The organism is Streptomyces sp. NPDC002884 (assembly GCF_040295245.1).
Taxonomy (GTDB): domain Bacteria; phylum Actinomycetota; class Actinomycetes; order Streptomycetales; family Streptomycetaceae; genus Streptomyces.
The window spans coordinates 1-212,189 of record NZ_JBEOVB010000015.1; the positions used below are offsets into that span (position 1 = coordinate 1).

The 212,189-nt window shown below is 71.8% G+C and carries 195 protein-coding genes, 2 pseudogenes and 1 riboswitch; of the genes and pseudogenes, 120 read left to right on the forward strand and 77 right to left on the reverse strand.

Annotated elements, in window-relative coordinates; translation table 11 throughout:
• Both ABT070_RS26890 and ABT070_RS26895 read right to left on the reverse strand, forming a co-directional pair.
• Nucleotides 1-231, reverse strand: a 231-nt coding sequence (locus ABT070_RS26890; protein WP_351764439.1) for a PfkB family carbohydrate kinase, incomplete at its 3' end; no start/stop codon positions are given.
• Between the two features lie 78 nt (nt 232-309).
• Entirely contained in the window at nt 310-1,278 is a 969-nt protein-coding gene (locus ABT070_RS26895; RefSeq protein ID WP_351764440.1) for a hypothetical protein, read from the reverse strand.
• 306 nt (nt 1,279-1,584) lie between these two features.
• Between ABT070_RS26895 and uvrC the strand changes: the two genes are divergently transcribed.
• From uvrC to ABT070_RS26955, 12 genes are all read left to right on the forward strand, one after another.
• Entirely contained in the window at nt 1,585-3,681 is a 2,097-nt protein-coding gene (gene uvrC, locus ABT070_RS26900) for an excinuclease ABC subunit UvrC (RefSeq protein ID WP_351764441.1), read from the forward strand.
• Nucleotides 3,678-4,745 carry an RNase adapter RapZ gene (gene rapZ, locus ABT070_RS26905; RefSeq protein ID WP_351764442.1) on the forward strand — a complete coding sequence of 356 codons (1,068 nt, stop codon included), beginning with the start codon at nt 3,678-3,680 and terminating at the stop codon, nt 4,743-4,745. Before uvrC ends, rapZ begins: the two co-directional genes overlap by 4 nt.
• A complete protein-coding gene (locus tag ABT070_RS26910; protein ID WP_351764443.1) occupies nt 4,742-5,809 on the forward strand; it encodes a gluconeogenesis factor YvcK family protein in 1,068 nt (355 codons plus the stop codon). The genes rapZ and ABT070_RS26910 overlap by 4 nt, the downstream gene beginning before the upstream one ends.
• The gene (gene whiA / locus ABT070_RS26915; RefSeq protein WP_351764444.1) at nt 5,800-6,789 is read left to right on the forward strand and encodes a DNA-binding protein WhiA; all 990 of its coding nucleotides are present in this window, start codon (nt 5,800-5,802) and stop codon (nt 6,787-6,789) included. The genes ABT070_RS26910 and whiA overlap by 10 nt, the downstream gene beginning before the upstream one ends.
• 162 nt (nt 6,790-6,951) lie before the next feature.
• Nucleotides 6,952-9,906, forward strand: coding sequence for a M14 family metallopeptidase (locus ABT070_RS26920; protein WP_351764445.1), 2,955 nt, complete (start codon nt 6,952-6,954; stop codon nt 9,904-9,906).
• Nucleotides 9,907-10,134: 228 nt separating this feature from the next.
• The gene (gene gap, locus ABT070_RS26925) at nt 10,135-11,145 is read left to right on the forward strand and encodes a type I glyceraldehyde-3-phosphate dehydrogenase (protein ID WP_351764446.1); all 1,011 of its coding nucleotides are present in this window, start codon (nt 10,135-10,137) and stop codon (nt 11,143-11,145) included.
• Between the two features lie 155 nt (nt 11,146-11,300).
• The gene (locus tag ABT070_RS26930) at nt 11,301-12,512 is read left to right on the forward strand and encodes a phosphoglycerate kinase (protein WP_351764447.1); all 1,212 of its coding nucleotides are present in this window, start codon (nt 11,301-11,303) and stop codon (nt 12,510-12,512) included.
• Nucleotides 12,513-12,518: 6 nt separating this feature from the next.
• Nucleotides 12,519-13,295: a triose-phosphate isomerase gene (gene tpiA, locus ABT070_RS26935; RefSeq protein WP_351764448.1), complete on the forward strand. Its 777-nt coding sequence runs from the start codon at nt 12,519-12,521 to the stop codon at nt 13,293-13,295.
• Nucleotides 13,296-13,422: 127 nt separating this feature from the next.
• Nucleotides 13,423-13,653, forward strand: a complete 231-nt coding sequence (secG, locus tag ABT070_RS26940) for a preprotein translocase subunit SecG (RefSeq protein WP_020131907.1) — start codon at nt 13,423-13,425, stop codon at nt 13,651-13,653.
• 211 nt (nt 13,654-13,864) lie between these two features.
• Nucleotides 13,865-14,200 (forward strand): RNA polymerase-binding protein RbpA, encoded by a 336-nt coding sequence (locus ABT070_RS26945; protein ID WP_082412914.1) that lies wholly within the window; start codon nt 13,865-13,867, stop codon nt 14,198-14,200.
• Nucleotides 14,201-14,544: 344 nt separating this feature from the next.
• Complete coding sequence (pgi, locus tag ABT070_RS26950) at nt 14,545-16,194, forward strand: glucose-6-phosphate isomerase (RefSeq protein WP_351764449.1); 1,650 nt, start codon at nt 14,545-14,547, stop codon at nt 16,192-16,194.
• A gap of 102 nt (nt 16,195-16,296) precedes the next feature.
• The gene (locus tag ABT070_RS26955; RefSeq protein WP_351764450.1) at nt 16,297-17,208 is read left to right on the forward strand and encodes a hypothetical protein; all 912 of its coding nucleotides are present in this window, start codon (nt 16,297-16,299) and stop codon (nt 17,206-17,208) included.
• Between the two features lie 30 nt (nt 17,209-17,238).
• On the opposite strand, the gene pgl is transcribed toward ABT070_RS26955, so the two are convergent.
• The 5 genes from pgl to tkt are packed head-to-tail and all read right to left on the reverse strand — an operon-like array spanning nt 17,239 to nt 23,914.
• Complete coding sequence (gene pgl / locus ABT070_RS26960) at nt 17,239-18,021, reverse strand: 6-phosphogluconolactonase (RefSeq protein ID WP_351764451.1); 783 nt, start codon at nt 18,019-18,021, stop codon at nt 17,239-17,241.
• Entirely contained in the window at nt 18,018-19,151 is a 1,134-nt protein-coding gene (gene opcA / locus ABT070_RS26965) for a glucose-6-phosphate dehydrogenase assembly protein OpcA (RefSeq protein ID WP_351764452.1), read from the reverse strand. Before opcA ends, pgl begins: the two co-directional genes overlap by 4 nt.
• Nucleotides 19,148-20,671 (reverse strand): glucose-6-phosphate dehydrogenase, encoded by a 1,524-nt coding sequence (zwf, locus tag ABT070_RS26970; protein ID WP_351764615.1) that lies wholly within the window; start codon nt 20,669-20,671, stop codon nt 19,148-19,150. Before zwf ends, opcA begins: the two co-directional genes overlap by 4 nt.
• Before the next feature lie 3 nt (nt 20,672-20,674).
• Complete coding sequence (gene tal, locus ABT070_RS26975) at nt 20,675-21,793, reverse strand: transaldolase (RefSeq protein ID WP_351764453.1); 1,119 nt, start codon at nt 21,791-21,793, stop codon at nt 20,675-20,677.
• Between the two features lie 33 nt (nt 21,794-21,826).
• Nucleotides 21,827-23,914: a transketolase gene (tkt, locus tag ABT070_RS26980; RefSeq protein WP_351764454.1), complete on the reverse strand. Its 2,088-nt coding sequence runs from the start codon at nt 23,912-23,914 to the stop codon at nt 21,827-21,829.
• A 391-nt stretch (nt 23,915-24,305) separates the two neighbouring features.
• On the opposite strand from tkt, the gene ABT070_RS26985 reads away from it, so the two are divergent.
• The 4 genes from ABT070_RS26985 to ABT070_RS27000 all read left to right on the forward strand — a co-directional run bounded on the left by ABT070_RS26985 (nt 24,306) and on the right by ABT070_RS27000 (nt 27,636).
• The gene (locus tag ABT070_RS26985) at nt 24,306-25,223 is read left to right on the forward strand and encodes a heme o synthase (RefSeq protein WP_351764455.1); all 918 of its coding nucleotides are present in this window, start codon (nt 24,306-24,308) and stop codon (nt 25,221-25,223) included.
• Nucleotides 25,224-25,332: 109 nt separating this feature from the next.
• Nucleotides 25,333-25,689: a hypothetical protein gene (locus ABT070_RS26990; protein WP_351764456.1), complete on the forward strand. Its 357-nt coding sequence runs from the start codon at nt 25,333-25,335 to the stop codon at nt 25,687-25,689.
• A gap of 75 nt (nt 25,690-25,764) precedes the next feature.
• Entirely contained in the window at nt 25,765-26,871 is a 1,107-nt protein-coding gene (locus tag ABT070_RS26995; RefSeq protein ID WP_351764457.1) for an amidohydrolase family protein, read from the forward strand.
• Nucleotides 26,872-26,889: 18 nt separating this feature from the next.
• A complete protein-coding gene (locus ABT070_RS27000) occupies nt 26,890-27,636 on the forward strand; it encodes a nucleotidyltransferase domain-containing protein (RefSeq protein WP_351764458.1) in 747 nt (248 codons plus the stop codon).
• 1 nt (nt 27,637) lies between these two features.
• On the opposite strand, the gene ABT070_RS27005 is transcribed toward ABT070_RS27000, so the two are convergent.
• From ABT070_RS27005 to ABT070_RS27020, 4 genes are all read right to left on the reverse strand, one after another.
• Nucleotides 27,638-28,648, reverse strand: a complete 1,011-nt coding sequence (locus tag ABT070_RS27005) for a COX15/CtaA family protein (RefSeq protein ID WP_351764459.1) — start codon at nt 28,646-28,648, stop codon at nt 27,638-27,640.
• A 55-nt stretch (nt 28,649-28,703) separates the two neighbouring features.
• Entirely contained in the window at nt 28,704-29,474 is a 771-nt protein-coding gene (locus ABT070_RS27010) for an ABC transporter permease (protein ID WP_351764460.1), read from the reverse strand.
• A 91-nt stretch (nt 29,475-29,565) separates the two neighbouring features.
• Complete coding sequence (locus ABT070_RS27015) at nt 29,566-30,486, reverse strand: ABC transporter ATP-binding protein (protein WP_351764461.1); 921 nt, start codon at nt 30,484-30,486, stop codon at nt 29,566-29,568.
• Between the two features lie 98 nt (nt 30,487-30,584).
• Entirely contained in the window at nt 30,585-31,385 is an 801-nt protein-coding gene (locus tag ABT070_RS27020; protein WP_351764462.1) for an AAC(3) family N-acetyltransferase, read from the reverse strand.
• 183 nt (nt 31,386-31,568) lie between these two features.
• On the opposite strand from ABT070_RS27020, the gene ABT070_RS27025 reads away from it, so the two are divergent.
• From ABT070_RS27025 to ABT070_RS27060, 8 genes are read left to right on the forward strand one after another with little or no spacing between them, the layout of a single operon-like run.
• The gene (locus ABT070_RS27025; RefSeq protein WP_351764463.1) at nt 31,569-32,312 is read left to right on the forward strand and encodes a helix-turn-helix transcriptional regulator; all 744 of its coding nucleotides are present in this window, start codon (nt 31,569-31,571) and stop codon (nt 32,310-32,312) included.
• Nucleotides 32,309-33,730: a Fe-S cluster assembly protein SufB gene (sufB, locus tag ABT070_RS27030; RefSeq protein ID WP_351764464.1), complete on the forward strand. Its 1,422-nt coding sequence runs from the start codon at nt 32,309-32,311 to the stop codon at nt 33,728-33,730. Before ABT070_RS27025 ends, sufB begins: the two co-directional genes overlap by 4 nt.
• Before the next feature lie 59 nt (nt 33,731-33,789).
• Nucleotides 33,790-35,007: a Fe-S cluster assembly protein SufD gene (sufD, locus tag ABT070_RS27035; protein ID WP_351764465.1), complete on the forward strand. Its 1,218-nt coding sequence runs from the start codon at nt 33,790-33,792 to the stop codon at nt 35,005-35,007.
• Nucleotides 35,007-35,327, forward strand: coding sequence for a non-heme iron oxygenase ferredoxin subunit (locus tag ABT070_RS27040; protein ID WP_351764466.1), 321 nt, complete (start codon nt 35,007-35,009; stop codon nt 35,325-35,327). Before sufD ends, ABT070_RS27040 begins: the two co-directional genes overlap by 1 nt.
• A 7-nt stretch (nt 35,328-35,334) precedes the next feature.
• Nucleotides 35,335-36,099, forward strand: coding sequence for a Fe-S cluster assembly ATPase SufC (sufC, locus tag ABT070_RS27045; protein WP_351764467.1), 765 nt, complete (start codon nt 35,335-35,337; stop codon nt 36,097-36,099).
• A complete protein-coding gene (locus tag ABT070_RS27050; protein ID WP_351764468.1) occupies nt 36,096-37,352 on the forward strand; it encodes a cysteine desulfurase in 1,257 nt (418 codons plus the stop codon). Before sufC ends, ABT070_RS27050 begins: the two co-directional genes overlap by 4 nt.
• 18 nt (nt 37,353-37,370) lie before the next feature.
• Nucleotides 37,371-37,838 carry a Fe-S cluster assembly sulfur transfer protein SufU gene (gene sufU, locus ABT070_RS27055; RefSeq protein ID WP_351764469.1) on the forward strand — a complete coding sequence of 156 codons (468 nt, stop codon included), beginning with the start codon at nt 37,371-37,373 and terminating at the stop codon, nt 37,836-37,838.
• The gene (locus ABT070_RS27060) at nt 37,835-38,167 is read left to right on the forward strand and encodes a metal-sulfur cluster assembly factor (RefSeq protein WP_020130530.1); all 333 of its coding nucleotides are present in this window, start codon (nt 37,835-37,837) and stop codon (nt 38,165-38,167) included. Before sufU ends, ABT070_RS27060 begins: the two co-directional genes overlap by 4 nt.
• A gap of 93 nt (nt 38,168-38,260) precedes the next feature.
• Here the strand turns inward: ABT070_RS27060 and ABT070_RS27065 are convergent, their stop codons facing one another.
• Nucleotides 38,261-39,100: an AbfB domain-containing protein gene (locus ABT070_RS27065; RefSeq protein ID WP_351764470.1), complete on the reverse strand. Its 840-nt coding sequence runs from the start codon at nt 39,098-39,100 to the stop codon at nt 38,261-38,263.
• 246 nt (nt 39,101-39,346) lie between these two features.
• Between ABT070_RS27065 and ABT070_RS27070 the strand changes: the two genes are divergently transcribed.
• From ABT070_RS27070 to dapD, 3 genes are all read left to right on the forward strand, one after another.
• Nucleotides 39,347-39,667 (forward strand): DMT family transporter, encoded by a 321-nt coding sequence (locus ABT070_RS27070; RefSeq protein WP_351764471.1) that lies wholly within the window; start codon nt 39,347-39,349, stop codon nt 39,665-39,667.
• Entirely contained in the window at nt 39,667-40,290 is a 624-nt protein-coding gene (locus ABT070_RS27075; RefSeq protein ID WP_351764472.1) for a TetR/AcrR family transcriptional regulator, read from the forward strand. The genes ABT070_RS27070 and ABT070_RS27075 overlap by 1 nt, the downstream gene beginning before the upstream one ends.
• 429 nt (nt 40,291-40,719) lie before the next feature.
• Nucleotides 40,720-41,709: a 2,3,4,5-tetrahydropyridine-2,6-dicarboxylate N-succinyltransferase gene (gene dapD, locus ABT070_RS27080; protein ID WP_351764473.1), complete on the forward strand. Its 990-nt coding sequence runs from the start codon at nt 40,720-40,722 to the stop codon at nt 41,707-41,709.
• Between the two features lie 171 nt (nt 41,710-41,880).
• Here the strand turns inward: dapD and ABT070_RS27085 are convergent, their stop codons facing one another.
• On the reverse strand, nt 41,881-42,384 hold the full coding sequence (locus tag ABT070_RS27085; RefSeq protein ID WP_351764474.1) for an HAD domain-containing protein: 504 nt from the start codon (nt 42,382-42,384) through the stop codon (nt 41,881-41,883).
• 137 nt (nt 42,385-42,521) lie between these two features.
• Here ABT070_RS27085 and ABT070_RS27090 point away from each other — a divergent pair, with 137 nt between their 5' ends.
• Together ABT070_RS27090 and ABT070_RS27095 are read left to right on the forward strand one after the other, a co-directional pair.
• Nucleotides 42,522-43,079: a SigE family RNA polymerase sigma factor gene (locus ABT070_RS27090; RefSeq protein WP_351764616.1), complete on the forward strand. Its 558-nt coding sequence runs from the start codon at nt 42,522-42,524 to the stop codon at nt 43,077-43,079.
• The gene (locus ABT070_RS27095; protein ID WP_351764475.1) at nt 43,076-44,296 is read left to right on the forward strand and encodes a WD40 repeat domain-containing protein; all 1,221 of its coding nucleotides are present in this window, start codon (nt 43,076-43,078) and stop codon (nt 44,294-44,296) included. The genes ABT070_RS27090 and ABT070_RS27095 overlap by 4 nt, the downstream gene beginning before the upstream one ends.
• Nucleotides 44,297-44,314: 18 nt before the next feature.
• Here the strand turns inward: ABT070_RS27095 and dapA are convergent, their stop codons facing one another.
• Complete coding sequence (gene dapA / locus ABT070_RS27100; protein ID WP_351764476.1) at nt 44,315-45,280, reverse strand: 4-hydroxy-tetrahydrodipicolinate synthase; 966 nt, start codon at nt 45,278-45,280, stop codon at nt 44,315-44,317.
• Nucleotides 45,281-45,433: 153 nt separating this feature from the next.
• Here dapA and ABT070_RS27105 point away from each other — a divergent pair, with 153 nt between their 5' ends.
• From ABT070_RS27105 to ABT070_RS27120, 4 genes are all read left to right on the forward strand, one after another.
• Nucleotides 45,434-45,910, forward strand: coding sequence for a phage holin family protein (locus tag ABT070_RS27105; RefSeq protein WP_451101502.1), 477 nt, complete (start codon nt 45,434-45,436; stop codon nt 45,908-45,910).
• Complete coding sequence (locus ABT070_RS27110) at nt 45,907-46,470, forward strand: DUF3618 domain-containing protein (protein WP_351764477.1); 564 nt, start codon at nt 45,907-45,909, stop codon at nt 46,468-46,470. Before ABT070_RS27105 ends, ABT070_RS27110 begins: the two co-directional genes overlap by 4 nt.
• 244 nt (nt 46,471-46,714) lie before the next feature.
• The gene (locus ABT070_RS27115) at nt 46,715-47,353 is read left to right on the forward strand and encodes an ArsR/SmtB family transcription factor (RefSeq protein WP_351764478.1); all 639 of its coding nucleotides are present in this window, start codon (nt 46,715-46,717) and stop codon (nt 47,351-47,353) included.
• Between the two features lie 13 nt (nt 47,354-47,366).
• Nucleotides 47,367-48,110 (forward strand): SRPBCC family protein, encoded by a 744-nt coding sequence (locus ABT070_RS27120; protein WP_351764479.1) that lies wholly within the window; start codon nt 47,367-47,369, stop codon nt 48,108-48,110.
• Between the two features lie 15 nt (nt 48,111-48,125).
• On the opposite strand, the gene ABT070_RS27125 is transcribed toward ABT070_RS27120, so the two are convergent.
• Complete coding sequence (locus ABT070_RS27125) at nt 48,126-49,952, reverse strand: DUF8508 domain-containing protein (protein WP_351764480.1); 1,827 nt, start codon at nt 49,950-49,952, stop codon at nt 48,126-48,128.
• A 292-nt stretch (nt 49,953-50,244) separates the two neighbouring features.
• Here ABT070_RS27125 and ABT070_RS27130 point away from each other — a divergent pair, with 292 nt between their 5' ends.
• The 3 genes from ABT070_RS27130 (at nt 50,245) to ABT070_RS27140 (ending at nt 55,258) form a co-directional block, all read left to right on the forward strand.
• Nucleotides 50,245-51,672 carry a hypothetical protein gene (locus ABT070_RS27130; protein ID WP_351764481.1) on the forward strand — a complete coding sequence of 476 codons (1,428 nt, stop codon included), beginning with the start codon at nt 50,245-50,247 and terminating at the stop codon, nt 51,670-51,672.
• Between the two features lie 176 nt (nt 51,673-51,848).
• Nucleotides 51,849-53,312, forward strand: coding sequence for an alkaline phosphatase PhoX (locus ABT070_RS27135; RefSeq protein WP_351764482.1), 1,464 nt, complete (start codon nt 51,849-51,851; stop codon nt 53,310-53,312).
• 362 nt (nt 53,313-53,674) lie between these two features.
• Nucleotides 53,675-55,258 (forward strand): TROVE domain-containing protein, encoded by a 1,584-nt coding sequence (locus ABT070_RS27140; RefSeq protein WP_351764483.1) that lies wholly within the window; start codon nt 53,675-53,677, stop codon nt 55,256-55,258.
• Nucleotides 55,259-55,271: 13 nt separating this feature from the next.
• On the opposite strand, the gene ABT070_RS27145 is transcribed toward ABT070_RS27140, so the two are convergent.
• From ABT070_RS27145 to ABT070_RS27155, 3 genes are all read right to left on the reverse strand, one after another.
• A complete protein-coding gene (locus tag ABT070_RS27145) occupies nt 55,272-55,646 on the reverse strand; it encodes a YybH family protein (protein WP_351764484.1) in 375 nt (124 codons plus the stop codon).
• 21 nt (nt 55,647-55,667) lie between these two features.
• Nucleotides 55,668-56,381, reverse strand: a complete 714-nt coding sequence (locus ABT070_RS27150) for an SDR family NAD(P)-dependent oxidoreductase (protein WP_351764485.1) — start codon at nt 56,379-56,381, stop codon at nt 55,668-55,670.
• Nucleotides 56,382-56,569: 188 nt separating this feature from the next.
• Nucleotides 56,570-57,523 (reverse strand): LysR family transcriptional regulator, encoded by a 954-nt coding sequence (locus ABT070_RS27155; RefSeq protein ID WP_351764486.1) that lies wholly within the window; start codon nt 57,521-57,523, stop codon nt 56,570-56,572.
• 158 nt (nt 57,524-57,681) lie between these two features.
• On the opposite strand from ABT070_RS27155, the gene ABT070_RS27160 reads away from it, so the two are divergent.
• A complete protein-coding gene (locus tag ABT070_RS27160) occupies nt 57,682-57,990 on the forward strand; it encodes a muconolactone Delta-isomerase family protein (protein WP_351764487.1) in 309 nt (102 codons plus the stop codon).
• A gap of 226 nt (nt 57,991-58,216) precedes the next feature.
• Here the strand turns inward: ABT070_RS27160 and ABT070_RS27165 are convergent, their stop codons facing one another.
• Nucleotides 58,217-58,837 (reverse strand): TetR/AcrR family transcriptional regulator, encoded by a 621-nt coding sequence (locus tag ABT070_RS27165; protein WP_351764488.1) that lies wholly within the window; start codon nt 58,835-58,837, stop codon nt 58,217-58,219.
• 99 nt (nt 58,838-58,936) lie between these two features.
• Between ABT070_RS27165 and ABT070_RS27170 the strand changes: the two genes are divergently transcribed.
• The 14 genes from ABT070_RS27170 (at nt 58,937) to ABT070_RS27235 (ending at nt 80,754) form a co-directional block, all read left to right on the forward strand.
• Nucleotides 58,937-59,590, forward strand: a complete 654-nt coding sequence (locus tag ABT070_RS27170) for a GntR family transcriptional regulator (protein ID WP_351764489.1) — start codon at nt 58,937-58,939, stop codon at nt 59,588-59,590.
• Nucleotides 59,591-59,707: 117 nt separating this feature from the next.
• Nucleotides 59,708-60,724: a 1-aminocyclopropane-1-carboxylate deaminase gene (locus ABT070_RS27175; RefSeq protein WP_351764490.1), complete on the forward strand. Its 1,017-nt coding sequence runs from the start codon at nt 59,708-59,710 to the stop codon at nt 60,722-60,724.
• Nucleotides 60,725-60,877: 153 nt separating this feature from the next.
• Nucleotides 60,878-61,030, forward strand: a complete 153-nt coding sequence (locus ABT070_RS27180; RefSeq protein ID WP_351764491.1) for a hypothetical protein — start codon at nt 60,878-60,880, stop codon at nt 61,028-61,030.
• A 57-nt stretch (nt 61,031-61,087) separates the two neighbouring features.
• Nucleotides 61,088-61,423, forward strand: a complete 336-nt coding sequence (locus tag ABT070_RS27185) for a hypothetical protein (protein WP_351764492.1) — start codon at nt 61,088-61,090, stop codon at nt 61,421-61,423.
• A 219-nt stretch (nt 61,424-61,642) separates the two neighbouring features.
• Entirely contained in the window at nt 61,643-63,172 is a 1,530-nt protein-coding gene (locus tag ABT070_RS27190; protein WP_351764493.1) for an amino acid adenylation domain-containing protein, read from the forward strand.
• A complete protein-coding gene (locus ABT070_RS27195; RefSeq protein WP_351764494.1) occupies nt 63,169-63,426 on the forward strand; it encodes an acyl carrier protein in 258 nt (85 codons plus the stop codon). Before ABT070_RS27190 ends, ABT070_RS27195 begins: the two co-directional genes overlap by 4 nt.
• 5 nt (nt 63,427-63,431) lie before the next feature.
• Nucleotides 63,432-64,757, forward strand: coding sequence for an MFS transporter (locus ABT070_RS27200; protein WP_351764495.1), 1,326 nt, complete (start codon nt 63,432-63,434; stop codon nt 64,755-64,757).
• Nucleotides 64,758-64,907: 150 nt separating this feature from the next.
• Nucleotides 64,908-71,264, forward strand: coding sequence for a non-ribosomal peptide synthetase (locus tag ABT070_RS27205; RefSeq protein ID WP_351764496.1), 6,357 nt, complete (start codon nt 64,908-64,910; stop codon nt 71,262-71,264).
• A gap of 18 nt (nt 71,265-71,282) precedes the next feature.
• Nucleotides 71,283-75,236, forward strand: coding sequence for a non-ribosomal peptide synthetase (locus tag ABT070_RS27210; RefSeq protein ID WP_351764497.1), 3,954 nt, complete (start codon nt 71,283-71,285; stop codon nt 75,234-75,236).
• A gap of 43 nt (nt 75,237-75,279) precedes the next feature.
• Nucleotides 75,280-75,492, forward strand: coding sequence for an MbtH family protein (locus ABT070_RS27215; RefSeq protein WP_351764498.1), 213 nt, complete (start codon nt 75,280-75,282; stop codon nt 75,490-75,492).
• Nucleotides 75,493-75,495: 3 nt separating this feature from the next.
• Complete coding sequence (locus tag ABT070_RS27220) at nt 75,496-76,497, forward strand: LLM class flavin-dependent oxidoreductase (RefSeq protein ID WP_351764499.1); 1,002 nt, start codon at nt 75,496-75,498, stop codon at nt 76,495-76,497.
• Between the two features lie 46 nt (nt 76,498-76,543).
• Nucleotides 76,544-77,338, forward strand: coding sequence for a thioesterase II family protein (locus ABT070_RS27225; protein WP_351764500.1), 795 nt, complete (start codon nt 76,544-76,546; stop codon nt 77,336-77,338).
• A gap of 124 nt (nt 77,339-77,462) precedes the next feature.
• Nucleotides 77,463-79,484, forward strand: a complete 2,022-nt coding sequence (gene thrS, locus ABT070_RS27230) for a threonine--tRNA ligase (RefSeq protein ID WP_351764501.1) — start codon at nt 77,463-77,465, stop codon at nt 79,482-79,484.
• A gap of 244 nt (nt 79,485-79,728) precedes the next feature.
• Nucleotides 79,729-80,754, forward strand: coding sequence for a helix-turn-helix transcriptional regulator (locus tag ABT070_RS27235; protein ID WP_351764502.1), 1,026 nt, complete (start codon nt 79,729-79,731; stop codon nt 80,752-80,754).
• 191 nt (nt 80,755-80,945) lie between these two features.
• Here the strand turns inward: ABT070_RS27235 and ABT070_RS27240 are convergent, their stop codons facing one another.
• Complete coding sequence (locus tag ABT070_RS27240; protein WP_351764503.1) at nt 80,946-82,445, reverse strand: MFS transporter; 1,500 nt, start codon at nt 82,443-82,445, stop codon at nt 80,946-80,948.
• Nucleotides 82,446-82,611: 166 nt separating this feature from the next.
• Here ABT070_RS27240 and ABT070_RS27245 point away from each other — a divergent pair, with 166 nt between their 5' ends.
• A complete protein-coding gene (locus ABT070_RS27245; protein WP_351764504.1) occupies nt 82,612-83,184 on the forward strand; it encodes a TetR/AcrR family transcriptional regulator in 573 nt (190 codons plus the stop codon).
• Nucleotides 83,185-83,252: 68 nt separating this feature from the next.
• Here the strand turns inward: ABT070_RS27245 and ABT070_RS27250 are convergent, their stop codons facing one another.
• Complete coding sequence (locus ABT070_RS27250; RefSeq protein ID WP_351764618.1) at nt 83,253-84,440, reverse strand: TerD family protein; 1,188 nt, start codon at nt 84,438-84,440, stop codon at nt 83,253-83,255.
• A gap of 200 nt (nt 84,441-84,640) precedes the next feature.
• Here ABT070_RS27250 and ABT070_RS27255 point away from each other — a divergent pair.
• Nucleotides 84,641-84,775 (forward strand): annotated as a pseudogene (locus tag ABT070_RS27255) (carbohydrate ABC transporter permease); the annotation flags it as partial.
• Here ABT070_RS27255 and ABT070_RS27260 read toward each other — a convergent pair.
• From ABT070_RS27260 to ABT070_RS27270, 3 genes and pseudogenes are all read right to left on the reverse strand, one after another.
• Nucleotides 84,770-84,847 (reverse strand): annotated as a pseudogene (locus ABT070_RS27260) (carbohydrate ABC transporter permease); the annotation flags it as partial. The pseudogenes ABT070_RS27255 and ABT070_RS27260 sit on opposite strands and share 6 nt — an antisense overlap.
• Before the next feature lie 171 nt (nt 84,848-85,018).
• Entirely contained in the window at nt 85,019-85,789 is a 771-nt protein-coding gene (locus ABT070_RS27265; protein WP_351764505.1) for a DeoR/GlpR family DNA-binding transcription regulator, read from the reverse strand.
• A 260-nt stretch (nt 85,790-86,049) separates the two neighbouring features.
• Nucleotides 86,050-86,874, reverse strand: coding sequence for an NAD-dependent epimerase/dehydratase family protein (locus tag ABT070_RS27270; protein WP_351764506.1), 825 nt, complete (start codon nt 86,872-86,874; stop codon nt 86,050-86,052).
• 220 nt (nt 86,875-87,094) lie between these two features.
• Here ABT070_RS27270 and ABT070_RS27275 point away from each other — a divergent pair, with 220 nt between their 5' ends.
• Nucleotides 87,095-88,054, forward strand: a complete 960-nt coding sequence (locus ABT070_RS27275; protein ID WP_351764507.1) for a 5-dehydro-4-deoxyglucarate dehydratase — start codon at nt 87,095-87,097, stop codon at nt 88,052-88,054.
• A complete protein-coding gene (locus ABT070_RS27280; RefSeq protein ID WP_351764508.1) occupies nt 88,055-89,230 on the forward strand; it encodes a hypothetical protein in 1,176 nt (391 codons plus the stop codon).
• Here the strand turns inward: ABT070_RS27280 and ABT070_RS27285 are convergent.
• Nucleotides 89,167-90,408: an MFS transporter gene (locus ABT070_RS27285; RefSeq protein WP_351764509.1), complete on the reverse strand. Its 1,242-nt coding sequence runs from the start codon at nt 90,406-90,408 to the stop codon at nt 89,167-89,169. The two genes, ABT070_RS27280 and ABT070_RS27285, sit on opposite strands and share 64 nt — an antisense overlap.
• Nucleotides 90,409-90,633: 225 nt before the next feature.
• Between ABT070_RS27285 and ABT070_RS27290 the strand changes: the two genes are divergently transcribed.
• The 19 genes from ABT070_RS27290 (at nt 90,634) to ABT070_RS27380 (ending at nt 112,196) form a co-directional block, all read left to right on the forward strand.
• Nucleotides 90,634-91,227, forward strand: a complete 594-nt coding sequence (locus ABT070_RS27290; protein ID WP_351764510.1) for a TIGR03086 family metal-binding protein — start codon at nt 90,634-90,636, stop codon at nt 91,225-91,227.
• Nucleotides 91,228-91,312: 85 nt separating this feature from the next.
• The gene (locus tag ABT070_RS27295) at nt 91,313-92,074 is read left to right on the forward strand and encodes an MBL fold metallo-hydrolase (RefSeq protein ID WP_351764511.1); all 762 of its coding nucleotides are present in this window, start codon (nt 91,313-91,315) and stop codon (nt 92,072-92,074) included.
• A gap of 177 nt (nt 92,075-92,251) precedes the next feature.
• Nucleotides 92,252-92,932, forward strand: a complete 681-nt coding sequence (locus ABT070_RS27300) for a GntR family transcriptional regulator (RefSeq protein ID WP_351764512.1) — start codon at nt 92,252-92,254, stop codon at nt 92,930-92,932.
• Nucleotides 92,929-93,840 carry a dihydrodipicolinate synthase family protein gene (locus ABT070_RS27305; RefSeq protein ID WP_351764513.1) on the forward strand — a complete coding sequence of 304 codons (912 nt, stop codon included), beginning with the start codon at nt 92,929-92,931 and terminating at the stop codon, nt 93,838-93,840. Before ABT070_RS27300 ends, ABT070_RS27305 begins: the two co-directional genes overlap by 4 nt.
• A complete protein-coding gene (araD, locus tag ABT070_RS27310; RefSeq protein ID WP_351764514.1) occupies nt 93,837-95,582 on the forward strand; it encodes an L-arabinonate dehydratase in 1,746 nt (581 codons plus the stop codon). Before ABT070_RS27305 ends, araD begins: the two co-directional genes overlap by 4 nt.
• A gap of 236 nt (nt 95,583-95,818) precedes the next feature.
• A complete protein-coding gene (locus tag ABT070_RS27315) occupies nt 95,819-96,754 on the forward strand; it encodes a carbohydrate ABC transporter permease (protein WP_020130492.1) in 936 nt (311 codons plus the stop codon).
• Nucleotides 96,751-97,650 (forward strand): carbohydrate ABC transporter permease, encoded by a 900-nt coding sequence (locus ABT070_RS27320; protein ID WP_451101514.1) that lies wholly within the window; start codon nt 96,751-96,753, stop codon nt 97,648-97,650. Before ABT070_RS27315 ends, ABT070_RS27320 begins: the two co-directional genes overlap by 4 nt.
• A gap of 166 nt (nt 97,651-97,816) precedes the next feature.
• Nucleotides 97,817-98,995: a Gfo/Idh/MocA family protein gene (locus ABT070_RS27325; RefSeq protein ID WP_351764515.1), complete on the forward strand. Its 1,179-nt coding sequence runs from the start codon at nt 97,817-97,819 to the stop codon at nt 98,993-98,995.
• A complete protein-coding gene (locus ABT070_RS27330; protein ID WP_351764516.1) occupies nt 98,995-99,849 on the forward strand; it encodes a DUF6807 domain-containing protein in 855 nt (284 codons plus the stop codon). Before ABT070_RS27325 ends, ABT070_RS27330 begins: the two co-directional genes overlap by 1 nt.
• Nucleotides 99,846-101,366 (forward strand): glycoside hydrolase family 43 protein, encoded by a 1,521-nt coding sequence (locus ABT070_RS27335; protein WP_351764517.1) that lies wholly within the window; start codon nt 99,846-99,848, stop codon nt 101,364-101,366. The genes ABT070_RS27330 and ABT070_RS27335 overlap by 4 nt, the downstream gene beginning before the upstream one ends.
• A gap of 265 nt (nt 101,367-101,631) precedes the next feature.
• A complete protein-coding gene (locus tag ABT070_RS27340; protein WP_351764518.1) occupies nt 101,632-102,969 on the forward strand; it encodes an ABC transporter substrate-binding protein in 1,338 nt (445 codons plus the stop codon).
• 107 nt (nt 102,970-103,076) lie between these two features.
• On the forward strand, nt 103,077-103,892 hold the full coding sequence (locus ABT070_RS27345) for a rhamnogalacturonan acetylesterase (protein ID WP_351764519.1): 816 nt from the start codon (nt 103,077-103,079) through the stop codon (nt 103,890-103,892).
• A gap of 55 nt (nt 103,893-103,947) precedes the next feature.
• A complete protein-coding gene (locus ABT070_RS27350) occupies nt 103,948-105,279 on the forward strand; it encodes a pectate lyase family protein (RefSeq protein ID WP_451101515.1) in 1,332 nt (443 codons plus the stop codon).
• A gap of 83 nt (nt 105,280-105,362) precedes the next feature.
• A complete protein-coding gene (locus ABT070_RS27355; protein ID WP_351764521.1) occupies nt 105,363-106,517 on the forward strand; it encodes a pectinesterase family protein in 1,155 nt (384 codons plus the stop codon).
• Nucleotide 106,518: 1 nt separating this feature from the next.
• The gene (locus tag ABT070_RS27360) at nt 106,519-107,550 is read left to right on the forward strand and encodes a pectinesterase family protein (RefSeq protein WP_351764522.1); all 1,032 of its coding nucleotides are present in this window, start codon (nt 106,519-106,521) and stop codon (nt 107,548-107,550) included.
• Entirely contained in the window at nt 107,537-108,784 is a 1,248-nt protein-coding gene (locus ABT070_RS27365; protein ID WP_351764523.1) for a dienelactone hydrolase family protein, read from the forward strand. Before ABT070_RS27360 ends, ABT070_RS27365 begins: the two co-directional genes overlap by 14 nt.
• Before the next feature lie 49 nt (nt 108,785-108,833).
• On the forward strand, nt 108,834-109,946 hold the full coding sequence (locus ABT070_RS27370; RefSeq protein ID WP_351764524.1) for a right-handed parallel beta-helix repeat-containing protein: 1,113 nt from the start codon (nt 108,834-108,836) through the stop codon (nt 109,944-109,946).
• 164 nt (nt 109,947-110,110) lie between these two features.
• The gene (locus tag ABT070_RS27375; RefSeq protein ID WP_351764525.1) at nt 110,111-110,908 is read left to right on the forward strand and encodes an HAD family acid phosphatase; all 798 of its coding nucleotides are present in this window, start codon (nt 110,111-110,113) and stop codon (nt 110,906-110,908) included.
• Nucleotides 110,909-111,041: 133 nt separating this feature from the next.
• Entirely contained in the window at nt 111,042-112,196 is a 1,155-nt protein-coding gene (locus tag ABT070_RS27380) for a right-handed parallel beta-helix repeat-containing protein (protein ID WP_351764526.1), read from the forward strand.
• A 15-nt stretch (nt 112,197-112,211) separates the two neighbouring features.
• Here the strand turns inward: ABT070_RS27380 and ABT070_RS27385 are convergent, their stop codons facing one another.
• Together ABT070_RS27385 and ABT070_RS27390 are read right to left on the reverse strand one after the other, a co-directional pair.
• Complete coding sequence (locus tag ABT070_RS27385) at nt 112,212-113,090, reverse strand: hypothetical protein (RefSeq protein WP_351764527.1); 879 nt, start codon at nt 113,088-113,090, stop codon at nt 112,212-112,214.
• Nucleotides 113,087-113,656, reverse strand: coding sequence for a SigE family RNA polymerase sigma factor (locus tag ABT070_RS27390; protein WP_351764528.1), 570 nt, complete (start codon nt 113,654-113,656; stop codon nt 113,087-113,089). Before ABT070_RS27390 ends, ABT070_RS27385 begins: the two co-directional genes overlap by 4 nt.
• A 268-nt stretch (nt 113,657-113,924) precedes the next feature.
• Here ABT070_RS27390 and ABT070_RS27395 point away from each other — a divergent pair, with 268 nt between their 5' ends.
• Entirely contained in the window at nt 113,925-115,376 is a 1,452-nt protein-coding gene (locus tag ABT070_RS27395) for an NCS2 family permease (protein WP_351764529.1), read from the forward strand.
• A gap of 72 nt (nt 115,377-115,448) precedes the next feature.
• On the opposite strand, the gene ABT070_RS27400 is transcribed toward ABT070_RS27395, so the two are convergent.
• The 3 genes from ABT070_RS27400 to ABT070_RS27410 form a co-directional block, all read right to left on the reverse strand.
• The gene (locus ABT070_RS27400; RefSeq protein ID WP_351764530.1) at nt 115,449-116,906 is read right to left on the reverse strand and encodes a peptidoglycan D,D-transpeptidase FtsI family protein; all 1,458 of its coding nucleotides are present in this window, start codon (nt 116,904-116,906) and stop codon (nt 115,449-115,451) included.
• A 131-nt stretch (nt 116,907-117,037) separates the two neighbouring features.
• On the reverse strand, nt 117,038-117,508 hold the full coding sequence (locus ABT070_RS27405) for a GNAT family N-acetyltransferase (RefSeq protein ID WP_351764531.1): 471 nt from the start codon (nt 117,506-117,508) through the stop codon (nt 117,038-117,040).
• A 3-nt stretch (nt 117,509-117,511) separates the two neighbouring features.
• Nucleotides 117,512-118,285, reverse strand: a complete 774-nt coding sequence (locus tag ABT070_RS27410) for an IclR family transcriptional regulator (protein WP_314222449.1) — start codon at nt 118,283-118,285, stop codon at nt 117,512-117,514.
• A gap of 139 nt (nt 118,286-118,424) precedes the next feature.
• Here ABT070_RS27410 and ABT070_RS27415 point away from each other — a divergent pair, with 139 nt between their 5' ends.
• The 5 genes from ABT070_RS27415 (at nt 118,425) to ABT070_RS27435 (ending at nt 123,251) form a co-directional block, all read left to right on the forward strand.
• Complete coding sequence (locus ABT070_RS27415; protein WP_351764532.1) at nt 118,425-119,954, forward strand: aldehyde dehydrogenase (NADP(+)); 1,530 nt, start codon at nt 118,425-118,427, stop codon at nt 119,952-119,954.
• Nucleotides 119,955-120,069: 115 nt separating this feature from the next.
• Complete coding sequence (locus tag ABT070_RS27420) at nt 120,070-120,678, forward strand: DUF1349 domain-containing protein (protein WP_351764533.1); 609 nt, start codon at nt 120,070-120,072, stop codon at nt 120,676-120,678.
• Between the two features lie 84 nt (nt 120,679-120,762).
• On the forward strand, nt 120,763-121,266 hold the full coding sequence (locus ABT070_RS27425) for a GNAT family N-acetyltransferase (protein WP_351764534.1): 504 nt from the start codon (nt 120,763-120,765) through the stop codon (nt 121,264-121,266).
• Nucleotides 121,267-121,369: 103 nt separating this feature from the next.
• On the forward strand, nt 121,370-122,086 hold the full coding sequence (locus ABT070_RS27430; protein ID WP_351764535.1) for a DsbA family oxidoreductase: 717 nt from the start codon (nt 121,370-121,372) through the stop codon (nt 122,084-122,086).
• Nucleotides 122,087-122,198: 112 nt separating this feature from the next.
• Nucleotides 122,199-123,251 carry an aminotransferase class V-fold PLP-dependent enzyme gene (locus ABT070_RS27435; protein ID WP_351764536.1) on the forward strand — a complete coding sequence of 351 codons (1,053 nt, stop codon included), beginning with the start codon at nt 122,199-122,201 and terminating at the stop codon, nt 123,249-123,251.
• A 93-nt stretch (nt 123,252-123,344) separates the two neighbouring features.
• Here the strand turns inward: ABT070_RS27435 and thpD are convergent, their stop codons facing one another.
• From thpD to ABT070_RS27465, 6 genes are all read right to left on the reverse strand, one after another.
• On the reverse strand, nt 123,345-124,232 hold the full coding sequence (gene thpD / locus ABT070_RS27440) for an ectoine hydroxylase (RefSeq protein ID WP_351764537.1): 888 nt from the start codon (nt 124,230-124,232) through the stop codon (nt 123,345-123,347).
• Between the two features lie 5 nt (nt 124,233-124,237).
• Nucleotides 124,238-124,642, reverse strand: a complete 405-nt coding sequence (locus ABT070_RS27445; protein WP_057599305.1) for an ectoine synthase — start codon at nt 124,640-124,642, stop codon at nt 124,238-124,240.
• Between the two features lie 45 nt (nt 124,643-124,687).
• Nucleotides 124,688-125,959, reverse strand: a complete 1,272-nt coding sequence (gene ectB, locus ABT070_RS27450; RefSeq protein WP_351764538.1) for a diaminobutyrate--2-oxoglutarate transaminase — start codon at nt 125,957-125,959, stop codon at nt 124,688-124,690.
• Nucleotides 125,960-126,020: 61 nt separating this feature from the next.
• Nucleotides 126,021-126,527 carry a diaminobutyrate acetyltransferase gene (gene ectA, locus ABT070_RS27455; RefSeq protein ID WP_351764539.1) on the reverse strand — a complete coding sequence of 169 codons (507 nt, stop codon included), beginning with the start codon at nt 126,525-126,527 and terminating at the stop codon, nt 126,021-126,023.
• Between the two features lie 282 nt (nt 126,528-126,809).
• Nucleotides 126,810-127,337 carry a DinB family protein gene (locus ABT070_RS27460; protein WP_351764540.1) on the reverse strand — a complete coding sequence of 176 codons (528 nt, stop codon included), beginning with the start codon at nt 127,335-127,337 and terminating at the stop codon, nt 126,810-126,812.
• A gap of 66 nt (nt 127,338-127,403) precedes the next feature.
• Nucleotides 127,404-128,504, reverse strand: a complete 1,101-nt coding sequence (locus tag ABT070_RS27465) for a pyridoxal-phosphate-dependent aminotransferase family protein (RefSeq protein ID WP_351764541.1) — start codon at nt 128,502-128,504, stop codon at nt 127,404-127,406.
• Nucleotides 128,505-128,687: 183 nt separating this feature from the next.
• Between ABT070_RS27465 and ABT070_RS27470 the strand changes: the two genes are divergently transcribed.
• The 5 genes from ABT070_RS27470 (at nt 128,688) to ABT070_RS27490 (ending at nt 133,448) form a co-directional block, all read left to right on the forward strand.
• Nucleotides 128,688-129,551, forward strand: coding sequence for a transporter substrate-binding domain-containing protein (locus ABT070_RS27470; protein WP_351764542.1), 864 nt, complete (start codon nt 128,688-128,690; stop codon nt 129,549-129,551).
• 4 nt (nt 129,552-129,555) lie between these two features.
• Nucleotides 129,556-130,389, forward strand: coding sequence for an amino acid ABC transporter permease (locus ABT070_RS27475; protein ID WP_351764543.1), 834 nt, complete (start codon nt 129,556-129,558; stop codon nt 130,387-130,389).
• Nucleotides 130,386-131,204, forward strand: a complete 819-nt coding sequence (locus tag ABT070_RS27480; protein ID WP_351764544.1) for an amino acid ABC transporter ATP-binding protein — start codon at nt 130,386-130,388, stop codon at nt 131,202-131,204. Before ABT070_RS27475 ends, ABT070_RS27480 begins: the two co-directional genes overlap by 4 nt.
• A 14-nt stretch (nt 131,205-131,218) precedes the next feature.
• The gene (locus ABT070_RS27485) at nt 131,219-132,310 is read left to right on the forward strand and encodes an amidohydrolase family protein (RefSeq protein ID WP_351764545.1); all 1,092 of its coding nucleotides are present in this window, start codon (nt 131,219-131,221) and stop codon (nt 132,308-132,310) included.
• 166 nt (nt 132,311-132,476) lie between these two features.
• A complete protein-coding gene (locus tag ABT070_RS27490; protein ID WP_351764546.1) occupies nt 132,477-133,448 on the forward strand; it encodes an SCO1860 family LAETG-anchored protein in 972 nt (323 codons plus the stop codon).
• Nucleotides 133,449-133,534: 86 nt separating this feature from the next.
• Here the strand turns inward: ABT070_RS27490 and cobC are convergent, their stop codons facing one another.
• Genes cobC through cobM form a run of 6 tightly spaced genes read right to left on the reverse strand, consistent with a single transcriptional unit; the run spans nt 133,535 to nt 139,954 of the window.
• Nucleotides 133,535-134,620 carry an Rv2231c family histidinol phosphate aminotransferase CobC gene (gene cobC / locus ABT070_RS27495; RefSeq protein WP_351764547.1) on the reverse strand — a complete coding sequence of 362 codons (1,086 nt, stop codon included), beginning with the start codon at nt 134,618-134,620 and terminating at the stop codon, nt 133,535-133,537.
• Nucleotides 134,610-135,539 (reverse strand): sirohydrochlorin chelatase, encoded by a 930-nt coding sequence (locus tag ABT070_RS27500; RefSeq protein ID WP_351764548.1) that lies wholly within the window; start codon nt 135,537-135,539, stop codon nt 134,610-134,612. Before ABT070_RS27500 ends, cobC begins: the two co-directional genes overlap by 11 nt.
• Nucleotides 135,536-136,138: a precorrin-8X methylmutase gene (locus tag ABT070_RS27505; protein ID WP_351764549.1), complete on the reverse strand. Its 603-nt coding sequence runs from the start codon at nt 136,136-136,138 to the stop codon at nt 135,536-135,538. Before ABT070_RS27505 ends, ABT070_RS27500 begins: the two co-directional genes overlap by 4 nt.
• Nucleotides 136,135-137,865, reverse strand: a complete 1,731-nt coding sequence (gene cobJ, locus ABT070_RS27510; RefSeq protein ID WP_351764550.1) for a precorrin-3B C(17)-methyltransferase — start codon at nt 137,863-137,865, stop codon at nt 136,135-136,137. The genes ABT070_RS27505 and cobJ overlap by 4 nt, the downstream gene beginning before the upstream one ends.
• Nucleotides 137,862-139,130, reverse strand: a complete 1,269-nt coding sequence (cbiE, locus tag ABT070_RS27515) for a precorrin-6y C5,15-methyltransferase (decarboxylating) subunit CbiE (RefSeq protein ID WP_351764620.1) — start codon at nt 139,128-139,130, stop codon at nt 137,862-137,864. Before cbiE ends, cobJ begins: the two co-directional genes overlap by 4 nt.
• Before the next feature lie 5 nt (nt 139,131-139,135).
• Nucleotides 139,136-139,954, reverse strand: coding sequence for a precorrin-4 C(11)-methyltransferase (gene cobM / locus ABT070_RS27520; protein WP_351764551.1), 819 nt, complete (start codon nt 139,952-139,954; stop codon nt 139,136-139,138).
• A gap of 99 nt (nt 139,955-140,053) precedes the next feature.
• Between cobM and ABT070_RS27525 the strand changes: the two genes are divergently transcribed.
• Nucleotides 140,054-140,782: a ZIP family metal transporter gene (locus ABT070_RS27525; protein ID WP_351764552.1), complete on the forward strand. Its 729-nt coding sequence runs from the start codon at nt 140,054-140,056 to the stop codon at nt 140,780-140,782.
• A 17-nt stretch (nt 140,783-140,799) separates the two neighbouring features.
• On the opposite strand, the gene cobI is transcribed toward ABT070_RS27525, so the two are convergent.
• The 10 genes from cobI to ABT070_RS27575 all read right to left on the reverse strand — a co-directional run bounded on the left by cobI (nt 140,800) and on the right by ABT070_RS27575 (nt 154,757).
• Nucleotides 140,800-141,531: a precorrin-2 C(20)-methyltransferase gene (gene cobI / locus ABT070_RS27530; protein WP_351764553.1), complete on the reverse strand. Its 732-nt coding sequence runs from the start codon at nt 141,529-141,531 to the stop codon at nt 140,800-140,802.
• Nucleotides 141,528-142,946, reverse strand: a complete 1,419-nt coding sequence (locus ABT070_RS27535; RefSeq protein ID WP_351764621.1) for a cobyrinic acid a,c-diamide synthase CobB — start codon at nt 142,944-142,946, stop codon at nt 141,528-141,530. Before ABT070_RS27535 ends, cobI begins: the two co-directional genes overlap by 4 nt.
• A gap of 7 nt (nt 142,947-142,953) precedes the next feature.
• A complete protein-coding gene (cobO, locus tag ABT070_RS27540) occupies nt 142,954-143,553 on the reverse strand; it encodes a cob(I)yrinic acid a,c-diamide adenosyltransferase (protein WP_351764554.1) in 600 nt (199 codons plus the stop codon).
• The gene (locus ABT070_RS27545; protein WP_351764555.1) at nt 143,553-145,616 is read right to left on the reverse strand and encodes a putative cobaltochelatase; all 2,064 of its coding nucleotides are present in this window, start codon (nt 145,614-145,616) and stop codon (nt 143,553-143,555) included. The genes cobO and ABT070_RS27545 overlap by 1 nt, the downstream gene beginning before the upstream one ends.
• A gap of 169 nt (nt 145,617-145,785) precedes the next feature.
• Nucleotides 145,786-149,439 (reverse strand): cobaltochelatase subunit CobN, encoded by a 3,654-nt coding sequence (gene cobN, locus ABT070_RS27550; protein WP_351764556.1) that lies wholly within the window; start codon nt 149,437-149,439, stop codon nt 145,786-145,788.
• Entirely contained in the window at nt 149,436-150,968 is a 1,533-nt protein-coding gene (locus tag ABT070_RS27555; protein WP_351764557.1) for a cobyric acid synthase, read from the reverse strand. The genes cobN and ABT070_RS27555 overlap by 4 nt, the downstream gene beginning before the upstream one ends.
• Nucleotides 150,965-151,954 (reverse strand): cobalamin biosynthesis protein, encoded by a 990-nt coding sequence (locus ABT070_RS27560; protein WP_351764558.1) that lies wholly within the window; start codon nt 151,952-151,954, stop codon nt 150,965-150,967. Before ABT070_RS27560 ends, ABT070_RS27555 begins: the two co-directional genes overlap by 4 nt.
• Nucleotides 151,955-152,052: 98 nt before the next feature.
• Nucleotides 152,053-152,205: riboswitch (cobalamin riboswitch) on the reverse strand.
• A 121-nt stretch (nt 152,206-152,326) separates the two neighbouring features.
• On the reverse strand, nt 152,327-152,548 hold the full coding sequence (locus ABT070_RS27565) for a hypothetical protein (protein WP_351764559.1): 222 nt from the start codon (nt 152,546-152,548) through the stop codon (nt 152,327-152,329).
• A 34-nt stretch (nt 152,549-152,582) separates the two neighbouring features.
• Nucleotides 152,583-153,851, reverse strand: a complete 1,269-nt coding sequence (locus ABT070_RS27570; protein WP_351764560.1) for an inorganic phosphate transporter — start codon at nt 153,849-153,851, stop codon at nt 152,583-152,585.
• A gap of 153 nt (nt 153,852-154,004) precedes the next feature.
• Entirely contained in the window at nt 154,005-154,757 is a 753-nt protein-coding gene (locus ABT070_RS27575) for a lysozyme (protein ID WP_351764561.1), read from the reverse strand.
• A 216-nt stretch (nt 154,758-154,973) separates the two neighbouring features.
• Between ABT070_RS27575 and ABT070_RS27580 the strand changes: the two genes are divergently transcribed.
• The 3 genes from ABT070_RS27580 (at nt 154,974) to ABT070_RS27590 (ending at nt 158,611) form a co-directional block, all read left to right on the forward strand.
• Complete coding sequence (locus ABT070_RS27580) at nt 154,974-155,705, forward strand: class II aldolase/adducin family protein (protein WP_351764562.1); 732 nt, start codon at nt 154,974-154,976, stop codon at nt 155,703-155,705.
• A 63-nt stretch (nt 155,706-155,768) separates the two neighbouring features.
• On the forward strand, nt 155,769-156,905 hold the full coding sequence (locus tag ABT070_RS27585; RefSeq protein WP_351764563.1) for an alpha/beta hydrolase: 1,137 nt from the start codon (nt 155,769-155,771) through the stop codon (nt 156,903-156,905).
• Between the two features lie 266 nt (nt 156,906-157,171).
• Nucleotides 157,172-158,611, forward strand: a complete 1,440-nt coding sequence (locus tag ABT070_RS27590) for a hypothetical protein (protein ID WP_351764564.1) — start codon at nt 157,172-157,174, stop codon at nt 158,609-158,611.
• Between the two features lie 53 nt (nt 158,612-158,664).
• Here the strand turns inward: ABT070_RS27590 and ABT070_RS27595 are convergent, their stop codons facing one another.
• Complete coding sequence (locus tag ABT070_RS27595) at nt 158,665-159,078, reverse strand: VOC family protein (RefSeq protein WP_351764565.1); 414 nt, start codon at nt 159,076-159,078, stop codon at nt 158,665-158,667.
• A gap of 245 nt (nt 159,079-159,323) precedes the next feature.
• Between ABT070_RS27595 and ABT070_RS27600 the strand changes: the two genes are divergently transcribed.
• The 3 genes from ABT070_RS27600 to ABT070_RS27610 all read left to right on the forward strand — a co-directional run bounded on the left by ABT070_RS27600 (nt 159,324) and on the right by ABT070_RS27610 (nt 162,480).
• Nucleotides 159,324-160,922 (forward strand): ABC-F family ATP-binding cassette domain-containing protein, encoded by a 1,599-nt coding sequence (locus tag ABT070_RS27600; RefSeq protein ID WP_351764566.1) that lies wholly within the window; start codon nt 159,324-159,326, stop codon nt 160,920-160,922.
• A 408-nt stretch (nt 160,923-161,330) separates the two neighbouring features.
• On the forward strand, nt 161,331-161,552 hold the full coding sequence (locus ABT070_RS27605; RefSeq protein ID WP_004002281.1) for a helix-turn-helix domain-containing protein: 222 nt from the start codon (nt 161,331-161,333) through the stop codon (nt 161,550-161,552).
• A 124-nt stretch (nt 161,553-161,676) separates the two neighbouring features.
• Complete coding sequence (locus tag ABT070_RS27610; protein WP_351764567.1) at nt 161,677-162,480, forward strand: enoyl-CoA hydratase/isomerase family protein; 804 nt, start codon at nt 161,677-161,679, stop codon at nt 162,478-162,480.
• A 40-nt stretch (nt 162,481-162,520) separates the two neighbouring features.
• On the opposite strand, the gene ABT070_RS27615 is transcribed toward ABT070_RS27610, so the two are convergent.
• Entirely contained in the window at nt 162,521-163,258 is a 738-nt protein-coding gene (locus tag ABT070_RS27615; protein WP_351764568.1) for a nucleopolyhedrovirus P10 family protein, read from the reverse strand.
• A 96-nt stretch (nt 163,259-163,354) separates the two neighbouring features.
• Here ABT070_RS27615 and ABT070_RS27620 point away from each other — a divergent pair, with 96 nt between their 5' ends.
• From ABT070_RS27620 to amaP, 5 genes are read left to right on the forward strand one after another with little or no spacing between them, the layout of a single operon-like run.
• On the forward strand, nt 163,355-163,840 hold the full coding sequence (locus ABT070_RS27620; RefSeq protein WP_351764569.1) for an Asp23/Gls24 family envelope stress response protein: 486 nt from the start codon (nt 163,355-163,357) through the stop codon (nt 163,838-163,840).
• Nucleotides 163,841-163,883: 43 nt separating this feature from the next.
• Nucleotides 163,884-164,069, forward strand: a complete 186-nt coding sequence (locus tag ABT070_RS27625; RefSeq protein WP_351764570.1) for a hypothetical protein — start codon at nt 163,884-163,886, stop codon at nt 164,067-164,069.
• A gap of 5 nt (nt 164,070-164,074) precedes the next feature.
• Nucleotides 164,075-164,455, forward strand: coding sequence for an Asp23/Gls24 family envelope stress response protein (locus ABT070_RS27630; RefSeq protein ID WP_351764571.1), 381 nt, complete (start codon nt 164,075-164,077; stop codon nt 164,453-164,455).
• Nucleotides 164,452-165,081, forward strand: a complete 630-nt coding sequence (locus ABT070_RS27635; RefSeq protein WP_351764572.1) for a DUF6286 domain-containing protein — start codon at nt 164,452-164,454, stop codon at nt 165,079-165,081. Before ABT070_RS27630 ends, ABT070_RS27635 begins: the two co-directional genes overlap by 4 nt.
• Nucleotides 165,082-165,086: 5 nt before the next feature.
• Entirely contained in the window at nt 165,087-165,665 is a 579-nt protein-coding gene (amaP, locus tag ABT070_RS27640) for an alkaline shock response membrane anchor protein AmaP (RefSeq protein ID WP_351764573.1), read from the forward strand.
• A gap of 358 nt (nt 165,666-166,023) precedes the next feature.
• Here the strand turns inward: amaP and ABT070_RS27645 are convergent, their stop codons facing one another.
• From ABT070_RS27645 to ABT070_RS27665, 5 genes are all read right to left on the reverse strand, one after another.
• The gene (locus ABT070_RS27645; RefSeq protein WP_351764574.1) at nt 166,024-166,779 is read right to left on the reverse strand and encodes an SDR family oxidoreductase; all 756 of its coding nucleotides are present in this window, start codon (nt 166,777-166,779) and stop codon (nt 166,024-166,026) included.
• 5 nt (nt 166,780-166,784) lie between these two features.
• On the reverse strand, nt 166,785-168,572 hold the full coding sequence (locus ABT070_RS27650) for a glycoside hydrolase family 15 protein (protein WP_351764575.1): 1,788 nt from the start codon (nt 168,570-168,572) through the stop codon (nt 166,785-166,787).
• A 472-nt stretch (nt 168,573-169,044) separates the two neighbouring features.
• Complete coding sequence (locus ABT070_RS27655; protein WP_351764576.1) at nt 169,045-169,836, reverse strand: SURF1 family cytochrome oxidase biogenesis protein; 792 nt, start codon at nt 169,834-169,836, stop codon at nt 169,045-169,047.
• Between the two features lie 91 nt (nt 169,837-169,927).
• Nucleotides 169,928-170,161 carry a metallothionein gene (locus ABT070_RS27660; protein ID WP_078615750.1) on the reverse strand — a complete coding sequence of 78 codons (234 nt, stop codon included), beginning with the start codon at nt 170,159-170,161 and terminating at the stop codon, nt 169,928-169,930.
• 80 nt (nt 170,162-170,241) lie between these two features.
• Nucleotides 170,242-171,243 carry a DEDDh family exonuclease gene (locus ABT070_RS27665; RefSeq protein ID WP_351764577.1) on the reverse strand — a complete coding sequence of 334 codons (1,002 nt, stop codon included), beginning with the start codon at nt 171,241-171,243 and terminating at the stop codon, nt 170,242-170,244.
• Between the two features lie 322 nt (nt 171,244-171,565).
• Here ABT070_RS27665 and ABT070_RS27670 point away from each other — a divergent pair, with 322 nt between their 5' ends.
• The 3 genes from ABT070_RS27670 to ABT070_RS27680 all read left to right on the forward strand — a co-directional run bounded on the left by ABT070_RS27670 (nt 171,566) and on the right by ABT070_RS27680 (nt 173,972).
• Nucleotides 171,566-172,276, forward strand: a complete 711-nt coding sequence (locus ABT070_RS27670; protein WP_351764578.1) for a VIT1/CCC1 transporter family protein — start codon at nt 171,566-171,568, stop codon at nt 172,274-172,276.
• A gap of 155 nt (nt 172,277-172,431) precedes the next feature.
• Entirely contained in the window at nt 172,432-173,316 is an 885-nt protein-coding gene (locus ABT070_RS27675; RefSeq protein ID WP_351764579.1) for a sterol desaturase family protein, read from the forward strand.
• Nucleotides 173,313-173,972: a lysoplasmalogenase gene (locus tag ABT070_RS27680; RefSeq protein WP_351764580.1), complete on the forward strand. Its 660-nt coding sequence runs from the start codon at nt 173,313-173,315 to the stop codon at nt 173,970-173,972. Before ABT070_RS27675 ends, ABT070_RS27680 begins: the two co-directional genes overlap by 4 nt.
• A gap of 30 nt (nt 173,973-174,002) precedes the next feature.
• Here ABT070_RS27680 and ABT070_RS27685 read toward each other — a convergent pair whose 3' ends face one another.
• The 3 genes from ABT070_RS27685 to ABT070_RS27695 all read right to left on the reverse strand — a co-directional run bounded on the left by ABT070_RS27685 (nt 174,003) and on the right by ABT070_RS27695 (nt 178,232).
• Complete coding sequence (locus ABT070_RS27685; RefSeq protein ID WP_351764581.1) at nt 174,003-174,953, reverse strand: CopD family protein; 951 nt, start codon at nt 174,951-174,953, stop codon at nt 174,003-174,005.
• A gap of 94 nt (nt 174,954-175,047) precedes the next feature.
• Nucleotides 175,048-176,556: a CoA transferase gene (locus ABT070_RS27690; protein ID WP_351764582.1), complete on the reverse strand. Its 1,509-nt coding sequence runs from the start codon at nt 176,554-176,556 to the stop codon at nt 175,048-175,050.
• Nucleotides 176,557-176,702: 146 nt separating this feature from the next.
• Nucleotides 176,703-178,232 carry a S8 family serine peptidase gene (locus ABT070_RS27695; RefSeq protein WP_351764583.1) on the reverse strand — a complete coding sequence of 510 codons (1,530 nt, stop codon included), beginning with the start codon at nt 178,230-178,232 and terminating at the stop codon, nt 176,703-176,705.
• Nucleotides 178,233-178,546: 314 nt separating this feature from the next.
• Between ABT070_RS27695 and ABT070_RS27700 the strand changes: the two genes are divergently transcribed.
• From ABT070_RS27700 to moaA, 3 genes are all read left to right on the forward strand, one after another.
• Complete coding sequence (locus tag ABT070_RS27700; RefSeq protein ID WP_351764584.1) at nt 178,547-178,903, forward strand: DUF485 domain-containing protein; 357 nt, start codon at nt 178,547-178,549, stop codon at nt 178,901-178,903.
• Nucleotides 178,900-180,525, forward strand: a complete 1,626-nt coding sequence (locus tag ABT070_RS27705; protein WP_351764585.1) for a monocarboxylic acid transporter — start codon at nt 178,900-178,902, stop codon at nt 180,523-180,525. The genes ABT070_RS27700 and ABT070_RS27705 overlap by 4 nt, the downstream gene beginning before the upstream one ends.
• Nucleotides 180,526-180,693: 168 nt before the next feature.
• Nucleotides 180,694-181,683 carry a GTP 3',8-cyclase MoaA gene (gene moaA, locus ABT070_RS27710; protein ID WP_351764586.1) on the forward strand — a complete coding sequence of 330 codons (990 nt, stop codon included), beginning with the start codon at nt 180,694-180,696 and terminating at the stop codon, nt 181,681-181,683.
• On the opposite strand, the gene ABT070_RS27715 is transcribed toward moaA, so the two are convergent.
• On the reverse strand, nt 181,680-181,898 hold the full coding sequence (locus ABT070_RS27715) for a hypothetical protein (RefSeq protein ID WP_351764587.1): 219 nt from the start codon (nt 181,896-181,898) through the stop codon (nt 181,680-181,682). The genes moaA and ABT070_RS27715 overlap by 4 nt on opposite strands.
• 197 nt (nt 181,899-182,095) lie before the next feature.
• A complete protein-coding gene (locus ABT070_RS27720) occupies nt 182,096-182,503 on the reverse strand; it encodes a DUF3099 domain-containing protein (protein ID WP_351764622.1) in 408 nt (135 codons plus the stop codon).
• A 246-nt stretch (nt 182,504-182,749) separates the two neighbouring features.
• Here ABT070_RS27720 and ABT070_RS27725 point away from each other — a divergent pair, with 246 nt between their 5' ends.
• Entirely contained in the window at nt 182,750-183,028 is a 279-nt protein-coding gene (locus tag ABT070_RS27725) for a GlsB/YeaQ/YmgE family stress response membrane protein (RefSeq protein ID WP_351764588.1), read from the forward strand.
• Nucleotides 183,029-183,139: 111 nt separating this feature from the next.
• Here the strand turns inward: ABT070_RS27725 and tyrS are convergent, their stop codons facing one another.
• From tyrS to ABT070_RS27740, 3 genes are all read right to left on the reverse strand, one after another.
• Entirely contained in the window at nt 183,140-184,408 is a 1,269-nt protein-coding gene (gene tyrS, locus ABT070_RS27730; protein ID WP_351764589.1) for a tyrosine--tRNA ligase, read from the reverse strand.
• Nucleotides 184,409-184,473: 65 nt separating this feature from the next.
• Nucleotides 184,474-185,874 carry a metallopeptidase TldD-related protein gene (locus tag ABT070_RS27735; RefSeq protein ID WP_351764590.1) on the reverse strand — a complete coding sequence of 467 codons (1,401 nt, stop codon included), beginning with the start codon at nt 185,872-185,874 and terminating at the stop codon, nt 184,474-184,476.
• 82 nt (nt 185,875-185,956) lie between these two features.
• Nucleotides 185,957-187,480, reverse strand: a complete 1,524-nt coding sequence (locus tag ABT070_RS27740; RefSeq protein WP_351764591.1) for a TldD/PmbA family protein — start codon at nt 187,478-187,480, stop codon at nt 185,957-185,959.
• A 243-nt stretch (nt 187,481-187,723) separates the two neighbouring features.
• Between ABT070_RS27740 and fabG the strand changes: the two genes are divergently transcribed.
• The 3 genes from fabG (at nt 187,724) to ABT070_RS27755 (ending at nt 189,718) form a co-directional block, all read left to right on the forward strand.
• Nucleotides 187,724-188,428, forward strand: coding sequence for a 3-oxoacyl-[acyl-carrier-protein] reductase (fabG, locus tag ABT070_RS27745; RefSeq protein ID WP_020130402.1), 705 nt, complete (start codon nt 187,724-187,726; stop codon nt 188,426-188,428).
• A gap of 5 nt (nt 188,429-188,433) precedes the next feature.
• Nucleotides 188,434-189,201, forward strand: a complete 768-nt coding sequence (gene fabI / locus ABT070_RS27750; RefSeq protein WP_020130401.1) for an enoyl-ACP reductase FabI — start codon at nt 188,434-188,436, stop codon at nt 189,199-189,201.
• A 163-nt stretch (nt 189,202-189,364) separates the two neighbouring features.
• Entirely contained in the window at nt 189,365-189,718 is a 354-nt protein-coding gene (locus ABT070_RS27755; protein WP_351764592.1) for a hypothetical protein, read from the forward strand.
• On the opposite strand, the gene ABT070_RS27760 is transcribed toward ABT070_RS27755, so the two are convergent.
• Nucleotides 189,699-190,388 carry a FadR/GntR family transcriptional regulator gene (locus ABT070_RS27760; protein ID WP_351764593.1) on the reverse strand — a complete coding sequence of 230 codons (690 nt, stop codon included), beginning with the start codon at nt 190,386-190,388 and terminating at the stop codon, nt 189,699-189,701. The two genes, ABT070_RS27755 and ABT070_RS27760, sit on opposite strands and share 20 nt — an antisense overlap.
• 70 nt (nt 190,389-190,458) lie before the next feature.
• Here ABT070_RS27760 and ABT070_RS27765 point away from each other — a divergent pair, with 70 nt between their 5' ends.
• The 4 genes from ABT070_RS27765 (at nt 190,459) to ABT070_RS27780 (ending at nt 192,993) form a co-directional block, all read left to right on the forward strand.
• Nucleotides 190,459-191,805, forward strand: a complete 1,347-nt coding sequence (locus tag ABT070_RS27765; RefSeq protein ID WP_351764594.1) for a CynX/NimT family MFS transporter — start codon at nt 190,459-190,461, stop codon at nt 191,803-191,805.
• Nucleotides 191,806-191,849: 44 nt separating this feature from the next.
• Nucleotides 191,850-191,966: an SGM_5486 family transporter-associated protein gene (locus ABT070_RS27770; RefSeq protein ID WP_351764595.1), complete on the forward strand. Its 117-nt coding sequence runs from the start codon at nt 191,850-191,852 to the stop codon at nt 191,964-191,966.
• A 222-nt stretch (nt 191,967-192,188) separates the two neighbouring features.
• Nucleotides 192,189-192,395 (forward strand): hypothetical protein, encoded by a 207-nt coding sequence (locus tag ABT070_RS27775; RefSeq protein ID WP_351764596.1) that lies wholly within the window; start codon nt 192,189-192,191, stop codon nt 192,393-192,395.
• A 79-nt stretch (nt 192,396-192,474) separates the two neighbouring features.
• Nucleotides 192,475-192,993: a SixA phosphatase family protein gene (locus tag ABT070_RS27780; protein ID WP_351764597.1), complete on the forward strand. Its 519-nt coding sequence runs from the start codon at nt 192,475-192,477 to the stop codon at nt 192,991-192,993.
• A 117-nt stretch (nt 192,994-193,110) separates the two neighbouring features.
• Here ABT070_RS27780 and serB read toward each other — a convergent pair whose 3' ends face one another.
• Nucleotides 193,111-194,325 (reverse strand): phosphoserine phosphatase SerB, encoded by a 1,215-nt coding sequence (gene serB / locus ABT070_RS27785; RefSeq protein WP_351764598.1) that lies wholly within the window; start codon nt 194,323-194,325, stop codon nt 193,111-193,113.
• 141 nt (nt 194,326-194,466) lie between these two features.
• Nucleotides 194,467-196,515 carry a streptophobe family protein gene (locus ABT070_RS27790; RefSeq protein WP_351764599.1) on the reverse strand — a complete coding sequence of 683 codons (2,049 nt, stop codon included), beginning with the start codon at nt 196,513-196,515 and terminating at the stop codon, nt 194,467-194,469.
• Nucleotides 196,516-196,761: 246 nt separating this feature from the next.
• On the opposite strand from ABT070_RS27790, the gene ABT070_RS27795 reads away from it, so the two are divergent.
• Nucleotides 196,762-199,284, forward strand: a complete 2,523-nt coding sequence (locus tag ABT070_RS27795) for an ABC transporter ATP-binding protein/permease (protein WP_351764600.1) — start codon at nt 196,762-196,764, stop codon at nt 199,282-199,284.
• 69 nt (nt 199,285-199,353) lie between these two features.
• Here ABT070_RS27795 and ABT070_RS27800 read toward each other — a convergent pair whose 3' ends face one another.
• The 3 genes from ABT070_RS27800 to ABT070_RS27810 form a co-directional block, all read right to left on the reverse strand.
• Complete coding sequence (locus ABT070_RS27800) at nt 199,354-200,091, reverse strand: transglycosylase SLT domain-containing protein (RefSeq protein WP_351764601.1); 738 nt, start codon at nt 200,089-200,091, stop codon at nt 199,354-199,356.
• Nucleotides 200,092-200,393: 302 nt separating this feature from the next.
• Nucleotides 200,394-201,500: an S-adenosylmethionine:tRNA ribosyltransferase-isomerase gene (locus ABT070_RS27805; protein WP_351764602.1), complete on the reverse strand. Its 1,107-nt coding sequence runs from the start codon at nt 201,498-201,500 to the stop codon at nt 200,394-200,396.
• Nucleotides 201,497-202,195 (reverse strand): SDR family NAD(P)-dependent oxidoreductase, encoded by a 699-nt coding sequence (locus ABT070_RS27810; RefSeq protein WP_351764603.1) that lies wholly within the window; start codon nt 202,193-202,195, stop codon nt 201,497-201,499. The genes ABT070_RS27805 and ABT070_RS27810 overlap by 4 nt, the downstream gene beginning before the upstream one ends.
• Before the next feature lie 241 nt (nt 202,196-202,436).
• On the opposite strand from ABT070_RS27810, the gene ABT070_RS27815 reads away from it, so the two are divergent.
• From ABT070_RS27815 to ABT070_RS27830, 4 genes are all read left to right on the forward strand, one after another.
• Nucleotides 202,437-203,582, forward strand: a complete 1,146-nt coding sequence (locus ABT070_RS27815; protein ID WP_351764604.1) for a GAF domain-containing sensor histidine kinase — start codon at nt 202,437-202,439, stop codon at nt 203,580-203,582.
• Entirely contained in the window at nt 203,575-204,216 is a 642-nt protein-coding gene (locus ABT070_RS27820) for a response regulator (RefSeq protein WP_020130387.1), read from the forward strand. The genes ABT070_RS27815 and ABT070_RS27820 overlap by 8 nt, the downstream gene beginning before the upstream one ends.
• A 189-nt stretch (nt 204,217-204,405) precedes the next feature.
• Complete coding sequence (chpE, locus tag ABT070_RS27825; protein WP_351764605.1) at nt 204,406-204,651, forward strand: chaplin ChpE; 246 nt, start codon at nt 204,406-204,408, stop codon at nt 204,649-204,651.
• Nucleotides 204,652-204,843: 192 nt separating this feature from the next.
• Complete coding sequence (locus ABT070_RS27830; protein ID WP_351764606.1) at nt 204,844-205,083, forward strand: chaplin; 240 nt, start codon at nt 204,844-204,846, stop codon at nt 205,081-205,083.
• A gap of 306 nt (nt 205,084-205,389) precedes the next feature.
• Here the strand turns inward: ABT070_RS27830 and ABT070_RS27835 are convergent, their stop codons facing one another.
• Nucleotides 205,390-206,178, reverse strand: coding sequence for an Rv1486c family protein (locus tag ABT070_RS27835; protein ID WP_351764607.1), 789 nt, complete (start codon nt 206,176-206,178; stop codon nt 205,390-205,392).
• 153 nt (nt 206,179-206,331) lie between these two features.
• Here ABT070_RS27835 and ABT070_RS27840 point away from each other — a divergent pair, with 153 nt between their 5' ends.
• The 3 genes from ABT070_RS27840 (at nt 206,332) to ABT070_RS27850 (ending at nt 208,722) form a co-directional block, all read left to right on the forward strand.
• Nucleotides 206,332-207,129, forward strand: a complete 798-nt coding sequence (locus tag ABT070_RS27840) for an ABC transporter ATP-binding protein (RefSeq protein WP_351764608.1) — start codon at nt 206,332-206,334, stop codon at nt 207,127-207,129.
• A 53-nt stretch (nt 207,130-207,182) separates the two neighbouring features.
• Nucleotides 207,183-207,614: an NfeD family protein gene (locus ABT070_RS27845; RefSeq protein ID WP_351764609.1), complete on the forward strand. Its 432-nt coding sequence runs from the start codon at nt 207,183-207,185 to the stop codon at nt 207,612-207,614.
• Between the two features lie 142 nt (nt 207,615-207,756).
• The gene (locus tag ABT070_RS27850) at nt 207,757-208,722 is read left to right on the forward strand and encodes an SPFH domain-containing protein (protein ID WP_351764610.1); all 966 of its coding nucleotides are present in this window, start codon (nt 207,757-207,759) and stop codon (nt 208,720-208,722) included.
• A gap of 107 nt (nt 208,723-208,829) precedes the next feature.
• Here ABT070_RS27850 and ABT070_RS27855 read toward each other — a convergent pair whose 3' ends face one another.
• The 3 genes from ABT070_RS27855 to ABT070_RS27865 form a co-directional block, all read right to left on the reverse strand.
• Complete coding sequence (locus tag ABT070_RS27855; protein WP_351764611.1) at nt 208,830-209,336, reverse strand: HNH endonuclease; 507 nt, start codon at nt 209,334-209,336, stop codon at nt 208,830-208,832.
• A gap of 197 nt (nt 209,337-209,533) precedes the next feature.
• Nucleotides 209,534-210,073 (reverse strand): YbhB/YbcL family Raf kinase inhibitor-like protein, encoded by a 540-nt coding sequence (locus ABT070_RS27860; protein WP_351764612.1) that lies wholly within the window; start codon nt 210,071-210,073, stop codon nt 209,534-209,536.
• A gap of 120 nt (nt 210,074-210,193) precedes the next feature.
• A complete protein-coding gene (locus ABT070_RS27865) occupies nt 210,194-210,976 on the reverse strand; it encodes a sporulation protein (RefSeq protein WP_351764613.1) in 783 nt (260 codons plus the stop codon).
• A 151-nt stretch (nt 210,977-211,127) separates the two neighbouring features.
• On the opposite strand from ABT070_RS27865, the gene ABT070_RS27870 reads away from it, so the two are divergent.
• Nucleotides 211,128-211,769, forward strand: a complete 642-nt coding sequence (locus tag ABT070_RS27870) for a DNA-3-methyladenine glycosylase (protein WP_351764614.1) — start codon at nt 211,128-211,130, stop codon at nt 211,767-211,769.
• The last annotated feature ends 420 nt before the right edge of the window (nt 211,770-212,189 follow it).

Here is a 212,189-nt window from a genome sequence, read left to right on the forward strand (position 1 = left end):
GCCGCGCTGCACCGTGGACACGTCCACGCCGCAGTCCCGCAGTCCGGTGAGCAGTGCCTCGCCGAAGGCGTCGTGCGAGGTGCGGGAACAGAAGGCGGTGGGGGAGCCCAGGCGGCCGAGGGCGACGGCCGTGTTGTAGGGGCCGCCGCCGGGTGCCGGCCGGAGATCCGCGAGGGCGCCCGTGCCCTGCGGCACCAGGTCGATCAGGGCCTCACCGGCGACGACGATCACAGGGCGGTTCCTTTCGCTGGCTGTCCGCGACCCCTCACCGGGCGAGCCGCAGGCCGGGAAGCTACCCCATTTCGCGGTTCACTCCCAGTCCCAGCCGATGCCGACCATGCCCGACCGCACCCGCGGCTCGACGAGGTGCACCGAGCGGTGCCGGCCGCTGAGCGGCAGCTCCTGGCGCCCGCCGCGCGGGGCCGCCGCCGAGTGCTGGGTGAACCGGTGGCAGCGCACGGGCAGGGCGTTCTCGGCGAAGCGGATCTGGAGGGCGTACTGGCCGCCCGCCGCGCCGAAGCCGCGGACGTACTCACGGGACACGTCGGCGGTGCCGTCCTCGACGGCGTAGCGGAAGAGGAAGGTGTCGCCGGCCCTCAGCCGGGTGTCGAAGAGGAGTTCGGCCACCAGCACCCCGGTGTCGTGGTGGCTGCGGACCCGGCCGGCCCGGCAGTTCTCCAGGGCCCGGACCGTCATCCGTTCCGGTGCGCAGCCGGGGTCGCCGTGATGGACGGCCACGAAACGGTCGACGCCGTCACGGTGGGCCCGCACGATGTGCTGGGACTCGCGCCCCAGCAGCTCGCGGCGCGACCCGATACGGACCCGCTCGTGGTGGCCCAGGGTGTGCAGCCCCCCGTCGACCGGGCACTCCAGTTCGCCGAGCAGTTGTTCGAGGATGCCGGAGGCCTCCAGGAGCGAGCGGTAGGAGCGGCCCGCGGACTGTCCGGCCGCCGTGCCGCCGTCCCCGCCGTCGGGCTCCGCGAGCAGCCGGATCAGGGACTCGTCCGGCAGGTGCAGGATCTCCTCCAGCGCACGCACGGCGCGCAGCGACTCGGGGCGCTGCGGCCGCCGGGCGCCCTGCTGCCAGTAGCTCAGACTGGTCACGCCCACCTTCACCCCGTAGCGCGACAGATGGTGCTGGACGCGTTGCAGGGGCAGGCCACGGGCGGCGATCGCGGCACGCAGCGCCACATGGAAAGGACCGCCTCGCAGGGCCGTGTCCAACTCCGCGGAGGTGGCGTCGACGGCGGCGTCCGCGTGCTGTGTGGCGTGCGGCATGCAGGGGCCTCTCTGTGAAAGCTCACGACGGCTGGTCGGACCGTTCGTGTGGGTGGTCGGGGCCTTTCCGGCGTCGCCGGAGCTCCTTCACATCCGTAGGGCGGCCCTCAGGGCCCGAGTTCCCCCGCATTGAAGCGTGTTGACCAAGTCCCGACAACACCTGATGCCCGAGTGGCACGTGCGTGTGGCCGAGTCGACGCCTGCGCGTCCCGCACCCGGTGCCCCGCCCGTCCACAGCCCTCCCGGACACCCGGCCGTCGTCCACAGCCCGCCGGAGTGTCACCCCGCGCCAGTAGGGTGTGAGACATGGCCGACCCCTCCAGCTACCGCCCCAAGCCGGGACAGATCCCGGACTCCCCGGGGGTGTACCGATTCCGCGACGAGCACCGCCGGGTGATCTACGTCGGAAAGGCGAAGAGCCTGCGCCAGCGCCTGGCGAACTACTTCCAGGACCTGTCCGGGCTCCACCCGCGCACCCGCACCATGGTGACCACGGCCGCGTCGGTGGAGTGGACGGTGGTGTCCACGGAGGTCGAGGCGCTCCAGCTGGAGTACTCCTGGATCAAGGAGTACGACCCCCGGTTCAACGTCAAGTACCGCGACGACAAGAGCTATCCCTACCTCGCGGTGACGATGAACGAGGAGTTCCCCCGGGTCCAGGTGATGCGCGGCCACAAGAAGAAGGGCGTCAGGTATTTCGGACCGTACGCACACGCGTGGGCGATCCGGGACACCGTCGACCTGCTCCTGCGGGTCTTCCCCGTGCGCACCTGCTCCGCCGGCGTCTTCAAGAACGCCACCCGCACCGGCCGGCCCTGTCTGCTCGGCTACATCGGCAAGTGCTCCGCGCCGTGCGTCGGCCGGGTCTCCGCCGAGGACCACGAGGAACTGGCCGACGACTTCTGCGACTTCATGACGGGCCGCACCGGCACCTACCTCCGCCGGCTGGAGAAGCAGATGAGGGAGGCGGCCGAGGACATGGAGTACGAGCGCGCCGCCCGCCTGCGCGACGACATCGAGGCCCTGAAGAAGGCCATGGAGAAGAACGCGGTCGTGCTCGCGGACGCGACCGACGCCGACCTGATCGCGGTCGCCGAGGACGAGCTGGAGGCGGCCGTCCAGATCTTCCACGTCCGCGGCGGACGCGTACGCGGCCAGCGCGGCTGGGTGACCGACAAGGTCGAGGACGTCACGACCGGCGCCCTCGTCGAGCACGCCCTCCAGCAGCTGTACGGCGAGGAGCGGGGCGACTCCGTCCCCAAGGAGGTCCTGGTCCCCGCCCTGCCCGAGCAGGTCGAACCCGTCCAGGAGTGGCTGACCGAGCGCCGCGGGTCCAACGTGTCGCTGCGCATCCCGCAGCGGGGCGACAAGAAGGCCCTGATGGAGACCGTCGAACGCAACGCGCAGCAGGCGCTCGTCCTGCACAAGACCAGGCGCGCCTCCGACCTGACCACCCGCTCGCGTGCCCTGGAGGAGATCGCCGAGGCCCTCGACCTGGACAGCGCGCCGCTGCGGATCGAGTGCTACGACATCTCGCATCTCCAGGGCGACGACGTGGTGGCCTCCATGGTCGTCTTCGAGGACGGCCTCCAGCGCAAGAGCGAGTACCGCCGCTTCCAGATCAAGGGCTTCGAGGGCCAGGACGACGTCCGCTCCATGCACGAGGTGATCACCCGCCGCTTCCGGCGCTACATCGCCGAGAAGGAGCGGACGGGGGAGTGGACCGACGGCGAGAACCCGCTCGCCGACACCACCGCGCAGGCCCTCACCGACGCCGCCGAAGCCCCCCTCGCCGGCAGCCTCAAGGACGACGACGGCCGCCCCAAGCGCTTCGCGTACCCGCCGCAGCTCGTCGTCGTCGACGGCGGACAGCCGCAGGTCGCGGCGGCCAAGCGGGCGCTGGACGAGCTGGGTATCGACGACATCGCCGTCTGCGGCCTCGCCAAGCGGCTGGAAGAGGTCTGGGTGCCGGACGACGACGACCCGGTCGTCCTGCCCCGCAGCAGCGAGGGTCTCTATCTGCTCCAGCGCGTCCGTGACGAGGCCCACCGCTTCGCCATCACCTACCAGCGCACCAAGCGGGCCAAGCGTTTCCGCGCCGGCCCCCTGGACGAGGTGCCCGGCCTCGGCGAGACGCGCAAGCAGGCACTGATCAAGCACTTCGGCTCGGTCAAGAGGCTGCGGGCCGCGACGGTCGACCAGATCTGCGAGGTGCCGGGCATAGGCCGCAAGACGGCCGAGACCATCGCCGCGGCCCTCGCCCGGGCGGCATCGCCCGCCCCCGCCGTGAACACGGCGACCGGAGAGATCATTGATGATGAGGAACCCGGTACGACGGTGGGTTCCCCCGGAGATCCCGTGACGACGGGCGCCCCGGAAGAACGACGGGGGCAGGAGACATGACCGAGCACGACGCACACCCCACACCGGAGCAGGAACAGGCGCCCACTACTGTGCCCACAGCCGCGCCCCAGCAGGGACCCAGGGAACCGGGCGAGGATTCCACCACGCCCCCCGCGGTCCCCGACAGCCCTCAGCAAGAAGTACGCCAGGAAGACGGAGCACAGGTGAGTACGGACGTCACGCCGCCCGGGATCCCCGACGCGGCCATCCCCGAGCTGGTGATCATCTCCGGCATGTCCGGGGCCGGCCGCTCGACGGCAGCCAAGTGTCTGGAGGACCTCGGCTGGTTCGTCGTCGACAACCTCCCGCCCGCCCTGATCCCCACCATGGTGGAGCTGGGCGCCCGCTCCCAGGGCAACGTGGCGCGGATCGCGGTCGTCGTCGACGTCCGCGGCCGGCGCTTCTTCGACAACCTCCGCGAGTCCCTCGCCGACCTCGCGTCGAAGAGCGTCACCCGGCGGATCGTCTTCCTGGAGTCCTCCGACGACGCCCTGGTGCGCCGTTTCGAGTCCGTGCGCCGCCCGCACCCCCTCCAGGGCGACGGCCGCATCGTCGACGGCATCGACGCCGAGCGCGAGCTGCTGCGCGAGCTGCGCGGCGACGCCGACCTGGTGATCGACACCTCCAGCCTCAACGTCCACGAACTGCGCGCCAAGATGGACGCCCAGTTCGCCGGTGACGAGGAGCCCGAGCTGCGGGCCACGGTGATGTCCTTCGGCTTCAAGTACGGCCTGCCGGTCGACGCCGACCTGGTCGTGGACATGCGCTTCCTGCCCAACCCGCACTGGGTCCCGGAGCTGCGCCCCTACACCGGCCTCAACGAGGAGGTCTCGGCGTACGTCCTCAACCAGCCCGGCGCCAAGGAGTTCCTCGACCGGTACGCCGAGCTCCTCCAGCTGGTCGCCGCGGGCTACCGCCGGGAGGGCAAGCGCTATGTGACCATCGCGGTCGGCTGTACGGGCGGCAAGCACCGCTCGGTGGCCATGTCGGAGAAGCTCGCCGCGCGTCTCGCGGCCGAGGGCGTGGAGACGGTGGTCGTGCACCGGGACATGGGACGGGAATGACAGGACGTTCTCCGCGGCTCGGCCGACTGCGCAGGAGCGCCTCCGACGGGCGTGTGGTCCGGCCGGTCGAGGCGCGCGGCGGCAAACCGCGCCGCCGCGGCACCCAGCCCAAGGTCGTCGCCCTCGGCGGCGGCATGGGGCTGTCCGCGTCGCTCACCGCGCTGCGCCGGATCACCGGCGACCTCACCGGTGTCGTCACGGTGGCCGACGACGGCGGTTCCAGCGGACGGCTGCGTGAGGAGCTGGGCGTGCTGCCGCCCGGTGACCTGCGCAAGGCGCTGGCCGCGCTGTGCGGTGACGACGACTGGGGCCAGACCTGGGCCCGGGTCATCCAGCACCGTTTCCAGTCGCAGGGCGAGATCAACGGCCACGCGGTGGGCAATCTGCTGATCGTCGCCCTCTGGGAGCAGCTCGGCGACCACGTCCAGGCGCTGGACCTGGTCGGCAAGCTGCTGGGCGCGCAGGGGCGTGTGCTGCCCATGTCCGCCGTGCCGCTGGAGCTCCAGGCCCTGGTCAAGGGGCACGATCCGGAGCGGCCGGACGACGTCGACACGGTCCGGGGACAGGCGACCGTGGCGTTGACGCCCGGCGAGGTGCAGTCCGTGCACCTGGTGCCGAACGACCCGCCGGCCGTTCCGGAGGCGGTCGACGCCGTCCTGGACGCCGACTGGGTGGTGCTCGGGCCCGGTTCCTGGTTCTCCTCGGTCATGCCGCACCTGTTGGTGCCGGATCTGCTGGACGCCCTCATGGAGACGAGGGCGCGCCGGGTGCTCTCCCTGAACCTCGCCCCGCAGCCCGGAGAAACCGACGGCTTCTCCCCGCAGCGTCATTTGGAGGTTTTGGGACGACACGCCCCTAAACTCGCCCTGGACGTGGTGTTGGCCGACGTGGCCGCCGTGCCCGACCGCGACTCGCTGACCGACGCCGCCAAACGGTTCGGGGCCGCGGTCGAGCTGGCGCCGGTGGCCCGGCCCGACGGAACCCCGAGGCATGACCCGGAGCTGTTGGCTGCCGCGTACGACCGTATTTTTCGGATGCATGGAAGGATCGGCCCATGGCGATGACGGCAGCGGTGAAGGACGAGATCTCCCGGCTACCCGTCACCCGGACCTGCTGCAGAAAGGCGGAGGTCTCCGCCATTCTGCGGTTCGCCGGCGGCCTCCACCTGGTGAGCGGGCGGATCGTGATCGAGGCGGAGCTGGACACGGCGATGGCGGCCCGCCGGCTCAAGCGGGACATCCTGGAGATCTTCGGCCACAGCTCGGAACTGATCGTGATGGCCCCCGGCGGTCTGCGCCGCGGCTCGCGCTATGTGGTCCGGGTGGTCGCGGGCGGTGACCAGCTGGCCCGGCAGACGGGACTCGTCGACGGGCGCGGCCGCCCGATCCGGGGTCTGCCCCCGCAGGTGGTCTCCGGCGCGACCTGCGACGCGGAGGCGGCCTGGCGCGGAGCCTTCCTGGCGCACGGCTCACTCACCGAGCCCGGCCGCTCGTCCTCCCTGGAGGTGACCTGCCCGGGCCCGGAGGCCGCGCTCGCGCTGGTCGGCGCCGCCCGTCGGCTGTCCATCGCCGCGAAGGCCCGAGAGGTGCGCGGGGTCGACCGGGTCGTGGTCCGTGACGGGGACGCGATCGGCGCGCTGCTCACCCGGCTGGGCGCGCACGAGTCGGTGCTGGCCTGGGAGGAGCGCCGGATGCGCCGCGAGGTGCGGGCCACGGCGAACCGTCTGGCGAACTTCGACGACGCCAACCTGCGCCGCTCGGCGCGTGCGGCCGTCGCCGCCGGGGCCCGCGTCCAGCGCGCCCTGGAGATCCTCGCGGACGAGGTGCCCGAGCATCTCGCGGCGGCCGGCCGGCTCCGTATGGACCACAAGCAGGCCTCCCTGGAGGAGCTGGGTGCGCTCGCCGACCCGCCGCTGACGAAGGACGCGGTCGCCGGCCGGATCCGCCGACTGCTGGCGATGGCCGACAAGCGCGCCTCCGATCTCGGTATCGCGGGCACGGACGCCAACCTCAGCGACGAGCTCGCCGACAATCTGGTCGGCTGACCCGACAGTTCTGCTGACGGTTCGTCAAGAGTGCCGGTGGTGTCGCCCGTTCGGGTGACACCACCGGCGTTTGCGTGGCTATGAGGCGCTCTTGACTGGATCATGAACTGTCATGAGCCTGGCAGAGTTCGCTGCTGGGGCGAACTCAGGCTAGGGGGGTTCATGAGACGAAGAGCGAGATCGATCCTCGCTGTCGGCGCGCTGCTGCTCGGCGGAGCGGCACTCGCACCCATCGCCCAGGCACAGCCCGGCACCACACCGAAACCCGACGCGGACGAGGTCAAGGTCTTCCGCGCCGAGGTCACCAAGCAGCAGGTACCCCTGCTGCTGGCGGCCGGTCAGGACGGTCACGAACTCAGCGAGCAGGCGCCCGAGAAGGGCACCGCGACGGTCGAGGTCTACCTCACCGACAAGCAGGCGAAGAAGCTCGAGAAGCAGGGCGTCGCCCTCGCCGAGCACACTCTTTCGGCCAAGGCGGAGAGCCGCGTCGAGGCCGCCGCCGACGGCGTGTTCCGGCCGTACAGCGGCAGCGGCGGTCTCCAGGAGGAGATCCTCCGCACCGCCCGGGAGAACCCGGGCCTCACCAAGGTCGTCTCCATCGGCAAGACGGTCACGGGCCAGGACGTCCTCGCGCTCAAACTGAGCAAGAACGCGAAGAAGTCCGCGGACGGCTCCAAGCCCTCGGTCCTCTACATGTCCAACCAGCACGCGCGGGAGTGGATCACCCCGGAGATGACCCGGCGGCTGATGCACTACTACCTGGACAGCTACAGGACCGACCGGCGGGTCAAGAAGATCGTCGACTCCAGCGAGCTGTGGTTCGTCCTGTCGGCCAACCCCGACGGCTACGACTACACCTTCAAGAGCACCGACAACCGCCTCTGGCGCAAGAACCTGCGGGACGTCAACGGCGACGGCGTGATCTCCACCGGCGACGGCGTCGACCTCAACCGCAACTTCCCCTACAAGTGGGGCTACGACGACGAGGGATCGTCCCCGAACCCCACCAGCCAGACCTACCGTGGCGCGAGCCCCGGCTCCGAGCCCGAGACCAAGGCGCTCGACGCCTTCGAGAAGCGGATCGGATTCACGTACGGCATCAACTACCACTCCGCCGCCGAACTGCTGCTGTACGGCGTCGGCTGGCAGGTCGCGACCGACACCCCGGACGACGTCGTCTACAAGGCGCTCGCCGGCACCCCCGACAACTCCGCGGTCCCGGGCTACCACCCGCAGGTCTCCTCGGAGTTGTACACGACCAACGGCGAGGCCGACGGGCACGCGGCGAACGTCAACGGCACGGCGATGTTCACCCCCGAGATGTCGACCTGCCAGACCGCGTCGGGCATCGACCCGAACGACCAGTGGAACGCCTCCGACTGCCAGTCGGTCTTCAACTTCCCGGACGACGAGAAGCTGATCCAGGACGAGTTCGCCAAGAACGTCCCGTTCGCGCTCTCCGTCGCGGAGTCCGCCGCGCACCCCGACCAGCCGAAGTCGTCGGTCGGTCTGTCCGCCGCCGACTTCACCCCGGCGCCGTTCACCACCTCGTACTCGCGCGGCGCCGACCAGGAGGTGTCCGTCGTCGCACGCAGGGCGGTGCGCGACAAGGAGCTCAAGTACCGCGTCAACGGGGGCCGTACACGGGACCAGGCGCTCAAGGCCTGGAAGGGCGGCGAGACCTTCGGCGGTGACGACAACCTCTACTACGACGAGTACCGGGCCAAGGTGCGGGACGGCGAGCCGGGCGACAAGGTCGAGGTGTGGTTCACGGGCGAGACCAAGAACGGCAAGAAGGTCTCCAGCACGCACTTCACCTACACCATCGCCGCGCGCCCCAAGGCCGGCACCCTCGTCGTGGCCGAGGAAGGCGCGGCCGCCACACAGGCGCAGACCTACGTCGACGCGCTGAAGGCCAACGGCCGCAGGGCGATCGTCTGGGACGTCGCCACCCAGGGCGCGCCCGACGCGCTCGGCGTGCTGAGCCACTTCGACACGGTCGTCCACTACACGGGCGCGAGCGTCCCCGGCAATCCGACCCAGCTCGAACTGCGCGCCTTCCTCAACGAGGGCGGCAAGCTGATCGAGGCGGGCGAGCTGGCCGGCGGCAACGTCGACCTCGGTGACGGCACCCCGTCGAACGACTTCAGCCAGTACTACCTGGGCGCCTACTCCCGGACCTCGACCCCCGGCGCCACCGGCTTCACCGGCACGGGCAAGCTCGGCGGCGCCGGCGGGGCCCTCGGCCCGGCGACCGGCAACCCGCTCGACAGGGCGGGCACCTACGGCGTCACCTCGGACGAGCTGCCGGCCGCCGCCTACCCGCAGTTCGCCAGCGCCGGCGCCGGCCGGTTCGCCGGGACGGTCAACCCGTACGGGCCGTTCACCGGCTCGTACATGGCCGCCGCCGTGCACACCGACGACGGCTACAAGCGCCTCACCCGCACCGTCGACCTCGGTGGTGTGGCCGCGGCGAGCAAGCCGGCCCTGCGCACCCAGCTGCTGTGGGACACCGAGCCCGGCTACGACAACGCGATCGTCGAGATCCACACGGTCGGCGCCGACGACTGGACGACGCTTCCCGAGGCGGGCGGCGCCAGCAGCACCGCCGTCCCCGCGGAGTGCGACGGCGGCTTCTACATCGGCGAGCACCCGTGGCTGCGGCACTACCTCACCCTCGGTGCGGGCAGCTGTGCCGCGACCGGCACCACCGGCTCCTGGAACGCCCTCACCGGCGCCTCCAGCGGCTGGCAGCAGGTGAACTTCGACCTCAGCGGCTACGCGGGCAAGCAGGTCGAGATCTCGATCTCCTATGTCACCGACCCCGGCAGCGGCGGCCACGGAGTCCTCGTGGACGACACCTCGCTGGTCGTCGGCGGCACCGCCACCGGGACCGAGGGCTTCGAGACGTCGCTCGGCGCCTGGCAGGTCGCGGGTCCGCCCGCGGGCAGCCCGGCCGTCCTGAAGGACTGGACGCGCACCGGCGCCCTGTTCCAGACGTACGGAGCGGTCACCACCGACGACACGGTGCTGCTGGGCTTCGGCCTGGAGCACGTCACCGCGGCGGCCGACCGCGTCGCGCTCATCGGAAAGGCGCTCGCCTCACTCGAGAGCTGAACCGCGGTGTCAACGCCGCGTGACAGTTCGTGATCACATCGAGCGATCGGGCCATCCGGTCCGGGCGGTCCGTACCCCTACTGGCGGGTACGGACCGCCCTGCCGTGTATGGGCGAAGTCGATGTCACTCCGGCGGCCTCGGAGAGGTAGGGTCGTGGGTGGTCGGGGACATCCCAAATACAGCTCGCCGGCACCGCATAGCCGGTGTATCAACGAGGAGATCGGTTCGTGACGATCCGCGTAGGCATCAACGGCTTTGGCCGCATCGGTCGTAACTACTTCCGCGCGCTGCTGGAGCAGGGTGCTGACATCGAGATCGTGGCTGTCAACGACCTGGGTGACACCGCGACCACCGCACATCTGCTGAAGTACGACACCATCCTGGGCCGGCTCAAGGCCGAGGTGTCGCACACCGCCGACACGATCACCGTCGACGGTCACACCATCAAGGTGCTGTCCGAGCGCAACCCGGCGGACATCCCGTGGGGCGACCTGGGCGTCGACATCGTGATCGAGTCGACCGGCATCTTCACCAAGAAGGCCGACGCCGAGAAGCACATCGCCGGCGGCGCCAAGAAGGTCCTGATCTCGGCTCCGGCCAAGGACGAGGACATCACGATCGTGATGGGCGTCAACCAGGACAAGTACGACGCGGCCAACCACCACGTCATCTCCAACGCCTCGTGTACCACCAACTGCGTGGCGCCGATGGCCAAGGTCCTCGACGAGAACTTCGGCATCGTCAAGGGTCTGATGACGACGGTCCACGCGTACACCAACGACCAGCGCATCCTGGACTTCCCGCACTCGGACCTGCGCCGCGCCCGCGCCGCCGCCGAGAACATCATCCCGACCACGACGGGTGCCGCGAAGGCCACCGCCCTGGTCCTCCCGCAGCTCAAGGGCAAGCTGGACGGCATCGCCATGCGCGTCCCGGTCCCGACCGGCTCGGCCACCGACCTCGTCGTGACGCTCCAGCGCGAGGTCACCAAGGACGAGGTCAACGCCGCGTTCAAGAAGGCCTCCGAGGACGGCGACCTCAAGGGCTACCTGGCCTACACCGAGGACCAGATCGTCTCCTCGGACATCGTCGGCGACCCGGCCTCCTGCACCTTCGACTCCTCCCTGACCATGGTCCAGGAGGGCAACTCGGTGAAGATCCTCGGCTGGTACGACAACGAGTGGGGCTACTCCAACCGCCTCGTCGACCTGACGGTCTTCGTCGGCGGCCAGCTCTGATCGTCGGATCAGGCACCTTGATGTGAGTGCAGGGCTCGGGCGGCGCAGGGACGCGCCGCCCGAGCCCTGACGCACGTACGGATCAGCCTTCTTCACGGTTGCCGGCGATCACGAGCGATCACGAGCACCACGAGCCCTCCTCAGGAGCCCCCGTAATGAAGACGATCGACGAACTTCTCGCCGAAGGCGTCGCAGGCAAGCGGGTCTTCGTCCGCGCCGACCTCAATGTGCCGCTCGCCAGCGGCACCATCACCGACGACGGCCGTATCCGGGCCGTCCTGCCGACCGTCGAGGCCCTCGCGGGCGCGGGTGCCAAGGTGGTCGTCGCCTCGCACCTGGGCCGCCCCAAGGGCGCGCCGGACCCCGCCTTCTCGCTCGCCCCCGCCGCGGCTCGGCTGGGCGAACTCCTCGGTTCCGCCGTGGCCTTCGCGACCGACACGGTCGGCGAGTCCGCGCGGTCCACGGTCGCGGGTCTCGCCGACGGCCAGGTCGCCGTCATCGAGAACCTGCGCTTCAACGCGGGCGAGACCAGCAAGGACGACGCCGAGCGCGGCGCCTTCGCCGACCGGCTCGCCGAACTCGCCGACCTCTATGTCGGCGACGGGTTCGGCGCGGTGCACCGCAAGCACGCCTCCGTCTACGACCTCCCGGCGCGGCTGCCGCACGCGGCCGGCTTCCTGATCGCCACCGAGGTCGGCGTCCTGAAGCAGCTCACCGACGACGTCAAGCGGCCCTACGTCGTCGCCCTCGGCGGCGCCAAGGTCTCCGACAAGCTCGCCGTCATCGACCAGCTGCTCGGCAAGGCCGACCGCATCCTGATCGGCGGCGGCATGGCCTACACCTTCCTCAAGGCCCAGGGCCACGAGATCGGCGTCTCCCTCCTCCAGGAGGACCAGATCCCGGTCGTGAAGGAGTACATCGAGCGCGCGCAGAAGACCGGCGTCGAGCTGGTCCTGCCCGTCGACGTCGTCGTCTCCGGCGGATTCCCGGACCTGAAGGCCAAGGCCCCGACGAACCCCGCCACCGTCGCCGCGGACGCGATCCCCGGTGACCAGATGGGCCTGGACATCGGCCCCGAGTCCCGCAAGCTGTACGCCTCGAAGCTCGCCGACGCCGGCACCGTCTTCTGGAACGGCCCCATGGGCGTCTTCGAGCACCCCGACTACGCCGAGGGCACCAAGGCGGTAGCCCAGGCCCTCATCGACTCCCCGGCCTTCACGGTCGTCGGCGGCGGCGACTCCGCCGCGGCCGTCCGCCTCCTGGGCTTCGACGAGAACGCATTCGGCCACATCTCGACCGGTGGTGGCGCCTCCCTCGAATACCTCGAGGGCAAGACGCTCCCCGGCCTCGCCGCACTGGAGGGCTGACCCCGCATGACCACTCGCACGCCGCTGATGGCGGGCAACTGGAAGATGAACCTCAACCACCTCGAGGCCATCGCCCACGTCCAGAAGCTCGCTTTCGCCCTCGCCGACAAGGACCACGAGGCCGTCGAGGTCGCCGTCCTGCCGCCCTTCACCGACCTGCGCTCCGTGCAGACCCTGGTCGACGGCGACAAGCTGAAGATCAAGTACGGCGCCCAGGACATCTCGGCGCAGGACTCCGGCGCCTACACCGGCGAGATCTCCGGTCCGATGCTCGCCAAGCTGAAGTGCACGTTCGTGGCGATCGGCCACTCCGAGCGCCGCCAGTACCACAACGAGACCGACGAGCTCGTGAACGCCAAGGTCAAGGCCGCCTACAAGCACGGTCTGACCCCGATCCTGTGCGTCGGCGAGGAACTGGACGTCCGCGAGGCGGGCAACCACGTCTCCCACACCCTCACCCAGGTCGAGGGCGGTCTGAAGGATCTCGCGGCCGAGCAGGCCGAGACGATCGTGATCGCCTACGAGCCCGTCTGGGCCATCGGCACCGGCAAGGTCTGCGGCGCCGAGGACGCGCAGGAGGTCTGCGCCGCCATCCGCGGCAAGATCGCCGAGCTCTACACCCAGGAGCTGGCCGACAAGGTCCGCATCCAGTACGGCGGCTCCGTGAAGTCCGGCAACGTCGCCGAGATCATGGCGCAGGCCGACATCGACGGCGCGCTGGTCGGCGGTGCCTCGCTGGACGCCGACGAGTTCGTCAAGATCGTGCGCTTCCGCGACCAGTGATCCGAGCTGTGAGTATGCGGTAGCGGCGATCCGTCGTACCCTTGCGGGGGCATAGCGATTGTCGCTATGCCCCCGTCGTTCGTCCGAGTCGTTATCCGAATCCGAGGAAGTTGGTCCAGCCGTGGTTTTGGGGTTCTCGATCGCCCTGATCGTCTTCAGCCTGCTGCTGATGCTGCTGGTGCTGATGCACAAGGGGAAGGGCGGCGGTCTCTCCGACATGTTCGGTGGCGGCATGCAGTCCTCCGTCGGCGGCTCCTCGGTCGCCGAGCGCAACCTCGACCGCATCACCGTCGTCATCGGTCTGCTGTGGTTCGCCTGCATCATCGTTCTCGGCATCGTGATGAAGACGAACAGCTGATCAACTTCGCACAGTCACACACATTCCGGTACGTAAGGCCCCATGTTCGGTACGCGCAGCTGAGCGCGGCCTATCATGGGGCTTGCGTCTAGGTGTGGGAGCTGTAACTCCAATCACTGGACGCGCGTTGGGCCTTACGTAGACTGAGGCGCTCGCAGCGAAGCGAAACGCCGACTCGCTTTGCGGCACCATCACGCAGGGAGTTACGACCGTGGCAAGTGGCAACGCGATCCGAGGAAGCCGGGTCGGGGCGGGGCCGATGGGCGAGGCCGAGCGGGGCGAGTCCGCGCCCCGTCTGCGCATCTCCTTCTGGTGCTCCAACGGACACGAGACGGTGCCCAGCTTCGCCAGCGACGCGCAGGTTCCCGAGACCTGGGACTGCCCGCGCTGCGGCTTTCCCGCGGGGCAGGACCGGGACAACCCCCCGGCCCCGCCGCGCACCGAGCCCTACAAGACGCACCTCGCCTATGTGCGGGAGCGGCGCAGCGACGCGGACGGTGAGGCGATCCTCGCGGAGGCGCTCGCCAAACTGCGGGGCGAGATCTGACGACCGAGACCGGCCGGGTGTCCCAGGGTGCCTGGCCGGACCTGTTTCCCGCACGGGCGACCGTACGCCCGCGCCGTGCCCCTCGGTCATGCCCCCGTCCTTCTGCCCGGCCGCTCCCGGCTGCCCTCCGGCCCGCTTTCGGCCCCTCTTCGACGACGTCTGCGCGGCCCTGTCCCTCGTACTCGCCGCCGCGTTGATACCCGTGGGCCAGGCGGACGTATCTGTTGTTGCCCCCTGCGACCGTGGCACGTCAGCTCACCCGACGCGCTGATCAACTAGGTTGGAACCGGCGGGGCAAGACGTGCGCAGCACGGACAGACGAGGAAAGTGGGCTGAAGTCCGACATGAACGCAGACGGCCGTACGAGGCTCGACCAGACGCCCGAGTGGACCGCTCTGGCCGAACACCGCGAGGAACTCGGCGAGGTGCGGCTGCGTGAGCTGTTCGCCGCCGATCCCGAGCGCGGCGCGGGATACACGCTACGGGTCGGTGACCTGTACATCGACTACTCCAAGCACCTCGTCACCGACGAGACGCTGCGGCACCTGCGCGAACTGGCCGTCGCCACCGACGTCTTCGGCCTCAGGGACGCCCTGTTCCGCGGCGAGAAGATCAACACCACCGAAGGCCGTGCCGTTCTGCACACCGCACTGCGCGCCCCGCGCGACGCGGTGATCGAGGCCGACGGGGAGAACGTCGTCCCGGCGGTGCACGCGGTCCTCGACAAGATGGCCGGTTTCGCCGACCGCGTCCGCTCCGGCGACTGGACCGGGCACACCGGCCGGCGCATCCGGAACGTGGTGAACATCGGCATCGGCGGCTCCGACCTGGGCCCGGCGATGGCCTACGAGGTGCTGCGCGGCTACACCGACCGCGGCCTCACGGTCCGTTTCGTGTCCAACGTGGACGGCGCCGACCTGCACGAGGCCACCCGCGACCTGGACCCGGCCGAGACGCTGTTCATCATCGCGTCGAAGACCTTCACCACGATCGAGACGATCACCAACGCGACCTCGGCCCGCAGCTGGCTGCTGGACGCGCTGGGTGATGACAAGGCGGTCGCCAAGCACTTCGTCGCGTTGTCGACGAACGCCGAGAAGGTCGCCGACTTCGGCATCGACACGGCCAACATGTTCGAGTTCTGGGACTGGGTCGGCGGCCGTTACTCCTTCGACTCGGCGATCGGCCTGTCGCTGATGATCGCCATCGGCCCGGACCGCTTCCGGGAGATGCTCGACGGCTTCCACCTCGTCGACGAGCACTTCAGGACCGCGCCCGCCGAGTCCAACGTGCCGCTGCTGCTGGGCCTGTTGGGCATCTGGTACGGCAACTTCCACGACGCGCAGTCGCACGCCGTACTGCCCTACAGCCACTATCTGTCCAAGTTCGCCGCCTACCTGCAGCAGCTGGACATGGAGTCCAACGGCAAGTCCGTCGACCGGGACGGCCGGGAGGTCGACTGGCAGACCGGCCCGATCGTGTGGGGTACCCCGGGCACCAACGGACAGCACGCCTACTACCAGTTGATCCACCAGGGCACGAAGCTCATCCCGGCGGACTTCATCGGCTTCGCCGAGCCGGCCGCCGAGCTGAGCGACGAACTGGGGGCACAGCACGACCTGCTCATGGCCAACTTCTTCGCCCAGACCCAGGCGCTGGCCTTCGGCAAGACGCCCGAGGAGGTGCGCGCCGAGGGCGTGCCCGAGGAACTGGTGGCCCACAAGACGTTCAAGGGCGACCACCCCACGACCACGATCCTCGCCCGTGAGCTGACCCCCTCGGTCCTCGGCCAGCTCGTCGCGCTCTACGAGCACAAGGTGTTCGTGCAGGGCGCGGTGTGGAACATCGACTCCTTCGACCAGTGGGGCGTGGAGCTCGGCAAGGTGCTCGCCAAGCGCGTCGAACCCGCCCTCACCGAGGGCGCCGAGGTCCCCGGCCTGGACGCGTCCACCAAGGCCCTGGTCGCCAAGTACCGGGAACTGCGCGGCCGGTAGCGGTCACCCGGACGGGAGAAGCGGGAAGCGGGCGGCGGGTGGCCGTCCGCTTCCCGTAGAATCCCCGGCGATCATGAGACCGATCTCTCGGGGGAGAGCAACGTGACCCGTGCGCGCAGGAGTTGGACCGACGGCTCGCTGACCGTCAGCTCGTTCCTGAAGCCCCACAAGGTGGCGTGGGCGGTGTTCCATCCGGCGTGGATACCGCAAGCGCTCGATCCGACGGTGGAGCGGCTCAAGCGCGGCCGGGTCATCGCCGGCGCGGTCGCGGCCGTCGGCGTCTACACCTTGGTCGAGGGCGGCTTCGCCTTCGAGGAGATGCTGGAGAACACGGCCATCGCGTCCGCCGTCCTGTTCTTCCTCACCCCGTTGACGGTCGGCGTGATGCTCTTCGTCTGGCGGCGCACCGGCACCGTCCGGCAGCTGAAGTCGCCGCTCCTCGACTCGCTCAAGCTGCTGCTGCTCTTCATCGGCTGTGTCCTGACGACCGTGGGGATCTTCCGGTCGAGCGAGACGTTCGGGATGGTGCCGAGGATGCTGCTCACCCTCGTGGGCCTCTGGATGGCCTTCTTCGTGATGGCCGGCGCCGTCCGGCTCTCCGGCAACTTCTTCGGTTCGGCCGCGGTGCACCGCTGTCTGCCGCCGCTGCTCGCCACGGTGACGACCTGGCTGATGGCCGTCCCCGACCTGATCACCGGTGATCTGCACGGCCTCAGCCTCACCATGGGCATCGTCTTCATCCTGGGCGCGCCGGTGACGGTCACCGGGCTCGCGCTGCTGGAGATGCGCCGCCTCAAGCGGCGGTACGGCATCCGGCTCACGGCCCACCCGGCCACCCTGCCGCCGACCCCCGCCGGGTCGCCCCAGGTCCCGCCGCAGGGAAACCCGTACGGACAGCCCCAGGGGCACCCGTACGGTCGTCCGTACGCGCCGGGCCCGGGGCAGCCGTATCCCCAGGGCGACCCGTACGGGTCGCACCGGGCCCACAACGGGCAGAACCCGTACGGCGGTTGACCGTACGGGTTCTGCGCGGCGGCGACCGTGTCAGGCGGACGCCGGAGGGTACAGCGACCGGGGAAGCCGGGAGGCCGCGGCCGCGTCCAGGAGCCACAGGGTGCGGGAGCGGCCCCGGGCGCCCGCCGCCGGGGCCTGGATCTCGCCCGCGCCGGACAGTGCGATCGCCGCGGCCTGTGCCTTGTCCTCGCCGGCCGCGAGCAGCCACACCTCACGGGCCGCCCGGATCGCCGGGAGGGTGAGGGTGATCCGGGTCGGCGGGGGCTTGGGCGCACCGCGCACGCCCACCACCGTGCGCTCGGTCTCCCGTACGGCCGGCAGCTCCGGGAAGAGCGAGGCCACATGGGTGTCCGGGCCGACGCCCAGCATCAGGACGTCGAAGGCGGGCACGTCGCCGTGGTTCTCGGGGCCGGCCGCGCGGGCCAGCTCCTCCGCGTAGGCGGCCGCGGCCGCCTCCACGTCGGCGCCGTACGGACCGTCGGACGCGGGCATGGCGTGCACGCGCTTCGGGTCCACCGGGACGGAGTCCAGCAGGGCCTCACGGGCCTGCGTGACGTTGCGCTCCGGGTCGCCCTCGGGCACGAAGCGCTCGTCGCCCCACCACAGGTCCAGCCGGGCCCAGTCGACGGCGTCGCGCGCGGGCGCGGCGGCCAGCGCGGCCAGCAGGCCGTTGCCGTTGCGACCACCCGTGAGGACCACGGACGCCTGGCCCCGGGAGGCCTGGGCGTCCACGATCTTCGTGATGAGGCGGGCCGCGGCGGCCTGCGCCATCAGTTCCTTGTCGTGGTGCACGACCAGCTGGGGAGTGCTCACTGCGGGTCCGCTTTCCTGACCGGGGGCATCTGCGCCGGTGAGGGCCGGTCGGCGTCGCCGTGGCCGGCCGGGGCCGCGGACGGCACGGCCGGCGCGGCGTCACGGCCCGCGCCCGCCGATTCCGGCACCGCGCGGACCGGGAGGGACGGGGTGGGCTGGCCGGCGGCCTCGGCCCGCTCCGCCTCCCGCTCCGCGGCCGACTGGATGCCGCCCAGCCGGTCCACGCCGAACCGCAGGGCGGAGGCGTACGTGTCGTCGGGGTCGAGCCTGCGCAGCTCCTCCGCGAGCAGCTCGGACGTCTCGCGGCGCTTGAGCGCCACCGCGCGGTCCGGCTGGCCCGGCAGTGCCAGCGTGGCCATCGCACCGTCCGACCGGTGCAGCGTGATCGGTCCGCCGGTGGTCTCCATCCGGACCTGGGTCAGACCCGGGCCGGCCGAGATCGCGCGGCGGACGTGCACATGGAGCCGGTCGGCGAGCCACATGGCGAGCAGTTCGACGCTCGGGTTGGACTCCTCGCCCGCCACTTCGGCGGAGACGATCTCGCAGCTGACCTGGTCGAGGGCGGCGGCCAGCATCGAGCGCCACGGGGTGATCCGGGCCCAGGCCAGGTCGGTGTCGCCCGGCTCGTAGCTCTCGGCGCGGCCCCGCAGCTCGTTGATGGGCTTCTCGGCCGCGTAGCTGTCGGTGACCCGGCGCTGGCCCAGGGCGCCCAGCGGGTCGCCCGCCGGGTCGCGCGGGGCGTCCACCGACCACCAGACCACCACCGGGGCGTCCGGCAGCAGCAGCGGCAGGACGACGGACTGGGCGTGGTCGGAGACCTCGCCGTAGAGCCGGAGGATCACCGTCTCGCCGCTGCCCGCGTCCGCGCCGAGGCGTACCTCGGCGTCGAGGCGGGACTGGGTGCGGCCCCGGGGGGACCGCGAGACGCGCTTGATGACCACGAGCGTGCGCGAGGGGTGCTCGCGGGACGCGTCGTTGGCGGCCTTCAGGGCGTCGTAGGCGTTCTCCTCGTCCGTGACGACGACGAGGGTGAGCACCATGCCGACGGCGGGTGTGCCTATCGCGCGCCTGCCCTGCACCAACGCCTTGTTGATCTTGCTGGCAGTGGTGTCCGTGAGGTCTGTCTTCATGGCCGGCGCCAGCTCCGTCCGTCTCGCTCGAGCATCTCGTCGGCCTCGACCGGCCCCCACGTGCCCGACGGGTACTGCGCGGGCTTGCCGTTCTTGTCCCAGTACCGCTCGATCGGGTCGAGGATCTTCCAGGACAGCTCCACCTCTTCCGTGCGGGGGAAGAGGTTCGAGTCGCCCAGCAGCACGTCCAGGATGAGGCGCTCGTACGCCTCGGGCGAGGACTCCGTGAAGGACTCGCCGTAGGCGAAGTCCATCGACACGTCCCGGATCTCCATCGAGGTGCCGGGCACCTTGGAGCCGAAGCGGACCGTGATGCCCTCGTCCGGCTGGACGCGGATGACGATCGCGTTCGCGCCGAGCTCCTCGGTGGCCGTGGAGTCGAAGGGGGAGTGCGGGGCGCGCTGGAAGACGACCGCGATCTCGGTGACCCGGCGGCCGAGGCGCTTGCCGGTGCGCAGGTAGAAGGGGACGCCCGCCCAGCGGCGGTTGTCGACCTCCAGCTTGACGGCCGCGTAGGTGTCGGTCTTCGACTGGGGGTCGATGCCGTCCTCTTCGAGGTAGCCGACGGCCTTCTCGCCGCCCTGCCACCCGGCCGCGTACTGGGCGCGCACGGTGGCGAGGCCCAGGTCCTTCGGCAGCCGGACCGCGCCGAGCACCTTGGTCTTCTCGGCGGCCAGCGCGTCCGCGTCGAAGGAGGCCGGCTCCTCCATGGCCGTGAGGGCCATGAGCTGGAGCAGGTGGTTCTGGATGACGTCACGGGCGGCGCCGATGCCGTCGTAGTAGCCGGCCCGGCCGCCGATGCCGATGTCCTCGGCCATCGTGATCTGCACGTGGTCCACGAAGGACCGGTTCCAGATCGGCTCGAACATCGTGTTGGCGAAGCGCAGCGCCATGATGTTCTGGACGGTCTCCTTGCCCAGGTAGTGGTCGATGCGGAAGACCTGGTCCGAGCCGAAGACCTCGTGGACGACCTTGTTGAGGTCCTCGGCCGAGGCGAGGTCGTGACCGAAGGGCTTCTCGATGACCGCGCGTCGCCAGGAGCCGTTCTTCTGGTCGGCCAGCCCGTGCTTCTTCAGCTGCTGGATGACCACCGGGAAGGAGCGCGGCGGAACGGACAGGTAGAAGGCGAAGTTGCCGCCCGTGCCCTGCGCCTTGTCGAGTTCCTCGATCGTGCCGCGCAGCCGCTCGAAGGCGTCGTCGTCGTCGAAGGTGCCCTGCACGAAGCGCATGCCCTGGACGAGCTGCTGCCAGACCTCCTCGCGGAAGGGTGTGCGGGCGTGTTCCTTGACGGCGTCGTGGACCTCCTGTGCGAAGTCCTCGTGCTCCCACTCGCGGCGGGCGAAGCCGACCAGCGAGAAGCCCGGCGGCAGCAGACCCCGGTTGGCGAGGTCGTACACGGCGGGCATGAGCTTCTTCCGGGACAAATCGCCCGTGACGCCGAAGATGACCAGGCCCGACGGCCCCGCGATACGCGGGAGCCGTCGGTCGGCGGGGTCACGCAGCGGGTTGCTGCTCGACAGAGTTCAGCCCTCCGTGGGGGCGAGGCGCTGGAGCTCCGCCTCGGTCGACTTGAGCAGGTCGTTCCAGGACGCCTCGAACTTCTCCACGCCCTCGTCCTCGAGGAGCTGGACCACCTCGTCGTAGGAGATGCCGAGCTTCTCGACGGCGTCGATCTCGGCGCGGGCCTGCTCGTAGGTGCCGGCGATGGTGTTGCCGGTGATCACGCCGTGGTCCTCGGCGGCGAACAGGGTCGCCTCCGGCATGGTGTTCACCGTGTTCGGCGCCACCAGGTCGTCCACGTACAGGGTGTCCTTGTAGGCGGGGTCCTTCACGCCGGTGGAGGCCCACAGCGCACGCTGCTTGTTGGCGCCCGCCTTCTCCAGCGCGGCCCAGCGCTCGCCGGCGAAGACCTCCTCGTACGCCTGGTAGGCGAGCCGCGCGTTGGCCAGGCCCACCTTGCCGCGGGCGGCCTTGGCCTCGTCCGTGCCGAGTGCGTCGAGCCGCTTGTCGATCTCGGTGTCCACGCGGGACACGAAGAAGGACGCCACGGAGTGGATCTTCGACAGGTCCAGGCCGTGCTCCTTGGCCTGCTCCAGGCCGGCCACGTAGGCCTCCATGACCAGGCGGTAGCGCTCCAGCGAGAAGATCAGCGTGACGTTGACGCTGATGCCGAGGCCGATGACCTCGGTGATCGCCGGCAGGCCGCCCAGCGTGGCCGGGATCTTGATGAGCGTGTTGGGGCGGTCGACCAGCCAGGCGAGCTGCTTGGCCTCGGCGACGGTCGGCTTGGTGTGGTGCGCCAGGCGCGGGTCGACCTCGATCGAGACCCGGCCGTCCTGGCCGCCGGTGGCGTCGAAGACCGGGCGCAGGATGTCGGCGGCGTCGCGGACGTCCGCCGTCGTGATCATGCGGATGGCCTCTTCGACGGTGACCTTGCGGGCGGCGAGGTCCGACAGCTGCTGGTCGTAGCCGTCGCCCTGCGAGATGGCCTTCTGGAAGATCGACGGGTTGGTGGTGACGCCCACGACGTGCTGCTGGTCGATCAGTTCGGCCAGGTTGCCGGACGTGATCCGCTTGCGCGACAGGTCGTCCAGCCAGATCGCGACGCCTTCTTCGGAGAGGCGCTTGAGTGCGTCTGTCATGGAATTACATCTCCTACGTGTCGTATGTGAGCGTCAGCGCTGGGCGGCGGCGAGGGATTCCCGGGCCTTGTCGGCCACGTTCTCGGCAGTGAAGCCGTACTCCCGGAAGAGGACCTTGCCATCGGCGGAAGCACCGAAGTGCTCCAGGGAAACGATGCGGCCGGCGTCCCCGACGTACTTGTGCCAGGTGAGACCGATACCCGCCTCGACCGAGACGCGGGCCTTGACGGACGGGGGCAGGACGCTGTCCCGGTACCCCTGGTCCTGCTCCTCGAACCACTCCACGGACGGCATGGACACCACGCGCGTGGGCACACCGTCGGCTTCCAGCCGCTCGCGCGCCTCGACGGCGACGTGCACCTCGGAGCCGGTCGCGATGAGGAGCACCTCGGGCGTCCCGGTGGAGGCCTCGAACAGGACGTACCCGCCCTTGGCCGCGTTCTCGTCGGGCTCGTACGTCGGCACGCCCTGGCGGGTGAGGACCAGACCGTGCGGAGCGCCCTTGCCGAAGACCTTCGTCCAGCGCTTGAGGATCTCGCGCCAGGCGATCGCCGTCTCGTTGGCGTCGGCCGGGCGGACGACGTTCAGGCCCGGGATCGCGCGCAGCGAGGCCAGGTGCTCGACCGGCTGGTGGGTGGGCCCGTCCTCGCCGAGACCGACGGAGTCGTGCGTCCACACGTACGTCACCGGCACGTGCATCAGGGCGGACAGCCGCACGGCGTTGCGCATGTAGTCGGAGAACACGAGGAACGTGCCGCCGTAGATGCGGGTGTTGCCGTGCAGCGCGATGCCGTTCATCTCCGCGGCCATGGAGTGCTCGCGGATACCGAAGTGGACCGTGCGGCCGTACGGGTCCGCCTCCGGCAGCGGGTTGTCCGCCGGGAGGAACGACGACGTCTTGTCGATCGTCGTGTTGTTGGAACCCGCGAGGTCGGCCGAGCCGCCCCACAGCTCGGGGATGACCGAGCCCAGCGCCTGGAGCACCTTGCCGGACGCGGCACGGGTGGCGACGCCCTTGCCGGGCTCGAAGACCGGGAGCTTCTCCTCCCAGCCGGTGGGCAGCTCGCCCGCGGCGACGCGCTCGAACTCCGCGGCGCGGTCGGGGTTGTTGTCCCGCCACTGCTGGAAGGACTTCTCCCACACGGTGCGGGCCGCCTGGCCGCGCTCCAGGGCGCCCCGGGTGTGGCCGATGACCTCGTCCGCGACCTCGAAGGACTTCTCCGGGTCGAAGCCGAGGACGCGCTTGGTGGCCGCGACCTCGTCGTCGCCGAGCGCCGAGCCGTGGGCGGCCTCGGTGTTCTGCGCGTTCGGCGCGGGCCAGGCGATGATCGAGCGCATCGCGATGAAGGACGGCTTGTCCGTCACCAGCTTCGCGGCCTCGATCGCGTCGTAGAGGGCGTGCGGGTCCAGGTCGCCGTCGGGCTTGGGGGCGACCCGCTGCACGTGCCAGCCGTACGCCTCGTACCGCTTGACGGTGTCCTCGGAGACGGCCGTCTCCGTGTCGCCCTCGATCGAGATGTGGTTGTCGTCCCACAGCAGGACCAGGTTGCCGAGCTTCTGGTGACCGGCCATCGAGGACGCCTCGGCGGAGATGCCCTCCTGGAGGCAGCCGTCACCGGCGATCGCGTAGACGAAGTGGTCGAAGGGCGACTCGCCGGCCGGGGCCTCCGGGTCGAACAGACCGCGCTCGTAGCGGGCGGCCATCGCCATGCCCACGGCGTTGGCGACACCCTGGCCCAGCGGGCCGGTCGTCGTCTCGACGCCCGTGGTGTGGCCGTACTCCGGGTGACCCGGCGTCTTCGAACCCCAGGTACGGAACGCCTTCAGGTCGTCCAGCTCCAGGCCGAAGCCGGCCAGGTACAGCTGGGTGTACAGCGTCAGCGACGAGTGGCCCGCGGACAGCACGAAGCGGTCGCGGCCGACCCAGTCGGCGTCCGCCGGGTCGTGCCGCATCACCTTCTGGAAGAGGGTGTACGCGGCAGGCGCCAGGCTCATCGCCGTACCGGGATGGCCGTTGCCGACCTTCTGTACGGCGTCGGCGGCCAGGACGCGGGCGGTGTCCACGGCCCGCTGGTCCAACTCGGTCCACTCGAGGTCTGTGGTGGTCGGCTTGGTGCTCACCCTGGGTCAGGGCTCCTCTCCACATGTCACGCATGTCGAATGCCGGTGCACGCGGCGCCCACCGGCCGTTGTCGAGCCTACCCCCGTGAGAACGTGCATTTTTTCGAGTCATTCCAGACTGCCGGGAGTCTCGGGGATCCGCCTCCCGACCGGTGTGTTCCCTGTTCGGCAAGTGAATACGGAGCCGCTCGTACGAGTGCTCAACAGAGTGCCCTCCGGCTCTTCCGCAGGTGCTGTCCAACACGACCCCACCCCCGCGAATGTCGGGGTCTGGGCAACGTCTACAGTGGCGTGGTACGCGCGAGCCTTTACGGGGAGTTCACACCCGCGGGCTTGCTGGGAGTCTCTGTCAGGGGTGTGCGTGACGGCCGTTGAATCCCGTCCAGTAGGGATGATCGGGACGAGCCAGAGCCCGAGCCGGCGGCCGTTCGGGGCCCGGGTCAAGGCGTTCGTGGCGCTGACCAAGCCGCGGATCATCGAACTGCTGCTGATCACCACCGTCCCGGTGATGTTCCTGGCACAGCAGGGCGTTCCGGACCTCGGTCTGGTCGTCCTGACCTGCCTCGGCGGCTATCTCTCCGCGGGCGGCGCGAACGCGCTGAACATGTACATCGACCGCGACATCGACGCGTTGATGGACCGCACCTCGCAGCGCCCGCTGGTCACCGGAATGGTCAGTCCGCGTGAATGTCTCGCCTTCGGCATCACCCTCGCGGTGGTCTCGACACTCCTGTTCGGTCTGACCGTCAACTGGCTGTCGGCCTGGCTCGCCCTCGGCGCGCTCCTCTTCTACGTCGTCGTCTACACGATGATCCTCAAGCGCCGTACCTCGCAGAACATCGTGTGGGGCGGTATCGCCGGCTGCATGCCGGTCCTGATCGGCTGGTCGGCCGTGACGGACTCGGTGTCCTGGGCGCCGGTCGTCCTCTTCCTCGTGATGTTCTTCTGGACGCCGCCGCACTACTGGCCGCTGTCCATGAAGGTCAAGGACGACTACGCGCGGGTGGGCGTGCCGATGCTGCCGGTCGTCGCCTCCAACAAGACCGTCGCCAAGCAGATCGTCCTCTACAGCTGGGTGATGGTCGCCGTCTCGCTGCTGCTGACCCCGCTGGGCTACACCGGGTGGTTCTACCCCTCGGTCGCGCTGGTGGCCGGCGGCTGGTGGCTGTGGGAGGCGCACGCGCTCCAGAGCCGCGCGAAGGCGGAGGCCTCGGGCGCGAAGCTGAAGGAGATGCGGCTGTTCCACTGGTCGATCACCTATGTGTCGCTGCTGTTCGTGGCGGTCGCGGTGGACCCCTTCCTGCGCTGAGTCCCGCGCCGGGCGGCGTTTCCCCCGACGGCCGACGGCCGGGGTGCGTGGTCAACACCACGCACCCCGGCCGTCGCCGTTCGATCTACCCGTCGGTAGCATCCTGGCCATGGCAGACACCAAGCAGGTCGACGAGAGCGCCGACGCCAAGCAGGCCGCGAAGGCCGAGCGCAGGGCGGCCCGGCTCGCCAAGCAGATCAACGCCTTCGCCGAGCAGCACGGCGGGGCCGAGGGCCAGATCGCGTACATCGGCGAGCGCGGCGCCCGTATCGTCCTCGTCGGCGAGGACGGCGGCTGGGGCGACCTGGTGGCCCCCTCGGTCGCCGTCGCCGGGCAGGCCGTCGCGAAGGCCGGCATCACCGTCCACGAAGCCTTCGACGGCGAGTTCGCGGCGAAGGTGAAGACGGGGCCCTACGAGTGGACGCGGATGGCCGGGATCCAGGTCGGCGGACCGAAGAACGGCTGAGCAGCAACAACCTGACACCCCGGTCACCCGTTAGGACCCGTAGGAACCACGTGGTCCAGCTCCCCGGGAGTCCGGATGATCGAAACGCCGTCCTTGGTGGACCAGTACTGCCACGGCGTCCTGAGAACGGAGCTGGGCCTCGGCACCTTCGAGGCCCAGCTGGCGCGCACCGAGGGCCCGCCGGCCCCGGGCACGACGCTGTTCGACACCCAGACGGGGTTCGCGGTACGCCGCTGGTGCCCCCCGCTCCTCGGTCTGGAACCGCACGCGCCACCCGCCCGTTATCTTGCCCGGCGTCGTGAACTCGGCGTACTGGAAGCGGGCCGCCGGCTGCTGCGCGGCAGCGGCATCACGACGTACCTGGTCGACACCGGCCTGCCCGGCGACCTCACCGGACCGGGCGAGCTCGCCTCGGCCGGCGCCGCCGAGGCACGGGAGATCGTGCGCCTGGAACCCCTCGCCGAGCAGGTCGCCGACACCTCCGGCACCGTCGAGTCCTTCCTCGCCAACCTCGCCGAGTCGGTCCACGGGGCCGCCGCGAACGCCGTGGCCTTCACCTCCGTCGCGGGCGTCCGGCACGGCCTCGCCCTCGCGCCCGAGCCGCCCGGGCCGGGCGAGGTGCGGGGCGCGGCGGGCCGCTGGCTGGCGGGCCGCAGGGTGGGCGGCGAGCTGACCGACCCGGTGCTGCTGCGGCACCTGCTGTGGATCGCCGTCGCCTCGGGGCTGCCCCTTCAGCTGCACGCGGGACTCGGCGAGCCGGGGGCGCGCGTCGACCGTACGGATCCGGTGCTGCTGACGGACTTCGTGCGGGCCACGGCCGGCCTCGGCACCGACCTCGTCCTGCTGCACGGCTACCCCTATCACCGGCACGCCGCCCACCTCGCGGGCGTCTTCCCGCACGTGTACGCCGACTCCGGCGCCGCGCTCGTCCGGACCGGCGCGCGAGCCGCGACGATCCTCGCGGAGATCCTGGAGCTGGCCCCCTTCGGCAAGATCCTCTTCTCCAGCGGGGCCGGGGGGCTGCCCGAGCTGCACGTGGTCGGGGCACGGCTGTTCCGCGAGGCGCTGGCGCGGGTGCTCGGCGGCTGGGTCGTGGAGGGCGCGTGGTCGTCGGGGGACGCGCAACGGGTGGCGGGACTGATCGCGGCGGGCAACGCACGCCGGGTGTACGGGCTCGGCTGAGATGGACAGACTGGGCGGATGACGAGCCGTACGGAAGCCTTGCTCGACCGATTCCTCGCCGGACTCCCGGACCTGGACCCCGTCGCCGTGTGGGCCCACGGTTCACTCGCGGGGGGCGACTACCAGGAGGGCCGCAGCGACCTGGACCTGATCGCGGTCCTGGCGGGGCCCCTCACACCGCGCGCCGTGTGGCACCTGGGCCGGCTGCACGCCCGTCTGCGCAACGAGCCGCTTGCCCCGCTGCTGCACTGCACCTATCTCACGCCCGACCGGGCCGCCGATCCGGAGCGGCGGCATCTCACCTGGGCGCACGGTCAGCTGTTCCGGCGGACGGTCACCCCGGTGACCCGGCGCGAACTGCTCGACTTCGGGCGGGTCCTGTACGGGAAACCGCCCGGCGCGCTGCTTCCTCGCGTGCCGGACCGCGCACTCGGCGACTTCGTCGTCCGCGACCAGCGGGACTTCTGGCGGCCCGCCGTCGACAAGGCCCAGCTGTGGCATCAGAACGTCTGGGTCGATCTGGGGCTGCTGACCTTCGCGCGGGCGACGGTGACCGTGCGGGACGGCCGCCTGATCTCCAAGCGCCAGGCCCTCGACGAACTGTCCGCGCTGGGGGCGCCGTCGGAGGTCGTGGCCGACATCGCGCGCCGCCGCTACGACGAGGGGGCCGGGCCGGCCGACGCGGGATGGCCGGCCCGCCGGGCCGAGCTGACCCGGGACTACCTGGGGCCGGCGATCGACGGACTGGTCACCTCGTACGGGTGACTCACGCGCGCGTGCCCACCGTCGCCTCGGCCGCCGGGCCCGGCAGCTCGACCGTCGCCTCGGGGCGCTCGCGCAGCGCCAGCAGCACGCGCAGCACAGCGATCCACACCAGGCAGGAGCCGAACATGTGCAGCCCGACCAGGGCCTCGGGAAGGTCGGTGAAGTACTGGACGTAGCCGATGACGCCCTGCCCGAGCAGCACCAGGAACAGGTCCCGGGTACGGTCCAGCGGGTTCTTCGGCGCGTCCACCGCCTTGAGGATGAACCACAGGGCGAAGGTCAGCGTCACCACGATCCAGGCGAGCACGGCGTGCAGCTTGGCGACCGTCTCCCAGTCCAGCGGCATCCGCTCGACCTCGCTGGAGTCACCGGCGTGCGGGCCCGCGCCGGTCACCACCGTGCCGACGGCGATCAGCAGCGTCGAGGCGAGGACCAGGAACCACACCAGCTGCTGCACGGGCTTGCCGACCAGCGGCCGGGGTTCCCCGTCGCCCTCCCGGGCGCGCTGCCACATCACCGCGGCGACCGCGAGCAGCGCGCTGGCGGCCAGGAAGTGCGCCGCGACCGTGTACGGGTTGAGGCCGACGAGCACCACGATCCCGCCGAGCACGGCGTTGCTCATCACCAGCCAGAACTGCGCCCAGCCCAGCCGGGTCAGGCTCCGCCGGTACGGCTTCTCGGAGCGTGCGGCGATGATCGCCCAGCCGACGGCCGCGCACAGCACGTACGTCAGCATGCGGTTGCCGAACTCGATGGCGCCGTGGAAGCCCATCGCGCCGGTCGCGGTGAGCGAGTCCTCGGTGCACTTGGGCCAGGTCGGGCAGCCCAGGCCGGAGCCGGTGAGCCGTACGGCACCGCCGGTGACCACGATGACCACCGACATCACGAGCGGGTACAGGGCCGCCCGCTGAACCGTCCGGCGGGCGGGGGTCCAGCGTGCGGCGATGAAGGCGAGCGGGTTGCGCACGGCGGCTACGGCGTCGGCACGGGTCACGTTTGGCACGCGTCCCATCGTAGGCGTCCGCTTGTGCACGCGTTCACGAGGGTCCCCGGGTCCGCGCGTCCGGCTACTCCCAGCGGAAGAACCGGCCGGCCGCCGCGAGTCCCACGACCGCCCACACCGCCAGGATCCCCAGGTCGCCCCAGGGCATGCCCGCGCCGTGCTGGAGCACGTCCCGCAGGCCGTCCGAGAGGGCCGAGACCGGCAGCAGACCGAGCACGTCCTGGGCGCCGGACGGGAACTTGTCGAGCGGGACGATCACCCCGCCGCCCACCAGCAGCAGCAGGAAGACCAGGTTGGCCGCGGCCAGCGTCGCCTCCGCCTTGAGGGTGCCCGCCATCAGCAGGCCGAGGCCCGAGAAGGCGGCCGTGCCCAGGACGAGCAGCAGCAGGACGGCCGCCGGGTTGCCGTGCGGGTTCCAGCCGAGGGCGAAGGCGATCGCCGTCAGGAGGATCACCTGGAGGATCTCCGTGACCAGCACCGACAGCGTCTTCGCCGCCATCAGGCCCCAGCGGGGGAGGGGGGAGGAGGCGAGTCGCTTCAGCACCCCGTAACGGCGTTCGAAGCCGGTCGCGATGGCCTGGCCGGTGAAGGCCGTCGACACCACGGCGAGCGCGAGGATGCCGGGCGTGAGGAAGTCCACCGCCTCGCCGGCGCCGGTGTCGACGATGTCCACCGTGCTGAACAGCACCAGCAGCAGGGTGGGGATCACGACGGTGAGCAGCAGCTGCTCGCCGTTGCGCAGGAGCATCTTCGTCTCCAGCACCGCCTGGCTCCCGATCATGCGGGGCAGCGGCGCCGCGCCGGGCCGGGGGGCGTAGGTACCCGTGGCGGTCATCAGCGCAGCTCCTTGCCGGTCAGTTCCAGGCTGTGTCCTCCCGGGGGACGACCCCCGGACCCCCAGCAGGTCCGTGTGTGTGCCGGGATCATCAGCGCAGCTCCTTGCCGGTCAGTTCCAGGAAGACGTCCTCCAGGGTGTGCCGTTCGACCGAGATCCGGTCGGGCATCACCCCGTGCTGCGCGCACCACGAGGTGACCGTCGCCAGCAGCTGCGGGTCGACCTTGCCCATCACCCGGTAGGAGCCCGGGGTCAGCTCCTCGGCCGAGCTGTCGGCGGGCAGGGCCTTGAGCAGGGAGGTCACGTCGAGGCCGGGCCGGCCGGTGAAGCGCAGGGTGTTCTCGGCGCCGCCGCGGCACAGCTCCCCGGGGGAGCCCTGGGCGATGACCCGGCCCGCGTCGATGATCGCGACGTCGTCGGCGAGCTGTTCGGCCTCGTCCATGTAGTGGGTGGTCAGGATGACGGAGACGCCGTCCGCGCGCAGATCCCGTACCAGCTCCCAGGTGGCGCGGCGGGCCTGTGGGTCCAGGCCTGCCGTCGGCTCGTCCAGGAACACCAGCTCCGGGCGGCCGACGACGGCCATCGCCAGCGCGAGCCGCTGCTGCTGGCCGCCGGAGAGGCGGCGGTACGTCGTCCGGCCGCAGGAGCCGAGGCCGAGGCGCTCGACGAGGGCGTCGACGTCAAGCGGGTGGGCGTGCAGCCCGGCCACGTGCCGGAGCATCTCGTCGGCCCGGGCCCCGGAGTACACGCCCCCCGACTGGAGCATCACGCCGATCCGCGGGCGCAGGTCGTGGGCCTGTCTCTGCGGGTCGAGGCCGAGGACGCGTACCGTGCCGGCGTCCGGCCTGCGGTATCCCTCGCAGGTCTCGACGGTGGTCGTCTTGCCGGCGCCGTTGGGTCCGAGGACGGCGGTGACGCCCGCCCGGGCCGTCAGGTCGAGGCCGTTCACCGCCGTCTTGGTCCCGTACCGCTTCACCAGGGCCTCGACCCGGACGACAGGCTCACTTCGCATGGCTCAAGAGTCTAGGTTCGCGGGTGCGGGCTCGGACCGGGGGGTGCGGGAACCGGCCGGACGCGAGGGCGGCGGGGGCGGGCGCCGGGCGGACGGGTTCAGAGTTCCTCCTCGCGGGACCGGTGCAGCGGCAGCCACCGCTGGGCGTAGGCGACGGCGTCCGCGACCGGAAACAGCCGTACGTCGGCCGCCCCGACGGTGCCCCGTACGACGTCACGGTCGCGCTCGAAGTCATGGCCCAGCTCGTCGAAGCGATCGGAGTCGATCGACACCTCGGTCACGACCTCCCACGTCCCGTCGGGCCCGGGCCGGCCCACCTCGACGAGCGGGGCCGGGATCCGGTACTCGGCCAGGTGGAAGCTGGTGCAGGTGTGGTAGCCGGCGCCGAGGAGCAGGACCCGCGCCCCCGCCTTCTCCAGCCGGGCCAGCGGGCTGTGCTCGCCGAGCCGGCAGTCGGGGGCGTGCCCCTCGACCAGTTCCGCGGCCCGCGCCCCGAGCGCCGCGAACGAGGTCTGCGGGTGGGCGCTGCGCAGGGCGCCGGGCCAGGTGCGGACCGTCTCGGGGATCACGCCCACGCCCAGTGCGGGGGTGATGAGGGGGTCGTAGGCGGGCATGGCCGCCCGGATCCGCTCCCACCAGTTCGCGGGGACCGGCGGGTTGCTCCACAGGGCCGGGTCGGACAGGTCGCCGGACTGGGTGGGGACCACGAGCGTGCCGTCCGGGCCGACCGCGTCGAGCAGTCCCCGCACGACCGCGACGGCGCCTCCGCAGACCCAGCCGAGTGAACGGAGCGAGGAGTGCACGAGGAGGATTTCTCCGGGTTCGACACCCAGCGCGCGAAGCTCCGCCGCGAGGGTGTCGCGTGTGACAAGTGGGCCGGTGGGAGGGGGTGTGGGCATGGTCCGGCAGTGTCCTGGAAGGGGGCTCCGCAGACCAGTGGTTTTATCGCAACGGTATCCTCGCCCGATCGATCAAAGATCGTTTCCGCAGGTCAGATTAGGTATACCTAAGTGACGCAGGGCACCGCTCCCCGATCCGGGCGCGGCTTGCCTGCCTCTGAGGAATTACGCAACAATGGCGTTGTGAAATACGTTGGCGAGGTTCGGGAGACCCCCACGGGGACCCCCCAGGAGGAGATCGCGACCGGTGAGCGCTCGACGCGCAACCGGGTCGCGCGGTCCATCCTGGACCACGGGCCGTCGACCGTCGCCGAGCTGGCGGGCAGGCTGGGCCTCACGCAGGCCGCCGTCCGCCGCCACCTCGACGCGCTCGTCGCCGACGACGTCGTGGCGGCCCGCGAGCAGCGGGTGTACGGAGCACGGACCCGCGGACGCCCCGCCAAGGCCTTCGCCCTCACCGACTGCGGCCGCGACGCCTTCGACCAGTCCTACGACACGCTCGCCGCGGACGCCCTGCGCTGGATCCAGGAACGCTTCGGCGGGGACGAGGCCGTCATCGCCTTCGCCCGCGCCCGGATCGCCGAACAGGCCGCCGGGTACCGCCAGGCGATCGAGGCGGCCGCCCCGGAAGAGCGGACCGAGGCCCTGGCCAAGGCCCTGAGCGCGGACGGGTACGCTGCTACGGCGCGCAGCGCACCGGTCGGCGAGCAGCTGTGCCAGCACCACTGCCCCGTCGCCCATGTCGCCGAGAAGTTCCCGCAGCTCTGCGAGGCGGAGACCGAGATCTTCTCCCAGCTGCTCGGGACGCACGTCCAGCGACTGGCGACCATCGCCCACGGCGACGGCGTGTGCACGACGTTCATCCCCAAAGTTTCCACAGCCACTCACCACGCATCTGCAAGCACGGCCGGGAGGAACCCCGCATGACTCTCCCCACGGAGACTGCCCACCCCGAACTCGAGGGCCTGGGTAAGTACGAATACGGCTGGGCCGACTCCGACACGGCCGGCGCCTCTGCGAAGCGCGGCATCAACGAGGACGTCGTCCGGGACATCTCGGCCAAGAAGTCCGAGCCGGAGTGGATGACGAAGCTGCGCCTCAAGGGTCTGCGGCTCTTCGGCAAGAAGCCCATGCCCAACTGGGGCTCCGACCTCTCGGGCATCGACTTCGACAACATCAAGTACTTCGTGCGCTCCACGGAGAAGCAGGCGGAGTCCTGGGAGGACCTGCCCGAGGACATCAAGAACACGTACGACAGGCTCGGCATCCCGGAGGCGGAGAAGCAGCGCCTCGTCGCCGGTGTCGCGGCCCAGTACGAGTCCGAGGTCGTCTACCACCAGATCCGTGAGGACCTGGAGGAGCAGGGCGTCATCTTCCTCGACACCGACACCGCGCTGAAGGAGCACCCGGAGCTCTTCAAGGAGTACTTCGGCACGGTCATCCCGGTCGGCGACAACAAGTTCGCGTCGCTGAACACCGCGGTGTGGTCCGGCGGCTCCTTCATCTACGTGCCGAAGGGCGTGCACGTCGAGATCCCGCTCCAGGCCTACTTCCGTATCAACACGGAGAACATGGGCCAGTTCGAGCGGACCCTGATCATCGTCGACGAGGGCGCCTACGTGCACTACGTCGAGGGTTGTACGGCCCCGATCTACAAGTCGGACTCGCTGCACAGCGCCGTGGTCGAGATCATCGTCAAGAAGAACGCCCGCTGCCGTTACACGACCATCCAGAACTGGTCGAACAACGTCTACAACCTGGTCACCAAGCGCGCCGTGGCGTACGAGGGCGCGACCATGGAGTGGATCGACGGCAACATCGGCTCCAAGGTGACGATGAAGTACCCGGCCGTCTACCTGATGGGCGAGCACGCCAAGGGCGAGACCCTCTCCATCGCCTTCGCGGGCGAGGGCCAGCACCAGGACGCCGGCTCCAAGATGGTCCACATGGCGCCGAACACCTCGTCGAACATCGTGTCGAAGTCCGTGGCGCGCGGCGGCGGCCGTACGTCCTACCGCGGTCTCGTCGAGATCGGCGAGGGCGCCCACGGCTCCAAGTCCAACGTGCTGTGCGACGCGCTGCTCGTCGACACCATCTCCCGCTCCGACACGTACCCCTATGTGGACGTCCGCGAGGACGACGTGTCCATGGGCCACGAGGCCACCGTCTCCAAGGTCAGCGACGACCAGCTCTTCTACCTGATGAGCCGGGGCATGACCGAGTTCGAGGCGATGGCGATGATCGTGCGCGGCTTCGTCGAGCCCATCGCGAAGGAGCTGCCCATGGAGTACGCCCTCGAGCTCAACCGGCTGATCGAGCTGCAGATGGAAGGCGCGGTCGGTTAAGACCGCCCCCCACAGGCAGCTAGCGAAATCTGACGTAGGAAGAGAGCAGACCGACAGCCATGGCTGAGGCTCAGAACGCCCCCACTTTCGAATCCGCTCAAGCGGGGGGACCCCCACCGGTGGGCAGCACGACCGCCGGCCAGATCGCGGTGGCCGCCGAGTCGACCGTCGCCACGCGCATGAGCGCGCCCGCGTCCTTCGACGTGGCGGACTTCCCGGTCCCCCACGGTCGCGAGGAGGAGTGGCGGTTCACGCCGCTGGAGCGGCTGCGCGGGCTGCACGACGGCACCGCCGTCGCGACCGGCGAGGGCGTGAAGGTCGCCGTCGAGGCGCCCGAGGGCGTCGTCGTCGAGCTCGTGGACCGCGACGACCCGCGCCTCGGGAAGGCCGGCACCCCGGTGGACCGGGTCGCCGCCCAGGCGTACTCCGCGTTCGAGAAGGCCGGCGTGGTCACCGTCCCCAAGGAGACGGTGCTCACCGAGCCGATCCGCATCGCGGTGCACGGCGAGGGCGGGGTCTCCTTCGGCCACCAGGTCATCGAGCTGGGCGCCTTCGCCGAGGCCGTCGTCGTCATCGACCACACCGGGGACGCCGTGGTCGCCGCCAACGTCGACTACGTCCTCGGGGACGGCGCGAAGCTGACCGTCGTCTCCGTCCAGGACTGGGACGACAAGGCCGTGCACGTGGCCCAGCACAACGCCCTCGTCGGCCGCGACGCGACCTTCAAGTCGGTCGTGGTGACCTTCGGCGGCGACCTCGTCCGCCTCCACCCGCGCGTGGCGTACGCCGGCCCCGGCGCCGAGGCCGAGCTGTTCGGTCTGTACTTCACGGACGCCGGTCAGCACCAGGAGCACCGCCTCCTGGTCGACCACAACGTCCCGCACTGCAAGTCCAACGTCGTCTACAAGGGCGCCCTCCAGGGCGAGGGCGCGCACGCCGTGTGGATCGGTGACGTGCTCATCGAGGCCAAGGCCGAGGGCACCGACACCTACGAGATGAACCGCAACCTGGTCCTCACGGACGGCGCGCGGGTCGACTCGGTGCCGAACCTGGAGATCGAGACCGGCGAGATCGTCGGCGCCGGACACGCCTCCGCCACCGGCCGCTTCGACGACGAGCAGCTCTTCTACCTGATGGCCCGCGGCATCCCAGCCGACGAGGCCCGTCGCCTGGTCGTCCGCGGCTTCTTCGCCGAGCTGGTCCAGCAGATCGGTGTCGACGACATCGAGGAGCGTCTGCTGGCCAGGATCGAGACCGAGCTGGAGGCCACGGTCTGATGACGGCCTTCGTACGCGCCTGTGGGCTGAGCGAGCTGGCGGAGGACACCCCGACACGGGTGGAACTCGACGGCACGCCGGTCTCGGTCGTCCGTACCGAGGGGGAGGTGTTCGCCATCCACGACATCTGCTCCCACGCGAACGTCTCGCTCTCCGAGGGCGAGGTGGAGGACTGTCAGATCGAATGCTGGCTGCACGGCTCCAGCTTCGACCTCCGCACCGGCAAGCCGTCCGGCCTTCCCGCGACGCGCCCCGTCCCCGTATACCCCGTAAAGATCGAAGGGGACGACGTGCTCGTCTCCCTCACCCAGGAGTCCTGAGGCACCCATGGCAACGCTTGAAATCCGAGACCTGCACGTCACCGTCGAGGCCGACAACGCCACGAAGGAGATCCTCAAGGGCGTCGACCTCACCGTGAAGCAGGGCGAGACGCACGCCATCATGGGCCCCAACGGCTCCGGCAAGTCGACCCTCGCCTACTCGCTCGCGGGCCACCCGAAGTACACGGTCACCGGCGGCACCGTGCTGCTCGACGGCGAGGACGTCCTCGAGATGTCCGTCGACGAGCGCGCCCGCGCGGGCCTCTTCCTCGCCATGCAGTACCCGGTCGAGGTCCCCGGCGTCTCCGTGTCGAACTTCCTGCGCACCTCCGCCACCGCCATCCGTGGCGAGGCCCCCAAGCTGCGCACCTGGGTGAAGGAGGTCAAGGAGGCCATGCAGCGCCTCAACATGGACACCTCCTTCGCCGAGCGCAACGTCAACGAGGGCTTCTCCGGCGGTGAGAAGAAGCGCCACGAGATCCTCCAGCTGGAGCTGCTCAGGCCGAAGGTCGCGATCCTCGACGAGACGGACTCCGGTCTGGACGTCGACGCCCTGCGCATCGTCTCCGAAGGCGTCAACCGCGTCCGCGAGACCGGTGAGGTCGGCACCCTGCTGATCACGCACTACACGCGCATCCTGCGCTACATCAAGCCCGACTTCGTCCACGTCTTCTCCGCCGGCCGCATCGTCGAGTCCGGCGGCGCCGAGCTCGCCGACAAGCTGGAGAACGAGGGCTACGAGGCATACACGAAGGGTGGCGTATCCGCGTGACGCAGCTGCCGGGCCTCCTCGACACCGAGGCGATCCGCAAGGACTTCCCCATCCTGGACCGACAGGTCCACGACGGTCTGAAGCTCGTGTACCTGGACAACGCGGCGACCTCGCAGAAGCCGCGCCAGGTACTGGACGCCCTGAACGAGTACTACGAGCGCTACAACGCCAACGTCCACCGCGGTGTGCATGTGCTCGCCGAGGAGGCCACGGCGCTGTACGAGGGGGCGCGCGACAAGGTCGCCGCGTTCATCAACGCGCCGAGCCGCGACGAGGTGATCTTCACCAAGAACGCCTCCGAGTCGCTCAACCTCGTGGCGAACATGCTCGGCTGGGCCGACGAGCCCTACCGGGTGGACTCCGAGACCGAGATCGTCATCACGGAGATGGAGCACCACTCCAACATCGTGCCGTGGCAGCTGCTGTCGCAGCGCACCGGCGCGAAGCTGAAGTGGTTCGGCCTGACCGACGACGGCCGGCTCGACCTCTCCAACATCGACGAGATCATCACCGAGAAGACGAAGATCGTCTCCTTCGTGCTGGTGTCGAACATCCTCGGCACCGTGAACCCGGTCGAGGCGATAGTGCGCCGCGCGCAGGAGGTCGGCGCGCTGGTGTGCATCGACGCCTCGCAGGCCGCGCCGCACATGCCGCTGGACGTACAGGCCCTCCAGGCCGACTTCGTGGCCTTCACCGGCCACAAGATGTGCGGCCCGACCGGCATCGGCGTCCTCTGGGGCCGCCAGGAGCTGCTCGAGGACCTTCCCCCGTTCCTCGGCGGCGGCGAGATGATCGAGACGGTGTCGATGCACTCGTCGACCTACGCCCCGGCGCCCCACAAGTTCGAGGCGGGCACCCCGCCGATCGCGCAGGCGGTCGGTCTGGGCGCGGCCATCGACTACCTGTCCGCGATCGGCATGGACAAGATCCTCGCCCATGAGCACGCGATCACCGAGTACGCGGTGCGGCGCCTGACCGAGGTCCCCGACCTGCGGATCATCGGCCCGGCCACGGCCGAGGACCGGGGCGCGGCGATCTCCTTCACGCTCGGCGACATCCACCCGCACGACGTGGGCCAGGTGCTGGACGAGCAGGGCATCGCGGTCCGCGTGGGTCACCACTGCGCGCGGCCCGTCTGCCTGCGCTACGGAATTCCCGCGACCACACGAGCGTCGTTCTATCTGTACTCCACGCCGGCCGAGATCGATGCTCTGGTCGACGGTCTGGAGCACGTACGGAACTTCTTCGGCTGAGGGGCGTGAGCTGAGACCGTGAAGCTGGACTCCATGTACCAGGAAGTCATCCTGGATCACTACAAGCACCCGCACGGGCGTGGCCTGCGCGACGGCGACGCCGAGGTGCACCATGTGAACCCGACCTGCGGTGACGAGATCACCCTCCGTGTGAAGTACGACGGCACGAAGATCGAGGACGTCAGTTACGAGGGCCAGGGCTGCTCCATCAGCCAGGCCAGCGCGTCCGTCCTCAACGACCTTCTGGTCGGCAAGGAGCTGGCCGAGGCGCAGAAGATCCAGGAGGCATTCCTGGAGCTGATGCAGTCCAAGGGCAGGATCGAGCCCGACGAGGCGATGGAGGAGGTGCTGGAGGACGCGATCGCGTTCGCCGGTGTCTCCAAGTACCCGGCCCGGGTCAAGTGCGCCCTCCTCAGCTGGATGGCGTGGAAGGACGCGACGGCCCAGGCCCTGGGCGGAGCCGACGCCGAAAGGAAGACGGCATGAGCGAGACCCTTGAGATGAAGCCGGCCTCCGAGGAGGAAGTCCGCGAGGCGCTGTACGACGTCGTCGACCCCGAACTGGGTATCGACGTCGTCAACCTCGGGCTGATCTACGGCATTCACATCGACGACGCGAACATCGCGACGATCGACATGACCCTGACCTCGGCGGCCTGTCCGTTGACGGACGTGATCGAGGACCAGGCGAAGTCCGCCACGGACGGCCTGGTCAACGAGCTGCGCATCAACTGGGTCTGGATGCCGCCGTGGGGCCCGGACAAGATCACGGACGACGGCCGCGAGCAGCTTCGCGCGCTGGGCTTCAACGTCTGAGACGTCGGAGATCCCGTAGGGGAACCCGGCGAGGATCCTCCCTCGCACACGAAAGCGGCGGCACCCATCGGGTGCCGCCGCTTTCGTGTGTGCTCAGGCGAGCCCGTCCACCAGGCGGAACGAGTAGTCCTCACGGTTGTTGGAGCCGTAGCCGTACGTGTCCAGGCGCAGCGAGAAGTTCTTGTGGCGCAGGAAACGGCCGGGGTAGTTGACCGACTGCAGCATGACCGCGCCGGAGGAGTAGGAGGAGGGGACGGCACAGAACGTGGCGTCCTGCTTGAAGAGGGTGGAGCCGTCGTTGCGTTCGGCGCGCAGGACGAAGTCACGGTGGCGCAGGTATGTCCCGTCCGCCGTGACGAAGGTGGAGCAGGAGCTGTCGGCCAGGCCCTTCACCACGGTGAAGGTGGAGTCCGCACGGGACTCCGAGCCGCCGACCGGGTCGAGTTTCACCAGGCCGCCGCTGACGTGCCAGTAGCGGTCGGGGTAGTTGACCGAGCGGACCGAGCGCTGCGTGGCGGCCGGTTTGGGAGTGGACGGCTTCGTCGTCGTCGATGACGCGGACGGCGCGGCCGGGGCGTCCGGCGTCGAACTGCCCTGCGCCTCGGGGGAGGAGGAGGTCTTCGGCGACGCGGACGCGGACGCGGTCGTGCTCCTCTTCCCCGTCGGTGTCGCCGATCCGCTCGCGGAGGGGGTGGCGAAGGAGATCAGGCCGCCCTCCGTCTCCTCGTCCGACAGCGTCTGTCCCTGCCGGGCGTCCGACTTGTCGTCAACGGGCTTGTCGTTCAAGGCGATTGCGGTCACGCACGCCACGATGGTGGCCACGGCGAGACCGCCGGCCAGCCAGAGACGTCGTGTTCCGGGTGCCCGGGAGGTGTCCGGGGCCCAGCCGTTCTCCCAGTGCTCCTGGGACGGCCGGGACTTGTTTTCTGGCATGCGCTGTTCCTCCAGCGGTACCCCTGACGGCTGCCGCGGCTGCGATGGCCCGGTGTGTGAACGGTGAAACAGTAGTGGAACCTGTGGCTCACGTTCAGCCGTTTGGGTGAGCGCTTTCCATAACGCTTTCGACTCCACGGCGACAACATGTTCGGCCCTGCGGCGACTTGGGGGGACTTGGGACGAGGGGGCCGGCCCCGGTATCGTTATGTACACCCGTACGCATCGTTGTGTACGCTCGTACACATGGGATACCTGACGCTGGCCGGCGCCATCGCCGCCGAGGTGGCCGCGACGACCGCCATGAAGTACAGCGACGGCTTCAGCAGGCTCTGGCCCTCGCTCCTGACGGCCTCCGGCTATGTCGTCTCCTTCCTGCTCCTCGCCCAGACCCTCAAGACGGTCGGCATCGGCACGGCGTACGCGATCTGGGCCGGGGTCGGCACCGCGGCCATCGCCGTCATAGGGCCGGCCCTGTTCGGGGAGTCCCTGACGCCCACCAAGGCCGTCGGCATCCTGCTGATCGTCGGGGGAGTGGTCGTGCTGAACCTGGGGGGTGCGCACTGATGCCCCGGCGTCACGACCCCGAGCGGCGGCAGCGGATCATCGACGCGGCGATCCGGGTCGTCGGGGACAAGGGGCTGGCCGGGCTGAGCCACCGCTCGGTCGCCGCCGAGGCGGACGTGCCGCTCGGCTCCACCACCTACCACTTCGCCACCCTCGACGAACTGATGATCGCCGCCCTGCGGCAGGCCAACGAGGGCTTCGCCAAGGCGGTCGCGGCGCACGGCGGGCTGACGGACACCCGCGTCGACCTGCCCGCCGAACTGGCCGGACTGCTCGGCGAATGGCTGGCCGGCGAACGCACCGGCGTCGAGCTGGAGTACGAGCTGTATCTGGCCGCCCTGCGACGGCCCGCGCTGCGCCCCGTCGCCGCCGAGTGGGCCGAGGACCTCGCCGCCCTCCTCGCCGGGCACGTCGACCCCCTCACCGCACGCGCGCTGGTCGCGCTGATGGACGGGATCTGTCTCCAGGTGCTGCTGACGGACGCGCCCTACGACGAGGAGTACGCACGCGAGGCGCTGACACGCCTCGTTCCCGCCCCCGCCGCCCTCGGTCCCCCCGCCGACCCCGGTCCCCCCGCCACACCGTCGGGCCGGCGTTCCCGCCCAGCCGCGGGACGACGCTGAGCGTCTCCCCGACACCGCCCGCCACGTCCGTCATGACCGTCACGTCGGTCACGTCGGTCACGTCGGTCACATCCGTCACCGGATACCGCACATGCCGTACGACCCGCTCCCGGTCCACGACCAGGGTCAGCCGCTTCGGCCTGCTCGCCTGCTCGGCTGCACGCCAGCACCCCGCGCGCGGTGTCCCGGACGGTCGGCAGGGTTTACCGGTCCCCGACGACGCCCAGTGCCTGCGCGATGGCGCAGCCGGAATCCTCCAGGCTCGTCCTGCGGGCCATGGGCCGCCGCCGCCTCCCGTCGGCGGCGGCCCCGCTGACGCGGTCGGTTCCCGGGAGGAACTCACCAGGTCGGCGGGGGCGTGCGGCCCGCCCCCTGAGACACCGCTGTGCGGGTTGGCCTCTGCGGCCCCCCGCCGGTTAGGTTGCCCTCATGACCGACACGACTGTTCCCCGCACCACCGGCGCCGCGGCCGCCGGCCTCGCCACGATCGCCGCCGACGGCACCGTTCTCGACACCTGGTTCCCGGCGCCCGCGCTCGTCGCCGAGCCCGGCCCGTCCGGCACCGAGCGCCTGTCCGCCGAGAAGGCCGTGGAGCTGCTCGGCGAGGGTGCGGCGAAGGCGATCGGTCAGGACGCCCGCCGCGGCGTCGAGGTGGTCGCGGTCCGCACGGTCATCGCCTCGCTCGACGACAAGCCGCTCGACGCGCACGACGTCTACCTGCGTCTGCACCTGCTCTCCCACCGGCTCGTGAAGCCGCACGGCCAGAGCCTGGACGGCATGTTCGGCCACCTCGCCAACGTCGCCTGGACCTCGCTCGGCCCGGTCGCCGTCGACGACATCGAGAAGGTCCGCCTGAACGCCCGCGCGCAGGGCCTGCACCTCCAGGTCACCTCCATCGACAAGTTCCCGCGCATGACGGACTACGTCGCTCCGAAGGGCGTCCGGATCGCCGACGCCGACCGGGTCCGCCTCGGCGCCCACCTCGCCGAGGGCACCACGGTCATGCACGAGGGCTTCGTCAACTTCAACGCGGGCACGCTCGGCACCTCGATGGTCGAGGGCCGTATCTCCGCGGGCGTCATCGTCGGCGACGGCTCGGACATCGGCGGCGGCGCCTCCACGATGGGCACGCTGTCCGGCGGCGGCAACGTGATCATCTCCATCGGCGAGCGCTGCCTCGTCGGCGCCGAGGCGGGCGTCGGCATCGCCCTCGGCGACGAGTGCGTGGTCGAGGCCGGCCTGTACGTCACCGCGGGCACCCGCGTCACCATGCCCGACGGCCAGATCGTCAAGGCCCGCGAGCTCTCCGGCGCCTCGAACATCCTCTTCCGCCGCAACTCGGTCACCGGCGCGGTCGAGGCCCGCCCGAACAACGCGGTGTGGGGCGGCCTGAACGAGATCCTGCACAGCCACAACTGACCCGCGGCGGCCGCGACCTGCGGCCGCCCGACCGGTCGGCTTCCTGGCCCGCGGCCCGGCTGCCGGCCGTCGTCGACATCGGTCGTCGTCGAGCGCCCTCCCCGTCCGCCCCGGTGCGGCCAGGGAGGGCGCTCGCGTGTGTGCAGGCGACGGGAGGCGGGCCGGGCTTCGTCAGGCGGGGAGTGCCGCCGCGAACCGCGTCAGGGTCGTGAAGTCCTCCTCGCGCAGGCCGAGCCGGGGGTCCACGTGGTGCAGGAGAGCCGGTGCCGGGTGGTGGGCGGTGACGTAGGCCGTGTCGGCGGGGGACTGTTCGTCGTCCACCCAGGCGAAGGGGCGGCCCGCCGCGTGGGCGACGATCGCCTCCGTCTTCCAGTGGACCCCGTCGGCCCGGTGGGCGAAGAGCGCCTCGCCGAAGTCGACGTACGGAAGCTCCGGCAGCCCCACCACCGGCGCGATCCATCGGTTGGCCCGGTCCATCCAGGTCGTCGCCCAGCACAGGTCGTAGGGGAGGCGGAGCAGGGCGGCGCCGTGCCCGGGGTGCAGCCAGACCCGCAGCGGCCGCTCACGGCCCACGGACGCCCTGATGGTCGTATAGCCCGCCGGCCGCTTCGAGGGCTTGGCCGCGTACGGGTTGAGGGGTCCGTCGACGTCGAGGTAGAGCAGCGGTCGGCTCATGCGTTCACCGTACGTGCGCACGGTCGGACGGTCGGCGGAATTTCGTGCGGGGCGGCATAGCGGGGGCGGGGGGTGCGCGTCTCAAGGGGTGCAGGGGGCCGGCAGCGGGTCCGGTCCCGGGGGAAGAGAAGGTGACGATGGATGCCGAGGCGCTGGAGAGCTTCCGACATTTCGTGGACGGCAGATCGTCGGCGCTGCTGAGGACGGCCGTCCTGCTCAGTGGCGGCGACCGGCACGCCGGTGAGGATCTGCTCCAGAACGCCCTGGCGAAGGCGGCCGGCCGCTGGCACCGCATCGAGGAACCCGAGGCGTACGTACGTCAGGTGCTCTACCGGCAGCAGATCAGCCGCTGGCGTCTGAAGTGGCCCCGGCGCGAGGTCAGTGTCGCCGAACCGCCGGACCGCGGGGCCGGACCGGACGCGTCCTCGGCCGCCGAACTGCGGGTCGTGATGCGCGCGGCCCTGTCCCGGTTGACGGCGCGCCAGCGCACCGTGCTCGTCCTCCGCTACTTCGAGGATCTGCCGGAGGCCGAGGTGGCCGGGCTCCTCGGCTGCTCCGTGGGCACCGTGCGGTCCACCACCCACCGCTCCCTCGCCCGGCTGCGCGCTCTCGCGCCGGAGCTGGCCGCCCTCGGCCGCGCGGACGCCGAAAGGGCGCCGTCCAGTGACTTCTCGCCCGTGGAGGTGCGTCCGTGAACGTCGACGAACTCGTACGCGACTCCCTGCGCGAGCAGGCCGACGAGCAGCAGCCGGCACGGGCCGGACTCGTCGACCGGGTCCTCGCCCTGCGCCGCCGGCGCCGCGCCCGGCGGTTCGTGTCCGTGGCGGCCGTGACCGTCGCCGTGGTGGCCGTCGCCGTGGCGGTGCCGAGGCTGGACTCCGGCGGCGCGACCGATGTGCGCCCCGCCGACGTCACGCGGCCCACCCGGATCACCGCGCACCCGGACCAGTCGCCGCCGCGCGATCTGATCGCGGCCGGGCGGACGGCGCTGGCCGCGTACTACGCGACGACCGTCGTCCCGCAGACCGCCGAGCGGGCGGTGGCGACGCGCACGTACTGGCTGCTGAACCCGACGACGCGGAAGTACGTGAAGACCACCCGGTGGTCGTGGGTCGCCGTCGCGCCGGGGCTGCGGACCGCCGCCGTCCTGGAACAGAACCTGCCCGTCCACCGGATCGGCCTGCTCGACCTGGCCAGCGGCGAGGTCAAGCGGTGGATCCCGGTCGAGCAGGCCGTCGCCGGGCTCGCGTTCTCGCGGGACGGCCGTGAGCTGGTCGCGACGACGTACAGCGCGAACCCGGATCTGCGGGTCAAGTCGGAGGGCGGTACCGGAGGCTGGGACGCGAACACGGCGCAGTCGTACCGCACCGGTTTCCACGTCTTCGACGTGGCCTCCGGGAGCGGCTCCTGGAGCGAGGTGAGGCCCGGCACGGACATGAACGACCCCACCGCCTTCCTCAACAGCCGCCAGGACTTCGCCTTCAGCCGTGACGGCAGCCGCATCTGGTCCGGTCTGCCCTCGGAGCCCGGTTACCAGTTCTACGACCGGCAGGGCGGGAAGGCGGGCCCGCCCGCGGGCGAGAAGTACCTGTCGTGGTTCGTCGACGCGGGCCTCTCACCCGACGGCAGGAAGCTCGCCGGTGACTTCGCGGGCGAGAAGTACAAGACGTCCTCCTGGATCGTCGACCCCCGCACCGGGAAGAACCTCGTCGAGACGCGCGGCCAGCAACTGCTCGCCTGGGCCGACGACTCCACCCTCGTCGCCTGGGACATCGGCCCGGACGGCGACGAGTACCACCAGCGGCTGGTGCTGGTCACTCCCGACAGCGACGAGGTCGTCCCGCTCAGCGACTTCCGGGCGACCGGGGACGACACCCTCGCACGCTGGACGCCGATCTTTGCGGACCGCTGACTGGCCCTCGCCGGGCGCTCAGGAACCCGGCAGGGCCACGAGCCGCTCGTAGGCCGCGCGCAGCCCGTCGACCGTCTCGCGGTCGGCGGGCCGCAGCGGCGCCCGGACCGGGCCGGCCGGCAGGCCCAGGTCGCCCAGGAGCCCCTTGGCGGTGACGGTTCCGGGCAGGCCCGAGGCCATCATCGACTCCACCAGTTCCATGACCTGCTGCTGAAGCCCGGCGGCTTCGGCGGTGCGGCCCGCGTCGAACGCGTCCAGGACGGCCCGGAGCCGGTCCGGCACCACGTTCGCGACCGTGCTGACGTAACCTGCCCCGCCCACCGCGTACAGCGCGAGGAGGTGCTCCTCGCAGCCCGCGTAGTACGCCAACTCGGTGCGGGCGAGCACCTTCTGCGCGCCGAGGAAGTCGTAGGAACAGTCCTTGACCGCGACGATCCGGGGGTGTTCGGCGAGCCGGAGCATGGTGTCCGGCTCGATCCGGGTGCCCGTGCGGCCGGGGATGTCGTACAGCATCACCGGCAGCCCGCACGAGTCCGCGACCTCGCGGAAGTGCTCCTCCAGGGCGTCCTGCGGCGGCCTGCTGTAGTACGGGCTGACCACGAGCACCCCGTCCGCGCCGGCCTTCTCGGCGGCCCGGGCGAGTTCGACGGTGTGGCGGGTGTCGGACGTGCCCACCCCGGCCACGACCGACGCCCGGTCGCCCACCGCCTCCCGTACCGCGGCCACCAGTTCCGCCTTCTCGGCGTCCGACGTCGTCGGCGACTCACCCGTCGTGCCGGAGAGCACCAGCCCGTCGCAGCCGGCGGACACCAGCCGGTCGGCGAGCCGCCGTGCCCCGTCGAGGTCCAGCGCGCCGGTACCGGTGAACGGCGTGATCATCGCGCAGAGCGCACGGCCGAAGGCCGGAGCGGGGGGCGGAGCAGGGGACAGGGCAGGGGACGGGGCGGGGGACGGACTCGGGTGCGTGCTGCGCGCTGTCGTCATACGGGCAGTCTCGGCCGTAAGACAGTGAAGCTCTACTTAATTTTTCTACGGGATATGGATAAGTGTTCCTGTACTGATGTCCCGCCGCCCGCGGGGTAGCGGCGACCGGCCGGGGTACCCGGATGCTCCGGAACCGAGAGGAGGCGGAACGCCGTGACCGGGACCACGGACATCCGGCCCGTCCGCGAGGGGCACCACAGCGACGGGCACAGCAACGGGCACCACAGCAACGGGCACCACAACGACGGGCACCACACGGTCGGCGAACTCGTCAACCAGGGCACCGAACAGCTCTCCCGGCTCGTACGGCAGGAACTGGCCCTCGCCAAGCACGAGTTCGCAGAGAAGGGCCGGCGTGCCGGGCGCGGCGGAGGTCTGCTCGGCGCCGCGGGCGCGTTCGGCTACGCCGGCCTGCTCGCCCTCGCCGGTACGGCCGTCGCCGCCCTCTCGCTGACGCTGCCCGTCTGGGCGGCGGCGCTCATCGTGACGGCGGTGCTCTTCGTGATCGCCGGTGTGCTCGCCGCGCTCGGCCGTGGCCAGCTGCGCCGGGCCGCGCCGCCCACCCCCGAGGAGACCCTCGGCAGCGTCCGGGCCGACGTCGAGGAGATCAGGGAAAGGGCACACCGATGACGGACAGGACGACGGCCGACCTGCGTCGGCAGATCGAGCGGACCCGGCACCGGCTCGGTGTCACGGTCGAGGAGCTGGCGGCCAGGGCGGACGTCCGCGGCCGCACCCGGGCCCGCGCCGCCGACCTCATGGACCGCGCCGGCGCGATGACCGTACAGCTGCGCAGCACGGCGTCCCAGGCGAGCTATCACCTGCAGGAACGGGCCGGGCGCGCGGGCCACGCGGTGCAGGAGCGGGCGGGGCGCGCCGGGCACGCGGCGCAGGCGGGGGCGGGCCACGCGGCCCGGGGGCGAGCGGGCCGTGCGCGGCACGCCGTGCGGGACGCCGCCGCCCGCGTCGGCCGCAGCGCCCAGGGCCACGGGTTCCACGCCCGCCACGACCTGCGGGACCACGCGACCCGCGCGGGTCGCGCCGCGGAGCGGTCGGCGCCCGCTCCGGTCCGCGTACCCGTGCGGTTCGTCCTGCGGCATCCGCGGCCGGCGGTGGTCGTGGGCGCGGCGGCGGTACTGGCGCTGGTGGCGGCCGGGGCGATCGGAAGGAGCAGGGCGAGGGCGGAGTAGTGGCCCACGCCGGTGCGCAGGCCGGAGGCCCGGTATCCGCCGTATGCGGGTGCCGGGCCTCCGGCCTGTCCGGCACCCGGGCCTGTCCGGCACCCGGGCCTGTCCGGCACCCGGGCCTGTCCGGCACCCGGGCCTGTCCGGCACCCGGGCCTGTCCGGCACCCGGGCCTGTCCGGCACGCCTGACCCACGACCGAAAACCATGTTGTCCTGGACAAAAAAAGTTTTCGGTGAGACGGTGGACGCATGCTGGACGTGACCGTGATCGAGGACCCCGAGGCCGCCGCCGTCTCCCTGGACCCCATACGGGCCGGGCTGCTCGCCGAGCTGGCGGCCGGACCCGCGTCGGCGGCGATGCTGGCCGGCAAGGTCGGGCTGCCGCGGCAGAAGGTGAACTACCACCTCAAGGCGCTGGAGCGGCACGGCCTGGTCGAGCTGGCCGGTGAGCGCCGCAAGGGCAACGTGACCGAGCGGCTGATGCGGGCGACCGCGGCGTCGTACGTGATCTCGCCGCTCGCGCTCGCCGCGGTGCAGCCGGACCCTGACCGCTTCCGGGACCAGCTGTCCGCGCGCTGGCTGCTCGCGCTCGGCGCCCGGCTGGTGCGTGACGTCGGCTCGCTGATCACCGGAGCCGAGAAGGCCCGCAAGGGGCTGGCGACCTACGCGCTGGACGGCGAGGTGCGCTTCGCCTCGGCCGCGGACCGGGCCGCGTTCATCCAGGAGCTGACGGCGGGCGTCGGCGCGCTCATCCGCAAGTACGACGCCCCCGACGCCGAGAGCGGCCGGGACCACCGGATCGTCGTGGCCGTCCATCCCACGGTCAAGACCCCGGCGCAGCCCTCGACCCCGACCCCGAGCCAGACCCAGGAACTGGACAGTCAGTAATCAGGAGCCAACCATGTCCAAGGAATTCGAGATCGCCCGCGAGTTCGAGGTCGACGCCACGCCGCAGCAGGTGTGGGACGCCTTCACCGCGGGGACCGGCGGCTGGCTGTGGCCGATGGAGGAGCCGGAGCCGCACGAGGGCGGCAAGGGCCCCTTCGGGTCCACGGTCACCGTCTGGGACCCGCCGCACCGCTACACCAACCGGGTCGAGAACGTCGACGGCATCTCCGAGCAGACCCTCAACCAGCTCGACTACACCGTCGAGCCGCGCGACGAGGGTCGGCGCGCGTGGGTGCGCTATGTGCACAGCGGCATCTTCGTCGACGACTGGGACAACCAGTACGACGCGGCGGGCCGGCACACCGACTTCTACCTGCACACCCTGCGCCAGTACCTGACGCACTTCGACGGCCGCCCGGTCGCCTTCGTCACCTTCGACGGGCCCGACGCGTCCAAGGCGCCCGACGCCCTGACCGCCGTGGCGCGGGCGCTGGGCCTCGCGGACGACACGGCCGAAGGCGCGCGCGTGGAGGCCCGCGGCCCCGAGGGACAGCTCCTCGAGGCCGTGGTCGACTTCCGCAACCCGTACTTCGTCGGGCTGCGCGGCGACAGCGCCCTCGTCCGCTTCTTCGGCCGCAACCACTGGGGCTACCCGGTCGGCGTCAGCGTCCACGACTTCGCGCCGGACGCCGACGCCGAGGCGAACGAGGCCGCCTGGCGGGGCTGGCTGAACGGAGTGTTCGGCCCGCCCCGGTGACGGCGGCCGCCGGTGTTACGGCTCGAAGCGCAGCACCTGCGGGTCGTGGTCGCTGATCTGGTCGTGGAACTCCGAGTTGATGTGCACGCTGTCGTACTCGAAGTCGCAGCCGCGCCGGATCGACGGGCTCACCAGGATCTGGTCCAGGACCTGCTGGTTGCCCTGGTAGTCGTAGGTGTAACGCTCGTTCTTCGGGAGCGACTTGATCGCCGACCACAGCTCGCCGTCACCCTCGAGGAGCTGCGCGGTGCCGGAGAACTCGAAGTCGTTGATGTCGCCCAGCGCGATGACGTCCGCGTTCTTCTGCGTGTCGAGGATGTCCTTCACGAACGCGTTGACCAGCGTCGCCTGCTGGTGGCGCTGGGTCTCCGAGCTGCGCACCACCGGCTGGTACTGCGCGGTCAGGCCCTGGTCGCCGCCCTTGGAGTTGAAGTGGTTGGCGATCACGAAGACCGTGCGGCCACGGAAGACGAACTCGCCCACCAGCGGCTTGCGGCTGGTCGCCCAGGCCGTGTCGGCCGGGTCGATGCGGCCGGGGGAGGCGGTGAGCTGGGCCTTGCCGCGCACCTTGGTGACACCGACGGCCGTGCCGGCGTCGCCGCCCGCGCGGTCGGTGAAGGAGACCCGCTCCGGGTTGAACAGGAACACTTGACGGATGTTTCCGCCCGGCTCGCCGCCGTCGGTGTTGTTCGTCGGGTCGATCGAGCGCCAGTCGTACGCCGGGCCGCCCGCGGCCACGATGGCGTCGATCAGCTTGCCGACCGTCACATCGGCGGCGACCGTGCCGTCGTTGGTCGCGCCGTTGTTGTCCTGGATCTCCTCCAGGGACACGATGTCGGGCGACTTCAGGTTGTTCACGATCGCGGAGGCGTGCTCCTCGAACGTGGCGTCGGACGGGTCGAGGTTCTCGACGTTGTACGTCGCGACCGCCAGCTCGCCCTTCTTCTGCTTCTGCGTCGTCTCCCGCTCCAGGCCACCGCTCTTCAGCGTGCCGAGCTGACCGGCGACGAGGGTGTAGCCGCCGAACTGGTTGTAGTCCAGCGGGCCCGCGGTGACGCCGGTGAGCGTGTCGCCGACGTTCGCGACGGGGAAGTCCGCCGTCGCGCCGAGCGACTGGATCTGGAGCCGGCCGGTGTTCTGCGAGGTGTAGGAGCCGTACAGCGCGCCCCCGCGGCGGCTGGTGTTCTCGCGCGGCTTCACCGTGACCCACAGCTCGGTGTACGGGTCGGTGGCGGTGACCACGCGGGCGTCGGCGACCTGGACGTTCATGCCCTCGAGGGACTCGTAGTAGTCCAGGGCGTACTTGGCGGGCCGCAGGGTGAGCGCGTTGATCGAGTTGCTCGCGGCGGTGTCGCCGGCCGGGGTGTACGCGGCCGGGACCGACTTCGCGTTCACGACCGTCGCGGCCGGGACCGCGTTGCCGGCGGAGACGACGGTCACCGTCGGCTTGGTGATCTCCGTGATCGTCTGGTTGCCGGTCGAGGCGCCGCCCGGGACGAACTCCGAGACCGTGCCGGTGACCGTGACGGAGTCACCGACGGCGACCTTCGGGACGGAGCTGGTGAAGACGAAGACGCCCTCACTGGTGGCCGGGTCGGCGTCCGGGTTCGGATCCTGGATCCAGAAGCCTCTGGACGAGCCGTAGGTGCGTACGCCGGTGACGATTCCGGCCACACCCGTGACCGCCTGGCCGGCGTACGGCGACACCCGGGTCGTGCCCTGGATGTCGTGGATGGCCACCGTCTCCGCGTGCGCGGGCGCGGAGAGGGCGACGGTGGAGGCCGCGGAACAGACGGCGGCGACGGTGAGCGCGGCGAGACGCGCGGACTTCTTGCTCGGCAACGGAATCCCTCCGGGGACGTACATGAGCGCCGGGACGAGGGTGGAGCGTGGAACGAGGGGCCGCGATCCGCGAGGCGGACGCGACGCGCGTAGAAAATACAGTGAACAGATGTCCATCGGATTTCTACGCGCGTCAATCTCCTGCCTGGTCACGCCACTTGTCAAGGTTTCAGCCATGTACGCCGCCCGGCGGGGAGATGAACCGGGCGGCATGGGTCCATACCCGTCTAGGCTGAGTGGCCCAGTGCCCCCAGCGGGCCGGTGGCACCACGCGCCCTAGGAGAACCAGCCGATGTCAGACAGCTCCCCCCTCCCGCCGGTGCGGCTGCACCCCGAAGCGGAGCTGGCGCGCGACGCGCTGTCCACGCCGTTGCTCTCCCGGGCCGCCCTGCTCGCCCGCTGGGCCGGTCCCGGCACCCGGGTCGACGCCGGGGGCGGACTCGTCGAGGAACAGCTGGCACCCGCCGCCGAGGTACTGGGACTGACCGGGGACGACGCCGCCGCCTACGCGAGCGAGGCCTGGCGGGTCGCCGTGGACGCCGGGCTCGTGGAGGTCGTCGACGAGGAGGCCGGCACCGTCACGGCCGGCGAGGACCTGGCCCTGCTGACCGGCGGTTCCCCGCACGACATCCTCGCCGTCTGGCTCGGCGCCCTGGAGACCGTCCTCGCCGACGCGGCCGTCCCCGACCTGGACGAGCTGATGGAGGCGATGGACGAGGGCGGCGAGGTCGACTTCTCCCGGCTCGACTGGAACCCCGAGGCCGAGGCCGAGTTCCTCGACGGTGTCCTCGGCAACCTCTACCTGCTCACTGCCAGCGAGGACGGCCCCGGCGACGCCCCGGTCCCGCTGCCCGCCCTCGCCGCGTCGATGATCATCCCCGGTGACATGGACGAGCCCACCAACGACGTCCTGGAGCAGGTCTCCGACGCGATGATGCGGCTCGACGACCAGTTCCGGCTGCTGGAGCCGATCGGGATCGTCGCCTACCGGCCCGTCGACGAGGACCTGATGGCGGACCCCGACGAGGAGCCCGCCGCCCCCGTCGACGACACCGACGTCTCCCGCTACGGCATGGTCCGGCTCACCCCCCTCGGCGTGTACGGGCTGCGGGCCCGGCTGCTGGAGGCCGGCTTCCAGGCCCCGGCCGTCGGAGACCTCGCCGACAAGGGCGCCGACGTCCTCCTCGACGGCAGCGCCGGCTACGGCTCGCGCGCCGCCCTCGCCGAGACCGAGCAGTGGCTGGTGCGCCGCGAACCCCTCGACGCCGCAAGGGAGTTGCTGGCCGCCGCCCGCGGCTCGGACCCGGGCGCCCCGCTGCGACGGCTGCGCTGCCAGCAGGCCCTGTCCCTCGTCGGCGGCCAGGCCGAACCCGCCGTCCGCGAGGTCCTCGACGACGCCGAACTCGGCGGCCTCGCCCGCGTCTGGCTCAGCGAGCTCGGCGCGACGGACGTACCGGCGCCCTCCGAGGACCTGGTCTTCTGGCTCACCATCGACACGGTGGCGGCGCAGCTCGCCGCGGAGGGCAACTCCGAGGAGCTCCAGGCACTCGTCGAGGGGCTGGCCCAGCAGCACGGCGGGTTCTTCTCGGCGGCCTGGCGCGTCGACCACCCGGCGACCCCGGACGTCCTGGAGGCGATGGGACGCCTGCATCCGGACAAGCGCATCGCGAAGGAAGCACGCAAGGCGGCCTTCAAGGCACGGTCGCAGCAGGGCGGATGAGCCGTCCGCGGTGCGGGCCTCTTTGGTCTCCCGTGGCCTGATCCGTACGGATTCATGGAAGCGGGTCCCCTGAAGTCGCCCCCCGTTCAACTCCTGTTCAGGCATGGGCGGGACGGTGGCGCCGAACCGAGGTCCGCCACCCTCCACGGCACTTCCACCGCGTCTCAGGAGACACCATGTCGCTCACCCGCAGGGACTTCGCCCGACAATCCGCGATCACCGGTGCCGGGGTCGCGCTGGCGGGCAGCGTAGGCGCCCTCGCCACCGCGCCGAACGCCCTCGCCTCCACGGAGACCGAGTCCGCGGCGGACACCGCCGACGCGACGCGGAAGCCGGCGGCCGGGCACCACGGGGTCGGCTACGGACCGCTGCTGTCCGACCCCGCGGGCATCCTCGCGCTGCCCGCCGGGTTCACGTACCGCGTCATCACCTACAGCGGCAGGACGAAGCTGGAGTCCGGCGAGATCACGCCGTCCAACCACGACGGCACCGCCACCTTCTGCGGCCCGCGCGGCGCGACGCTGCTCGTCAACAACCACGAACTGAAGGGCCCGCGCGCGAGCTGGGCGTACCCGGTCCCGCTCACCGAGGGCCTGGTCTACGACCCGGCGGCGGCCGGCGGCTGCACGGTCGTCGAGGTGCGCCCCGGCGGCCATGTCGCCGAATGGGTCGGCATCGCCGGCACCTCCACCAACTGCGCGGGCGGCACCACCCCTTGGGACACCTGGCTCACCGGCGAGGAGACCGAGGACAAGGCCGGCCAGAACGGCATGACCAAGGACCACGGCTACATCTTCGAGGTGGACCCCGAGGACCGCCGTGCCAACCGCGATCCGAAGCCCGTCAAGGCGTTCGGCCGGTACGCCCACGAGGCGGTCGTCATCGACCCCAAGCGCGGTCACGCCTACCTCACCGAGGACGCCTCCGGCCCCAACGGCCTGCTCTTCCGCTGGACCCCGCCGGCGGGCTTCCGGCACGGCCGCGGCAAGCTGCGCACCCTCGCCGACGACGCCGGCGTCCTCCAGGCGTTCAAGTGCTTCGACTCCGGCGGCAAGTTCGTCGACGACCTCTCCCGCGCCACGAAGATCGGCACGGTCTACGGCGTCGACTGGATCGACGTCCCCGACCGCGACGCCAGGACGGTCTCCGTCCGCAAGCAGTTCACCGAAGGCCAGGTCACCCGCGCCCGCAAGCTGGAGGGCATGTGGTGGGGCGACGGCGGCACCTACATCGTCTCCTCCTACGCCCGTGACGAGAGCCCCGTCCAGCACGACGGCGCCGTCTGGTTCTACGACCCCAAGCGCCGCACCCTGACCCTGAAGGTCCTGCTCGGCGTGAACCCCGACCCGTCCGTCGACGGCGCCTTCGACGGCCCCGACAACATCACCGTCTCCCCGTACGGCGGTCTCGTCATCGCCGAGGACGGCGAGGGCGTCCAGCACCTGTTCGGCGCGACCGACAGCGGCCGCACCTACCCCATCGCCCGCAACGAACTGAACATCGGCACCGCGGACGAGCCGGAGTACAGCGAGTTCACCGGCGTCACTTTCTCGCCCGACGGCCACACCCTCTTCGCCAACATCCAGACCCCGGGCATCATGCTGGCGATCACCGGGCCCTGGAAGCGCCAGCAGCGGTAATTCACCGGCACCTGTTAATTCGCTCGCGACTTCCGTGCTGCGTCTCCTAGATTGAGATCACGACAACGCACCTCCCGGTGCGCAGGCTGCGGCTACTTCTTTGCAACAGAAATCGACGCCGCCGCCGACTCGATCTCGGGAGGCGCAGCATGTGGTGGGTGCCCGGTGCGCAGGCAACGGTTACTTCATTGGATCGGACGGTCGCGGGTTCGAGTCCCGTCATCGGCTTCAGGCCGATGTAGCTCAGTCGGTCAGAGCATCTGGCTAAGTCCGTCGCCGACTCCTGATCTCGGGCACCCTCCTTATGCTGCGCCACTCCCCGATACACGACTGAATCAGCATTGAATTCGGGGGAATTCATGATGGCGCGCTTCAATGTCCGTGCCCGGAAATCGCAGCCCACCTCGCCCGTGACCACCACGGGCCGCACACTCCGCACCCACCAGGGCGGCGCAGGACACGAGCGGGACGCCCGCTCCGAGCTCTTTCTGCTGGCCGTGGCCAACTTCGTCTCCCAGCAGACCTTCTACGAGACCGGCGCCGCCCGCGACGACCGCTTCACGAAGCTGCTGCGCGAACTGGCCGTCGGCGACCCGTCCTGGACGGCCGGCCTGCTCGGCTGGCTGCGCGGCGAGGGCAACCTCCGTACCGCCGCGGTCGTCGGGGCCGCCGAGTACGTACACGCCCGTCTGGCGGCGGGCGTGACCGAGGGTCCGTCGAACCGGCAGGTCGTGGACTCCGTGCTGCAGCGGCCCGACGAGCCCGGCGAGTTGCTCGCGTACTGGACGGCGACGTACGGCCGCAACATCCCCAAGCCCGTCAAGCGGGGGATCGCCGACGCCGTACGACGGCTGTACAACGGCAGGTCGCTGCTGAAGTACGACACCGCGTCCAAGGGCTACCGCTTCGGTGACGTCCTCAACCTGGTGCACGCGGCGCCCGACCCGGACAAGCCGTGGCAGGGCGAGCTGTTCCGGTACGCGCTGGACCGCCGGCACCACCCGGACACCGCCGTGCCGCCCGCCTCGGACCGCGTCCTGACCGCGCACCGCGAGCTGATGGCGCTGCCCGTCGAGGACCGGCGGGCGGTGGTCACCTCGCAGGCCGGGGCCGAGCGGCTCGCGGCGGCCGGGATGACCTGGGAGGCGCTGGCCGGCTGGCTCCAGGGGCCGATGGACAGGGCGGCCTGGGAGGCGGTCATCCCCTCCATGGGGGCCATGGCCGTGACCCGCAACCTGCGCAACTTCGACGAGGCGGGTGTCTGCGACGAGGTCGCGGCGCGGGTGGCGGCGAAGATCAGCGACCCGGCGGAGGTGACGCGCTCGCGGCAGTTCCCCTTCCGGTACCTCGCCGCCTACCAGCACGCGCCCTCGCTGCGCTGGGCGTACCCGCTGGAGCGGGCGCTCGGCCACTCGCTGGCCAACGTGCCCGCGCTGCCCGGCCGGACGCTGGTGCTCGTCGACCGCTCGGGCTCGATGTTCTACGCACGGCTGTCCGACCGTTCCGCGCTCAACCGGGCCGACGCGGCGGCGATCTTCGGCACGGCGCTCGCGCTGCGGGCGGCCGACGCCGACCTCGTCGAGTTCGGTACCGGCAGCAACACGATCAAGTTCCGTAAGGGGGAGTCCATGGTGAAGATTCTGGAGCGTTTCGGTGACCTCGGTGGTACGGACACCACCGAGGCCGTGCGCCGGCACTACCGCGCACACGACCGGGTGCTGATCGTGACCGACGAGCAGTTCGCCGCGAGCCGCCACGGCGACCCGACCGACCAGGTACCGGCGAACGTGCCGGTCTACACCTGGAACCTGGCCGGCCACCGCGCGGGCCACGGTCCGTCGGGCAAGGGCAACCGGCACACCTTCGGCGGGCTCTCGGACGCGGCCTTCCGGATGGTGCCGCTGCTCGAGGCCGCCGACGACACGCGGTGGCCGTGGGCGGCCTGAGAGCCGGCGCGGGCTAGCCGAGCCGTGAGACCTGGTAGTGGCCGATGTGCCAGTCGTCCTCCTCGCGTCTCACCAGAACGCCGAGGTACACGGCGATCGTGGGCCGGTCGGTGAACGAGAACTCCACGTTGAGGTAGCCGAGGACGAGGTCGTCGGCGAGACGTCTGGTCTCGAGGAACCGGTAGTCGGCCGTCATGCCGAGGGGCTGGGAGTCGTAGTAGTCCGCGACTCCCGGCCTCCCCGTGCTGTAGGGGTGCAGGCCCTGGAAGATCGCGTCCTCGGTGAAGAGGGCGGCGACCCGCCCGGGTTCGTGCGCGTCGACGGCGGCCTTCCAGCGGTCCAGTACCCCGCGCAGGATCGCCTCGTCGTCCGTCGTACGGCTGCTCATGGCTGTGCTCCTGTCCGCCGGTCAGTGGCCAGCGCTCATGCCGCCGTCGACGTGGAGGATCTCGCCGGTGACGAACGGGGCGTTCTCCAAGTAGACGACCGCGTCGACGATGTCGCTCTGCTCGCCCATCCGGCCGACCGGGTGCAGCGCGGCGAGGAAGTCGTGCGTCTCCTCGGCGTGCATCGGGGTCTTGATGGTCCCCGGCGAGACGGCGTTGGCGCGGATGCCCCGGGTGGCGTACTCGATGGCGAGCGACTTGGTGGCGGACTGGAGGCCGCCCTTGGTCAGCGAGGCCAGTACGGAGGGCACGTCGGCGTCGGCGTTGTCGACCAGGCTGGTGGTGATGTTGACGATGTGCCCGCCGCCCTGGGCCAGCATCCGCTCGACGGCGAGCTGGGTGAGGTGGAAGAACCCGGCCAGGTTCACGCCGGTCACGGTGGCGTAGTCGTCCGGGGTGTAGTCGGTGAAGGGCTTCGCGACGAACACGCCCGCGTTGTTGACCAGCGTGTCGATCCGGCCGAACCGCTCCACGGCCGCCGCGACGACGCGTTCTGCGGTGGCCGGGTCGGCGATGTCGCCCTGGACGGTGACGAGGTCGACGTCGTCGGAGGGCGCGATGGTGCGTGAGGTGGCGACGACGGCGTGCCCGAGCTTGCGGTAGGCCTCGACCAGTCCGGCGCCGATGCCCTGGGACGCGCCGGTGATGACGGCGACCTTGCGGTGCTGAACGCTCATGGTGATCTTCTCCGAGGGGACGCGATGACCGGTCACTAGCCGACCGGTCGACTATCTGGAACGTAGGTCGGTCGCGGGCCGAGGTCAAAGGCCTGGAGGGTCCTCGCCGGGACCCGTTTCCTCCCGCCCGGGAGGAACAGGCTCCCAGCGCAGCTCAGCGGGGAGGTGAGGACGAGTCTCGGCGCGGCTCAGCGGGGGAGCGCGTACGGGTCGCCGGCGGGCAGCCAGGCGTCCGGGGCGTGGATCCCGAGGCCGTCGGCGCCGACGCCGTCGCAGAGCGCGTCGACGACGCCGAGGACCCCGGCGCGCTCCTCGGTCGCGCGCCGCACCAGGGACCAGGTCCAGTACACCTGCGGCGCGACGACCTCGCGGCGGACCAGGTCGGACGGCAGCGCGGCCGTCTGCCCCTTGGGCGAGTTGAGGACGGGGCGACGGCAGCGGCGGACGTGGTCGAAGAAGGCGGGCCCGGTCACGGCGCCGTCGGAGATACGCACGGCACGGGCCCCGGTGGCCCGCGTCAGCTCCTCGGCGTACTCGTTCCAGGACGCCCAGGAGGTGACGTCGTCGTCGATGAGGACGTCGGTGTCGCCGGCGGACACGGCGGGCGCGGCGGACGGTTCGCCGGTGTCGGCGCTCCTGGCGACGGCGTACAGCCGGTCGGCGCCGAGGAGCCGGGCCCGCAGTCCGTACCGCTCCAGGTCCTCGTTGCGGACCCAGCACACGGCGAGGTCGAGGCTGCCGTCGGCGACCCGGGCGGCCTGGGTGTGCGAGGGCGCGACCCACGCGTCGACATGGACCTGGGCCACCGCGGCGGTGCGCCGGGTCAGGTCCGCCGGCAGCCAGTTGACGTATCCGAGCCGTACCGCCTGCGAGCCGGACAGCCGACGGGCGCGGCCGCGGAGGTCGTCCGCCCGTTCCAGCAGCGCCCGCGTGTGCGGGAGCAGGTCGGCTCCGGCCGGAGTGAGCGAGACCGACCGGCGGTCGCGGTCGAAGAGGCGTACGCCGAGGTCGCGCTCGAGCGCCTTGATCTGCTGGGAAAGGGACGGACCGGCGATCAGGAGCCGCGCGGCGGCCCGCCCGAAGTTCAGCTCCTCGGCGACCGCGACGAAATACCGCAGCTGGCGCAGTTCCACGCCCGCCATGCTACGTCCGGGGCGATCCGGTAGGAGGCTGTTCCTACCAGCCGGGAGACCGGCGGTCGTGGCCGCCGCGCGACGGCGGGCGGAGGATGGGGGTGGGCGAGCGCGACGGCGTCCGGCCGACGCGATCCGCCACGATCCCCACCGAGCGGAGCGGGACCATGCGAGAGTTCCTGGTCGAGATCACCACCACCGTCCCCGAGGGCACCGGTCAGGACGAGGTCGACGAACGGCGTGCCGCCGAGTCCGTCCGAGCCCGCGAACTGGCGGCCTCCGGCCATCTGGCCCGGCTGTGGCGGCCGGTCGGCGAACTGCGCAGCATCGGTGTCTGGTGCGCCGCCGACGAGGCGGAACTCCACGAGAAGGTGCTCGGCACGCTGCCGCTGCGCCCGTGGATGACCCTCACCGTCACCGCGCTCCGGCCCCACCCCAACGACCCGGGCCCGGACCGCGCCGACGGCACGCCGTGACGGCTCCCCGGAGCCGGACCGCCCGGTCCGCCGCCCGGTCCGCTGCCGCCCGGCCTGTCGTCGTGCGGCCCGCTGCCGCGCCGGTCCGCCGCCCGGCCCGCTGCCGCGCCGACCCGCCTCATGGGCCCCGTCCGCCCCGCGCCCCGCGCGCCGCACTCGACGGCCGACGTGCCGCGAGGTCGGCCTCGGGTAGGCGGGACGGGACCGGAGCGGCGCCGGATGCCCTTCAGACGCCCGCCGCGTCCACTCGTGGTGCGGGGATGCCCAGCAGTGCCAGGCAGTTCGCCCACAGGGGGCCGAGCCGGTCGGCGTCGTTGTAGAGCTTGGCGAACATGACCTGTCCCTCGAGCTGGGCGACGACGGCCCGTGCGGTCGCCCGGGTGTCGGTCACGCCGACCTCGCCGCGCTCCAGGGCCTCGGCGACGACCGACTCGACCATCTCGACCTGCGCCTCGAAGATCCCCTGGAGGCGGTCGCGGACGGCCTCGGTCCGGTTGCTCAGCTCCAGCGTGAGGTTCCCGAACAGGCACCCCGCCACGGTGCCGCAGCTCTGCTGCCCGGCACGCTGGGCGGCCTCCGTCTCCTCGAACAGCAGCCGCAGCCGGGCCAGTGGTTCCGCCTCGCCGTGCAGCACCCGCGCCCACGCGCTCCGTTGGCCGTCCCACTGCTCGTCGACGACGGTGAGCGCGAGAGCCTCCTTGGACTCGAAGAAGTAGTAGAAGCTGCCCTTCGGCACCCCGGCCGTCCTGCAGATCTCGGCCACACCCAGCGCCGAGTAGCCGCGCAGCTCGATCAGTGACCGCGCGGCACTGAGGATCTTCTCGCGGGCATCGCTGGTCCGTCCCATGAGGCGAGTGTACGACCGACGCGTACGACCGGTCGTCTACTGATCCGGTGCCGCTCGGCCCTTGTCTGCGGCCCGAACTGATATCTAACATTTCAGTTCATGGAGGCTGTGCCACGCACGCTGCTCAGGGACCGCGCCTACGCGGCCATCCGGGACGCCATCGTGGCCGGGGACATCGCCCCCGGCGCGGTGGTGCGCGACGCCGATCTCGCCGAGCGGCTCGGGCTGTCCCGGGCGCCGGTGCGGGAGGCGTTCGCCCGGCTGGTCGACGAGGGGCTGCTGGAGAGCAAGCCGCAGAGCTACACGCGGGTGACCCCGGTGGTGGCCGCCGAGGTACGGGACGCGGCGGCCGTGGTGGGCGCGATGCACGAACTGGCCACCCGGGTGGCGGTGCCCCGGCTGTTCGCGGCGGACGTCGAGGGGATGCGCGCGGCCAACGAACGGTTCGCCGCCGCCGTACGGTCCGGGGACGTGGACGCCGCCCTGCGCGCCGACGACGCGCTGCACGACATCCTCGTCCGGGCCGCCGGCAACCGCGCGGCCGCCGCCACCATCGCCCGCTACACCCCTCTCATCCGGCGGTTGGAGCGACGGCGCTTCGGCGAGGGCGGCACCTGCCGTTCGGCCGGGCTGCACGGCCGGCTGATCGAGGCCTGCGCCGACGCCGACGTGGACGAGGCCGTCCGCGTCACGGCGGAGATCTGGCGCACCCTCGCGGATCTCGCCGACTCCGACGACCGAGCGGCCGAGTGACGTTGGCCGAGTGACCGACCGGGCCCCCCACCCCCTGTTCCAGGCGACCTACCGCTCCAGGCGACCCACCGCCCAGGCACCCACCGCTCCAGGCGACCCACTGCTCCAGGAGGCCCCATGTCCCTCTCCTCGTACGGGCGTTACCCGCTGCTCTTCGGCCCGTCCCCGGTCCACCCGCTGGAACGGCTCACCGCCCACCTCGGCGGAGCCGCCCTCTGGGCGAAGCGGGAGGACTGCAACTCCGGCATCGCGTACGGCGGGAACAAGACCCGCAAACTGGAGTACCTGGTCGCCGACGCGCTCGCCCAGGGCTGCGACACGCTCGTGTCGATCGGCGGGGTGCAGTCCAACCACACCCGTCAGGTCGCGGCCGTCGCCGCCCGCGCGGGACTCAAGTGCGTCCTGGTGCAGGAGAGTTGGGTGGAGTGGCCCGACTCGGTGTACGACAAGGTCGGCAACATCCTGATCAGCCGGCTGGCCGGGGCCGATGTGCGCCTGGTGCGGGCCGGGTTCGGGATCGGCTTCAAGGAGAGCTGGGAACTGGCCCTCAGGGAGGTCGAGGAGTCGGGCGGGAAGCCGTACGCCATCCCGGCCGGGGCCTCCGACCATCCGCTCGGCGGACTCGGCTTCGCCGGATGGGCGTACGAGGTCGCCGAACAGGAACGGGAGTCGGGTGTCTTCTTCGACACCGTGATCGTCTGCTCCGTGACCGGGTCGACCCAGGCCGGCATGGTCGCCGGGTTCGCCGCGCTGGAGGAGACGGGCGGGCGGGCCCGGCGCGTCATCGGGATCGACGCCTCGGCCAAGCCCGCCGAGACCCGGCGGCAGATCGCCCGCATCGCCCACGGCACCGGCCGACTCATCGGGGTCCGGCGCGAGTTGACCGTCGAGGACATCGAGCTGGACGAGCGGTACCACGGAGGCGTCTACGGCGTCCCGGACGAGGCGACCCTGGAGGCGATGCGGCTCGCCGCGCGCACCGAGGGCATGGTCACCGACCCCGTCTACGAGGGGAAGTCGATGGCCGGGCTCGTCGACCTGGTCGCGCGCGGCGAGATCGGCCGCGACTCCACCGTGCTGTACGCCCACTTGGGCGGGCAGCCGGCCCTGAACGCGTACAGCGCGCTGTTCTGACGGCGCACCGGGCCGTCGACTCCCTCGGCTCCGCATTAGGACGCGGCCCGTTTGGGCTGGCTCGAATGTCTTTTCCCCGGCCGCCGGCACCAGCAGACTCGTTCCAGAGCCCGGCGGCCGCGCCGGGGCCGCCCGACCCGGGAGTCGATCACCGTGAATCTCTTCGCCCGCTCCGCCGCCGCCGTCCTCGTCGTCATGGCCGCCTCGCTGGGCGTCGCCGCCTCGGCGGCGGCGACGCCGGCTGTCACCGTGCAGGCGGACGCCGCGCAGGACACCGAGCCCACGGCCGACAACATCTGGGGCTAGGACCTCACGGCAGACCTGCCAGGCGCCCGGCTCGATGATGGACGGACTCCGTTGTATGTGATCACAGCACGACTGGCGAGTTCTCAGCCGAAGGACCGGGCCTCGGATCTGGACCGGATCGCCGGCCGGCTTCGTGAAGCGATCGGCTGGGGCGATTCAGGCCTTCAGCACCACTGGATGCGGCCGGACCCGCTCGGCGCCGCGCTCGTCCTCTACATGACGGGCCCGAGCCTGGAATCGGCAGAGCGCGAAGCTCGCACGATCCTCCGCCGGGTCCTCGCCTCCGATCTGAGCCTCGGCCGGTGGCGGCTGGACCGCGCCGGTGCCGATCTGATCGTGAGTGCGATGGAGGCGCTGCTGTGGCGTCGGCCACCTGACGGCGGCCTGACCTGACTTCCGGGGGCCATGCGTCCCCGGCCAAGCGGAAGAACTTCCCGCTTTCCTCACCCCTTTCTTCACTCCTTTCTTCACTCCTTTCTTCACCCCTTTCCTCACGGCTTTCCTCACTGCTTTCTTCAGCGATTCGTCAGCGCTCTCCTCACCGCTGTCGCATCGCTGCTGCACGCTGCGCCGACCACCGGACCATCGATTCCCAAGGCGGACTTACGTGTCATGAATTTCGCAGATTTCACCCTGGTCGAGGCATTCGACGAGATGGCCGCCACCCGGCCCGATGCGACGGCCATCGAATTCAACGGCGATCGGGCCTCCTATGCCGAACTCGCCGCCGCGTCCCGACGGGTGGCGGCCCTGTTGAAGGAACGCGCCGGAGTGCGGCCCGGCGACCTCGTGGCTTTCTGTCTTGAGCCCTCCGTGGAAATGGTCGTCACGGTACTTTCGATTCTGCGCTGCGGTGCCGCGTATGTGCCGCTCGATGTGCAGAACCCGCCGGTGCGCAACCGGCTCATCCTCGACGACAGCCGTCCGCGGGCCGTGGTCGGCGATGTGGTCGACGGGCCGGCCGGCGTCTGTGCGATCACCGGTGACGAGGTCCGGCAGGCGGCCTGGGACACCGGCGCGCAGGAGTGGCCCGGGGCCCGACCGGATCCGGACGCGTACTGCTACGTCATCTACACCTCGGGGACCACGGGCAGACCCAAGGGCGTGCCGATCACGCACCGCAACGTCCTGGCTCTCTTCGGGGCCGCCGCCGAACTGTTCGACTTCGGTGCCGACGACGTGTGGATGCTCTACCACTCCATCGCCTTCGACTTCTCCGTCTGGGAGCTGTGGGGGCCGCTCCTGCACGGCGGCCGCCTGGTGATCGTCGACCGGTGGACGAAACTCTCGCCCGAGGCCTGCGCCGAACTGCTGCTGGACCGCGGCGTGACGGTGCTCAACCAGACTCCCACCGCGTTCTCGGTCACGTCCCGCGTCCTCATGGAGAAGGTGCCCGACGGCGCCGGCGTCCCGTTGCGCTACGTCGTGTTCGGCGGTGAGCGGCTCTCCATGCCCGCACTGCGTACCTGGGCGGACCGGTTCGGCCTCGACCGGCCGCAACTGATCAACATGTACGGGCTCACCGAGGCCACGGTCCACACCACGTACCACCGGCTCACCGCGGGGGACCTGCTCCTCGACGACTCGGTCATCGGCCGGCCGCTGCCGGGCTTCACCGCGCGCATCGTGGACGAGACGGGTCGCAGCGGCGAGCGGGGTCAACTCGTCGTGTCCGGACCCCAGGTGGCGGCCGGCTACCTGGACCGGCCGGAGACCACCGCCGAGCGATTCGGGCCCGACCCGCTCGGCCTCGTCGACACGGCGCACTTCTACCGGACCGGGGATCTCGTGGAGTCGCGGAACGGGCGCCTCGTCTACCTCGGTCGTGCCGACCGGCAGGTGAAGATCCGGGGTCACCGCATCGAGCTCGGCGAGGTGGAGGCGGCTGTCGCCGCCGTACCGGACATCACCGAGGCGTCCGCCGTGGTGGTCGGCGGCGCCGAGAACCCCGTCCTCGCCTGCGGATACACCACCCGCTCGGGGCAGCAGGTCGAGCTTCGCGTCCTGCGGGCCGAACTGCGCAGACGTGTACCGCAGTACATGCTTCCGACCCGTTTCCAGTGGTTCGAGCAACTGCCGCTGACGGTGAACGGAAAGACGGACAGTCAGAGCGTGGCCAAAGAAATGGAGTACGAGAAGTGAGTGAAAGAGTGCCGGCCTCGAGCCGGGACGAAGTGCGGCAGTGGATTCTCGACCGGATCGGTGAGGAGTTGGGAGACCACCGGATCACCGGTGCCGACAATTTCCTCGAACTCGGCGGCCACTCCATGATGGCGATCGAACTCAAGACGAGGATCGCCCGTGAACACGGTCTGTCGATCAGCCTCGCCGATCTGTTCCAGCGTTCGATCTCCGCCACCGTGGCCCGCGCCGAAGACGGAAAGGCCACGGTGTGAACGGCATGCGCGTCTATGCTTCCGTGCTCCGCATCCCCGACTACCGCAAGCTCTGGATCGGCGCGGTCATCAGCCTTCTCGGTGACGGCGCCACCTGGACGGCTCTCGCGTGGATCGCCGTGTCGACCGGCGGCGCCGGGACCCTGGGCGTACTCGGCGTCTGCTACTCCGCCCCCGTGCTGCTCGGCGGCCTCCTGGCCGGCAAGGTCGTGGACCGCTTCTCCCGGCGCAAACTGCTGGTGTTCGACTCCGTGGTGCGCGCCACGGCCATGCTCGCCGTCCCGCTGCTGTACGTCGCGCACGTCCTCGACCCGTGGCACCTCTATGTCGTCGCGGCCGTCTTCGGACTGTTCAAGATCATCCCGATCGGCATCATCCCCGCCGTCCTGCCCGATCTGGTGCCCAAGAAGCAGCTCCCCACCGCGATCGCCCTCGAGGCCGTCGCCTACGGCGCGGCCGGCATGGTCGGCCCCGCTCTCGGCGGCCTGCTGATCCCGTTCATCGGCGGGTACTGGGTGCTCGCCCTGGACTGCGCGAGCTACCTGGTGTTCGCCGCGCTCGTGCTCAGCATGAAGGCCCGCCTGGACCGTCCGGGGGCCGGTGCGCCCACCACGGGCGACCGCGGCGCGGTCGTCGAGCGGAGCTCCTGGCGCCCGGTCGTCGCGTTCGTGGTCCGGGACCGGGTGATGCTGGTGATCACCATCACCTTCACCATCTTCAACGTGGCGATGGGCATGCTGATCGTCGTTCAGCCGTGGCTGGCCCATGAGCGTCTCCCGGGCGGCGCCACCATGCTCGGCGTGCTCGTCGGCGGCCTCGCCGGCGCCGAGATGATCGGCTCGCTGATCGCCGGAGCGATCAAGCCCGCCGTCCGGCCGATGCTCCGTATCGGTCTGCTCCAGGTGATCTCCGGCAGCGGCCTGCTTCTGCTTCTCGGAGCGAACCCGGTGCTCATCCTCGTCGGCCAGGCCGTCTGCGGCCTGCCCGCGATGCTCATGACGGTCTCCTCGCAGAGCGTCCGGTACCAGCGCACCCCCGAGGTGCTCCGCGGCCGGACCATGACCCTGATGCGCACGCTGATGCACAGCGCGTACCCGCTCGGGGCGATCGTGGCCGGCCCGCTGCTGGCGGGCGACCACTACACCGTCGTCGTGCTGGCCATGGTCGTGGCCGCGGGCGCACCCGGCCTGCTCACTCTCGCCCTGGTGCGCAACGCGGTCGTCGACGAGCGGGAGCCCGGGACAACACCGGCCGGGCCCGCTCCCCAGGCCGCGGCCGAGCCGGTCGGCCAGACCCCCGTGCTCGCGGCCGGGTCGGCGCACGACGGCTGATCACCGAGCGGCACAGCCACCGCCCTCGCGGCCGACACCGGCGAGTACCCGGCGGCCCGGTGCTCCGGCCGCCCATGTCCTGAGCGGTCCAGTACTGGTCAACCTCACCAGCGTCCGACGCTGACTCACCTCGTATCGGAGTACACACTCATGCCCGCAACAATCGTCACCACGAGGGCGGTTCCCGCCTCGTACGCCCAGGAAGGGCTGTGGCTGCTGGAGCAGTTCGGCGCGGGGCCGGCGGCCAACAACCTCCCCATGGCCTGGCGGATCGCCGGCCGCGTGGACCTGGACGCGCTCGGCGGCGCCCTGCGCCTGGTCGCCGAGCGCAACCCGGTGCTGCTGTCCCGCTGCGCCTGGGACGAGGACGCCGGAATCCTGCTGATGTCCGAGGACTTCGGGCCCGGGGACATCCCGCTCCACGTCACTCACGGCGTCGAGGAGCAGCAGGCGCTGCTCGAGGTACGGGAGGAGTCGCTGCGTCCCTTCCCCGGCGACTCCCCGCTGATCCGCGCGCATGCCTGGGCCCCGGCGGGGGAGGGCGACACCCTGTTGCTGCTCGTCATCAGCCACCTGGTGTTCGACGGAGGCTCGGAGGAGTCCTTCTTCGCCGAACTCGACGCGTGCTACCGCCATGTGACGGAGGGCGAGGCCCTGCCGCCGGTCCCGGAGCCGTATCGGCGCTTCGCCCGGGAGCAGCGGGAACACTTCGCCCGAGCCGACCGGTCCGCCCGGGTGTCCGAGCTCGCCGCCCGGCTGCCCGTACCGAGCAGCGTGGCACTGCCCGGCTCGGCCGGCGGCGGCCCGGCCGGACAGGACCCCGCGGCGGCGGCCCGCCACTACGAGCGGCTCGACGCCGGGGAGCTCTCCCTGCTGAAGCGGTTCGCCCACGGCCACGGCGCCTCCGAGGTGATGGTGCTGCTGGCCGCACTGGTCGCCACGGCCGCCCGATGGGGCGACCAGGAGAGCTGCAGCGTGCTGCTGCCGAACGCGAATCGGGCGGAGGCCTGGAGCCGCCGGCTGATCGGCCCCTGCCTCAACAGTCTGTACGTCACGGCTTCGGCCGATCCCCGGCAGAGCTTCGCCGAGCTGCTCGGCCAGGTCCGTGACCTGGCGCTGGACGCCTACGGGGACCACGACGTGCCCGCCGAAGCGCTGCGCGCCCGCTGGGCGGAGCGCGGCGGCGAGGCCCACACCAACGTGATGCTGAACATCTTTGCCCGACAGCGTGCCGAGTTGAGCCTGCCCGGCTGCACGGCGAGGCGGCTGAGCTGGGAGGAGACTCCGGTACTGGCTCGGACGGACCTCTGCGTCTACGGCTGGCCGCAGGACGGCGGGCTGCGCCTGGAGTTCCTCCATCGCACGGCCGCCCTCACCCCGGCGGACGCGGCCTCGTTCGCCGCCTCGATGACCGGGCTGCTGCGGCAGGCCGTCCTCGCCCCGGACCTGCCGCTGGCCGAACTCGCCCTGGACGGAGCCGACCGCGTCACCCGCGCACTCGCCGAACCGCTGCCCGCCTCGCCCCGGACGTCGGTCGTCGAGCAGGTGTGGGAGGCGGCTGCCCGCCACCCGGAGGCCATCGCGATCCGGGCCCCGGAAGGCGACCTGAGCTACGCCGAGCTGACCGCCGTGGCCGAGGCGGGTGCGGCCCGGCTCCTCGACCTGGGTCTGCGTCCCGGCCGGATCGTCGGGCTGGAGGGCGGCCACAGCACCCGGACCGTCCTCGCGGCCCTGGCCGTCCTGCGCGTCGGCGGAGTACTGCTGTTCATCCAGCCCGACCTGCCGCGGGCGCGCCGGGACGCGATCCTCGAGACCGCCCGCCCGGCCTTCCTGATCGGCGGGAGCGAGGGCGCCGCCGTCCACCCGGACGCGCTGCTCGCCGCCGGGGACGGCCCGGGCGACGTCCCGCTGCCCGGCCCCGACGATCCGGCGTACGTGTTCTTCACCTCCGGTTCCACCGGCACCCCCAAGGGCGTGCTCGGCCGGCACGGCGGACTCGCGCACTTCCTCGCCTGGGAGCGCGAACTGCTGGGAACGGGCCCCGGCGACCGGGTCGGCTGGCGTACCAACACGGGCTTCGACGTGGTGCTGCGCGACCTGTTCCTGCCCCTCGTCTCCGGCGCCGCGCTGGTCGTACCCGAACCCGGCGATCTGGAGGACCCCGCCGCGACCCTGCGGTGGCTGGAGCGCAGCGGGGTGACCACACTGCACATCACCCCGAGCCTCGCCGACCTGCTCGTCGCCGAGCACGCCGAGGACCCGGACGCGGCCCCCCGGCCCCGCGCACTGCGCGCCGTGCTCTTCGCCGGAGAGCCGCTCACCGGACAGGCGGTCCGCCGCTGGCGCGAACACCTGGGCGGACAGGCCCGCGTCGTCAACCTCTACGGGCCGACCGAGACCACGCTCGCGAAGTGCTGGTACGAGGTCCCCGCCGAGCCGTCGGACGGGGTGCAGCCGATCGGCCGGCCGCTGCCGGAGACCCAGGTGGCCGTCCTCGGCTCCACGGGCAGGCCCGCCGGGATCGGCGAGACCGGCGAGATCGCCATCCGCACCCCGCACCGCTCGCTCGGCTATCTCGGGACGCCCGGCGGTGACGCGGCGGACCGCTTCACGCCCAATCCGTTCCGCGCCGACGAGGCCGACCTCCTCTACCGGACGGGCGACCTCGGCCGTCTTCGCGCCGACGGGCTGCTGGACATCCTCGGCCGCGCCGACGACGAGCTGAAGGTCCACGGGGTGCGCGTGCAGCCCGCGGAGGTCACCGCCGTCCTGCGGGCCCACCCCGACATCGAGCAGGCCGCCGTGCTCAAGCGCGACGACGGCCATGGACTGATCGGCTACGCGGTGACGCGCGCCGGCGTGCGGCTGGACGAGGCCGAGGTGCTGCGACACGTCGCCTCGCTGCTGCCTGCGGCCTTCGTGCCCGCCCGGCTGGTGGCACTGGACCGGCTGCCGCTGCTGCCCAACGGCAAGGTGGACAAGAAGTCCCTGCCGCAGCCTTCCGCGCGCCGTGCGCACCACGAGACCGTCGCGCCGCGCACCGCCGAGGAGGCGGCCGTGGTGGACATCTTCGAGCAGGTCCTCGGGGTGCGGCGGATCGGCGTGCACGACGAGTTCCTGGCGCTCGGCGGCCACTCGCTGCTGGCCATGCAGATGGCCGCACGGCTCGGGAAACACTTCGGCGTCCGGGTGCCCGCCGCCGTCATCCTGGACCGGGCGACGCCCGCGGTGATCGCGGCCCGCGTCATGGTGCGCCGCCCCGAAACGCCTCCGCCGGCCGGCGCCACGGCACGGGACGCCCCCTATCCGGCCGGTCTCACCCAGGAGCGGATGTTCTTCCTGGAGGAGATGACAGCCGGCGAGCCGGGCGTCTACACCATCCCGTGGTGCTTCCGCCTCCGCGGAGACCTCGACCGGGAGGCGCTGCGCAGGGCGCTCCTGCGCCTGGTCGAGCGGCACGCCCCGCTGCGCACCGGCTTCGAGGTCACGGCCGACCGGTTGCAAGCCCTCCCGAGGGCGGCCCGGGAGGTCTTCGACCACCGGACGGTCGAGCTCTCCGGAGCCGGCGAACTCCCCGCCTTCGTCAAGGAGGAGCTCACCAGGCCGCTCGACCTGCGGGCCGGCCGGGTCATGCGCGCCACCCTCGCCGAGCTCGGGCCCGACGACCGCGCCCTGATCCTGATGGTCCACCACATAGCGGCGGACGGCTGGTCACTGGCCGTGCTCCAGGACGAACTGGCGGCGCTCTACGCCGCGTTCAGCGGGCAGCCGGGCGCGGTGGAACCCCCTCTGCCCGAGTCGGACTACGCCGGGTTCGCGCGTCGGCAGCGGGCCCGCACCGCGGCCCTGGAGGCGGACGGCGGTCTGGCGAGGGCGGCCGAGCACCTGCGCGGAGCCCCGGAGCGTTACGGCCTGCTCACCGACCGCCCGCGCGGTCACCGCCAGACCTACCGCGGCGACCGCGAGGTGCTCGCGCTCCCGGCGGAGCTGGCGCAACAGCTCCACCGCGAGGCGGGCCGCCGCTCCGTCACCCCGTTCACCCTGGTCGCCGCGGCCTACGCGGCGGCGGTCGCGGCCCGCGGCGGCGACCGCGAGCTGGTGCTCGGAACGGCGGTGGCCAACCGGCCCGAGGCCGGCCAGCAGGAGCTGATCGGCTGCTTCATCAACACCGTCCCGCTGCGGCTGCGACTGCCCGCGAGCGGACTGCTCGACGACCTCGTCGCCGTGACAGCGGCCGAAGTCGGGCGCGGACTTGCGGAAGCGGACGTGCCGTTCGAACGGCTGCTGTCCGAACTCGACGTGCCGCGCACAGCGAGCCACCCGCCCGTGTTCCAGGCGGCGCTGGTGATGCAGCAGGCGGCACCGGCCTCACTCGAACTGCCCGGTGTCCGGGTCGAGGAAGTACCGGACGTGCGCACGACCGCGAAGGCCGAACTGAGCCTGATCACCCGTCTCGACGGCGAGCGGTCCGAACTGACCCTGGAGTACAACGCCGATCTCTTCGAGCGGGCCACCGTCCGCCGGCTCCTCGCCCACATCCGCCATCTGCTGGAGAGCACCACCGACCCGGCCGCCCGGTACGACGCGCTGCCCCCGTCCGAACTCGCCGCGGAACTCGCCGCGGCGGCCGGCCCCACACCCTGGGCCGGCCCGGACGAGGCCCAGGACCTGCTCACCGGGATCCGCCGGTCCGCCGCCCGCACCCCGGACGCACCGGCCGTCAGCTACGCGGGGCGCACCCTGAGCTACGCGGAACTGCTCGGTCTGGCCGACGCCCACGCCCACCGGCTGCGCGCGGGCGGAGTCCGTCCCGGCGACGTGGTCGCCGTGCACCTGGAGCGCTCGGCCGAACTGGTCGTCGCCCTCCTGGCCACGATGGCGGCGGGGGCCGCGTACCTGCCGCTCGACACCGCGGCCCCCGCCGAGCGGCTGCGGCTGATGATGGACACCGCCGGGGTCCGCACACTGCTGACCGGCCCCGCGGGGGCGCCCGACGGCCTCGGCCGGGAGCACACCCTCGTCGTCGGCCTGGAGGCCGAGCCCGCACCGCCGCTGGACCTGCCCCTGCACGGCGGGCTGCCCGCGTACTGCCTCTTCACCTCGGGTTCCACCGGGACTCCCAAGGGCGTTCTGGTCCCGCACCGGGCGATCACCAACCGGCTGCGCTGGATGCAGGACACCTACCGGCTCGACGCGTCCGACACCGTCCTGCAGAAGACCCCCTACACGTTCGACGTGTCGGTGTGGGAGTTCTTCTGGCCGCTGCTGGCCGGCGCCCGGATCGTCATGGCCCGTCCCGGCGGTCACCGCGACCCGGGATACCTGATCGAGGAGATCCGCCGTGAACGGGTCACCACCGTGCACTTCGTGCCGCCCATGCTGGCCGCGCTGCTCGAGCAGCCGGGCGCGGAGACCCTCGCCGGGACCGTACGTCTGGTGGTGTGCAGCGGCGAGGCGCTCGAGGGCAGCCTGCGCGACCGCTTCCACGAGGTCACGGCCACCGCCGGGACGACACCACCCCGGCTGGAGAACCTCTACGGCCCCACCGAGGCCGCCGTGGACGTCTCGTGGCACGGCTGCGCACCGGCGGAGACGGGCGCCGCCGTCCCCATCGGCCGCCCGATCGACAACATCCGGCTGTACGTGCTCGACCGCGACACCCTGCGGGTGACCCCGCGCGGCGGCGTCGGCGAGCTGTACATCGGCGGCATCGGACTGGCCACCGGCTATGCCGGCCGGCCCGATCTCACCGCGGACCGGTTCGTCCCGGACCCGTTCGCCGGCCCGGAGCACCCGGGCTCGCGCCTCTACCGCACCGGCGACCTGGTGCGGCGGCTGCCCGACGGCGAACTGGAATACCTCGGGCGGACCGACTTCCAGGTGAAGATCCGCGGCGTGCGCATCGAACTCGGCGAGATCGAGGAGCGGCTGGCCGCCCAGCCCGAGGTCACCGACGCCGTCGTCGTGGTCCACGAGCATCCGGGCGGGGGCAAGGAGCTGATCGGCTACGTCGCCCGCCGCCCCGGCGCCCCCGTGGACGGCACCGTGCTCGCCGAGCGGCTGCGCGGCATCCTGCCCGACTACATGTGCCCCTCGCTGATCGTGGTCATGGACGAGTTCCCGCTCGGCACCACCGGCAAGGTCGACCGGCGGGCCCTGCCCGACCCGCAGCCGTGGCGCGGCGACACGGTGGCCTACGAGGCCCCGGACACCGACGAGGAACGGATACTCGCGGCCATCTGGGCCGAGGTGCTCGGGCCGGACCGGAACGTCGGCGCCCTGGACCACTTCTTCGCCATCGGCGGGGACTCGCTCAGCGCCGTACGCGTGGTGGGTTCCGCCGCCGACCAGGGCTGGTCCCTGGGCCTGGACGACGTGTTCACCGCCCGCAGCCTGCGCGAACTCGCCGCCGTCATGACCGCGGCCGATCCGCTCCGGGAGCAGGCCACACCCCTTGGCGAATTCACCCTTCTCAGCACCGCCGACCTCGCTCGGCTCGGACTCTAGAGACCGGAGAACAGTCGCATGACCACCGCAACACCCCACCGCGGAACAGCCACCAGCTCCGTCACCGACGCCTATCCGCTGTCCCGGCTGCAGGCCGGCATGATCTACCACGCCGAGCTGGAGGGCGATGCCTCCTACTACCACGACATCTACTCGCTGCGGGTGCACGGGCCCTGGCACGAGGAGAGCTTCCGCGCCGCCGTGGCCGGCCTGACCGAGGCCCACGACGTACTGCGCACCTCCTTCGAACTGGCCAAATTCAGCGAACCGCTGCAGCTCGTGCACTCCACGGTCGACGTCCCCTTCGAGACCGTCGACCTGCGCGGCCTGGAGCGGGAGGCCGCCGAGCAGGTCCTCGCCGACTGGCGGCGCGAGGAGACCGGCCGCCCCTTCGACTTCGCGGCGGCGCCGCTCTTCCGCATGGTCGTACACCGCCTGGGGGACGAGGAGTTCCACTTCTGGTGGTCGTTCCACCACGCGATGATGGACGGCTGGAGCCTGCACTCCGCGGTGGCGGAGCTCTTCGGCGGCTACACGGCGATCCGTACGGGCCGCAACCCCGACTTCACCGCCCCACGGACCCGCTACCGCGACTACATCGCGCTCGAACTCGACGCTCTCGACGACGCACGGCAACGCGACTTCTGGCGCGACCAGCTGGCCGGCGCCGAGCCCGCCGTCCTGCCCGTACCGCCCCGGCGCACCAGTGACGAACTGGACTCGACCGTGGCCGTCGAGTGGTACGACATCCCGCGGCCCGTGCTCGACCGGCTCGGCGAACTCGCGACGCGGCTGCGCGTCCCCGTCCGTACCGTGCTGCTCACCGCGCACCTGCGCGTGGTGTCGGGGCTGCTCGGGCGCTCCGACGTGATCACCGGGGTCGTCGGCAACGGCCGCCCCGAGACGCGGGACGCCGAGCAGGTCAAGGGACTCTTCCTCAGCACCTATCCGCTGCGTACCGCCCTCCCGCGGGCCAGTTGGGCCGACTTCGCCACCGCGGTCTTCGCCCAGGAGGCCGCGATCCTGCCCAACCGCCGCTATCCGCTCGCGGCGATGGTCGAGGAGACCGGCTGGAGCCCCTTCGACATCGTCTTCGACTTCCGGCGGTTCCGCAGCTACGAGGGGCTCACCGCACAGGGCGACCTGGCCTTCGACATCGGCGACTACTACGAGCACACCAACTTCCCGCTGACCTCCGGATTCGTGATGAACCCGGAAGGCACCTCGCTGCGCCTGCAACTGCGCTACGACGCGCGCCGCTTCGACCGTGCCGACACCGCCCGGCTCGGCCGGGCCTACCTCTCGGTGCTGGAGCGGATCGCCGCCGATCCCGACTCCGCCGTGCTGGCCGCGCCCGCCCTCGCGGACGAGGACGTCGCCGCCCTCGCCGTGCACGGCTCCGGCCCGTGGCGCGACACCGCGCGCCCGCACGGCGTCCACCAGCGCATCGAGCGGGCCGCCCGGTCCGGCCGGACCGCCGTGCGCGCCATCGACGGCGAACTGTCGTACGACGAGCTGCTGGAGGTGGCCGGCCGGATAGCGGGCGGCCTCGCCGAGGCGGGAGTCCGCCGGGGCGACCCGGTCGGCGTGTGCATGAACCGCGGCACCCTGCTCGTTCCCGCTCTGCTCGCCATCTGGCGGATCGGCGCCAACTACGTCTCCCTCGACCCCGATTACCCGCTCGACCGGCTGCGCTACATCGCCCGCCACAGCGGCGCGGAGTTCCTCCTGCACGACGCCGCGTCCGCCCGTGTCGCCGCCGAACTCGCCCCGGCCTCCCTCGCGGTCGAGACGGCTGGCGCACACCCGCGCAGCGCCGAGGCGGTCGAGGTCTCCGGCGACGAGCTCGCCTACACGATCTACACCTCCGGCTCCACCGGCCTGCCCAAGGGGGTCGAGGTACCGCACGGCTCCGTCGTCAACTTCCTGGACGCCCTCGTGGAGCGCCTGGACCTGGACGACTCGCACCCCTACCTCGCCACCACCTCGATCAGCTTCGACATCCATGTGAACGAGATGTTCGTCCCGCTGATACTCGGCGGCACCGTGCTCCTGGCCGCCCGCAGCCAGGTCGCCGACGGCGCCGCGCTGCGTGAACTGATCGAGTCGGCACCCGGCCTGATCGCCCAGGGACCGCCCGCCATGTGGCGGATGCTGCTCGACACCGGCTGGCGCCCGAAGGACATGGCCGGAGTGCTCTGCGGTGGTGAGGCGTTCCCGCGCGACCTCGCCGAGAGGCTGTCACGCGACGGTGCGGCGGTCTGGAACATGTACGGACCGACCGAGACCACCGTGTGGTCCGCCGTCCAGCGAGTGGCGGACGGGGAGGGCACGGTGCCCATCGGCCGTCCGATCCGCAACACCACCATGTGGGTGCTGGACGCCCACATGGACCCGGTCTTCCCGGGCGTACCCGGCGAGCTGTACATCGGCGGCGAAGGCGTGGTCCGCGCCTATCACGACCGGCCCGACCTGACCGCGGACCGCTTCGTGCCGGATCCCTTCGCCGGCCCCGGCCGGCCCGGCGCCCGGCTCTACCGCACCGGCGACCTCGTCCGCGTCGGCGAGAACGGCACCTTCGAGTACCTGGAGCGGGTCGACCTCCAGGTGAAGGTGCGCGGCTACCGCATCGAACTGGAGGAGGTGGAGGCCAGGCTCGGCCGGCATCCGGAGGTCTCCGCGGCCGTCGTCGCGGCGCCGCTCGGCACGGACGGCGAACGGGTTCTCGCCGGCTACGTCGTGGCCGCTCCCGGCGTGGACGGCGGCGCGCTGCGCACCTGGTGCGCCGAGGCACTGCCCGGCTACATGGTGCCCCAGGCCTGGGTGCTGCTCGACGCCCTGCCGCTCACCCCGAACGGCAAGGTCGACCGCAAGGCACTGCCCGGCATCGGCGAGGCGATGTCCTCGGCCGCCGGCGACACGGCCGCGCCCGGCAACGACACCGAGCGCGCACTGGCCGCCATCTGGAGCGAGGTGCTCGGCGTCACCGGCATCGGCGTGAACGCCAACTTCTTCGACATCGGCGGCCACTCGCTTCGCGCCCTGCGGGTGGTGCTCAAGGTCCGCGACGAGCTCGGAGTCGAGCTTCCGGTCGCCGCCCTGCTGCAGGCGGCCACCATCCGCAGGCTCGCGGCCCTGATCGACCGCCGGGACGCCGACGGCACGGACGGCGTCGACACGCTGGTCGTGCCGCTCAACTCCGCGGGCAGCAGCCCGCTGTTCCTCTTCCCCCCGCTCGGCGGCCACATCTTCGGCTACGGACCGCTCGCCCGGCTCCTCGACGGCGAGGTCACCGTGTACGGCGTGCGCGCCAGCGGCATGGAACCGGGGGAGGAGCCGCTGGACACGATGAGCGGCCTCGCCGACCACTACGTCGCCCGCCTCAAGGCCGCCCAGCCGGAGGGTCCGTACCACCTGGCCGGCTGGTGCATGGGCGCGACGGTGGCCGTGGAGGTGGCCCGGCGGCTGCGCGAGGCGGGCGACGAGGTCGGCTATCTCGGGCTGGTGGTGGCCAACCCCTTCGATCCGGCCCCGCGCAGGCTCCTGGAGGACCCGACCGCCCTGGTGCACCACATGCTCGGCCAGGGAACCGACACGACGTACGAGGAACTGGCCGCCATCGACGGCCTCGACGAGAAGATCGAATTGGTGTTCAGCCGCGGCCGGAGCGCGGGCGCGCTGCGCGACGACGTCAGCAGCGTCGAGGACGCGCGCAGGCTGTTGCGGGTCTACCAGGCCAACGCCAAGGCGATCAGTTCGCACCGGCAGACCGAGTACGACGGCGCCGCCCAGGTCTTCGTCCTTCCCGAGGAGGACTTCCGGCCCGTGGACATGGGCTGGTCACAGGTGATCACCGGACCGACCACCCTGCACGGGCTGCCCGGCCTGCCCGCCACGTTCCTCACCCGCGACGAGGTCGGCCGGCTGGCCGAGGTCATCGCCGACGAGCTGTCCCACCGTGCCGCCCGCTGAGCGGCCCCCGACGACCGACACCGACCGAACAAGGAGTCAGAACATGGATGTCGAGAGCATCGACCGCTTCACCGTGGTGAGCAACGCGGAGCAGCAGTACTCGGTCTGGTTCCCCGGGCGGGCCCTCCCGCCGGGCTGGCAGGCCTCCGGCTTCGAGGGAAGCAGGGCCGAGTGCCTCGCGCACATCGCGGAGATCTGGCAGGACCTGCGTCCGCTCAGTCTTCGCGTGGCGCTCGCGGCCGGAGAGGCGGCCTGAACCATGCTGACCGTCTACACGACCGCGCCCTCCTCGCACAGCCTCACCGGACCCGAGTTCCGCCGGCGGGCCGTCGACGTGGCGCGCTGGACCGAGGCGGCCGGCCACCGCGGCCTGCTCGTCTACACGGACAACACGCTCGTCGACCCCTGGGCCGCTGCCCAGCTGATGATCGAACACACCGAGACCCTGGTGCCGCTGGTGGCGGTGCAGCCGCTGTTCCGCCATCCCTTCGACGTCGCCAGGGCGATCAGCTCCATCGGCTATCTGCACGGCCGCCAGGTCGATCTCAATCTGGTGACCGGGGGATTCGCCGGGCACATGCGCGAGTTGGGTGACGTCCTCGACCACGACGAGCGCTACGACCGGCTGGCCGAGTACGGGAAGATCGTCAACAAGCTGCTCGCCGGTGTCCGGCCGGTGACCCACCTCGGCCGGCACTACGGCCTCAACGCCGCCTCGCTCACCATCCCGCTGCCGGCCGAACTCGCCCCGGGCATCTACGTGTCGGGATCCTCCGACGCCTGTGCCGAGGCGCAGCAGACCCTGGGCGCCGTCCGCCTGTCGTACCCGCGCGCGGCGGCGGACCACGCGCAGGATCCCGACGGCCTGCGGGGCAACGGCATCCGGCTGGGCATCATCGCGCGTGAGAGCGGTGCGGAGGCCTGGCGGATCGCGCACGAGCGGTTCCCCTCGGACGAGCTGGGCGAGCGGCTGCACGATGTGGCGGCCGGCCAGGTCGAGTCGCGCTGGCACCGGAACCTCTCCCGGGACGCGCAGCACTCGCACCGTCCCAGGGACGGCTACTGGCTCTATCCGTTCCGCGCGTACAAGACCTTCTGCCCTTATCTGGTGGGTAGTTACGAGGAGGTGGCCCGGCTGCTGGGCGAGTATCTCGAGCTGGGCATCACCGCGCTGATCCTCGACGTGCCTCGGGAGGAGGACGACCTCCACCACTCGGCCATCGCGCTTCGACTGGCGCAGCGGATGCCGGCCGCCGTCTGACCCGGCGGCACCGCACGTCCGTCGAACCTTTCGAAGGAGACAGAGCATGACCCAGACAGCCTCGTGGATCCGGCGTCTCGACGCTCCGGCGGGCGCCGCGGCGCCGGATCCGCAGCTGGTCTGCTTCCCGCACGCGGGGGGATCGGCGGGCTTCTACCGCCCGCTCGCGGCCGAGCTGGCCGGCCACGCCGAGGTGCTCGGCGTGCAGTATCCGGGGCGCCAGGACAGGTACGCGGAGCCCGTGGTCACCGATGTCCACCAGCTCGCCGACCGGGTGGCGGAGGTGCTGGGGCAGGGCGAAGCGGGCCGGCCCCGAGCCCTGTTCGGCCACAGCCTCGGCGCCGTCGTCGCCTACGAGGTGGCCGCTCGGCTGGGCGACGCCGCCCCGGTCGCGCTCATCGTGAGCGGCCGCCCGGCGCCCTCGCGCATCCGCCGGAGCAGCGCGTACCTGCTGCCGGAGGACGCGCTGGTGGAGCAGGTGAGGTCGCTCGGCGGTACGGAGAGCGAGCTGCTGGACCATCCCGAACTGCGTTCCCTGCTGCTGCCGTTGATCCGGGGCGACTACCGGGCCAGTGAGACCTACCGGTTCGGCGGCGGCCCTCCGCTGGGCTGTCCGGTCGTGGCCGTCACGGGCGACGACGATCCGCTGACCCCCGTCGCGGACGCCCGGGTGTGGGCCGAGCACACCACGGGTCCGTTCCGGCTCCAGGTCCTGAGCGGCGGGCACTTCTTCCTCACCGAACACTGGGCGGAGCTCGCCCGCACCGTCCGTTCCGGCACGGAAGCGGCCCTCGCACGACCTCGGCGACACGGACCTGCCGCGGCCCGCAGGGTCGCCTGACGGGCCGCCGGCCGGTTCGTGACGGCCTCGTCGTCACCTCTCGCGCTCCGGCCCCACACTGAGCCCGATCCCGGCCTGATCGGCCCTGCGATTCCCCCCTTCACCATGAGCTGAGGAGCCATCAATGAGCACAACCCGCGTCGACCGTGCGCCGGACGCGGTCACCGTCCCGGCCGGCGGCTCGTGTGCCGACGCCGTCGCCACGACCGGACTGCCCAGGACCGGGCCGAACGCGATCGTCGCGGTCCGCGATGCCGGCGGCCGGCTCCGGGACCTCTCCTGGCAGCCGGGGGAGGAGGCGGACGTCGTTCCCGTCCCCCTGTCCAGCCCCGACGGGCTGGACATCCTGCGGCACTCGACCGCGCATGTCCTCGCCCAGGCCGTGCAGAGCCTCTACGCCGAAGCCAAGCTCGGCATCGGGCCGCCCGTCGAGAACGGCTTCTACTACGACTTCGATGTCGCCAAGCCGTTCCAGCCGGACGATCTGGAGCGGATCGAGACGCGGATGCGGGAGATCATCAAGGCGGGCCAGCGCTTCCGGCGCCGAGTGTTCCCGTCGACCGAGGCGGCGAAGCGAGAGCTCCGCGACGAGCCGTACAAGCTCGAACTGGTGGATCTGAAGGGTGCCGACGACGCCCTCTCGGCCGACGACGCCCCTTCGGCCGACGACTCCCCGTCGGGGGAACTGACCGTCTACGACAACCTCGACGCGCGCACGGACGAGATCTGCTGGTCCGATCTCTGCCGGGGCCCGCACCTCCCCTCGACCAAGCTGATCCAGGCGTTCAGGCTGACCCGCTCGGCGGCCGCCTACTGGCGGGGGAACGAGGCCAACCCGCAGCTGCAGCGTGTCTACGGCACGGCCTGGCCGACGCGCGAGGCGCTGAAGGAGCATCTGCGGCGGCTGGAGGAGGCCGGCCGGCGCGATCACCGCAGGATCGGCGAGGATCTCGATCTCTTCACCTTCAGCAAGGAGATCGGGAAGGGACTCCCGCTGTGGCTGCCGAACGGCACGATCGTCCGGGACGAACTCGAAGGCTGGGCGCGGCAGACGGAGCGACGCCTGAAGTACCGGCGAGTGGTCACACCGAGCATCACCAAGGACGAGCTCTACTACCTCTCGGGGCATCTCCCCTATTACCGCGAGGACCTCTACGCGCCGATCGACATCGAGGGTGAGCAGTACTACCTCCGGCCGATGAACTGCCCCCACCACCACATGGTGTACAAGTCGAGGCCGCACAGTTATCGGGACCTCCCGTACAAGATCGCGGAGTACGGGACCGTTCACCGGTTCGAACGGAGCGGCCAGCTCCACGGCCTCATGCGGACCCGCGGGTTCACCCAGAACGACGCGCACATCTATTGCTCGGCCGAGCAGGCGAAGGACCAGTTCCTGGAAGTGATGCGCATGCACGACGAGTACTACCGGGCGCTCGGCATCTCGGACTTCTATATGGTGCTCGCCCTGCGGGATCCGCGGAACACGGCCAAGTACCACGACGACGAGGAGATGTGGCGTCTCGCGGAGCAGATCACCCGTGACGCCATGGACGAGTCGAACATTCCCTATGTCGAGGAGATCGGCGGGGCCGCCCATTACGGGCCCAAGGTCGACTTCATGATCCGCGCGGTGACCGGAAAGGAGTTCGCCGCCTCGACGAACCAGGTCGACCTGTACACACCGCAGCGTTTCGGCCTGACCTACCACGACTCGGACGGTGGCGAGAAACCGGTCGTCGTGATCCATCGCGCGCCGCTGGGCTCGCACGAGCGGTTCGTGGCCTACCTGGTCGAGCACTTCGGCGGCGCCTTCCCGGTCTGGCTCGCCCCGGAGCAGATCCGTGTCATCCCCCTCGCACCGGAGTTGCGGGAGTACGCGGACGAGGTGTGCGACGTCCTCCTCGGCGCCGACCTGCGCGCCGAGGTCGACCGTGGCGACGCCCGGCTGTCGGCGAAGGTACGGGCCGCGGTCACGCGCAAGGTGCCGCTGATCGTCGTCCTGGGCCGAAAAGAGGCCGAGAGCCGGACCGTGTCGGTGCGGTACCGCTCGGGCGAGGAGCGTTCGATGCCGCTCGAGGCGCTGGTGGAACAGGCCACCGAACTGGTGCGCTCCAAGAGCCTGGAGGGCGCCGGACACCGGTAGGGCACGGAGGGTCCGACGAGGTCGGGGAGGTCCGGGGAGCGGTGCCGGGGGGCGGACCCGGTACCGCTCCCCGGACCGTCCGCACGGCGCCCGGTAGGGGCGTACCGCGGAGAACGGACTCTTTCCTCCCAGTTTGGGCAGGGCCGCCGTAAAGCCGTGGAGGGTGGCGTCGACCGCCTGTACGATCGGGCGCGCGTGCCCTCAGTGGCGCGCAAAGCATCCTTGACATGCCCGGAGAGGCTTCGTGACCTCTCGCGGGCTCGCGGAAGCTGACGGGGGAACAGTGCTTGACTTCTTGGGACTCGATCCCATAGCCGAACGAACATACCGATTGCTGTTGACTCGGCACGACCTGGATGTCGAAGGAATGGCCAAGGAGCTCTCCGCCACCGCGGGCGAGATCCGCCAGGCCCTCGACAACCTTGCCGAGCTGACCCTGCTGCGTCCTTCTTGGGAGGTGCCCGGTGAATTGCGGCCGGTCAGCCCTCAGGTCGGAATGGAATTACTCATCCAGCAGCGCCAGGCAGAAATGCTGCGCCAGAGTTATCAGTTCGCGGAGAGCCAGGTGGCCGTCGCGCAACTGGTCCAGGAATACACCGACCGGCGTTTCGGGCAGGACCGCCCCGAGGTCGAGAAACTGATGGGGATGGACGCGATCCAGGACCGGATCGAGCAGCTGTCCCTGCGCGCGGCCGAGGAAGTGGCGACCCTCATGCCCGGGGGGCCGCAGGACCCGGTGCTCATCGAGGCCGCGAAGAGGCTGGACTCGCAGGTGCGCGATCGCGGGGTGGCGATGCGCACCGTCGGTCTCGAGAGCCTCCGCAAGGACCCTCCCACGCTGGCCTATGCCCGCTGGCTGACCGAGATCGGCGCCGAAGTGCGCACCGCGCCCTCGCTGCCCGTCCGGATGCTCATCTACGACCGGCGCGTCGCCCTGGTGCCGGTCGACCCGGACAACACCGCGCTCGGCGCCCTCGAGGTCACCGACCCCGGCACGGTCACGGTGATCCTCGCTCTTTTCGAGCAGATCTGGTCCACGTCCCGACCCGTCGGTGACACCACCCCGGTCACCGACGACGACGGCCTGTCCCCGCAGGAGCGCGAGCTGCTGCTCCTGCTGTCACAGGGCCTCACCGACGAGCGGGCCGGTCGCCAGCTGGGGCTTTCCGCGCGGTCGGTACGGCGGATGATGGCCGGCCTCATGGAGCGCCTCGGTGCGCGCAGCCGTTTCGAAGCGGGTCTGCGGGCCTCGGAGAACGGCTGGCTCTGACGGGTGGGAGAGGCGGCGAGAGCGCCGGCCGTGGTGCCGGGCGCCCTCGCCGCCTTCTTCGCCGACGGAACCGCCCCTACCGCCTGCCGCCTGCGGCCGGCCGCCGTTCCGCGCGGTGACCGTGACCGTGACCTGGGCCGTGACCTGGGCCGTGACCTGGGCTGTGACCGTGGCCGGGGCTGTCGTCCGTGTCAGCCGCCCAGGGCCGGGACCCTGCGCCTGCCCCTGATCGCGAAGGCCGCCGCCAGCAGGGCCGCCAGCGCGATCAGGGCGGCCGCGCCGAACGCCCGGGTGGCGCCGTGGACGAGGATCTCGGCCGGGCTGCCCACCGCGTGCCGGGTGGCCGTGCCGTACACCGTGACCAGTACGGACAGCCCGAGGGTGCCGCCGAGCCACTGCAGGCTCTGGAGCAGGCCGGAGGCGGCGCCGGCCTCCGCGGGCCCGACCTTCGCGAGGATCGTGGCGTTGAGCGGCATCAGGGCCAGACCGATGCCGATGCCCAACAGCAGCAGCGGGCCGAGCAGACCCGTCGCATAGCCGTCGTCGGGGCCGAGCCGCCACAGCCAGGCCCCCGAGCCGGCGAGCAGCGTCATACCGGTCAGGATCAGCGGCTTGGCGCCGAGGCGGGCCAGCAGCCGCGGCACGAACCGTACGGTCGTGAACATCACCGCTGTCATCGGGAGGAAGGCGACACCGGCGCGCAACGGGCTGTAGCGCAGCACCTCCTGACTGATGAGGGTGAGGAAGTAGAAGGCGCCGAACATGCCCGCGGGCAGCAGCAGGACGCCGAGGTAGGCGCCCGTGCGGTCGCGGTCGGCGAAGAGCCGCAGCGGCATGACCGGCTGTTCGGCGCGGGCCTCGATCAGGGCGAAACCGACGAGCAGGGCGGCCGCGCCGGTGAAGCCGAGCAGCGCCAGGGTGTCGCTCCACCCCTCCTGCGAGACCCGGATGAAGGCGTACACCAGGGAGGTCGTCCCGGCGGTGCCGGTCAGGGCGCCCGCCGCGTCGAACCGGCCGGCGTGGCGCGGGGTCTCGGTGACGAAGCGGGGCAGGGCGAGGGCGACCGCGATCCCGATCGGCACGTTGATCAGCAGGGCCCAGCGCCAGGACGCCCAGGCGGTGAGCATCCCGCCGAGGACCAGGCCGATGGAGGCCCCGATCCCGGCCGTGGAGGAGTAGACGCCGAGGGCGTGGTGGCGGCGGGGGCCCTCGGGGAAGTTGGTGGTGATCAGGGCGAGGGTGCTGGGCGCGGTGAGGGCGGCGCCGGCCCCCTGGAGGGCGCGGGCGGCGAGCAGCCAGCCGCCGTCCCCGGCCAGGCCGCCGAGCAGCGAGGAGCCGGCGAACAGCAGGACGCCGAGGGTGAGTGTGCGGCGGCGGCCGAGGAGGTCGCCGACGCGTCCGCCGAGCAGCAGCAGTCCGCCGAAGGCGAGGGTGTACGCGTTCAGCACCCAGGACAGGCCGGTGGGAGAGAAGCCGAGGTCACGCCGTATGTCGGGCAGGGCGACATTGACGACCGTGGAGTCGACTCCGACCATGAGATAGGCGGTGACGATCACGAGGAGGACGGCGCCCGGCCGGGCGGCCGCTCCGGGTGGCGCGGGTGGGAGGGGAGAGGCGGCCGAGGCGGAGGCGGCCGAGGCTGAGGCGGTCGAGGCGCCGGCGGCCGAGGCGGAAGGGGACGGCGTGGACATGGGGTGCTCCCTGTCTGGTGTCCCCGCGTGATGTGGTGGAACATGCGGGCAGCACGAAGAGACCCTGGTCGTGGACCCGCAGAGACGAGCGCACTAAGCGGGGACTATCTCCGTTTAGTGTCTGCCAAAATACGGAGAGAGTCCCCGGTTCGCAAGGAGTAACTGGATGACGCAGGTCAGGCCCATGCGTGCGGACGCTCGCCGCAACTACGAGCGCTTGCTGAAGGTGGCGGCGGAGGCCTTCGCCGAGCATGGGGAGGGCGCGTCCCTCGACGACATCGCCAAACGCGCGGGCGTCGGATCCGGCACGCTGTACCGGCACTTCCCCACGCGTCAGGCGCTGTTGGAGGCGGCCTACGTCGACCGGATCGAGGCGCTGGCCGTGCGGGCCGACGAGCTCGGCGGGGAACTCCCGCCGGGCGAGGCGCTGGTGGAGTGGCTCAACGAGCTGTGCGTCGGCACGATCCAGGTCCGCGGTATGAAGTCCCTGCTGGGCTCCGCCGTCACGGACGGCAGCGCGGCCGCGGTCACCGCCTGCGGCACGAACATGAAGGAAGCGGCGGCCCGGCTGGTGGAGGCGGCGCAGCGGGAGGGCACCCTGCGGGCGGACGTCGAGCCGATCGACGTCCTGCGCCTCGCGCACGGGGTGGCGACGGCGTCGGAGCTGGCGAAGGGGGACCGCACCGCCATCCGCCGGTACGTGTCGCTGCTGACGGAGGGGCTGCGGTCCGCGCGGTGACGGCAGCGGGCGCCCCCGTGGTGGCGGGCGCCCGTGGCTGAGCGACTGCGGGCCGGGGCCGGACGCGACTACAGGGCCTGGGCGCCCGGCTTCACCATGTTCCGCACGGTGCGGGCCTTCACGAAGTCCCCCATGGCCGTCATCTCCCACTCGCCGGAGAACTGCCGGATCAGCTTGGCCATCAGCACGCCCGTCTGCGGTTCGGCGCCGGTGAGGTCGAAGCGGACGAGCTCCTCGCCGGTCGCGGCGTCCAGGAGACGGCAGTAGGCCTTGGCGACCTCCGTGAACTTCTGGCCGGAGAAGGAGTTCACCGTGAAGACCAGACCGGACACCTCCTGCGGGAGACGGCCGAGGTCGACGACGATCACCTCGTCGTCCCCGCCGCCCTCGCCGGTGAGGTTGTCGCCGGAGTGCTTGATCGCGCCGTTCACGATGGAGAGCTTGCCGAAGTAGCAGCTGTCGATGTGGTTGCGCTGGGGGCCGTAGGCGATGACCGAGGCGTCCAGGTCGATGTCCTTGCCGCGGAACGCCGGCTCCCAGCCCAGGCCCATCTTGACCTGCGAGAGCAGCGGGCGACCGCCCTTGACGAGGGAGACGGTCTGGTTCTTCTGGAGGCTGACCCGGCCCTTGTCCAGGTTGATCTTCCCCGTCGCGGCGGGCGCCGCCGCGGGCGGCGCGGCAGGCATCGGCGGGGCCGCCGGGGTCACCGGGGACTGCCGCACGGGCGGCGCGGCGACCTGCTGCGGGGGAGCGGCCGGCGCCGGTTCCTCCACCGTCACCCCGAAGTCGGTGGCGATGCCGGCGAGGCCGTTGGAATACCCCTGGCCGACCGCGCGGGCCTTCCAGGCGCCGTTGCGGAGATAGATCTCCACGACGACCAGGGCCGTCTCCGAGCCGAGCTGCGGGGGCGTGAACGTGGCCAGCACGCTGTTGTCGTCCGCGCTGCGGATCGTCGCCGTCGGTTCCACGCCCTGGAACGTCTGTCCCGCGGCGTCCGGGCTGGCGGTGACGACGATCTTCTCGATGCCCGGCGGGACGGCGGCCGTGTCGACGATGATCGCGTCGGGGGCGGTGCCGCCGCCGGAGCGGTAGGTCACGCCGGGGCCGCTCGCCTGGTTGTAGAAGATGAAGTCGTCGTCGGAGCGCACCTTGCCGTCGGCGGTGAGCAGCAGGCCCGAAACGTCGAGCCGCACCGGAGCGGCGACGTCCACCGTCACGCGCGCGGTGGGGAGAGGGATGTTCGAGCCGGGGGTCATAGCTGTCATGCCGGGTGAACGAGCGAGACCACTTTGCCGTTCCCTTACCCGGACCCGAACGGGCCCGGGCAGGGACACGGCAGGCGCACGGGCCCACGGCACCACCACGGTCTTGCGGCCGACCCCTGCCGCGAACGGTGCCGGCGCCCGCGGGCGGCGACCTCCACGACCGCCTCGCGCGGCCCCGGCTCCGGCGTCGGGTTCCGGTGGCGATCATCGAGGCCGCGCGGGTCGACGGGGCACGGCTGCCGACGATCCTCGCGCGCGTGGTCGCCCCGATCGCCCTGCCCGGGATCGCGGCGACGGCCCTGACCCGCTTCATCTTCAGCTGGAACCTCGGCCAGGAACGACTGCATCATCCACACCGCGATCGGCAGGTTCATGGAGGGGTGGAGGACGACCAGCAGCCGGAGAGCAACGGGGCGGGCAGCGTCCCTGCGGCGACCGCGGCGACCGCGGTGAGCGTGGCTCGCGGCCTCCGTCGGCTCTGGGTGCGCATGGACCGCTCCCGGGCGTCGTGGGGTGTATCGGGCGCCCCGGGGTGTGACGGTGCCCTCGGGGGTGGGTGGTCCGGGGGTTCAGACCCGGATGATCTGAGGCCCCAGCAGTGAGTACCGGTGGGCCTCGGCCGCCGGCAGCAGCGTGCTCGTCACGATCGCCTCCAGCGCGCCCACCTCGGAGAACCGGCAGAAGCTGACCGCCCCGAACTTGGAGTGCACGCCGGTGAAGACCACGCGCCGGGCAGCCCGCACGGCCTGCGCCTTGACCTCGCCGACGGCCGGGTCGGGGGTGGTCAGACCGTGCTCGCGGGAGATGCCGTTGGCGCCGATGTAGGCGAGGTCGACGACGAAGCCGGCCAGCATCTTCGTCGTCCAGTGGTCGACGGTGGCCAGGGTGCCGGAGCGGACCCGGCCGCCGAGCAGCAGCACGGACATGTTCTCGGTCTCGGCGAGCGCGCCCGCGACCGGCAGGGACGCGGTGACCACGGTCAGCGGCCGGTCCCTGGGCAGCGCCTCGGCGATGAGCTGCGGGGTGAAGCCCTCGTCGACGAAGACCGTCTCGGCGTCCCCGAGCAGCCCGGCCGCCGCGGCGGCGATCCGGCGCTTCTCGGGCACATGGCTGGTGGCGCGGAAGGCCAGTGTCGTCTCGAAGCCGGCGCTCTCCACGGGATAGGCGCCGCCGTGCGTGCGGCGCACCAGACCGTGGTCCTCCAGGGCGCGCAGATCCCGCCGTACGGTCTCCCTGGCCACGCCCAGTTCGCCGGCGAGCGTGGCGACGTCGACCGAGCCGGTGGCGCGCGCCGTGCGCACGATCTCGCGCTGGCGCTCCTCCGCCGTTCTCGGGGTCATGTCGTCACCTCGCTCTCCCGCTGTCTCGCCCGTTCGGGCCCGGTGGGCCATGGGGGAAGTTCTACAGCGGGTGCGCGGCACTGACCAGGCCTGTTGCGGGCCCGATACCGCCCGGGTGGGCCCGTTTGCCGGGTGAGGTGCCCGGCTCGGACCTGCGGGGCGGCCGGGCGGCGGGTGGGATCGGGCAGGGCGCGTGCCCGGATACGGCGGCGGGCGGGCCCGTTCGGTGCCCGCCCGCCGTCCGCGAGGTCCGTTGCCGGTCAGTACGGCCAGATCGGCGGGTCGCTGACGAAGTGACCGCCCAGGTAGGCGTGGGCGATGTTCTCCGGGTCCAGCCCGCCCTGCTCGGCGATCAGCTTCTCGGCGTACGGCTCGGAGTCGTCCTGCGGTTCGTAGCCGAGCGCCCGCGCGGTGCCGAGGTCCCACCACAGCCGGGTGTTGGCGGAGGAGCCGTAGACGACCGTGTGGCCGACGTTCTCGGCGGTCAGGGCCGCGTGGAAGAGGCGGGCGCCGTCGGCCGGGCTCATCCACAGCGACAGCATGCGCACGCTGGTGGGCTCGGCGAAGCAGGATCCGATGCGCACCGACACGCTCTCCAGACCGTGCTTGTCCCAGTAGAGCTGGGCGAGGTCCTCGCCGAAGGACTTGGACAGGCCGTAGAAGGTGTCCGGGCGGCGCGGGGTGTCGACCGGGATCAGGTCGCCCTCGTCGGGCGACACGTCGCCGCGGGGGCGGGGGGTGAAGCCGACGGCGTGGTTGGAGGAGGCGAAGACGACGCGCTGCACGCCCTCCTCGCGGGCCGCCTCGTACAGGTGGTACGTGCCCGCGATGTTCGCGCCGAGGATCTTCTCGAAGGGGGCTTCCAGCGAGATGCCCGCGAGGTGGATGATCGCGTCGACGCCCCGCACGGCCTCCCGGACCGCGTCCCGGTCGGCCAGGTCCGCGACGATCGCCTCCGGCGCGTCGTCGATCGGGCGCAGGTCGAGCAGGCGCAGCTCGTAGCCGTAGGCGGGCAGCAGTTCCCGCATCAGGGTGCCGAGGCCGCCGGCGGCGCCGGTGAGCAGGACGGTGCGCGGAGCGGGCATCCTCGGGTCTCCTTGGATCACGGGGGCATCGGACGCATGCGTGGCCACGGTTCACATGCATGGACACGCTAAGGACCGGTGGCGGCACCCGTCAAGTGTCCTACGGGAGCGGCAAAACTGCTGGTGTCTCGGGGGTTGGCGCGCTTGACCCGGCCGGAGGGGGCACCCTAGCGTGAGCTCGTTCAGGAATATGGACGCCGCTCAAGAATATGGACCCGTTATGGACCCGGGAGAGCCCGTGACGTCAGCCCCGCTCGCCGACCGCCTCCGCGTTCCCAGCGGACCGCTGTTCTTCCCCGTCACCGCCTACGGCCCCGACGGCTCCCTCGACCTCGACACCTACCGCGCGCACGTCCGCCGCGGCGTCGAGGCGGGTGCCGCCGCCGTCTTCGCGGCCTGCGGGACCGGGGAGTTCCACGCGCTCGTCCCGGAGGAGTTCGAGGCCTGCGTGCGGGCGGCCGTGGCCGAGACCGCCGGGCGGGTGCCGGTCGTGGCCGGCGCCGGCTACGGGACCGCGCTCGCCGTGCGCTACGCGGAGCTGGCCGAGTCGGCCGGGGCGGACGGCCTGCTCGCCATGCCGCCCTATCTCGTCGTCGCCGCCCAGGAGGGACTGCTGCGCCACTACCGGGAGGTGGCGGCCGCGACCGCCCTTCCGGTCGTCGTCTACCAGCGCGACAACGCCGTCCTCACCCCCGCGACCGTCGTCGAACTCGCCCGCACCGAGGGGATCATCGGCCTCAAGGACGGCCTCGGCGACCTCGACCTGATGCAGCGGACCATCAGCGCCGTCCGCACCGAGGTCCCCGGAGACTTCCTCTACTTCAACGGCCTGCCGACCGCCGAACAGACCCAGCTCGCCTACCGGGCCCTCGGCGTCACCCTCTACTCCTCGGCCGTGTTCTGCTTCGCTCCCGAGATCGCCCTCGCCTTCCACCGGGCCCTCACCGCGGGCGACGACGCCACCGCCCACCGCCTCCTCGACGGCTTCTACCGGCCGTTCGTCGAACTGCGGGCCCAGGGCCGCGGTTACGCCGTCTCCCTCGTCAAGGCCGGGGTCCGGCTGCGCGGCCTCGACGTGGGCGTGGTGCGCCCTCCGCTGCACGAACCGAGCGAGGATCATGTCAAGCAGCTCGCCCAGGTGATCGAACGCGGCTACGCGCTGCTGGAGGAGGACAGGTAAGTGAAGGCGTCGACATTCGTCTACCCCTGGGACGTCACCGGCGACCCCGAGGCGCCGGCCCGGATCGCCGCGCTCGGGGTGGAACAGGTGACCCTCGCCGCCGCCTACCACTCCACCCGCGCCCTCACCCCCCGCCACCCGCGCCACCGCATCGTCACCGCCGGGCACGCGGCGGTGCTGTACCCGACGGATCCGGCCGGCGACCGTTGGAAGGGCCGCGCCCTGCGCCCGTACCCGGCCGGCGACTGGGCCCCCGGCGACGCCTACGGCGAAGCCGCCGAAGCGCTCGCGCGGGCCGGGCTCGACGTGCACACCTGGGTGGTCCTCGCGCACAACTCCCGGCTGGGCGCCGAGCATCCGGACACCTCGGTCGTCAACGCCTACGGCGACCGCTACCCGTGGGCCCCCTGCATCGCCCAGCCCGCCACGCGCGCGTACCTCGTCGACCTCGCCGCCGAGGCCGCCGTACGCCCCGGCGCGGGCGGCACCGAACTGGAGTCCCTCGGCTGGTACGGGCTCCAGCACCTGCACGCCCACGACAAGACCGGCGGCGTCGGCCTCGGGGACGCCGGCCAGTACCTGATGGCGCTCTGCTTCTGCCCCGCCTGCCGGGCCGGCTACGGCGGACAGGGCCTGGACGCCGACACGCTCGCCGCCGCCGTACGGGAGGCGCTGGAACCGCTGTGGCGGGGGGCGCCGGACGGCGGGGAAGGCTGGACCGGGGTCGAGAAGCTGCTCGGGGAGGAGACGGCGGCGGCCACGCGCGCGTGGCGCGACGAGAGGGCCCGCACGCTCCAGGAGACAGCCGTGCGGGCGGTACGGGACGCCGCGCCCGACGGCTTCCAGATCCTGCTGCACGCCGACCCCGTGACCTACCACGTCGGCGCCAACCCGGGCGTCGACCCCGCGCACATCCTGTCCGTCGCGGACGGGGTCGTCGTGCCCTGCGCGGGCGGGCCCGGCCTGCTGGCCCCCTTCGCCGGGCAGGGCCGGGGCGGCGCGGTCGTCGCCGCCAACTTCGGCGTCGTCTCCGGCATGGGCGGCAGCCCGGGGACGCTCACCGCCGACCTCGCGCGGGCACGCGAGCTCGGGGCGACCGAACTGCGGCTGTATCACGCGGGATTGGCGTCGGACGGGGACCTGGCGGCCGTACGCGAGGCGCTGGCCGCCCGCTGAGAGCCGTACAGCAGCGGCAGGACCGTCACCGGCCGGGCCAGCGCCAGCAGCACCAGCAGCGGCTGGTACGGCACGAGTCCGACCAGTCCCGCGCCCGCCGCGAGGCCCACGGCGGTCGGCGCGTACATCAGCGTGCCGGCCGTCGCCGTCACCCGGCCGAGCAACGCGTCCGGCGTCTCCCGCTGCACCGCGGTCAGCGCGGCGATCAGCGCACACGGCAGCCCCGCCCCGATCGCCGCGCTGCACACCAGGGCCACGGGGTCCGAGGCGACGGCCTGCGCGGCCACGGCGACGGCGGTGAGGACGACCCCGTACGCGGCGAACCGGCGTTCCCCCAGCCGGCGCAGCGCGGGCCCCGAGAGCAGCCCCACCACGACCGAACCGGCGCCCTGGACGGCGTAGAGCGTGCCCGCGTACGCGGGGGAGTGGCCGAGGCCCTCGACGACGGCGTAGACCAGCGGGCCGCCGAGACCCGAGAACAGCATCGCCGCACCGCCCGCCATGACCAGTGCGCGCAGCTCGGGACGGTCCCACAGGAAGCGGGCGCCCTCGGCGGTCTGCGCCCGCCAGTGGACGGCGGCCTGCCGCGGCCGCTCCTCGCGGACCCGCACGCACGCGTACAGGCCCGCCGCGCACACGAAGGAGGCCGCGTCCAGGAGGGCGACGGCGGGGCCCCCGTAGGCCGCGTAGACGCCCGCGCCGGCCGGCGGGGCGACCAGCTTCATGCCTTCGGTGGCCGTCATGCGCAGTCCGTTGAAGTCGCCCAGCAGCTCCGGCGCGACGGCGGCGGCGACGAGCGCGGACTCCGCCGCGTCGGCGACCACCGAGGCGACGCCGTACAGGAACAGCACCGCCCACAGCAGCCACAGCCGGCCGGCGGAGTCGACGGCGAGGACGGTGAGCAGCAGGGCCGCCGGGCCCAGGTTGAGCGCGACGAGCAGGGGCTTGCGGGGGAGGAGGTCGGCGAGGGTGCCCAGCGGCGGCCCGAGCAGCGTGGGCACCCAGAGGGCGAGCACGGACAGCGCCGCGAGCCCGTTCGAGCCGGTGAGGTCCTTGACCCACACACCGGAGGCCAGCCAGAGCGCCGAGGTGCCGAAACCGGAGACCGACGACGCGGCCAGATAGAGCGCCGCGTCGCGGTCCCGCAGGACACGCGCCACGGACCAGTTCTTCGTCATACCCGGTCATCGTGGGTCTGAGGCGGCCGCCCCGGCATCGGGCAACTGCCCCGTACCCGACCGCCCGCCCGGCGGGAATCCGGTGCGCCCCGTAGGCAACGCCTCCGGGGCGCCTAGGGCATCGGCCCGGCGGTCCGCTCGGCAGGGTGGTCGTGGGGGCGTGCGGTCCGCGCCCGCGCCGGCCGGGGTGCGATGAGTTCCGGGGACGCGACCGGTCCACCCTTCATGACCGACACCGTAAGCACCTTCGACCTCGGCCCGCAGACCCTGATCGTGGCGCGCCTCGCGGAGGGCGTCCGCGACGAGCAGCTCGCGGACGGGACGCCCTGCCCGGGCTGCGCCGTCCGCAACATGCTCGGGCACCTCACCGGCCTCGCCGTCGCCTTCCGGGACGCCGCCCGCAAGGACCTCGGCCCCACGACCGACACCCCGCCGGACGCCGCCGCGCCGGACATCGGCCCCGACTGGCGCGAGGAACTCGCCAAGGCGCTCGACGCGCTCGCCGACGCCTGGAGGGACCCGGCCGCCTGGACCGGGACGACCCGCGCGGGCGGTGTGGACCTGCCCGGCGCGGTGGCGGGCGCCGTCGTCGCCGACGAACTGGTGATCCACGGCTGGGACCTGGCCCGGGCCACGGGCCAGGAGTACACGCCCGACCCGGCGGCGCTGTCGGCGGCGCACGGGTTCCTCGCCGCCGCCGCGGCCCGGGGCGAGCCCGGGAGCGGCGTGTTCGGCCCGGTGGTCCCCGTCCCGGACGACGCCCCGCTGCTCGACCGGGCGGTCGGACTGAGCGGGCGCGACCCGGGGTGGAACCGCTAGCCGGGACCTGGACGGTCGTCCGCGGCTGCCGTGGAGGGAGGCAATCAGGGCGCGTCCCGCGGAACCGAAACGTACGCTCCCCACCATGCCCCTCAGCCTCACCGTCCTCGGTACCGCCTCTCCGCACCCGGGTCCCGGCCGCCCCTGCTCCGGCTACCTGCTGCGCGGCGCGGGGGCGGAGGTGTGGGTGGACGCGGGACCCGGGACGTTCGCGGAATTGCAGCGGCACACGGATCCCGACCGGCTCACCGCGATCTGGATCTCCCACCTCCACGCCGACCACAGCGCCGACCTCCTCGCCGCCGCCTACGCCCTGGTCTACGGCGGGATGACCCCGCCGGCCCCGATCCCGGTCTACGCGCCGCTCGACTGCGCCCGGCGTCTCGCCGGCTTCTTCGGCCGGCCGGACGTCCGGTTCCTGAGCGGGGTCTTCGACTTCAGGGCCCTCTTCGACGGGCACACCGTGCGGCACTGGAACCTGCGCCTCACCTCCCGCGCGGTGGTGCACGACACCGAGGCGTACGGGCTGCGGGCCGAGTGCCAGGGCAGCGTCCTCGCGTACTCGGGCGACACCGGGCCGTGCGAGGCCCTCACCGAACTCGCCTCCGGCGCCGACCTGTTCCTGTGCGAGGCGGACATCGACAGTCATCGCGAAGGCGAACGTGAGCGGCGGGTGCATCTCACGCCGGAGGAGGCCGGCGACGCCGCCCGCAGGGCAGGGGTGCGCGAGCTGTACATCACCCATGTCGGGCCCACGCTGACCCGGGAGGCGGCGACCGCCCGGGCCACCGTCGCCTTCGGAGCCCCCGCCCGCACCGCCCGCGAGGGCGAGACCCTGCCCTTCTGACCCCGTTCGGGCACTCCCGCCCCGGCAGCCTCACCTCGGCAACCTCAACTTCCTTTGTCGGAAGCATTGACGAAACACAGGGCCGCTCCTACCTTCAACGCGTCGTACTTCGTACGTCATATATGAGACGCGATACACGAGATCCGAGATCAGACACGCGACACCCGAGAGGCGCGCATGACCTCTGTGCCCACGCCGATCCCGTCCCGCACGCAGTACGTGCTGGAGGAGATCAAACGCCGTATCCTCACCGGGCGGCTGACGCCCGGCCAGGCCCTGGTCGAGACCGAGCTCGCCGCGCAGTTCGGGGTCTCCAAGACCCCGGTGCGCGAGGCGCTCAAGACCCTGGCCGGCACCGGACTGGTCGTCATGAGCCAGTACAAGGGCGTCACGGTGCGCATGGTGGACGCGGACATGGCGCGCGAGGTCTACGACGTACGCCTGCTCCTCGAACCCGAGGCGCTCAGGCGGGCCGTGCGGCGGGGCGCCTCCCTGGACGCCGCCCGCGAGGCGCTGACCAGTGCCGACCGGGCGACCGACACCGCCGAACGGTCGCTGGCCAACCGTGAGTTCCACCGCGCCCTGTACCTGCCGTGCGGCAACCCGCTGCTCGGCCGGATGCTCGACGAGGTGCGCGACCAGGCCGCCCTGGTCTCCGCCGTCGCCTGGGCCGCCTCGCCCTCCTGGGAACGGGAGGCCGGTGAGCACCGCGAGATCCTGCGGCTCGCCCTGGCCGGCGACTCCGACGGAGCGGCCCGCGCCCTGCACTCCCACATCGCGTCGTTCGTGCACCGGGCGTTCCCCGAGACCGCCCAGGAGGCCCCCGAAGGGCCCCGGGCAGAGAAAGGTCAGGAATGAGCAGCGTGGCGTTCGAGACCCAGCGTGCGGCCCTGGCCGACGTGGTGGCCATCCCGGTGACCCCGTTCGCCGAGGACGGCTCCGTCGACGGCGAAGTCCACCGGGCCCTGCTGCGCCGGCTGCTCGACGGCGGGATCACCACCCTCACCCCGAACGGCAACACCGGCGAGTTCTACGCCCTGACCCCCGACGAGCGCCGCCTGGTCACGGAGCTGACCGTCGAGGTGGCCGGCGGACGGGCCGCGATCCTGGTCGGGGTCGGACACGACGTGCCGACCGCCGTCGCCTCCGCCCGGTACGCCCGTGAGCTGGGCGCACAGATGGTGATGGTCCACCAGCCCGTCCATCCGTACGTGTCGCAGAGCGGCTGGGTCGACTACCACCGGGAGATCGCGGCGGCGGTCCCCGAGCTGGGCGTCGTCCCGTACATCCGCAACGCGCAGCTGCGCGGCGAACGTCTCGCCGAACTCGCCGACGCCTGTCCGAACGTCATCGGCGTCAAGTACGCCGTCCCGGACGCCTCGCGCTTCGCCGCGTTCGCGCGGGACGCGGGCCTGGAGCGCTTCGTCTGGGTGGCCGGCCTCGCCGAGCCGTACGCCCCCTCCTACTTCTCCGCGGGCGCCACCGGCTTCACCTCCGGGCTCGTGAACGTCGCCCCCACCGTTTCGCTGAACATGATCGAAGCGCTTCGATCAGGGGACTACCCGGCCGCGATGAAGGTGTGGGAACAGATCAGACGCTTCGAGGAGCTGCGCGCCGCCAACGGCTCCGCCAACAACGTCACCGTCGTCAAGGAGGCCCTTTCCTCCCTTGGCCTGTGCCGCCGTGAGGTCCGCCCGCCGAGCCGGCCGCTGCCCGAGGACGAGCGCGCCGAGGTCGCCGCCATAGCTGCCGGATGGTCCATATGAAGCGCTTCGACGATCAAGCTCGCAAACGCCCGGAGGACCTCAGGAGTCACCAGTGGTACGGCGCCGAGGGCCTGCGCTCCTTCAGCCACCGCGCCCGCACCCGCCAGCTCGGCTACCTCCCCGAGGAGCACCTCGGAAAGCCGGTCATCGCCGTCCTCAACACCTGGTCGGACATCAACCCCTGCCACGTCCATCTGCGCGACCGCGCGCAGGCCGTGAAGCGGGGCGTGTGGCAGGCGGGCGGCTTCCCGCTGGAGTTCCCGGTCTCCACGCTCAGCGAGACCTTCCAGAAGCCGACCCCGATGCTCTACCGCAACCTGCTCGCGATGGAGACCGAGGAGCTGCTGCGCTCCTATCCCGTGGACGGGGCCGTGCTGATGGGCGGCTGCGACAAGACGACACCCGCGCTGCTCATGGGCGCGGCCAGCGTCGACCTGCCGACGGTCTTCGTCCCGGCCGGGCCCATGCTGCCGGGCCACTGGCGCAACGAGGTCCTCGGCTCGGGCACCGACATGTGGAAGTACTGGGACGACAAGCGGGCCGGCCTCATCGGCGACTGTGAGCTGGCCGAGCTGGAGAGCGGCCTCGCCCGCTCGCCGGGCCACTGCATGACGATGGGTACGGCCTCCACGCTGACGGCCGCCGCGGAGGCGCTGGGCGTGACGGTCCCGGGCGCGTCGAGCATCCCGGCCGTGGACTCCGGGCACGACCGGATGGCCGCCGCCGCGGGCCTGCGCATCGTCGAACTGGTCCACCGGGACCGCAGGCTGAGCGAGATCCTCACCGCGGACGCCTTCGAGGACGCGGTGACGACCGTCCTCGGTCTCGGCGGCTCGACGAACGCCGTGATCCACCTCATCGCCATGGCCGGCCGGGCGGGCGTCAAGCTCACCCTCGACGACTTCGACCGCGTCGCCCGGACCGTCCCGGTGCTCGCCAACGTGCGGCCCGGCGGCCAGAAGTACCTCATGGAGGACTTCCACTTCGCGGGCGGACTGCCCGGGTTCCTCTCCCGGATCACGGACCTGCTCCACCTGGACCGCCCGACCGTCTCGCACGACACGCTGCGCGAGCAGCTCGCCGGCGCCCGGGTGCACGACGACGACGTCATCCGCCGCCGGGACGACCCGGTCGCCGACGAGGGCGGGGTCGCCGTCCTGCGCGGCAACCTCTGCCCGGACGGCGCCGTCATCAAGCACATCTCCGCCGAGCCCCACCTGCTGGCGCACACCGGTCCCGCGGTCGTCTTCGACGACTACCGGACCATGCAGCGCACCATCAACGACCCCGGGCTGGGCATCACCGCCGACACCGTCCTGGTGCTGCGGGGCTCCGGTCCCAAGGGCGGCCCGGGCATGCCCGAGTACGGCATGCTGCCCATCCCCGACCACCTGCTCAAGCAGGGGGTGCGGGACATGGTGCGGATCTCCGACGCCCGGATGAGCGGGACGAGTTACGGCGCGTGCGTCCTGCACGTGGCGCCCGAGTCGTACGTCGGCGGGCCGCTCGCCCTGGTGCGCACGGGGGACTCGATCACCCTCGACGTCGAGGCCCGGTCCCTGCGGCTCAACGTGGACGACGAGGAGCTGGAGCGGCGCCGGGCGCAGTGGACCCCGCCGCCCGCCCGGTACGAGCGCGGCTACGGCGCGCTCTACAACGAGCAGATCACCCAGGCCGACACCGGCTGCGACTTCGAGTTCCTGGCCCGCCCCGGCAAGGTCGCGGACCCGTACGCGGGCTGAACGACGGCAGCACGTCCCGGCCCACCCATGTGCACGGAGAAAGCGCTTAACCCGCACGAAGCACCGACAGCGCAAGCACCGACAGCGCAAGCACCGAGAGCGCAAGCACCAGCAGCACGAAGCACCTCCAGCGCAACGCACCGAGAACGCAACGCACCGACAGCGCAACGCACCGAAAGCACCACGCACACGAACGCACGACGCACCGAGAGACGTACCGAGATCGGAGAACAGTCATGGCCCAAGCCGCAGCCGTGGCGAAGCCGCCCGCGCCACCCCGGCGGCGCCGTGCCTCCGCCACGCCCCGCAGACTGCCGTACCTGCTGATCGCGCCGGCGGCCCTGCTGATGCTGGGCTTCATCGCCTACCCGGTCATCAGCGTCTTCTACTACAGCCTCCAGAACTACAACCCCACCAAACCGTGGCGCAACGGCTTCGCGGGCTTCGACAACTTCGTCCACGCCTTCACCGACGACCCCCAGTTCTGGGACACGCTGACCTTCAGCGCCAAGTGGGTCTTCGTCGAGGTCGGACTCCAGCTGCTGTTCGGGCTGGCACTCGCGCTGATCGTCAACCAGACCTTCGTGGGGCGCTCGCTCGGCCGGGCGCTGGTCTTCTCCCCGTGGGCCGTCTCCGGCGTGCTGACCTCCGCGATCTGGGTGCTGCTCTACAACTCCCAGACCGGCATCACCCGTTACCTCGCGGACATGGGGATCGGCGAGTACGGCACCAGCTGGCTGTCGGACACCTCCACCGTCTTCCCGGCGGCGATCATCGCCGACCTGTGGCGAGGCGTGCCCTTCTTCGCGATCCTCATCCTCGCCGACCTCCAGTCCGTCTCCAAGGACCTGTACGAGGCCGCCGAGGTCGACGGCGCGAGCCGGATCAAGCAGTTCTGGCACATCACCCTGCCCCACCTGAAGGACGCGATCGTCCTGTCCACGCTGCTGCGCGCGGTGTGGGAGTTCAACAACGTCGACCTGCTCTACACGCTCACCGGCGGCGGCCCGGCGGGGGAGACCACCACCCTCCCGCTCTACATCGCCAACACCAGCGTCGACGCACACAACTTCGGCTACGCGTCCGCCCTCACCACGGTCGCGTTCGTGATCCTGCTCTTCTGCTCGATGGTCTATCTGCGGCTCAGCAAGTTCGGAGGAGGCGACAAGTGATCACCAAGGAGGCCACCGAGGTCACACCCGTCCCCGTGCGCGTGACCGACGCGCCCGAACGGCGCCCGTCCCGGCACAAGCGCGCCTGGGACGAGGCCCCCCGCTGGCAGATCTACCTGCCCCTGTCGATCTACCTGGTCTTCACCCTCGTCCCCTTCTACTGGATCCTCCTCTTCGCGCTGCGCCCGGCCGGTTCGACCTCGCTCGTGCCCTGGCCGATGACCTTCGACCACTTCGAGAAGGTGTGGAACGAGCGGGACTTCGCCGTCTACTTCCAGAACAGCGTCCTCACCGGTGTGGCGACCCTGCTGCTCACCACCGGCGTGGCCCTGGCCGGCGGCTACGCCCTCGCCCGCTTCGAGTTCAGGATCAAGCGCGGTTTCATGCTCGCCCTGCTGTGCACCCAGTTCGTGCCGGGCGCGCTGCTCCTCGTGCCGCTCTTCCAGATCTTCGCCGAGCTCAAGATGATCAACTCGCTCGGCAGCGTCATCATCGCCGAGACGGTCTTCCAGCTGCCCCTGTCGATGATCCTGATCAGCGGCTTCATCCGGAACGTGCCGTACTCCCTGGAGGAGGCCGCCTGGGTCGACGGGTGCAACCGGCTCACCGCCTTCCGGATCGTCGTCCTTCCCCTGTTGCGGCCCGGGTTGATCGCCGTCGGTTCCTTCGCCTTCGTGCACGCCTGGAACCACTTCCTGTTCGCCCTGATGTTCCTGTCCGACCAGACCAAGCAGACGATCCCCGTCGGCCTCAACACCCTGATGAGCGCGGACAGCGTCGACCTGGGCGCGCTGGCCGCGGGCGGCATCATCGCCGCCGTCCCCGTGGTGCTCGTCTTCGCCTTCATCCAGAAGTGGCTGATCACCGGCTTCAGCGCGGGGGCGGTGAAGGGATGAGGCCGAAGACGGGAGGCGGGACCGGAACGGGGGCGAAGTTCCGTCCGACCGGCGAGCGCGACCGCACGGCGGACCCCGGCCGGCCGCCTACCCTGCACGGAAAGATCGACAGCGCCGCGGTGGCCGACCGCGAGGTGGCACGCGGCGCGGGCGCAGGGAGGATCCCATGAGCACCGCCGAACCGATGAGCAGCCCGGTCCCGATCGTCCTCGCGGGCGCGCGCGGCCACGGCCGCTGGCACCTGGACAACATCCGCCGGCTCCAGGACAAGGGCATCGTCCGCCTGGCGGGCGTCTGCGAGCTGACCCCGCTGACCCCGGCGGAGATCCCCGAGGGCCTCGGCACGCCCGAGCAGTCCGCCGACTTCGGCACGCTGCTCGACACGACCGGCGCCCGGATCGCCGTCGTCTGCACCCCGATCCCCACCCACACCGACCTGGCCCTGATCGCCGCGCGCAGGGGTGTGCACCTGCTCCTGGAGAAGCCGCCCGCGCCCTCCTACGCCGAGTTCCGCCGGATGGCCGACGGGGTCGCCGAGGCGGGCGTGGTCTGCCAGATCGGCTTCCAGTCGCTGGGCTCGCACGCTGTGCCCGCGATCCGCGCGCTGATCGAGGACGGGGTGGTCGGCGAGGTCGCCGGGGTCGGCGGCGCCGGGGCCTGGGCCCGGCCCGAGGCGTACTACCGACGGGCGCCCTGGGCGGGCAGGCGGCGGTTGAACGGCGTCGACGTGATCGACGGGGCGCTCACCAACCCGCTCGCGCACGCCGTCGCCACCGCCCTCGCGCTGGCCGGCGCCACCCGGGCCACCGACGTGAGGGGCATCGAGACCGAGCTGGCGCACGCCAACGCCATCGAGTCCGACGACACCTCCTGCGTCCGCGTCACCACGGCCGACGGCCGCGAGATCGTCGTCGCGGCCACGCTGTGCGCCGAGGATCCCGACGACCCGTACGTCATCGTGCACGGCAGCCGCGGCCGGATCACGTACTGGTACAAGCAGGACCGCGTCCTGCTCCAGCGGGCCGGCCACGGCCCCGAGGAGTTCGAGTACGGCCGCACCGACCTGCTGGAGAACCTCGTCGAGCACCTCACCGACGGAACGGAACTGCTGGTCCCGCCCGCCGTGACCGAGTCGTTCATGCGGGTCGTCGAGGCGATCCGGGTCGCCCCCGACCCGGTGCAGGTGCCCGACGGCGACTGGCGGCTGCTGCCCGACGAGGAGCGGCGGGTCGTCCCCGGCATCGACGGCCTCGTCGCGGCCGCCGCCGACACCCTCGCCCTCTACTCCGAACTGGGCGCCCCCTGGGCGTTCACGACCGCGCATCCGAAAGAGGTGAGCCCCTGATGACCGCAACCGCACCCGACGCACCGGTCGTCCTGCGTGTCGCCGGCCGCCCGGTCGCCCGCTACGTGACCCGGCCCGAACTGCCCGCCGGACTCTCCCCGCGCCCCTATCTGCACCCCGTCACCACCCTGGCCGGCACGGCGGTCACCGAACTGAGCCCGGCCGACCACGCACACCACCTCGGCGTCGGTGTAGCCGTACCCGACGTCGAGGGGCACAACTTCTGGGGCGGACGCACCTACGTCCGCGACCGGGGTCCGACCGAGCTCGACAACCACGGCGCCCAGCGGCACGGTTCCTTCCAGCTCCGCGACCCGGACGGCTTCGTGGAGGAGCTGCGCTGGGTCGCCTCGGGAACGGAGCTGCTGCGTGAGCGCCGTACGGTCGCGGCCACCGAACTCACCGACTCCGCCTGGGCGCTGGACTTCACCTTCTCGCTGACCAACGTCACCTCCGGCCCGCTGTCCATCGGCAGCCCGGCGACGAACGGGCGCCCCGGAGCGGCCTACGGCGGCTTCTTCTGGCGGGCCCGGAAGGAGGACGCGGCCCCCGAGGTGTTCACCGCCGGCACGGAGGGCGAGGCATCCGTGCACGGAACCCGCGCCGACTGGCTCGCCCTGGCCGGCGCCCACTGGACCCTCGTCTTCGCCGGGGCGACCGCGGCCACCCGCCGCGACCCCTGGTTCGTCCGCACCGCCGAGTACCCGGGCGTCGGCTCCTCGCTGGCTTCGCGCACGAGGCTGGCGGTTCCGCCCGGCGAGACGGCCGTACGCCGGATCGTCACCGTCGTCGCCGACGGCCGCCTGGGCCGGGACGAGGCCGCGGCGCTGGTACGGAAGGCGGTCAGCCAGTGACGTACGAGACGTACACCAACCCCGTCCTGAACGCCGACTGGTCCGACCCGGACGTCGTGCGGGTGGGCGACGACTTCTACCTCACCGCCTCCAGCTTCGGCCGCGCCCCCGGTCTGCCCCTGCTGCACTCGCGCGACCTGGTCGGCTGGACGCTGATCGGCCACGCGCTCGAACGCCTGGAACCCGCCGACGAGTTCAGGTCCCCGCGGCACGACTGCGGAGTGTGGGCGCCGTCCCTGAGGCACCACGACGACCGTTTCTGGATCTTCTGGGGCGATCCCGACCAGGGCATCTTCCAGGTCAACGCCCCGCAGATCAGGGGGCCCTGGTCCCGCCCGCTGCTGGTCAAGGCGGGCCGGGGACTCATCGATCCCTGCCCCCTGTGGGACGACGAGACGGGCGAGGCCTATCTGGTCCACGCCTGGGCCAAGTCCCGCGCGGGCGTGAAGAACCGGCTCACCGGCCACCGCATGCACCCCGAGGGGACGGCCGTCCTCGACGAGGGCAAGGTGATCGTCGACGGGGACCGGATCCCCGGCTGGTTCACCATCGAAGGGCCGAAGCTCTACCGGCACGACGGCTGGTTCTGGATCCTCGCGCCCGCCGGGGGAGTGGAGACCGGCTGGCAGGGCGCCTTCCGGGCCCGGGACTTCTTCGGGCCGTACGAGGAGCGGATCGTCCTGGAGCAGAAGGACACCGAGGTCAACGGCCCGCACCAGGGCGGCTGGGTGCGCACCCGGTCCGGCGAGGACTGGTTCCTGCACTTCCAGCAGCGGGGCGCGTACGGCCGTGTAGTCCACCTCCAGCCGATGCGCTGGGGCGCGTCCGGGAGCGCGGCGGGCTGGCCGGTGATCGGCGACGAGGGCGCCCCCGTGCTCGAACACCGGCGGCCCGACCTGCCCGCGGGACCGCCGGCCGCACCCGCCACCGACGACGACTTCCCCGGCGGGCGCTTCGGCCGCCAGTGGTCGTGGACGGCCAACCCGCAGGACGGCCTCGCCACCCAGCACTCCGCCGACGGACTGCGCCTGACCTGCGTGCGCACGGCCGACGCGCACGACCTGCGCCGGCTGCCGAGCGTCCTCACCCAACGGCTGCCCGGTCTCCCGTCCGTCGTGGAGGTGGAACTGGAACTGCACAGCGAGGAGCCGGGAGCACGCGCCGGACTCGCGGTCCTCGGGGACGCCTTCGGCTGGATCGGACTCCAGCGGGGTACCGACGGGGCTGTCCACCTCGTGCACCGGTTCGCCGAGGCGGTCGCCGACCGGGAACGGGACGCGGCCCACCCGAGGCTCGCCCCCCGGGGGCGGGCCCGCCTGCGGATCGAGATCGGCACCGGAGCCCGCTGCCGTTTCGCGTACGACACCGGCGACGGCCTGCGCTTTTCGGGACCCGTGTTCGCCGCCACGCCCTGGCGCTGGGTCGGTGCCCTGCTCGGCCTCTTCGCCCTCGCGCCCACCGGGACCGGGCACGCCGGAGCGGCCTCGTTCGACGAGTTCCGGATCAGCCCGCTCTGACCGCTCAGCCCGCTCAGCCTGCTCTGACCGCTCCGCCGCTCAGCCTGCTCCGCCCGCTCAGCCGCTCAGCCCGCTCTGACCCATCACTTCCGTTCATTCCGTACGCCTGTCGGGAGCCGCAATGACGCACTTCCCCAGCAAGCGCTTGCCGAGACCGGCTGCGGTCCTGACTGCGGTCGGCGCCGCCCACCCGCCGACCCACCCACCCACTGACCCCCCACAACTTCATATCTCCGTTGGGATCCAGAAGAAGAGAGCCGACCACATGAAGAGCAGCATCCGCAGAAGCAGGCGCGCCGCCCTGGCCGTCGCCCTGGGTTCCGTGCTCGCGCTGACCGCCACCGCCTGCGGCGACGACGGCAGCGGCGGCGCGGGGGACAAGGGAGGCGAGGGCTCCGGCAAGGGGGAGATCACCTTCTGGGACAACAACGGCGGTGTGCGTACCGACGTCTGGAAGGAGATCATCGCCGACTTCGAGAAGGCGAACCCCGACATCAAGGTCAACTACGTCGGTGTGCCGGCCGACAGCGTCCAGTCCAAGTACGACACCGCCATCCAGGGCGGCGGGCTGCCCGACGTCGGCGGCGTGGGCACCGCGATGCTCGCCGAGGTCGCCGCGCAGGGCGCCCTCGAACCGCTGGACAGCCGGATCTCCGGGAGCGCGCTGAACGGCAAGCTCAACGAGAAGTTCCTGGACGGCGTCAAGGCCGCGGGCATCGACGGCAAGACGTACTCGGTGCCGACCTCCGCGAACAACGGCACGCTCTGGTACCGGACCGACCTGTTCCAGCAGGCCGGTCTCGACGCGCCGACGACCTGGACGAAGTTCTACGCGGCCGCCGACAAGCTCACGAACAAGGACAAGAACGCGTTCGGGTACACCATCCGCGGTGGCGCGGGGTCCATCGCCCAGGCACTGGACGCCACCTACGGGCAGAGCGGCATCACCGAGTTCTGGAACGGCGAGAAGACCACGGTCAACGACCCGAAGAACGTGGCCGCGCTGGAGAAGTACGTCGGCCTGTTCAAGAAGGACACCCCGTCCGCCGACGTGAACAACGACTTCACCAAGATGGTCGCCCAGTGGGACTCCGGCACCATCGGCATGCTGAGCCACAACCTGGGCTCGTACGGCGACCACGAGAAGGCGCTGGCCGGCAAGTTCAAGGGCATTCCGGCGCCGACGCAGGACGACGGCACGCGGGTTCAGGTGTCCAACCCGGTCGACGGGCTCGGGCTGTTCAAGGCGAGCAAGAACAAGACCGCCGCCTGGAAGTTCATCGAGTTCGCCGCGTCGCACGCGTCCAACAGCAAGTGGAACGAGACGGCGGGGCAGGTGCCGGCGAACAACGAGGCCGCGCAGGACAGCTGGGTGCAGTCGTCGGAAGCGACGAAGCTGGCCGCCGAGGCACTGGCGGGCACCACCACCAAGATCGTGCAGCTGCCCTACTACCTGCCCGACTGGAACACCATCTCCAAGGCGGACAACGAGCCGAACTTCCAGAAGGTGCTGCTCGGGAAGCTGAGCGCGAAGGACTTCCTGGACACGCTGGCCGAGCAGCTGAACACGGCGCAGGCCGACTGGAAGAAGAACCACGCGTAGTCCGAGCGGTTTCGGTCGTGGGGGACTGCGGGCCCGTTGTGGCCGGTCGCGCAGTTCCCCGCGCCCCCGAGAAGACATTCATCTGCCCCTGTTGAGAGGTGCACCTCGTGTCCCTTACCCGCAGACAGGTCACCTCGGCGGCACTCGCCGCCGTTCCGCTGGCCGCGGTCGCGGCCGCGCCCGCCCGGGCCGGGGCCCGCCGGCCCCGCACGCTCTTCATCGCCGGTGACTCCACCGCCGCCCAGAAGTACTCCGACGCCGCGCCCGAGACCGGGTGGGGCATGGCGCTCCCCTTCTTCCTGCACAAGGACCGGCCCGTCGCCAACCACGCGGTGAACGGGCGCAGTTCGAAGAGCTTCATCGACGAGGGGCGGCTGGACGCCGTCCTCGCCGCGATCCGGCCGGGGGACCTGCTCCTCGTCCAGTTCGCGCACAACGACGAGAAGACCACCGATCCGACCCGCTACACCGAGCCCTGGACCACCTACCAGGACTGCCTGCGGATGTACGCGGACGGCGCCCGAGCGAAGGGCGCGCGGCCGGTGTTCGCCACGCCCGTCGAACGGCGCAGGTTCGACGCCGCGGGGAACGCCGTGCCGACGCACGGTGAGTACCCGGCCGCCATGCGGGCGCTCGCCGAGGCGGAGCGGGTGGCTCTGCTCGACGTCCAGGCGTTGTCGCTCGCCCTGTGGCAGCGACTCGGCGTCGAGGAGACGAAGACGTACTTCAACTGGACCGACACCGAGCAGGACAACACGCACTTCAATCCGCCGGGCGCCATCGCCGTGGCGCGGCTCGTCGTGCGGGAACTGCTGCGGACGCGGGTGCTCGGGCCGCGTGACGCCGTCCGGCTGCACGACGAGATCCCCACGTCCTGGATCACCTGGCCCGCACCGCTCGTGCAGGACGTACCGCTCGCGTAGACGTACCGCTCGCGCAGGACCCGCACGCCTTTCGTCACAAGAGGAGACCCGTACAGTGCGTACACAGAAATGTCATGGCCGCGTCATTGGTGCCCTGGTGGGGTGCACCGCGCTGGTGCTGTCCGTCACCGGCACGGCGTCCGCCCAGGCCGATGCCCCCTCCCGCTCCGCGTCCCGCGACCTCGGCCGGCAGGCCCTGGCCGCGAACGACGGCTGGGCCTCCTACGGGACGGGAACCACCGGCGGCTCGGCGGCCGACGCCGACCACGTGTACACCGTCAGCACCTGGGCCGGGTTCAAGGCCGCCCTCGCCGCCGGCGGCAGCGCGCCGAAGATCATCAAGGTGAAGGGAGTCATCGACGCCGTCGCCGAGGGATGCGACGCGTTCGCCGCGCCCGGCTACGACTTCGACGCCTACCTCGACGCGTACGCGCCCGAGACCTGGGGCCTGGACACCGACCTGAGCGCCGAGCCCGACGGCAGCCCGGAGGGGCTGCGGCGCGCCTCCGCCGCCGCCCAGGACACGGCCATCAAGGCGAACATCCCCGCCAACACCACCATCGTCGGCATCGGGAAGAACGCCGGCTTCAAGGGCGTCAGCCTGCAGATCAAGGCCGTCGACAACGTGATCGTCCGGAACCTGGCCTTCGAGTCGCCCATCGACTGCTTCCCGCAGTGGGACCCCACCGACGGCACGAACGGCAACTGGAACTCCGAGTACGACACGGCCGTCGTCTACGGCTCGACGCACGTGTGGCTGGACCACAACACGTTCACCGACGGATCGCACCCGGACAGCGCCGCGCCGACCTACTTCGGCATGCTGTACCAGCAGCACGACGGCGAGCTGGACATCGTACGGGGCGCCGACTACGTCACCGCCTCCTGGAACGTCTTCACCGACCACGACAAGACGATCCTCGTCGGCAACAGCGACAGCGAGTCGACGGCCGTCGGCGACCGGGGGCACCTGAAGGTGACCTTCCACCACAACCAGTTCTCGAACCTGGTCGAGCGCGCCCCCAGGGTCCGCTTCGGACAGGTCGACTCCTACAACAACCACTTCGTCGCCGACGACTCCTTCGCCTACAGCTTCGGCATCGGCAAGGAGTCCCGACTCGTCGCCCAGCACAACGCGTTCACGCTGCCGGCCGGGGTCAGCGCGGCCAAGGTGCTGAAGCGGTGGAACGTGGCACCGCTCACCGCCGACGGCAACTACGTCAACGGCACGCTCACGGACCTGATCGCCGTGCACAACGCGGAGATCCCGGCCGAGGTCCTGGAGTCCGGCGCGGGCTGGACGCCGACCCTGCGCACCAAGGTCGACCCGGCCAAGGCGGTCCCCCGGATCGTCGACTGCGGCGCGGGCGCCGGACGCCTGGGCTGACCCCTCCTACGACGGCCGGGGCGGGCGGCGCCCGTCGCCGCCCCGGCCCCCTCAGCAGAGCCGCACCGCCAAGGAGCACCCGCATGCCCATGCCCCGACACCCCCGAGATCCCCGGCACACCCGGCTCCCCCTCTCCCGAAGGGGATTCCTGACGGCGGCCGCCGGTACGGCCGCCGCCCTCGGCCTCGCCGCCGCACCCGCGCGGGCCGCCACCGCGCGACGCGGCCCGTTCGGCCGCCACGGCTCGCCGGCCGCCCGCCGCACCCCGCGGACCCTGTACGTCGACCCGCTGGGCCGGGGCGACTTCACCGGCGTCCGGGACGCCGTCGCCGCCACCACCGGCAGCGGCTGGACCCTGGTCCTGGCCCCCGGCACCTACCGGGAGACCGTCGCCCTCGACGCCACCCGCACCGACGCCACCTGGATCGGCGCCTCCGAGGACCCCCGCGACGTCGTGATCGTCTACGACAACGCGGCCGGCACCGCCAAGCCCGGCGGCGGCACCTACGGCACCACCGGGTCGGCCACCACCACCGTGCAGGCCGCCGGCTTCACCGCCCGCTGGATCACCTTCGCCAACGACTGGCTGCGCGCCGACCATCCCGACATCACCGGCACCCAGGCCGTCGCCGTCAAGGTCCAGGGCGACCGCTCCGCCTTCCACCACTGCCGCTTCCTCGGCCACCAGGACACCCTGTACGCCGACTCCCGCGCCCTCGCCGTCTTCTCCCGGCAGTACTACGCGCACTGCTACGTCGAGGGGGACGTCGACTTCGTGTTCGGCCGGGCGACGGCCGTCTACGAGCAGTGCCACTTCCGCACCCTGAACCGCACCGACCTGGCCGCGGCCCCCTACGGCTTCGTCTTCGCCCCCTCGACGGCGGGCGCCAACCCGCTCGGATACCTGGTCGTCCGGGGCCGGATCAGCAGCGGGGCGCCCGACGCCGCCTACAAACTGGCGCGCCCCTGGGTGCCCAGCTCCGACACCACCGCCCGTCCGATGCTCACCGTCCGCGACACCCGCCTGGACGCCGGGATCGACGCGGTCGCGCCCTACACCGACATGTCGGCCTCCTTCCCGTGGCAGAGCCAGCGGTTCGCCGAGTACCGCAACACCGGGCCGGGAGCCCGGATCACGGTCCCGGAGAACCGACCCCAACTCACCGCCGAACAGGCCGGGTCGGCGACCCGTGCGGCCTACCTGGGCGACTGGGAGCCCTGGAAGGAGGACTGCTGAGATGCGCCGACGCACCCTCCTCGCGGGCCTCGCCGGCGGCCTGGCCGCCGGTGGCGCGACACCCGCCCACGCCACCGGCCGCCGCGTCCTGCACGTCCGCCCGGGCGACTCCGTCCAGGCCGCCGTGGACGCGGTCTCCGGCCCCGGCCGGACGATCGTCCTGCACCCGGGCACCTATCGCGAGGTGCTCGATGTGACAGCGGACAAGGCTGAGTTGACGCTGCGGGGCGCCACCCGTGACCCGCGTGACGTCGTCCTCGTCTTCGACAACGCCAACGGCACGCCGAAGCCCGACGGGTCCGGAACCTACGGCACCGCGGGCTCCGCCACCTTCACCTCCGCCGCGCCCGGCCTCACCGTCCGCGACCTCACCCTCGCCAACGACTGGCTGCGCGCCGACCACCCGGAGATCACCGGCACCCAGGCGGTGGCCGCCTACGTCACCGGCGACCGTACGCACTTCGACAACGTGCGGTTCCTGGGCCACCAGGACACCCTGTTCGCCGACACCACCGCGCTGGACGCCTTCGACCGGCAGTACTTCCACCGCTGCTACGTCGAGGGCGACGTCGACTTCGTCTTCGGGCGGGGCCGGGCCGTCTTCGACGCCTGCCACTTCCACACCCTCCGGCGGGACGTGACCTTCACCCCCAAGGGCATGGTCTTCGCCCCCGCCACCGCCCGCGCCAACCCCTACGGCTTCCTCGCGCTGCGCGGCCGGATCACCTCCGGCGCCGAGGACGCGGCGTACAAGATCGCCCGCCCCTGGGTGCCGTCGTACGAGACGACCGCCTGGCCCTCGCTGGTCGTACGGGACACCTGGATCGGCCCCGGCATCGACGCGGTGACCCCGTACACCAACATGCGCGACGCCTACCCCTGGCAGACCATGCGCTTCCGTGAACACGCCAACTCCGGCCCCGGCGCGGTGATCGCGGTACCGGAGAACCGGCCGCAGCTGACCACCGAGGAGGCGGCCACCCACACCCGGCGGACGTATCTCGGGGACTGGAGGCCGTATGGGCGCCCGTGATCCGGCGGTGGGACGGCGGGCTTTCGTGGTCGGCACCGGGGCGGCGCTCCTGACCGGGGCCGCCGCCACCGCCGACGCGCAGGCGGCCACCACGGACGCGCAGGCGGCCGGCGTGGGCGGGCAGGCGGCCGGCGTGGACGGGCGGACGGCCGCTGCGGACGAACGGTCAGCTGTCGTGGACGGTCCGCTGCCCGACTTCCACCCCGCCCTGAAGGCCGAGCTGGCCTTCCCCCTGGCCTGGGGAAACTCCCCGATCCGCGACTTCCGCGCCTGGCGCCGGGCCGCCCGCGCCAAGGTCGAGGAGCTGCTGGTCGTCGGAGCGCAGGACCGGACCCCGTACGCCCCCGAATTCACCGGCCGGAGCCGACAGGACGGCTACACCGCCGAGTTGGTGACGCTCTCCCTCACCCGCCACGAACGCGTCCGCGCCGCCCTCCTCACCCCGGACGGCCCCGGCCCCTTCCCGGCCGTACTGCTCCTGCACGACCACGGGGCGAAGTTCGACATCGGGAAGGAGAAACTGGTCCGGCCCTGGTACGACGACACCCGGCTGGCCTCCGCGCAGGCCTGGTCGGAGCGGTACTTCAGCGGGCGGTTCGTCGGCGACGAGCTGGCCCGGCGCGGGTATGCCGTGCTGTGCGCGGACGCCCTCGGCTGGGGCGACCGCGGGCCCCTCGCCTACGACCAGCAGCAGGCCCTCGCCTCCAACTTCTACAACCTCGGCTCCTCGCTCGCCGGACTCATGGCCCGCGAGGACGCCCGGGCCGCCGGATTCCTGGCCGGCCTCGACCGGGTCGACCGGCGCCGGGTCGCGGCCGTCGGATTCTCCATGGGCGCCTTCCGCGCCTGGCAGGCGGCCGCGCTCAGCGACGACCTCGCCGCGGCGGCGGCCGTCTGCTGGATGACCGGCCTGAAGGACATGATGGTGCCCGGCAACAACACCCTGCGCGGGCAGTCCTCGTACTACATGCTCCACCCCGGGCTTCCCCGGTACCTCGACTTCCCCGACGTGGCGAGCATCGCCGCACCCAGGCCGATGCTGTTCTTCGACGGCGGGCTCGACCCGCTGTTCCCCGCCGACGGCGTCCGCGCGGCCCACGACCGGCTGCGCGCCGTCTGGCGTTCCCGTCACGCCGAGGAGCGGTTGCACCTGAAGAGCTGGCCCGACCTCGGCCATGTCTTCGTCGACCGCATGCAGGACGAGGTCTTCAGCTGGCTCGACACCGTCCTGTGAACCGCTCCCTCGCCCCATCCCCCTGAACGACGGAAAGGACCCGCACTCCATGTCTCGTCGTACCGCTCTCACGGCCGTCGCCGCCCTCACCCTGGGCGCCGGACTCGCCGTCCTGCCCACCCAGGCGCAGGCCGCCACCGTGGTGGTCAGCAACTCCACCGACCTGTCCAACGCCATCAAGAACGCCACCGCCGGCACGGTCATCCAGGTTCGCGCGGGCACCTACTACCCGACGGCCACCCTCCAGTCCACGGCCAACGGCACCTCCTCGTCGCCCGTCACCCTCACGGCGTACGGCTCGGAGACCGTGAAGATCGACGGCTCGTCGCTGCCCGACGGGGACTGGATCTTCAAACTCACCGCCGACTACTGGAACGTCTCCAACATCACCTTCCAGAACTCCCCGGACAGCGCGGTCGTCTGCCAGTCCTGCACCGGCACCAACTGGAACAACATCAAGACCATCAACGGCGGCGACTCCGGCTTCACGCTCACCGGGGACGGCACGGTCAACAACACCGTCAGGAACATCGACTCCTACGGCCACTACGACGCCGCGAACCACGGAGAGAACGCCGACGGCGTGGCCGTGAAGTACGGCTCCGGCTCCGGCAACCTCATCACCGGCGCCCGCCTCTACAACAACTCGGACGACGGGATCGACTTCTGGTCCTTCTCCTCGCCCGTGACCATCGAGCACACCTGGTCCTTCGGCAACGGCGTCAACCGCTGGTCCGACTCGGCCTTCGCGGGCGACGGCAACGGCTACAAACTGGGCGGCGACGGCGAGGTGGTCGCGCACGTCGTCAACAACTCGGCCGCCTGGGGCAACGCCGGGAACGGCTTCACCGAGAACTCCAACACCGGTGCCATCGTCATCAACCGCACCACCGCCTACGCCAACAGCAAGTGGGGCTACTACTTCGCCACCGGCTCGGCCAAGCTCGGCAAGAACCTGGCCGTCGGCAACGGCGGTGGCTCGGTGAGCAAGGGGTCGTCGGTCACCTCGGCCGGCAACAACTGGGACTCCGGCATCTCCACACCCGCCTTCAGGTCCACCGACGCGAGCTCCACGTACAACGCGCGCAGCTCGAGCGGCACGCTGCCCACGACCACGTTCCTGACCACGGGTTCGACGACCATCGGAGCGACCATGGACTGACCCTGGACCGACCACGGACGGCCCGGCGGGCCCCCCGCCGGGCCGTCCGGGCGCCCGACCCGATCGTCCGCCTCGTTCGCTTGACCCGATTTTTGCCCGTGGACGGGTATCGATCGGGCAACGGGTCTCGCGCTCGGCCGCGTGACGCGCGTAGAAAACGTGTCATGCATAAGCCACTGCGCATCGCGGCCATCGCCGCGGCCTGCGCCGTCGCCGGCGCCGCCCTCTACGGCGCCGGCGCGGCCACGGCCGGCCAGTCCACGGCCAACTCCACCCACGAGCCGTACAACATCGGGCTCCTGGTGAAGGACATCGACACCTACTACGGCACCGCGCCGGACGCGAACGGCGTGTACCAGGCGTCGCCGACCAGCCCGTACGCCAAGGACCTCGCGAGCATCGACAAGGCCGCGAGGAAGTACATCGACCAGGCCGCCCGCAAGGCGGTCCGGAAGGGCGAGAAGCCCGCGGTCGTCTTCGACATCGACGACACGCTGCTGCTCAGCCTCGACTACGAGAAGCGGTACAACTACACGTACAACTCCGCCACTTGGGCGGCGTACGTGAACAAGGCCGACCGCCCGGCGGTGTTCGGCAGCCCCGAACTCGTGCAGTACGCCGAGAAGAAGGGCGTCGAGGTCTTCTACAACTCGGGCCTCGCCGAGGCGCAGCGCTCCGCCGCCGTGGAGAACCTGAAGAAGGTGGGCGCCGACATCAACCTCGACGCCGACCACATCTTCCTCAAGAACGCGGCCGCCCCGCCGTCGTACCTGAGCGGCTGCGCCACCCCGGGCGCCTGGACCTGCACGACCGTCCAGTACAAGTCCGGCACCCGCAAGCACATCGAGCACGACCTCGGCTACGAGATCATCGCCAACTTCGGCGACCAGTACTCCGACCTCGAGGGCGGCTACGCCGACCGGACGTACAAGCTGCCGAACCCGACGTACTACGTCGGCTGACGCAACTTTTTCGATCCCTTTCGGTGGCACGGCAACCTGCTGCGGCCACGGTGACGACTGAGGTGCGGAAACGGGCCGGGGCGGCCCCTCCGGCCCGTTTCCTCCCTCACTCCCTCACCGGAAGGAACGCCCCGTGCGCATGAGCACCGGACGCCACCGCAGGACCCGCACCCTCTCGATCGCCGCCGCGGTGGCGGTCTCGGCGGGGGCGGGCGGCGTCTACCTCGGCCTGTCCGAAGGCGGCGCCGAAGCGGCCTCGTCGACGGTCACCGTCTCCACCACCGCCCAGCTGGAGTCGGCCGTGAGCCACGCCGTCGCCGGCACCGTCATCCAGGTCCGCGGCGGTGTGTACTACCCGACGGCCACTCTCAAGTCGACCGCGAGCGGCACGAGTTCGGCCCGGATCACGCTCCAGGCGTACGGCACCGAGAAGGTGAGGATCGACGGATCCAAGCTGCCCGCCGGCTCCTGGCTCGCCGGGATCCACGGCAGTCACTGGACCGTGCGGAACCTCACCTTCCGGTCCTCCCCGGCCCAGGGCCTCGTCGTCACCTCGTCCACCGGGGGCATCTTCGAGAACCTGGTCACCGCGGACAACGGCGACTCGGGCTTCACCCTGCGCGGCGACAACACGGTGAACAACCTCGTGCAGAACCTGGACAGCCACGGCAACTACGACGCCGCGGGCCACGGCCAGAACGCGGACGGTATCGCCGTCAAGTTCGGCTCCGGGACCGGCAACAGGATCACCGGCGCCCGGCTGTATGACAACTCGGACGACGGCCTCGACCTGTGGCAGTTCTCCACGGCGGTCACCGTCGAGCACTCGTGGGCCTTCGGCAACGGCAGGAACCGGTGGAGCGACTCCGCGTTCGAGGGCAACGGCAACGGCTTCAAACTGGGCGGCGGGGGCGTGGCCGTCGCGCATGTCGTCAACAACAACGCGGCCTGGGACAACACGCTGAACGGGTTCACCGAGAACTCCAACACCGGGGCGGTCGTGCTGAACCGCAACACCGCCTACGCCAACACCGAGGCCGGGTTCTACTTCGCCACCGGCAAGGCCCGGCTCGCCCGGAATCTGGCGGTGGGCAACAAGGGCGGGGCGGACAGGCTGGGCTCGTCGGCCGTCTCCGCGGCGAACAGCTGGGACGGCGGGGTGTCCACACCGGCGTTCACCTCGACCGACGCGACGACGGCGTACGGCGCCCGGAAGGCGGACGGCTCGCTGCCCGCGACGGCCTTCCTGACCACCGGCTCGACCGTCATCGGCGCGACGATGAACTAGGCCGGTCCCCGAGGGTCAGGAATCGCCCTCGTCGTCCTCCTGGGAGGCGAAGCCGCCGCCCACGGAACCCTGTTGCCCGTCCGAGCGGCCCGTGACCGCGTAGGTGTCGTCCTTGGCGTCACGGCCGCCGCGGTCGTGGTCGTACTGCCCGGCGAACACCCACTCGCCCTCGGCGACCGTACGGCCCTCCTTGAGCACCCAGGTGTAGACGAGGAAGCCGTCCCGCTCGGCCACCGAGAACGTGAAGTCGTCCTCGGGCAGGGAGCGCCAGGCGCCCGCCGACGAGACCCCGCCGGTCTGCGCGACCTTCAACTGCACGGTCAGCCCGGTGAGCGCCTCGGACGTCTTGATCGTGATGTTGCTCTGCGCCCAGAAGTCGTTGCTGTGCGGGTCGACCGAACCGTCCGACCACAGCGGGCCGTCCTCGGTGTCGGTCGTCGTCGGCAGCAGGGTGGCCGCGGGCGTTGAGGGCTTCGCCGCGGAGCTCCTCGACGGGGAGGCGCTCGGCTTCGCCGGGTCCTTCGCGCCGCCGCCGGAGCTCGGCGTGGCCTTCGGCGAGGCCGGCGGCCGGCTCGTCGCGTCCGGGGACTCGACCGGCGGCGAGGAGACGGAGACCGTCTGCTGCGCGGGCGTGTCGTCCTTCACGGCGGACGCCACCGCGTAGCCGCCGACCGCGAGCATGCCCGCGACCGCGGCCGTGGCGCCCACGATGCGTGCCCAGCCCCACAGGAGCGGGCGGCTCGCCCGGTGGTCGGACCGTTCCGGTCCCTGTGCCTGTCCCGCCATGCCCCGTTCGACGCGGGCCAGGATGTACGCCCGGTCGGGTTCGTGTGCCTCGGCCGCCTCGTGCAGCCGGGCGCGCAGCTCGTCGTGCACGTCCCGCTGCATCGTCATCGGTCCCTTCCTGAGGCCGAGGCCTCACCGGTGCGCACCATCGCGGGCACCTTGAGCGGAGTTCCCTTGGCGCCGAGCAGCTTCTGGAGCTCGGCCATCCCCTTCGAGGTCTGGCTCTTCACCGTACCCACCGAGACCCCCAGGGCCAGCGCCGTGTCCTTCTCCGAGAGGTCGAAGGCGTGCCGCAGCACCACACAGGCCCGTTTGCGGAACGGAAGTCTACGCAGCGCCGACTGGACGTCCACGACGCCCGCGATGTCGGGGTTCTCCGTCTTCTCCTCGCGCTGCGACCAGAACAGCGCGATCCTGCGGCGCTCCCGGACGGCGCTGCGGATGCGGGTGCGGGCGAGGTTGGCGACGACGCCACGGGCGTACGCCACCGGATGGTCGGCGGCGCGCACCCGGTCCCAGCGGTGCCACAGCGCGAGCAGCGCGTCCGCCGCGAGATCGTCGGCGGCGTCCGCCTCACCGGTCAGCAGGTGGGCGAGACGGGACAGTTCGGCGTAGTGGCGGTCGAAGAAGGCATGGAACTCCACGGAGGCGGCGTCGTCGACGACTGTGCCCACGGGTGACCTCTTCTCGGAACGACCGGTGCGACTGTGTGTGTCATGTGAATGACATGGGGATGCCCCGAGGAGGTGGCCGGGGCGAGATCGGGAAGCGTAGCAGTGCTCGATCAGTCGGTCTGGTACGGGGGTTCGAACGTCAGGTGGCAGGCCGAACGACTTCGGAGTCCGATTCCGTAACACGACGAAAACCTGAAGACGGTTCAACGCAGGAACAATCCAGCCAGCATCCGCACCCAGATCATTCAGGCACCTAGGAGCACCAGCCATGTCCGAGACGCAAGTGACGGCCGACCGGCCGGGTACCGCGCCCCCCGCGGCGAACAGCGTCGACCGGTACTTCAGGATCTCCGAGCGGGGATCCACCTTCGGCCGGGAGATACGCGGCGGCTTCGCCACGTTCTTCACCATGGCCTACATCCTTGTCCTGAATCCCATCATCCTGGGCAGCGCCAAGGACAAGTTCGGGCACCAGCTCGACGCCGTCCAACTCACCACCGCCACCGCCCTGGTGGCCGCGGTGATGACGATCATCATGGGTGTCGGCGGCAACCTGCCCCTCGCCCTCGCCGCGGGCCTCGGCCTGAACGCGGTCGTCGCCTTCCAGATCGCCCCGCTGATGAGCTGGGACGACGCGATGGGCCTCATCGTGCTCGAAGGCCTGCTGATCTGCGTGCTGGTGGTGACCGGTCTGCGCGAGGCCGTCATGCACGCCATCCCGCAACCGCTGAAGCAGGCGATCAGCGTCGGCATCGGCCTGTTCATCGCCTTCATCGGCTTCGTCGACGCCGGCTTCGTCAGCCGCATCCCCGACGTCGCGAACACGACCGTCCCCGTGCAGCTGGGCGGCACCGGCACCCTCACCGGCTGGCCGGTGCTCGTCTTCTGCCTCGGCGTGCTGCTGACGATCGGTCTGCTGGCCCGCAAGGTCAAGGGCGCGATCCTGATCAGCATCGTGACGATGACGGTCCTCGCGATCGTCATCAACTCGATCGCGGACATCAAGTCCTGGGGCCTGACGACGCCCTCGTGGCCGGACAGGATCGTCGACACCCCCGACTTCGGGCTGATCGGTCACTTCAGCCTGTTCGGCGCCTTCGGCGAGACCGGCGTCATCACCGTCGTCCTGCTGATCTTCACCCTGATCCTGTCCGACTTCTTCGACACGATGGGCACCGTCGTCGGCATCAGCGCGGAGGCCGGACTGCTGGACGAGAAGGGCGACGTACCCCACCTCGGCCGGGTGCTGCTCATCGACGGCGCGGCGGCGGTCGCGGGCGGCGCGGCCTCGTCCTCCTCCGCGACCTCCTACATCGAGTCGGCGGCCGGCGTCGGCGAGGGCTCGCGCACCGGCTTCTCCAACCTGATCACCGGCTCGCTGTTCGCGCTCGCCCTGTTCCTGACGCCGCTCCTCACCATCGTCCCGCTCCAGGCCGCCGCCCCCGCCCTGGTCGCCGTCGGCTTCCTGATGATGACCCAGGTCAAGAGCATCGACTGGGACAAGTACGAGATCGCGATCCCGGCGTTCCTGACCATCGCCGTGATGCCGTTCACCTACTCGATCACCAACGGCATCGGCGCGGGCTTCCTCGCGTACGTCGTCATCAAGACGGTGCTCGGCAAGGCGAAGGAGGTCCACTGGCTGCTGTGGGGCGCCTCGGCGCTGTTCGTGGTCTACTTCGCGATCGACCCCATCGAGCAGATCCTCGGCGTGAAGTAGCGCGCCCCGAGGAGGCGCGGGGGACTGCGCGACCGGGCACCGCGGACCCGCGGGCCGGTCGCGCAGCCGACCTCAGTTCTTCAGCGCCGCCTTCATCATCGCCTTCGCGACCGGGGCGGCCAGCCCGTTCCCGCTGACCTCGGACCGCGCGGCGTCCGACTGCTCGACCACCACCGCGACCGCGACCTGCTCGCCGGAGGAGTCGGACTTCCCGTACGACGTGAACCAGGCGTACGGCGCCTTGCTGTTGTTCTCGCCGTTCTGGGCCGTGCCCGTCTTGCCGCCGACGGTGACGCCGTCGATGATCGCGTTCGTGCCGGTGCCCTTCTCGACGACCGTCTGCATCGCCGACCGAAGCTGCTCGGCGGTGGAGGAACTGACGATCTGCGTGGTCGACGCCTCGTCGTCGTAGTCCTCGAGGACGTCACCGCCGCCATCGGTGACCTGCGAGACCATGTGCGGCGAGACGAGCTTGCCGCCGTTGGCCAGGGCAGCCGACACCATGGCCATCTGCAACGGCGTCGCGGTCACGTCGAACTGGCCGATGCCGGTCAGGGCGGTGGACGACTCGTCCATGTCGGACGGGTAGACGCTCGGGTACGCCCGCACCGGCACGTCCTGGCTGTCGTCGTTGAAGCCGAACTTCTCGGCCGTCGCCTTCAGCTTGTCCTGGCCGAGCTGGACGGCCATGTGCGCGAACACGTTGTTGCAGGAGTACTGCAGCGCGACCCGGATCGTGGCGTTCTCGCAGGGCGCCGACGTGTTCTCGTTCTTCAGGACCGTGCGCGTGCCCGGCAGGGTGTACGGGTCCTGGCTGTCGGTCTTCTCGTCCACCGACGAGTACAGCCCGTCCTCCAGCGCGGCCGCCGCCACGACCAGTTTGAACGTCGAGCCCGGTGCCAGCGGCTGCCGCAGCGCCCGGTTGGTGAGCGGCTTGTCGGAGTCCGCGGTGAGCTTCTTCCAGGCGGTACCCGCGGTGTTGGCGTCGGTCAGCGTCGACGGGTCGTACGACGGGGTCGACACCACCGCGAGGATCCGGCCGGTCGCCGGGTCGATCGCGACGGCCGCGCCCTTCTTGTCGCCGAGCGCGTCGTACGCCGCCTTCTGCACGTCCGGGTCGATCGTGGTGAGCACGTTGCCCGGGTCCGCCCGCTTGTCGGTGACCGTGTCCAGCGTGGTCTTCAGACGGGTGTCCGTGCCGTTGAGCAGGTCTGCGTAGATGCCTTCCAGCTGCGTGGGGGCGTAGCTCTGCGAGGCGTAGCCCGTCACCGCCGCGTACAGCTCGCCGTCCGTGTACGTGCGCTTGTATCTGAGGTCGCCGCCCGTGGTGACGGCCGATCCGGTGATCGCCTTTCCGGCCACGATGATGTTCCCGAGCGGCTCCGCGTACGTCTCGATCGCGTTGCGCCGGTTGAGCTTGTCGTCCGCGAGTGCCCGGCCCTCGTAGAACTGCACCCAGGTCGCCCGGAGCAGCAGGGCGAACACCAGCAGCAGCGCGAAGACCGAGGCGCGCCTGATCGTCTTGTTCATTGCGAACAGAAGGACGAACGGGATGGAGGCAATCGTTCCCATCCGCCCCGTTTTCTCATCGACCGTTCATCTGCGGCCGATTCGGCCGCGGCCCGTTCAGCTGCGGCCCGTTCGGCCGCGGCCGGTTCGGGTCAGGACTCCAGGCGGAGCACGATCTCCTCGATCTCCGCGCCGCGCGCGTTCGCGTAGCCGGTGGCCCGGGCGGTGGGCCGGAAGCCGCACTTCTCCAGGACGCGCAGGGAACCGGCGTTGTCGGCCGCCGCCCGTGCGAACAGCGGCCGTTCCGGGACCTCGGACACCAGCGCCCGCAAGGCCTCGGTGGCGATGCCTTGGCCCCAGTAGGAGCGGTCCACCCAGTACGTCACCTCGCGCTCGCCCGCCTCCCCGTACACCGCCGCGCTGCCGACGACGTCCCCGTCGGCCAGGATCGTGCGCGGTACGGCGGACGAGGCGCGGATCCTCTCCCAGTGGGCGTCGAAGGCGTCCCGGTCGGCCGGTTCCTTCGCGGTGAACGCGGCCATCCGCAGGGACTCGGGGTCGTTCAGCTGCCGGAAGAACACCGGCAGATCGCTGTCGTGGACCTGGCGCAGGGTGATCAGCATGCCTCAGAGCCTACGGGTGGCCAGTGTCAGCCGGTCGCGTGCGTCGAACAGCGCGTCCTTCACCAGTTGCTCGTGCGCGGGGGTGAGCCTCGCCACCGGCACCGAGCAGCTGATCGCGTCCCGGGCCGGCGTGCGGTACGGGATCGCCACGCCGAAGCAGCGCAGGCCCAGCGTGTTCTCCTCGCGGTCCACCGAGAAGCCCTGCTCACGGATCTGGTGCAGCTCCTCGATGAGCTTCTCGCGGTCCGTGATCGTGTGCTCGGTCAGCGCCGGCAGCGTCTCCGGCAGCAGCTTGCGGACCTGCTCGTCGGTGCAGGTGCTCAGCAGCGCCTTGCCCAGCGAGGTGGAGTGGGCGGGGAGCCGGCGGCCGACCCGGGTGAAGGGACGCAGGTAGTGCTGGGACTGGCGGGTGGCGAGGTACACGACGTTCGTGCCGTCGAGCCGGGCCAGGTGGATGGTCTCGGTGGTGTCGTCCGAGAGCCGGTCCAGGGTGGGACGGGCGGCCGCGACCACCTCGTCGCCGTCGATGTAGGAGGTGCCGACGAGCAGCGCCCGCACCCCGATGCCGTACCGCGTGCCCGTCGCGTCCGTCTCCACCCAGCCCAGCTCCACCAGCGTGCGCAGCAGCATGTAGAGACTGGACTTGGGATATCCGACGGCCTCCTGGACCGACGCAAGAGAGTGCATTCCGGGGCGGCCGGCGAAGTATTCCAGCAGCTCAACCGTCCGCACCGCGGACTTGACCTGCGCCCCGCCCCCCGTCTCGCCAGCCGACATCGCCCTTGACCCCTTCGTTCGACGGGAAATACGCTCCGACAGCATATTCATCATCAGAGACAGCGTTCAGTATATCGAACGACCCTGGTGAATGAGCCAGTACCAAACGTGGTCAGAACCAAGCGTGGAGGGACCCGCGGTGGCAGCAGCACCAGTCTGGAGTGTCGACCCCCGAACCGGGAAGCAGCGTGAACAGGTTGCGGTGGAGGCCACGGCCCAGGAGGTCGACGCCGTCGTCCGCGCCGCCCATGAGGCGCGCGGCTTCCTCGCCGACCGTACCGTCCGCGCCGCCTTCCTGCGTTCCGCCGCTGACCGGCTCCAGGCGGCCAAGGACACGCTCGTGGAGGTGGCCGACGCGGAGACCGCGCTCGGCCCGGTCCGGCTGACCGGCGAGCTCGCCCGCACCTGCTACCAGCTGCGCGCGTTCGCCGACATCGTCGACGAGGGTGCGTTCCTCGACGTCGTCATCAGCCACCCCGACGACACCGCCACCCCGCCCATCCCCGACCTGCGCCGCTACAAGGTGCCGCTCGGGGTGGTGGCCGTGTACTCGGCGTCCAACTTCCCCTTCGCGTTCTCCGTCGCCGGCGGTGACACCGCCAGCGCGCTCGCGGCGGGCGACCCGGTCGTCGTCAAGTCCCACCCCGACCACCCGGGCCTGTCCGAGCTGGTCGCCAAGGTGCTGCGCGCGGCCGCGGCCGACCACGGCATCCCGGCGGGCGTGCTGGGTCTGGTGCACGGCTTCGAGGCCGGCGTCGAACTGATCAAGCACCCGCTGGTCGCCGCGGCCGGTTTCACCGGGTCGATCCGGGGCGGACGCGCACTGTTCGACGCGGCGGCGGCCCGTCCGGTGCCGATCCCGTTCCACGGCGAGCTGGGCTCGCTGAACCCCGTCGTCGTGACCGAGGCGGCCGCCGCCGAGCGGGCCGAGGCCATCGGCGCCGGCCTCGCCGGGTCCATGACGCTGGGAGTCGGGCAGTTCTGTGTGAAGCCGGGACTGGTGCTGGTGCCGTCCGGCGCGGCCGGCGACGGGCTGGTCAAGTCGCTCACGGACGCGGTGAGCGACACCGACGCGGGCGTGCTGCTCGACCACCGGATGCGCGACAACTTCATCGCCGGGGTCGCCGAGCGGGCCGAGCTGCCCGACGTGGAGTCGCCGGTGACGCCCGGTGCGGGCGGGGAGCACACGGTCAGCGCCGGCTTCCTGACCGTGCCCGCCTCCCGGCTGGTCGCCGAGGGCGCGCACGACCTGCTGCTCGAGGAGTGCTTCGGGCCGGTCACCGTCGTGGTCCGCTACGACGACGACGGCGAGGTCAGGGCGGTGCTGTCGCGCCTGCCCGGAAACCTCACGGCGACCGTCCAGCTGTCCGAGGAGGAGGCCGCGGGCGAGGGCCGGGGCGGGGAGATCCTCGCCGAGCTGACCCCGCTGGCCGGACGCGTGCTGGTGAACGGCTGGCCCACGGGCGTCGCCGTCGCGCCGGCCCAGCACCACGGCGGGCCGTACCCGGCCACCACCTCCACGTCGACCTCCGTCGGCGGGACCGCCATCGAGCGGTGGCTGCGGCCGGTCGCCTACCAGAACGCTCCCGCGGCGCTGCTGCCCGTGGAGCTTCGGGACGAGAACGAGCTGGGGCTGCCGCGCCGGTTCAACGGACGTCTGGAGCGGTAGCACTCCGCGCGAGCGTCCGGGGGCGCGGTGGATCGCCGCGTGCAGGTCCGTCGTGGCTTGTCGCGCGGCGCCCCCGCGCCCCTCGGTTTCCCAGCCCCCCTGCGATGATGAGGTCATGGACGTCTCCCTCCCCGAACTGCCCTTTCCCCTCCGTACCTACGGGCCCGACGGGCACTGGTTCCATGAGGACGGGGTGCTCACCGGGTGGGCCGGGGCCCGGCAGGACCGGTTCGTGCCGCCCACCGGGGACGGGGTGGAGCCCGCCGCCGACGCGCCCCGGCTGCTGGGGGCGCCGGAGGGCGACTTCCAGCTCATCGCACGCGTCACCGTGGGGTTCAACTCGGCCTTCGACGCCGGGGTGTTGTACGTCCATGTCGGTGAGCGGGCGTGGGCCAAGCTGTGCCTGGAGTACTCCCCGGACGTGGCCACCGTCTGCACGGTGGTCACCCGGGGGCACTCCGACGACGCCAACTCCTTCACGGTGGAGGGGAGTTCGGTCTGGCTCCGGGTGAGCCGGACCGGCCGTGCCTTCGCCTTCCACGCCTCCCGGGACGGCAGTCGGTGGACCTTCGTCCGCCTGTTCACGCTGGGCGAGGAGAAGGAGTCGGGCGCCGCGCTGATCGGCTTCATGACGCAGTCGCCGATGGGCGAGGGGTGCGTCGTGACCTACGACCACCTCGAGTTCAGGACCGAGTGGCCGGACGACCTGCGGGACGGAAGCTAGGTCGCGAGCCGGGCGGGACTCCGCGGACCCGGCCGGGACCCGGCCGGCCGGAACCGGGGAGGGGGCCTTCTCGTCCTCTCCTGCATGATCGAAGAACGTGTCACGGGAAGCCGGGTGATCCGGACGGCCGTCCCCGCCGAGGCGGAGCGGGTCGTCGCGCTGCACGCGCGCGCCCGGGCGACGTACTACCCCGACGGGACCCCGCAGGACGGCACCGACTGGCTCGCCGCCTGGCGCACGGCCATCGAGCGGCCCGACGGCCATGTGCTGTGCGTCGTCGAGCAGGGCCGGCTCGTCGGCCTCGCGTCCTTCCGTACGCCGGAGGGGGCGCCCGCGCACACGGTCAAGCTGTTCCAGTTCCACGTCGACCCCGACCACTGGCGTGCCGGGATCGGTACGGCCCTGCACACGGCCTGCGTCGAACAGTGGCGGGCGGACGGGCGCCGCACGGCCGTGCTCGACGTGCACGTCGACAACCGGCGGGCCCAGGCCTTCTACGCCCGGCAGGGCTGGAGCCCGGACCCGGAGAACCCGCCCGCCGAGGGCGAGCACCACCTCTGGCTGAGGTACACGGTGACCGGGGAATGAAACGTCCTGCTTGAACGTTCATGCACTCGCCGGAGGGAACCTCCGTGCGGACCTCCCGCGGGGGAGCTCCGTACCAGCCGCACGACCTGGAGAGAGCCGAGACATGCGCGTCGAGATCTGGAGCGACATCGCCTGCCCCTGGTGCTATGTGGGCAAGGCCCGCTTCGAGAAGGCGCTCGAGGCCTTCCCGCACCGTGACCAGGTCGAGGTGGTGCACCGCTCCTTCGAGCTGGACCCGGGCCGCGCCAAGGGCGACGTCCAGCCGGTGCTGGCCATGCTCACCAAGAAGTACGGGATGAGCGAGGCGCAGGCACAGTCCGGCGAGGAGAACCTGGGTGCCCAGGCCGCCGCCGAGGGACTCGACTACCGCACCCGGGACCGCGACCACGGCAACACCTTCGACATGCACCGCCTGCTGCACTTCGCCAAGGAGCACGGCCGCCAGGACGAGCTGATCCAGCTCCTCTACCGGGCGAACTTCGCCGAGGAGCGGTCCGTCTTCGCCGAGGGCGACGAGCGGCTCGTGGAACTGGCCGTCGAGGCCGGTCTCGACGCCGAGGCCGCCCGTGCCGTCCTCGCCGACCCGGCCCGCTACGCCGACGAGGTCCGCGCCGACGAGCGCGAGGCCGCTCAGCTCGGCGCGAACGGCGTGCCCTTCTTCGTCCTCGACCGCGCCTACGGCGTCTCCGGGGCCCAGCCCGCCGAGGTCTTCACCCAGGCCCTCACCCAGGCCTGGGGCGCCCGCTCCCCGCTGAAGCTGATCGACGACGGCGGCGCGGAGGCCTGCGGCCCGGACGGGTGCGCGGTCCCGCAGCAGTGAAACCCGGCAGCGGTGAAACCCGCAGGTGAGAGCCGATCTATAAGTTCTCCTTAGCGGAATCACGTAAAAGTCGGCAATGGACGAGGGGTTCCCGGGGTCCCACAGTGGACCCATGGAGACCTTCGAGAGCCTCGTCCGCGCCGAGTTCACCCCGAAGACCACGTACCTGAACACGGCGAGCAACGGCCTGCTGCCGGCCCGTACCGTCGCCGCCCTGCACGAGGCGGCGGTGCTGCGCGCCGAGGGCAGGCCGCTGACCCCGCTGCACGAGGACGTGGAGGCCTGCCGGGCCGCGTACGCCCGGCTGGCCGGCGTCCCGGTCACCCGGGTGGCGCTGGGCGCCTCGGTCGCCGCGCACACCGGCGTGATCGCCGCCTCGCTCCCCGCGGGCGCGGAAGTGCTCACCGCCGAGGACGACTTCACCTCCGTGCTCAACCCGTTCCACGTCCGCGGCGACCTCAAGGTCCGCGCCGTGCCGCTGGAGCGGATCGCCGAGTCCGTCCGCCCCGGCACCGCGCTGGTCGCGGTGAGCGCCGCCCAGTCCGCCGACGGCCGGATCGCCGACCTGCCCGCCCTGCGCGAGGCGGCCCGGACGCACGGCGCACGCACCTACGTCGACTTCTCGCAGTCCGCCGGCTGGCTCCCGGCCGACGCCGACGCACACGACTTCTCCGCCGCCGTCTCCTTCAAGTGGCTGCTCGGCCCGCACGGCGCGGCCTTCCTGGTGGTCCCGGAGGACTTCGGCGGACTGTCACCGGTCCTCGCGGGATGGGTCGCCGGCGAGGAGCCCTGGGGCAGCTGTTACGGCCCGGTGGCCGAACTCGCCCGCTCCGCGCGGCGGTTCGACCTGACCCACGCCCTGTTCACCTACGCCGGACTGCGCCGCTCCCTGGAACTCGTCGAGGAACTCGGCGTGCGGGCGATCGGCGCCCACGACCTGCTGCTCGCGGACCGCTTCCGTGCCGGACTCGCCGCGCTCGGCCATCGACCCGTCGCCGCGCCCGGCTCCGCGATCGTCTCGGTGCCCGGACTCGGCTTCCGCCAGGCGGAGCTGGCCGCCGCCGGCATCCAGGTCTCCGACCGCTCCGGCAATCTGCGCGCTTCCTTCCACCTGTTCAACACGCCCGCGGACGTCGACCGGCTGCTGAACGCCCTGTCGGCGTGAGGTCCGCGACCACCGGCAGACCCGGACGCCCCCACCCGGATCGGGTGGGGGCGTCCGGGCCCGCCGACGCGGCCGGCGAGGGAGGAAGACGGCTCACCGCACGGGTGTGAAGTCCCGCGCGCCGATGAACTCCGGCCTGCGCACCGGCGCCGCGAACGGCTCCACGGCCGTGTTCTCCACGCTGTTGAACACGATGAACACATTGCTGCGCGGGAACGGCGTGATGTTGTCGCCGGACCCGTGCATGCAGTTGCAGTCGAACCAGGTCGCCGAACCGGCCTTGCCCGTGAACAACTTGATGCCGTGGTCGCCGGCCATCGCGGTCAGCGCCTCGTCCGACGGCGTGCCCGCGTCCTGCATCTGGAGCGACTTCTTGTAGTTGTCCTCGGGCGTGGCCCCGGCGCAGCCGAGGAACGTCCGGTGCGAGCCCGGCATGATCATGAGCCCGCCGTTGGTGTCGCGGTTCTCGGTCAGCGCGATCGACACGGACACCGTCCGCATGTTCGGCAGACCGTCCTCCGCGTGCCAGGTCTCGAAGTCGGAGTGCCAGTAGAAGCCTCCGGCCCCGAAGCCCGGCTTGACGTTGATCCGCGACTGGTGGACGTACACGTCCGAACCGAGGATCTGCCGGGCCCGCCCCACGACCCGCTCGTCGCGCACCAGCGCGGCGAACACCGGGCTGAGCTTGTGCACCTCGAAGACGGAGCGGATCTCCTTGGACTTCGGCTCGACGATCGACCGCCCGTCGGCCCGGATCTCCGGGTCGGCGACCAGCCGCTCCAGCTCCCGCCGGCAGACGGTGACCTCGTCGTCGCTGATCAGCCGGTCGACGGCGAGGAAGCCGTCGCGCTCGTACTCCTGGAGGCCGGCCGCCGGGATCGGGCCCGGCGTGTCGGGGGAGCTCCAGACGACGGGGTCCTGACGGGGGACGGACACCTCGGTGGTGCCACGGGTGGGGTAGAGATCGGTGAGGGTGGTCACGATGCTTACACCTCCTCGGGCTCGGTCAACAGGGGGTACACGCCGTTCTCGTCGTGGTCCTCCCGGCCCGTGACGGGCGGGTTGAACACGCAGATGCAGCGGAAGTCCTCCTTGACGCGGAGCGTGTGCCGCTCGTGGCCGTCGAGGAGGTACATGGTGCCGGGCGTGATGCTGTGCGTCCGCCCGGTCTCGTGGTCGGTCAGTTCGGCAGCGCCCTCGACGCAGACGACGGCCTCGATGTGGTTCGCGTACCACATCGACGTCTCGGTACCCGCGTACAGAATCGTTTCGTGCAGCGAGAACCCGACCCGTTCCTGAGCGAGCACGATGCGCTTGCTCTCCCAGGTGCCGGACGCCGCCCGCACATGCCGGTCGGTGCCTTCGATGTCCTTGAACGAACGGACGATCACGGTGGTGCGATGCCTCCTAGGTAGGGGATACGGGGTCCGAGGGCGTCAGACGGTCTCCCGTACGGCGCGGGCGATGACACTGAGGCCCTCGTCCAGTTCCTCGGGGGTGATGGTCAGGGCCGGCAGCAGTTTGACGACCTCGCTCTCCGGGCCGGACGTCTCGATCAGCAGCCCGAGTTCGAAGGCCCGCTTCGCGACCCGCCCGGCACGCGCCTTCTCGTGGAACTCCAGGCCCCACACCAGACCGCGGCCCCGGTACTCCTTGACGTCGGCGAGGTTCTCCTCGGTGATCGAGATGAGCCCCTGCTCGATCTGCTCGCCACGCGCCAGGGTCTGCTTCTCCATGGCGGACCCGTCGGCCCAGTACGTCTCGAGGGCGGCGGTGGCGGTGACGAAGGCCGGGTTGTTGCCGCGGAAGGTGCCGTTGTGCTCACCCGGCTCCCACACGTCCAGCTCGGGCCTGAACAGGCAGAGCGACATGGGCAGTCCGTAGCCGCTGATCGACTTGGAGACGGTCACGATGTCCGGGACGATCCCCGCCTCCTCGAAGGAGAAGAAGGCCCCGGTGCGCCCGCATCCCATCTGGATGTCGTCGACGATCAGCAGCATGTCCTGCCGCTCGCACAGTTCCTTGAGCGCCCGCAGCCACTGCGGACGCGCGGCGTTGATGCCGCCCTCGCCCTGCACGGTCTCGACGATCACGGCGGCGGGCTTGTTCAGCCCGGACCCCTGGTCCTCGAGCAGCCGCTCGAACCACAGGAAGTCGGGGACCTGGCCCTCGAAGTAGTTGTCGAACGGCATGGGCGTGCCGTGCACCAGCGGGACCCCGGCCCCGGCCCGCTTGAAGGCGTTGCCGGTCACGGCGAGCGCCCCGAGGGACATCCCGTGGAAGGCGTTGGTGAACGACACGATGGCCTCGCGTCCCTTCACCTTCCGCGCCAGCTTCAGGGCCGACTCCACGGCGTTGGTGCCGGTCGGGCCCGGGAACATCACCTTGTAGGGCAGGTCGCGCGGCCGCAGCACCAGATCCTGGAAGGTCTGGAGGAAGGTCCGCTTGGCCACGGTCGACATGTCGAGCCCGTGCGTGACGCCGTCCCGCATCAGATAGTCGATCAACGCCCGTTTCAGCACAGGGTTGTTGTGGCCGTAGTTGAGGGACCCGGCGCCGGCGAAGAAGTCCAGGTAGCGGTGACCGTCCTCGTCGTACATACGGCTGCCCTGCGCGCGGTCGAAGACGGCGGGCCAGCTGCGGCAGTAGCTGCGCACCTCGGACTCGAGGGTCTCGAACACGCTCAGATCGGGCGGGGTGATGGTCACGACGAAACGCTCCTCGGGGTGGGGGTCGGAAGGAGAGACGGGCGGCGGCGGGGCGGGGAGGTCAGAAGGCGAGGGGGCCGATGCGGTACAGCACCTCGGGGTCGTGCGGACCGTCGGGGAACAGCCCGGCGCCGAACAGCACCTCACGGGTGACGGTCGCCCCGTGCCGCTCGGCGTACGAGGTGAACAGCCGCTCGGAGGCGGTGTTGCCCGGCGTGATCGTGGTCTCCACGGCGGTGAGCGGGCGTTCGGCGGCGATCCGCGCGGTCAGCCCGTCCAGCAGTGCGGCGGCGAGGCCGCGTCCTCGGTGCGCGGCGTCGACGGCCACCTGCCAGACCAGCAGGGTGTGCGGGTCCTCCGGCCGTACGTACCCGGTGACGAACCCGACCGGCTCGCCGCCCTCCGCGCGGGCCACCGCCGAGGTGGCGGCGAAGTCGCGGCACCACAGCAGATAGCTGTAGGACGAGTTCAGGTCGAGCGTTCCGGAATCCTTCGCGAGGCGCCAGAGCGCCGCTCCGTCTTCCACCGACGGGCGGTCGATACGTAGGTCTGCTTGTGCGGCAGTCATGCGGATTGAACTTACCCAGCGAAATTCAAAAGCGCATGGAGAGGCCGTGGTGATTCCGTGATGCCACCGGGATGGATGGCCGTTTCATCCGCTTTTGCACCGCGCTAAAGGTACATATCGCCCCGCTTGTGCAATGCGTCACGCACTCGGAACCTGCCCGAAATTCTCCCCGTTTAGATGTGGGGGATCCGGGCAGAAGAACTCAGGAAAGCTATCGTCGGGAAAAGCGTCGAGAAGGGCGTCGGCAAAAGTCTCGGCGATAATTCGCGAATAACCTTGAATTCAGGTTCCGGTAACCCCGTCGATACGCTCCCGGAGAATGTCCGCGTGGCCGTTGTGCCGGGCGTACTCCTCGATCATGTGGAGCAGTATCCAGCGCAGGCTGACCTCGAGCCCGGCCATCGGCCCGTCGAGGATCCGGCCGGTGGCCTCCAGAGGCCGCCCGGCGATCAGCTCCCGCCCGCGCGCGATCTCCCGCCGCCAGACGGCCAGCGCCCCGTCGAGGTTCCGCCCGGCGTCGAGGGCGTACCCGGTCCTCTCCTCGAAGACGGGCGGCAGGTCGAGCCCGGCGAACGCCCTCTGGAACCAGTTCCGTTCCACCTCGGCGAGATGCTGGACGAGACCGAGCAGGGTCAACTCGGACGGCTCGGCGGCCGGTTGCCGCACCTGTTCGTCGTCCAGTCCCGCACACTTCAGCTCGAGCGTGGCCCGGTGGAACGCCAGCCAGCTCTCCAGCATGGGGAGTTCGTCACCGGTCAGCAGGGGGACGGGGCGGCCGTCGGGGAGGGTGAGGGGAGTGTCGGTGGTCATGCGGGGCAGCATGCCGGCCGACGTCGGAGAGCGGGCCTCGTCGGTCCCGGCGGCGCACCCCGGCGCCTACCGCCAGGCGTTCTCCACGGCGCGCCGGGCCCCTTCCGGATCCACGTCCCGTCCCTGCTCCGCCAGTGCGGCGCCCAGCGCCGCCAGACACCCCTGCACCACGCCCACGGTCGCGTCGCCCCCGTAGTGGTTGACCCGGATCATCTCCTCGGCCAGCGCGCCCCCACCCGCGGCCAGCGGCAGCGCCGGGTCGCTGGCCAGCGCCCTGGCCACCAGCTCCGACGCCACCACGCCCGACGGCGTCCGCAGCGTCGTGGCGACGGGCGCCGCCTCCGCCGCGTCGCGCACGTACGGCTCCAGTCCGCCGCCCAGCGCGACCGCGCCCGCGCGCGTCGCGGCGGCGGCGGACGCGTGCCGGGCCATCACCGTCTGCGGCCGCTCCGCCTCGATCCGCGCGACGCACGCCTCCAGCGCCAGCATCTCCAGCTGCGCCGGCGCGTGCAGCAACGCCTTGCGGCCGCCGTCGATCCACCGCTCCTTCCAGTCCAGCAGGGACAGGTACGAGCGGCGCGGCGCCCCCGGGTTCGCGGCCATCCGCGCCCACGCCCGCGCGCTCACCGACACCGCCGACACACCCGCCGGACCGCCCATCGCCTTCTGCGCGCCGATCACACACAGGTCGACGCCCCACGCGTCCGGCAGTACCGGTTCCGCGCCGATCGAGGCGACCGCGTCCAGGTAGAACAGCGCGCCGTGCTCCCGCACCACCTCGCCGATCTCCGCGACCGGGTTGGTGTTGCCGGTCGCCGCCTCCGCGTGCACCAGCGACACGAAGTCGATCCCGGGGTGCTCGGCGAAGGCCTCCCGGATCTGCGCGGCCGTCACCGCCGTGTGGAAGGGCACCGCCAGATCGATCACCGTGGCACCGCAGTCCCGCAGCCAGTCCCCGAAGGTCTGCCCGTACGGACCGGTGATCACGTTCAGCGCGGTGGTGCCCGGTCCGGCCGTGCCGCGGATCGCGCCCTCGAGCGGCAGCAGCGCCTCGCCCTGCATGATCACGACGTCCTGCCGGGTGTCCAGCAGCCGGGCCACCCGGTCCTCGATCGAGGCGAAATGTGCGGCGTTCAGCGGGGCAAGATCGAGGAACGGGTGTGTCACGGCGGTGCTCTCTTCACTCACTGGGTAGAGGTGACGAGACTAACCGGCACGTGCCCCACCCTTCCCGCCCTCCCCGCTCGTGACTTCGTAGGCAGCACGGCGATGTAACCATCGGTTTGATTTGAGAGCCTCAAACTTCTCCTTATAATCGGAACGCACAGTTCCCTTACAGGAAGGCCCGCCGTGAACACCCTCCCCGGCCGCCGGACCCGCGTCCTGGCCGCCACCACCGTGGCGGCCGGGCTGATGCTCGTCGCCGCCTGCACCTCCACCGATGACGGCGGCAGCGGCTCCAGGACCGCCGCCGGCGGGGTCGAGCTCGCCAAGGCGGGCCAGCTCACCACCTGCACCCACCTGCCCTACCCGCCGTTCCAGTCGGAGATCGACGGCAAGGTGCAGGGCTTCGACGTGTCCCTGATCGACCTGGTCGCCAAGGACCTCGGGGTGAAGCAGGAGATCCTGGACACGCCCTTCGAGAACTTCAAGACCGGCGCCTTCCTCAACTCCGGCGAGTGCGACCTGGCCGCGGCCGGCATGACCATCACCGACGAGCGCAAGAAGAACGTCGACTTCTCCGACCCGTACTTCGAGGCCACCCAGGCCGTCCTGGTCGACAAGGGCGCGGGTGTCACCTCGCTCGCCGACGTGAAGTCCAAGGACGTCAAGCTCGGCGCCCAGGCGCAGACCACCGGCGAGGACTACGCCAAGAAGCAGGGCTTCGACCCGGTCTCCTTCGAGTCCTCCGACGCCGTCCTCAACGGTCTGCGCACCGGCCAGGTCAAGGCCGTCATCATCGACTTCCCGGTCGTCCAGGGCTGGCTGAAGGACAAGGCCAACGCCGACGCCTTCAAGGTCGTCGACAACCTCAACACCGGTGAGCAGTACGGCTTCACGGTGAAGAAGGGCAACGCGAAGCTGGTCGCCGCGATCAACAAGGCGCTGGCGGAGGCGAAGGCCGACGGCACCTACAAGAAGCTGTACGAGAAGTGGATCGGGCCGTACGACGAGTCGGCCGCGTCCCCCTCGGCCGCCGCCTCGGCCTCCTGACCCCATGGCCGACAGCGACGTACGACTCCAACCGAAGAAGAAGGGCCTGACCCGGCGGCAGAAGCGCAGCCTCTCGCGCGGCGCGCAGTACGTCGTCTTCGCCGCCGCCGTGATCGTCTTCGCGGTCACGGCGGACTGGGGCCGGCTGAAGAACCAGTTCGCCCAGTGGGACATCGCCAAGGAGATGTTCCCGGACGTCATCACGCTGGCGTTGAAGAACACCGTGCTGTACACGGCGTCCGGCTTCGCCCTCGGCCTGGTGCTCGGCCTGGTCGTCGCCCTGATGCGGCTGTCCTCCGTGGGCCCGTACCGCTGGGTGGCCGGTGTCTACATCGAGATCTTCCGCGGTCTGCCCGCCCTGCTGATCTTCGTGTTCATCGGCGTGGCCGTGCCGCTGGCCTTCCCCGGCACGGAGATCGTCGGCGGCACCTACGGCAAGGCGGCCCTCGGGCTCGGCCTGATCGGGGCCGCGTACATGGCGGAGACGTTCCGCGCGGGCATCCAGGCCGTGCCCAAGGGGCAGCTGGAGGCGGCCCGGTCGCTGGGCTTCTCGCCCGCCCGCGCGATGGTCTCGGTCATCATCCCGCAGGCGTTCCGGATCATCCTCCCGCCGCTCACCAACGAGCTGATCATGCTCTTCAAGGACTCCTCCCTGGTCCTGCTCCTCGGGGTGACGCTGGAGGAGCGCGAACTGTCCAAGTACGGCCGTGACCTGGCCAGCACGACCGCCAACTCCACGCCGATCCTCGTCGCCGGCCTGTGCTACCTGCTGGTGACCATTCCGCTCGGCTTCGTCGTGCGGCGCATGGAGGCCAAGGCCCAGGAGGCCGTGAAATGAGCCGACCGGAGATCGAAGTCCGCGACCTGCACAAGTCGTTCGGCGCCAACGAGGTGCTGCGCGGCATCGACCTGGAGATCGGCCAGGGCGAGGTCGTCTGTGTGATCGGCCCGTCCGGCTCCGGCAAGTCGACGCTGCTGCGCTGCGTGAACCTGCTGGAGGAGCCCACCAAGGGCCAGGTCTTCGTCGGCGGCACCGAACTCACCGACCCCGACGTCGACATCGACGCCGTACGCCGCCGTATCGGGATGGTCTTCCAGCAGTTCAACCTCTTCCCGCACCTGTCGGTGACCGAGAACCTCACGCTGCCGCAGCGCCGGGTGCTCGGGCGCGGCAAGGCGGAGGCGGCGAGGGTGGCCGCCGAGAACCTGGAGCGGGTGGGCCTGTCGGAGAAGGCGGCCGCCTATCCCGCCTCCCTCTCCGGCGGTCAGCAGCAGCGCGTCGCGATCGCCCGCGCGCTGGCCATGGGCCCCGAGGTGATGCTGTTCGACGAGCCGACGTCGGCGCTCGACCCGGAGCTGGTCGGCGATGTCCTCGCGGTCATGCGGATGCTCGCCGACGAGGGCATGACGATGATGGTCGTCACCCACGAGATGACCTTCGCCCGCGAGGTCGCCGACCGGGTCGTCTTCATGGACGGCGGGGTGATCGTGGAGGACGGGACCCCGGCCGAGGTCATCGCGAACCCCAGCCACGAACGCACCCGCCACTTCCTCTCGCGCCTCCTCGACCCCGCGATGGCGGACGTGGAGGAGGGCGCCTCGGGGCAGGTGACCGGCCGGGCGGGCGACCCGAAGGGCGAGCCGGAGCAGTAGTTAGGGTGCACTGCATGAGCGATCGCGCGGTGCTGCACGTGAAGGGCCGGATCCTGACCGGATCCGACGAGGTCCGCGACGGGCTGTGGGTCGTCGACGGCCGGGTCTCCTACGACCGTCCCGTCGGCGCCCGCGACGTACGGACCGTCGAGGGGTGGGCGCTGCCCGGCCTGGTCGACGCCCACTGCCATGTGGGCCTGGGCGCGCACGGCCCCGTCGGCACCGACGTCGCCGAGAAGCAGGCGCTGACCGACCGCGAGGCGGGCACCCTGCTGATCCGCGACGCCGGCTCGCCCTCGGATACCCGCTGGGTCGACGACCGCGAGGACCTTCCGAAGATCATCCGGGCCGGCCGGCACATCGCCCGCACCCGCCGCTACCTCCGCGGCTACGCCCACGAGATCGAGCCCGACGACCTGGTCGCGTACGTCGCGCGGGAGGCCCGGCGCGGCGACGGCTGGGTCAAGCTGGTGGGCGACTGGATCGACCGCGAGGTGGGCGACCTGGCCCCCAGCTGGCCACGGGAGGCGGCCGAGGCGGCCATCGCGGAGGCCCACCGCCTGGGTGCGCGGGTCACGGCGCACTGCTTCGCCGAGAACTCGCTCCGTGACCTCGTCGAGTCGGGCATCGACTGCGTCGAGCACGCGACCGGCCTGACCGAGGAGCTGATCCCGCTGTTCGCGTCACGCGGCGTGGCGATCGTGCCGACCCTCGTCAACATCGCCACCTTCCCGCAGCTCGCCGCCGGCGGCGAATCCAGGTTCCCGCGCTGGTCGGCCCATATGCGCCGGCTCCACGAACGCCGTTACGACACCGTTCGCTCCGCCTACGACGCCGGCATCCCGGTCTTCGTCGGCACGGACGCCGGCGGCACGCTGCCGCACGGTCTGGTGGCCGCGGAGGTCGCCGAACTGGTGACGGCGGGCATCCCGCCGCTGGCGGCGCTCTCGGCGACGACCTGGGGCGCGCGCGAGTGGCTCGGGCGCCCCGGTCTGGTCGAGGGCGCTCCGGCGGACCTGGTGGTCTACGAGAGCGACCCGCGCGCCGACGCACGGGTGCTCGCGGCACCGCGCCGGGTGGTACTCGACGGCGCGGTGGTGAGCTGAAAGCGCTGTGACACGGGCGGTCGTGGAGAACGTGCGTGCCGAAGGATTCGAAGGCATGCACGGAAAACTCACGTTGGAGTGAACTCGCGTCACCCCGCTGCCCGTTCACCCCTCGTACGTAATTCTTGCGGGGTCCCGAGGCAATTCTCTTCTGGGGGTCCCACCCTTGAACGGCAACAACTTCCCGCTGCCCGCACGCGCTCGCCGCGCCGCCGCCGTCGTGGCGGTCACGGCCCTGGCCGCAGGTCCCGCGGTCCTGGCCGGCGCGGGCACCGCCCACGCGACGTCCGGCGAGGGCCGGGCGAGCGCGTCCGTCCTGCGCACCGGCCTCGACGTGGCCCTGCTCGACAAGACCGCCGACATCCCGCTCGCCGTCTCCCTCAACGAGGTGCGGGCTCCGCACAGCGCCGAGAAGACCGCGCTGTCGGCCGAGTTGAACGGCGTCGGCGGCGGAAAGCCCTTCAGCGTCCTGCGCGCGGACGTCGCCGAGGCGAAGGCGACCGTCGACGGCACCCGGGCCGAGGCGTCCACCCGCCTCGTCCACGCCGAGCTGCACGTCCCCGGTCTCCCCCTGCTCTCCCTCGTCGAGGTCGGCACGGTCACCTCCAGGGCGACCTGCGAGACCGGCGAGAAGCCGGTGGCCGTCTCCAACCTGCTCGGCTCGGTGACGGTCCTGGGCAAGAAGGTGTCGGTGAGCGCCGGCGGCACGACGGACGTGAAGGTGCCGGGCGTGGGCGAAGTCCGCCTCGACCTGTCGAAGCGCGAGACCACCTCCCGCACGGCCGCCGCCACCGCTCTCGAACTCACCGTCTCCGTCAACCCGTTGAGCCTCAACGTCGCCGAGGTCACCGGCACCCTGACCCTGGCGAAGGCCACCTGCCAGGCCCCGGCAGAGAAGGGCCGGGACCAGGACCGGGGCGAGGAACAGGACCAGGGAGAGGCGCAGGACCAGGGACAGGAGCAGGTCGCCGAGCCGAGCACCGCCCCGGCCGGTGACGTCAAGGCACAGGGCGCGCCCGCCCGGGCGGACCTGGCCCGGACCGGCGGCAGCTCGACGACCCCGTACATCGCGGGCGGCGCGCTGGCGCTGCTGGCGGCGGGCGGGGGAGCGGTGGCACTGGCCCGCCGCCGCGGCTGACCGGACGCGAAGCACGCGAAGCACGCGAAGCACGCGGAGCACGGGGTACGCGTCCGGGACGTCCCGCCCGGGCGCGTACCCCGCCCTCATCCCCGAGTCAGGGCCAACGCCTGGTCCAGGGCCTGGAGGAAACGGTTCACCGTCACCCGGTCCCGTACCGCCAGCCGCAGCCACTCCTCGTCCAGTCCCGGGAAGGTGTCACCGCGCCGGACCGCGAACCCCAGGGTGCGCAGCCGCCGGCGCACGGCGTCGGCCCCGGGCAGCCGCACCAGGACGAACGGCCCCTCCGCGGGTCCCGCGACCCGCACCCCGTCGACGGCGAACTCCTCGAGACCGGCCACGAGATGCGCCCGGTCCGCGGCGACCCGGTGGGCGGCGTGGGCGGCCTCCGCCAGTGCCTGGGCCCCCATGCACGCCTCGGCCGCCACCAGTGCCGGCGTGGACACGGGCCACAGCGGCTGCGCCCGTTCCAGGTCGGCGACGGTCTCCGGCGCGGCGAGCACGTAGCCGATCCGCAGCCCCGCCAGCCCCCAGGTCTTGGTCAGGCTGCGCAGTACCACCAGACCGGGCACGTCCGTGTGTGCGGCGAGTGCCTCGCGCTCGCCCGGCACCGCGTCCATGAACGCCTCGTCGACCACCAGCGTCCGCCCGGGCCGGGCCAGCCGCCTGATCGCCTCCGCCGGGTGCAGCACCGACGTGGGGTTCGTCGGATTGCCGACGACCACCAGGTCCGCCGTCTCCGGTACGGCCGCCGGATCCAGCCGGAAGCCGTCCTCGGCGCGCAGCAGCACCCGGTCCACGCTGTGCCCCGCGTCCCTCAGCGCCGCCTCCGGCTCCGTGAACTGCGGATGCACGACCACGGGCCGACGGACCTTCAGGGCGCGCGCCAGCAGCACGAACGCCTCCGCCGCGCCCGCCGTCAGCAGCACCCGCTCGACGGGCAGCCCGTGCCGTGCCGCGACCGCCGCCCGCGCGGGCCGCCCGTCGGGGTAGGCCGCCAGGCCGCCCAGGGACGCGGCGACGCGCTCCCGCAGCCACCGCGGGGGCGTGTCCGCACGGACGTTCACCGCGAGGTCGACGAGCGTCGAGCCGTCGTCGCGCACCTCGGCGTCCCCGTGGTGGCGCAGGTCGTGGCCGCCGGCCCGCCCCTCGGCGGGTCCCTCAGTGCGCATGGGAGTGCGCGTGTCCGTGATGGTGGTGGCCGTCGTGGTCGTGTCCCTCGTCGTCCGGGTGGAAGTGCGGCTGCTGCGCCAGCCCCACCTTGTCCTCGAAGCCCGGCAGCGCGATCCGGTACACGCACGAGTCGCAGTTCATCCGCAGGTCGCCCTTGACGGCCTCCTCGTACCGTTCCATCACCAGGTCGAGCAGCTCCGGCTCGGGACCGATGACGTCCGCCGACCGCACCTCGACCTCCGGGTGCGCGGCCGCCCAGCCCTCGGTCTGGTGCCGTACCCGTTCGGGCAGGATCCCGGTGAACAGGAAGTAGGGGAGCACGACGATCCGCCGCGCCCCCAGCTTCACGCACCGGTCGAGCCCGCTCGGCACGTCCGGCGCGGCCAGCGACACGAACGCGGTCTCCACGCCCGCGTACCCGCGTCCCTCCCACAGCAGCCGCGCCGCCTTGTACACCTCGGCGTTGGCGTCCGGGTCCGTCGACCCGCGCCCGACCAGCAGGACGGTCACGTCGGCCAGGTCCTCGGGGGTGCGCCCCACGGTGCCCAGCGCCTCGTCCAGCCGCCGCTCCAGCACGTTCAGCAGCGCCGGGTGCGGGCCCAGCGGACGCCCGTACGTGTAGGAGATCCCCGGGTGCCGCTCCTTCTCGCGGGACAGCGCCGCCGGGATGTCGCCCTTGGCGTGCCCGGCGGACACCAGCATCAGCGGAACGGCGGCGAAGCGCCGCACGCCACGCTCCACCAGCTCCGTCACCGCCTCGCCCAGCGGCGGCGGGGACAGCTCGATGAAGCCGCCCGCGACGGGCAGTTCGGGGTGGCGGCGGCCCAGCTCCCGTACGAAGTCGCGGAACGCCTCGGCTCCGGCTTCGTCCCGGGTGCCATGGCCGGCGATGAGCAGGGCGGGCGGCGGGGTGATCACTGTTTCTCCTCGGAGGGCGAAGCGGGGGACGAAAGGGGTGTGTACAGCAGGGCGTTGAGCGCGGCGGCGGCGACCGCCGACCCGCCCTTCTCGGACACGTTGCTCACGGCGGGCAGTCCGCTCTCGCGGAGCGCGGCCTTGGACTCGACCGCGCCGACGAAACCGACGGGCAGGCCGATGACGAGCACCGGGGCGGCGTCCAGGGTGAGCAGTTCCTCCAGCGCGGTCGGCGCGTTGCCGATCACCCAGAGGGCCCCCGGGCCGACCTGCTCGTACGCGAGTCGTACGGCGTGCGCCGAACGGGTCAGCCCCGGTCCGGACTCGGCGTCCTTGAGCCGGCAGACGGTCTCCCGCCGGGTGATCCCGGCGGCCACCATCTCCACGTCGACGACGACCGGCGCCCCGGCGTGCAGCGCCGCGTGCGCCTTCGCCAACTCGCCCTCGTCCAGCACGAGATCGTCCGCGTACTCCAGATCGGCGGCGGAGTGGACGACCCGCTCCACCACCGCCCGGCTCAGCGGCGCGAAGTGCGAGGTGTCCAGGCGGGCACGCAGCCGGCGGAAGGACTCCTGCTCGATCGGATGGACCACACGGTTCACAGGGCGCCCTCCTGGGAGCTTTCCTGGGAGCTGCTTTCGGGGGTGTTCTCCTGCCAGCGGTAGCCGCGCGGCGTCACCATGCGCCCCGCGATGTTGCGGGTCGCGGTGTTCCCCACGGTCACGACCGTCATCATGTCGACCCACGCCGGGTCGAGTTCCGTGAGCGTCGTCAGCCGGGCGGTGCCGTCCGGGCGGGAGGCGTTGCGCACGACACCGACCGGCGTCGTCGGCTCCCGGTGCTCGGCGAGGATCGAGAGCGCCTTGGGGAGCTGCCAGTCGCGGCCCCGGGAACGGGGGTTGTAGAAGGTGACGACGATGTCCGCCTCGGCCGCCGCCCGCACCCGCCGCTCGATGACCTCCCACGGCGTGTGCAGATCCGACAGGCTGATCGACACATGGTCGTGGCCCAGCGGCGCGCCGAGGATCGCACCGGCCGCGAGCGCGGCGGTCACCCCGGGCACGCCGACCACGTCGATGTCGTCGGACGCCTCGGCGAGCGCGGGGGAGGCCATCGCGTACACGCCCGCGTCCCCGCTGCCGATCAGCGCGACGCGCTGCCCGCGCCGGGCCTCGGCCACGGCCGTCCGGGCCCGCTCCTCCTCGGCGCCGAGCCCCGACTCCAGGATGCGGGTGCCGGGCCGCAGCAGGTCGCGGATCTGGTCGACGTACTGGTCGAGGCCGACGAGCACCGAGGCCCGCTCCAGCTCCGCCCTCGCGCGCGGTGTCAGCAGGTCCCGCGCGCCGGGCCCGAGCCCGACGACCGCGAGCCGGCCGCGCGCGGGACGCCGTACGACGGCGCAGGTGGCCATCGCTGGCCGCCCGTCCGCAGGCTCCGACTTCCTTTTGGGGACGAGGAGTTCGCCCCCGCCGACGAGAGCGGCGGCCTCCGCCACGGAGGGCGTGCCGACGGCGGCGAGCGGCGCGTCGGACGGGTTCGGCACCTCGACGTCGGCCAGCTCCCCTGCGGAGTACGTCACCACGGGCACGCCGAGCCGCCGGGCGGCCTCGACGATCCCCGGCTCGTCCGCCTTGGCGTCGACGGTGGCCAGCTCGGCGATGCTCGCGGGAGCCAGTCCGGCGTCCCGCAGGACGCCCGTCACCAGGCCGAGCACCTCATCGGCCGGGGCGCCCCGGGACGCGCCGACGCCGACGACCAGGGACGGCGGGCGCAGCAGCACCTCCCCGGACGCGGGCGCGACCGCGCGATCCGTCAGCCGCACGGTGTACGACCCCCGCTCCGCGAACGGCACCGGCGGCAGCGGCCATGTCACCTCGGCGTCGAGCGCGACCGGCTCGCCGTCCAGCAGGGCCCGCGTCACGCCGGCCACATCGCCCTCCACGGGAAGGCCGAGCGTGTCGAGCCCGGGGATGCCGACGGCGTCCGTGGCCGTGGTCACCACGGGCTGCGCCCCCAGCAACTCGCCTACCGCCAGCGCGAGTTCGTTGGCGCCGCCGGCGTGGCCGCCGACCACCGGGACGGCGAACCGGCCGGCCTCGTCGACGCACACCACACCCGGGTCGGACGTCTTGTCGGACAGCAGGGGCGCGACCAGCCGGACGACCGCTCCGGTCGCCAGGAAACACACGAGCTGCTCGCACTCGGCGAACGCCCGCCGGACGGCGTCCCCGACCGGGCCGTCGTACACGCGCGTGCGGTCCGGCCAGGCCGCGGCCAGCCGGTCGCGCGCCGCCGCCCCCGCCGCGGTGGCGGAAATGAGGCCGATCACAGGGCTACTCCTTCTCGATGAACAGGGTGCGCGCCGACGGCGTCTCTGACACCCCACAGCAGGAAAACGGGATTGGTCGCGGCCAGCCGGGTCACCTCGCCCGGCAACGGCGCGAGCCGCGAGGAGTGCAGCAGCACACCGTCGCAGTCGAACCCGGCGTCGCCGAGCGCGGCGCGCACCGCCGGGACCCGGTCCAGCGCGGCCATCGCGACGACCACGGTCCGCCGGGCCCGCCGCGCGCACGCGCCGACGATGCCGGGCAGCTCGCGGCCGCCACCGCCGACGAACACGGCGTCGGGGTCGTCGAGCCCGGCCAGCGCGTCGGGCGCGGTGCCGTGCACCACGTGCACGTCGACGCCGTGCGCCTCGGCGTTGGCGCGGATCCGGGCGACCCCGTCCGCCGCCTTCTCGACGGCGCTGACGGCGGCGCCGAGTCGCGCGCACTCCACGGCCACGGACCCCGACCCGGAGCCCACGTCCCAGACCAGATCGCCGGAGCGCGGCCCGAGCCGGGCCAGGGCCAGCGCCCGCACCTCGAACTTGGTGATCATCGAGTCGCGGTGGGCGAAGTCGCCCTCGGCCAGCGCCCACCCGGCGGGCCGGACCCCGGGCCCGGCCACCGTCCGTACCGGACCGGACGTGCGCGCCTCGTCCAGACACAGGACGACACTCACCGCCGTACCCCAGTCGCGTCCGGCGGCCTCGGCGGGAGAGACGCGCTCCACGCGCTCGCCCGCCGGGTCGCCGAGCGCGCGGGCCACGACCAGCACCCGCCCGGGCGCGCTGCGCGCGAGCGCGGCGCCCAGTTCGGCGGGCCCGGCGCCCGGCCCGGTCAGGACGGCGACCTTCGGGTACGCCCGGCAGACGTTGACGGCCGTCCGCGGATCCCGCCCGTGCGCGCTGACGACGACGGCGTCGTCCCAGGTCAGTCCGAGCCGGGCGAAGGCGGTGGCGACGGAGGAGACACCGGGGCGGACGTCCAGCCGGTGCGCCCCGAACCGTTCGGCCAGCGCCCGCACGATCCCGAAGAAGCCGGGGTCGCCGGAGGCCAGCACGACCACCCGCCGGTCCTTCCCGACGTACTCCCCGATGGCGTCGAGGGCCGGCGCCAGCGGGCCGAGCACGATCCGCTCGGCGGACGCGGAGAGCGGCACGGCGTCCAGATGGCGCCGCCCGCCCACGACGAGCTCGGCGCCGGCCACCGCGTCGGACGGCACCGCCGCTCCCGTGCCCGTGCCCGTGCCCGTGCCGACGACGGTGATCAGCCGGCTCACGTACCGGCACCCCGCGACCGCAGCGCCCGCCGGGCCTCCGGGTCGGCCTTGCGATAGCCGTGGAAATGACCGGGGTGGTACAGGTGCGAGCGGGTGCCGTGCGCGTCGAGCGCCGGGCCGACCAGGAAGAGGGTGTGCTTCCAGAGCTTGTGCTCCTTGACCGTCTCCTCCAGCGTCTCGATCGTGCACTTCACGACCAGTTCCTCCGGCCAGGTCGCCTGATAGGCGATGACGACCGGGGTGGCGGTCGGGTAGCCGCCCTCCAGCAGCTCCCGCACCAGCTGACCGCTGCGCGCGGCCGACAGGAAGATCGCCATGGTCGTGCCGTGCCGGGCGAACTCCCGCACCTCCTCGCCGGGCGGCATCGGCGTCTTGCCGCCGCCGAGCCGGGTGAGGACGACCGACTGCGCGACCTCGGGGATCGTCAGCTCGCGCCGGGCGAGCGCGGCGACGGCCGAGAAGGAGGACACACCGGGCACGATCTCGGTCTCGACGCCGAGCTCCTCGCACCGGTCGAGCTGCTCCTGCGTACCGCCCCACAGGGCGGGGTCGCCCGAGTGGATGCGGGCGACCTTCAGCCCGTCCCGGCGGGCCCGCTCGTACACGGCGACGACGTCCTCCAGGGACATGGTCGCCGAGTCGAGGATCTCCGCGCCCTCGCGCGCGTGGTCGAGGACCTCCGCCTGGACCAGGCTCGCGGCCCAGATCACGACGTCGGCGTCGGCGATGGCACGCGCGGCACGAAACGTCAGCAGGTCGGCGGCGCCGGGGCCGGCACCGACGAAGGTCACCTTGCCGGTGGGGGCATCGGCCATGGGTTCGGGTCCTCTCATAGCGGGCTTTGTACGTGTTTTCCGGCGTCAGCGGGCGGCGCGGATGTGCGCGACCGGGGGTTGATCGGATAGCAAGGGCCTATGGCGGTCTTCGTCGCGCTCGGCGCGTTCCTCATGACGCTGGCCGGCGGCTGGACGGCACAACGCGTGACCGACCGCCGCCACCTGGTGCTGGGCCTGGCCGGCGGCCTGATGCTGGGCGTCGTCGGCCTGGATCTGCTGCCGGAGGCCCTGGAGGCGGCGGGCACGGAGGTCTTCGGCGTCCCGGCCGCGCTGCTGCTCTTCGTGGCCGGCTTCCTGCTGGCCCATCTGGTGGAACGTCTGCTGGCGGTGCGCCAGGCCGCGCACGGCGCCGAGGAGCACGACGGCCGGGCCCCCGAGGTCGGCCTGACGGCGGCCGCGGCGATGGTCGGCCACAGCGCCATGGACGGCGTGGCGATCGGCGCGGCCTTCCAGGTGGGCGGCGGCATGGGAACCGCCGTGGCCCTCGCGGTCGTCGCCCACGACTTCGCGGACGGCTTCAACACCTACACGATCACGAGCCTGTACGGGAACGCCCGCCGCAAGGCCCTGTTCATGCTGTTCGCGGACGCGGCCGCACCGGTGGTGGGCGCGGCCTCGACGTCCTTCGTCACCATCCCCGAGCAGGTGCTCGGCAGCTATCTGGGCTTCTTCGGCGGTGCGCTGCTGTACCTGGCGGCCGCCGAGATCCTGCCCGAGGCGCACCACGAACACCCCGCCCGCTCGACCGTGCTGTGCACGATCGCGGGCGCGGCCTTCATCTGGCTGGTGGTGGGCCTGGCCTCGTGACCGGGCGGCGGACGGACTCACAGCTTGCCGCCCCGGCCGCCCTCGCGCCGCGCGGGCGCGATGAGCGTGGAGAGGTAGGGCAGCGGCTCGCCGTCCAGCTCCCCGGCGGGCCGGATGGACTCCTCCGCGAGACCGAGCGCCGACCCCCATACGGCGTCCCCGAGCCGCCCGGTCTCCCGCAGCGCCTCGGCGACCTCGGCGGCCTGCCGTCCGAACTTGTAGGCCACGACGGTCCCCGGCCCGGCCAGCGCGTCCTTCAGCACGGACGAACCCGCGGTCACCGGCACCAGCGTCAACGGCTCGGTGCCCTCGGTCAGCACGGCACCCGAGCGCGCCGCGAGATCCTGCATGGCGGTGATCCCCGGAACGGTCTCGATCACCACGCCCGGCACCGACTCCACGATGGTCTGCGCGAGGTAGGTGAAGGTGGAGTACACGTTGGGATCGCCGATGGTCGCGAAGGCGACGGTGCCGTGCTGCCGCAGCAACGCGGCGACCCGCTCCCCGGCGGCGTCCCAGGCGGCCTCCCGCCGTGCCCGGTCGGTCCGCTCGTTGAGCGCGAAGACGACCCGGACGATCCTGTCCGCGGGCACGTAGTGCAGCACGGTGGCCTCGGCCCGCCCGCGCTCCCCGCTGTCCATCACGGGCACGACGACGACTTCGGCGGCCCGCAGCGCGTTGACGCCCTTGACGGTCACCAGCTCCGGATCCCCGGGGCCCACCCCGACTCCGACCAGCTTGCTGCTCATGACGTCCGGCACCTCTCCACGAACCGACGGGCCACACCGGGCTCGGACGCCCAGTGCGTGTGCAGATAGCTCGCGTGCACACCGCGCTCCACAAAACCTTCGACCCGCCGAGGGGCCAGCACACCCCAGGCGGGAGCCGCCCCCGCGCCGGGCTCGACGACGGTCCGGTGGAACTCGTGGCCCCGCATCCGCGTCCCGGCCACGGCCAGCACGCTGTCGCTCACCGCCACGGCGTCCCGGTACCCGAGCGTGAGCCGCTCGCTCATCCGCGCGGTGGCGTCGAGCACCCCGCACATGGGCTGCCCGTCCAGCTCCCGGCACAGGTAGAGCAGCCCGGCGCACTCCGCGGCGACCGGGGCGCCGGACTCCGCGAGTGCGGCCACCTCCTTGCGCAGCGCCTCGTTCGAGGACAGCTCGGCGGCGTACACCTCGGGAAACCCGCCCCCGACGACCAGCCCACGGGTCCCCTCCGGCAGCCCTTCGTCCCGCAGCGGATCGAACACGACGACCTCGGCCCCGGCGGCGCCGAGCAACTCGGCATGCTCGGCGTAGGAGAAGGTGAACGCAGGCCCACCGGCAACGGCGACAATCAGCCCGTCCGGGGGCGCAGCCCCCGGGGTCGGGACGGGAAGGGGCAGCGGGGGCGAGGAGACAAGCGCCTCGGCCGCATCCCAGGCCGCACCCGACAGAACCCCCGCAGAACGCGCCAGCGCGACCAACGCCTCCAGATCGCACCCTTGGGAAACCTGCGCCCCCATGGCAGCGACGGAGTCGACCGCGGAAGCCCGCCGCTCGGCGACCGGCACCAGCCCCAGATGCCGGGACGGCGTCTCCACCTGAGCCACCCGCCGCAACACCCCCAGCACCGGCACCCCGGCCGACTCGAGCGCCTCCCGCAGCAACTCCTCGTGCCGGTCGGAGGCGACCTTGTTCAAGATCACGCCCCCGATCCGCACCTCGGGATCCCAGGAGGCGAACCCGTGCACGAGCGCGGCCACGGACCGCGACTGGGACGACGCGTCGACCACGAGAACGACCGGCGCCCGCAGCAGCTTCGCCACCTGGGCGGTGGACGCCAGCTCACCCTCCCCCGCGGCCCCGTCGAACATCCCCATGACCCCTTCGACCACGGCGATGTCGCATCCGCGCGCACCGTGCGCGAACAGCGGCCCCACCAGGTCGGGCCCGCACAGATACGCGTCGAGGTTGCGCCCCGTCCGCCCGGTCGCGAGCGAGTGGTAGCCGGGGTCGATGTAGTCCGGCCCGACCTTGTGCGGGGACACGGCGAGCCCCCGCGCGGTGAGCGCGGCCATCAGCCCGGTGGCGACGGTGGTCTTGCCGCTGCCCGAGGAGGGCGCGGCGACGACCAGCCGGGGCACGGAGGCCGAGGAGGAAGGGGAGGCAGGGGAATTCAGCACGGCTTCACCACTCGATACCCCGCTGCCCCTTCTGGCCCGCGTCCATCGGGTGCTTGACCTTGGACATGTCGGTGACGAGGTCGGCGACGTCGACGAGCTTCTCCGGCGCGTTCCGTCCGGTGATCACGACATGCTGGGTGCCGGGCCGGTCCCGCAGCACGGAGACGACCTCGTCCGTGTCGACCCATCCCCAGTGCATCGGATACGCGAACTCGTCGAGCACGTACAGCTTGTACGTCTCGGCGGCGAGATCCCGCTTGACCTGCTCCCAGCCCTCGCGGGCCTTCTCCTCGTTGTCCATCTGGGAGTCCCGCTGGACCCAGGACCACCCCTCGCCCATCTTGTGCCAGTCGACGGAGCCGCCCTCGCCGGACGCTCCCAGCACGCGCAGCGCGTTCTCCTCGCCGACCTTCCACTTCGCCGACTTGACGAACTGGAACACCCCGATGGGCCACCCCTGGTTCCAGGCCCGCAGCGCGAGCCCGAAGGCGGCGGTGGACTTGCCCTTGCCGATTCCCGTGTGCACGACGACCAGCGGCCGGTTGCGTCGCTGACGTGTGGTCAGCCCGTCGTCCGGCACCACACTCGGCTGTCCCTGAGGCATTACGCGGCCCTCCTCGAAGTCCCCTGTACGTCCCTGACCAGCCCGGCGATGGAGTCCGCCCGCAACTCGTCCAGCGTCACGGCGGTACCCTCCAGTTCGCCCGCGAGCTGCCCCGCGAGTCCCAGCCGGACGGGCCCCGACTCGCAGTCGACGACCACGGACGCGATCCCCTCGACGGCGAACAGGCGTGCCGCCCGCCCGGCGAGAGCGACCGGTTCGGGGCCGCCGGTGGCCCGTCCGTCCGTCACGACGACGACCAGCGCCCGCCGCGCCGGATCCCGCAGCCGTTCGATCCGCAGCACGTCGTGCGCCTTGAGCAGCCCGGCGGCGAGCGGTGTCCGCCCGCCGGTGGGCAGCGACTCCAGCCGCACGGCGGCGGCGTCCACCGACGAGGTGGGCGGCAGCGCGAGGTCCGCGGTCGTCCCGCGGAAGCTGACGAGCCCCACCTTGTCGCGCCGCTGGTAGGCGTCGAGCAGCAGCGACAGCACGGCACCCTTCACCGCGCTCATCCGCTGCCGGGCGGCCATCGACCCGGACGCGTCGACGACGAACAGCACGAGGTTCCCCTCACGCCCCTCCCGGGTCGCCTGCCGCAGATCGTCCCGGCGGACGACGAGGCCGCGCCCGGACCTTCCCCGCTCCCGCTGGTGCGGGGCGGCGGCCATCACCGTGGCGGCCAGGTGCAGCTTGGTCAGCGTTCCCCGGGGCCGGCGCGCACCCGTCGTCCGCCCGTGCTCGGTCCGCGCCCGCGAGCGCCGCCCGGCGGCACCCTCACCGATCCCGGGCACGCTCAGCACCTTCGTGCGGAACGGCTCGGTGGCCCGTACGGCGGACTGCTCCCCGGCACCGGAACCGGCGGGCCGTGGCTCCCCGCCCTCCCCGTTCTCCGTGCCCTCTGCGCTCTCTGCGCTCTCCGTGGTCCCGTCCGTCTCGGGCCGGGCGGCGGTGTCGTCGTCCCGCGGACCGTCACCGTCGGACCGCGGCGGCTGACCGCCGTCCCCGCCGCCCGGCCCGTCGGGGTCGGAGTCGGGGTCGGGATCCTCGTCGTCCGAGCCGCCGAACTCCTCCAGCGTCTCGTCCAGCTTGTCCTCGTCGAGCCCCGGCGCGTCGAAGGGGTTGCGGCGCCGGCGGTGCGGCAGCGCCAGCAGCGCCGCCTGCCGCACGTCCTCCGCGAGCACGTCCGTCCGCCCGGCCCAGGCGGCCAGCGCGGTGGCCGTCCGCGCCATCACGATGTCGGCCCGCATGCCGTCCACCTCGAAGGCGGCACAGGTCGCCGCGATCTGCCGCAGCGCCCCGTCGCCCAGCCGCACCGACGGCAGCAGCTTCCGCGCCGCCACGATCCGCCCGCGTACGGCGCTCTCCTCGTCCGCCCACCGCTCGGCGAAACCGTCCGGATCGTCGTCGTGGGCGAGCCTGCGCCGTACGACCTCCACCCGCTGGTCGGGATCGCGCGAGGCGGCCACCTCCACCGTCAGCCCGAACCGGTCGAGCAACTGCGGCCGCAGCTCGCCCTCCTCGGGGTTCATCGTCCCGACGAGCAGGAACCGCGCGGCGTGGCGCACGGAGACACCCTCGCGCTCCACGTACGAGGCGCCCATCGCGGCCGCGTCGAGCAGCAGGTCGACGAGGTGGTCGTGGAGGAGGTTGACCTCGTCGACGTACAGGATCCCGCGGTGCGCGTCGGCGAGGAGCCCCGGCTCGAAGGCCTTGACGCCCTCGGCGAGCGCCCGCTCGATGTCGAGGGCGCCGACCAGCCGGTCCTCGGAGGCGCCGACGGGCAGCTCGACCATCCGGGCCGGCCGGGTCTCGAAGGCCCCCGGCTCGTGCGGCCCGTCCGGGCAGGCGGGGTCGGGGGAGTCGGGGTCGCAGGAGAACCGGCAGCCGCAGACCACGTCCAGGCTGGGCATGAGCGCCGCGAGGGCGCGCACCGCCGTGGACTTGGCGGTGCCCTTCTCACCACGGACCAGCACCCCGCCCACCTTCGGCGAGACGGCGTTCAGCAGCAGCGCGAGCCGCAGGTCGTCCTGGCCGACGACGGCCGTGAACGGGAAAGGCGTAGTCATGTGCGGATCACTCCTTCGAGTGTTGGGCGCGAAGGCCGTGTGCCGAGAGCAGTGGGGTAGGCCAACCTGGTGCTTTGCTCCCCGCAGACGCGGGGGTGATCCGAAGTCGAACCCGTGGGCTCTGCGCGGGATGACTTGGTCCCCGCCGACGCGGGGATTTCTCGGGAGTTCATTCGCCCCCCTCCAGATCGCCCTCAAGCTCGAGGTAGGTCGCCCGGAGCCGGTCCAGGGTCTCCTGGTCCGGCTCCGCCCAAAGGCCGCGGTCCGCCGCTTCCAGCAGGCGCTCGGTAATCCCCCTCAACGCCCACGGATTGGACTTCCGCATGAAGTCCCGGTTCTCCGCGTCGAAGACGTACTCGGCGCTGAGTTTCTCGTACATCCAGTCGTCGACGACTCCGGCGGTGGCGTCGTACCCGAAGAGGTAGTCGACGGTCGCCGCCATCTCGAAGGCGCCCTTGTAGCCGTGCCGGCGCATGGCCGCCATCCAGCGCGGGTTGACCACCCGGGCCCGGAAGACCCGGTGCGTCTCCTCGCCCAGCGTGCGCGTCTTCACCTGGTCCGGCGTCGCCGAATCACCCACGTACGCCTCGGGGTTGGCGCCCGTCAGGTGCCGCACCATCGCGACCATGCCGCCGTGGTACTGGAAGTAGTCGTCGGCGTCGACGAGGTCGTGCTCGCGCGTGTCCACGTTCTTGGCCGCGACGGCGATCCGCTTGAACGCCGTCTCCATGTCCCCGCGCGCCGCCCGCCCGTCGAGCCCGCGCCCGTAGGCGTAGCCGCCCCAGACGGCGTACACCTCGGCGAGGTCCGCGTCCGAACGCCAGTTGCGGGCGTCGATCAGAGGCAGCAGCCCCGCTCCGTAGGCCCCCGGCTTGGAGCCGAAGATACGGGCCGTCGCGCGTCGCCGGTCGCCGTGCGACGCGGCGTCCTCGTCCACGTGGGCGCGCACGAAGTTGGACTCGGCGGGCTCGGCCAGCTCGGCCACCGCCCGCACCGCGTCGTCGATCAGCCCCACCACGTGCGGGAACGCGTCCCGGAAGAACCCGGAGATACGGACGGTCACGTCGATGCGGGGCCGGCCCAGCTCGTCCAGGGGCACGATCTCGAAGCCCGTCACCCGGCGCGAGGCGTCGTCCCACACCGGACGGCAGCCGAGCAGCGCCAGGATCTCGGCGATGTCGTCGCCCTGGGTGCGCATCGCGGACGTGCCCCACACCGTGAGGCCGACGGACTTCGGGTAGTCGCCCGTGTCCTGGAGGTACCGCTGCACGAGGGAGTCCGCGAGGGCCTGCCCGACCTCCCAGCTCAGCCGGGAGGGAATGGCCTTGGGGTCGACCGAGTAGAAGTTGCGCCCGGTCGGCAGGACGTTGACCAGGCCGCGCGTCGGAGAGCCCGACGGACCGGCCGGGACGTAACCGCCGGCCAGCGCCTTGAGGATGTGCCCGATCTCGTCGGTGGTTCTCGCGAGCCGCGGTACGACCTCCGTGCACGCGAACTCCAGCACCGCGACGGCGTCCGGGAGTTCGGTGCCCAGGACCTCACGCACGAGGGCCCGGCTCCCGGCGGCCGCCCAGCCGCGCTCCTCCGCGCCCTCCGCGATCCGGCGGCACAGCTGCTCCAGCAGGTCGATGGCGTCGGCGGCGGTACGGGCGGGGCCGTCGACGAGGTCCGACAGCTCGACCGGCACCTTCACCGGCGCACCCGGCTCGGCGAGCAGCTCCTTCTCGACCAGCCCGAAACGGTCGGCCAGCGCGGCCCGCAGCCCCGGCAGCGCGTTCGCCTGCCCGCCCCACACCTGGGAGGCGCGCAGCACGGCCAGCACGAGGTTCACCCGCGCCTCGCCGACCGGACCGCCGCCGAGGATGTGCAGCCCGTCCCTGATCTGCACGTCCTTGATCTCGCACAGATAGCCGTCGATGTGCATGACGAACGAGTCGAAGTCGTCGTCGCCCGGCTGCTCGTCGACGTGCAGGTCGTTGTGCAGCTCCGCCGCCTTGACCAGCGTCCAGATCTGCGCGCGCACGGCCGGCGCCTTCGTCGGATCCAGGTCGGAGACGAGCGCGTACTCGTCGAGGAGCTGTTCCAGCTTGGCCAGGTCGCCGTAGGTGTCGGCGCGCGCCATCGGCGGCACCAGGTGGTCGACGACGGTGGCGTGCCCGCGCCGCTTGGCCTGGGTGCCCTCACCGGGGTCGTTGACGATGAACGGGTAGACGAGCGGCAGATCCCCGAGGACCGCGTCCGGGGCACAGCCCCCGCTCAGCCCGAGCCCCTTGCCCGGCAGCCACTCCATCGTGCCGTGCTTGCCCATGTGCACGATCGCGTCGGCGCCGAAACTGTTCTCCAGCCACCGGTAGGCCGCCATGTAGTGGTGCGACGGCGGCATGTCGGGGTCGTGGTAGATCGCGATCGGGTTCTCGCCGAAGCCGCGCGGCGGCTGGATCATCACGACGACGTTCCCGAACTGGAGGGAGGCCAGCACGATGTCGTCCCCGTCGACGTACAGCGAGCCCGGCGGCTCGCCCCACGCCTCGAGCATGCCGTCGCGCAGACCGGGGTCGAGCTTGTCGAACCACGCCCGGTAGTCGGCCAGCGGCACCCGCGCGGGCGCCGCGGCCAGCTGCTCCTCGGTGAGCCATTCGACGTCGTGGCCACCGGCGTTGATGAGCCGGTGGATCAGCTCGTCGCCGTTGTCCGGATGCCCCTGGACGCCGTACCCGGCGTCCCGCAGCGCGTCGAGCACCCGGATGGCCGAGGCGGGGGTGTCGAGGCCGACCGCGTTGCCGACCCGCGAGTGCTTGGTCGGGTAGGCGGTGAAGACGAGCGCGAGCTTCTTCTCGCTGTTCGGCTTGTGCCGCAACCGGGCGTGCCGTACGGCGATCCCGGCGACGCGTCCGGCCCGCTCGGGATCGGCGATGTACACCGGCACGTCGTCCGGGCCCTGCTCCTTGAAGGAGAAGGGGACGGTGATGATCCGCCCGTCGAACTCCGGGATGGCGACCTGCATCGCCGCGTCCATGGGGGAGAGGGCGGCGTCGGACGCCTCCCACACGCTCTTCGACGAGGTGAGGCAGAGCCCCTGCAGCACGGGGACGTCGAGCTCGGCGAGCGCGCCGATGTCCCAGGCCTCCTCGTCCCCGCCCGCCGAGGCCTGCGAGGCGTGCGTGCCGCCGGCGGCGAGGACGGTGGCGACGAGGGTGTCGGTGCGCCCGAGGATCTCGTACAGCCCCGGGTCCGCCCCGCGCAGCGAACCGCAGTACACGGGCAGGGCGTTGGCGCCCCGCGCCTCGACGGCGTCGCACAGCGTGTCCACGAAGGCGGTGTTGCCGCTCAGCTCGTGCGCCCGGTAGAAGAGCACCCCGATGGTCGGCCGCCCCTCGACGAAGGCACGCTCGCCGTGGACGCCGTACTCGGGCATCTTCTGCGGCTCGACGAACCCCTCACCGGTCAGCAGCACGGTGTCGGAGAGGAACCGGGCCAGCTCGGTCAGGTTGTCCGGGCCGCCCTCGACGAGATAGCGCAGCGCCTCCGCCACCACACCGGCCGGCACCGACGACTCGGCCATCAACTCCGCGTCGGGCACGGCCTCGCCGCCCAGCAGCACGGTCGGCACACCGGACGCCCTGAGCGCGGCGAGCCCGTCCTCCCAGGCACGCTTCCCGCCGAGCAGCCGGACGACCGCGATGTCGGCGCCGTCGAGGAGCGCGGGGAGTTCCCCGGCGACGTCCACCCGGGTCGGGTTGCCGATCCGGTACGAGGCACCGGAGGCGGCCCGGGCCGCCAGCAGATCGGTGTCGGCGGTCGACAACAACAACACTGTGCTCATGCGGGCGCTCCCGGTGGAATGAAAGGCAGTCCTTGCGGCGCGCCCGACTCGATGAGCCGCCAGAGCGCGTCGGTGTCCGCGTGCTGTTCGATCAGGTCGCCGAGCCGGTCGAGCTGCTCCTCGCGCAGCCCGGCGAACGAGGTGTCGGCGGCGGGCACGAAACGACGGCCCGCGGCGGCCGCCACCTCGCGCAGGAAGGCCCGCCGGAATCCGTCGGACTCCAGTGAGCCGTGCCAGTGCGTGCCCCAGGTCTGGCCGACCCGGCAGCCGTCGAGGCCGTTCCCCTCGTCATCGGAGAAGAACGGCTCCCCGCCGGTGACGTCGGCGACCCCGTGATGGATCTCGTACCCCTCGACCCGCTCGCCGAGGGCTCTTCCGGCCGGCCGGGTGAGGGTCTTCTCGCGGGCGAACCGCACCCGGACGGGAAGGACTCCGAGCCCCTCCACCCGCCCGAGCCGGCTCTCCACCTCGTCCTCGATGTGTTCGCCGAGGATCTGGAAACCGCCGCAGACACCGAGGACGGGCCGCTGCTCGGCGACCCGGCGGAGGACGGCCTGCGCGAGCCCCCGCTCCCGCAGCCACTCCAGGGCGCGCACGGTCCCCCGGGTCCCCGGAATCACCACCAGGTCGGCGTCGGCCAGCTCCTCGGGCCGGTCCACGAACCGCACGACGACGCCGGGTTCGGCGGCCAGCGCGTCCACGTCCGTGAAGTTGGACATGAGGGGGACGGCGCACACGGCGACCCGCAGCACGTCCTCGCCGACGGGCGGGGCGGTGTTCGACTCCCGCACGGTTCCCCGCAGCGAGACCCTCAGCCCGTCCTCCTCGTCGATCCCGAGCCCGTGCCGGAACGGCAGCACGCCGTACGTCCGCCGCCCGGTGAGCCCGTGCAGCATGTCCAGGCCCGGCTCCAGCAGGGAGACGTCCCCCCGGAACTTGTTGACCAGGAACCCGGCGACCAGCTCCTGGTCCTTCGGCGAGAGCAGGGCGACGGTGCCGAAGAAGGAGGCGAAGACACCGCCGCGGTCGATGTCGCCGACGACGAGCACGGGCAGCCGCGCGCCCCGCGCGATCCCCATGTTCACGATGTCGGTCCGCCGCAGATTGATCTCGGCCGGACTGCCCGCCCCCTCACAGATCACCGCGTCATACGTGCCCCGCAACTCGGCGAGGCAGTCGAGAACGGTTCCGAGGAGTTTCTGCTGCCGTCCCCCGTGATAGCCACGGGCACTCATCTCGCCCACCGGCTTGCCGAGCAGCACGACCTGGCTGCTCTGTTCACCGCCCGGCTTGAGCAGCACGGGGTTCATCAGCGCGGTCGGCTCCACCCGGCAGGCCTGGGCCTGCATGGCCTGGGCCCGCCCGATCTCGGCGCCCTCCGTCGTCACGAACGAGTTGAGGGACATGTTCTGTGCCTTGAAGGGCGCGACCTTCACCCCCTGCCGCACCAGCCACCGGCAGATCCCGGCCGTGACGACGCTCTTGCCGGCGTCGGAGGTGGTGCCGGCGACGAGGAGTCCCCCGCTCATGAAGTACGCCCCTTCGGCCGGTTGCTCCGGTTGCTCTGGTTCCTCGCGACGAAGCTCGTGGCGACGGCGCGCGCGGCGACGGTCACGCCGAGCGCGAGCAGACCGACGCGGCGGGAGAGCCACGCGGCACGTTCGATGTCCCGGGCGACGACGGGCCGCCCGGCCGCGCCGTTCAGCACGGGCCGGTGCTCGACCCGCCCGGCGTACGACAGGGTGCCGCCCAGCCGCACCCCGAGGGCGCCCGCGAACGAGGCCTCCACCGGACCGGCGTTGGGGCTCGGATGCTTGCGGGCGTCGGCCCGCCAGGCCCGCAGGGCGCCCCGGGGATCGTCCCCCGCGACGGCGGCGAGCGCGGCGGTCAGCCGGGCTCCCGGCCAGCCGGCGACGTCGTCGAGGCGCGCGGCGGCCCAGCCGTACCGCAGATACCTCGGCGACCGGTGACCGACCATGGCGTCCAGGGTGTTGACGGCCCGGAACCCGACCAGGCCCGGCACCCCGCCCACGGCACCCCACACCAGTGCCCCCACGACGGCGTCGGAGGTGTTCTCGGCGACGGACTCCACGACGGCCCGGGCGATCCCGTCGGCGTCCAGCGCGTGCGGATCCCGCCCGCACAGATGCGGCAGCCGCTCCCGGGCGGCCTCGATGTCCCCCGCTTCGAGCGCCCGCCCGATGACCCGGGCCTCCCGGACCAGGGAACTGCCCCCGATCACGGCCCAGGTGGCGGCGGAGACCAGAGCGACGGAAGCGGCGGGGGAACGGCGTACGGCCTGTTCGGCGACGGCTCCCAGGGCCACGACCCCGCCCGCGCACACGACGGCGTGGAGGGCGCCCTGTCCCCGGTGGTCCCGCCACAGCAGTCGCTCGACGGCACCGGCGGCCCGCCCGAACGCGGCGACCGGATGCCCTCGGCGCGGATCGCCGAGCAGCAGGTCGCCCAGAAGGCCGGTGGCGGCGCCGTACGCGTAGAGGCGATCGGCACGCATCGGCTCAGCCGGCCGTGGGGTCGGGGAGCGACCTGGTGGTGTACCTCAACGGCCGAGCGAGCATGGCGATATGTCCTCACTCAGGGTGTCCACGCCCTGGTTCGACGAGACCGGCGGCGAGAGTTCCTGGCTCCCGGGGGTTTCTACCCCGGTGACAGTGGCGGGACCGCGCCGGATTCACACCGGCTTCCTCTTCTGCCGCCGTACATGGCTCGGGCAGTCCACCACGGCCCGCAAGACCCGTCAACTTGCTGTTGACCTGCGAGGCTGGAGTGTGCAGAACCCCACACAGGACCGGTCGGCGTGGCCACGAACGCCGAGGGGTGCGGGACGGTGATCCGTCCCGCACCCCTCGGGTGTTCGGATGGTGCGTCAGGCGACGATCAGTGAGATCCCGTACGCCACCGCCGCCGCGCAGGCCGCGAAGCAGGCGTACGCGCCGGTCACCGCGAGGGTGGCCGAGTCGCCCTGCGCCGTGGCGCGTTCCTGCCGCGACAGGCCCATGATCCCGAGGGTGAACAGGGCGACGAGGCCTACGGTGATCACGAGGCTGACACCGAAGACGGAGCCCAGGGCTGCCCAGTCGATCTTCATGCTGCTTCTCTTCCTTCGTACCGGGTGCGCGGGCTCAGACGGCCGCGGCCGGGGGAGCGGCGGGGGTCGCGGGCTCTGTGGCCGGGGCGGGGATCGTGGCCGTCAGGTCCGTCGTGCGGCCGGCCGTGAGGTCCTCGGCCAGGGTGCCCGTGGGCGGCGGGGTGACGGCGGCGATCGCCGTCGTGACGACGCCCGCGGGCTCCTCGGGCTCGTTGACGTTCGAGGCGTCGACGACCTCGCGCCGGGAGACCTTCCAGATGGCCGCGCTGGAGGCGATCAGGAAGACCGCCACGAGGGCCGTGCCCCAGTCGCCCAGACCGGTGACGGCCTCGGCGAGCGCGCCCACCAGGGCCGCGGCCGGGAGCGTCAGGCCCCATGCGACGAACATCCGGGTCGCCGTCGACCAGCGGACCACCCCGCCCTTGCGGCCCAGTCCGGCGCCCATCACGGCACCGGAGACCGAGTGGGTGGTGGAGAGGGAGAAGCCGAGGTGCGAGGAGGCCAGGATGACCGTGGCCGCGCTGGTCTGGGCGGCGAAGCCCTGCTGCGGCTGGAGGTCGGTCAGGCCCTTGCCCATGGTGCGGATGATCCGCCAGCCGCCGAGGTAGGTGCCGAGCGCGATGGCCAGGCCGGCGGAGAGGATGACCCAGGTGGGCGGGTCGGAGTCGGGGGCCACGGCACCGCCGGCCACCAGGGCCAGGGTGATGATGCCCATCGTCTTCTGCGCGTCGTTGGTGCCGTGGGCGAGGGAGACCAGGCCGGCCGAGGCGATCTGGCCCGCGCGGTAGCCCTTGGCCGCGGCCTTGCCGTCGGCCTTCTTGCCGAGGGTGTAGGAGAGGCGGGTCGCGAGCATCGCGGCGACGCCCGCGACGATCGGGGCCGCGATCGCCGGGATCAGCACCTTGGTGACCAGGGCGTCACCGTGCACCGCGCCCATGCCGGCCGAGGCGATGGTGGCGCCGATCAGACCGCCCATCAGGGCGTGCGAGGAACTGGACGGCAGGCCTACCAGCCAGGTCAGCAGGTTCCAGAGGATCGCGCCGACCAGGGCGGCGAAGATGACCTCGGGACGGATGCCGGTCTCGTCGACGAGACCCTTGGAGATCGTGTTGGCGACCTCCACCGAGAGGAAAGCTCCCACAAGGTTGAGCGCGGCGGACATGGCCACCGCAACCTTGGGCTTGAGTGCACCGGTCGAGATGGTGGTGGCCATCGCGTTGGCGGTGTCGTGGAAACCGTTCGTGAAATCGAACGCGAGTGCGGTGACGACCACAATCGCGAGGATCAGCGAGAAGTTTTCCATTTACCCAGGCAATCGTTCGAAGTCATTGGCGCGTTGACCGTAAGCAATCTGGGTGAACGGAAGGTGAACTGAGCAGGGCTTCCGGGTGTCTGTGCAAGGGGGTCGGAGCGGCGGCCCGGCGCCGCGCGGGGGCAGGCCCCAAGCGCCGTACGGTCACCCGTCCTTGGCGAGCCCGCGCAGCTGCGTCTCGGAGCCGTTGAAGAGATTCTGGTCACCCGGCAGGCTGCCGCTGTCGGCGTACTGCCAGAAGGTCCACGTCGGCCATCCGGCGGGCAGCGTTCCGGCGTCCGACGCCCGGTGACGGGCTATCCACAGGGGGTGATCCGCGGCGAAGGCGCCGCTGCCGCCCGTGCAGAGATTCCACCAGTGGGTCGTCGTGTAGATCACCGGGCGACGGCCGGTGAGCCGGTGCACCTCGTCGCTGAAGGCCCTGATCCAGGCGACCATCGCGGCCTCGGTCAGGCCGTAGCACCGGCGCCCCCGGTCGTAGGGGTTGTACTCGACGTCGAGGGCGGGCGGCAGGGTCCGGCCGTCGGCGCTCCAGCCGCCGCCGTTGTGTACGAAATGGGCGGCCTGCTCCGTGCCCGAGCCCTTGTCCGGCAGGGCGAAGTGGTAGGCGCCGCGCAACAGCCCGGCGGCGCCGGCCCCGGCGTACTGCGCCTCGAAGTAGGGATTGCGGTAGGCGGTGGACTCGGTCGCCTTGACGTAGACGAATCTCGCCCCCGCGGCCTTCGCCCCGGCCCAGTCGACGGCCTTCTGGTGGGACGAGACGTCGTGCCCCTTCGGCGGCTCGGCCGCGTGGACGGGCGTCTGCGCGAGCACGGTGCCCGCCGCGGCGAGCGCCGCGGCGCAGGCCGCCCGGACGCGGCCGCGGCGACGCGGTGACGGAGTGTGGGCGCGGGCCATGATTCCCCCCGGAACGACGGCGTGCGGACGAGCCGTCCAGAGGCTAGGGGAAGCTCCGCGGGCATCGGTGGACGACGGTCGATATCCAGTCGATATCCGGCCGATCACCTCAAGGAGGTGATGTATACCGATATGCGATCTTTCGGAGGGGCGGATTCCGGCCTACCGTGTCCGCGCCCGGCGGCGGCCTCCGACGGCTCCTGGCAGGATCGCGGCATGGCTGAGCAGCGACGCGAGCAGGGGGACGCCCGGGACCACCGGGACGGCGTGCAGGACGGGGCGGAGGGGCGGGGGAGACACGCCGTCCTCGAGGAGGCGCGGGCTTGGGAGGCGCTCGTCACGGCGGCCCGCCGCACCGTGACCGACGGGCTGGTCGTCGGCACTTCCGGCAACGTCTCCGTACGCGTCGGCGACACCGTGCTGGTCACGCCGTCGGGCGTGCCCTACGAGCGGCTCACCCCCGACGACGTCACGGGCGTCGACCTCGCCGGCCGGCAGGTGCTCGGCACCCTGCGCCCGACGAGCGAGCTGCCCATGCACCTCGCCGTCTACCGCACCACGGACGCCGGGGCGGTCGTCCACACCCACGCCGTGCACGCGACCGCCGTCTCGACCCTCGTCACCGAGCTGCCCCGCGTCCACTACATGGCGGGCGCGCTCGGCGGACCCGTCCGGGTCGCCGCCTATGCGACCTACGGCACCGAGGAGTTGGCCGAGAACATGCTCCGCGCCCTCGTCGACCGCAGCGGCTGTCTCCTCCAGAACCACGGCACCCTCACCCACGGCGCCACCCTCGACCAGGCCTACGACCGCACGGCCCAGCTGGAGTGGATGTGCCGCCTGTGGCTGACGGCCTCCTCCGTTCCCGGCCTGAAACCGGCGCTCCTGACGGAGGGGCAGGTCGCGGAGGCGGGCGAGCGACTGCGCGGGTACGGGCAGCGGGAGTGACCGGCCGTCCCCCGACCGGCTCCACCACTGGCCGGGAGTGAGGCGGGCCAGGACACTGGACGGGTGCGCACTGTCACAGCGACGGCCGCCGCCGTCACCGCAGCCCTGGCCGCCGGCGCCGCCACCGTCGCCGCCGGCCGGCTGGCCAGCGACGCCGCTCTCAAGGCGCCGCCCGGCCGGCCCCTGCCCACCGAACCCCGGCTCACCGTGCACGGCACGGCCGCCGGCCGGATCACCCTCACCCGTGATCTCGCCGCGCTGCGCCCCGGCACCTACGGCCTCGCGGGCAACGGCTCCCACGCGGTCGTGGGTCCCGTCCTGCCGACCGCCCCGCACTCCGCCGACACCGTCGTACGCCGGCTGGAGCGGGTCACCCACGGCAGTCTGAGCTCCGGCGACGCGGTCTGGCTCACCCCCAACCTCCATGTGGGCAACCCGAGCAGTGCCCTCGGCCTCGACCACGCCGACATCGACGTCCCCGGCGAGCTGGGCAACCTGCCCGCCTGGTTCGTGCCCGGCCCGCGCCGCACCTGGGTGATCGCCGTGCACGGCCTGGGCACCACCCGGGAACACGCCCTGAACCTCATGGGCTTCCTGCACCGCCGCCGCTTCCCCGTCCTCGCCCTCGCCCATCGCGGCGACCTCGGCGCGCCCCGCTCCCCGGACGGCCTGAACCACCTCGGCGAGACCGAGTGGCGCGACCTGGACGCGGCGATGCGGTACGCCGTGCGCTACGGCGCCGAACGCGTCGTCCTCTTCGGCTGGTCCACCGGCGCGACCATGGCCCTGCGGGCCGCCGCCGACTCGGGGCTGCGCGACCTCGTCTCCGGGCTGGTGCTGGACTCCCCGGTCCTCGACTGGCGGACGACGGTGCGTGCCCTCGCCGCCGCCCGGCACACCCCGGGCGCCCTGCTGCCGCTCGCCGTCCGTGCCGCCGAGGGCCGCACCGGGCTGCACACCGGCCCCGGCGGCCACGGGGACACGGTCGCCGACCCGGAACGGCTGAGGGTCCCGACCCTCGTCCTGCACGGCCCCGACGACACCGTCGCCCCCTGGGGCGCCTCCCGCCGCCTCGCCGCCCTCCGCCCCGAGCTGGTCACCCTGCACACCGTCCCGCACGCCCCCCACGGCGCCATGTGGAACCCCGACCCCGCGGCCTACGAGGAAGCCCTGCGCCGCTTCCTGACCCCGCTGATGTGACCCGCTGACCCGACCCGTTGATCCGGCCCACCGGCGTGACCCGCCGACGGACCCGCCGACGGACCCGCCGACGGACCCGCCGACCGGGCCCGAGCGGTGCGCCCCGACCGGGCGGCCGGACCGGTGCCGCTGGTTCCGTTTAAGCCCGTACCACTGGCCTGAAGGCGCCTCTCCGCCCGTCACGGAACCCCGTGCCTTGGCCAGTCCCGTAGCCCGCCGTGACATTCCGTTTGGGTTTTCGGACCGTCAACCGGAAGACTGCACCCGTGACGTCCCGTATCCCGCGCGACTCCAGGCTTCGACTCGTCCGCCCGCGACCCCTGGCCGCCGCCCCCTCAGCTGTGAACGAGCGGCGCCCGCGCCGCCCCGCACCCCGCCCGCCGGAGGGCACCCCGGCCCCCGCGGAGCTGGCCAGAATGGCGCGCTCCGGACTGGCCGCCGCGGCCCGTGTCGCCCGCTGGGCCGACAACGCCCTCGGCCCCGGCCGAGACGCCGCCACGACCGACGGCAAGGCCACCCTCTCCGACGCGACCGCCGAACGGGCCGCCAGTGACCTGGGCCTGACCACGGACCGGATCCGCGCCGACTGGGACACCGCCCGCCTCGCCGGCCTCGTCGAGGTGCACGGCGGCAGCGCCCGCCCCGGCTGGCGGCTGCGCGCCTGGAACCGCGACGACAGCGCCGTCCTGCGCGGCTGGGTGGCCCTGTTCGACGCCTGGTCGCTGGCCTCCCCGGAACCCGGGGACCAGGAGCCCGCCGCCGTCGCCGAGGTCGTCTCGGCCATGCCCCAGGTGCTCTCCTTCCTCCAGCTCTCCGCCGGGCCCGTCCCCGTGGAGCAGCTCCTGGACCTGCTGCGCCAGCGGGTCACCGAACTGCGCACCGAGCGCTGCGAGGTGCCCTACGGCGCCGGCTCGGAACCCACGACCCCCGTCGCCCCCGTCCTCCTCTCCGCCGACGCCGACCCGGCGGAGCCCGCGCAGGACGCCGAACTCGCCCCGCTCCTGGACTGGGCCCTGCACGCCCTCGCCGCCGTGGGCGCCCTGACCTGCGGCGCAGGCCAGGCCACCCTCACCCCGCTGGGCAGCTGGGCGGTCTGGGTCAAGCTGGAGCAGATCTGCGTCGCCGCGCAGAGCCCCGCCGGAAACATCGAGCAGTCGGCCGAGGCGATGCTCCGCGGCTGCGCCCAGCTGCGCCCGAACGCGGCCCGCGCCGAGTACCGCGCCTGGCTCGCCGCCCGGACCGTCGGCAGTGCCGTCGCCGAGCTGCTGTTCGCCGCCCGTGGCGACGACGCCCTGCTGCGCGGCCTCGCCTTCGAGGCGCTGCGCGTCGTGGGCGCCCCCGCCGAGCCCGATGTCCGCGCGGTCGTCGACGAACCGGCCCTGCGGCCGTACGCGCTCCTGTGGCTCGCCGAGCACGACGGCGTCGACCCGGAGGACGCCCACGAGGTGCTCACCCGGCAGGAGGCCACCTGGCTGTGGGTCGACACCGCAGCGGCCGTCGCCGACCACGGCGAGGCGCCGATGCTCGTACGTCACCTGGAGTCCGCGCTCCAGCCGACCGTCCCCGCCCTGCTGACCGAGGTGCGCGCCGTCGGACATCCGCGCACCGTGCAGGTGCTGGTGGCGCTCGCCGCCGCGCACCCCGACCCGGCGCTGGCCAAGGCCGTCCGCCGGGCCGCCTTCCAGGTGCACACCGGGGGCAGCTGAACGAGTCCGGCACGGGCTCCGCGCGGGCGACCCCACAGGTTCCGGCGGGGCTCTCAGCCCTGTATCTCGGGCGCGTACGTGCCGAAGCTCCAGAGGTTGCCCTCGAGATCGCGGGCCATGTAGTCCCGGGAGCCGTAGTCCTGGTCCGTCGGGGGCATCAGGATCTCCGCGCCGTGCTCCACTGCCCGCCGGTGGTGTGCGTCGACGTCGTCCACCACGACGTACACCCCCGTCGGGCCCGCGTCCTTCATCGCCGTGTCGAAGACCCCGCCGCGCCCCTTCGAGCCGAGCATCACCGCGCCGTTGCCCTGCACCAGCTCGGCGTGCACGACCGAGCCGTCCTCGCCCTCGTAGACGGACAGCTCCGTGAACCCCAGGGCCTCCGTGAGCTGCCGGATCGCCGCCTTCGCGTCGGTGTACAGCACCGTCGGATAGATGCTGGGCCGCCCGCTGTTCGTGCCTGCCATGCCGATCACTCCCTTGTGATCAATGCCGGATTCGTCACCCGCTGCCCAGTCTGGCACCCGCCACCGACAACGCCCCCGCGAGGAGGATCCGGCGGGAGCGCGTGAAGATCGAACACCTGGACCCAGAAAAAATGCTTGCACGGTCCCGTTAGACTGGCCCTCATGGCCATTCTCCTCGCGCATTAGACGGCGGGAACGTCCTCGGCCGCCCATCCCGCCAACGACCCCCGCACTGGAGTCTGTCCGTGATCTCCGCCTCCGGCATCGAGCTGCGCGCCGGTGCCCGCATCCTCATCGAGAACGCCTCCTTCCGCGTGGCCAAGGGCGACCGCATCGGTCTGGTCGGGCGCAACGGCGCCGGCAAGACCACGCTGACCAAGGTCCTGGCCGGCGAGGGCATCCCGGCCGCCGGCCAGGTCACCCGCTCCGGCGAGGTCGGCTATCTCCCGCAGGACCCCCGCACCGGCGACCTCGACGTCCTCGCCCGCGACCGCATCCTCTCCGCCCGCGGCCTGGACATCCTGATCCGCAAGATGCGCGAGAACGAACAGCGGATCGCGAACGGCTCGGGCGCCACCCGTGACAAGGCGATGCGCCAGTACGAGCGCCAGGAGACGGAGTTCCTCACCAAGGGGGGCTACTCCGCCGAGGCCGAGGCGTCCACCATCGCCGCCGCGCTCAACCTGCCCGACCGGGTGCTCGGCCAGCCCCTGCACACGCTCTCCGGCGGCCAGCGGCGCCGGGTCGAACTGGCCCGCATCCTGTTCTCCGACGCGGACACGCTGCTCCTCGACGAGCCGACGAACCACCTCGACGCCGACTCGATCGTCTGGCTGCGCGACTACCTCAAGACCTACCGCGGCGGCTTCATCGTCATCAGCCACGATGTCGACCTGGTCGAGACGGTCGTCAACAAGGTGTTCTACCTGGACGCCAACCGCTCCCAGATCGACGTCTACAACATGGGCTGGCGGCTCTACCAGCAGCAGCGCGAGTCCGACGAGAAGCGCCGCAAGCGGGAGCGCCAGAACGCCGAGAAGAAGGCCGCCGCGCTGCATTCGCAGGCCGACAAGATGCGCGCCAAGGCCACCAAGACGGTCGCCGCGCAGAACATGGCCCGCCGCGCCGACAAGCTGCTCTCCGGCCTGGAGGCGGTCCGCCAGTCCGACAAGGTCGCCAAGCTCCGCTTCCCGGAGCCCGCGCCCTGCGGCAAGACGCCCCTGATGGCCGAGGGCCTGTCGAAGTCCTATGGCTCGCTGGAGATCTTCACCGACGTCGACCTGGCCATCGACAAGGGTTCCCGGGTTGTCATCCTCGGTCTGAACGGCGCGGGCAAGACGACCCTGCTGCGGCTGCTCGGCGGCGCGGAGCGGCCCGACACCGGCGAGGTCGTCGCGGGCCACGGCCTCAAGCTCGGCTACTACGCACAGGAGCACGAGACCCTCGACCCGGAGCGCTCGGTCCTGGAGAACATGCGTTCCGCCGCCCCCGACCTGGATCTGGTCGAGGTGCGCAAGACGCTCGGCTCGTTCCTGTTCTCCGGCGACGACGTCGACAAGCCCGCCGGCGTGCTCTCCGGCGGCGAGAAGACCCGGCTGGCCCTCGCCACCCTCGTGGTCTCCTCGGCCAACGTGCTGCTGCTCGACGAGCCCACCAACAACCTCGACCCGGCCAGCCGCCAGGAGATCCTCGGCGCGCTGCGCACCTACAAGGGCGCGGTCGTCCTCGTCACCCACGACGAGGGTGCCGTGGAGGCGCTCCAGCCCGAGCGGATCATCCTGCTGCCCGACGGCGTCGAGGACCTCTGGGGTGCCGACTACGCGGATCTGGTCGCGCTCGCCTGATCGGGAACGGGCCCCACGGCGTGCTCCGGCAGGTGGTCCGACACATGATCCAAGACGTGATCCACGACGTGATCCACGATGTTGGATCATTCGTCTGGATCATTCGGCCCACCGGTGATCCATCATCTGTGTGAGATCTCCTCGTATCGAGGTGTGTCCTACATCGATTTTTCGGCCGATCCCTTTGTCGACAAGGGATCGGCCGTCGCGCGTCTCTGACCTGCCACTTCGCACAACAACCCGTTCGGCCCCACGAACACCACCGGGTGGAATCGTGCATTCCACTTGTGGGGACGCGCTCCTGTCGTCAAAACCCTGTCGCACGGACCTTGCCGAATGGGTGGCCATCGCGCGCCGGAGGGGTGATCATGAGGATGACCAGAGCGCACTTCCCATGAGGAGGCACGGGTGGCCGAGACTCTGAAGAAGGGCAGCCGGGTGACCGGCGCCGCGCGCGACAAGCTCGCGGCAGACCTGAAGAAGAAGTACGACTCCGGTGCGAGCATTCGGGCGTTGGCCGAGGAAACCGGTCGCTCGTATGGCTTCGTCCACCGGATGCTCAGCGAGTCGGGCGTCACGCTGCGTGGGCGTGGCGGGGCGACCCGAGGCAAGAAGGCCGCCTCGTCCTGACCCGGTGCGGCCCACCGCTTTCGATGGTGACGGTGGCCACCCGGTCGGTTGTCCGATCGGCCGGGTGGTTACTGTGCAGTCACTTAGCTGACCGCTAGCTGACCGCACTCATCGGAGGCGCCTCATGGCCACGCCTGACCAGGAACTCGTTCCCCTGCTCGACAAGGACGGCGTACGGCTCACCGTCGACGACGCGCTCGCCACGGTGACCCTGGCCAACCCGGCCAAGCGCAATGCGCAGAGCCCCGCCATGTGGCGGACGCTCGCCGAGGCCGGGCGGCTGGTGCCGGGCTCCGTCCGCGTGGTCGTGCTGCGTGGCGAGGGCAAGTCCTTCTCCGCGGGGCTCGACCGGCAGATGTTCACGCCCGAGGGGATCGAGGGCGAGCAGTCCTTCATCGATCTCGCACGCAGTGGCGACGCCGAACTCGACGCCGCCATCGCCGGGTTCCAGGAGGGCTTCACCTGGTGGCGGCGCAACGACCTCGTGTCCATCGCCGCCGTCCAGGGCCACGCCATCGGCGCGGGCTTCCAACTGGCTCTCGCCTGTGACCTGCGCGTCGTCGCCGACGACGTGCAGTTCGCCATGCGGGAGACCGGCCTCGGCCTCGTACCGGACCTGACGGGCACGCATCCCCTCGTCTCCCTGGTCGGCTACGGCCGCGCGGCCGAGATCTGCCTGACCGGCCGGTTCGTGCACGCCGAGGAGGCGGTGAGCTCCGGGCTCGCCAACATCGCGGTACCCGTGCAGGACCTCGACACCGCGACGCGTGAGCTGGCCGCGGCGATCCTGGCCGCGCCCCGGGAGGCCGTCATCGAGACCAAGGCGCTGCTGCGCGGCGCCGGGGACTGTACGTACGACGAGCAACGCGCCGCCGAGCGCGCCGCCCAGGGCCGCCGACTGCGGGACATGGCCGGCGTCGGCGAGTGACCCCCGGCTGACCGCGCCGACGGCTGACCGCCGTCCGCCGTCAGCCGACCGCCGTCACCAGTACGGCGACCGTCGGATGGTCCGGCAGCGCCTCCGACACCACGGCGCGCACCGCACGGGCCACGTCCAGGGCCCGGCGGTCCGCCCCCACCGTGATCTCCACGCGCGCGTGCCGTCGCGGCAGCGCCGCCGTCGCGTCCTGCCGCTCCTCGACGCGCACCGCCCGTCCCAGGACGCGGCTCGTACCCGTCACGCCGGGCACGGACAGCGCCGCCGTGGCCGCGAGCGCCTCGTCGCCGAGCAGGGCCGCCCCGCCCGGCACCGGCGCGCCGGAGGGTGCGGCGGACGGCTCGGGCTCCGGCCGTTCGGCGAGCATGTCGAGCTCGTCGAGCAGCGCCGTCACGGTCAGGTCCACCTCCGACACCACCAGGCCCAGCCGTTCCCCGGCGGCCGCCGCCAAGGCGCCCCGCAGCCGGGCCGCCGCCGTCGGCAGCGGCTCGGACGCCGACGTCGCGCACTCCGCCGTCATCCGCAACGGACCCGGCGCCAGCGCACTGGGCGGAGCCGGTACGACGGGCTCGGAGGCCCCGTCCGGATCCGCGGGACCGAGCCGGAGCGCCCCGAGCCGCACGCCCTCCACCTCCCGCACCGCCCGCCGCAGCACCGCCTCGGCCGCCGCCTCCGTGATCCACGCGCCGTCCCGCGGCCCGCCCAGCGGGAGCAGCCTGCCCAGGCCCAGCTGATGCCGTACCGCGCTCGTCCATCCGTCCGCCGTCATTGCTCCAGCCTGCCGCATCCCCGGGGCGCGGCCGGGCAACCGCGCTTACCGTGGTGGAAGGGACGAGGAACGAACCGGACGTAAGGACGTACGGCGATGACCGAGGCAGCAGCGGAGCAGCACCGGACGCAGATTCCCGACGGCGGCGCCGAGCCGCTGGGAACCCGCAAGACGACCAGGCGCGGCGGCGGGGATCCGGCGACCCGAGGGCGGACCACCATCGCCGACGGAGTCGTCGAGAAGATCGCGGGCCTCGCGGCACGGGACGTCCTGGGCGTCCACGCGATGGGCAGCGGGCTCAGCCGCACCTTCGGCGCCGTACGGGACCGGGTGCCCGGCGGCTCGAAGTCGGTGACCCGAGGGGTGAAGGCCGAGGTCGGCGAGGTACAGACCGCGCTCGACCTGGAGATCGTCGTCGACTACGGCGTGGCCATCGCCGATGTCGCACAGGCCGTACGGGAGAACGTGATCGCGGCCGTGGAGCGGATGACCGGACTGGAGGTCGTCGAGGTCAACATCGCGGTGAGCGACGTCAAGCTGCCCGACGAAGAGGACGAGGAGCCGGAGCCCCGGATCCAGTGACACGCAGTCGGCCGGGTGACCGGACCGCTGAGGGGAGAGCACCTTGAGCATGGCCGTGGTCGGCATGATCGCCGGCATGGCGCTGGGCTTCGCCGGATACTTCGGCGGGTTCGGGGCCTTCCTCCTGGTGGCGGCGCTGGGCGCCATCGGGTTCGTCGTCGGCCGGTTCCTGGAGGGGGACCTGGAACTCGGCGACTTCTTCCGCACCCGCGACGACCGGCGCCGGTGACCTCCATGGACGAGGGGGACGCCGGCGTCGGCGTCGGCGGGCGCCCGTCCGTCGTCGCCCCGGGTGCGCGCGGCGCGACCCGCATCGCCGACCGGGTCGTGGCGAAGATCGCCGCCCAGGCCGCGCGGGAGGCGGTCGGCCCCCTGCCGCCCGACGCCGCGGGACCGCACGCCACGGTGGTCGTCCACCATGAGGCCGCGCACGTCCGGGTCCATCTCGAACTCGACTACCCGACCGATATCGGCGGACGCTGTCACCGGGTGCGTCGACATGTCACCGAGCGGGTAGGCGCGTTGGTGGGAATGGACGTCCCGGAGGTCGCCGTCCAGGTGGAACGGCTGCACCTGACAGCGGCCCCCGGCGTGGCGCACGGGAGGGCGCGATGAGCGAGCCCGGAGGCTTGCAGGGCAGCACACTGCCCGTTCTGGAGAAACCCACGAAGGAAGACGGTGCCGCCGCGGCGGGCCCCGCGGACCACCGCTTCTGGTCGGCGCGCCGCCGGCCGGCCGCTGTCGTCGCGGCGCTGCTGCTGGTCGTCGCCGCCGCCTTCCTCTACGACGTGGCGGCCGTACGCGCCCACCGGTCCGCCATGGCCTGGCGGAGCGGACTCGCCCGGCAGCTCGCCGAGCGCCCCCTCGACGACATCTGGGTGCTGGTCGGCGCCGGGGTCGCGGCGGCCCTCGGCCTGTGGCTGATCCTCCTGGCCGTGACCCCGGGCCTCAGGGACCTCCTGCCGATGCGCCGCACCCACCCGGACGTACGGGCGGGCCTCCACCGGGACGCGGCCGCGCTGGTGCTGCGCGACCGGGCCATGGAGGTCGCCGGTGTGCAGTCGGCACGGGTGCGCACCGGCCGCCGCAAGGCCGACGTCCGCGCGCTCTCCCACTTCCGCGACCTCGACGACGTGCGCGCCGACCTGGACGCCGTGCTCACCGACGCGATCCGTGGCCTGGGACTCGTCCGGCCGCTCGCCCTGTCGGTCCATGTGCGGCGACCCGGGAAGAAGGGGTGAGGACGATGCTCGGTACCGTCAACCGTGTGCTCCTCGGAGTCGTCGGGCTGGTGCTGCTCGCCGTCGGCGGCGCGGTCCTGGCCGTGGGCCTGGGCGCCTCCGCGCCCTCCTGGTGGCTTCACGACGGCCCGCACGACACCCTTCTCACCACCGCCGAACGCACCCGCTGGCGCGGCGACGCCTGGTGGTGGCCGACGGTGATCGCGGTCCTCGCGCTCCTCGTCCTGCTGACCCTGTGGTGGCTGACGGCGGTCCTGCGCCGCCGCCGGCTCGGCGAGCTCCTCGTCGACACGGGCGACGGCGCGGGCGCGCTGCTGCGGGGGCGCGCCCTGGAGGGCGTACTCGCCGGCGAGGCGGAGCGGCTGGACGGCGTCGCCCACGCCCAGGTGGCGTTGAAGGGCCGGAGGGAGGCGCCCGAGGCACGGGTCCGCCTGGTGCTGGAGCCCCACGTGGACCCGGCGACGGCACTGGACCATCTGACGGCGCAGGCCCTGACCCACGCGCGGGATTCGGCGGCGCTCGCGGCACTGCCCGCCGAGGTGCGGATGAGAGGCGTCAAACACAAGGCCGAAAGGGTCAGTTGAGGCACCGGGGAGCGCGGGCGGGTGCCGGCCGACGGCTCCGGCTCCGCCCCCGGACCGCAACCGTGCCCGCACCCGCCCCCGGACCGTGACCGGTCCCGGCGCCCGTCAACCGCCCTTGACCGGTCCCTGCGCCCGCCGGTCGTCCGGGACCGGTCCCCGTGCGTGCTGCCCGGTTCTGACCGTCTCCCACGCCCGGCGCCCTGTTGTGGCGTGTCCCGTGCCCGCCACCTGGGCGTGACCGGACCCCGTGCCCGCCACCTGGGCGTGACCGGTCCGCGTGCCCCGTGCCCGGCCGTGGCCGGACCCCGTACCCGGCGCGTCGGCCGTGGCCGGTCTCCGCGCCCGGCGTGGGACGTGGTCAGAACCCGTGCCGCATTCCGCCGTCGACCGGCACCATGAGGCCCGTCAGATAGGAGGCCGCCGGCGACAGCAGGAACGCGGCCGTCCGGCCGAACTCCGCCGGAGCCCCGTACCGCCGCAACGGAATCCGGGACTCGTTCGCGGCCCGGGTGGCCTCGGGGTCCGCCGACAGCCCGTCCAGCTCCCGCACCCGGTCGGTGTCGATACGGGCCGGCAGCAGCCCCACGACCCGGATCCCGCGGGGCCCCAACTCGTCGGAGAGCGACTTCGCGAACCCGGCCAGACCCGGCCGCAGGCCGTTGGAGATGGTCAGCCCGGGAATCGGCTCGTGCACCGAGCCCGACAGCACGAAGCCGATGACCCCGCCCGCCTCCAGCTCGGCGGCGGCCGCCCGCGCCAGCCGGACCGCCCCGAGGAACACCGACTCGAACGCGGTCTGCCACTGCTCGTCCGTGTTGTCCGCGACGAACCCGGGCGGCGGACCGCCCACGCTCACCAGCACCCCGTCGAACCCGCCGAAGGCATCACGCGCCGTCGCGACGAGCCGCTCCGCCGCCCCGGGGTCGGCGTTGTCCACGGCGACCCCGACCGCGTTCGGTCCCAGCTCGGCCGCGGCGTCGGCGACGCGCTTCTCGTCCCGTCCGGTGAGCACCACCTTCGCGCCGTCCGCGACGAGCTCGCGCGCGGCGGCGTTGCCGAGGCCGCGGGTCGCCCCGGTGACCACGTACACCCGGTCCTTCAGTCCAAGATCCATGGCTCCTATCCTGCCTCCTCCGCGCCGAACAGGGCGAGGGCGGTGTTCACCAGGCCGATGTGGCTGAAGGCCTGCGGGAAGTTGCCGAGGTGCCGGCCGGTCCTCGGGTCGTACTCCTCCGCCAGCAGCCCCACGTCGTTGGCCAGGCCCACGAGCCGTTCGAACAGCTCCCGCGCCTCTTGTCTGCGGCCCGTCATGTGCAGCGCGTCCGCGAGCCAGAACGAGCAGGCCAGGAAGGTGCCCTCGTCGCCCGGCAGGCCGTCGACGGTCGCGCCGTCCGTGCTGTAGCGGCGCAGCAGACCGCCGTGCCCGAGCTCCGCGCGGACCGCGTCGACGGTCCCGACCACGCGCGGGTCGTCCGGCGGCAGGAAGCCGACGCGCGGGATGAGCAGCAGGGAGGCGTCCAGGTCGCGCGAGCCGTAGTACTGGGTGAACGTGCCCCGCTGCGGGTCGTAGCCCCGCTCGCACACCTCCTGGTGCACCTCGTCGCGCAGGGCCCGCCAGCCCGTCAGATCGCCGCTCAGGTCGGGGTACTCCTCCAGCGCGCGGACGGCCCGGTCGGCGGCCACCCACACCATCACCTTGGAGTGCACGAACTGGCGCCGGCCGCCGCGCACCTCCCACAGCCCCTCGTCCGGCTGCCGCCAGTTCTCGCAGAGCCACTTCATCAGCGCGCACTGCAGCGACCACATGTGCGGCCGGGGCGACATGCCGGCGGTCCGGGCCAGCGACAGCGAGTCCATGACCTCGCCGTAGACGTCCAGCTGGAGCTGGTCCACGGCGCCGTTGCCGATGCGCACCGGTTTGGAGTCCGCGTAGCCGGACAGCCAGGGCAGCTCGCACTCGGGCAGTCGGCGCTCGCCCGCCAGCCCGTACATGATCTGGAGGTCCGCCGGATCGCCCGCGACGGCGCGCAGCAGCCAGTTGCGCCAGGCCTCGGCCTCGTCCTCGTAGCCGGCCGCAAGGAGGGCGCCGAGGGTGAGGGTGGAGTCGCGCAGCCAGCAGTAGCGGTAGTCCCAGTTGCGCACCCCGCCCATCTCCTCGGGCAGGGAGGTGGTGAGCGCGGCGACGATACCGCCGGTGGGGACGTACGTGAGGGCCTTGAGGGTGATCAGGGAGCGGACCACGGCGTCCCGGTGGGGCCCGGAATAGCGGCAGCGGGCGGCCCACGCCTGCCAGTCGTCGACGCTGACCCGCAGCGCCTCCCACGGGTCGACGAGCGGCGGGCGCGACTCGTGCGAGGGGTGCCAGGTCATGACGAAGGCGACCGACTCGCCCTCGGCGACGGTGAACTCCGAGTAGGTGGTGAAGTCCTCGCCCCAGGTGTGTACCTCCGGCTCGCTGCGGAACCAGACGGCGTCGGGGCCGCCGATCGCCACCCGGTGGCCGTCGGCCCGGCGCATCCACGGGATGATCCAGCCGTAGTCGAAGCGCAGCCGCAGCGCGCTGCGGACGGTGACCCGGCCGCGCAGCCCCTCGACGATGCGTACGACGTCGGGGGCCTTGTCGCGTTGGGGCATCAGGTCGGTGACCCGGATCGCGCCCTCGTCGGTCTCCCATTCGGTGTCGAGGACGAGGGTGTCGGGCCGGTAGGCGCGCCGGGTGCAGGGACCCTGCACGCCCTGGGGGGCGATGCGCCAGTGGCCGTTCTCCTCCTCGCCGAGGAGGCGGGCGAAGCAGGCTCCGGAGTCGAAGCGGGGCAGGCAGAGCCAGTCGACGGAGCCGTCCATGCCGACCAGGGCGGCGGTCTGTTCGTCGCCGATGAGCGCGTAGTTCTCGATGCGGGGGTGCACGCAGTTCCGGGTTCCCGGCGGGCCCCGGGGGCAATCAGGGCTGCGGCCGGGCGGGTGACGGCGGGACCGCCGGGGCGCCCGCGCCCGGGGTGTCACGACGCCGGGCCACCGGGCTGTCGTCGCCGGCCTGCGGTCGTCCGGCGTTTCCGGCGACGAGGTGACAGCCGGGCGGTCGGGGGTGCCGTCGCCGGCCCTCGGTCGTCCGGCGCTTCCGGCCTTTCCGGCGTTTCCGGCGAGGGGGCAGCCGGACAGTCGGACAGTCGGGCGGCAGGGGTGTCGGGCGGCCGGACAGTCGGACAGTCGGGCGGTCAGCAGCCGGGCGGCCGGAGCGTGGTCGCCGGTCTTCGGCCGGCAGGCGGGTCAGGCGGGTCGGCGGTCGGGCGAGCGGGCGGCGGGCGGCGGGCGAGCAGGATGCTCGCGGCCTCGCGCACGGCCCGGTCCGTGGCAGCCGCTGCCGCCGGTTCCGCGGCCGTCAGACCGTCGCCGGCTCGGCCTGTTCCGTCTCCCGGACGGCGGCCTGAGCCCGGTCGCGGGTCTCGCGGCGGACCAGGATCACCCAGCCGACGGGGACGCCCACGGAGAACAGCCACCACTGGATGGCGTACGCGTAGTTCAGGGCCGCGTCCTCGCTGCCGGGCCGCCCGACCAGCTCCGGGCTGTCGCCCTTCGGCTCGGGCGCCGTCTGCGCGATGTAGCCGCCGAGCACCTGCGTGCCGAGCCGCCGGGCCTCCTGCTCGCTGTTGATCAGCATGATCTGCCGGTCCGGCAGTCCCTTGAGGTCCTTGATGCCGCTCGCCGCGGTCGTCTCGTCGGGCATCAGCCGCCCGGTGACGGTGACCCGGCCGGCCGGCGGCGCGGGGACCTCGGGGAACGAGGTCTGACTCGGGGCGTCCGCGGGGATCCAGCCCCGGTCGACCAGCAGCACCTTGCCGTCCGTCAGGACGAACGGGGTGAGGACGTGGAAGCCGACCGTCTCGTCGGCGTTGACCCGGCGCCTGACGACCACTTCGTGCTCGGTGTCGAACGAGCCGGTGGCGGTGACGCTGCGGTACCGCTCGCCGCGGGTGACGGCGTGCCCGGGGGTGGTCAGCCTCTCCACGGGCACCGCCTCGGCGGTCAGCGCGTCGGAGACCAGCTGGTTGCGCGCGGTGCGCTCGTCGTAGCGATGCATCTGCCAGAAGCCCAGCCTGATCATCGTGGGGATGAGGAGGAGGGAGACCAGCGTGAGGATCACCCACTGCCGGGACAACAGGAAGCGGTACACCCCACGACCGTACAACTCGGTCGTGGGGCGCATTCGGCCGGGTACCGGAAGGGGTTCTTCCGGTGTGGGCCCCGGCAGCGGCCGGGTGGGCTCACACCTTGTCGACGATGCCCGCCCTGCCCTCCGCGCGGGCGCAGTGCGCGCCGCAGTACCAGTGACCCTCCACCTCGACGCCCTGGCCGATGATCTGCACCCGGCAGTGCTCGCAGATGGGGGCCATGCGATGGATCGCACAGGAGAAGCAGTCGAAGACGTGGATCGCGCCCTGCGCGTGCACTTCGAAGGTCATTCCGTAGTCATTGCCGCAAACTTCGCATCTCGCCATGCGCCACAGGGTGAGCCGTCGCCCCCGCGCGGGCGAGCGGGCGGCGGGCGAGTCGCGCGGCAATCACCCGTACGCACGGGTCACTCGTCGGCGGGCTCCACATCCCGCAGGAGTTGCCCGAAGGCGGCCTCGTCGACGACGGGCGTCCCGAACTGCCGCGCCTTCACGACCTTCGAGGTGCCCGAGTCGGGGTCGTTGGTGACCAGCAGGCTGGTCAGCCGGGACAGGCTCGTGGCGACGTGCAGCCCCGCCTCGGCGGCCCGGTCCTCCAGCAACTCCCGCTCGATCGACGTGTCGCCCGAGAAGGCGACCCGCATGCCCTGCTTGAGGCTTTTGCCGTCTTCGTACCGGCCGGGGTTGGGATGGGGGCATGCGGGCCTTTTGCGGGACGGCCGCCAACTGCCGGGCCGATAGCTGCCGTAGCCACTGCCCGGACCGCTCGCCTGCCTGCCGATCCCGGGCGCGGGCCGGTCGGCCCACTCGGTCAGCGGCCTGCACTCGAGCAGCGGCAGCCGGACACCGCCCGCCGCGGCGGCCCGCAGACTCGGCCGGAACGCCTCGGCGAGCACGCGCGCGTCGTCCAGCGCGTGGTGCGCCCGCTGCTGCACCACGCCGAAGTGGGCCGCCAGCGACTCCAGCTTGTGGTTGGGCAGCGGCAGACCGAGCTCCTTGGAGAGCGCGATGGTGCACAGCCGCTGCCGCACCGGCGCCTCGCGCTCCGCGCGCGCGTACTCCCGCGCGATCATCTGCCAGTCGAAGACCGCGTTGTGCGCGACGAGCACCCGCCCGTCGAGCCGGGCGGCGAACTCCGCGGCCACCTCCTGGAAGAGGGGCGCACCCTCGAGCACGTCGCTCGTCAGACCGTGGATCCACACCGGGCCCGGGTCGCGCTCCGGGTTGACCAGCGTGTACCAGTGGTCCTCCACCTCGCCGCGCGCGTCCAGCCGGTAGACGGCGGCGGAGATGATCCGGTCGTCCCGGGCCAGGCCGGTGGTCTCCACGTCAACGACCGCGTACCCCGGGGGATACGCGGTCGGCCACTCCGTGGGGGAGGACGCTGTCGTCGTGTGGTCTTCGAGCATGGTCACTGAGGATACGGGCCCCCACCGACACCTCGCTTCACCCGCCCCGAAGTGGGGGCGTACGAAGCCCTTCGGGCCGTACGGGAGTTCGCGGGGCGCACGCGCGCGTGCCCACGGTTCTCGGCTGATACCCGGCCAATTCCGGCTCGCCGGGAGCTGGTTCACCGCGCCGGTCCCCTCCGGCCGGCCCGGGCGTCCCGGCCCGGCGTGCCCGCACCCGCACCCCACCCGCTCCCGCTCCCGCACCCGCTCCCGCTCCCGCTCCCGCGACGACGAGCGTCGGTGCGGGGCAGGCGCCTTTCGGGGTGCCATCCTCCGTGCTGTGACGGAACCCACCCACGCCGAGGCCCACGGAGGCTCGCTCGGATCCCGGCTGAACTGGCTGCGCGCCGCGGTCCTCGGCGCCAACGACGGCATCGTCTCCACCGCGGGCCTCGTCGTCGGCGTGGCCGGCGCCACGGACGACCGCTCGGCCCTGCTGACGGCCGGCCTCGCCGGTCTGCTCGCCGGGTCGATGTCCATGGCGGCGGGGGAGTACGTCTCCGTGTCGACCCAACGGGACTCCGAGAAGGCCGCCCTCGCGCTGGAGCGGCGGGAGCTGCGCGAGCAGCCGGAGGCCGAGCTGGCGGAGCTGACCGAGCTGCTGGTGGAGCGCGGACTGTCCGGGGAGGTGGCCCACGAGGCCGCCGTCCAGCTCACGGAACGGGACGCCCTGAAGGCCCACGCGCGCGTGGAGCTCGGCATCGACCCCGACGACCTCACCAACCCCTGGCACGCGGCCTGGGCCAGTTTCCTCGCCTTCACGGCCGGCGCCCTGCTCCCGCTGCTCGCCATCGTGCTGCCTCCGTCGGACTGGCGCCTCCCGGTGACCGTCGCCTCCGTCCTGGCGGCCCTGGCCGGCACCGGATGGAGCAGCGCCCGCCTGGGGGCGGCGGCACCGGGACGCGCGGTACTGCGCAACGTGGGGGGCGGGGCGCTCGCGATGGGGGTGACCTATCTCCTCGGGGCGTTGCTGGGGGCGGCGGGCGTGTGAGGGGCGGGGCGGTCGGCGGCGGTCATCCTGGCGGGCGGTGCGTCCGTGCTGGGCGCCGGTTGGTGGAGATCGCCAACAAGCAAGCGCGTACCGTCGGTAATACTTGTGGGTAACAACGTCTAGCCGCAGCCCATCAGCCGTTCTACGGTGCCCACATGCCGAACCTGCCCGATGTCGTGCTGTGGTCGATACCCGCCTTCGTGCTGCTCACCGTGGTCGAGGTGATCAGCGTCCGGCTCCATCCCGAGGAGGATGCGGCCGGGTACGAGACCAAGGACGCCGCGACGAGCGTCGGCATGGGGCTCGGGAGTCTCGTGTTCGACTTCGTCTGGAAGATCCCGATCCTCGCGATCTACACGGCGATCTACGAGCTGACCCCGCTCCGTGTCCCGGTCCTGTGGTGGACGCTCCCGCTGATGCTGCTCGCGCAGGACTTCTTCTACTACTGGTCCCACCGCGGCCACCACGTCATCCGCGTGTTGTGGGCCTGTCACGTCGTCCACCACTCCAGCGAGAAGTTCAACCTCACCACCGCCCTGCGCCAGCCCTGGACCACACTGACCGTCTGGCCGTTCTACGTCCCGCTCATCGCCCTCGGCGTCCACCCGGCGGCGCTCGCGTTCTGCTCCTCGGCCAACCTCGTCTACCAGTTCTGGATCCACACCGAGCGGATCGACAGGATGCCCCGGTGGTTCGAGTTCGTGTTCAACACGCCCTCCCACCACCGCGTCCACCACGCCTCCCAGGGCGGTTACCTGGACCGCAACTTCGGCGGCATCCTCATCGTCTGGGACCGGCTCTTCGGGTCGTTCGTGCCCGAGATCGACCGGCCCGTCTACGGGTTGACCAAGAACATCAACACGTTCAACCCGATCAAGGTGGCCACGCACGAGTACGTCGCGATCGTCAAGGACGTGAGGTCGGCGCGCAGTTGGCGTGAGCGGACGGGACGGGTGTTCCGCGGGCCCGGCTGGCAGCCCGCGTCCGCTCCGGCGCCCTCGTCCACGGCCGCCGCGGTCGAGGAGACCACGGCCGCGTGACCCGTTCCCGCGTCCTCCTCGGTCTGTTCGCCCTCGCCGCGGCCGTCGACCTGCTCAGCCTCGCGGTCGGCCACGACACCGGGCACACGGTGGCCAAGCCCCTCCTCATGCCCCTTCTCGCCGCCTGGGCGGTCCTGCGTGGCGCGCCCCGGCTCCTGGTCGCCGCCCTCCTGTGCGGCTGGGGCGGCGACACCCTGCTGCTGTTCGACGCCGACCCCGCCTTCCTCGCCGGCATGGCGTCCTTCGCCGCAGGCCATGTCTGCTACCTGGTGCTGTTCGCCCGCGTCGGCCGGCCCCACGCGGGCGGCGCCCTCCTCGCCCCCTGCTACGCCATCGCCCTGATCGCCACCGTCGCCCTGCTGTGGCCGGACCTCCCCGCGGACCTGCGTCTCCCGGTCGCCGTCTACAGCACGCTGCTCACGGCCATGGCGTACTCCGCCACCACCCGGCTCGGCCCCGTCGCCGGCGCGGGCGGCGCGCTGTTCCTGCTCTCCGACACCCTCATCGCCACCGGCGTCGCGGACTGGCCCCAGCCCCCGCGCCCCGACCTGTGGATCATGCTCACCTACATCGCCGCACAGGTCCTGCTGGTCCTCGGCGCGACAGGCCGCCGCCGTCCGACAGCCGACCCTCGTCCCTTGATCCTCAACACCTGAGCTCAACCATTGATCCTCGAGTACTGATCATCAACCCTTGATCGGCAGCGGCAACGCCGTCAACAGGCCCGACACCGCGACCACCACCCCCAGCGCGACGATCTCCACGCGCGCGGGGGAGCAGGCGGCCAGCGGGTCGGGGGCCCGGCGCAACCGTGTCCGCGCCCACAGGGCGAGCAGGGCGACCGCGCCCACGACGAGCACCTTGGCGAGCAGCACGCGCCCGTACGCCGTCGTCGTCAGCTGTTCGAGCACCGTTCCCGAGGGCATCCGGCGCAGAGAGCTGCACAGCCCGGTCGCGGTGATCCCGGCGAACAGGACGGCCGCCACGCGCGCGTAGAGCCCGAGCAGCGCGGCGCCCGCCTCGGTGTCGTCCCATCGCCGCAGTGTGCGGAGCACGTTCAGCAGGCCGCCCGCCCACAGTGCCGAGCACGTCAGATGCACCACCGTCAGCCCGGAACCGATCATCGGCGTGGACTCGGTGGGCGGGTGCGCGCGCAGCGCCTCGGCCAGGACCACCGCCGCGAGCGGCCAGACCTGACGGTTCGGCCGGCGCGTGAGCGCGCACAGCCCCGCCACGGCGAACGCGATCGCCTCCAGCAGCGCGAGAACACCGCCGCGCGAGCCATGGCCGTGCGGCGCCAGCTCACCGGCGGTGGCCGCGGCCGCGAACCCCACGACCGCCGCGTACGGCGCCCAGCCGGTCGGCCGGCCGGGCGGGGCGCCGGGCACCCATCGGGCGAGGCCGGCCGCGAACAGCTCGCCCACCTGCACGCACAGCGCCGCGAACAGCAGCGTCCGCAGCAGCGCGACCACGCCGGAGTCCGCGGCCGCGGCCTCCCCGGTGCCGTGCGCGGCGACGGAGGGCCCGAGCAGCGGGATCAGCGCCGCGAGTCCCACCAGGGCGAGCAGCGCCACCGCCCGGCCGGGGCCGGTTCGGCGTATGGATTCGGTCGCGTCGGTCGGTCGTATGAGGGCCATGCCAGGATCTTCACCATTCCCGGCAAATCAGGGCAACTCATCCTGAACCGGCCAGGGAGTGCGGCATCGGTGCGGGAGGGGATCGTCCGGAGGATCAGAGCCAGCGTGCCGGATCGGCTCCCCAGGGCCCCGGCGGCCGCGCCCAGTCGCCCGGCCCGCCGTCGAACGACACCGGCGGAAGGGCGTGGCGCAGCCGTCCCAGAGGGCTGTCGGTCTCGGCGAGCCAGGGGCCGGGACCGACGCTCCGGCCCCCGCTGACCTCCCGGTCCCGCGCCTTGGTCATCCCTTTGCCCTCCCCTTCGCCCATCCGGACGCCCTCGTTCCGCCCCGCCTCGTTCCGATCCGGCCCGATCCGGCCCGCCCCGCTCCGGACGTCCCCGCCGGGCGCGTCCACGCCCTCGCTCGCCCGGGCCTCCTCGGTGAGCCATGCCGCGGTCCGGGCCAGCGACAGCCTCACGAACCGGCTGCCGCCGTCGTGCGACTGGTCGGTCAGCGCCCGCAGCACGGCCGCCGCCAGCAGATAGCCGGTGCCGTGGTCGAGAGCCTGCGCGGGCAGCGCGCCCGGCCGCTCGGCGGAGCCCTCGACGGTCGCGATGCCGGTGGCCACCTGGACCAGGCTGTCGAAGCCGCGCCGCCCGCCCCACGGCCCGTACGCGCCCCACGCCGACACCTGTGCCACGACCAGTCCGGGCCGGCGCTCGGCCAGTGCCTCGGGGGAGAGCCCGAACCGGTCCAGGGCGCCCGGCCGGTAGCCGGTGACCACGACGTCCGCCGCCGCCAGCAACTCCTCGAAGGCGCGCCGGTCCGTCGTCAGGTCCAGCAGCGCCGAGCGCTTGCCGAAGCCCGTGTCGGCGTGCTGATCGGGCAGCTCGGGCAGATGGGGCGCGTCGACCCGCAGGACGTCCGCGCCCAGCAGGGCGAGGGTGCGGGTGGCGACCGGCCCGGCCAGGACCCGGGTCAGATCCAGGACGCGCAGTCCGGCGGCGGGCAGCAGCGGGCCGTCCTCCAGCGGCGCGAACGTACGCGTGCGTGCCCCGTCCGCCCGCCCCCGCTCCACCAGGGGACGGGCGGCGATCAGGGCCGCCTGCTCCTGCGCCGCCCACTCCTCGGGCGTGCGCGACGCGACGGCCAGACCTCCGGCCGCGTACACCGCGTCCTCCACATCGAGGGCGGAGCGCTCCGCGAGCGACGCCCCGACGACGTCCGGGTCGGCGCCCTCCGGCAGTGCCAGCGCCCTGAGCAGCCGCTCGCGGTGGTGCGGGTAGTTGGCGTGGGTGCGCACCCATCCGTCGGCCGTCCGCCAGAACCGCGACAGCGGCGCGAAGAGGACCGGGGCTCGCCCGTCGACCAGCAGCCGCCGCTCGCTGACGAACGCGGTGGCCACCGCGCCGTCGTCCACCCGCACCCCGGGCACCTCCGGGAGGCCGGCGCGTCGCGCCCCCAGTTCGGCGCCGGCCAGCGCGCACACGCCCACGCAGGCGCGCGCCAGTTCCCGTACGGGAAGACGCGCCTGTAGGGCGTCCTCCCGGACGACGGTCGACACGCGCGTGAGGAGAGCGGGATCGCCGCCCAGCTCCGACCAGGCGAACTTGATTCCAGTCATGACTGAACTATGCATTATTGATTCAATCAATATATTGCTCCCCGTGGTGCACCATCGGCCGTACCACGTCACGCCCGGCGGACGCTCCACGCACGCACGAGGGCCGGGCGGATGTCCGCCCGGCCCTCGCGTCGTCCTTCGGACGGCTACTTCACGGCACGCAGCGCGTTCACGACGCCGAAGCCGAAGAAGGCGTTGAGGCGCTTGCCGCCCACGCAGGTCGCGTCCACGATGCCGTCACCGTTGCCGTCGTACGGCTCGGTCGGGCACGCGGTGCTGTCGGCCTGGAGCTTGAGCAGCGCCTGGAGCTGGGCCGGGCTCGCGTGCGGGTGGGTCGACTTCAGCAGCGCGGCCACACCGGCGACGTGCGGGGACGCCATGGAGGTGCCCTGCAGGAAGCCGTACGTGTTGTTCGGCAGCGTCGACAGGATGCGGCCGTTGGCGGACGGGGTGTCCGGGATCTGGTACTTGTCGCCACCCGGAGCCGCGACGTCGATCGCGCCCAGGCCGTAGGTGGAGTAGTACGACTTGGTGCCCTTGACGCCCGTCGCGCTCACCGTGACGACCCCCGGCAGCTGGGTCGGGACGTCGAAGCACTCGTGCGGGTCGACGGTCCGCTCCACCGGCGTGGAGTCGTCCGGGCTGGAGGCGTCGACCAGCGAGTCGGAGTCCAGGTCGTGGTTGGAGTTGCCCGCCGAGGCGACGTTGAGCGTGCCCTTCTTCTGGGCGTACAGCTGGGCCCTGTTGACCGCGTCGACTATCGCCTTCTGGTCGGGGTCGTCCATGCAGTTGTACAGCCACGGGTCGACGTAGTAGCTGTTGTTCGTGACCTCGACGCCGTGGTCGGCGGCGAACACGAAGGCGCAGACGACGTTCTCCGGGTAGAAGAGGCCGTCCTTGGGGTCGCTCACCTTGATGCCGGCGACCTTCACGCCGGGCGCGACACCCGCCACACCGATGCCGTTGCGGGCCGCGGCGATCTCCCCCGCGACATGGGTGCCGTGGTAGTCGTCCGCCGTGTAGGGACGCCAGGCGCCCTCGCTGGTGTCCGCGACGCCGCCGACGCAGTTCGCCGACTGGGACGCGGAGAAGTTCGGCGCGAGGTCCGGGTGGGTGTCGTCGACGCCGGTGTCGATCACGGCGACCGTCACCTTCTTGCTGCCCGGGTTGATCCCGGCGGCCTTGTCGGCGCCGATCGCGCGCAGGTCCCACTGGTCGGCCTCGAGCGGCTCGCTCTGGCCCGCCGCGTCGGAGGCCTTCTCGATCTTCGCGGCCTCCGCCTTGGAGAGGACCTGGGCCGCGCCCTCGTCGGTGGTCCCCGCGGCGGTCAGCGGCGCGGTACGGGTCGCACCCGCCGACTGCACGCCGCGCACCGCGCGTATCTGGGGCCCGAAGTCGGGGTTCGCCGAATGGACGACGATCACGCCGATCTTCTCGTACGTCGCGACGACGGTGCCGCCGGCCGCGGCGATCGCCTTCTTCACCGACCCGATCGTGCGGTGGTCCACCTTCGTGTTGACGACGTACGCCAGGGTTCCGGCATCGGCCGTCTGGGTGGCGGAAGTCGTGACGGGTACCGCGGAGGCCGCCGTCGGCAGGAAGCCGAGGGAGGCGGTCAGCGACAGCACGACGGGCACCGCGAGTGCGAGGCGGCGTCTGGAAGGCAGATGAGCCATGGGGTCTCCACATCATCCGGAAACGGGACCTGACCCAAGCGCAGGTGCTGCTTGGGCAGGTACATGACGGGTGGTGCTGGTCCCGAAGCTATCTCCCTGACTCGCCGGCCAGCAATGACTTCCAGGCGGCGAGTTTGCCGACCCATGACCTGACGCCGCCCACGCTCGTTGGTCATGACCTGCCGAAGGCCACTTCGACAAACCCGCCCGACGCGTTGAACCCGTCCTTGTGCGGCGCCGTGACCTTGGGCAGGGAGCGAGAGGACACTCGCCTCCTTTCGCCGTCCGACCCGCATCCGCAACGAGGAGACTTCGTGGCCACCGAGACACCGCCCCCCTCGAAATCCCCAGCCCAACTCCCGTCCACCGAGGAGTTCGTCGCGGTGCAGGAGAGCGCGGAGTTCGGTGAACTGCGCAGCTCCTACCGCAACTTCGCCTTCCCGCTGACCGTCGCCTTCATCGTCTGGTACCTGCTGTACGTCCTGCTGTCCAGCTACGCCGGCGACTTCATGGGCACCAAGCTCTTCGGCAACTTCAACGTGGCCATGACCCTCGGCCTCGCCCAGTTCCTCACCACCTTCCTCATCGCCTGGTGGTACGCGCGGACCGCCGCCGCGCGGTTCGACCCCAAGGCCGAGGCCATCAAGTCCCGGATGGAGGGCGGAGCATGAGCCCCGCACAGCACACCCTGCTCGCCGCAGGCGAGGCCAGCGAGCACCGCACGCTGATCATCATCCTGTTCTCGGTGTTCGTCGCCGCGACCCTCGTCATCACCGTCTGGGCCGGCCGCCAGACCAAGGACGCGGCCGACTTCTACGCCGGCGGCCGCCAGTTCACCGGCTTCCAGAACGGGCTCGCCGTCTCCGGCGACTACATGTCCGCCGCGTCCTTCCTCGGCATCGCGGGCGCCATCGCCCTCTTCGGCTACGACGGCTTCCTGTACTCCATCGGCTTCCTGGTCGCCTGGCTGGTCGCCCTGCTCCTGGTGGCCGAGCCGCTGCGCAACTCCGGCCGCTACACGATGGGCGACGTCCTGGCGTACCGCATGCGCCAGCGGCCCGTCCGCACCGCGGCCGGCACCTCCACCATCGTGGTGTCGATCTTCTACCTGCTGGCCCAGATGGCCGGCGCGGGCGTCCTGGTCTCCCTGCTGCTGGGCATCACCAGCGACAGCGGCAAGGTCGGCATCGTCGCGCTGGTCGGCGTACTGATGATCGTCTACGTGACGATCGGCGGTATGAAGGGCACCACCTGGGTCCAGATGGTCAAGGCGGTCCTGCTCATCGCCGGCGCCCTCCTGCTCACCTTCCTGGTCCTGCTGAAGTTCGACTTCAACCTCTCCGACCTGCTCGGCTCGGCCGCCGACAACAGCGGCAAGGGCGCGGCCTTCCTGGAGCCCGGCCTGAAGTACGGCGCCACCGGCACCACCAAACTGGACTTCATCTCCCTCGGCATCGCCCTGGTCCTGGGCACCGCCGGCCTGCCGCACATCCTGATCCGCTTCTACACCGTGCCCACCGCCAAGGCCGCCCGTAAGTCGGTCCTGTGGGCCATCGGCCTGATCGGCGCCTTCTACCTGATGACCCTCGCCCTCGGCTTCGGCGCCGCCGCGCTGATCAAACCGGACGAGATCACCGCCTCCAACAAGGCGGGCAACACCGCGGCGCCCCTGCTCGCGCTCCATCTCGGCGGCGTCGACTCCAACTGGGGCGCGATCCTGCTGGCCACCATCTCGGCGGTCGCCTTCGCCACCATCCTCGCGGTCGTCGCGGGACTCACCCTGGCGTCGTCCTCGTCCTTCGCCCACGACATCTACGCCAACGTCATCAAGAAGGGCACCGCCACCGAGAAGCAGGAGATCAACGCGGCCCGCTACGCCACCGTGGGCATCGGCGCCGTCTCCATCCTCCTGGGCGCCCTCGCCCGCGACCTGAACGTCGCCGGCCTGGTCGCCCTCGCCTTCGCGGTCGCCGCCTCCGCCAACCTCCCGACGATCCTCTACAGCCTCTTCTGGAAGCGGTTCACCACCTCCGGAGCCCTGTGGTCGATCTACGGCGGCCTGGTCACCGCGGTCGGCCTGGTGCTGTTCTCGCCGGTCGTCTCGGGCAAGCCCACCTCGATGTTCCCGGACGTCGACTTCCACTGGTTCCCGCTGGAGAACCCGGGCATCATCTCGATCCCGGTCGGCTTCCTGCTGGGCGTCGTAGGCACCCTGCTGTCGAAGGAGGAGCCCGACAAGGGCAAGTACGCCGAGCTGGAGGTCCGCTCCCTGACCGGCACCGGAGCCCACTGAGCAACCGCTGACCACGCCCCCCCGCGGCCGCGCCGTAGATCCCTACGACGCGGCCGCGTCCCGTCTTCTGGGATCTCGTGTGATCGGGCACTGTCGTTGTCACCGGTGTCACGTAGGCTCGCAAGTGACGGAGAAGGACACGCGATCGCTACGAGGGAGGGGGCCCACGTGCTCATCGACACCTACGGCCGAGTGGCCACCGACCTGAGGGTCTCGCTGACCGACCGGTGCAACCTGCGCTGCACGTACTGCATGCCCGAGGAGGGCCTGCAGTGGCTGGCCAAGCCCGACCTCCTCGACGACGACGAGATCGTCCGCCTGATCGGCATAGCGGTCTCCACGCTCGGCATCGAAGAGGTCCGCTTCACGGGAGGCGAGCCCCTGCTGCGCCCGGGCCTGGTCGGCATCGTCGAGCGGGTCGCGGCCCTGACGCCCCGCCCGCAGATGTCCCTCACGACGAACGGCATCGGCCTGCGCCGCACCGCCTCGGCCCTGAAGGCGGCGGGCCTGGACCGGGTCAACGTCTCCCTCGACACCCTGCGCCCCGACGTCTTCAAGACCCTCACCCGCCGGGACCGGCACAAGGACGTCCTCGAAGGCCTGGAAGCCGCCCGCGAGGCAGGCCTGACCCCGGTGAAGGTCAACTCGGTCCTGATGCCCGGCCTGAACGAGGGCGAGGCGCCGGACCTCCTCGCCTGGGCCGTCGAGCACGACTACGAGCTGCGTTTCATCGAGCAGATGCCCCTGGACGCCCAGCACGGCTGGAAGCGCGAGGGCATGGTCACGGCCGGGGACATCCTGGCCTCCCTGCGCACCCGCTTCGACCTCACCGCCGAGGGCGAGGGGGAGCGCGGCTCCGCCCCGGCCGAACGCTGGCTGGTGAACGGCGGACCGCACCGGGTGGGCGTGATCGCCTCCGTCACCCGCCCGTTCTGCTCGGCCTGCGACCGCACCCGCCTCACGGCCGACGGCCAGGTCCGCACCTGTCTCTTCGCCCGCGAGGAGACGGACCTGCGAGCGGCCCTGCGCTCAGACGCCCCCGACGAGGAGATAGCCCGTATCTGGCGGCTGGCGATGTGGGGCAAGAAGGCGGGCTCGGGCCTGGACGACCCGACCTTCCTCCAGCCGGACCGGCCGATGTCGGCGATCGGCGGCTAGCCTGCCTGCGGGGACTCCCACTCGGTCAGCAGGACGACGTCCTTGAGGAAGCCCCGGACGCCGAGGAACTGCGACAGATGCTCCCGGTGCTCCTCGCACGCGAGCCACGTCTTGCGCCGCTCCGGCGTATGCAGCTTCGGGTTGTTCCACGCCAGCACCCACACCGCGTCGACACGGCAGCCCTTGGCGGAACAGATCGGGGTCTCGTCACTCACAGGCTTGTCTCACCACACGCACACAAAGGCGACGCCGAGCAGCCACGGGGGGAGCTGCCCGGCGTCGGTCCGTCGCTCCGACGGGGGATGCGGAGCGCGTACGAAGTATGTCACGGCCCATGGTGACCACGGCACTGGAACAACATGATTGATCTGAGCTTTTCCTGAGCTTCGGGCACAGCCTGTTCATGGTCTGTTCACGGCCGGCGCTCAGTCGGATCGGGCGCCGGCTCCTTCCGGAGGGATTCCGCGAAGCCCTCCTCTTCCGGGACGGAGCCCACGGATTCACCCTCGGCGCGCGGCGGCGCGATCATGGTTCGCACCGGCGCGGTCAGGAAGGTGGAGGGCAGCGAAGGCACGTTCTCCCGCCCCGCGTTGGCGATCACCACCGAGATATAGGGGAGTACCACCCCCAGGACCAACGCCACGACAGCCACGTGCCGTTCCACGTTCCACAACGTCGCCGCGAGGATCACCGACAGCGTACGGATCGACATCGAGATGATGTAGCGCCGTTGCCGGCCCCGCACGTCGTCCTGGAGTCCCTGTCGCGCACCGGTGATCCGGAACACCTGGACGTTGCCGCCGCCACCCTGCTTCCGCATCACATTCCACCGTCCGCCCGCATCGGCCTTGCCCCGGCCCCTCTCCGGTCCGCACCCGATCGGGGAGCCGGGCCCGGACATCGTCCACGTTACGCCGCGACTGCGCCGCCTTCGAGACCGGGTCGCCCACCGCCCGGGCGAACGTTCTGCGTCCTCCCGCGTATGGCCGCACCCGACATGCGCCGTACGGCGAGCGGACCGAGACTTGGGTCCAATGCTCACGTAGAGCCGTACAAGGAGGCAGCCATGGGCTGGTTGTGGGCGATCATCGTGGGATTCGTGCTGGGCCTGATCGCGAAGGCGATCCTCCCGGGCAAGCAGCACAGCCCGCTCTGGCTGACCACCATCTTCGGCATGCTGGGCGCGATCGTGGGCAACTCGATCGCCCGAGCGGCAGGGGTCGAGGAGACGTCCGGCATCGACTGGAGCCGTCACCTGTTCCAGCTGATCGCCGCGATCATCATCGTCGCCCTGGGAGACATGCTCTACATGGCGACGCTGGGCAAGCGCAAGCAGAGCACATGACCGACCCGCCCCACAGGGGCGCGGGCGACTGCGCGACACGCCACGACGAAAGCCGCGGCCGGCACAGACCCGCACCCCTCATGCGTCACCCGCAGAGCGCGAGCGCGGCACTCAGACCTCGGTGACCTCGACGGCGGCCAGGTTCTTCTTCCCGCGCCGCAGCACCAGCCACCGCCCGTGGATGAGCTCTTCCTTCGCCGGCACGGAGTCCTCCGCGGTGACCTTGACGTTGTTCACGTAGGCCCCGCCCTCCTTCACGGTCCGCCGCGCGGCGGACTTGCTGGCCACCAGACCGACCTCGGCGAACAGGTCCACGACCGGTCCGAGCTCGGCGACCCGGATGTGCGGTACCTCGGAGAGGGCCGCGGCCAGCGTCCGGTCGTCGAGCCCGCCGAGCTCGCCCTGGCCGAAGAGGGCCTTGGACGCGGCGACCACGGCGGCCGTCTGGTCGGCGCCGTGCACCAGCGTCGTCAGCTCCTCGGCCAGCGCGCGCTGAGCGGCCCGGGCCTGCGGACGCTCCTCGGTCTGCCGCTCCAGCTCCTCGATCTCGGCGTGGGACCGGAAGCTGAAGATGCGCAGGAACTTCGACACGTCCCGGTCGTCCGCGTTCAGCCAGAACTGGTAGAAGGCGTACGGCGTGGTCATCTCGGGGTCGAGCCAGATCGTGCCGGTCTCCGTCTTGCCGAACTTGGTGCCGTCCGCCTTGGTGATCAGCGGGGTGGCCAGCGCGTGCACCACGGCGTCGGACTCCACCCGGTGGATCAGGTCGGTGCCCGAGGTGAGGTTGCCCCACTGGTCGCTGCCGCCGGTCTGGAGCGTGCAGCCGTGCCGCCGGAACAGCTCCAGGAAGTCCATGCCCTGGAGGATCTGGTAGCTGAACTCGGTGTAGCCGATGCCCGCGTCGGAGTTGAGCCGCCGGGAGACGGCCTCCTTGGCGATCATCTTGTTGACGCGGAAGTGCTTGCCGACGTCCCGCAGGAACTCGATGGCCGACAGACCCTGCGTCCAGTCCAGGTTGTTGACCATGACGGCCGCGTTCGGGCCCTCGAAGTCGAGCAGCGGCGCGATCTGCGCGCGCAGCCGCTCGACCCACTGGGCGACGACCTCGGGCGAGTTCAGCGTCCGCTCCGCGGTGGGCTTCGGGTCGCCGATCAGCCCGGTGGCGCCCCCGACCAGACCCAGCGGACGGTTGCCCGCCTGCTGGATCCTGCGCATCGTCAGGATCTGCACGAGGTTGCCGAGGTGCAGGCTGGGCGCGGTCGGGTCGAAGCCGCAATAGAACGTGACGGGACCGTCCGCGAACGCCTTGCGCAATGCGTCCTCGTCAGTGGAGAGGGCGATCAGCCCGCGCCACTGCAGTTCGTCGACGATGTCCGTCACGGTTCTCGTATCTCCTTGATGATCTTCAGGCTGCGTCCGGGGTCGAGCGACCACCGGTTACGAGGTTATACGCCCTGGCTGACAGAGCTCATATTGAAGTCCGGCACCCTCAGCGCAGGCATCGCAGCCCTAGTGAACCAGTCGCTCCACTCCCGGGGCAGCGTCTTTTCCGTGCGCCCCGCCTCCGTGGCCCGCCCCAGCAGGCCGACCGGCGACTCGTTGAAGCGGAAGTTGTTCACCTCGCCGACGACCTCGCCGTTCTCCACCAGGTAGACGCCGTCCCGGGTCAGCCCGGTCAGGAGCAGGGTCGCCGGGTCGACCTCGCGGATGTACCACAGGCAGGTCAGCAGCAGTCCGCGCCCGGTGCTCGCGACCATCTCCTCCAGGGAGCGGTCCTCGCCGCCGTCCAGGATCAGGTTGTCGGCCCCGGGAGCCACCGGCAGGCCGGTCAGGGACGCGCTGTGCCGGGTGGTCGTCAGGTGCTTCAGCTCGCCCGCCGCGATCCACTCGGTGGGCCGCACGGGCAGCCCGTTGTCGAAGACCGACTGGTCGCCGCCGGAGGAGTGCGCGATGACGAACGGCGGGGCCTCCAGACCCGGCTCGTTCGGGTCGCTGCGCAACGTCAGTGGCAGGTCGGACAGCTTCTCGCCGAGCCGGGTGCCGCCGCCGGGCTGGGAGAACACCGTCCGGCCCTCGGTCGCGTCACGGCCGGACGCCGACCACAGCTGGTAGATCATCAGGTCGGCCACCGCGGTCGGCGGCAGCAGCGTCTCGTACCGCCCGGCGGGCAGCTCGATCCGCCGCTCCGCCCAGCCCAGCCGTACGGCCAGTTCGGCGTCGAGCGCCGCCGGGTCGACGTCCTTGAAGTCCCGGGTCGAGCGCCCGGCCCACGCCGAGCGGGTCCGGTCCGGGGACTTGGCGTTGAGCTCCAGCGTCCCCTTCGGCTGGTCGTGCCGCAGCCGCAGCCCGGTCGACGTGCCCAGGTACGTCGAGACGAGCTCGTGGTTGGCGAACCCGTACAGCTCGCGACCGCCCGCACGCGCGCGTGCGAACGCCTCACCCAGGGCGGGCGCGAAGTCGGCGAACACCGCCGACGAGGTCTCCGCGGGCGCCTCGGTGAACTCGGGGGACCGCGCCACACCGCTGACCAGCGGCTGCGCGTCCTCGGCGGGGCCGGCGCCCCGCGCGGCGGCCTCGGCGGCCCGGACGAGGGACTCCAGCTCGTCCGCGGTGACGGCGGCCCGCGAGACGACACCGGAGGCGGTGCCCTCCTTGCCGTCGACCGTGGCGATCACGGTGAGCGTGCGCCCGCGCGTGACGCCGTTGGTCGTGAGCGCGTTGCCGGCCCAGCGCAGGTTCGCCGTCGACTGTTCGTCGGCGATCACGACGCAGCCGTCGGCCCGCGACAGTTCGAGGGCGCGCTCGACGATCTCGTGCGGCTGCTGCGCCTTCTTGCCCGCGCTCATCGACCGGCCTCCTGCGTGGTGTTGAGACTGTGCCTTTCCGGGGGATGACCCCCGGACCCCCAGCCGATTCCGGAGTTGACGCTCATCGACCGGCCTCCTGCGTGGTGTTGAGGATGTTGACGCCCTTGAAGAGGGCCGACGGGCAGCCGTGCGACACCGCCGCGACCTGGCCCGGCTGGGCCTTGCCGCAGTTGAAGGCGCCGCCGAGGACGTACGTCTGCGGGCCGCCGACCGCCGCCATCGAGCCCCAGAAGTCGGTGGTCGTCGCCTGGTAGGCGACGTCCCGCAGCTGGCCGGTGATCCGCCCGTTCTCGATCCGGAAGAACCGCTGCCCGGTGAACTGGAAGTTGTAGCGCTGCATGTCGATGGACCAGGACCGGTCGCCGACGACGTAGATGCCCCGGTCGACGCTGCCGATGAGACCCTCGGTCGACATCCCGGCCGGGTCCGGCCGCAACGACACGTTGGCCATGCGCTGCACCGGGACATGGTCGGGGGAGTCGGCGAAGGCGCACCCGTTGGACCGCTCGAACCCGGTCAGCTTCGCGATCCGCCGGTCCAGCTGGTAGCCGACGAGCGTGCCGTCCTTCACGAGGTCCCAGGACTGGCCCTCGACGCCCTCGTCGTCGTAGCCGACGGTCGCGAGGCCGTGCTCGGCGGTGCGGTCACCCGTGACGTTCATCAGGTCCGAGCCGTAGCGCAGCTTGCCGAGCTGGTCGAAGGTGGCGAAGGAGGTGCCGGCGTAGGCGGCCTCGTAGCCGAGGGCCCGGTCCAGCTCGGTGGCGTGGCCGATGGACTCGTGGATGGTCAGCCACAGGTTCGACGGGTCGACGACGATGTCGTACAGCCCCGGCTCGACGCTCGGCGCCCGCATCTTCTCGGCGAGCAGCTCCGGGATCCGGTCGAGCTCCTCGTCCCAGTCCCACCCGGTGCCCGTGAGGTACTCCCAGCCGCGGCCGGCGGGCGGCGCGATCGTGCGCATCGAGTCGAACTCGCCGCTCGACTCGTCGACCGACACCGCGGTCAGCGCCGGGTGCAGCCGTACCCGCTGCTGGGTGGTCACCGTCCCCGCCGTGTCTGCGTAGAACTTGTTCTCGTGGACGGTGAGCAGCGAGGCGTCCACATGGTTGATCCCGTTCGCCGCCAGCAGTCGCGCGCTCCAGTCCGCGAGCAGCGCCGCCTTCTCCCCGTCGGGGACGGTGAACGGGTCGATCTCGTAGGACGAGATCCACGTCCTGTCGGCGTGCACCGGCTCGTCGGCGAGTTCCACCCGCTCGTCCGAACCGGCGGCCTTGATCACCTGCGCCGACAGCTTGGCCATCGCCACGGCCTGCGAGGCGACCCGGGCCGCGGCGTCCATCGTCAGATCCACGCCGGACGCGAACCCCCACGTACCGCCGTGCACCACGCGCACCGCGTACCCGAGGTCGGTCGTGTCGGACGACCCGGAGGGCTTGGCGTCCCGCAGTCGCCAGGACGCGCTGCGCACCCGCTCGAACCGGAAGTCCGCGTGCTCCGCCCCCAGCGCACGCGCGCGTGCGAGAGCGGCGTCGGCGAGGGCGCGTAGGGGTAGGGCCGTGAAACTCTCATCGATGCTGTGGGGCACCTACGTCTCTCCCTGGTGTCGTCACGTGTGAAGGCCTCGATCATGTCGCGCCCGGCAGCCCCGGACCACACGTTTCCGCCCCGCTTCCGCAAACTTTCTGTAGAGACCCCACAGTCAGTCCGGTGAGCCACTGTCGGTGCCCGAATGTCCGTCGGACGAGGCAGACCGATAGGTTTCGAGGGAAGTCACCTGCCCTCCAGTGTTCGGGCGGGTGCGTCAGACCCCTATCGAAAGGGTGATCCGTTGAGCCGCTCGGTTCTCGTCACCGGAGGAAACCGGGGCATCGGCCTCGCCATCGCCCGAGCGTTCGCCGATGCCGGCGACAAGGTCGCGATCACGTACCGCTCGGGCGAGCCACCGGCCGGCTTCTTCGCGGTCAAGTGCGACATCACCGACTCCGAGCAGGTGGAGCAGGCCTACAAGGAGATCGAGGCCGAGCACGGCCCCGTCGAGGTCCTGATCGCCAACGCCGGCGTCACCAAGGACCAGCTCCTGATGCGCATGTCCGAGGAGGACTTCACCTCGGTCATCGACACCAACCTCACCGGTACCTTCCGCGTGGTCAAGCGCGCGAACCGCGCCATGCTGCGCGCCAAGAAGGGCCGTGTCGTCCTGATCTCCTCGGTCGTGGGCCTGCTCGGCTCCGCCGGGCAGGCGAACTACGCCGCCTCCAAGGCCGCCCTGGTCGGCTTCGCGCGCTCCCTCGCCCGTGAGTTGGGATCGCGCAACATCACCTTCAACGTCGTCGCGCCTGGCTTCGTCGACACCGACATGACCAAGGTGCTCACCGACGAGCAGCGCGCGGGCATCGTCTCGCAGGTCCCGCTCGGCCGGTACGCGCAGCCGGAGGAGATCGCCGCGACGGTGCGGTTCCTCGCCTCGGACGACGCCTCGTACATCACTGGAGCCGTCATTCCCGTTGACGGCGGACTGGGAATGGGTCACTGATCACCATGAGCGGAATCCTCGAGGGCAAGCGCGTCCTGATCACCGGCGTGCTGCTGGAGTCCTCCATCGCCTTCCACACCGCCAAGCTGGCCCAGGAGCAGGGTGCCGAGATCATCCTGACCGCGTTCCCGCGGCCCACGCTGACCGAGCGCATCGCCAAGAAGCTGCCGAAGCCGACCAAGGTCATCGAGCTCGACGTGACGAACGACGAGCACCTCGGCCGGCTGGCCGACATCGTCGGCGAGGAGCTCGGCGGTCTCGACGGCGTCGTGCACTCCATCGGCTTCGCGCCGCAGGACGCCATGGGCGGCAACTTCCTCAACACGCCGTTCGAGTCGGTCGCCACGGCCATGCACGTCTCGGCGTTCTCCCTGAAGTCGCTCACCATGGCCTGTCTGCCGCTGATGCAGAACGGCGGCTCGGTCGTCGGCCTCACCTTCGACGCCTCGTTCGCGTGGCCGCAGTACGACTGGATGGGCCCCGCCAAGGCGGCCCTGGAGGCCACCAGCCGCTACATGGCGCGTGACCTGGGCAAGCAGAACATCCGCTGCAACCTGGTCTCCGCCGGTCCCATCGGTTCCATGGCGGCCAAGTCCATCCCGGGCTTCTCCGAACTGGCCTCCGTGTGGGACGACCGCTCCCCGCTGGAGTGGGACCTCAACGACCCCGGCCCGGCCGGCCGCGGCGTCGTCGCCCTGCTGAGCGACTGGTTCCCGAAGACCACGGGGGAGATCGTGCACGTCGACGGTGGTCTGCACGCCATCGGAGCCTGATCACCGACACGCCGTCGACGCCCCGTTCCCCCGCCCGCGCGCGGGGAGCGGGGCGTCACCCGTTCGGCTCACCGGCCAGGCGGGGGAGTGACCCGGCGAGGCACTCTGAAGTGCGGGTTCCTTACCGCGCTTTCCTCCCCAGCACGGCCGAGGAGGTCCCCTTGTGCGCCTGTCTCGCAGCCTGGCCCCAGTGACCGTCGCCGTCTGTCTCGTCCTGTCGCTGCCGTACGACGCGCTGCCGCACGCACGCGTGGCGGCCCGGCCGGCCACCGCCGCACCCGAGGAGCCGTTCGGCGCGGAGTGCCGCACCGAGATCCTCGGTTCCCGCGTCGTCGCCCACTGCCACAACCCCTACGCCGACACCGACCGTGTCCGCCTGCACATCGAGTGCGACCGTTGGTGGGATCTCGACACCGACGGCACCCCGCTCGACGCGGGCCCGGCCCAGACCGTACGGCTCACCGGCCGCTGCTGGAAGGAGGTCCGCTCGGCCTGGGTCAGCCATCAGAAGCGGTGAACCGTCCGGGCCGGCACAGCAAGGGATAGCCGGCCGCCTCGACGGCGGCGGCCTCCGCGTCGCCCGCGCGGATCGCGTCCACCAGCCGCGTGTGGTCCATGTACGTCTCCGGTGTCAGCTCCTCGCCGACGTCCTCGCGCAGCCAGTCCCGCAGCACCTCGCCGAGGTCCGCGTACATCGCGGTCATGACGTCGTTGTGGGAGGCCGCCACCACCGCGAGGTGGAAGGTCGCGTCCGCCGTCACGAACGCCTCGGTGTCCCCTGAGTCCCAGGCCTCCTCGCGCCGCAGGAGGAGCGTGTCCAGCTGCTTGAGGTCCTTCTCCGTGCGCCGTCCGGCCGCCAGCTTGGCCGCACTCGACTCCAGCGTGGCGCGCAGCTCGGCGATGTGCCCGGGGTCGGCGTCGGCGAAGCGGCGGTGCATCACGCCCGCCAGTTCGCTGGTCGCCACGACGTAGGTGCCCGAGCCCTGCCGGATGTCCAGCAGCCCGTTGTGCGCGAGCGCCCGGACGGCCTCGCGGACCGTGTTGCGGGCGACGCCCAGCTGTTCGACCAGCTCGGGCTCGGTGGGGATGCGCGCGCCGACCGGCCACTCGCCCGAGGTGATCTGGGTGCGCAGCGCGGCGATGACCTGCTCGGAGAGCGCCGATCGCCGGGGATGGCTCAGGGGCATGGCACACCTTCGCACGGGTGGGGTGGCCGAGGGGAACCCGGGCATGGACAACCAATCATCCTATGATTCTATGATGGTCGGCATGGCAAGCGAGCAGACCCGGACGACGACACCCCCGCACCTCCGCACCTCGGCGCAGGGCGAGCACCCGCAAGGCTCCACGCGCGCGTGGAACCGGCGCACCTGGCTGCTCGTCGTCGGCATCGTGCTGGCCGCCCTCAACCTCCGGCCCGCCATCACGAGCCTGGGCGCCCTCCTGGAAGAGGTGCGCGACGGACTCGGCATGAGCGGCAGCGTCGCCGGGCTCCTCACCTCCGTGCCCCCGCTCTGCTTCGCCGTCTTCGGCGTCATGGCACCCCGTCTCGCCCGCCGCTTCGGGCCGGGCGCGGTGGTGTGCGCCGGCATGGCCGCCATCACGGCGGGACTGCTCCTGCGCCCCTACGCGGGCGGCCCGGCGGGGTTCCTCGCCGCCAGTGCCCTCGCCCTCATGGGCATCGCCGTCAGCAACGTCCTGATGCCGGTCATCGTCAAACGCCACTTCCCCGACCGGGTCGGCACCATGACCGGCCTGTACTCGATGGCCCTCGCCCTGGGCACCGCCACCGCCGCCGCCGTCACCGTGCCCATGACCGAGGCGCTGGGCGGCAGTTGGCAGACCGGACTCGCGCTGTGGGCGGGCCTGGCGGCGGCGGCCGTCCTGCCCTGGCTGCCGCTCGCACGGGACCGCGCGACGGCACCGGGCGGCGCGGCCACGGCGCCGGAGCGGTCGGAGCGGGGCCCGCGGTCCGCCCCGCAGGTCCACGCGCGCGTGCCGCAGCCGTCGGCCGCCCCGCTGCGCATCACCCGCAGCCGTACCGCCTGGGCGCTCGCCGTCTTCTTCGGCCTGCAGGCCACCGCCGCCTACATCACCATGGGCTGGATGCCGCAGATCTTCCGGGACGCCGGGGTGCCCGCGAGCACGGCCGGGCTGCTCCTCGCCGTGACGATGGCGATGGGCGTGCCGCTGGCCTTCGTCATCCCGCGCGTCGCCACCCGGCTGCCGCACCAGGGCCCGATCGTGCTCGCGCTCGGCGGCTGCGGCCTCGTCGGATACACCGGCCTGTACCTGGCGCCGGCCGGCGGCGCCTGGGCCTGGGCCCTGCTGCTAGGCATCGCCAACTGCGCCTTCCCGCTGGCCCTCACGATGGTCGGGATGCGCGCCAGGAGCGGCGCGGGCGTGGCCCAGCTGTCGGCGTTCGCGCAGAGCACCGGCTATCTGATCTCCATCCCCGGCCCGCTCCTGGTGGGGGTGCTCTACCAGCACAGCGGCGGCTGGGGCCTGCCCCTCGCGCTGATGGCGGCCCTGATGGTCCCGCAGACGGTCGTGGGCGTCCTGGCCGGCCGGGACCGCACGGTGGAGGAGGAAGCCGCCCGCTGACCCCCCGGGGGACCACCGGGGACGCGGGGTGGGAGACTTGCCGTATGCCAGTGCTCGACCCGAATCCCCAGAACGGCCAGAAGAAGATGCTGATCGTCTTCGGCGCGTTCTTCGCCATCTTCGTCGTCATCGCCGTCATCGCGACCATCGCCTCGCCCTGACGGCCCGGCCGTGTCGACCGGCCCCGTCCGCCCCGCCGTGAACCCGTCCGAGCGACGGGGGTGGGGTTAACCCCCCTGTCCCCTAGGGGGTGAGGGTCAGGGTCAAGTGGGTGGATCACCGGATGGGTTGGGGGCCGCCGATTCCGTAACTTCGAGGTGTGACCGCAGGACGCCGGTCACCTGCCGAGGTCCACGGACCACTCGAAGACAGCGGAGGCACCCATGTCGGCCCCTACGCACACCCGGCCCCACCCGGCCACCTCGGGCGGCGTCGACACCTGGCTGCCCTGGTGGGCCCTCGCCCTCCCGACGCTCGCCTTCATCACCCTGCTGGTGCTGATACTGAACCCCGCCGACGCCGACGCGGCCACCGGGGACCCGGCGATCACCCACCTCGTCGAGCGCGTGCAACAGCTGATCACCCGCTAGGGCGGAGCCCGGGACCGCTGGTGAAGCCGCATGTCAACTCCCTGCGCCCCATGGCCTGTTTCATGCGAAGCTGGGACTCATGAGCGTCGCAGAACCCCGCAGGATCGTCCTCCTCCGTCATGCGAAGGCCGACTGGCCGCAGGTGACCGACCATGAGCGTCCGCTCGCTGACCGGGGGCGCAAGGACGCCGCCGTCGCCGGACGCAAGCTGGTCGACACCGGTATCCCCGTCGACCTGGCCGTCTGCTCCACCGCGGCCCGCACCCGCGAGACGTGGAAGCTCGCCGTCCACGAGTTCCCGCAGCGGCCGAAAACGGTCTACGAGGAGCGGATCTACGAGGCCTCCCCGGGTGAGCTGATCGCCCTGCTCAACGAAACACCCGACGACGTGCGTGACCTCGTCCTGATCGGCCACAACCCGGGCATCCAGGGTCTCGCCGACATCCTCTCCGGCCGGAGCGAGGGCGACGCCGCCGAGCGGATGGGCCGCCGCGGATTCCCGGCCGCCGCCTTCGCCGTCGTCTCCTTCGACGGCTCCTGGAAGTCCCTGGAACCGGGCGTGGCCACGCTGCTCGACTACTGGGCGCCCTCCGAGTGACCCACCCGGCACCCGCGAGGGCCCGGCGCCACCACGGCGCCGGGCCCTCTTCGTCCCTCGGGGCGCCCGTGCGTCCGTGCGCCGGCACCCCCGTCTCTTCGCCCCGCCCGCGCGGGGCTACTGCTCGTCGTGCGTCTCCGCGGCCTCGACCTCTTCGCGGGTGATGCCGAGCAGGTACAGCACGGTGTCCAGGAACGGCACGTTCACCGCCGTGTGCGCCGCCTCGCGCACCACCGGCTTGGCGTTGAAGGCCACCCCGAGACCGGCCGCGTTGAGCATGTCGAGGTCGTTGGCGCCGTCACCGATCGCCACGGTCTGCGAGAGCGGTACGCCCGCCTCGGCGGCGAACCGGCGCAGCAGCCGCGCCTTGCCCGCACGGTCCACGATCTCGCCGGTGACCCGGCCTGTGAGCCTGCCGTCGACGATCTCCAGCGTGTTGGCCTGCGCGAAGTCCAGGCCGAGCCGCTCCTGAAGGTCGTCGGTGACCTGGGTGAAACCGCCGGAGACGACCCCCACCTGGTATCCGAGCCGCTTCAGGGTCCGGATCAGCGTGCGCGCGCCCGGCGTCAGCCGGACCTCGGCGCGCACCTTGTCCACGACCGAGGCGTCCAGCCCCGCCAGCAGTGCCACGCGCGCGTGCAGCGACTGCTCGAAGTCGAGCTCACCACGCATCGCGGCCGCTGTCACCTCGGCGACCTCGTCCTCACAGCCGGCGTGCGCGGCGAAGAGCTCGATCACCTCGTCCTGGATCAGGGTGGAGTCGACGTCCATGACGACGAGCCGCTGGGCCCGCCGGTACAGGCCCGCGCCCACCACCGCGACGTCCACCCCCAGCGCCGCCGCACCCGTGACCAGGGCGGTGCGCAGGGGCTCGGTCTCCACACCGGAGACGGCGAACTCGACGGCGGTGACGGGGTACTTGGCCAGCCGGAAGATACGGTCGATGTTGCCACCGGCCTTCGTGATCTTCGCCGCCACCGCCGCGGTGGCCTGCGCGGTGAGCGGATGCCCGAGCACCGTGACCAGCGACCGGCCGAGACCGCGCGGCCGGTTGTCACCGAGGCCGGAGATGATCTCGGCCTGCATCTTCATCGACTCGGCCCAGCTGTGGACCGTCGACCGCAGGTCCCCCTCGAGACCGGCCGGCGGCTCGGTCACGAGCGCGCACAGGACCATCCGGCCCCGGGTGACCACCTGCTCGATGTCGACCACGTCGACGGAGAAGGCGGCGAGGGTGTCGAAAAGGCCGGCCGTGATGCCCGGCCTGTCCTTGCCGAAGATCTTGACAAGGAGCGTAGGGACGTCAGAGGACGAAGTCTGCAAAGCGCTCATGGTGTACCCACCGTATCCGGCACCCAGTGCCGCGCGCCGCCGAGGTCCGCCTGACGGACGGGGAACAGTGGATGTCGACGAGGTGGCGCGCTCCTCAACGGCCGGCTGCGGGCGTTCCGCGGGCGTTTCGGCCCCCGCCCCTCACCGCGGCCCGCCAGGCTTCCCGGGCCCCCTGGGAGGAGCGGGAGGAGGCGGTGGCGGCGGAGGCGGCGGACCCTCCTGCGGTCCGGGCGCCGGCCGCTCACCGGGCCGCGGGCCGGGAGGACGGCGCGGGGCCCGGGGCGGCGGCCCGAGCGGCCGGACCACCGTCGGAGCGCCGTAGACGTCGTCCGCCCCCGGTGGTCCGGCAGGCGGCCGCCCGTCGCCCGGCGGAGGCTCGGTGCGCCGGGAGCTCTCGTACGGCCTCGACGGCCCGCCCCTGTCCCCCCTGGGCCGCTCGGGCCGAGCCCGCTCCGGCCGCGTGTCCCAGGATTCCCGTGACTCCCGCAACTCCTCCGGAACCCGCAGATAGGGATTGGTCGCCGGATTCGGCGGCCGGTACGCCGGCGCGCCCGGCGCGTACGGCCCGGCCAGGTCGTCCGGGCGCCCCGAAGGCCCCCGGGTCCCGCCGGGGCCCGCGGTGCCACTCGGGTCACTGCGTGCCAGTGGCGCCGCCCGTCGCCCGGCGGCCCCCGTGGCCCGTGCCAGCAGCGCACCGGCGGCCCCCGCCCCCGCGCCCCACCCGGCGCCCAGCAGCAGCGCCGCACCGAGGTGTCCGTGCAGTTCGATCCCGGCCCCGAAGGCGTCGAACCCCAGCACGGACAGCGAGGCGTCCACGGACACGTTCGTCAGCCAGGCGATCAACGGCAACGCCACGGCGGTCGCCGCCCCCAGCCGCACGGCACACCGCCCGGCGAATCCGACCGCCCCGCCTCCGAGCCCGCCCCGGCCCCCGGACCCGGCTCCCGCTCCCGGCGCGGCCGCAGCTCCCGCTCCCGGTCCCGGTCCGGCCGCGGCCACCGCTCCCGACCCAGCCCTGGAGGCCGCCTTCGACCCGCCCCTCGCGGCCGGCGCGAATCCCGTCGACCCCGCAGGCGTCCGCACCGCCGTCAGCACCCCCGCCAGCAGCATCATCAGCGCGGCCGCCACGCCCAGCAGCCAGACCCGTCCGTCCAGCTCGGCGAGGCGGCCCAGGGTCACCGACCGTTCGGTGCCGACGCCCAGCAGATCGTCCAGCGGATCCGGGAGGACGCGCGTCAGCGCGCCCGTCGCCCGGCCGTCCCAGGGGACGAACAAGCCGATCGGGATGCCCAGCCAGACCCCGTTCGGCGCGCCGAGCAGCGCCGCCCCCGCGATCCGCTTCGGGTGGTCGTCGCCGATCGCCGCGTACGCCGCCGCTGCCAACCCGGCCGCCACCGCCACCAGCAGCACGGTCACGACGGCGGACACCGCGGGCCGCACCACCCGGTGCACCGCCTCCCAGCCGCTCGGCAGCGGCGTGCGGCGCGAGGCCAGCAGCGCGATCAGCAGGATGCCGAGGGACCAGCCGAGGCCGCCGAGCAGGGTGGGCGCCGTGTCGACGGTGAAGCCGACCGCGGCCTTCGCGTCGACGAGGTCGCCGAGCCGGTCGGGCAGCAGTCCGCCGATGTCCCCGATCCCGGGGATCTCCAGGCCGCCACCGCCACCGCCACCGCCACCGCCACCGCCGGGCAGGTCGTCCAGCCCCAGCGCGCCCCCGTCGATCGTGATGACGTCGTGCCCCGCCCAGGCCAGTCCGCCGAGCATCGCCACGTACAGCGCGACCACCGACCCGACGCGCGCGAGGAGTTCGGCCGGGGCGATCACAACTCCCGCCGTGCGCAGGGACCGCAGGAAGAACCACGAGAGCAGCAGCGCGCCCACCAGGCTCACCCCCAATGGCGTGATCTCGATGGCCGTGTTCGCCTCCGCGCCCGTGAGCCCGAAAGCGGACACATCGCCCGACGGAGTCACCGAGCCGCCGGCGGCCAGGGCGACCACGGCGGCCGTCATCGGGCCCAACGAGCCCGCGGAGTCCGCCTCCAGGAGATGCAGTCCCAGCGCCGCCGTCCCCGCCATCCCGATCAGCGCCCAGCTCACCGCCGCGACCGCGGCCAGCAGCACGTCGATCCACGGCACGCCCCTGCCGCGCGCCGCGCTCCCACTGCCCTCGACACCCGTACCGGCACTCATGCAGACCCCCCGATCCGCGGCGCGCGGCGACGAAGATCGCCGCTTCCGTCCCCCTCGCGTGCCTTTACCACTCTCCGGGCCGGTTTCAACCCCGTCAACGGGAACGGCCGATACGCTCGCCCACGCTCTTCACAAGGCCCGACTTTCGGTCAGGGGGCCGCTACTGAAATAGTTCCCCCCGATGTTCGACATCCCTAGACTCCCCGTTGATGGGGCTAACTCGGGGGACAACTCAGTGGGGCTGGAGTGCCGGAACTCGTACTGGAATTGAACGGACGCACCTGGACGCTCGATCCGTCCAGGCCATACACCCTCGGACGTGATCCGCAGGGCGACATCGTCCTCGACGACGCCAGGGTCTCCTGGCGTCACGCCACGGTCAGCTTCAACGGGCGCAGTTGGGTCGTCGAGGACCACGGGAGCACCAACGGCACGTTCGCGCAGGGGCAGCGGATCCATCAACTGGAGATCGGCCCCGGCTCGGCGCTGCACCTGGGCAACGCGACCGACGGGCCGCGGGTGAACCTCTCGGGGACGCAGGCGCCCGCCGCGCAGCCCCAGCAGCCGTACGCCGCGCAGGCCGCGAACCCGGGCTGGGCCCAGCAGGCCCCGCCGCAGCAGGCGCCGCAGGCCGGATGGCAGCCGCCGCCGCAGGGCGCGCCGCAGGTCCCGCAGCAGCAGGGGCCGAGCGAGCCGTACGCGCAGCGGGTGCCCGGTGGAGGCGCGGGGGCGCCGCCGGTCTACGGAGACCGCAGCCCGACCACGTTCCACCAGTTCTCCCTCGGCCGCGTGATGCGCATCGGCCGTGCCCTGGAGAACGAGCTGGTCGTCTCGGACCTCCAGGTCTCGCGTCACCACGCCGAGTTCCACTCGACGCCCGACGGCCGGATGGAGATCCGCGACCTCGGCTCGCACAACGGCACCTATGTCAACGGCCAGCCGATCCCCAAGGGCGGCTCGGTCCAGCTGGGGTCCACCGACATCGTCGGCGTCGGCCACTCGACGTTCCGGATCGTCGCCGACCGGCTCGAGGAGTTCGTCGACACCGGTGAGGTCTCCTTCTCGGCCCGCCACCTGACCGTCACGGTCGACGGCGGCAAGCAGATCCTGAAGGACGTCTCCTTCGGTGTCCCGGAGAAGTCCCTGATCGCGGTCATCGGACCGTCCGGTTCCGGCAAGTCGACCCTGCTCAAGGCGCTGACGGGCTACCGTCCCGCCAACCAGGGCGACGTCCTCTACGACAACCGGAACCTGTACAAGCAGTTCGCCGAGCTGCGCCAGCGCATCGGTCTGGTCCCGCAGGACGACATCCTGCACAAGGAACTGACCGTCAAGAGGGCTCTCAAGTACGCGGCCAAGCTCCGCTTCCCCGCCGACACCACGGGCGCCGAGCGCGACGCCCGCATCGACGAGGTGCTGCGCGAGCTCAAGCTGGACATCCACAAAGAGAAGAAGATCACCTCCCTCTCCGGCGGCCAGCGCAAGCGCGTCTCGGTGGCCCTGGAGCTGCTCACCAAGCCGTCGCTGATCTTCCTGGACGAGCCGACCTCCGGCCTCGACCCCGGCATGGACCGCGATGTCATGCAGCTGCTGCGCGGCCTCGCCGACGACGGCCGCACGGTCCTGGTCGTCACGCACTCGGTGGCGGAGCTCGCGATCTGCGACAAGCTGCTGGTGATGGCGCCGGGCGGTGCCGTCGCCTACTTCGGCCCGCCCGAGGAGGCGCTGAACTTCTTCGGCTACGACACCTGGGCCGACGTCTTCTCCGCCTTCGAGAACTACCGCGACTACGACTGGGCGGGCCGCTGGAAGGGCTCGCAGCACTACCAGATGTACGCCGCGGACATCGACGCCATCGCGCCGCAGTCCGTACAGATGCCGCCGATGCAGGCGATGAAGCCGCCGAAGCCGCAGGGCTGGATGTCCCAGTTCGTCACGCTGGTGCGCCGCTATGCCTCGGTGATCGCCTCCGACAAGGGCTTCCTGGCCCTGACGGTGATCCTGCCGGCCGTCCTCGGCGCGGTGAGCCTGCTCATCGACTCCGGGAACAGCCTGCTGCCCAACCCGGTCAACCCGAAGACCGGCCGGATCATCCCCAACGGCACGGCCACCACCGTCCTGCTGATCCTCGCGGTCGGCGCCTGCTTCGCGGGCGCGGCCAACTCGGTCCGCGAGCTCATCAAGGAACGGGTCATCTACGAGCGGGAACGCGCGACCGGCCTGTCCCGGTCCGCGTACCTGATGTCCAAGGTGTTCGTGCTCGGCGTGGTCACCCTGCTCCAGGGCCTGATGGTCGGCGTGATCGGCTTCGCGAGCCGGGAGATCCCGACGCAGGGCCTGGTCCTCGGCAGCGCCACCATGTTCGAGCTCTCCATCCCGATCATGGCGCTGGGCTTCACCTCGATGATGTTCGGCCTGGTCATCTCGTCGCTGGTGAAGACGGCCGAGAAGACCATGCCGCTGCTGGTCATGTTCGCGATCATCCAGGTCGTGTTCACCGGCTGCCTGTTCACCCTGAACGGCGCGGTCGGCGTCAACGAGTTCTCGTACCTGATGCCCTCGCGCTGGGCGGTCGCCGCCGCGGGCGCCACGCTGGACTTCAACAAGATCAGCCCGCCCAAGGACGGCGGTGAGACGGACCCGCTGTGGGAGCACACCGTCGGCGCCTGGGGCCTGGACATGGTCGCGCTGATCGTCCTCGGCGTGATCTGCGGCTTCTTCGTGGCCCGCTTCCTGCGCCGCCACGAGCCCGAGGTCATGCGCAAGTAGTCGCAGCGGCAGTACGCCGATGGGCGGCACCCCGGTTCGGGGTGCCGCCCATCGGCGTACGGGGGTCGCTCAGTACGCGCTGTCGACGTTGTCGATCGTGCCGTACTTGTCGGCCGCGTAGTTCGCCGCGGCGGTGATGTTGGCGACCGGGTCGTAGATGTTCCAGGACGTTCCGGCGACGTGGTAGGCCGCGAACGTCGGCGGGATCACCTGGAGCAGGCCCTTGGACGGGATGCCGTTGATGGCGTTGATGTCCCAGTTGTTGATCGCCTTCGGGTTGCCCGAGGACTCCCGGATGATGTTGCGGTGCAGACCGCTGTAGGAGCCCGGGATGCCCTTGGACTTCATGATGTCCAGGGAGTGCTTGATCCAGCCGTCGAGGTTGTTGGCGTAGCTCTTGGTGGCGACCTGCTTGACGGCCACGCGCTTGGCGGACCGGCTCGCGGCCTCCTGGGCGGCCTTGCGCGCGGCGGCGGCCTTCTTGGCCGCGGCCGCGGCGGCCGCCTTCTTCTTCGCGGCGGCTGCCTTCGCGGCGGCCTCGGCGGCGGCCTTCTTCTTCGCGGCGGCGTCCGCGGCGGCCTTCTTCTGTGCCTCGATGGCGTCGACCTTCACGCTTGTCGTGGCCAGCTGGTCGGTCACGCTGGCCTTGACGGCCTTCACCGGCGCAGCGCTGTAGGCGACCCGGGCCGAGGAGACGGCGTCCGTAGTGGTCGTCTGCGCGTCGGCCGGCACCACGGAGAAGGCGAGGGCAGCGGCACCGAGCGTGGCGGCACCGGCGATCGCGATCTTGCGAGTGTTCTTGGGCATGCGGATGGACCTCTTCGAATAGCGCGGAGGTCGCTCTCTTCGTCCGACGGCGGACAGCGGGTGCTTGAGGCACGGGCGCCGCCGGGGGAGAACCCACGGCGCTGAGCGACGAGAGCCATTGTTAGCGGCCGCAAAATCGGCAGGCAAAGGTGTGACGTACGATCCCCGATAGTGGATCAGGGAAGGGCAAATCGGGACAGATGGAACCATCTGCCCCGTTCACCGCGTCCCCTTTATCTCCTATTGCCCGTAGTACGTGATCCGCGCCCTATGTGCGGGCTCACACGGGCCCCCCTCTGTTCTCACTGATAGTTGCCCGAGCAATGCTCTGCGTCAGCACTCTCCTCCGGAAGGACGAGGTGCACGTCCCCGAACTCGTGCCACAGGTAGCGCCCGCCCAGCGCCTCGTCGTAGCCACGGCTGATCGCGGCCCGCCCCGCCACCGCCTCCAGCATCAGCAGATGCGAGGCCTCCGGCTCGTGCAGCCCGGTCAGCAGCCCGTCCACCGCCCGTACTCCGCGCGCGGGCGTGACGACGAGATCCGTCCATCCCGCACGCGCGCGTACGAGCCCGTCCGCCCCGGTCGCCGACTCCACGGCCCGTACCGCGGTCGTCCCCACCGCGATCACCCGCCTGCCCGCCCTTCTCCCTCCACCACCGCGCACGGCGTTGATCAGCCGCGCCGACGCCTCGGGCACCGCGAACCGCTCCGGATACGGCGGCTCGTGCGCCTCCGCCGAGGCGACCCCGGTGTGCAGGGTGATCGGCGCGAACTGCACCCCCCGGCTCACCAGCTCCGCCACCAGCCGCGCGGTGAAGGGCCGCGCCGCGCTCGGCATCTCCGCACTGCCCGTGCCGTCGGCCGACGGCAGCGCGAACACCGTCTGGTAGACGGACAGCGGCTGGTCCCGCTCCGTGTAGGAGTAACGGATGGGCCGCCCGTGCTCCCGCAGCAGCCCGTGCACCGCCCCGGCAGGGGACACCCGCGCCCACCACAGCCGCCCGCTCCCCGGGCTCAGCGGCTCCTCCAGCGCCAGCCGCACACCCCCGGCCAGCCGCACCTCGGTCCCCGCGGGCCCGCCCGCACGCGCGCGGGTGGTGCCCTTCCCGTCCGGCTCCCGCAGCTCTACGGCCCACCGCCCGTCGTCACCGCGCGTGGAGAAGTGCACCACCACACGCGCGTGCCCGACCCGCCCGTCCACGGCCGCCGCCAGCGTCGGCGAGGTGTTCACCACGAGCAGGTCCCCGGCCCGCAGCAGACACGGCAGCTCCCGGAACGCGTGATGGGTGGCCTCCGTCCCCCGCGACACCAGCAGCCGCACGTCGTCACGGTCCCGTCCCGGCCCCCGCTGCTCGGCCGGCACCCGCGCCGACAGCTCCTGCGGAACCCGCTGCACGGCCAGCGTCATCGCCGTCCCTCCAGCAGGGCCGGAGCCCCGTACCGCCCGCTCGCCGGGCGCTCGTCCAGCAGCCGCAGGAAGGCCGGCGCCACACCGGCCGGATCCGGCCGCGGATCGTCGTCGTCCGGTACGGCCGCCGCGTACAGGTCCGTGGCCATGTCCCCGGGGTCCACCGCCCACACCCGCAGCCCCGGCTCCTCCGCCCCGAGCACCGCCGCGAGCTGGTCCAGGGCCGCTTTGGACGCCCCGTAGCCGCCCCAGGTCCCGTACGCCTCGGCGGCCGCGTCCGAGCTGACGGTGATCACCGCGCCGGCCGGCGCCCCGAGCAGCAGCGGCAGCGCCTCCTGGACCAGCCCCAGCGCCGCCACGACGTTCACCTCCAGCGCCCGCCGCAGGCCGTCCAGGGGCAGCTCGGCCAGCCGCACCAGCGGCTCGGCGCCCAGCGCACTCGCGTTGTTCACCAACAGGTCGCAGCCCCCGAGCCGCCAGGCGGCCGCCACCAGCTCGGCCCGGTGCGCCGCGTCCGTGACATCCCCCGCACGGGCCTCGACCCGGGCCCCGTGCGCCGCCACGGCCGCCGCCGTCTCCTTCAGCACCTGCGCGGTTCTGGCGTCGAGCACCAGATCCCAGCCCCGCGCGGCCAGCGCCTCGGCCAGCGCCCGCCCCAGCCCCTTCGACGCACCCGTGATGATCGCAACCGGCATGACAACCGTCCCCTCGTCCGACCGCCTCCTTGCGGCGGTGATCCCAACCTAGGAACCGGCCCCGCGCCTCCGCCTCGGACGCGGGACGCAAGCCGGAGGGGCCCTTGGTCGTAGGCCCGCGCACCCGGTCCCCGCGCCCTGGTCCGCGGTAACCGGGACCTCCGCCCTAGGTCCTGCGCCCCAGCCCGCGGCCGCCACAGGTCCGATCCGCGCTGTCACACCCCGCCGGTACCGTGAGGGCATGAGTCAAGGCCCCCGGTCCGGCCTCGCCGCGGTGAGTACCGCGCTGCTGGCCATGAGCAGGCACCTCGAGGTCCGCGACGTCCTCAAGACGATCGTCGCCTCCGCCCGCGAACTGCTGGACGCGCAGTACGCCGCCCTCGGCGTGCCCGACGACCACGGCGGCTTCGCCCAGTTCGTCGTCGACGGCGTCGGCGAGGAGCAGTGGAAGGCCATCGGCCCGCTGCCCCGCCAGCACGGCATCCTGGCGGCGATGCTCCAGGAGGCCCGGCCCCAGCGCCTCGCCGACGTCCGCAAGGACCCGCGCTTCGAGGGCTGGCCGTCCGCCCACCCCGAGATGTCCGACTTCCTGGGCCTGCCCGTCCGGGACGGCGAGGAGGTCCTCGGCGCTCTGTTCCTGGCCAACAAGAACTGCGCCAGGCCCCAAGGCGGTTGCGGCTTCACCGAGGACGACGAGGAACTGCTCGCGATCCTCGCCCAGCACGCCGCGATAGCCCTCACCAACGCCCGCCTGTACGAGCGCAGCCGCGAACTGACGATCGCCGAGGAACGCTCCCGGCTGGCCCACGAACTGCACGACGCCGTCAGCCAGAAGCTGTTCTCCCTGCGCCTGACGGCCCAGGCCGCCACCGCCCTCGTCGACCGCGACCCCGCGCGCGCGAAGGGCGAACTGCAACAGGTCGCCGCGCTCGCCGCCGAGGCCGCCGACGAACTGCGGGCCGCCGTCGTGGAGTTGCGCCCCGCGGCCCTCGACGAGGACGGCCTGGTCGCCACCCTCCGCACCCACATCCAGGTCCTCGACCGCGCCCACACCGCGCGCGTGACCTTCACCAGCCAAGGCGTCCGCGCGCTGCCCGCCGCGCAGGAGGACGCCCTGCTGCGGGTCGCCCAGGAGGCGCTGCACAACGCCCTGCGCCACTCCGGGGCGCAACGCGTCGAGGTGACCCTCGCGAAACGCGGCCCCGGCACGGTCCTGCGCGTCACGGACGACGGCGGCGGCTTCGACCCGACGACGGTCCGCCGGGCCGGCCGGCACCTCGGGCTGGTCTCGATGCGGGACCGGGCCGGCGGGGTCGGTGGCACGCTCACGGTGGAATCGGCGCCCGGCAAGGGCACCACGATCGAGATGGAGGCTCCCGGTGGCTGACGCAATCAAGGTGCTGCTCGTCGACGACCACCAGGTCGTCCGCCGGGGCCTGCGCACCTTCCTGGAGGTGCAGGACGACATCGAGGTCGTCGGCGAGGCCGCTGACGGCGCCGAAGGAGTCGCCCTCGCCGAGGAGTTGAAGCCGGACGTCGTCCTGATGGACGTCAAGATGCCCGGCATGGACGGCGTCGAGGCCCTCCGCAGGCTCCGCGACCTGGCGAACCCCGCGCGCGTGCTGATCGTCACCAGCTTCACCGAACAGCGCACCGTGGTCCCGGCCCTGCGCGCGGGCGCCGCCGGGTACGTCTACAAGGACGTGGACCCCGACGCCCTGGCCGGCGCCATCCGCTCGGTCCACGCCGGGCACATCCTGCTCCAGCCGGAGGTCGCCGGCGCACTCCTCTCCCAGGACGAGGGCACCTCGGGCCAGGGCAGAGGCGGCGCGCTCACGGAACGCGAGCGCGAGGTGCTCGGCCTGATAGCGGACGGCCGCTCCAACCGCGAGATCGCCCGGGCCCTGGTCCTCTCCGAGAAGACCGTCAAGACACACGTCTCGAACATCCTGATGAAGCTCGACCTCGCGGACCGCACCCAGGCCGCGCTGTGGGCCGTACGTCATGGCGTGACCCGCTGAGACGCGCTCCGGCGCACCACCCGGAGCGTCGCGGGGCGCTCCGGCGGGGCAACGCGGAAGGTTAACTTCCGATCCGAGATTCATACCGTCGTGGGAATGTCCCCCGAACGGCGCATCCTTCGGGGCCCGCCGCCGTTCTCCAGTGCGTGCCGCGGCGACTGCCGCGGTAATCGCTAGGAGGGGTCAGAAGTGAAGAACCTGAAGAAGGCAGCGGCCGTGACGATGGTGGCCGGCGGGCTGATGGCGGCGGGTGCCGGCATGGCCTCCGCCTCCGACGGCGCCACCGCCCTCGGCGAGGCCAAGGGCTCGCCGGGCGTCGTCTCGGGCAATCTCGTCCAGGCCCCGGTGCACGTCCCGGTCAACGTGGTCGGCAACAGCGTGAACGTCATCGGCGTGCTGAACCCGGCCTTCGGCAACCTGGGTCTCAACCACTGAGGTCCCGCCCGCACCCGCGGTGACCTCCGGCCTCCCTCGGCCCCCACCGAGGGAGGCCGGTCTGTTTGTCGCTCCAATGATCCGAACGAGGTGTCTTCCGAGCGGTCCCGCATCGTTCCCGATCACTCCCGCGTTGGGCAGTCCACGACCCGCGGCCGGGTCGGATACGCAAACGCAGGAGGAACTCTTCCCATGAACATCGCCAAGAAGGCTGCCGTGGCCCTCACCGTCGCGGGTATCGCCGCGGGCGCCTCGGCCGGTGCCGCCGTCGCCGACGCGGGTGCCGAAGGCGCGGCCGTGAAGTCGCCGGGCGTTGCCTCGGGCAACGTCATCCAGGTGCCGGTGCACATCCCGGTCAACCTCTGCGGCAACACGATCAACCTGGTCGGCGTGCTGAACCCGGCGTTCGGCAACACCTGCATCAACGACTGAGTTCGTAGCCGCACCACAGAGGGGCCCACGCGTCACGGACGACGCGCGGGCCCCTCCGCTTGCCGCGACCACTTCACCACCGCCCGACAACCCAGCCCGTCCGGCGCCCCACATGGCGGCGCCCTTCACCGCCACCCGGCCAGCCAGCCCGCCGGAGCTCGGCATGTCGGCACCTTTCACCGCCGCCCGGCAAGGCGATCCAGCCCGTCCGGCGCTTGAGGACAAGGCCCCTTCAGGGCCGAAGGGGGGCCCGGGGGCACAGCCCCCAGAGGCTCACACCCACCCGGGCCACCCGAGCAGCGACGCTCACCGCACCCCCCGCTCCCGCTCCTCCACAACGGAGTTGTACGCGGCGACCTGAGCCCGCCGCGCCGTCCGCTCGACCGGCCGCAGGGCCTCCGCCCGCACCGCCATCTCCGCCGAGCTCACCGCACCCCCGGGTCCGTTCTCATAGGCGAGGGACACCAGCAGCCCCACCCGCTGCGCCAGCTCCAGCACCCGCACCGCCCGAGGCGGATACCCCGGAGCCAGGACCTCCCGCCCCCGCTCGGACCGGGCCCGGTACGCGTCGATCGCCGCCTCCGCCACCGGCCCCGATCCCGCCAGGTCCAGCCGCGCCAGCACCGCCGTGGCGTCCCGCAACGCCTCCGCCAGCTCCCGCTCCGCCTCGCCCAGCGACGGCACGTCGGCCGGCGGGGCCTCCCGCACCGGCAGGCAGTGCCACACGACCTCGACATGCACGTCACCCTCGGGCCCGGCCTCGTACACCTCCGGCACCAGCCCGTACCCGGCGCCGTGACAGACCACCGCCTCCTCCGCCTCCAGCGCCCGCTTGTTGAACTCCGGCGGGCCGCTCAACCCCAGCGGATGCCCCGGCGCGGGCAGCGCCACCCGCAGCCCGCTCACCCCGAGCGCCCGCAGCCGCCCCAGCGCGAGCGTGAGTCCGACGGGCGCCGACTCACCGGGCAGCCCCTCCACCCGGTGCACGGCGTCCTCGCCGACGATGGCGAGCACGGCGTCGTCCGGCGAGACAATTCCGGCCAACAGGGCATTTCCCCAAGCGGCAAGGCGACCAGAGCGCGGTTCCGAGAGCATGCCCCCACCCTAAGGACCGGACCGATGGAACGGGCCGCCCGACCGGTGGCGTAGATTTTCCCGGAGAGGCCGCGCCCACCCATGCGCGGCGGTCCGAGCCACAGGCGCCCGCGACAACCGACCGGCCACACAGCAAGGGGAGACAACGCGCTCATGAGCGATGTTCTGGAGCTTCAGGACGTATCCGTGGTCCGTGAGGGCCGGGCTCTGGTGGACCAGGTCTCCTGGTCGGTCAAGGAGGGCGAGCGCTGGGTCATCCTCGGTCCCAACGGGGCCGGCAAGACGACCCTCCTGAACATCGCCTCGACCTACCTCTTCCCCAGCGCCGGCACCGTCTCCATCCTCGGGGAGACCCTCGGCAGCCCCGGCACCGACGTCTTCGAGCTGCGCCCCCGCGTCGGCATGGCCGGCATCGCCCTCGCCGACAAGCTCCCCAAGCGCCAGACCGTCCTCCAGACGGTACTGACCGCCGCGTACGGCATGACCGCCGGCTGGCAGGAGGAGTACGAGGACATCGACGAGCAGCGCGCCCGCGCCTTCCTCGACCGCCTCGGCATGAGCGACTACCTGGAGCGCAAGTTCGGCACGCTCTCCGAGGGCGAGCGCAAGCGCACCCTCATCGCCCGCGCCCTGATGACCGACCCCGAGCTGCTCCTCCTCGACGAGCCCGCCGCCGGTCTGGACCTCGGCGGCCGCGAGGACCTGGTCCGCCGTCTCGGCCGCCTCGCGCGCGACCCCATCGCCCCCTCGATGATCATGGTGACCCACCACGTCGAGGAGATCGCCCCCGGCTTCACCCACGTCCTCATGATCCGCCAGGGCAAGGTCCTCGCCGCGGGCCCGGTCGAGCTCGAGCTCAGCTCCCGCAACCTCTCCCTCTGCTTCGGCCTCCCGCTCGTCGTGGAACAGGTCGGCGACCGCTGGACCGCACAGGGCCTGCCGATGTCCTGACCGCTCCCTGTGCGCCCTGTCCCCGGCAGGACGTGCGGCTCTACCATGACGGTGTGAACGACATCGACGCGTGGGTGTGGTGGCTCGTCGGCGCGGCAGCGCTCGGAATCCCGCTCGTGGTGACCGCCATGCCCGAGTTCGGCATGCTCGCGGTCGGCGCGGTGGCAGCCGCCGTCGCGGCCGGCCTCGGCTTCGGAGCCGTCGCCCAGGTGCTCGTCTTCATCGTCGTCTCCGTCGCACTGATCGCCGTCGTACGCCCGATCGCGACCAAGCACGCAAAGCAGCGTCCCCGACTCGCCACCGGCATCGACGCGTTGAAGGGCAAGCAGGCCGTCGTGCTGGAGCGCGTCGACGGCTCGGGCGGCCGCATCAAGCTCGCCGGCGAGATCTGGTCGGCACGCGCCCTCGACAGCGACCGCGCCTACGACGTGGGGCAGGAAGTCGACGTCGTGGACATCGAGGGGGCCACGGCGATCGTCATCTGACGTGGCGCAACTCCCGCACGACGTAAGTGAACAGAACACCGCACGAGCCGTACGACGGTCTGTCACACTCGTCCAGCAAGATCTTCAACAGGCATAAGATCTTCCGAAAGCGCCGAGGCGGAGAAAGGTACGGGGAGCCGCGATGGAACCGGTCATCATCGTCCTGGTCATTCTGGTGGTGTTGGTCTTCATCGCCCTGATCAAGACGATCCAGGTCATCCCACAGGCGAGTGCCGCCATCGTGGAGCGGTTCGGCCGCTACACGCGGACACTCAACGCGGGACTCAACATCGTCGTCCCGTTCATAGACACCATCCGCAACCGCATCGACCTGCGCGAACAGGTCGTGCCGTTCCCGCCCCAGCCGGTGATCACCCAGGACAACCTGGTCGTGAACATCGACACCGTCATCTACTACCAGGTGACCGACGCCCGGGCCGCGACCTACGAAGTCGCCAGCTACATCCAGGCGATCGAGCAGCTCACCGTCACCACGCTCCGCAACATCATCGGCGGTATGGACCTCGAGCGGACCCTGACCTCCCGCGAGGAGATCAACGCGGCGCTGCGCGGAGTCCTCGACGAGGCGACCGGCAAGTGGGGCATCCGCGTCAACCGCGTGGAACTGAAGGCGATCGAGCCCCCGACCTCCATCCAGGACTCGATGGAGAAGCAGATGCGCGCCGACCGTGACAAGCGCGCCGCGATCCTCACCGCCGAAGGCACGCGCCAGGCCGCCATCCTCACCGCCGAGGGCGAGAAGCAGTCCCAGATCCTGCGCGCCGAGGGCGAGGCCAAGGCAGCCGCCCTGCGCGCCGAGGGCGAGGCCCAGGCCGTGCGTACGGTCTTCGAGGCCATCCACGCGGGCGACCCGGACCAGAAGCTCCTCTCCTACCAGTACCTCCAGATGCTCCCGAAGATCGCCGAAGGCGACGCCAACAAGCTCTGGATCGTCCCGAGCGAAATCGGCGACGCCCTCAAGGGGTTGTCCGGCGCCATGGGCAACTTCGGCAACTTCGGCGGCAATTCGGGAGGCCGCAACTCCGGCAACGGCAACGGCAACGGCGACAGCGGCAACGAGCGCCGCGAGAAGCCGTCGATCGACTGAGGGATCTCTTCGGCTCCGTCCGGTTCCCCGCGCCCTGAAGGGGCGCGGGGAACCGTGCGTTCAGCGACAGTTGGCCCGCAGGCAGAGAGCCGGCCCCGCGCGGAGCGCTACGCGGCCTCCCCGGCCAGCCAGTCCGGCAGGGCGGCGAAGTCGTCCTGGCCCAGGGCCAGAAGCATCGCGTCCGCAGGCGTCGGCTCGAACGGCTGCCGCAGCAACGGCATCTCCGCCTGCTCCGGAGTCCGGTCCGCTTTGCGGTGATTGTCCTCCGCGCACGAGGCGACGGTGTTCAGCCACACGTCCTGACCGCCCTGGGCCCGCGGCACCACGTGGTCCACGGTCGTCGCCCGGCGACCGCAGTACGCGCACCGGTGCCGGTCGCGTATCAGCACACCCCGCCTCGACCACGGAGCTTGTCTTCGGAACGGCACCCGTACGTATCTGCACAGCCTGATCACCCGGGGCGCCGGGATGTCGACCTCGGCTCCGCGCATCCGCAGTTCGGGGTGGGCCTGCTCGACGACGGCCTTGTCCTGAAGCACCAGAACGACGGCTCGGTTCAACGTCACCGTCGACAGCGGCTCGAAGCTCGCGTTCAGTACCAGCGTGTCCCGCATACCAGCCCACCTCCTGTGTGCACCGGCCCACCCCGTGGCGGACTGGGATCAACTCTGGCCGGGCACGCCGAGATGGACAACGCAATATCTGCTGCTTCACGGGAGGTGACCCCCGCGACCCCCGGCAACAAAAATGCCCGCCCCTGATCACTTCCAAGACCAGAGGCGGGCAAACGTTCCATGAACGATGAGCTGACTCATCCCTCCGCGGGAAGTTCGTACTCACCGATCAGCTGGGCGCGGGCGACGGTGTGGAACCGCAGATTGAATCCCACGGCGGCGGGCGAGGCGTCGGCGTCGGGGCCGAGCTTCTCCTGATCCACCGCGTACACCGTGAAGACGTACCGGTGCGGTCCGTCCCCGGGCGGCGGAGCGGCCCCGCCGAACTCCTTGGTGCCGTAGTCGTTGCGCGCGTGCACTGCGCCCTCCGGCAGCCCCTCGAACGTGCCGCCGCCCGCACCCGCGGGCAGTTCGGTCACCGAGGCCGGGATGTCGAACAGGACCCAGTGCCAGAATCCGCTGCCCGTCGGGGCATCGGGGTCGTAGCAGGTCACCGCGAAACTCTTGGCCCCGGCCGGGAAACCCTCCCACCGCAGCTGCGGCGAGATGTTCCCCGCCGCGTGGACCTGGGCGTCCTTGAGCGTCGCCCCCTCCTTCACATCCTCGCTCGTGACCGTGAACGACGGCACCGGCGGATGGAAATCGTGGGGCAGTGGCCGCCTCTTCGGCTCGGTCACTCCGACACCTCCTGATCGATCGGCAGGGCACTCCCTTCGGAGCCTACGACCTCCACGCCCCGCGCGAGGACGCACAGAGGGCCCGGAGCGCCGTACGGCACTCCGGGCCCTCCCTGTTGCTCAGAACCAGTTGCGCTTGCTGCCGACCTCGGACAGCCACTGGTTGAGGTACCCCGTCCAGTCGGTCCCCTGGTAGTCGTGCAGACCCACCTGGAACGAGCGGAAGGTGTCACTGCCCTCGCTGAACAGGCCCGGCTTCTTGTCCATCTCCAGCACGACGTCCATCGTGTGCTCGTCGGCCACGAAGCTCAGCTCGACCTGGTTCAGCCCCCGGTACTGCGACGGCGGGAAGAACTCGATCTCCTGGTAGAACGGCAGCTTCTGCCGCGTACCGCGGATGTGCCCGCGCTCCAGGTCCGCGTTCTTGAAGCGGAAGCCCAGCTGGATGAAGGCGTCCAGGATCGCCTTCTGCGCCGGCAACGGGTGCACGTTGATCGGGTCCAGGTCGCCGGAGTCCACGGCGCGGGCGATCTCCAGCTCCGTGGTCACACCGATGTTCATGCCACGCAGCGTCTGGCCGTCGATCGTCGTGACCGGCGTCTCCCACGGGATCTCGAGCCCGAACGGCACCGCGTGCACGGCGCCGGCCTGGAGCTCGAAGGCACCCCCGAGCCGCAGCTTCGTGAACTCGATGTCCTGCTTGTACTCCTGGTCGCCGCTCTCGACCTCGACCTTGGCCTGAAGCCCGACCGAGAGCCCCTCGATCTGCTGGTTGACGGATCCGCCCTGGATCCGCACCTCACCCTGTACGACACCGCCCGGAACGACGTTGACCTCGGTCAGCACCGTCTCGACCGAAGCCCCACCGGCCCCCAGACTCGCGAGCAGCTTCTTGAACGCCATGTCTCTCCCTCTACGACCTTCTTCTTACGGGATCCCTCGACCCCTACATACGCGATCCCGGCGTGGCCGGTTCCGTGCCCCACACCCTGGCAAGACGGATGCCCGCTGACCACCCCGACGCACTCACACGTCTGCACTACGCTCGGAGGGCATGATCGCGACCCCCGACCGTACGCCCCTCCCCAGGACCTTCTTCGACCGCCCTGTCCTGGAGGTGGCCCAGGATCTGCTCGGCCGGTTCCTCGTCCGGACGACCCCCGACGGTCCGATCACCCTGCGCCTCACGGAGGTCGAGGCCTACGACGGTCCGAGCGACCCGGGGTCCCACGCCTATCGCGGTCCCACGGCCCGCAACGGCGTGATGTTCGGTCCGCCCGGACATGTGTACGTCTACTTCACCTACGGCATGTGGCACTGCATGAACCTCGTCTGCGGTCCGGACGGCACGGCGAGCGCCGTCCTGCTCCGCGCCGGCGAGATCGTCGAGGGCGCCGAGTCGGCCCGCAAACGTCGACTCTCGGCCCGAAATGACAAGGAACTGGCCAAAGGGCCTGCCCGCCTGGCCACCGCACTGGACGTGGACCGGGCCCTCGACGGTACGGACGCCTGCGCCACGGGGGACACCCCCTTGAAGATCCTGACCGGCACCCCGGTCCCCTCCGACCAGGTACGCAACGGCCCGCGCACCGGAGTCTCCGGCGACGGAGCGGTCCACCCCTGGCGATACTGGGTCGCCGACGACCCGACGGTGAGCCCCTATCGGGCCCATGTCCCCAGACGTCGCCGAAGTTGACTCGCTGTTGGCCGGCGCGTAACGTAGCCCGAGCCGCTTGAACCGGGTACGGCATTCGCCGGCAGTCGGAAGCGGCCAACCCACTACCTACAACGCCCCTCAACGGGAGCGAATTCGGCATGCCTGCATGTCCGCATTCCAACCCGGCAGAACTCGATTATGAGTTGCAGAGGGAATCGGCTAACGTAGTGAATGTCGAAAGGCCGACAGGCGAAAGTCCAAAGCCAAAGACAATCCTCCCGACAGGGAATCGGATCAAGAAAAAGATCTGATAGAGTCGGAACCGCCGGAAAGGGAAACGCGAAAGCGGGAACCTGGAAAGCAGCGAGGAAATCGGGTCGAGAAAAGATCTGATAGAGTCGGAAACGCAAGACCGAAGGGAAGCGCCCGGAGGAAAGCCTGAGAGAGTCTCTCGGGTGA

What these genes read in the sequence shown, in the direction of transcription:
- ABT070_RS26895 (WP_351764440.1), bottom strand. Translation starts at nt 1,278, where the DNA reads ATGCCGCACGCCACACAGCACGCGGACGCCGCCGTCGACGCCACCTCC.
- uvrC (WP_351764441.1), top strand. Translation starts at nt 1,585, where the DNA reads ATGGCCGACCCCTCCAGCTACCGCCCCAAGCCGGGACAGATCCCGGAC.
- rapZ (WP_351764442.1), top strand. Translation starts at nt 3,678, where the DNA reads ATGACCGAGCACGACGCACACCCCACACCGGAGCAGGAACAGGCGCCC.
- ABT070_RS26910 (WP_351764443.1), top strand. Translation starts at nt 4,742, where the DNA reads ATGACAGGACGTTCTCCGCGGCTCGGCCGACTGCGCAGGAGCGCCTCC.
- whiA (WP_351764444.1), top strand. Translation starts at nt 5,800, where the DNA reads ATGGCGATGACGGCAGCGGTGAAGGACGAGATCTCCCGGCTACCCGTC.
- ABT070_RS26920 (WP_351764445.1), top strand. Translation starts at nt 6,952, where the DNA reads ATGAGACGAAGAGCGAGATCGATCCTCGCTGTCGGCGCGCTGCTGCTC.
- ABT070_RS26930 (WP_351764447.1), top strand. Translation starts at nt 11,301, where the DNA reads ATGAAGACGATCGACGAACTTCTCGCCGAAGGCGTCGCAGGCAAGCGG.
- tpiA (WP_351764448.1), top strand. Translation starts at nt 12,519, where the DNA reads ATGACCACTCGCACGCCGCTGATGGCGGGCAACTGGAAGATGAACCTC.
- pgi (WP_351764449.1), top strand. Translation starts at nt 14,545, where the DNA reads ATGAACGCAGACGGCCGTACGAGGCTCGACCAGACGCCCGAGTGGACC.
- opcA (WP_351764452.1), bottom strand. Translation starts at nt 19,151, where the DNA reads ATGAAGACAGACCTCACGGACACCACTGCCAGCAAGATCAACAAGGCG.
- tal (WP_351764453.1), bottom strand. Translation starts at nt 21,793, where the DNA reads ATGACAGACGCACTCAAGCGCCTCTCCGAAGAAGGCGTCGCGATCTGG.
- ABT070_RS26985 (WP_351764455.1), top strand. Translation starts at nt 24,306, where the DNA reads ATGATCGGGACGAGCCAGAGCCCGAGCCGGCGGCCGTTCGGGGCCCGG.
- ABT070_RS26990 (WP_351764456.1), top strand. Translation starts at nt 25,333, where the DNA reads ATGGCAGACACCAAGCAGGTCGACGAGAGCGCCGACGCCAAGCAGGCC.
- ABT070_RS26995 (WP_351764457.1), top strand. Translation starts at nt 25,765, where the DNA reads ATGATCGAAACGCCGTCCTTGGTGGACCAGTACTGCCACGGCGTCCTG.
- ABT070_RS27000 (WP_351764458.1), top strand. Translation starts at nt 26,890, where the DNA reads ATGACGAGCCGTACGGAAGCCTTGCTCGACCGATTCCTCGCCGGACTC.
- ABT070_RS27005 (WP_351764459.1), bottom strand. Translation starts at nt 28,648, where the DNA reads ATGGGACGCGTGCCAAACGTGACCCGTGCCGACGCCGTAGCCGCCGTG.
- ABT070_RS27010 (WP_351764460.1), bottom strand. Translation starts at nt 29,474, where the DNA reads ATGACCGCCACGGGTACCTACGCCCCCCGGCCCGGCGCGGCGCCGCTG.
- ABT070_RS27015 (WP_351764461.1), bottom strand. Translation starts at nt 30,486, where the DNA reads ATGCGAAGTGAGCCTGTCGTCCGGGTCGAGGCCCTGGTGAAGCGGTAC.
- ABT070_RS27020 (WP_351764462.1), bottom strand. Translation starts at nt 31,385, where the DNA reads ATGCCCACACCCCCTCCCACCGGCCCACTTGTCACACGCGACACCCTC.
- sufB (WP_351764464.1), top strand. Translation starts at nt 32,309, where the DNA reads ATGACTCTCCCCACGGAGACTGCCCACCCCGAACTCGAGGGCCTGGGT.
- sufD (WP_351764465.1), top strand. Translation starts at nt 33,790, where the DNA reads ATGGCTGAGGCTCAGAACGCCCCCACTTTCGAATCCGCTCAAGCGGGG.
- ABT070_RS27040 (WP_351764466.1), top strand. Translation starts at nt 35,007, where the DNA reads ATGACGGCCTTCGTACGCGCCTGTGGGCTGAGCGAGCTGGCGGAGGAC.
- sufC (WP_351764467.1), top strand. Translation starts at nt 35,335, where the DNA reads ATGGCAACGCTTGAAATCCGAGACCTGCACGTCACCGTCGAGGCCGAC.
- ABT070_RS27060 (WP_020130530.1), top strand. Translation starts at nt 37,835, where the DNA reads ATGAGCGAGACCCTTGAGATGAAGCCGGCCTCCGAGGAGGAAGTCCGC.
- ABT070_RS27065 (WP_351764470.1), bottom strand. Translation starts at nt 39,100, where the DNA reads ATGCCAGAAAACAAGTCCCGGCCGTCCCAGGAGCACTGGGAGAACGGC.
- ABT070_RS27070 (WP_351764471.1), top strand. Translation starts at nt 39,347, where the DNA reads ATGGGATACCTGACGCTGGCCGGCGCCATCGCCGCCGAGGTGGCCGCG.
- ABT070_RS27075 (WP_351764472.1), top strand. Translation starts at nt 39,667, where the DNA reads ATGCCCCGGCGTCACGACCCCGAGCGGCGGCAGCGGATCATCGACGCG.
- dapD (WP_351764473.1), top strand. Translation starts at nt 40,720, where the DNA reads ATGACCGACACGACTGTTCCCCGCACCACCGGCGCCGCGGCCGCCGGC.
- ABT070_RS27085 (WP_351764474.1), bottom strand. Translation starts at nt 42,384, where the DNA reads ATGAGCCGACCGCTGCTCTACCTCGACGTCGACGGACCCCTCAACCCG.
- ABT070_RS27090 (WP_351764616.1), top strand. Translation starts at nt 42,522, where the DNA reads ATGGATGCCGAGGCGCTGGAGAGCTTCCGACATTTCGTGGACGGCAGA.
- dapA (WP_351764476.1), bottom strand. Translation starts at nt 45,280, where the DNA reads ATGACGACAGCGCGCAGCACGCACCCGAGTCCGTCCCCCGCCCCGTCC.
- ABT070_RS27110 (WP_351764477.1), top strand. Translation starts at nt 45,907, where the DNA reads ATGACGGACAGGACGACGGCCGACCTGCGTCGGCAGATCGAGCGGACC.
- ABT070_RS27115 (WP_351764478.1), top strand. Translation starts at nt 46,715, where the DNA reads ATGCTGGACGTGACCGTGATCGAGGACCCCGAGGCCGCCGCCGTCTCC.
- ABT070_RS27120 (WP_351764479.1), top strand. Translation starts at nt 47,367, where the DNA reads ATGTCCAAGGAATTCGAGATCGCCCGCGAGTTCGAGGTCGACGCCACG.
- ABT070_RS27130 (WP_351764481.1), top strand. Translation starts at nt 50,245, where the DNA reads ATGTCAGACAGCTCCCCCCTCCCGCCGGTGCGGCTGCACCCCGAAGCG.
- ABT070_RS27135 (WP_351764482.1), top strand. Translation starts at nt 51,849, where the DNA reads ATGTCGCTCACCCGCAGGGACTTCGCCCGACAATCCGCGATCACCGGT.
- ABT070_RS27140 (WP_351764483.1), top strand. Translation starts at nt 53,675, where the DNA reads ATGGCGCGCTTCAATGTCCGTGCCCGGAAATCGCAGCCCACCTCGCCC.
- ABT070_RS27145 (WP_351764484.1), bottom strand. Translation starts at nt 55,646, where the DNA reads ATGAGCAGCCGTACGACGGACGACGAGGCGATCCTGCGCGGGGTACTG.
- ABT070_RS27150 (WP_351764485.1), bottom strand. Translation starts at nt 56,381, where the DNA reads ATGAGCGTTCAGCACCGCAAGGTCGCCGTCATCACCGGCGCGTCCCAG.
- ABT070_RS27155 (WP_351764486.1), bottom strand. Translation starts at nt 57,523, where the DNA reads ATGGCGGGCGTGGAACTGCGCCAGCTGCGGTATTTCGTCGCGGTCGCC.
- ABT070_RS27160 (WP_351764487.1), top strand. Translation starts at nt 57,682, where the DNA reads ATGCGAGAGTTCCTGGTCGAGATCACCACCACCGTCCCCGAGGGCACC.
- ABT070_RS27165 (WP_351764488.1), bottom strand. Translation starts at nt 58,837, where the DNA reads ATGGGACGGACCAGCGATGCCCGCGAGAAGATCCTCAGTGCCGCGCGG.
- ABT070_RS27170 (WP_351764489.1), top strand. Translation starts at nt 58,937, where the DNA reads ATGGAGGCTGTGCCACGCACGCTGCTCAGGGACCGCGCCTACGCGGCC.
- ABT070_RS27175 (WP_351764490.1), top strand. Translation starts at nt 59,708, where the DNA reads ATGTCCCTCTCCTCGTACGGGCGTTACCCGCTGCTCTTCGGCCCGTCC.
- ABT070_RS27190 (WP_351764493.1), top strand. Translation starts at nt 61,643, where the DNA reads ATGAATTTCGCAGATTTCACCCTGGTCGAGGCATTCGACGAGATGGCC.
- ABT070_RS27200 (WP_351764495.1), top strand. Translation starts at nt 63,432, where the DNA reads ATGCGCGTCTATGCTTCCGTGCTCCGCATCCCCGACTACCGCAAGCTC.
- ABT070_RS27205 (WP_351764496.1), top strand. Translation starts at nt 64,908, where the DNA reads ATGCCCGCAACAATCGTCACCACGAGGGCGGTTCCCGCCTCGTACGCC.
- ABT070_RS27210 (WP_351764497.1), top strand. Translation starts at nt 71,283, where the DNA reads ATGACCACCGCAACACCCCACCGCGGAACAGCCACCAGCTCCGTCACC.
- ABT070_RS27215 (WP_351764498.1), top strand. Translation starts at nt 75,280, where the DNA reads ATGGATGTCGAGAGCATCGACCGCTTCACCGTGGTGAGCAACGCGGAG.
- ABT070_RS27220 (WP_351764499.1), top strand. Translation starts at nt 75,496, where the DNA reads ATGCTGACCGTCTACACGACCGCGCCCTCCTCGCACAGCCTCACCGGA.
- ABT070_RS27225 (WP_351764500.1), top strand. Translation starts at nt 76,544, where the DNA reads ATGACCCAGACAGCCTCGTGGATCCGGCGTCTCGACGCTCCGGCGGGC.
- thrS (WP_351764501.1), top strand. Translation starts at nt 77,463, where the DNA reads ATGAGCACAACCCGCGTCGACCGTGCGCCGGACGCGGTCACCGTCCCG.
- ABT070_RS27240 (WP_351764503.1), bottom strand. Translation starts at nt 82,445, where the DNA reads ATGTCCACGCCGTCCCCTTCCGCCTCGGCCGCCGGCGCCTCGACCGCC.
- ABT070_RS27245 (WP_351764504.1), top strand. Translation starts at nt 82,612, where the DNA reads ATGACGCAGGTCAGGCCCATGCGTGCGGACGCTCGCCGCAACTACGAG.
- ABT070_RS27250 (WP_351764618.1), bottom strand. Translation starts at nt 84,440, where the DNA reads ATGACCCCCGGCTCGAACATCCCTCTCCCCACCGCGCGCGTGACGGTG.
- ABT070_RS27265 (WP_351764505.1), bottom strand. Translation starts at nt 85,789, where the DNA reads ATGACCCCGAGAACGGCGGAGGAGCGCCAGCGCGAGATCGTGCGCACG.
- ABT070_RS27270 (WP_351764506.1), bottom strand. Translation starts at nt 86,874, where the DNA reads ATGCCCGCTCCGCGCACCGTCCTGCTCACCGGCGCCGCCGGCGGCCTC.
- ABT070_RS27275 (WP_351764507.1), top strand. Translation starts at nt 87,095, where the DNA reads ATGGACCCGGGAGAGCCCGTGACGTCAGCCCCGCTCGCCGACCGCCTC.
- ABT070_RS27285 (WP_351764509.1), bottom strand. Translation starts at nt 90,408, where the DNA reads ATGACGAAGAACTGGTCCGTGGCGCGTGTCCTGCGGGACCGCGACGCG.
- ABT070_RS27290 (WP_351764510.1), top strand. Translation starts at nt 90,634, where the DNA reads ATGACCGACACCGTAAGCACCTTCGACCTCGGCCCGCAGACCCTGATC.
- ABT070_RS27295 (WP_351764511.1), top strand. Translation starts at nt 91,313, where the DNA reads ATGCCCCTCAGCCTCACCGTCCTCGGTACCGCCTCTCCGCACCCGGGT.
- ABT070_RS27300 (WP_351764512.1), top strand. Translation starts at nt 92,252, where the DNA reads ATGACCTCTGTGCCCACGCCGATCCCGTCCCGCACGCAGTACGTGCTG.
- ABT070_RS27305 (WP_351764513.1), top strand. Translation starts at nt 92,929, where the DNA reads ATGAGCAGCGTGGCGTTCGAGACCCAGCGTGCGGCCCTGGCCGACGTG.
- araD (WP_351764514.1), top strand. Translation starts at nt 93,837, where the DNA reads ATGAAGCGCTTCGACGATCAAGCTCGCAAACGCCCGGAGGACCTCAGG.
- ABT070_RS27315 (WP_020130492.1), top strand. Translation starts at nt 95,819, where the DNA reads ATGGCCCAAGCCGCAGCCGTGGCGAAGCCGCCCGCGCCACCCCGGCGG.
- ABT070_RS27325 (WP_351764515.1), top strand. Translation starts at nt 97,817, where the DNA reads ATGAGCACCGCCGAACCGATGAGCAGCCCGGTCCCGATCGTCCTCGCG.
- ABT070_RS27330 (WP_351764516.1), top strand. Translation starts at nt 98,995, where the DNA reads ATGACCGCAACCGCACCCGACGCACCGGTCGTCCTGCGTGTCGCCGGC.
- ABT070_RS27340 (WP_351764518.1), top strand. Translation starts at nt 101,632, where the DNA reads ATGAAGAGCAGCATCCGCAGAAGCAGGCGCGCCGCCCTGGCCGTCGCC.
- ABT070_RS27355 (WP_351764521.1), top strand. Translation starts at nt 105,363, where the DNA reads ATGCCCATGCCCCGACACCCCCGAGATCCCCGGCACACCCGGCTCCCC.
- ABT070_RS27360 (WP_351764522.1), top strand. Translation starts at nt 106,519, where the DNA reads ATGCGCCGACGCACCCTCCTCGCGGGCCTCGCCGGCGGCCTGGCCGCC.
- ABT070_RS27365 (WP_351764523.1), top strand. Translation starts at nt 107,537, where the DNA reads ATGGGCGCCCGTGATCCGGCGGTGGGACGGCGGGCTTTCGTGGTCGGC.
- ABT070_RS27370 (WP_351764524.1), top strand. Translation starts at nt 108,834, where the DNA reads ATGTCTCGTCGTACCGCTCTCACGGCCGTCGCCGCCCTCACCCTGGGC.
- ABT070_RS27375 (WP_351764525.1), top strand. Translation starts at nt 110,111, where the DNA reads ATGCATAAGCCACTGCGCATCGCGGCCATCGCCGCGGCCTGCGCCGTC.
- ABT070_RS27385 (WP_351764527.1), bottom strand. Translation starts at nt 113,090, where the DNA reads ATGACGATGCAGCGGGACGTGCACGACGAGCTGCGCGCCCGGCTGCAC.
- ABT070_RS27395 (WP_351764529.1), top strand. Translation starts at nt 113,925, where the DNA reads ATGTCCGAGACGCAAGTGACGGCCGACCGGCCGGGTACCGCGCCCCCC.
- ABT070_RS27400 (WP_351764530.1), bottom strand. Translation starts at nt 116,906, where the DNA reads ATGAACAAGACGATCAGGCGCGCCTCGGTCTTCGCGCTGCTGCTGGTG.
- ABT070_RS27405 (WP_351764531.1), bottom strand. Translation starts at nt 117,508, where the DNA reads ATGCTGATCACCCTGCGCCAGGTCCACGACAGCGATCTGCCGGTGTTC.
- ABT070_RS27410 (WP_314222449.1), bottom strand. Translation starts at nt 118,285, where the DNA reads ATGTCGGCTGGCGAGACGGGGGGCGGGGCGCAGGTCAAGTCCGCGGTG.
- ABT070_RS27420 (WP_351764533.1), top strand. Translation starts at nt 120,070, where the DNA reads ATGGACGTCTCCCTCCCCGAACTGCCCTTTCCCCTCCGTACCTACGGG.
- ABT070_RS27425 (WP_351764534.1), top strand. Translation starts at nt 120,763, where the DNA reads ATGATCGAAGAACGTGTCACGGGAAGCCGGGTGATCCGGACGGCCGTC.
- ABT070_RS27430 (WP_351764535.1), top strand. Translation starts at nt 121,370, where the DNA reads ATGCGCGTCGAGATCTGGAGCGACATCGCCTGCCCCTGGTGCTATGTG.
- ABT070_RS27435 (WP_351764536.1), top strand. Translation starts at nt 122,199, where the DNA reads ATGGAGACCTTCGAGAGCCTCGTCCGCGCCGAGTTCACCCCGAAGACC.
- ectA (WP_351764539.1), bottom strand. Translation starts at nt 126,527, where the DNA reads ATGACTGCCGCACAAGCAGACCTACGTATCGACCGCCCGTCGGTGGAA.
- ABT070_RS27460 (WP_351764540.1), bottom strand. Translation starts at nt 127,337, where the DNA reads ATGACCACCGACACTCCCCTCACCCTCCCCGACGGCCGCCCCGTCCCC.
- ABT070_RS27475 (WP_351764543.1), top strand. Translation starts at nt 129,556, where the DNA reads ATGGCCGACAGCGACGTACGACTCCAACCGAAGAAGAAGGGCCTGACC.
- ABT070_RS27480 (WP_351764544.1), top strand. Translation starts at nt 130,386, where the DNA reads ATGAGCCGACCGGAGATCGAAGTCCGCGACCTGCACAAGTCGTTCGGC.
- ABT070_RS27485 (WP_351764545.1), top strand. Translation starts at nt 131,219, where the DNA reads ATGAGCGATCGCGCGGTGCTGCACGTGAAGGGCCGGATCCTGACCGGA.
- cobC (WP_351764547.1), bottom strand. Translation starts at nt 134,620, where the DNA reads ATGCGCACTGAGGGACCCGCCGAGGGGCGGGCCGGCGGCCACGACCTG.
- cobM (WP_351764551.1), bottom strand. Translation starts at nt 139,954, where the DNA reads ATGGCCGATGCCCCCACCGGCAAGGTGACCTTCGTCGGTGCCGGCCCC.
- ABT070_RS27525 (WP_351764552.1), top strand. Translation starts at nt 140,054, where the DNA reads ATGGCGGTCTTCGTCGCGCTCGGCGCGTTCCTCATGACGCTGGCCGGC.
- cobI (WP_351764553.1), bottom strand. Translation starts at nt 141,531, where the DNA reads ATGAGCAGCAAGCTGGTCGGAGTCGGGGTGGGCCCCGGGGATCCGGAG.
- cobO (WP_351764554.1), bottom strand. Translation starts at nt 143,553, where the DNA reads ATGCCTCAGGGACAGCCGAGTGTGGTGCCGGACGACGGGCTGACCACA.
- ABT070_RS27545 (WP_351764555.1), bottom strand. Translation starts at nt 145,616, where the DNA reads ATGACTACGCCTTTCCCGTTCACGGCCGTCGTCGGCCAGGACGACCTG.
- cobN (WP_351764556.1), bottom strand. Translation starts at nt 149,439, where the DNA reads ATGAGCACAGTGTTGTTGTTGTCGACCGCCGACACCGATCTGCTGGCG.
- ABT070_RS27555 (WP_351764557.1), bottom strand. Translation starts at nt 150,968, where the DNA reads ATGAGCGGGGGACTCCTCGTCGCCGGCACCACCTCCGACGCCGGCAAG.
- ABT070_RS27560 (WP_351764558.1), bottom strand. Translation starts at nt 151,954, where the DNA reads ATGCGTGCCGATCGCCTCTACGCGTACGGCGCCGCCACCGGCCTTCTG.
- ABT070_RS27565 (WP_351764559.1), bottom strand. Translation starts at nt 152,548, where the DNA reads ATGAAGATCGACTGGGCAGCCCTGGGCTCCGTCTTCGGTGTCAGCCTC.
- ABT070_RS27570 (WP_351764560.1), bottom strand. Translation starts at nt 153,851, where the DNA reads ATGGAAAACTTCTCGCTGATCCTCGCGATTGTGGTCGTCACCGCACTC.
- ABT070_RS27575 (WP_351764561.1), bottom strand. Translation starts at nt 154,757, where the DNA reads ATGGCCCGCGCCCACACTCCGTCACCGCGTCGCCGCGGCCGCGTCCGG.
- ABT070_RS27580 (WP_351764562.1), top strand. Translation starts at nt 154,974, where the DNA reads ATGGCTGAGCAGCGACGCGAGCAGGGGGACGCCCGGGACCACCGGGAC.
- ABT070_RS27595 (WP_351764565.1), bottom strand. Translation starts at nt 159,078, where the DNA reads ATGGCAGGCACGAACAGCGGGCGGCCCAGCATCTATCCGACGGTGCTG.
- ABT070_RS27610 (WP_351764567.1), top strand. Translation starts at nt 161,677, where the DNA reads ATGGCCACGCCTGACCAGGAACTCGTTCCCCTGCTCGACAAGGACGGC.
- ABT070_RS27615 (WP_351764568.1), bottom strand. Translation starts at nt 163,258, where the DNA reads ATGACGGCGGACGGATGGACGAGCGCGGTACGGCATCAGCTGGGCCTG.
- ABT070_RS27620 (WP_351764569.1), top strand. Translation starts at nt 163,355, where the DNA reads ATGACCGAGGCAGCAGCGGAGCAGCACCGGACGCAGATTCCCGACGGC.
- ABT070_RS27630 (WP_351764571.1), top strand. Translation starts at nt 164,075, where the DNA reads ATGGACGAGGGGGACGCCGGCGTCGGCGTCGGCGGGCGCCCGTCCGTC.
- ABT070_RS27635 (WP_351764572.1), top strand. Translation starts at nt 164,452, where the DNA reads ATGAGCGAGCCCGGAGGCTTGCAGGGCAGCACACTGCCCGTTCTGGAG.
- amaP (WP_351764573.1), top strand. Translation starts at nt 165,087, where the DNA reads ATGCTCGGTACCGTCAACCGTGTGCTCCTCGGAGTCGTCGGGCTGGTG.
- ABT070_RS27645 (WP_351764574.1), bottom strand. Translation starts at nt 166,779, where the DNA reads ATGGATCTTGGACTGAAGGACCGGGTGTACGTGGTCACCGGGGCGACC.
- ABT070_RS27660 (WP_078615750.1), bottom strand. Translation starts at nt 170,161, where the DNA reads ATGGCGAGATGCGAAGTTTGCGGCAATGACTACGGAATGACCTTCGAA.
- ABT070_RS27665 (WP_351764577.1), bottom strand. Translation starts at nt 171,243, where the DNA reads ATGCTCGAAGACCACACGACGACAGCGTCCTCCCCCACGGAGTGGCCG.
- ABT070_RS27675 (WP_351764579.1), top strand. Translation starts at nt 172,432, where the DNA reads ATGCCGAACCTGCCCGATGTCGTGCTGTGGTCGATACCCGCCTTCGTG.
- ABT070_RS27685 (WP_351764581.1), bottom strand. Translation starts at nt 174,953, where the DNA reads ATGGCCCTCATACGACCGACCGACGCGACCGAATCCATACGCCGAACC.
- ABT070_RS27690 (WP_351764582.1), bottom strand. Translation starts at nt 176,556, where the DNA reads ATGACTGGAATCAAGTTCGCCTGGTCGGAGCTGGGCGGCGATCCCGCT.
- ABT070_RS27695 (WP_351764583.1), bottom strand. Translation starts at nt 178,232, where the DNA reads ATGGCTCATCTGCCTTCCAGACGCCGCCTCGCACTCGCGGTGCCCGTC.
- ABT070_RS27705 (WP_351764585.1), top strand. Translation starts at nt 178,900, where the DNA reads ATGAGCCCCGCACAGCACACCCTGCTCGCCGCAGGCGAGGCCAGCGAG.
- ABT070_RS27720 (WP_351764622.1), bottom strand. Translation starts at nt 182,503, where the DNA reads ATGCGGAAGCAGGGTGGCGGCGGCAACGTCCAGGTGTTCCGGATCACC.
- ABT070_RS27725 (WP_351764588.1), top strand. Translation starts at nt 182,750, where the DNA reads ATGGGCTGGTTGTGGGCGATCATCGTGGGATTCGTGCTGGGCCTGATC.
- ABT070_RS27735 (WP_351764590.1), bottom strand. Translation starts at nt 185,874, where the DNA reads ATGAGCGCGGGCAAGAAGGCGCAGCAGCCGCACGAGATCGTCGAGCGC.
- fabI (WP_020130401.1), top strand. Translation starts at nt 188,434, where the DNA reads ATGAGCGGAATCCTCGAGGGCAAGCGCGTCCTGATCACCGGCGTGCTG.
- ABT070_RS27760 (WP_351764593.1), bottom strand. Translation starts at nt 190,388, where the DNA reads ATGCCCCTGAGCCATCCCCGGCGATCGGCGCTCTCCGAGCAGGTCATC.
- ABT070_RS27765 (WP_351764594.1), top strand. Translation starts at nt 190,459, where the DNA reads ATGATGGTCGGCATGGCAAGCGAGCAGACCCGGACGACGACACCCCCG.
- ABT070_RS27770 (WP_351764595.1), top strand. Translation starts at nt 191,850, where the DNA reads ATGCCAGTGCTCGACCCGAATCCCCAGAACGGCCAGAAGAAGATGCTG.
- ABT070_RS27775 (WP_351764596.1), top strand. Translation starts at nt 192,189, where the DNA reads ATGTCGGCCCCTACGCACACCCGGCCCCACCCGGCCACCTCGGGCGGC.
- ABT070_RS27780 (WP_351764597.1), top strand. Translation starts at nt 192,475, where the DNA reads ATGAGCGTCGCAGAACCCCGCAGGATCGTCCTCCTCCGTCATGCGAAG.
- serB (WP_351764598.1), bottom strand. Translation starts at nt 194,325, where the DNA reads ATGAGCGCTTTGCAGACTTCGTCCTCTGACGTCCCTACGCTCCTTGTC.
- ABT070_RS27790 (WP_351764599.1), bottom strand. Translation starts at nt 196,515, where the DNA reads ATGAGTGCCGGTACGGGTGTCGAGGGCAGTGGGAGCGCGGCGCGCGGC.
- ABT070_RS27800 (WP_351764601.1), bottom strand. Translation starts at nt 200,091, where the DNA reads ATGCCCAAGAACACTCGCAAGATCGCGATCGCCGGTGCCGCCACGCTC.
- ABT070_RS27805 (WP_351764602.1), bottom strand. Translation starts at nt 201,500, where the DNA reads ATGACGCTGGCCGTGCAGCGGGTTCCGCAGGAGCTGTCGGCGCGGGTG.
- ABT070_RS27810 (WP_351764603.1), bottom strand. Translation starts at nt 202,195, where the DNA reads ATGCCGGTTGCGATCATCACGGGTGCGTCGAAGGGGCTGGGGCGGGCG.
- ABT070_RS27815 (WP_351764604.1), top strand. Translation starts at nt 202,437, where the DNA reads ATGAGTCAAGGCCCCCGGTCCGGCCTCGCCGCGGTGAGTACCGCGCTG.
- ABT070_RS27830 (WP_351764606.1), top strand. Translation starts at nt 204,844, where the DNA reads ATGAACATCGCCAAGAAGGCTGCCGTGGCCCTCACCGTCGCGGGTATC.
- ABT070_RS27835 (WP_351764607.1), bottom strand. Translation starts at nt 206,178, where the DNA reads ATGCTCTCGGAACCGCGCTCTGGTCGCCTTGCCGCTTGGGGAAATGCC.
- ABT070_RS27840 (WP_351764608.1), top strand. Translation starts at nt 206,332, where the DNA reads ATGAGCGATGTTCTGGAGCTTCAGGACGTATCCGTGGTCCGTGAGGGC.
- ABT070_RS27850 (WP_351764610.1), top strand. Translation starts at nt 207,757, where the DNA reads ATGGAACCGGTCATCATCGTCCTGGTCATTCTGGTGGTGTTGGTCTTC.
- ABT070_RS27855 (WP_351764611.1), bottom strand. Translation starts at nt 209,336, where the DNA reads ATGCGGGACACGCTGGTACTGAACGCGAGCTTCGAGCCGCTGTCGACG.
- ABT070_RS27865 (WP_351764613.1), bottom strand. Translation starts at nt 210,976, where the DNA reads ATGGCGTTCAAGAAGCTGCTCGCGAGTCTGGGGGCCGGTGGGGCTTCG.
- ABT070_RS27870 (WP_351764614.1), top strand. Translation starts at nt 211,128, where the DNA reads ATGATCGCGACCCCCGACCGTACGCCCCTCCCCAGGACCTTCTTCGAC.